A 222709-nucleotide genomic window follows, 5' to 3' on the forward strand; every position below is an offset into this window, starting at 1 on the left:
AGTGAACGATCGAACCGTGATCGGAGCCGGGACCTGGACCGCCCGCGCCCGGGCGTCGTTCAAGCGACAGGTGGTGTGGCCCGCCGCGGGGCGTCTCCTCCGGACGCCCGTCTGGGATGCCGCACTCGTTGGGTACGCCGTCGTCGCATCCGCCGGTTCCCGTCCCGGCAGCCGGACGGATGCGGCGCCGCTTTCGCTCCGGTGGATCGATCCCGACCGATCGATCTACGACGCGCTGCCGCCGACTCCGGAACGGCCACGGATTGGCTGCGTCGAGGGGGGAGACTGGGATCTCATCGACGACCGGTTCGCCGATCGGGCGGTCCCGCAGGCGATCGATCTGCGCTTCCGAGAGGGATACGAGTGGGCGGAGACGCCGCTTCCAGCGCACGTTCGCGACCAGGTCGAGCGGTTCGGCGACGCCTGGGGGCACGTCGAGGACGCGGTCGAACGTCGGTGTCGAGCGATCGAGGAGCTGTACGAGTCGATGCGAACCGATGGCTATCTGACTCAGGCCACGCTCGCGGCCAGGGGTACGTCGGGACCGGGGCCGCCGCCGGTTCCGACGCTCGGGGAGATCACCGTCGACGTCGGCCGCGACGGCCGACTCTGCTGGCGGCGAAACGGACAACATCGGCTGGCGATCGCTCGCGTACTCGGGATCGAGCGAGTGCCGGTGCTGATTGCCCGCCGACACGCGGCGTGGCAGGCGATCCGCGACCGGATCCGGGAAGACGGAACGATGGTGATCGAGCCGACGTTGCGAGGGCATCCGGATCTCGCAGACCTGTGTGGCTCGGGACGGATCGACGTAGCGTGATCAGACGGTGGCCGGCCGTGCCGGACTCCCGTTGCCCTCTCGTACCGGCGATAGCCTCGTCAGTCCCCAGTTGCCGCGCAGTTGTTCGGACCGAGTTCCAGTTCGGTCGACGTCTGCTCGTCTTCCGGGATCTCCCGGCCCGCGTTGACGTCGATAATCGTCCCGTAGTTCGGTGGCTTCTCCGGAAGCGATCCCGCCACCCGGCTCACGAACGTCTCCCGATCGACGCCCAGCAGGTCGATACCGGTTCTGACTTCCCCGATCGCCGCCGTCACGGGTTCCCCGGGAGTCACCGCGGTCGTTCCGTCGGCGTCGACGGCGAAATGGCCCGGAAGCACGCCGATCGCGTCCGGCTCCGCCAGCAGCGTCCGGTGAAGCGAATCGTACAGCAGCTCCGCACCCCCGGCGGCGTCGCCGTCCCCGAACTGTAGCTCGGTGCGTCCCACCGAATCGACGAACAGTGTATCGCCGGTCAACACCGCCTCCCTGTCGACGAGGTAGCTCACGATCTCGGAGGTGTGTCCCGGCGTCGGAACCGCCTTGACGTCGACCTCGCCGACACGTATCACCTCGTTCCGCTCCAGGGGTCGGTAGTCGTAGGCGACGCCACGCTCGACGGCGCCGGCGCCGAGACAGTAGGTCGCCCCGACGTGGTCGGCAAGCTCCCGTCCGCCGGAGATGTGATCGGCGTGGACGTGCGTATCGAGCACGAACTCGATCGAGTATCCTCGGTCGGAGGCGACCGCGGCGAACTCCTCGACGTGTCGGGTCGGGTCGATGACCGCCGCGATCTCGGCTGACGGATCGGCGACCAGATAGCTCAGACAGCCCTTTGCGCGGCGCTGAAACTGGACGATCTCGACGTCGCCGTCGGTCGGAATATCGACGACGTCGTACACTTCGCTCCACCCCTGCATGCCACCCTCGACCACGGTTACGTTCCCGTAGCCGGCGTCCTCGAGCCGCTTTGCGATGTCGAACGAGGAGATCCCCTTCGCACAGATGGTGACGATCTCGTCGTCGGGCGCGAGTCCCGTATGTGCCCGGAAGTCGTCGGCATCGAACTCGAAGTCCGGCTTGTACGCGTACTGGATCGCATCTCGGATATGCCAGGCGTCGTAACTCTCTTCGGGGCGGGTGTCCAGCAGCGTGAACGACCGGTCCTCGTCGATCCAGTCCCGGAGGCGCGCAGGCGTGATCGTGTCGACCATGGGTGTGCTACGGCCTCGCGCATGATATACTGTGTGACGATCGACGCGGCGCTGCTCACGTTCGTTCGGACAGAATAGTCCCACCAGGATATCGAACCGGAACCAGACGTGCTCGCTCCCGCTGGTCGCTGCGCGCGACTGGTAGGGCTCGAATCCTTCCGATAACTATTCGTCCTCACTTCGTTCGGACAGAATAGTCCCACCAGGATTCGAACCTGGGTCGCGAGCCCCAGAAGCTCGCAGGATTGGCCACTACCCCATGGGACTGCACTCGCCGGTAGGTCTCAGTTCCGTTTAGATGTTGCGATCCAGACTGATAGCCAGCCCTCGAACGTCAAAGGAAACCGTAAGTGAACTGGGAGTCTACGCACTCTCATGCGGGACCCGGTCGCGTGGTACCTGTCGCTGTTTCGACGACACCGGCGGGCGATCATCGTCGTGCTGTTGCTCGCGACTGTCGTCGTCGGAAGCGGCGCGGTCGGCCTCTCGGGGGATCTCGCGATCGTCGAGTTCGACGCCGACTCGGAGGCGACTGAGGCGGCCGAGTACGTCGACCGAAACTTCGTGACCGATAGCAAAACAGTGACATTGGTGGCGGTTCGCGGCGAGAACACGCTTACCCGGGAATCACTGGCTGAAACCCTCGAACTACAGCGAGCAGTCCGCGAAAACGAGACTGTCGCCCCGACGCTCGTCGCGGATCGACCGACTGTCGGGACGGGATCGGCGTTCGTGGAGACGTATCTCCGATCGCTCGGCGCCTTCGGGACGTTGACGATCGAAGACAAACAACGAACGTTTGCGACGTTCGACGAGGAAGACCTCGCCGCTGAGCTCCCCACCGCCATCGAGAGCGATCGTCCCATACTCGGCCCGGGCACCACCGCAAAGACGCTGTTGCCGACGGATTACCGTGCCGGGTCGACCCAGGCTGACGCCAGGCTCGTGTTCGTCGTTCACGACGCCGACGTCGATCAGGCGGCGCTTTTGGACGCACAGTTGGCGATCGAGGACCTCGCCGAAGAACACGTCGAATCCACGGACCAGTTCGTTTTCGGGCAGGCGCTCGTCGAGCGACGGGCCTCCGAGGCGACCGGATCGGCGTTTGCAGTGCTGGGTCCCCTCGCGCTCGTCGTTATCGTCGGGCTGTTGCTGGCGGCGTACCGTGACCCCGTCGACGTCGCAGTCACCCTGTTCGGGCTGGGCGCGGCCCTCGCCTGGACGGCCGGGTTCGTCGGCTGGACCGGGTTCCAGCTCACGCAGTTGCTCGTGGCGGTGCCGTGGCTGCTCGTCGGCCTCGCCATCGACTACGGATTGCACGTCGTGATGCGATATCGGGAAGCACGGGAGGCGGGATCGGTGGTCCTCGAGACGGGATCACCGGACTCGGAGACGGGACCACCGGACCCCGAGACGGCGATGGCCATCGGACTCGCCGGGGTTCTCGTGGCGATCGGCGTGACGACCCTCACGACCGCAGCCGGTTTCCTCTCGGGTGTGTTCGGCCCGTTCCCGGCAGTCCGGGAATTCGGCGTCGTCGCCGCCGTCGGGATCGTCTCGGCGTTTCTCGTCTTCGGCGGGCTGGTGCCGGCGCTCAAACTCGAACTCGACGAACTGCTCGACCGGGAGGACCGGACGCGACCGATCGGACGCCTGCCGGCCGTCGAACGCCTGCTTTCGGTCGGCATCGTCGGAGCGAAGCGCGCCCCGGTCGCGGTCGTGGCGGTCGCGCTGCTCGTGACGCTTGCGGGCGCATACGGCGCCGCCCACGTCGACACGTCGGTCGATCGGACCGACTTTTATCCCGGGGATCCCCCTGACTGGGTGTCACTCTTCCCCCTTTTCAGTGACGGTGACGAATCCGGCGGCCCGGACAGCCTTCGCGACCAGGCCACGTTCTTGAACGACCGGTTCGACACCGCCGGCGGCGATCAACGAGCAGAAATACTGATACGCGGGGCAGTGACGAGCGAGGCCGGCGTTCGGGCGATTCACACCGCCGAACAGGGGGCGCTCGAGACCGGCGTCCTGCGCGGCGGTGATCCGGATGCGGCGGTACACACCCCCTTCGACGCGGTCGAGCGGATCGCGGCGTTCGACGACGCGACCGACGCCGAGCTTTCGGCGGCCGACCGGACCGGCGACGGCCGACCGGACGGAGAGGTGACAGCCGTCTTCGATGCCGCCTTCGATTTCGATCCGGACACGATGGCTGGCGTGGTCTATCGCGACGACGCAGGGGAGTACCAGGCCGTCAGGGTGACCGTCGTCGTCGACAGCGGCGCCGACGTCCGCACCGTCGCCACCGAACTCCGCGCGGTCGCCGCGGCGGCCGACGCCGAACCCGGAGTCACCGCGACTGCGACCGGGACCCCCGTGAGAAACGCCGACGCACAGGGAGCGCTGCTCCGACAGCTCGTCGAGTCGTTCGCGATCGCGCTGGCCGTGACGTTCCTGCTGCTCGTGGCGCTGTTCCGGCGTCGGTTCGACAGCGCCAGTCTCGGCGCGACGACGGCGATACCGGTCGTCTTTGCGCTCTCGTGGGTTCTCGGAACGATGTATCTGCTCGAGATCCCGTACAACGCCGAAACCGCGATCATCACCGGGATCGCCATCGGGCTCGGCGTCGACTACGCGATCCACGTCAGCGCGCGTTACCAGCAGGAACGGGAGGCGGAGAAACTGACTCACCCGGACGCGACGGAGGCAACCGACGCGCTCTCGCGGGCGGTCCAGGACACCGGTGGCACGCTGTTTGCAAGCGCCGTCACCACGGCCGCCGGGCTCGGCGTGTTGCTTTTCACGTTCGTCCCGTCGCTCCAGCGGTTCGGACTCGTGATGATCCTGGTGGTCGGGTACGCGTTCCTCGCGTCGGTGTTCCTGCTCCCGAGCCTGCTCGTGTTGCACTCGCGGTATCGGTGAAAACTGTCGTTTTGACGATCTCGGATTATCTCGTCTCGGCGTCGGCTTCCGACGTCGACTCGTCGCGGGCAGACTCCGTGTTCTCACGAACGTCGTCGACGGCGATTTCATCGACTGTCCGATCGAACAGCGTCAGCCAGGCCTCGACCGTCTCCCGGTCGTCGGTGGCGGCCGCCTGCCGCAACGCCGTCGTCTTCGGGTGGAGGAGTTTGTTGACGAGCGCCTCCGAGAAGTCACGTATCGCCGCCTCCTGTTCTGGAGTGAGTTCCTCGCTTTCGGCATCGAGGCGGTCGAGCGCCCGTTCGAACTCCGCCTCCCGGCGTTCGTGGGCCCGCGAGTAGATCTGTGACAGCGTATCGTCGACCTCCTCGGCTCGCAGCTGCTCTGCCAGCCGCCCGCGCTCTTCGGCTATGATCCCCTCGACCGCGGGGATCGCCGCTTCGCGGCGCTCCAGCCCATCGTTGCGAACCGACAGCACCTCTTCGATGGTGACGAGTTCCACGTCCTCCAGGTCGTCGACTGCCGGGTCGACGTCCCGGGGGTTCGCCAGGTCGAACACGACCAGTTCGTGGCCGACCAGGTCCGCGATCGAAAGCACCCGGTCCTCGGCGCCCGTGGCGGTGACGACGAGATCGGCCGTAGAGAGGTGATCGTCGCTCAACTCCTCGAGCGCGATGGCGTCGCCGCCGGCCACCTCGGCGAGTTCTTCGGCGTTCGAAAGCGTGCGGTTGGCGACGGTGAGGCTGGCGTCGCCGTCGGAGTCGTCCACCGGGATCCGGTGGGCGAGCGACTTGACGACGAGTTGCGCGACCTCTCCGGCGCCCACGACGAGGACCGCCGCGTCTTCGAGTTCGTCGACCCCTTCGAGTTCCGGGAGCTTCTCGCGTGCGCGATCCAGGGTGACGCTGCCCAGCGACACCCGGCCCTCGTTGATCCGGGTCTCGGTCCGGGCGCGTTCGCCCACTCGCAGCGCTTTTAAGGCGATCGTATCCAACGTGCCACCGAGCGCGTCGGCATCGCTCGCACGCTTGTACGCCCCGCGCAGCTGGCCGAGGATCTCGTCCTCCCCGAGGACGCCGCTTTCGAGTCCACAGGCTACCCGTAGGAGGTGCTCGACGACGGCGTCACCCACGAACAAACGGTCGGAGTCGGGGGAAACGTCCACCCCGATCTTCTGACCGAGCCCTTTCAGTACGTCCTTCGCCTCTGACCCGTGGAGATAAATCTCGTATCGCTGGCAGGTGCGCAAGACGAGCGCTTCCTCGATTCCCGCCTTTCCGAGCAGGAACGACCGGACCGACGACTCCTCGTGGCTGCAGGCGATCTCGAATCGCTCGAAACCGTCTTCCTCGAGCGTGAATCGGAGTCCGGCGACGTCGTCGTACATTGATATAGTGGATCGGTGTGGTGGATCGGTGGAGTCGAGTGGTGAGGCGGGGAGCAGCCGTCCGGAATCGCTTCTCGTTTCCCCCTACATTCTTCTCCGTTTTGGTTTCTTCGGTCGGTATCACCGACCGAGAAAGCCAACGAGTCGACTGGACAACCGAAATGTGGACGCCAGCCCTATCGGACCGTTATTTCCGTGGCGCGTGGGCGTCCTCGAGTTCGACCATCCGCTGGGCGAACGCCTCGGGGTCCTCGTCGTGGTACTCCCAGATGGTGATGTCGGCGTTGCGCACCTCGTCGACGCGGGGGTGCTCGCCGCTGGTGAGCCACGTCCAGTCGGTCATGCCGGGGTACATGAGCGGGATCGTGTACGTCTCGATGTCGTCCCAGTCGGGTTCGTCTTCGACCTTCTCGGCGACGAGTTCGCTGTTGCCGAGGTTGTCGCTCTCGCCGTAGTAGTCCGGCTCGACGCCGAGCCCGAGCTTGTACGGGTACGCAACCCAGTGCCAGCGCTGGGAGTTCCCGTGGTGGATCGCGGGTGCGATCGTGTAGACCCCACCCTCCTCGACGGGCATGTCGTCGACGTAGCCCGTATCGAGGTCGCGGCGTACTTCCATCATCCACTTGCCGTCCTCCCAGACGGCGTCACACTCCCACGACGCGCCGGATTCGGAGGGAAGCCCCTGCGGACGCCGGGGAACCATCGCGCCCTCCCACTCGGCAACATCGGGGTCGAAGTCGACAGCGTTCTCGTTTTCGCCCTCGGTCATCAGGGCGTACTTCTCGAAGTCCTGCTGGTCCGGGATGCCCGGCCCGGGTTCGTTGTCGACGACACACTCGTAGTAGTCGAGCGCACCGTCCTCGACGACGTCCGGGTCGAACATCAGTTCGGGGCCGTCCTCGGGGTCCCAGTCCTGGGAGCCGAAGGTGCGGTCGCCGGTCACGTTCCCGTTCCGGTAGTCGAGCAAGTGGTGGTTCGTCCCGTACCCCATCGGAACGGAACGGTGGCCACGGAAGAACGGGAAGTCGATGAACTCGCCGTTTTCCATCATCTCGTCGAGTTCGTCCTGGGATTTGGGGTCTCTCCAGTCGTGTTCCCACCATTCACCGTTCCGGGACTGCGGAATGAACTTCCGCATGTCTCCGTCGTCGCGCCCCTCCGTTCCGTGGTGGGGATGGGCGTCGACCTCGTCACCGTGCGCTTCGCCGGGCAGGCGGCGGACGCCTTCCATGACAGTCATCCAACCACCGAAGTTCTCGAAGCCCTGGAGGGTGCCGTCGTGCCACATGAAGGTGAGACGGTCCTCGTAGAGGCCCTGGTGATGGTCCATCCCACCGGGCGGCGCTTCGTCCTCGTCGAGGTCCCACGGGTTCCAGTTGGCGTAGCGCACCCACTCCTCACCGTTGTAAACGATCATGTCGTGGAGCCAGCCGCCCTCGTTGGGCTGGTCCCACTCGAAGCGCATGATGATCTCGTCGTCGTTGAAGGCGAACTGGATGTCGACCGGCTTGACGAGCGGGTCAGGCCGGACGTCCTTTTTCATGTGGTCCAGTTCGGAATAGGCGTCCATCGGATTGGCCGCCCAGTACTCCTCTTCTTCCTCTTCGTCGTCCGGCTCCTCGGTCGGTGTCGGCGTTTCGTCGTCCGGCTCCTCGGTCGGCGTGGGCGTTGGTTCCTCCTCTTCCTCTTCAGTGCCCAGACAGCCGGCCAGTGCGACGGTCCCGGCTCCGCCCATCGCCTTCAGCAGGCGACGGCGATGCGTATTCGACGTCCCTCGCGGGAACGTCGGCGTGCCGCCGAACTGCTCGAGCAGTTCTTCGTCCTCAGCGTCGGCTTCCTCTCGTTTCTCGTCGGTTGGTCTGTCGACCATATTCTTGATTCAATAACTGCATATATGAAGGACTGCCCCTGAAATATGGTGTTCTTTAAATACCCCTCTTTTAAAATGATCTTTATTATAGATGTATGAGGTAGAATATGCATGTCAATACCAGACTTGAGAGAGCTAGGAGCATCTGGCCTCGATTTACCGAGATTCGAGTCAAAAAACGGAGACTTCACCGGAGGAAGGAAATCAAGGAAGTATGGGCGCGGTCAACCCAGTATAAGCGAGAGACTGCAAAGGAGAGATCAGTCGCAAAAAACCCGAAACGACCTGAATTCACGTCGGTTCGACTGCCGACAGTGATCTCGAGAACCGTTCAACCGAACACCGTCTACAGGCAGATTAGGCCGAGTGCCTCGGGGCTTGTCCCCGAGGTACTTCACCGGGTATCAACCGCCTCCTGGACATCCGTGGGTTGTCGCCTTCTGAGAGTGAGACGCCTTCTCGGCGGTTATTTCCGGGGCGCTTCAGCTTCCTCCAGGTCGATCATCCGTGCGGCAAAGTCCTCGGGATCCTCAGCGGCAAAGCTGTGGTACTCCCAGATGGCGATGTCGGCGTTGCGCACCTCGTCGACGCGGGGGTGCTCCCCGCTAGTGAGCCACGTCCAGTCGGTCTGACCGGGGTACATCAGGGGGACGGTGTACGTGTCGACGGCACCCCAGTCGGGTTCGTCACCGTCGAATTCTTCGGCGACGATTTCTGCTTCTTCCGTGTGTGGGTGGTCGGGATCGACGCCGAGCCCGAGCTTGTACGGGTAGCCGACCCAGTGCCAGCGCTGTGCGCCCCCACCGTGGACGGCTGGCGACCAGTCGTACACTTCACCCGGTTCGAAGTCCTGCTCGCCTGCGTAGCCGGATTCCAGCGGGCGCCACATTTCGACGGTCCAGGTGTCGTTCTCCCAGGTCGCGTCGACGCGCCACAGCGCGCCCGGACCCTCGACTTCGTCAGGGCGGTTGTACCGCCGTGGAATGACCGCACCCTCGGAGACGTCCGCCTCGTCCGGATCGAACTCGACCATGTTCTCGCCCTGGATCAATGCGTGAGTGTCGGTCTGCAGCACCTCGCCGTCATAAATCTCCTGCAGGTCGAGCGTTCCACCCTCCACGATGTCGGGATCGAACATGTACTCCGGATGACCGTCGTCGGTGATGCCCTGACTGTTCCGTATCCGGGTGGATGGTTCGTCCATTGCGCCGTGACGGTGATCGAGGATGCAATGAACCGTTGCGTATCCGCCGGGAGCACCACGGTGGGCTCGCATCATCGGCATGTCGAGGAACTCTCCGTTCTCCAGCATCTCGTCGAGTTCCTCCTGGTCCTTGACGGCGTCCCAGTCGTTCTCCCACCACTCGCCCTCACGGGACTGTGGGATGTACTTGCGGACGTCGTCGTTGCCCAGCACGTCGCCGTGGTGGGGATGGTCTTCGACTTCGTCACCCTCCACGGCGCCGGGAAGCGTTCGGGTCCCCTCGTGGACCGTGAGCCAGCCGCCGAACTGTTCGAACCCTTTCACGCTGCCGTCGTCGACGAGGAACGAGAGTCGGTCCTCGGTGAACCCCGAGAAGTTGTCACCGAATCCGTAGTCGGGATCGGGTGCGCCCGGATTGGGTTCGCCGTAGCGGACCCACTCGCCGTCCTCATAGACGAACACGTCGTGGAACCAGCCGTTCTTGACGTCCCAGTCCCACTCGAAGCGGAACCGGATCTCGTCGTCGTTGTACGCGACCTGTACGTCAAGGTCCTTTACCCAGTCCTTCGGAGCCCAGTCGACCGCCATGTGGTCGATTTGGGTGTAGTCCGGCCGCTCGAATTCAGGCTCTTCTTCTTCCTCCTCCTCTTCGTCTTCTTCAGGAGTCGGCGTGGGCGTCTCCTCGTCCGGCGTCGGCGTCTCTTCGGGCTCCGGCTCCTCTTCGCCTGCACAGCCCGCAAACCCGGCGATCGCCGCACCGCCGAGTGCCGCGAGGACGCGGCGTCGATGGGTTTTGGATACCCCGTTCGGAAGCGTGAGCTTTCCGTCGAGTTCCTGTTCGATCTCCTCGGCATCTGAGTCGTCGAGGATTTCGTCTGGATCTGTCGTAGGTTCTTCAACCATACAATAAATTTGGGAGTACTACACATTTGAAGTACTACCCCTGAATAATGGTGTCCTTTAAAACCAGTCAATAAATTAACTCTAATACAAGCTATGTAGTCCGTCCGTCGCCTCATTTGCGAGTGAGTCTGCCAACCCCGGCCTTTGACCAGAAACTCCCCGTTTGAGTTCACAGACGTGGTCAGCCGGCCGACTCCCGTCGGGTCCACCACAGTTTCACTAGGGTATGAATCTTCGAGAACAGCGACCACTTCGCCGCTACTTCGTCTTCCCCACGGAGCAGGAACTAATCCAGTCCGCGATTCACGTGATGACCAACCACTGGCTCCACGCTCTGGCTTTGTTTGCGATATCTGTCTCTGCCTCTATTCGTTCGTAACTTGCGTTCCATCAGTTCCTTTGGCCTGACTGACTCGGATTCCGTCCACGCGCCGGTCCGCTCTCTTGTAAATCCTTGCGCCGCTTCCAATCCTTCGTCGTGAAAATGAACAACTCGGTTTGTTCATCTGCAAGTTTGGCGTTCTCATTGGTCCCGTACCCAGCAAACGCCAGCACATTCGACGGAGGTTGTCCGGTTACTTCCTCGCATTCCTTCAGCATCGGATCGAGTTGCTCGATATCATTGGCGTCAGTTGTGACGTCCTGTGGGACGATTACCCCTGAGTAATAATCCGGCATCGCTAGGCCGATATAGCCCTGATTCCAGCCGTCGTAACTCTTCATAGATTGACTCTCCGGTTCGGTCGTGTTCGTCTTCGGGCCCTCGTCAAGTTCGACATCTTCAGGCAGCGTTGATTTCTCCCCACTTTTCGTGTCGCCCGTCTTGGCTTCTTCACGTTCTCTCTCATGAAACTTCTCGGCCTGTTCGTCCTTCATCTTCTGTTCTTTCTAGTCGAATTTGACTTCGCCTCCCGGAGTCGTTCAGGGCTGCGCTCTTTGTCCTGCAGTTCCTCGGGAAGTTCTTCGCCGCGGTTATCCGGGCCGTACTCTTTGTCTTCTTCGGCTCCGAATTCGGCTGCTTTTTCCCAGATCGACTGAACTCTGCCTTGAACTGCTCACGCGTTCGGTTACTGATCGAGGGCGGCGTCTCCCTGAACGGGCCGGCCGTCGATTGCACCTTCACCCATTTGAGCCATCCCCGCTTGCCGGCAGAGTCGACGGATTTCGACGAAGAGGAGCTGGAACTCCTCGCGGTGATCCGGGCGAACGTCGCAGATGGTGCGGAAATCCGGCTGATGATTCGAGGCAAGATAGCCAAACACGACATCACGTTCAAGTACCCGGTCGATTTTCCGGGAACTACGGATTCCCTTTGGGTGGGCAAAGACCAGCACCTTGAGCAACATCACATCACAACATCCACATTTTGCACTCGTATAAGAATATCATTTGAAATTATCAGGGAATTTAGTAATAAGATTTAATCAGCATTTCTGCCAGTTCCAGCGGATTTTCCATGAAAACAACGATAGCGAGTTGATATGTAGATTGTCTAAGTGCATCATTCGAAAATGATCGAAATCCAAATAGGAAGCTGCTTGTAGTTTCACAATCTGTATCACAACCTGTTCAATTACTTCGCGCCGACAGTATAGTTTGTTGTACCATGGGGGACCGTTTGGGCGCGCGGATTGTGAACCTCGCCATCGAGCTTCCCTCGCATCGCTCGGGACTCCTCGCTGTCTGGTTCAAATCCGGCTCGCAGAAATACTCGGCCCTCGCTGTCGCTCGCCGGTTCGTATGGGCTCGCGCGGATTTGAACCGCGGTCAACGGCACCCAAGGCCGCAAGTATACCAGGCTAACCCACGAGCCCTCATTTATCAAGAGGCTGTCCAGCGGTGTAAAACGTTTCGTTCAGCCCGCTTGCCGAACCGTCTTCACGGAACCGTACAGCCGCCGGGCGGACACACACCCCAGATCGCTGCGATCCCGAGCGTTGTCACCACCGCGAGCAACAACTGCAACGGTCCACCGACCCGAACGAAGTCCGAGAACCGGTACCCTCCGGGGCCATACACCATCAAATTCGTCTGGTAGCCGACCGGTGTCATGAACGCCGTCGAGGCCGCGAACGTCACCGCCAGCACGAACGAAAACACGTTCGCCCCGATCGCCGCCGCGGCGTCGAACGCCACCGGGATCATCAACACGACGCTCGCGTTGTTGCTGATGAGGTTCGTCAATGCTGCGGTGACGAGATAGAACACGCCGAGCAGGACGATCGGCTCGTACCCCCCTGCCGTCGACAGCGTTACCGCCGCGAGCCACTCCGCACCGCCTGTTCGCTCCATCGCAATGCCCAGCGGAATCACCCCCGCGAGCAGGAAGATCACGTTCCAGTCGACCGCGTCGTACACCTCGTTGGGCTTCAGACAGCCGGTGATTACCATTGCGACCATTCCGGCGAGGGCGGTCACCAGAATCGAATAGCCCGTAAATGCCGCCCCGAACACCACCGCCGCGATGATTCCGACGGCGATCGGCGTCTTCTCCTCCCTGTACTGGGGACGTTCGACGTCACCGGCGACAATAAACGCCCGGTTGCCCGCGAGGCGTCGCACCGTGTCGTCGCTCGCCTGGAGCAACAGCGTGTCGCCGCCGCGAAGCGGGCGTTCGTCCATCCGGGCGTGGATGATCTCGCCGCCGCGTCGGATCGCAAGTACCGACGCGTCGTATCTGTGCCGGAAACTCAGCGTCTCCAGTGTCTCGCCGATGATCCCGCTGTCGGGGGAGATGACGACTTCCACGAGGCGCTGTTCGGTTTCGGCGGTCGTGTCGTCTGTCTCGACCTGTAGCTGCGTCTCGTCGACCTCGGCGTCGGGTGCCAGTTTCAGCCCTTCCGTCTCGATGAGTTCGATGAGGTTGTCACGGTCCGTCCGGAGCACGAGCACGTCGTCGACCTGGACCTGCTTTCGCGCCAGCGGTTCGGTGAACGCTTGGTTCCCACGAACTAACTGCACCAGGTCGGCGTCGATGTCGATCTCGTCGAAGCACTGCCCAACGGTTTTTCCGACGAACGGCGACTTTTCGGTGACGACCACTTCAGTGAGGTACTCGGTCATCTGGAACTCTTCGGTGAGGTCATCCCGGGGTTTGATCCGTTCGGGAACGAGCCACGCACTCACGAAAAACAGGTAGACGCTGCCCACTGCAAGCACCAACAGCCCGAGCGCGGTAAACTCGAACATCCCGAACGGCGTCGTTTCGGCTCCCCCGAGCCGGTCGTACACGTCCGAGGCGAGGATGTTGGTCGAGGTTCCGATCAACGTCAGCGTCCCGCCCATCATCGACGCGAACGAAAGCGGCATGAGAAGCGACGATGGGGAGGTATTCGTCCGATTGGCGATGTTCGACACCATCGGGATCATCACCGCCACCACCGGCGTGTTGTTGATGAACCCGGCCGAGCCTCCTGAGAGCCCGATCACCGCCCCCAGTTGGCGTTTGGGATTGTCCCCGGTCCAGTTGACGATCCGGTCGCCGATCGTTCGAACCACCCCGGTGCGTCGGATCCCCTCGCTCAACACGAACATCGCCAGCACGGTGATCGTCGCCGGCGAGGCGAACCCGGAGATGCCGTCTGCGGGGCTGATCGTCGTGAACGGCTCCAGCACGACAAGCACGACGATGAGCGCAACCGCGGTGATGTCGATCGGCACCGGCTCCGTGAGAAACAGCACGAGTGCGAGCCCGATCACGCCGAAGACGACGAACATCTCCGTCGTCACCGGCGGAATGTCGGCGACGAGTGGACTCCACGCTACGGCGACGGACGTCGCCAACTCGGCGGCAGCTATCGGCGCCAACAACGACGCGATCGGGAGTCCGAGAACCACGGCCAGTACCTCGCCGCAGACGAATAAAAAGATTTGAGATAGGCGGCGGACGGATCGGATCGAACGTCTGCCGACGGTTCCGGACTGCAGTGATCCGGGCGACTACAGTTCATTTTCAGCCAGTTCCAGATCCGCGACCAGATCGAACGGGTCCGTCCCCGCCCTGATTCCGTCCAGAATTCGGAACGCCTGATCTGGCGCCAGGAAGTGTCGCGTCACTGCCCGCCCCAGCGGCGTCGGAGCAAAGCCGTCGATGAATTCCCATTCGAGTAGCTTACCGATGGCGTGTTTCGTCGGCACCTCGCCCACCATCCGATCGTTGAGTCGCTTCGCCCGTTTGCCGGCGACGGTAACGTTTGCGAGTGTCTCCTCGACAGCCGCCCGCTCGTCGTACTGCGTGATCACGTCCTCCATCTCCCCTTTCAGGAGCTTGAACGCCACCTCGTCTTCGGTTCCCTCCATCGAATTGTGATACGCACAGTCGGGTTCGACCAGCAGGTACACCTTCCCGCGGTCGTGGTAGTCCGGCCGTCCGGCCCGTCCGAGCATCTGCTCGAACTCCTGGACCGAGAGCCACTCGATCCCCATCGCCAGCGAGTCGAACACGACCTGGGAGGCGGGAAAGTCGACTCCGGCTGCGAGTGCTGCGGTCGTGACCACCGCCGCGAGCTCCTGGTCCCCGAACTGTCCTTCGACCCGCTTGCGCTGTCGATAGTCGAGCCCGGCGTGGTACGGCGCCGACGAGTACTGCAGTTTCCGGGAGATCTCGTGACACCGCCGCCGGGAGTTGGTAAAGACGATCGTCTGACCGCGATACCCCTTCGAGGACTTGGTGTCGAACTCGCGTTTCACCAGCCGGTCGATGATCCGGACCTTCTCCCGGCCGTCGGCGAAGGTAACGTGCCGTTCGATCGGCACCGGCCGCTCCTCGAACTCGATCAGTGTCGCCCGAAGCCGGCGGGCCAGTTCCTCCGGGTTCCCGACGGTCGCCGAGAGGAACACCCACTGGGCCGGCGACTCGTTTTCCGTCTCGGCGTAGTACCGGAGCCGCGAGATGAGCCCGTCGAGCCGGTGGCCCCGCTCGGGCTCTTTTAACGTGTGGATCTCGTCGATTACGACGGTACCGACCTCGCCGAGGTCCTTGCCGGTCCGGAGGGCGTGGTCGACCCCCTCGTAGGTTCCCACGATCACGTCGGCGTCGGGATCGAACCGGGTGCCGTCGTCGTTGATCCGCGAGGCGCCCACGCGGATGGTGACGTCGACGAGGTCGCCGTACCGTTCCTCGAAGTCCTCGTGTTTCTGGTTCGCGAGCGCGACAAGCGGCACCAGAAACAGCAGTTTTCCCTCCCCCTTCAGCGCCCGGTCGATCCCCGCCATCTCGCCCACCAGCGTCTTCCCGGTCGCGGTCGCGCTGACGACCAACTGGTCGCGCCCCTCGAGGAGGCCGTTTCGAACCGACAGCGATTGGACGGGAAGCAGCGTCTCGAACCGCTCTTCGGTGCGCGCTTTCAACTCCGGATGGACGTCGATGTCGGCGGTTCGGACGGGATTGACGTCGTCGACCGTCGCCGACACTTCGTCGAACTTGGTGAGGTCCGGATCCAGCCCGCCTTGGACGAGATTCGTGATGCGCTGGAGGTCACGCGTCTCGAGCAACAGCTCCTCGAGCCGGTCTTTTGCGGCCGCCGTGAATTCCCCCTTATAAGCGAGCTCACGCTCCAGCTGTTCGCGTGCGCAGTCCGGACAGACCTCCTCGTGTTCGGTCGCGATCGCGGTGTCGGAGGTAATCGGCCGGTAGTGGCCGTCGTTTGCACACCGGCGGCAGGTCCGGACGACCTGCGCTTCGAGCTGATACCCCGAGAGCAGGTCCTGCAGTTCGGCCCGTCCCGATCTCGAGGTCTGTTCGGAGATGCGGATCCGCTCGGCCCGACGGGCGAGTTCGACGAACTCCTCGGGCGACCGGGGTTCGCGCTGCTCGCCGCGAACGATCAGAAACTTCCCGGGTCTGGGCCCTGCCGACGTCTCCTTCGTCTCCAGTACGCCACGGAAGCGTCGCTTCCCGTCGCGTCGGACGACGACGGTGTACTCGTCGCCCGACTCGTGCAAGAACAGCGTTTCGACGTCGAGGGCCTGCTTCGACACGATTTGGTAACTCTATGCGAGTCGGACACTTCAGCGATTCGTTGCAGGTCGATCGGATCGGGGGACAACGAGGCCGGGAATTGGTGGTGGCCGGGGATCGTTGTCGTCTGGAGGGAGAATCGGTCCGCTGCGGGGATCGGGCGATCGACCGGGGGCCTCACTCGGCGCGGTCGACGTCGATCTGCTCTCGGAGGGCGGAGAGCTCGTCGGACTCGGCGAGCTCCTCCAGGCGCTCCTGGAAGTGTTCCTCACAGAGGCCGACGCGGATGCTGTCCTTCTCCGCGGCGTATGCGGCCTCCCGGTCGCAGTAGTGGCAACGCATACTCGCAGCTTACGCGCGTTCGGATTTAAGCGTTGGCAAGATGATCCGTCAGGCGTCTCCGAGCAATCGATCCCGAACCGGAGCGAACGCGTCCGCGTCGAGCCCGGTCGCCCCGAGACTCGTTCCGTGGGCGTCGCTGCCCCCTGTCGCGAGCAGACCGTGTCGCCGTCGAACGTCCTCGACTGCGGCGGCCCCTTCCCCCTCGGGATCGGTGCCGTCGGCGTACGGGTAGTACACCTCGACGGCGTCCAGTTCCGCTGTGAGTTCCAGTGCAACCTTCGGATCGTCGTATCGAAGCGGGTGTGCCAGCCCGACGATCCGGCTGGCCTCTCCCAGGAGCTGGACGCCGCGTTCGAAGGAGGGGACGTTCCTGGCGACGAAACACGGGCCGTTGTCGCCGATCAGTTCGTCGAACGCCCCCTCGTAATCCAGCGTGGCGTCGCTTTCGGCGATCGCTCGCGCGACGTGTGGCCGGCCGACGCCCCGTTCGATCGGTACGTCGAGTTCGACGCCGAGTTCGTTTTCGACGCGCCTGACGATCTTCCGACCTCGCTCGATCCGATCCTCCTGGATCCGGTCTAGTTCCCTCCGAAGCTCCTCCGTCGGTTCAATCCCGTACCCCAACAGGTCCACTCGGAACGGCTCTCCCGGCCGATCGGTGTCTGGTGCTCCCTCGGTCAAACGATCTGGATCCACCTCGACTCTGAGTTCGATTCCCCGGACCAGTCGGATCCCGTCCCGCCGTTCGATCGGTGCGGACAGTCCGGGATGGAGCCGGTCGTGATCGGTTATTCCCACCCACGAGAGTCCGGCCCTCCGTGCGGCTGACGGTACCGATTCAAGCTCCAACTTGCCGTCCGACACTGTCGTGTGCACGTGGAGATCGGCGACTGGTCCCGACCCGTCCACTCCCGATTCCTGAGTGCCCATCTGGCGTGAGGATTGCGTGCTCTGTGGTAAGAAGGGCCCTGTTGTGGGACCAGATTGATCTGTGATATCGTGGAACACATTATCCTCCTTAAGGACAGCACAACAATTCCGACGGTCTGAGATTGTACATGGATAATCATTATATCCTTTCGGCGGCCAGCACCGCCCATGCGATTGAGCGACACCGGCGACAAGCTGGACACACACGAGTACCCCGCAACACGCGACGAGATCATCCAGGCGTACGGCGACAGCACGATCGAACTGCCGAACGGCACGGAGACCCTGAAAGCGGTGCTCGAACGGATCGCCGACGACGTCTACGAGGGGCCGGAAGACGCCCGGACGGCGGTGTTCACCGGCGTGGGTCACGAAGCTGTCGGCCGGCGGTTTTACAGCGATCGCGACCCGACGATGCCCGGCGAATCCGGGCCCGAACCCGTCTCCTTTTAAGTGACTGTTCCGGTCACTGACTCGGTTTCGCTGTCGGGCCTCGATTGTCCACCAGCTATATCTTCACACCGCCTGACACTCCGACTGTGGACCCCGAAGACCTCCGCGGGGAAATCGTCGACTGGGTCGAGGAGGGTCTGATCTCGCCCGACCAGGCCCGCCGGATCCTCGATCGCTACGGCGTGGACCCGCCCGAACCCCTCCAGGAACCGTCGGGAGCCGACCGCTCCCGAACCGTCACCGCGATCGCGCTCATGGGCGGGCTGCTCGTCGCCGCCGGGATCGGCCTGTACGTCGCCACCGCCTGGGACGACATCCCCCGGTTGCTCCGTGCGGCGATCCTGCTCGTAGTTCCCGTCGCCGGCTTCGTCGGGGCGCTCCGGCTCGTCGCCCGAACGCGTCCGCGGGTGGGACACGGGATCTGGTTCGCCAGCGCCGCGTTCGTCGGCGTGACGGTGTTTCTGCTGTCGGACCTGTACACGCTCGAGGTCGAGTCGGCGTGGCTGTTCCTCGTCTGGGCGGGCGTCGCCGTCGCTGCCGGCCACGCGTATCCCTCGCGACCGACGACGGCGCTCGGGTTGTTGGTTTCCGGTGCGCTCGTCGTCGACGTCGCGGACAGTCTCGGCGTGGATCCAGTGTTCCCAGTCGGCGCGCTCGGGGTGTTCCTCTTCGTGGTCGGCGCGAGTCGACTGGAGCCGTCGGTCATCGTAGGCAACGCGGAGTCTTCGGACGTGGCTGCGATCTATCGGCTCGTCGGCTTCGGCTTCGCGGTCCTCGGAGTCCTCGCCATCGCTGCCTCCTCGAGCGTGGGATCGTTCCCGGACCCCGGGGGAACGCTCGCGGCGCTGTTGCTCGCGGTCGCCGCCGTCGCGACGGTCGGCTTCGGGGGCCTGCTGTTCGAGGCTGACACCTCCCCGTCGTCGCCCCGCGGGACGGCCGCCTTTTGGGCCGCCGGTGTACTCGTCGTCCTGGGTATCGGAACCGTGTTCGTCCAGTACGCGGACGCAGTCCCGGAGCTTGCAGGCGTGTTCGCGACGCACGCGCTCTCGCTTGCGGTGCTGGTCGGGGGCGTCGTCGTCGGCTACCGGACCGACGCTCGGGGGATCGTCAACGTCGTCGCGCTGGCGTTTCTCCTCCAGTTGCTCTTCTTCCTGGAGGCGACGATCACCGGCGTGCTCCCGCAGTCGCTGGCGCTGGTAATCGCCGGGATCGTGCTGCTCGCGGCGGCGTTCGGGCTCGAACGCGGCCGCCGCCGGCTGTTCGCCCGGATGGAGGAGTGACCGGGCTGTTCGCCCGGATGGACGAAAGACCGTCTGGAGGAGTGTGAGATCTGTCGACGGGCCGCAACCGGTTTTACTTTAGTCTTTGCGCGGCAGCTACCGATAATGAGCGACGAGGTCGAAGACGTCCACTACGCCGAACCGGACAACCCCTATCTCCGGGACGCGCCGGCGGAATTCGAGCCGATCGAGGAGATCGACGCCGAGACGGCACGCGAGCAGGCCGAACTGTTGCGCGAGGCGATCCGGGAGCACGACTACCGCTACTACGTGCTCGCGGACCCGATCGTCGCAGACGAGACGTACGATCGGCTGTTCGCCCGGCTCGAGGAGCTCGAATCGGCGTTCGACCTTGCGACCGACGACTCGCCGACCCAGCGAGTCGGCGGGGAACCGCTCGACGAACTGGAGACGGTCGAGCACACTGCGCCGATGCTGTCGATCGACCAGTCGACGGAAGCCGACGACCTCCGGGAGTTCGACGATCGCGTTCGCCGTGAGCTGCAGGAAGCGGGCTTCGACGACCCGACGTATCTGTGCGAACCGAAGTTCGACGGCCTCTCGGTGGAGATCGTCTACCGCGACGGCAGATACGTCCGTGCAGCGACCCGAGGGGACGGACAGCGCGGCGACGACGTCACCGAACAGGTCCGGACGATCCGGGCGGTGCCCATGCGATTGCGGGGGGATCCCCCCTCGGTCCTGGCCGTCCGCGGGGAGGTGTACATGCCGAAGGACGACTTCCGGGCGTACAACCGCGAACGCGTCGAGGCGGGCGAGGAGCCGTTCGCAAACCCCCGCAACGCGGCCGCCGGAACGCTCCGACAGCTCGACCCGGACATCGTCGCCGAGCGACCACTCTCGATCTACTTCTTCGACGTGCTCGCCTGGGAGACGGATCCGGATCCGGACGCGCTTCCCGACGCGTTACCGGAAGCGAGTGCTGACGGCTCGCGGGACGAGGAATCCGAGGCTGCTGCCGGGGCGGACGACCAGCTGACGCTCGATGCCCTCGGTGAGGTGGTCGACTCCGAAGACGAGACCGAGAGCCGAGACGACGGAAGCCAGCTATCGGACGCCGGGGTCCGCCCCGGCGGTCGGGAACAGCCCGCGACCCACGCCGCGGAGTTTTCGGCGTTCCGGGAGTTCGGGCTCCGGGTGGCCCACGAGCACGTCGAACAGGTCGACGACATCGAGGCGGCGGTCGACTACCGGGATCGAATGATGGAACTCCGCGAGGAGCTCCCGTTCGAAATCGACGGCACGGTGGTCAAGGTAAACGACCGGGAGGCCTGCGAACATCTCGGGGCGACCGCGCGGTCGGTCCGGTGGGCGTTCGCCTACAAGTTCCCCGCCAGAAGCGGCGAAACGACGATCCGGGACGTGGTGGTTCAGGTCGGCCGGACGGGGCGTCTCACCCCGGTCGCGCTGCTCGATCCGGTCGAGGTCGGCGGGGTGACCGTCTCGCGGGCGACGCTGCACAACCCCAGCGAGATCGAGACGCTGGGCGTCGACGTGGGCGATCGGGTGGCCGTAAAGCGGGCAGGGGACGTCATCCCGCAGGTGACGGAGGTGCTCGAACACGGATCGGAGGGGCACTTCGAGTTCCCCGATGAGTGTCCAGTCTGCGGGAGTTCGGTCGAGCGCGACGGTCCACTGGCGTACTGCAGCGGCGGGTTTGGCTGTCCGGCCCAACTCGAACGCACGATCGAACACTACACGAGCCGACAGGCGCTCGACATCGACGGGCTCGGTCCCGAACGTGTCGAACAGCTCCGGGAGGCCGGGCTGGTGGAGTCGTTGGCCGACCTTTACCGGCTGGATTCGGACGACCTCGCCGATCTCGAGGGGTGGGGGGAGAAGAGTGCCGAGAACCTGCGTTCAGAACTCGAGGAGACTCGGGAACCTTCCCTCGCGGACTTCCTCACCGGGCTGGGTATCCCCGACGTGGGCGCGTCGACGGCAACGGAGCTCGCCCGAGCGTTCGGGAGCCTCGCGGCCGTGATGGACGCCGACCGCGAGGAACTCGAGTCGGTGCCCGACGTCGGGCCCGAAGTCGCCCGGAAGATCAGGGACTTCTTCGACACCGAGGAGAACCGGGCGGCGATCGAGGAGCTCACGGAGTACGTCGAACCCCAGTCCCTCGAGGTCGACGACGCCGGCGACGAACTCTCGGGGCTGACGTTCGTGTTCACGGGGTCGCTGTCGATACCGCGACGCGACGCGAGCGATCTACTCGAACGGTACGGCGCGAACGTCACCTCGAGCGTCTCCGGCAACACTGACTATCTCGTCGTCGGCGACGACCCGGGAACATCGAAGCGTGAAGATGCCGATGCCAACGACGTAGACGAGATCGGGGAGGACGAGTTGATGGAACTGCTGGCGGATCGAGGGATCGAGTGGCCGGGCTCTCGGTGACCTCGGAGGGTTTTCCATTGTGAACTCCACCGTCGTCAGTCGTGCCGGGCGATCAGGATCTCCACTGGCCACACGTAGCCCCGGCGATGTCGCTCCTGTCGTTCGATCGTGAACCCCCCATCCTCGATCGCCCGCCGGGCGTATATCGGGCGACAGCCGACACGCTCGTACCCCGGAACCCGATCGAACAGCCACTCGTATAGCCGGACGAACGGATCGCCTTCCATGCCGGATCGCTCCATCGTCACTACGCCCAGTTTCCCCTCCCTGCCGAGAACGCGAGCACATTCGGCGACGACAGTCGAGATCCCGTCCGACGAAAACAGTTCCAGTGTGTCCTCGATGAAGACGACGTCGACGCTGCCGTCCGGGAGCGGGAGCGATCGAGCGTCGCCCAGCAGGAGGTCGATACGATTCAGAGGGTCGATCCGGTCAGTTGCCATCGACCTTTCGACCCGGCTGCGAGCACGGGCGAGCATATTCGGGGAGGCGTCGAGCCCGATCACGTGACCGTCCGGACTGGTGTGTCGGGAAAGTACTCGCAGTGCGTGACCGGGCCCACAGCCGATTTCCAGGACGGTCTCGCCGGGTTCGAGCTGAAGTCCCTCGATCGCCCGGCGCCGGGTTTTCGCCTCCAGTGGGGCGATCAACAGATCGTACGGTGCAGCAAGCCGGTCGTACGCCGCCACGACAGTTTCGTTCGTCGCCGGTGTGCTCGATTCGGCTCTCATCGTCGGGTTTTCGCGGCCAGATACACGACCGCCTGTTCGTGGAGCGCGGGATGTGGGATTGCGATCGGCCGAGCAGTTCGAACCGCGGACAGCGCTCCGGCGAACGCCATCCCTTCCTCGGCAGCCAGCGTCGTTGCGACGAGGGTGCTGCTCCGTGAAACTCCGGCCTTGCAGTGGATCAGCAGCGATCCCTCTCGTCGGTACAGCGATCGGGCGGTGTCCACTGCCTGTTCAAATACCGGCCACTCGTTCCCGCGGCCGTCGACCAGGGGACGGTGGTGTGTCGTCAGTGGACGTTCCTCGTCGGTGGCCGAGAGCACGAATTCGAACTCGCGATCGTGGCGACGCGGATCGGCGGCCAGGTGGTTGCCGAGATAGATGTCCCGATCGGCGATCCGACGGATGATCGGGCGATCCTCGACGTACCCGAACGGTCGCACTAGTGGATATGGATCCTTTTCCCCGTTCGAACTGTCTCGCCGATCTCTGTCCACACGAGATATTGTTTTGAAGTGACCATAAGTCCCATGCAACATTCTGATATACTTCGCTCGGTCAGCAATAGACTCAAAAAAGGTGTCGTTGCGAGTAGGTCCCTGCCGATGCACATCGTCCGGTGAGAGTGATGCGAGACCGACGCGAGCCCGACCGGTTCGAGGCCGACCGAAGGGGCATCTCGCCCACGTGGTTCCCGTTAAAAAACTCGTGCACAAGCCTTTATTCGATGACGGCGGAAGAAACCCTATGGCTGCCATCGAGTTGTCCGGCGTGAGAAAGGAGTTCGCCGACGTCACGGCGGTCCGCGACCTCGATCTGACAGTCGAGGAGGGAGAGGTATATGGGTTCCTCGGCCCGAACGGGGCCGGGAAGTCGACGACGATCAACATCCTTCTGGACTTCGTTCGACCGACCGCCGGCGAGGCGCGAGTGCTCGGGCGGGACGCCCACCGCGAAAGCCTGGCTGTGCGCCAGCGGACAGGCGTCCTCCCGGAGGGATTCGGGGTGTACGACCGGCTCTCCGGCCGGCAACACGTCGAGTTCGCGATCGACTCAAAGGACGCAGACGACGACCCCGACGAGTTGCTGGCCCGGGTCGGACTGGCGGCCGATAGCGCCCGGAAGGCCGGCGGCTACTCGAAAGGGATGCGTCAGCGGCTCGCGCTCGCGATGGCGCTCGTGGGCGAGCCCGAATTATTGATCCTGGATGAACCGTCCTCGGGCCTGGATCCGACCGGCGCGAAGGACATGCGCGAGATCGTCCGCGAGGAGGTCGACCGCGGCGCGACCGTCTTCTTCTCCTCGCACGTGCTGGGGCAGGTCGAGGCCGTCTGCGATCGCGTGGGGATCCTCCGGGACGGACGACTCGTCGCCGAGGACAGCGTCGAAGGGCTCCGCGAGGCAGTCGGCGACGACGAGACGCTGGTGATCACGGTCGGCGAGGGATCCGACGGGCTCGCCGCTGTGACAGACACGATCCGCGATCTGGATGGCGTCTCGGCGGTCGAACTGGACGGCGACACGCTCACGGTTTCCTGCCGGGGCGACGCCAAGACGGCGGTGCTGTCGACGCTCGAAGCGCAGGGCGTCCCGGTCGACGACTTCACCACCCGGGAGGCGTCCCTGGAGGACCTCTTCTTAGCGTACACGGAGGGGGATGCCGTGGATTCGGGTGGTTCATCCACGGCTGCCGAGGCCCAGCCCGAACAGGGGGGATCGACGTGAGCCTGCTTTCGGTCGCGCGGAAGGACTTCGAGGACGCGATCCGGTCCCGGTGGCTCATCGGCCTGACGGTGCTTTTCGTCGTGCTGTTCGCCGGGACGGCGTATCTCTTCAGGCCGATGGAGGGCGAAACGCTGGAGGCGAATGTCATCTTGAGCCTGTTCGGACAGCTGTTCGTGGGGACGCTGGTCCCCCTGATCGGGCTGGTTATCGGCTACAACGCGATCAGCGGCGAACGCGAGAGCGGCTCCCTGAAGCTGCTGCTCGCGTTGCCCCACAGCCGGATCGACGTGGTCTTCGGGAAGGTCCTCGGCCGGGCGGCCGCGCTCGGTGGGGCGATCCTGGTTGGGTTCGTGCTGCCGGCGATCGTCCTCGCGATCGGACCACTGGAGTTCGATCCCCTCGCGTACGTGGGATACACGCTGCTCGTGGTCGTCTTCGCGGCGGTGTTCGTCAGCATCGGCGTCGGGTTCTCCGCGGCGGCGTCCACCCAGCGTCGGGCGCTCGCCGGGGCGATCGGGCTGTACTTCCTGTTCGTCCCGCTGTGGAACGCCGCGACTGGAGGCTTCCTGCTCCTGTTTGCGCAGTTCCCCGACTGGTTCCCCCTCGAGCGGGCACAGGAGGTCGCCGAACTGGCGAACCCGAGCACGGCATTCCAGCTGGTGACCGACGGCTTCCTCGCCGGCCAGCTGTTCGCCGGCGAGACCGCGGGGCTCCAGGTGTCGGCCGCGGCGATGCTTATCGTGTGGCTGCTCGCGCCGCCCCTCCTGGGTGCGTTGAAGTTCCAGCGCGAGGACCTGTGAGCCGATACGCGTTTAGGAAACGCGCCTGAAGAGTGCGGTATGAGCCTGGAGGCGGTGTTGTCGGCGGTCGAAGCGCGCGTGACGCCCGACGAGGCAGAGCGCGCCCGGTTCGAGGAGGTCGCCGGCGAGCTTCGCGAACGGACGCTGTCGGCGCTGTCCGAACTCGACGTCGAGGGCGACGTCGTCCTCGTCGGGTCGACCGCCCGGGGGACGTGGCTGTCGGGCGACCGCGACATCGACATGTTCGTCCGGTTGCCTCCCGAGACCGATCGATCGGAGCTCGTCCAGTATGGGTTGACGATCGGGCACGAGGTGTTGCCCGACGGGCGCGAGGAGTACGCCGAACACCCGTACGTGAAGGGAACCTACGAGGGGTTCGACGTGGATCTCGTCCCGTGTTACGACGTCGAGGATGCCGAACACATCCAGTCGGCTGTCGACCGGACGCCGTTTCACTCCACGTACCTGGAGGAGAACCTCGACGACGAACTGGCGCGGGACGTCCGACTCGCAAAGCGGTTCCTCAAGGGGATCGGCGCGTACGGCAGCGACCTCCGGACGCGGGGGTTTTCGGGCTATCTCACGGAGCTTTTGATCTGCGAGTACGACGGCTTCGTCCCCCTCGTCGAGGCCGCCGCCGAGTGGCATCCGCCGGTGGAACTCGATCCGGAGGATCACGGCCGGGAGACGTTTACGGATCCGCTGGTCGTGATCGATCCCACGGATCCCGAACGGAACGTTGCGGCGGTACTGTCGGCCGAGAACCTCGCCAGGTTCCAGCATTACAGCCGGGAACTGCTCGAGGATCCCCGCGAGGAGCTGTTCTTCCCGCCGGAACGCGAACCGATCTCGGCCGCGGAGCTGCGGGCCCACGTCCGCCAGCGTCGAACCACCCCAGTCGCCGTCGTCTTCGAGGCGCCCGACATCGTCGACGATCAGCTGTGGCCCCAGCTCCGACGGACGCTGGGTGGGGTGATCGACGGGCTCGACGACCACGGCTTCGACGTCTTCCGGGCAGACACTTTCGTCGAGGAGACGGCGGGGCCGGCAGACGAACAGGGGCGGGCGGTGTTGTTCATCGAACTCGCGAGCCCGACCGTCCCGGCGGTGTCCCGTCACGTCGGCCCGCCGGTGAGCGTCCGGAGCCACGCGGAGGGGTTTTACGAGAAGTACGCGGAGCGATCCGGACGCGACGACGGGGACCAAGACCGGCTGTACGGGCCGTTTCTGGTGGAGGATCGCTACATGGTCGAACGCCCCCGGGAGTTCACCGACGCGAGCGAGTATCTCCGCAGCGAGGCGTTGCTGGAGGTCAGAACGGGGGCCCAGATCGAGGACGCACTCGAGGAGCGGACGGTGCTCGTCGGCGACGAGGTCGACGGGTTGGTCGAGTCGTTCGGTCGCGATCTCGCCGCGTACTTCGATCCCCGCCCGTGAGGTGGCGCCGGCTGCGGTCCGATCCCGGCCCGGGCGGACGGAAACGAAAGCCCTATCAAAACAACTGGTCTACCAACTGGTGCAAGCCGGAGTAGCTCAGATGGTAGAGCGCCTCGCTGTTAACGAGGCGGTCCCAGGTTCGAGTCCTGGCTCCGGCGCTTCTCTCCCATGGCACCGTTTCGAGCCGTGGTGCTGTCGTTCGGTTTCGAGAGTCGGATCGGTCCGGCACACTCAAGGGGAGCGACGCGGAATTACGGATCGAGGGCCCTTAGCTTAGTCTGGATAGAGCACCCGGCTCATAACCGGGCGGTCGCTGGTTCAAATCCGGCAGGGCCCATCCGGTCACCAGCCGATTCTTGGCTGAAGTAGAAACGCTGCGTAGAGACATCCAAACACCTCTTTTCGACGGATTCGGGGATCCGGGTAACCCCCCTCTCAGGAGGTATGTCAACCAGTTACTGGTTGGACCCCTCTACCGTCGGGCGGTTTTTATTCCAGAAGGTGGTGCGCCATGACGCCGCTCGTCACCGGAGAAACCGACAGACGGCGGTGTCTCGAGTGTGGCGCCCACGTGCCCACGGACTTCCGGCGGGTGTACGGCGACGAACACGATCGCGCCCACCGGTGCCCAGAGTGTGACACCTGGGTTCGGTTGTTCGAGGGAAGCGCCGCCGGCAAGTCGGTGTCGACGCCGGACGCTCGAGAGTCACCCGGTCGTCACGGCGCCGAAACAGCGAGGTGGTCCGAATGAGGTTCGTTCGGGCTTCGGAGCTGTACAACCCTCGGACGGGCGAACGGATCGCCCACCCCGACGCCGGCGCGAGTGACGAAGAGGTTCGCGCCCAGCTCGAGGAAGAGGGAGATCTCGTCACCGACGGGGGCCGACCGGTGATCCGGGCGGAACGGAGCTGCCGGTTCTGCGGTCGGTCCCTTCGGCGGGAATCGTATCGGTGCTGGTACTTCGGGATCTGCCGGACCTGTTCCCGGCGGTTCTCGGGGGGATCGCGGTGACCGTCGACGAGTTCGTTCACTGTGCGCCCCACGAGGGAGATCTCCACCTGATTTTCCGTGGGCATGGGCTCGATCCCTACTTCGCGATGGATCGGATCCGGAAGGATCACGACGGGTGGACGACCGAGGGGAAGCCGACCGCCACCTGCGAGTTTGACGGTGACACGTGGGCGCTGTGTTACGACTACGACACTGACAACCCACTCGACCCCTGGGAGAACCCCGATTACACGCTCGAGACCGTTCCCGAGTTCCGGTTCTACTTCGTCGCGAAGGACGAGCTCTACGAGGGGGAACGGGCCGACATGAGCAAACGGGTGCGAGGCGGGACGATCACTGTCCGTCCCCGGTGGCCGGGGATGACCGCCGACGGCGATCCGGTTCGGGGCGTTCCGAACCTCGGCGGGCCGTACATCGACGTACAGGTGCAGGCGAGTAACATCGATCACGACCGGTACCTCTCGCTGGCACAACACGTGATCGGCGCCTTCGGCGTGAACACGAAGTATCTCCAGGAACCTCACCAGGTGAGCAACTGGAACGACGCCGCCGTCTACGTCCGGCTGCACCGATCACAGAGCGGTCCCCTGTACGCGGCCGATGGACCCCTCGCACGGATTCACCAACTCCTCGAGGGCGATCGCGAAGGGTACCGCAAGCACGTCGAAGATCACCGGAAGCTCCCCGGCTACTACGTCACCGCTTCGGTCACCGACGATCGGGCGCGCGAACTCGTTCCCGGGCACACGCTCGGGAAGGAAGCCAAGCACTACTACCCGAACGAACCGGAGCAATTCGAGCCGGATCACCCCCTGTACCACCCGAAGCTGGAGGTGTCCTATCAGACGAGTCTCACCGAAGAAACCGTCTACTGGAGCGACACCGAGGATCTGATTCGCGAACTCGAGGAGACGGTTCTAAACCTGTTGGACTGGGCGGAGCTATCGGTTCGGGGCGGTGATCCGTTCGTTCCCGACGAGTACTTCACCGGAGCCGACGGCGATCGACGAACGCGGAAGCTCGTCGATTGCCCGCTGCCGGAGATCGCCGACGCCCAGGAGGCGGCCGTGATGCAGCTGTGGGGCGGGGCGATGGAGAGCGATCGGGCGGTGATCGATTATCTTCTGTCGGACGGTGGCACTGTCTCACCGGAAGAGGCGGCCGAAGAGACGGGGTACTCCTACCGGACGATCCGGAAGGTCGTCGATCGATGTGAGTCGGTGATCAACCACACCTACGGCGAGTTAGAGCTGGCGAGCAAGCACCAGCAGCAACTCCTCTTAAAGCGGGTTCGGGCGGCTGAAGAGAACTTCAAGAGTACGATCGAAGACGCGGCGATGACGGTGGCGGAGGCGGCCGCCGATCGGGCGCGAAGCGCCTGGAGTAAAGTCCGGCAGCGGTACAACATCTCGGTCAAGAAGAACCCGGCCGATTGCCGGAAGCTGTTGGACGTGGGCTACCGGCCGGAGTCACCGACGGAAGCGCGGAAGGTGATCCGGGAGATCAAGCTGGCGTATCTGCGGACCCACGACGACCGCTCGGATACGTACGGGGTTCACGCGCTCCTCGAGCTGGCCGGCGGGCCGGTGAAGCGGTACAAGAACCTGGATGTGACGACGAACCCGCCAGGGAAACACAGCCCGGAGACGCGCGAGATCCGGGAGAAGATCGAACAGGTAGACTGGGAGAAGCACGGATTCACGCCCGTCGATTCCCCCGGCTAGCGGTGGGTTCGGCAGTGGCAACACTATCCTTCCGGGTGAGTTAGACAACTGAAGTACTGCTAACTTCCTTCTGCGATCAAATTGAGTTGAGTATCCGGTGACCGCCGTCGAGGCGATCGTGATCGACGCCGCGAGGAAATCGGAAGGGGGGCTTCCGATTGGTTGTTAGAAGGTGTGGCTAAGGCCACAAGAACAAAACACCCCCCACAGCCTCGCAGTTGTCCGCGCGCCGGAGGCGCGCTCGCGAAAAATTAGGGGGTGTCGAAGATTGGGTTCAACGCTTCCGAACTCGCCAATTTTTGCTTGTTGAGATGTTTGAATTCACGTCTGATAATTAGAGGCGTACTTTTATTCGATAGCTGTTGGGATGCTGTAATATCCACCGCCGAGATACAACAGCTGTGTGCGGTCACAAGTCTGAGAATCTCGGTGGTTGGGGAATAAACAACGGTACAAGACGACGCAAACAGAGAATACAACCATGAAATTGAAAGCGTTTTTCGAAGACAGAGAGGCAGTATCGCCCGTCATCGGAGTGATCCTGATGGTGGCGATCACCGTGATCTTGGCGGCCGTGATCGGCACGTTCGTGCTCGGACTCGGTGATCAGGTCGGTGAGACAGCTCCGAACGCGAACTGGGCTGCGGAAGTTGACGACGAGGACCCTGAAGTGACGTTCACCCACAACGGTGGAGACAGTGTAGAGGCTAACGAACTCTTCGTTAATATCGATAATGACGGTGCTGAGAGCGTGGTGGAGAATAATGATCTTACAGACCCGCCAGAAGAAGATGATGTACTCTCAGCAGGTAGCACGATTGAGGTGACGTCGGCTAGTGAAGAAGTACAACTAATTTGGCAGTCTGGAGATACTTCGTCTGTTCTTAAAACAGTCGAGATTGACGACTCATAACGACTTCTCTTCACTTTTCATTTCTTGGTCAAAACGATCGAGTAAGACCGGAATCTATTACTCAATCAAATACATCACGCTCAACAAAAATCCCCTTTTTGTGTCTTCTCACAGACTCCTTTCCATAGATCTGCGTGAATAACGTGGCAAGATCACCGTGAAATACGTCTGTGCGCCCTTGTTCATAGATTTGAACAATATTTTTAGAGGGACGATCAACTCCGCGTAACCTGAGATAAGTTTCACAGAACGCCTCGTTGCCGTCAACATACTCGCTTTTAAAAAGATACTCTGGAATTACGAGTTCGTTTAAATTACTCCCAACAGGTGCTCCACGAGCAGCAAGTAACCGACCGAATACAGACTGATTTGATCGTGGTTCCACAGTCGGCCCACGCCCATCGCCTCGATCGCGTCGCCGCGAGCCCACGCCCACCGTTTCTAGTTGCGTAACGAGATGGTCGTATTCCCGATCGTTCTGAAAGCTCCAGGTCGGGATGTACGTCGGATCGCTGATCGCCCCGCCAGCAAACACAGCTGCAACGAGCCGCGTCAGTGCGAGGTGAGTTTTCCCCTCGAGTTGGTGCCACCCTCGGGTCACTACTGTGTTCCATCCACGGTAGGCGTCAGGCATCGCGTCGTCTTCGATCCAGGGACGAACACGAGATCGAGGCGCACCGAGCGCAGATGCAACCGCGTAACTCCCTGCGTCTGGGTTTTGGGCGATATATGCTTGAGCGGACTCGTACTGATCGACGAGATCGTGGACACTCGCCTCGCTCGACGTCGAATACGTATCGATGAACCGTTCACGCAATTGGCTTGTGTCCATTGTTCCTTACCAAGACCACTCTAACCTAAGATATGTATTTTTCTCGGAGGATTTCACGCGTGATAACTGGTAGGGAGGATTTATCAGTGAGATCAATGGATACAGAAGTAACCACCACGATGACGGGGGGTTCCTGTTGGGCGAGCCACGAGGTGACGGCGCGTCACACGACGGACGGCTCCTCCCGGCTAGTGGGGGTGGACAAACCATGCAATTGAAAGAGTTTATTGGGGATAGAGAGGCTGTATCGCCCGTCATCGGAGTGATCCTGATGGTGGCGATCACCGTGATCCTTGCGGCCGTGATCGGCACGTTCGTCCTCGGGCTCGGTGATCAAGTCGGTGATACCGCTCCGAACGCGAATTGGGATGCGGAGATAGATGAACCTGCGAACGGCGAATATAATGTAACCTTCTCGCATACAGGAGGTGACTCTGTTGACGCTGAAACCTTGAGTATTGAAGCAGACGATGATGTATTTAGTGGCGATGATGCATACGCGTCTGTTGAAGTATTGAGTGCAGGTGATTCAATTACTAGAGAAATTGATGATGGTGAGGACGGTGAAATTACGTTCAATCTAATATGGGAATCTGGTGATCAATCCACGATTTTGGACACAGAAACTCTTGATGTACCTGAGTGATCCAGATGAATATTAAAGAATTCGTCCAAGACAGAGAGGCTGTATCGCCCGTCATCGGAGTGATCCTGATGGTGGCGATCACCGTGATCCTTGCGGCCGTGATCGGCACGTTCGTCCTCGGGCTCGGTGATCAGGTCGGTGACACCGCTCCGAATTCACAGTTCGACAGTAGTGAAAGTATTGAAGGCGATGTAATCACCGTGACGTTTACACACCAAGGCGGTGATGCGGTTGAGGGTGCAGAGCTCCGAGTGAATCTGGATGCTGATAATGTGAATGAAGAAGACGCGGAGACCGATCTCTCGGTAGATGATGAACGATATTCAGCAGGAAGTTCGTTTGATGTTACGGTCAAAGCAGATGAGGCTAGTGATCCGGTGGAGGGTGAACTCACACTTGTTTGGGACTCTGGAGATCGTTCGTCGATTCTCCATACCCATATCCTTGATGTGAGTGAAGGCGAACTTGAAGAATAGAAATAGATAAACAAGCTTTTCTCTGGTTTCTGTATTCTTCATCAAGATTTGAAGATAGCCCCGAGTTGGATTTTCGCCTGCCGGGTCCCACGGTGATCACCGCCCCCATGCCAGGAGAGTCGAGGAACCTGCGAGCTGTGTGTGAGCTTCATCTCGAGAATGTTCACACCCTTCTCAGTAGCCTTGTAGACGACGAACACGTAGTGCCCGTCTTCCCGCCGTAGCCGCCGGTGATACTTCTCGTACAGTTTGAACGTCCCCGGTTGCCCATCTGAGTGCCGGTACATCGTCGACTTGATTTCGACGGGCCGACCGTGTTCGAACTCGGCGTCCTTCCAGCTCGCCCGCGCCGGCTCGAGATCGTATCGGTCCATCGCCCGCTTCTCGCAGATCGTCCCGTAATGGTTCGCCCGGTGGCTCCGGCTCATGCGCGCCCCTCGCGCGATTTATATATATCCTGTCGGCCGCCGGCCGCCTCCGGGATCGCCAGGCCCATGGCGTCCGGTGGACGCGCCCCGCGCGGCCGCCGGCTATGGGCCAGGGCTGCGTAACCGTTTACCAGCCTGAAACCCGCTCGAGTCACGCGATTACCTCCTCTACTTTGGCAAGCGTTTCGTCGTGCTTTCGCCCTTCGCGATGCTCTTGCCACCGAGAATTCACCCATCCGTGGCTGTACGGAACGAATTTGGCGGTTTCACGGTCCGTCATCCCGGCCTCTTTGCACCGGATCACCGTCCAGATCGCCGTGTCCTTCGCCGCCTGTTCGGGCTCGTACACTTCTTCCGAGCCGGTTTCACTCCAGGACCACTCCGACGCCTCTTCGGTCCGGAAGGTCCAGTCGGTCGGCGGGATCCCTTCAATCTCGAACTGCACGTCCGCCACCTTCCCGCTCCGGATCCGGTCGGCGACGACCGCCTTCTTCTTCGAGGTTTTCTTGACGATCGTCCCGACGCGCCACAGCATCGGGTGAATCGACTTTGGGCCGTGGGCGATGTAGATCAACGCGCCCCCGTACTTCCGGATCTTGTACACCAGCGGGGTCATCTTGGTGGCCGTTTCGTAGCCCTGCTTTCCCCGGCCGGACGCAGCACTCGAGAACTCGTCGCCGATGAACAGCTTCGAGCGTTGGCTGTACTCGAGCGGGTCACCATCTTGCTGTACCCACTCCATCAGCTCGCCGTACGAGCGAATCCACCCGGATCGCACCTCGCCGTCTTCGTCGACCCACTCGGTTTTCTCCTCGAGGCTCCGAATGTTCGTCCCGACGAGTCGGTCCGACGGCTGGTGATCACTCCAGCGTTGCCCGAGCAGTCCCGCGAAGTCGGTCTTTCCGTCTCCCATCTCACCCAGGATCACGATCACCGGCGCCGGACCGGTGATCAGGTCGTCGACCTTCCCGATCGCTTTCAGTCCGGAGATGTCCGGGGGATCTTCCTGGCTGCCCACGTAGTGACGAACGCCGGCGGCGTCCCCCTCGGCAATCGCCTCCGAGAACCCCTCGGTGGCGTGGTGGCTCATCAGGTCGCGGTAGAGCTGTGTCTCCTGGAACGACGGCGGGAACCCCTCGCCGAGCCACCCACGTTGATACGCGCGTTCGTACGCCTGGTGCATCTTCGAGAGGGTCCGTCGGGAACGCTGCCGGGGCACCTCGCCGGCGTGTGCGAGCACGTGCTCGTTCTCTCGGCGGTGGCGGCCGTCCTTCCAGTCCTTCGACTCGGAGGCCGCCCACTCGCCGGAGTCGCCGTCACTGCTCATTGGTCACCTCCGTCGGCGATCGCCGGATCCGGACCGGGAACGTCGCCGGGATCCAGTTCGGCGAACTGGTTGTCGAGTCGGTCGACGTGACTCGTCTCTTCGGTGGACGCAGGAGCGTCGGGGATCTCGTCGGCCGCCTCCTCGAGATCCTCGACGAGTTCGTCCACGCCGACACCCGGGGCGAGTTCCGCCCCTTCGCGTTCGGCGATCATCGCCATGATCGTGAGATCGTGGACCTCGGTGGCTTTCCCGAGAACCGTCGCTTTCAGGCCGGCGAACTGCCGACGAAGATCGTGGTGGTGTTCGTAGTACTCGTCGACGCGCTTCCGGGTGGCGAACGCCTCGGCCGGCGTGAGATCGGCGCGATCGCACCCGCGCACCTCGAGCTGCCCCAGGTCGTCCATCCAGTTGAACCGGGTGACCACGTAGTCGACGCCTTCTTTCGGGGAGAGGGGTTGCGCCCCGATCACGTCGGCATCGTCCCACACGTCCGGCGGGACGTTGTACTTCTCGTACACCTCGCCGTCGCCGGGATCGGCCACGCCGACGGTGACGAACTCGGGGGCGTAGAGCCACTTGACGACCTTCTTCGCCAGGAAGAACGCCGGGAACGCGAGCATGGCAGCCGACGCCGACCCGGCGAGTACAGCCTCGGGTGGTTCGGGGAGCTGCGGGGTCGCCCATATAGCCCACACGCCGGCCGCCAGCGTCATGATCGACAGCGGGATCTTGTACTCGGCGAGCAGGTACACCACCCGATCGCGGTTGCTCGCGAAAGTGGGAAGTGGTTCGCTCACTCTGCCACCTCCGGGGCGTCGTACTCTTTGCGACGGGCGCGCCAGGCGACGGCGACGAACACGAACGCTACCGTGGCGGCGCCGCCGAACCACCCGGCTGCGGGGCTGGTTCGCTCGAACGGGCTCGCCTGCTCGGTGATTCCCGTCGATAGCTTCACGCCGCGCCCCTCCTGGACGCTTTCGCTCGTCGTGAGAGCGACGGCCGCCTCACCGGCGACAGGTTCGACCGGGATCGTGAGTTCGTTCTTGCCCGGCAGGACGCGCTCGCGAATGATCGCGAACGACGTGGCACCTTCGACGGCTTGCGTGGATTCGGTGATCGTGACGTGAGTCGGGTGGTCGGCCTCGAGCGTGATCGTGAACCGGTCGTCGGTGTACTCCCACTCGAGGATTCGAACGTCGCTGTCGAGATGGATCGCGGGAGCCTCTTCGTCGCTGTCGTTCGTGGGCGTGGGCATCGGTGCCTCTCCCTGGGCTGCCACGCCGCCGATCGCGAGCGTCGATACTACCAGCACCGTCACGAGAAAAACAGTAGGTCGCATGGCTATCAGTTTCCGAGCAGGGCGATCGCGAGGGCGATCACGCCGGCGACGACCGCCACACCGGGGATCTCTCCACCCCAGTCGCCGAAGTCTATTCCTCCGCCACCAGCATCGAGTTCGTCACGGATCTCCTCGAGGAGTTCCTGCTGAGATTCGCTCATCTCCTTAAACTCCTCTTCCGTCAGATAGTTTTCGTCATCCTGAGCCTCCTGCTGTGTGAACGTTACTTCGTCCTGCTCCTCGCCGTCCGAGTCCTCGATCTTGTCGATCTCGAAGGTTTCCTGAAGGAGAACCGTCTGGTAATTCGTCTCCTCCTCGTCGGCGTAGTAGTCCACCTTCTCGATCTCTGTGATCGATTCCTCCAGCTCGTCGCCCACGTCGATTGTCCATACGTCGTCTGTCTCGTCGTGTGTCAGTTCGTCGCCGGTGAACTGAACCGTCTCCTCCTCGATGGTTTCGACCACGTACAGGAACGCTTCGTGTGGTTCGTGAGGTTCTTCCGTGAACGTGATCTCGCCGCCGTCCATCCCTGTCTCGTAGTCCAACCAGTCGCCTTCAGCAACGCTCACGTCGTAGGTGAAATACACGTCACCATCGAGAGTATCGGGATCGTAGGATTCGCCTGCCTGAAGGATGTCCTCGCCGGTAAACTGGATCATGCCCGTCATTGTCCAGTTTTTCGACGGGACGGTCACGGTCACGTTTCGATTCACGTCCGTGGGAACGTTTAGCGCAACGAGATCGGCAACAGCCTGCGGGAAGTCCTCTTCGTCGGCGGTGATCTCGGCGATCTCCGAAGGACCCAGCAGTTCCTCAACGTCGATCTCACCGGCTTGGACCTCGCCGTAGATCTCGTCAATCCAAAGAGCAAACCCATCTCTCACATCAGCGAACGTTTCGTCGATCTCCTCGTAAACGTCGTGGAAAATTGGGTCAAAATATTCATCGTAATAGCTACCAGTGTATTCGTCCGAATCGTCTTCAGGAGGAACACACCAGTAAACTATTTCATCACCTTTTCGAGCACACAGGGCCGCTTGATCGGACCGATCATTACCCCAAAAAGTGAATTCAAGGGACGTGCCGTCACCTTCGAATTCTACAAGATCAATGGTTTCACCATTGGGGAGTTCGTGGGGTTCGGTTGTTTTGTTTTCCGCCGCCCAAAGACTCGGATCTTCGACACCGTCATCGGTCCCCTCAACAATCACACCGATGCCATCACCAGTATCACCAGAACTCGCACTTGTTTCGGAGTACCACCTGTCTTGGAGTTGGTAAAACTCGTTTATAGATTCGTTCCACGTTTCGAGAAGGTTTTTCTTTATAGTGGATTCGTATTCATCAAGTTCTATGTCTCCGAGTTCTTTACAGTCCTCTTGTGATTTCCCGTCGTTTATACCCTCTATTGCTGCGAGTTTGGCCTTTGTGTAGGCCGAGTGTTCAACACCATGTATGATGTTTTTATTGTCGATGATGGTGCTTTTGTTAGTGCTTTCGCGGGTGTTTATTATCTGCCAAATCTGTTCCATCAACAGATCATCAGATAGATCGTCGGCAGGCTCGTCACTTCCGAGAATTGAACCTGTCCAATCACGGAGGTACGCAGCCGCGTGGACAGAACCACCGAGCAGCAGTGCAGAGCTTCGGGGTTCGTACCACTCTTTGTCGTCGTTATCGTCGCCTTCCTCGGCGGCAACTCCGCTCGGGGCCGCCCCAACGCCGACCGCAGCGCCCACGCCCACGGCGCCGGCGCGCATGAACTGCCGTCGACTCGCTTCTGTTTCGCTCACGGTAGATCACTCCGTGTAGGCGAGCCAGGTGGCGACGCCGGCGACGAGGAACCACGCGAAGAACGCCAGGATGTCGTTGCTCGCGAGGAGATCGCCGAACGCCGGGATGAACTCGTAGGCGGGCGTCACCAGCAGCGCGAAGACGATCATCCCGTACTCGTACTGTTCGTAGTTGCTGCCGTCCAGCTCGTTGGTGCCGACGATCCAGGCGATCGCACCCACGCTCGCCAGCAGGGCGATCGAAATCTCGCTTCCCCCGACCGTCCACAGCGGTTCGGCGAAGTTGTACCCGCCGAACACGTCGATCGAAAAGCTCCATACACCCAGGACCATGCCAGCGAACACCGGGAGCAGCATCAGCGCCACGATGTCCATGTGGTCGTATTCGTTGTATGCCATAGCGGCGGGTACGCGGGTTCTCCCGACCTCCTTAGTGCTCCGGAAAGGTGCCCTCGAACTACCGTCGAGTGTCCCCGAGAGGTAACTTTAAGTGACATAGGATAGCCGGGGTGGGCGATGGGCTTCAAGAAGCTCGTAGATCGCGACGGCAGCGGAACAGTCACGATCGACAAGCAGCACCTCGAACTCGACGGATTAGTCCGTGAAGACGGAAGTATCTGCGAAGCCGACGCGCACACCCAACGGATCGGCGAGCGCGCGTATCTCGTTCGGTTCCCCGAAGACGGTGAAGTGCCCTCGCTCCTCGAGCTGGTGGGTCGGGCATGATCGGGAAACCCGCTGGAAGGGGGATCTCGAGGCGACCCCACGGGGTTCGACGCGAATGTATTCACAGATCGGGATCTATGCACCTCGCCGTGGGCGTGGGCCGCGAAAGGTGCATCAATTCGATCCGGTTCGGGGTGGGTCCCCGGCGTGATCGTGGCGGTGACCCCCACCTCAGTTATAAGCGATCGGTGGTCCGGTCACCCCGAGATCGACGGGTTCGCGCCCCCGGTACATACGGAGGGGTATAAATGGCGAAGCGAACCAGCCTCAAACTCACCGACGATCGCCAGCGCCAACTCGAGCGGGCGAGCGAGATCGTCGCCAGCGGTCCCGACGACGACCCACCCATGTCGGTGGTGATCGACGCCGCCTTGGCTCACTTGATCGAGTCGAAAGAGAACATTGACGACGCCCGTGACGACCTGGAGCCGACGACGATCCAACGGTTCAATACATCGGTGATAGGGCTTCGGTACCGCACGAGTATCGAAAGCCGGTGGCGATAGGCCACGCTTCTTTCAACACTCCAGGGTGCTGTTCGGCATAGTTGAGAGACAAGTCTACAGATTAGATGTCCAACCCTCTCTGTCTTAAGCATTTTCGACGCTGGATTAAAGTGGTAGGCTACGAGTCATCCAATTAGCCAGCAATCACAGAACGAGCCCCGACGGTATCTTGCCATCGTCCGGATCAAATCTGTGACCTGGTACGACATCCATGAGCGATAAAACCGAACTCCAGCGGAAAATCCTCATCACTGCCTACAATAATCCAACTGCGACTCAGGCAGAAATCGCAAAGAAGTGCAACTGTTCGTCTTCGTACGTGAGTACTGTCCTGAATCGCTATGATCGGTGGGACGCGATGGATGCCCAAATTGAGCAGTTGAATCAAGATCTCGGGTACGCCCCGGACCACTCACTGGGCCCTCAACCGTCAACTCAGCCGGCCTGGAGCAACGACGAATTCCAAGACGTGGAAGGCGTCGACGCAGAAGAGATAGCCGCATTTATTGATGAAACGATAGAGGCATTTCAAACCCTTTCCGGACAAAAAACGGCTATGTCGACAGGGGAAATGGTCGTAGCCCTCGGTCGATTCGCGCTTGTTTTGTTGGTAGTGCTTTTTGCTGTATATCTTTTAGTACCGCTCCTTTTCTGACGTCTCTCCACTCAGTACGTCAGCTTTGTCGGGTGCTGAAGAGTTCAATAGAGCCAGATCGTAAAAGCGGTTTCAGGTTCGTGTTGCTATCTAGACAGTTATCGCGCCGCCAGCAATCAAGAGAACGTTTCCTATTGGTTCAAGTAGAAGCCAGTGATTGGAGATAGGCTCTGGAAGAATCAGTCGATCACATCGGATTAGAGGAAGTGTCTGCTTGGATGCGGTGTGAAGCCTACCCAAGCAGACAGCGAGATAGAGGAAGAGCACCTGCTTAATTTTGTCGTCAACAGCCTCAACGAGGAGCTTGCGATAGACCTTGGTGAGAACGTTGAGGTCACGACAGAGACGTTGTACGAGGTCCTCGCCGGCGCCAGCGCCGGCGGGACCTCGATCAACCACGTCTGCGAAACTACTGACGACTCACCGCACGCCAACACCGTCCGGGGATATCTCACCGATCAGTTCGACCTTGATACTGTCGAGGCGGTCGGAGACATGCTCTTACAACGAGATGTCCTTGAGACCCTGCCGGATCGACCGGTGGAGGTCGTCGCCGACCTCCACCTCGATCCCTACTACGGCGACGAAGACGAGACAGAGGCACTGTACTTCTCGCAGGCGAAACGAGGAACCACAGCGTTTCACGCTTATGCCACGCTCTACGCGCGGGTGCGCAACAAACGCTACACACTGGCGGTTCGTCAGGTGGTTGATGGTGAGACGACCAGCGATGTCCTCGGTGAGTTTCTTGACCTCCTCGACGGCCTTGACCTCGCCGTCAAGGCCGTCTACCTCGATCGCGGATTCTACAACAGCACCTGCCTCAGCCTGCTGTACGCGCACAACTACGCCTACGTCATGCCGATCGTCAAGTGGGGGAAGACGATCCAAGACGAACTCAGCAGAGGATGGAGCCGCGAGATCGAACACGATCTCGCCGGCAAAGTGACGTTCCCCGTGTTCATCGACTGCGTCTACCAGCAAGGACGATACGACGAACAGGGGGTGGCGCGTCACGGCTATGCCGCTGACGCGCCGTTCATCGACACGCCACGAGATGCACGGGAGCACTACAGCAAGCGCTTCGGCATCGAATCGAGCTACCGATTAGCCAAGCAGAGCCTCGCGTTTACCAGTTCTCAGGACGCTGGGCTACGGCTGGTGATGTTTGTGGTGAGTCTGCTGCTCCAGAACAGCTGGCGGTATCTCCACTGGAGGTACGTGGCGGCGCCCCGCCGAGGGGGGCGCCGCCTCTGGAGATGGCCGTTCAGGGAGTTCTGTGAGATGGTACTCCGGGCAGCCTGGACAGCACTTGGCGTCCGTAGAGCTGTCCCAGCGAATCAACCGCTTGATGACCGGTTCTTCCGGTAGCTGTCCCGAATGAGGACAGCGGTCGTGAGTGGCAACGCTGTCGCGTCGGCGGGGATCTGCCGCCGACAGCGACTGGCCAGCACCCAAACTCGGTTGTCGAAAACAGAACTCACCGTCTCAATCCGTTCGAATGCTATCCAGGTGTCGAAGACAGCGATTCAGCGGCTACTGGACAGGGTCGTGACCTCTTCGATGTGATCGACTGAGAATATTTTGAATCTCAATCAATTCGGAAAGACGAAACCATCCCCGTTCAAGCAGAGCATAGGCACCGAGAATAGTGACTAGAAAACCTGCAAACTGAACAACTCTCCGAGTTGATCATATCTCATACTATTCGACAACAATCCCGGTGACTAAATAAATTCATCCGTCTACTTCTAGAACAGATGACTCGACTTCTCCCGAGAGATACCTGCGGCCGAGATCGGTGATTTTGTAGTATCCATCATCGATACGCTCAACTAGTTCTGCCTGGCGGAGTTTTCGAATTCGCTTATTAACGTAGTTTCGGCTGTAATCCGTGTTGAACGCAATGACAGCAGGAGTAAGAACGAGATCGCTTGATTCGAGAGTCTCCAAGATACGGTCATCTCCCTGAGTCATCCATGTAACCCTCGGCCGAGGCATTTCTCGTTTGTACAAATAGCCGTATCATAGAAGTGCCGAATCATCGCGATATTACTAATATTTGGGTGTCTATAGGGATACAGATGATGGACTAAATATAAGTATCCAGGATGTTTCGGAGCCAGTAGCGGAAGCACTCTCGCGGACCCGTCGCTCGCCGATGGGTCCGATCGCAAGCAATAGCGGACCCCGCTGGTGGTGACAGCGGGTCCGCGTGGGCTTCCGTGGGTGAGCACGAAAGCCATGAAGTCAGTCACTCCCGGGGGGCAAAAGTCCCCCGACCGACGGCCGGAATCGAATTCGAATCACTACCCACAGAGACGTTTCCGGAAACTTCTACGAAACGCACGAAATCGCCAAACGGCACCACGATCTCCTCGAACCCGGAAACCCGGAAGCGACCCTCCAAGTCGTATAAGCCAGCCGGTTCTCGCCACGAGTGTGGTCCGAATACAGACTACGATGGGTATTGACGAATCGGTCACCTCCACCCGGCAGGGGGGTTCGACGTGATCCCTGCACGCGCCGCCTGGAGCCTCCTCGCGATCGGGGCGGCCGGCGACGTGATCACCACGCGGGCCGGGCTCGCTGCTGGCGCCCAAGAAGCGAACCCGTTCGTCGAGACGACGGTCGCCACCGCCGGGATCGGCGAACTGGCGACGGTGAAGCTGCTCGCGATCGCCGGCGTCGTACTCGCGTGGGCGTGGGCCGGCGAGATCGACGACGCGCCCCGGAACGTGATCCCCGCCGCGATCGGCGTGGCGTGGCTTGCGATCGCCGCCTGGAACGCGGCCGTTCTCGCGGGAGGGGTGACGTGACGGACGAACTGGAACCACTCTCCCCGGGGCGGGCACTGGAGATGTACCTCGAAGCGAAGCAGGACGAACTGCGGGAGAAGACCCTCTCCGGTCAGAAGTACCGCCTCGAGGCGTTCGTGCAGTGGTGTGACGAGGAGGGTGTCGAGAACCTCAACGAACTCTCCGGACGGGATATGTACGAGTACCGGATCTGGCGGCGGGAGGGTCACGGGGAAGATCGGGAAGAAATCGCCCCGGTGACGCTCCGGGGGCAGCTCGCCACGCTCCGGTCGTTCCTCCGGTTCTGCGAGGAGATCGATGCGGTCACCGAGGGGCTTCGCGAGAAGGTCCCGCTTCCGGTGGTGAGTGACGCCGAGGGAGTGAGTGATACCACGCTCGAACCCGACCGGGCCGAGGCGATACTCGACTACCTGAATCGATTCAACTACGCCTCTCGTCGCCACGTGATGCTGTTGCTGATGTGGCACACCGGCGCGCGAGTCGGTGGAATCCGGGCGCTGGATCTCGACGACTGTGATCTCGCGAGTGATCACCCGGGAGTCGAGTTCGTCCACCGTCCAGAGGTGGACACGCCCTTGAAGAACGGTGAAGGGGGCGAACGCTGGAACGCGATCACGCCGCGAGTCGCCCGGGTGGTGCAAGACTACATCGAAAACAACCGCGAAGAAGTCACCGACGACTACGGCCGTCGCCCCCTGATCACGACGAGTCAGGGCCGGGTGGCGGTGTCGACACTTCGCGATAACCTGTACGCGATCACCCGCCCGTGTTGGCGCACCGGCGCCTGCCCTCACGATCGCGATCTCGAGGAGTGCGAGGCGACGGCGTACGTCCACGCCTCGAAGTGTCCCTCTTCCCGGTCGCCCCACGACGTTCGGAGCGGCCGGGTGACGGCGTATCACCGCCAGGAAGTTCCCCGCCGGGTGGTGAGCGATCGCCTCAACGCGAGCGAGGACGTCCTCGACAAACACTACGATCGGCGGGGTGCTCGAGAGAAGGCCGAACAACGACGCGATTACTTACCGGACCTATGATTCAACACGACGAACTCAGAAAGTTAGCAGCGGGCGCAGAGTTTCCTACCGGCAGGGCCCATCCGGTGTCCCGTTCGATCGTCGCATCTCCTGTCGGTTTCCCCCTGAGAAATCGACCGAACTGCGCCCTCGCGTGGAATCAATTTCCAACCGGCTGGAATGTACCTCACTATTAATATTAATCGTGATAAACTCCACATATGGACATCCTTGTCCCAGTCGACGACTCTGACCCGGCGAAAGCAGCCATGGAATTCGCCTGCACCAACCACCCGAACGCGAACGTCGTGGCGCTGCACGTCGTGAGCCCCCCCGAGATGATCGGGTTGCATGCCCAGGGGGCCGGAGACGCTGTCGGCACGATGGTAGATCGGGGTGAAGAAGCCGCCGAGGAACTCCTGGCAGAGTTTCGGGAACTCGCGGCCGACCACGACGTCGACATCGAGACCGAGGTCATCGTCGGCGAGGTCGACAAATCGATACTCGAGTTCGCCAGGGATTCCGGCGTCGATCAAATCGTCATCGGGAGCCACGGCCGGACGGGATGGAGTCGTATCACGCTCGGTAGCGTGGCCGAATCTGTCGTCCGCAGATCGCCCGTCCCGGTTACGGTCGTTCACCCGCCGGAATCCGCATAGTGACGACGAGCACCGACTTGGGTACTTTTTAAAAACCACCGCGCTGTGCCCCCGTGGGCTGGTGGCTGATGGCTGATGGCTGAGGATCGGTGCTCGGCGCGAAAGCCAAATCGGCGTTTGAGCCTCGGGAAGATTATTGCCGCCGGACGTCTGTCCTGTGAACATGTCCCTCCCTCGCCGCTCGCTACTGGTCGGTGGTGGCGCCGTCCTTTCTGCACTGGCGGGCTGTACCGATCTCGGGTCGGGCGGATCTCACGAGATGGATCTGGTGTTCGTCAACTACACCTCCGAGGTCCGCCGACTCAGGATCGAACTCCTCCGCCATGACGGCGAGGAGTACCGGGACGCGCTCGCGTACGACGAGGAGGTCGAGATCCCATCTGAGGACGAGGATTCGGCCGGCCTCGTCCGCAAATACGACGTGGTTCCGCGACGGCGCTATCTCGTCCGCGTTCTCCTGTGGGGCGGGCGAGGACAGTGGCACCACTACCACTTTTTCCCGGGAGAGTCGACGACGGAACCCGAACAGGAGCGGCTCTTCATCCGAGTGTACCGGGACGACGAGGCCGACGAACTGTACGTTCGATTCACCTGAGGGCCGGGATCTCTTCCGGCTGTCTCTCTGTTCTGCAGTTTAAATACCGAGCCAGTTGTCGTTCTGGATTTCGTATCCGTTGGACCGGCAGAACTTCGCCGCTTGCCGGCGGACCGCCCGGGACCCCGGGAGGATTTCTTCATCGCGAATCCAGTCGACGATCCAGTCGCTGATGGCCTGGATCCCCTCGTCGTCGTCATCGGCGTCGATCGCTTTCAACGCCCGAAACGTCTTCTCGTAGGCTTCGCGCTGGGATTCACTGAGATCCGTGCTCGAAAGCTGCTCGCTGGCCTCCACGACTCGCTTCATGGCCGCGGCAACTGTCGGCCGCTGGACACGCACTCGGAGGGTAGATGGAGAATCGAACGTCAGCGCATCCGTTTCCGGAACGAGTTCTTCGACAGTGTACATGCTGTCGGCTGCTTCGACTTCGCGGTCGCCGATCCTCCCGACGATTTCGGCCCCCGTGGCCGGGAAGTCCAGCGAATCGAGGTCCGAATCGAACTCGGCGAGGGCTGCCGTGTCGATCTCCGGCTCCGTTTCGTCCCACCGTTCAAGTTCAGCAGCAATGTCGCGGACTCGCTGGCGCTTGTCGGCGTTACGGGCCTGTTTTTCTCGGCCGCTCTTGTCGTCTGCCATTTTTAATGGTAGTGTCCCCAGTCGGATAGCTCTGTGGTAGACCTCAACACACCTCCGGTCGTGGAGAATAATCTTATGCCGATATAAAACGAAGGACGCCTATGACACGGTACGAGGCGTCCTTCGAGATCGATTCGAAATCCGATTCTTACGCTGCCAGACGCATCCTGGAGCGAACATATGACACGATTCGAGAGGAGTCTCGGAGCTTTCGCGGCGACTCTGACGCCGCGAGTGCGTTACTCGAAGAGTTCGAAACGCTTCGAGATGCAGTCAAAAAACCGTCGCCGGGACGGCTGGTGATCACCTACGAACAGTACGACGAGGATTTCGACGAGTGACGACTGGACCCTCGCCGACGGCCGTCTCAAAGCTTCGCTGTCACACCGTCGACGACGTCGAATTCTGCGAAGACGATCACGTGATCGCCCGGTTGGATGACGGTCTCCCCGCGTGGGATCACCATCTCCCCATTCCGGGTGATTGCGCCGATCACCACGCCCGCCGGTAGATCAGACATCGACTCCTGGATCGGTCGCCCCGCGAGCACGCTTTCTTCGTCGATCTCGATCTCTAGCACTTCTGCCTTGTCAGTCTCGATGAAGGCGATGTTCTCGGTGTTTCCGCTCTGGGTAAATCGGGTGATCTCCTCGGCGACGACGTTCCTGGGGTTGATCGCCACGTCGACGCCGATCCGCTCGAAGAGGCCGACGTACGAGGACTGATCGATTACGCTTATGGTCCGCTCGATCCCGAGCTCGTCGGCGAGAAGCGATTCAAGTAGGTTCTTTTCGTCGCTGTCCAGCGCCGACACCAGGATGTCGGCGTCGCCGACGTGCTCGCGTTCGAGGAACCCGGCGTCTGTGGCGTCCGAGTGCATCACCAGCGTGTCGGGGAGATTCTCCGCCAGCTTTCTGGCTCGCGTTTCGTCCTCTTCCACCAGCCGGGTCGATAGCCCCTGTTCGTTCAACAGGCGGGCGACGTGATAGCCGATCTCGGATCCACCGGCGATGACGACCTCGGTTGCCTCGTGGCGCATCGCTTCGGGAACGCTGTCGCGGGCGAACTCGTGGACGCTCTGTGAGCTTCCGATCACGACAATCCGATCGCCGACGTCGATCCGCGTCCCGCCGCGGGCGATCTCGACGTCCCCGTTCCGGAGGACCGCCGCGAACGTCAGCGAGTCGTACTGGTCGGCTTCCTCGACCGTTTCGCCGGCGATCGGCGATCCCTCGCAGACGTCGAATTCGGCCATCTGTACGGTTCCATCTGCAAAGAAGTCGGCGGCACGCGCGGTCGGGAGGGCGGCGACACGTGCGATCGACTCCGCCGCTAGTAGGTTCGTCGCGACCATGAAGTCGATTCCGAACGCCTGTTCGGTTCGCCGCCACGTCCGGAGGTACTTGCTGTCCTTGATCCGGGCGACCGTGAACGCATCGGAGATCGCCCTGGCGGTGGCACACGCGACGATGTTGGTCTCGTCGTCGTCGGTCGCCGCGAGAAACATGTCCGCCGATTCGACCTCGGCGTCTTCGAGGGTGTCGACGTCAGTGCAGTCGCCGTGGATCGCAAGGAGGTCCATCGAGTAGTTCAACTCGTCGACCCGATCCTCGCGGATATCCACGACTGTCACGTCGTGGTTGTCACACAACCCCGACGCGATCGCTCCACCGACCTCGCCGGCCCCGACGATGACGATCTTCATCGGTCTGTTCCCATGAATACGCCAGTTCGATCCGCAACGTTCGTTTGATGGGTTCCTGGCATTGTGAGGTTCGGCCGTTCGTGCTATTCCGGATCGTCACCGTGTGGCTTTAGTCCCACGATACTCCCTTATTGGTCGATCGACTTTCCGCCGGGAGTGATCGTTGTGGCGTCAGCCCCATCGTCATAGCCTCCTCTTCCGTTCCGCACGGTGCGTCTTTGAGGCAATAACGGACAATTCGGGGATTCCCGTCCCTTATTTAAGTACCTTCGGGCCGAGGATCGAGTATGCCCACGAACCGCTCGTTCGGACTTCCCTCCGGTCGTGAGGCGCTGCTCGCGCTCGGATTCGTCGTCGGCGTCAACGCCCTCGGTGCGCTTCCGGCGATTCTGTTCGGCTCCGAAACCGGTTGGGTCGACCGGCCGTGGTTCTATCCCCCCGAGATCCTCTTTCCGATCGTCTGGACGCTGCTTTTCACCCTGCTCGGTCTTGCGCTGTATCGGGTATGGCGCCGGGGAACTGGCCGCCGCGACGTGCGGGTCGCGTTCGGTGTTTTCGCCGGCCAGTTCGCGCTCAACCTCGTCTGGACGCCGGTCTTTTTCGGCCTTCAGCGGCCGGATCTGGGGCTGGCGGTGATCGTCGCTCTCTGGATCGGGATCGTCGCCACGATCGCCGCCTTCGACCGTGTCGACCGGGTGGCCGCCGCCCTGGTCGTTCCATATCTGCTGTGGGTGTCGTTTGCGGCGGTTCTCAACTACGCGATCTACGTCGCCTGATCTGGCGATTCCAGTGTACTGGCGGACGGAAAAGCGACACTTATCGGTCGTGGGTACAACTGGGATCTATGGACAAGATTAGGCCGTCGGAGCTCGACCGGCAACTCTCCGCCGGCGAGGACCCGTTTCTCCTGGACATCCGTCGCCGAGACTCGTTTCGGAACGGGAGCATCGACGAGGCACACAACGTCCCGGTGTACAGCGACCTCCAGCGCGGGGACGACTCGACGTTCCGGGATCAGTTGGACGAGATCCCCCGAGACGAGGACGTTGTCGTGATCTGCAAGGCCGGCATCGTTGCGAAAAAGGCGACTGCGATCCTGAACGAGGAAGGGTACGACGCCGCCACGCTCCTGGGTGGGATGAGCGGCTGGAACGGCTACCAGAACGGAACGATCGGCTACAAATTGCGGTCGCTGCTGTGGCGGGCGGTGGGTTGAGGCGGTGGGTTGAGGCGGTGGGTTGAGGCGGTTTATGGACTGCGGGCGAGGCAGTTCGAGGATGTTCTGGTGGGTGTAACGTCTCCGTCTACGGTTTTGTTGTCTCACCACACAACAATATGTGCCGGTATTGCTCAAAATGGCCCCCAGTAGTACGGCTCCCCGACCATTGTCACCGCGTCTCAGACGAACGATTGAAATACCGCGTGCGTCTACCCGCCCCTATGAGCGGACAAGACCCTTTCGGTGCGATCCGCGAGTTCGAGCACGACGGAACCACCTACCGGATGGCGGATTTAACCGCACTCGAGGACGCCGGCCTGTGTGACCTGGAGAAACTGCCGGTCAGTATCCGGGTGTTACTGGAGTCGGTGCTCCGCAACGTCGACGGCGAGGGGATCACCGAGGAGGACGTCCGCAACGCCGCCGCCTGGGAGCCGGACGTCCCCAACGTGGAGGTCCCCTTCCAGCCCTCCCGGGTCGTGCTGCAGGATCTCACGGGCGTCCCCGCGGTCGTCGACCTCGCGGCGCTGCGATCGGCCGCGGATCGAAACGGGATGGATCCCTCCCTCGTCGAGCCCGAGGTGCCCTGCGACCTGGTGATCGACCACAGCGTCCAGGTCGACTACTTCGGCTCCGAGGATGCCTACGAGAAGAACGTCGAACTGGAATACGAGCGCAACGCGGAACGCTACCGGGCGATCAAGTGGGCCCAGAACGCGTTCGACCAGTTCCAGGTCGTCCCGCCGGGGACGGGGATCGTCCACCAGGTGAACCTCGAACACCTCGGCCAGGTCGTCCACGACCGCGAGCGCGACGGCGACCGGTGGCTCGTTCCCGACACCCTCGTCGGCACCGACAGCCACACGCCGATGATCGGGGGTATCGGCGTCGTCGGCTGGGGCGTCGGCGGCATCGAGGCCGAGGCCGCCCTGCTCGGCCAGCCGATCACCATGAAGCTGCCGGAGGTCGTCGGCGTTCGACTCACCGGCGAACTCCCGGAGGGAGCCACCGCGACGGACCTGGTGTTGCACATCACCGAACAGCTCCGCGAGGTCGGCGTTGTCGACCGGTTCGTCGAGTTCTTCGGCCCGGGCGTTTCGAGCCTCACTGTCGCCGACCGGGCTACCATCTCGAACATGGCGCCCGAGCAGGGTTCGACGATCAGCATGTTCCCGGTCGACGAGTCGACGCTCGACTATCTCGAACTCACCGGCCGGGATCCGGACCACATCGAACTGGTCGAAGAGTACCTGAAAGCCCAGGGACTGTTCGGCGAACAGGAACCGGAGTACACCGAGGTCGTCGAGTTCGATCTGGGTGACGTCGAGCCAAGCCTCGCCGGTCACAAGAAGCCCCACGCCCGCATCTCGATGCCCGACATGCGGGATCACTTCACGGACCTCCTCCAGGACGAGGGTGTCGGCGCGGACGCCGGCGGTGATGTGGACGTTGGCGGGGACGTCGGGGCCGGCGGAGATTCGCTGATGGTCGAAAAAGGACTCGACCTCGACGAGCGCGTTTCGGTCGATCTCGAGGACGGCACCACCGCCGAGATCGGTCACGGCAGCGTCGTCGTCAGCGCGATCACCAGCTGTACGAACACCTCGAACCCGTCGGTGATGATCGCCGCCGGGTTGCTGGCGAAAAACGCCGTCGAGGCCGGCCTCGAGGTGCCCGACTACGTCAAGACCAGTCTCGCGCCGGGGAGCCGCGTGGTCACCGAGTACCTCGAAGAGTCGGAACTGCTTCCATATCTCGAGGAGCTGGGCTATCACGTCGTCGGCTACGGCTGTACGACCTGCATCGGCAACGCCGGCCCGCTGCCGGAGGCGATCGAGGCCGCGATCGACGAACACGACCTCTGGACCACGAGCGTCCTCAGCGGCAACCGGAACTTCGAGGCCCGGATCCACCCGAAGATCAAGGCCAACTACCTGGCGAGCCCGCCGCTCGTGGTCGCGTACGGTCTGGCGGGACGGATGGACGTCGACCTCGACGAGGAGCCGATCGGAACCGACGACGACGGCGAACCAGTCTACCTCTCGGACGTCTGGCCGAGCCCGGAGGAAGTAAAGGAGGCGATCCACGACAACGTCGACTCCTCGATGTTCGAGGAGAAGTACGCGGAGGCGTTCGAGGGCGACGAGCGGTGGGAGGCACTCGACGCCCCCACTGGCGACGTCTACGAGTGGGACGAGGAGTCGACGTACATCCGCGAGCCCCCATTCTTCAAGGACTTCCCGCTGGAGAAGCCCGGCGTCTCGAACGTCGAAGATGCTCGGTGTCTGATGCTCCTCGGCGACACTGTCACTACCGACCACATCAGCCCGGCCGGCCCGTTCGGTCCGGACCTCCCGGCTGGCCAGTGGCTGATGGATCACGGTGTCGAGCCCCACGAGTTCAACACCTACGGCTCCCGCCGGGGCAACCACGAGGTGATGATGCGCGGGACGTTCGCGAACGTCCGGATCGAAAACGAAATGCTCGACGGCAAGGAGGGCGGCTACACGATTCACCAGCCCTCCGGTGAAGAGACGACCGTCTTCGAGGCCAGCGAGCGCTACCGCGAGGAGGACACCCCGCTCGTGGTGCTGTCGGGGGAGGAGTTCGGCACCGGCTCCAGCCGCGACTGGGCGGCCAAAGGCACCGACCTGCTGGGTATCCGCGCCACCATCGCCGAGAGCTACGAACGCATCTACCGGGACAACCTGGTCGGGATGGGCGTACTACCGCTGCAGTTCGCCCCCGGTGATTCCTGGGAGTCGCTCGGACTCGACGGTTCGGAGTACTTCCACATCCGCGGGCTCGACGACGGCCTGGAACCCAACGACGAACTCACGGTGGTCGCGGAAAAGGAGGACGGCGACACCGTCGAGTTCCCGGTGACCGCACAGGTCGGGACGCCGGCGGCCGTAAAATACGTCGAACACGGCGGGATCCTCCACTACGTGCTGCGCCGGCTGCTGACCGAGGAGAACTAGGCGGTTCGGTCTCAGTTTTCGACCGTGGTTTCTTTCGGTGCTGCCTCTGCTTCGAAGAGGAACAGGAAAACGATCCCGGCGACGATCATCACCCCTGCGGCAAGCCAGAACCCGCCGAAAAAGGAGACGTGGTCGAAGGTCGCACCGACGACCACGGGCCCGAATATCGCGCCGACTTGCCATGATACAGACCGGAGCGAGAGACTGCCGGCAGCCGAGTCGAAATACTCCCCTTCCTCGACGAACAGCGCCATGCTCGTCGGAAGCCGGAGGCTATCCGCGAATCCGAGGATGGCGTACGCGACAAACAGGAAGAAGAACCCCGGAACGACGACGATCTCCCTGCCGATCCCGGATACGGTCACGGCGGTCAAGAACAGCGATGCGAAGGCCGCAGCCGGGATCATCGCCGTGCCGATCGCGTAGCCAACGGTACCCGCGAAGATGAACCACTCCTCCCTGCCGACGCGGTCCGCCCACGCACCGACGTATCCCTGCGCGAGTCCCTTCGTCAACTTACCTCCAGCGAGAATCCCGCCGATGAGAAACGCGTTCATCCCGAACTCCGTCCGCGCGTAGATCGGGAGGAAGATGATCACCGCCATCTTACCGAAACTGAACGAGAACCGGAAGACGACGAGTGCCAGGATCGCCCGCCGCCTGAGCAACCGGATCAACGACTCGACACCGGTCGCCTCCTCCGGATCCGCGCGCGTCCCCGGATCGTCCCGAAGGAACGCGAACACCATCGCCGTCGATATCACCGTCAAGATGATCAGTACCGTGTAGGTGGTGGTGAATCCGTAGACGAACAGCAGGACGCCACCGACCAGGTCCCCGCCGAGACTCGCGATCGAGCGAACCTGGTTGTACGTCCCGATCCAGAGGCCGCGCTCGGTATCGGGAGCGATCTCGCCGACGACCGCCACCCCGGTGATCCAGAGGATCATCGACCCGACAGCCTGGAAGCCACGGAGGAAGATGACGTGCTCGAGAGCACTGACGAAGATGTATCCAACCAGCAACAGGACGTTGAGTCCGAGTCCGACGAGCAGGTATCGCTTCGAGTTCCCGAGGTCTATCTTCCGGCCCAGTGGAAGCACGAGAACGAGTCTGACGATCGCGTAGGCACTCCCAAACAGCCCTGCCGCGATACCCGACGCCTCGAAGAGATCCGCATAGAGCGCGAGCGCGATGATGATCGTCGCGAAGGCCATCCCACTGACGAACCGGATCGACGCTAACGCGACGAACTCGAGGTCGCGAAACAGGTCGATCGGACTCCGTTCGGAAGCGTTGCTTGCCACTGTCGTAGCACGTTCCGGGGCGAGGGAACGTCGCGGAAGTTCTCCGAGTGGCGGTTTCAATAAGTGGAAAGCGGTCACATTGGCCGAGGAACGGGGCACGGAACTGGGGTCGAACGGAGCCCATCGCTGGAACCCTGTGATGCCGTGCCGGCGTCCAAAAACACTTATCCCGCTCGTCCGGCTTCTCAGTGACATGAGCGAGAGCGACGCCCAGGCAGACGTGACGGTCGTCCTTCCGGACGGATCACAGCTTTCCGTACCGGAGGGATCGACAGTCGAGGACGTCGCCTACGAGATCGGGCCGGGGCTGGGCAGGGACACCGTCGCGGGTGTCGTCGACGGCGAACTGGTCGACAAAGCAGCCGTCGTTCCCGACGGCGCGCGCCTCGAGATCGTCACCGAGGACGCCGATGAGTACCTGCAGGTACTTCGACACACCGCAGCCCACGTGTTCGCACAGGCGCTCCAGCGACTGTATCCGGAGGCGAAACTCGCGATCGGCCCCCCGACCGACGAGGGCTTCTACTACGACGTGACGGGCGTCGACCTCGACGAGGACGACCTCGCGGAGATCGAAGACGAAATGGAGCGGATCGTCGAGGCCGACTACGAACTCCACCGCGTCGAGCGCCCACGCGAGGAGGCGATCGAGGGCTACTCGGACAACCGATTCAAACGCGAGATCCTCGAAGACGAGGCCGCAGACGAGGAGGTCGTCTCCTTTTACGTCCAGGACGACTGGGAGGACCTCTGTCGAGGGCCACACGTCGAGTCGACCGGCGAGGTCGGCGCCGTGACCCTCCTGAACATTTCGTCTGCGTACTGGCGCGGCGACGAGGACAACGAGACGCTCACCCGGGTGTACGGCACAGCGTTCGAGACCGAAAGCGATCTCGAGGGGTATCTCGAGCGGCGCGAGGAGGCCAAAAAGCGCGATCACCGGAAAATCGGCCGGGAGATGAACCTGTTTTCGATCCCGACGGTGACGGGTCCCGGGCTCCCGCTGTATCACCCCAACGGCAAGACCGTGCTCCGTGAACTCGAGGAGTACGCCAACGAACTCAACCGGGATGCCGGCTACGAGGAGGTCGAAACGCCGCACCTGTTCCGCACGGAGCTGTGGAAGAAGTCCGGCCACTACGACAACTACCGGGACGACATGTTCCTGCTGGACGTCAACGACGAGGAGTACGCGCTCAAGCCGATGAACTGTCCGGGCCACGCGACGATCTTCGATCAGAAGTCCTGGTCCTACCGGGAGCTCCCCAAGCAGTACTTCGAGAACGGGAAGGTGTACCGGAAAGAGCAGCGCGGCGAGCTGTCCGGACTCTCGCGGGTGTGGTCGTTCACCATCGACGACGGCCACCTGTTCGTCCGCGAGGACCAGATCGAAGGGGAGGTCCGACAGGTGATGGATCTCATCTTCGAGGTGATCGAGACGTTCGACCTCGAGGTGGAGGTGGCGCTTGCGACCCGGCCGGAGAAGTCGGTCGGCAGCGACGAAATCTGGGACTCTGCGGAGTCACAGCTGCGGGAGGTGCTCGAAACCGACGGCTATGACTACGACCTCGAACCCGGCGACGGCGCCTTCTACGGTCCGAAGATCGACTTCGCGTTCGAGGACGCACTCGGCCGCAGCTGGGACGGGCCGACCGTCCAGCTGGACTTCAACATGCCCGAACGGTTCGATCTCACCTACACGGGCGAGGACAACGCCGAGCACCGCCCGGTGATGATTCACCGGGCGCTGTACGGCAGCTACGAGCGCTTCTTCATGGTGCTCATCGAACACTTCGACGGGAACTTCCCGCTGTGGCTCGCCCCCGAACAGGTCAGAATCCTTCCGGTGAGCGACGAGACGCTCGGCTACGCCCACCGCGTGAAAAACGAACTCGCGGAGGCGGGGTTCCGGGTCGAGGTCGAGGACCGCGACTGGACGGTCGGGCGGAAGATCCGGGCCGGTCACGACGACCGGCTGCCGTACATGCTGGTCGTCGGCCCCGACGAGGAGGAGTCCGGGACCGTTTCCGTGCGGGATCGGTTCGAGCGGGAAAAAGGGGACGTCGAACTGGAAGCGTTCCGCTCACACCTCGAAACCGAACGCGAGGAGAAACGGACCGAACCGGATTTCCTCGCGTGAGCTAGGGGTCGATTGATTTCCCGGGGAGCGCGGTCGGCGGGGACCGAACGACGTCCCGGGTGGAGGGGCGCTTCGTGTTCGTTTCGGGGTCGTTTACGCGGGCTCGACGCGCCAGGTCGTCGCGCCGGTGTAGGACCACTTCTCGATCTGGAGGTCCGTGGCCGAGTCGCTGAGTTTCACCATCAGGGCGCCGATCTCCTTCGGGGAGAGGTCGACGTCGTCGGCGATGAACTTGCTCTTGAAGTAGAGTTCGCCGTCTTCGGCGCGCTTTCGGAGATACGATCGGAGACGTTCCTCTTTCGAGCCTTCGGTGGAGTCCGTCTCCGACGTCGCGTCGGTGGAGGGAGTTGCAGTCGCGCTCATTGTGACACCTCACCCGTCCATTGTGCCGAGGGGATGTTATAAAGGCAGGAACGTTAGGGGTGATTCAGCCGCTTTCAGGACAGTGTTGCCGGTGAAACGTGTCTGACGAACGTTTTACGAACGTTTTAGATATCCTTAGAAGTTTTAAAACGCACTCTGAATCTTCAAATTGCGGAGAGAAACCGCACCATTCGGTCGGCGAGTGAACAGCGTTTTCGGCGTCGAAACCCGCTTTCGATCGACGAGAACTTCGCTTTCGATCGACGAGAACCCCGTCGTCGGAGATACTCACTCGCGCTCGTGGAGCCAGAACTCCTCGCTTTCGGTTGATTCCTTCTTGAATATCGGCACTTCCTCTTTCAGCAGGTCGATCCCGTCTTCGACCGCCCGGAACGCCTGCTTGCGGTGGCCCGCGAGGACGACGACGAAGACGATGTCCTCGCCGGCCTCGATGACGCCCGAGCGGTGGTGCATCAACACCTCGAACACCTCCTCTCGGGATTCCAGCCGCGCTCTGATTTCGTTCATCCGCTCTTCTGCGACGCCGTCGTACCGCTCGAAGACCAGCCGTTCGGTCCGATCGTCGTCGGGAGCGTCCTTCACCCGCACGCGGCCGGTGAACGTCGCGATCGCACCCGACCGCTCCGCCATCGGCGACGCTTTCGCCTCCCGGACCAGTTCCTCCAGGGTGACGTACGGCTCGAAACTGTCGATTTCGGCGGCGAGTGCGTCGAGGTCCAACTCCTCCGGCGTTGCGGCCGTCTCGACGACCTCGCCTGCGATTTCGTCCACGGCGGGGGCCTGGCTCCCGTCCACGTCGAGTCGTTCGTCACCGCCGGTCAACCGAACCGTTGGCACCCGCAATCGGGTGAAGCCGGCCGCGAGCACGTAGTCGTGGGTCGGCGCGAGCGTCTCGAGGAGATCGGTGAACGTACCGTCGGTTCCGCTGACTCTCCAGGCGCCATCTTCGCCCAGTTCGACCGTCGTCGCTACGTCCGGCTCCGACTCGGCGGCTCCGGTGGCGATTCCGCCGTCCGCGACGCCCGCGTCTCCTCCGGTTGTCGTCTCGCGTTCGGCTGGCAGTACCGTGGCGACCCGGCCGTCGAGCCGCGCTGCGAGCGATCGCACGACGGCGCCGGCGCCGGGGCCGACGACGCTGAGTGGTTGCATACCTAGTTCCCGGGGTCGCGTGGATAAATGGCTTTCCGCCGGACTTCCGCTCGGCCGACGTCGGTCTCGGCGGTCACACTGCTGCGGTTTCGACAATCACACTGCCGCGGTCTCGACACCCCGAAGTTTGGCTTCGGCCCGGACCCACACCACAATCGTGGCCGGAAGCAGCAGGATCGCCGCGAGATAGGCGTACAGCACCCCCAGCGCGATCAGGATTCCGAACTCCGCGATCAGTGGGATCAACGCGACGTACAGCACCCCGATTCCGGTGACGGTCGTGAGCATACTGCCGGTCAGGGCACCGCCGGTGCCCCGAACGGTCACCAGCAGGGCTTCGTACACGTCGACGGTGGGATCGCCGTCGAACTCGTCGACGAACCGGTGCATGAAGTGGACGGTGTAGTCGACCCCGAGCCCGATCGAAACCGCGAGGATCGGCGCGTTGATCGGCGTCAAGGAGATATCGAACAGCCGCATCGATCCCGCAAGCAGCGCGACGGTCACGACGACCGGAACCAGATTGATGATCCCGTAGATCGCCCGCCCCTCCAGCAGCCGATAGCTGATCGCGAGAAACACCGCTGTCAGCCCGAACGCGACGAACAGGCTCACGATCGCCGACTCGGTGATCCGGTCGATCACCGCCTGATTCACCACGATTTGACCGGTCGGCGTCGCCTCCAGCGTCTGGAACCGATCCGCGACCAGCCGCGCGTCGCGGGTGGCGTCAGTTGCGTCGGCGTCCGCGGTGAGCTGGAACTGAATTCGGGTTGCGCTGCGGTCGTCGGTGAGGTAGCTCCGCGCCTGGTCGCCGCGCGGGGAATCGAGCAGCGACTCGAACACACGATCGGCGTCGCGGTCGGGAACTCCGTTGCCGGTGGTGTCGGTCTGACGGACGAGCGCGCCGAACTCGGGGTTCTCCGCGGCGTGTTGGTGCGTCACCGAGAGCACGCTGCTCGCGTCCGCCTCCCGCCGGTCGCCGGCGAACGCCGGCGGGGGGTCCCGCGTCGCGCGGTCGATCTCCCGGAAGGTCGCGTCAGAACGCACTTCCGGCCCTTCGATGTACAGCGTCACACTCCCGATGAATCCCTGATCGAAGTCGTTTTCGAGGGTCGAGATCACCTCCAGGAACGAGTACGTCCCCGGTTTGAACGGTTCTGGGAGCCGCTCGTACTGTTCGATCCGCTCCTCGTTCGGGAAGAACACCTCCTGGGAGAACTCCGTGTCGACGCCCGTTCCGTATGCCCCGGCCGCGCCCCCGCCCACGAGTGCGACGATGAGAACGCCGGCGGCGCCCACCCTGGCGAGTGAAACCCCCGCCGGCAGGATCACACCCAGGAGCGATCCCTCCCTCCCGAGCGGTTTCGTTCCGAACTGGGGGAACCCCCGTCCCTCTCGGAGTCGGTCGAAGCCGACCTTCGCCGCCGGAAGGAACACCCCGAAAATGAGGAACGTGAAGGTGATGCCGGCGGCCGCGACCAGCCCGAAGTCCTGCAGGCTACCCAGTGGGCTCGTCAGGTTGGCCGCGAAGCTGAACACGGTGGTGATTGTGACGATGAGAAACGCCGCTGTCAGCTGTCGAGTCGTAAGCGTCATCGCGGCGTCGATCCCTGCACCGTCCTGTCGTTCCTCGCGGTACCGGTTGATAATATGGATGCCGAAGTCGATCCCAACCGCGAGCAACAGCGGGAAGATCGTCACCATCGTGTCGCCGAACGGGATCCCGGCGTATCCCATGAATCCGAACGTCCACACGAGTGTCATCACGAGCGCGGCGACGCCGACGCCGAGATCGACGGGGTCCCGGTACGCGAGCACGAGGAAGAAGACGATCAACAGTATCGCCGCCGGGAAGACCACGATCGCGGTGTCGTTGAGCAGTTGCAGGATCTCGTCTTCGAGCAGCGCGTCCGCGAAGACGACGACGTTGTCGTTTACCGTGTAGCCGTCGACGGTCTCGAGCACGTCGATCGTTCGATACTGCAGCGCCGCCCGGTCCGACTGTCCGGCGCCGGCGGGCAGGTCGTAGCTCACCTGGAGCTGCGCCGTCGACGCCGATCCTGCCGACGGGTTCAGATCGGTGCTGACCCCACCGAGTGCTCCCTGCTCCTCCGCCTGTTGGATCGCTTCGCGCAACTGTCTGGGGGATGCCCGTTCGATCGCCCGTTGCTGGGCCTCGACGGTCGTGGCCCCCGGATCCAGCTCGCGTGCGATGGTCGACGCTGGACTCGAGGTTCCCGTGATCCGGAGCCTGTCCCGATCTTCGAGGCGCTGTTGCGCCTCGAGCATCCGCAACAGCGACTGTTCGGACAACACGTTCCGGTCGTCCCTGACGAAGACCGTGGCGCCGGCCCCGCCGCCCTCGCGGCCCCGAGTGGCGAACGCCTCCTCCATCTCCTCGAACGCCTCGAACTCCTCGATGTCCTCGGTGAACTGGTCGGCGCCCGCCTGCTGTTCGGCGTCGGTGCCGATCCCCACGGCGAATCCGGCTGTAAGCAGCAGGAAGACGGCGACGACCGTCCAGGGCCGCTCCGTGACCAGCCGGTTCACCGTCCGCGTTACGGGGTCTTTCTCGTCGGGCTCAGCCATCGCTTCCCGTCCCCCTCACGGTCTGCCGCCGGCCGATCGTCGCCGCCAGAGGATCACTGCCGCCCCGACGACGATCAGGGCGCCGACGCCGACGAGGGCGAGTTCGATCGGCAGTCCGTCGTCGTCATCGGCGGCAGGCTGGACCTCCACAGCCTGTTTGTACGTGTTCGAGAGTACGGTGTCGCCCCGCTCGGTGTCGTACTGGAAGTCGAGTTCGACGGGATAGGTTTTGGGCATCGTCCCGTCGTCAGCCGACAGCTGGAACTGGAGTGTCGCGGTCTCGCCGGGCCCGAGTTCGGTCACGAACGCTTCGTCGCTCGTCGAGTCGAACGGGCTCTCGGCGTACAGTCTGGCGTCGATGTTCGAGAGCGTTTCCGGACGGTCGTTGGTGATCTCGATCTCGAGGGTAGTCGAGCCGCCCGCTTCGACGGATGCGTCGGGGGCCGAAAGCGAGAACTCCGGTCGACGTTCGTCGACGACTACGCGACGGGTGATCGGCTCGGACTGGACGGTCCGGCCGGTCGCGCCGCGGAACTCGACGGTGAAGCTCACCTGTCGGGGACCCGCGTCGGCTTGCCCGCTGACGTCGGTCGGGAACTCGAAGGCGGTCGACTCGCCCGGTTCGAGCCGGGGGAGCGCGTAGCGGCGCTCCTCGACGAACAGCGAGTCGGAGGCCGGCTCGATGGTGAGGACGCCGTCCTCGATCGGGTTGTCGCCGTGGTTTTCGAGCGTCCCCGTGATCGTCCCGTCGTATCCCACCGAGAGGGTGTCCTCGAGGTCGACGACGTCGAACCGGGTTTCCGCGACGTCGACGCGCCGGGTGACGGGGTCGGCCTGGAGCGAACTCCGGTGGTCGTCCTCGTAGCCGACGGTGACGGAGAGTTGTCTGGGGCCGGGATCCGCGTCGGCGGCCACGCCGGCCCGGACCCGGAATGTTCGGGCCTCGCCTGCTTCGAGGTCACCGATCGACACGCGCGGTTCGTCGATCTGGACCGCGGGCGAATCCGAGTCGACGGTGACGACGACGCCGGAGGCGTTTCGTGGGCCGTCGTTGACGACGGTGCCGGTGATCGTTCCACCGTACCCGGTCGACAGCGTCCCATCGAGATCGCGGATGTCGAAGGACTGTTCGGCGATGGGGACGAGACTGCCGTTCCGTGCGCGAGCTTCCCGATCGCGGCCGTCGCCGTCGCGGTACTGGACGCTCGCCGAGACGGGCTTGGGGGCGGCGGTGGCGTCGGCCGGCAGCGACGCGTCGACGGCGACGGTGGCGGATTCGTCGGGTTCGAGGTCGCCGAGGAAGGCTTCGGCAGCGCCGCCGTCGAAGACGAGCCCGCCGGCTCCGGTCAGGGTGGCGCGCGCTTCGCGAGCGGTCTCCGAGCCGACGTTTCGGATCTCGACGGCGGCTTCGCCGCCGCTTCCGGGCTGGACGTCGCCGCTCACCGAGACGATCTCGAACTGCGAGTCTGGAAGGACTCGAACGGTCACGGTGTGGGTTTCCCTCGCGGTGCGATCGAACGGGATGTCCGATCCCGTCTGTGTCTGCTGGGTGTAGGAGTACCGGACCCGGAGGTCGATTTCGTACTCGCCGGGCTCGAGGTCCTCGGGAACTGTAATCCTGACGGGGGCGGAAACGGCCATGCCGTCCTGTATCGTCCCGACGGGGGTGGTTCCGGTCCGCACCTCGAAGGGACCGCCGTCCCGCACCTCGACGGTGGTACTTCGGGCGGTCAGGACGGCGTCACGCTGTGTTCCGGTCGCCAGGTCGCCGTCGTTTTGCAGTTGCAGTTCGAGTGTCGCGTCCTCGCCGGGCGTGACTTCGTTTTCGGGGAGATACACGTCGATGTCGGGTTCTCCCCTGGTGAATCCGGTACCCGCAACCGGGATCGCGAGCAGGGCGAGAACCATCGCGACGGCGAACCCGACGGCGAGCCACGTTCGGGAGCTCACGGTCGGGTGTCCCCCGAGTGAGACGCTCGAGAACGATACTGGAGGGCGGTGGGGAACGGCGGTTCGGAACTCATATATCGCAGTGTTAGTATGATGCTACTAACAATGTCGTTGCGTAAATATGTGCCGCCTTTCCCCGGTGGCGTTCGATGACATCCCCGGATCGAGGGAGCGACGACGCGGCGAGTTCGGCGCTCGTCCGGCTCGGGCTCACGCGGACGGAGGCGAGGGTTCTCCTCGGAATCGGCCGGCTCGGGTCCGCGACCGCTCGAGAGATCGCCGACGCGACTGACGTCCCGCGGTCGCAGGTGTACGGCACCACCGAAGATCTCGAGGAGCTCGGCCTACTGTACGTCCAGCACGCCCAGCCCAAGGAGTATCACGCCGTCGCTCCCGGAGAGGTGGAGTCGATCCTGCGCTCGCGGTTCGAACGGGACCTCGAGACGGTCGTCGATCGACTCGAGGAACTCGAGCGATTACAGTCCCCCGATGCCGAGACGCGCGAGGAGATCTGGACGGTTCGCGGCCGCGAGGCGATCGACGGCCGCGTCGCCCAGCTCGTCGGCGGGGCCGAAACTCGGATCGTCCTCGGCGCCCGCGCCGAGCGGTTCGTCCCCGACCGTCACGTACAGCTGCTGGCCGAACGTGCCGCTGACGGGGTCGAAGTCGTCGTGATAAGCAGCGATCGAGCGACACTCGAGTTGTTTGCAGATGTCGAGGAAGTCACCGCGATCGAGCCGCCGGAGAGTATGTCCGAGGACGAACACGTCGCCCGTCTGCTCGTCGTCGACGACGCGAGCGTGCTCCACAGCGTTCTGGTGCCCGAGCCCGTCGATGGCGAAGAGGAGACGGCGTTCTGGAGCGGCGATTCGGGGTTCGCACGGATGCTCGTCTCGCTGGTGGAACACTCGCTTTCAGAGGCACTCGAAGAGTGAAACGACGGCACGGCTTCTGCGGCACGGCTTCTGCGGCACGATCTCGAAAATGACACTGACCGATGGTTGACAATCCTTAAGAGCGGAACAGGGCTATCCAGTGGCAATGAGAGTCGTTCTTTCTATCGGCGGCAGCGTGCTCGCGCCGGATCTGGATCCGGACCGCGTGGCCGCGTACGCCTCCGTGATCGAGACGCTCGTCGACGAGGGATGTGACGTCGGCGTCGTCGCCGGCGGCGGCAAGGTCGCCCGGGAGTACATCGGCGCAGGGCGGGAACTGGGCGCGAACGAAGTACAGCTCGACCAGCTCGGGATCGGGGCGACGCGACTCAACGCCAGACTGTTGATCGCGGCGCTGGGACAGGCTGCGAACCTGTCGCCGGCCGAAGAGTACGACGCCGCCGGCGAGGCGCTCCGTCGCGGGGACGTCGCCGTGATGGGCGGGGTCGCCCCCGGCCAGAGCACGGACGCGGTCGCCGCCGCGTTCGCCGAGTCAGTCGACGCCGACCTGCTCGTGTACGCCACCAGCGCCAACGGGGTGTACGACGCGGATCCGAACCGTGACGACTCCGCGACCCAGTATGCGGAGCTCTCGCCGGAAGAACTCGTGGAGATCATCGTGCCGATGAGCCGGGGTGCTGGCGCGTCGGCGCCCGTGGACCTGCTCGCCGCGAAGCTCATCCAGCGCGGCGGGATCCGCACCGTGGTGCTCGACGGCACCGAACCCGATCGGGTCGGCGACGCGGTGTTGCGCGGCGAGCACACCGGAACAGACGTCGTTCCCGAGGAGAGCGATCGACCGACCTACTGGACACAGGTCGAGTGATTCCATGACCGCTGACGACTCCGATTCCCCCACCGACGGTGACCCCGGAACAGAGCGCCGAGCGTTCTGGGCGGAGGCAGTCGCCGACGAGATCGAGGCCACCGATCCCGACGAGCCGATCGTGATCAAAGGGGGCGTCTCGCCGTCGGGGGTGGCCCACCTCGGGAACTTCAACGAGATCATCCGCGGCTACTTCGTGGCGGCCGTGCTCCGGGACCGCGGCCACGAGGTCCGACAGGTGTTCACCTCAGACGACCGGGATCCCCTGCGGAAGCTCCCCCGGACGCTGGCGGATCGGGACGGCAACCTCGTCGGGTTGGGCGACGTCGACGCCGGCGCGCTCGGCCGCAACCTCGGCAAGCCGTACACCGCGATCCCGGACCCCTTCGGCGAGGCGGAGTCGTACGCCGCCCACTTTGCCGCACTTTTACAGGCCGACGCCGAACGGCTGGACATCCCTGTCGAGATGCTCTCGAACACCGACCTGTACGAGGAGGGCGCCTTCGACGACGTTATCGGGCGGATCCTCTCGGACCTCGACCTCGCCCGGGAGGTTCTGGGGAAGTATCAGGCCAGGATCGACGATTCGTACGTTCCGTTCAACCCGATCTGTGCGGAGTGCGGGAAGATCACCGAGACGGTGACCGCAGTCGACGTCGACGCCGGCTCCGTCGAGTACCGCTGTACCGACCTGGAGGTCGGCGACTCCACGATCGAGGGGTGCGGCCACGAGGGGACCGCCACGTTCCGTGAGGGGAAGCTGCCCTGGCGCTTCGAGTGGCCCGCCCAGTGGGAGGTGCTCGACGTGGACTTCGAGCCGTTCGGCAAGGACCACGCCGAGGGCTCCTGGCCCAGCGGCGAGGACATCGCGCGCAACGTCCTCGGGATCGAGCCGCCGGTTCCGATGACCTACGAGTGGTTCACGCTCGACGGGGAGGCACTCTCTTCGTCGGCGGGAAACGTCGTCACGGTGTCGGAGCTTTTGGAACTGCTGGAGCCGGCGGTGATCCGGTACTTCTTCGCGCTGGATCCGTCGAAGGCCCGCAACCTCGATCTCTCGCGGCTCGACCAGCTGGTCGACGACTTCGATCGGTTCGAGCGGGCGTACTTCGGCGAGGTCGACGACGAGGAGCTCACCCGGACGGCAAAGCGGGCGTACCCGTACGTTCTCGGTCCGGATACCGAACCGGATCCCGACCGCATCCGTCTCCCGTACACGTTCGCGGCGGTACTCGGGATGGTCGAGGACCGACAGTTCCGCGAGCGACTCGCCCGCGAGGAGGGACACCTCGAGCCCGACACGCCCGACTGGGCGGTCGCGGAGGCGCTCGATCGGGTCGAGAAGGCCCGGGCGTGGGCCGAGCGCATGGACAACGAGTACAACTACCGGCTCCAGGCTGACCTCCCCGACATCGAGTTCGACGAAGCAACCGAGACGGCACTCGAAGAACTCGCATCGTTCGTCGAGGCCGGCCACGACGGGGAGGAGATCCAGGGGGAGATGTACGAGATCGCCAGGCAAAACGACCTCGAGGTCGGCGAGTTCTTCGAGGCGGGCTATCGGCTGTTCTTCGACGAGACGCAGGGGCCCCGCCTGGGCGAGTTCCTGGGTGAACTCGAGCGCGACTTCGTCGTCGCGCGCCTCCGTCGGGAGGAGTGATCGCCGTGTCCGAAGAGTACTCGCTCGACGACTTCGTTCCGACCGACGACGAGGACGGACAAACTGAACCGTCCGCCGGCGACAATCCGGACGAGTCGGTCGACGACACAGATCCCGCCGTCGCTACGTCGCGCTGGTCGAGTGATGGCGAGACGTGTCCCGACTGTGACTCGACTGTGTTCCGGCTATGGCGTCACGAGAATACGTTCGTCTGTGCCGACTGCAAGGAGTGGTGACCGATCAGACGTCGGGAGCGTCGTCTTCGACGGCGCGTTTCATCGACTCTCGGCGGGACTTCGCGTCCCGGCCGGTGACCTCCTCGAGGAAGTCGTTCTTCAGCGAGACGGCCTCGGCGGCGGCATCCGCCTTCCCCTCGGCGATGACGTCCTCGGCCGGACGTTCCTCGAAGTGAACGGCGAGCTTGTCCTTCTTGCCGCTGTATTTCGCCGCTCCGGCGAGGATCCGTTCGAAGACTGGGTTGTCCGGATCCTCGACGACGTACAGTTCGTGGCCGCCCATCTCGTCGGTGCCGGCCACCTCGCCGAAGTACTCTTCGATTTTTCCTTTCATGTCCGGCACCCGCTCGTCCAGATGCTCCCCGCGGCGCATCTTGTACTCCTTCATGGGCGTCCGTTTGAAAGGGTGACGTTTACCTGTTTCGTCACCGCTCTCGTGCGCGTTCCCGCTCTGCGATGTATCCCCGCCGACACTCCGGACAGATGTCGCCGGTCCGCAGTGACGACCCCTCGGCCGGGGCTGTGTGGCCACACTCCGGACAGAAGAACTCCGTCTCGAACGGCGTCCCCTTGCTCGCGTCGACGGCGTCGGCGGCCCGAGTGAACTCCGTGTCTTCGGCTGCGTCCGTCTCCGCCGCGCCGGAAGCGTCCTCGCTGTCGGCGTCGTCGTCCACGTCGGAGGTATCGGTGCCGTCCTCGTCGGGAGCGTCAGTCGGATCCGGCCACCGCCCTCCGGAACCCGACACGTCCCTGGAGCTTTCGATGAACTCGACCCCTTCGTCGTCTTCCGGCGACTGTCCGTCTTTCGCCTCGGGCGTGAGCCCGCTCCCGAAGGAGACGCCTTCCGGCGTTCCGCCGCCGGGCTCGGCGTCGTACCCCTCGTCTTCACCGCGCTGGTCCGGCCACGGTTCGGCGCGTTCGCCTTCGGTGAGCTCGTCGCCGGCTGTGCTTTCATCGCCGGCCGCGCTTTCGTCGCCCTCGGACATCGGATCCTCGTCCCCCTGGTGTGTGTCGCTCGCGTCCGGCCAGCTGCCCGGAGTCCGGTCCGGATCTGCCGGTCCGTCCTCGAGGATGATCCCGTCGTCCTCTTCGGTGTCCTGCGGGACGTCGTCGTCTTCGAAATCGGTTCCCTCGTCGGCGCTGCTCACTCCGGACGCATCCACTACGTCCTCCTCGTCCGGGCCGGCTCCGGGCCCCTCGTCGATGTCTTCGTCCCCGACTTCCGGTTCGGCGGCGTCAACCGCCTCAGAAGGCGGCTCGGGGGTCGACTCCGACGGCTCGGAGGGCGACTCCGACGGCTCGGGGGTCGACTCCGACGGTTCGCCCTCGTGTTCGATCTCCCGGGCCGTTTCCGCGAGCTGTTCGACTGACGTGACCTCCTTGTTTTCGCTGACGATCTGGGTTTCCCCACATCGGCGGCACGTCTTTACCTCCCGTACTGTGATGACGACTTCCCCGCCCGAGGTCTCCCGGTCGCGCTCGAGTTCGGGCTCGGTGAAGTCGTGTCCGAGCAGACACCTGAGTCCCATTGGCTGGAAGAGCGGCTTCCTCTACCAAAAGCGCCACGCTCGCTGTCTGACGGACGGCTGACGCTGTGGACACGTGCGACCGTTCGAACCTATCTGCCGGTAGACGTAAACGGTCCCCCGCCGTTCGTACGCGTATGCAGGCGAAGCCGGAGTACCGCGATCGCCCCGACACGGAGGTCGCGGTGCTCGACGCGCTCGTCGATCGAGCCGAGGAGGGGATGACGGTGCTCGAACTCCGGACGGCCGTCGACGCGGGAATCGACGAACTCGAGGAGGCGCTCGCGGCGCTGAAGGACGAGGGCCTCATCCACGTAGACCACACCGACGAGGCGGTCAGGATCACGCCCGCCGATCGCGTGGTGCCGGAGACGGGGAACGACTCCGGCGGGCGCCACGGGTTCCTCGAAGAGATCCGCGAGCGTCTCGGGCTCTAACTGTCGAGGGGCATACCGCCAAGGATCAGGCACCGCGATCGGAGTTCCACACGATCCGGTACACTTCCGTGCCGACTTCGCGCCGGTCTTCGGTGTGGTGGTCGAACTGGTGTTCCAGTTCGAACTCCGCTTTGAATGCATGTGTGATCGTACCGCCGTTGTCCGACGCGAACGCCTCCAGGAACTCCTGACTCCCCTCGTTGTGAATGGAGTAGGAGACGTCCGCGAGCCCGGCGGCGGTCGCGAGGAAGCGACGATCCGCGTGGCGCTGTCCGTCCTGGGCGCCGAACGGCGGGTTCATGACGACCGTCGTGGGGCCCTCTGACCGGATCGGCGGGCGGCCGGCGTCCCCCCGGACCCAGTGGACGGGAGCGGTCGACCCAACCCGGCGCTCGTTTCGCTGCGCGATCGACAGCGCCGGGGCGTCGATCTCGATTCCGACCACGCGCGCCGGTGAGCGGAGGGCAGCTCCCAGTGCGAGCATTCCGGTCCCGGTCCCGAGATCCAGGACTGTCTGCCCTTCGATGTCGCCCTGTAGGTCCGCGACGTGGATCACGTGCGCCGCGAGCTCCGGTGGGGTTGGATACTGCTCCAGGCTCGCGTCCGGATCCTCGAACCCCGCGACGACCGCGAGCTGGGTCGCCAGGTTTCGCTTGGACGACACGTCAGGCGGAGACGGCGACGCTTTCGGGGGCACTCACCGACAGCGCGATCCCTTCGCGGCGTGCCCGCTCTTCGATCGCGGACAGCGCGGGGGCGACCCGATCCGGGTTCGAGACGTCGTCGATCTCGACGGTCACGCGCCCGGCACCCAGGAACGAGGCGGCCCGCAGGTGACGACGGAGTCGATCGGCCTCGCGGTGGATCGCTATCGATCCCGGCTGGTCGAACGTCGTCTCGATTACGAGGTGGGCCGGCTGGCGGCCGTTCGCGAGTAGGTGCGTCTTCAGTTCCTGCAGATACGGTTTCGCGGTCGACTCCAACTGTTCTGCGTCGATCTCGACGGGGGTCGCGTCCGTCGGTCGACACCCTACCGAATCGGCGTCGGCTGCCGTCTCGGCTGTACGGTCGCTCGGTTCTCCGGAGAGTGTCCCGTCCGTCCCGGCGGATTCGATCGTGCTCATACCGGTCAATAGCTTCTGGTTATACTAAAGGTTTTGTTTATGTTAGATAGTAATATCACGGTGCTCTCCAGAGCGGGGCTGAACGAAGGCCTGTTTTCCATCGAACGTGCGTTCGGATGCCGTCATGGATTTCTTCCCCTTGATTTCCAGTTCCGTTATCAAATTATAAAACATCTCCCACAACTATGTCCCCGGGGGTTGTACGTAATCACGGGGGAAAGTCACACGCTCCATCCCCCTCCCCTTTCTGACGGTGAGTCTCGATCGGTTCCGACGAAGGTATCGAGCAGTCCGGCCGACGAACCGTTACTGACCCCCCGGGCGTCGACGGTTGCCGCCACTCGCTGGCTTCGGCCCGCCACCCGTATTTAATATAGCATTATGTGCTTTATACCCTTCGTACGTGCGATCGAAGCTCGATAATCGAGATTCCCGACAATCACCAGTCTGCGCCCCGGTCGTCGCGGTTCTTGCAGCGGCCGACGTTCACTTAAGAGGGATGAGGAGCACCGACAGAACCGCAGGAACGAGTCGAGAGGCCTGATTAGCAGTTGTTGGCACTGTGATTTGCTTTGGGTCGGAACGCGCAAACTGGCGTTCCGAACTCGATTACTGTGGATTCGCCTATAAACCTGAGTCGTGTTGCCAACTACTGTTAGGGAGTGGGGTTGGACCGATGGGGGGGTCGGAGCAACCGTTTCGGGACCGTTGGCGAGAAGAGGGACGCTATCGCTACCCAGTTTGTGCCAAACGGTGGGCGATCGACCGTTCAGGCGAGCGTCGAGATCCCGTTGATCTCGATGAACCCGAAGTTACATTCGCTACAGCGCCACTTCGTCTTCTCCCCCAGATGGACTTCCATCGACGCAGTCAGCCAGAACTTCTGTTCGTTACCACACTCCGGACACTCTTCGTTGCGTTCCATACCACGTGATCCACGGTCGACCAAATTGAATATTGGGATTTACTGTTCCGGTCTTTCAAGTGAACGCGACGAAACGGGTAGATAAATCAAATAGCGCTATATAGAATGAGCAACCAACTACCGTCCGGCCCCCGTCGCGTCCACCTCGGTCGTCGAGTCGGGGGCGAAATCGGAACCGGAAGTCCCAGCAGTAGCGGCTCCCGACCCCGGCTCCTCGACCGGTGTCGGACCTCCAATGAACTGCCTCGTTCGTTCTTCAGTGGGTTCCTCGAAGAACGTCCGCACGTCGTTCGCCTCGACGATTTCCCCGAGGTACAGGAACACGACGGAATCGGCGATTCGCCTCGCCTGCGCCATACTGTGAGTAACCATGATGATCGTGTAGTCGTCGGTGAGTTCCGCGAGTGTCTCCTCGACAGTCTCCGCAGAGAGTGGATCGAGCGCCGAGGTGACCTCGTCACACAGGAGCACCTCGGGTTCGACGGCGAGCGAACGGGCGAGACAGAGCCGCTGGATCTGACCGGTCGAGAGTTCGGCCCCGGGGGCGTTGAGCCTATCGTTCACCTCGCTCCAGAGGTTCACTTTCCGCAGGTACGACTCGACCAGTTCGTCGAGTTCCGCCTTCGAGTCGTACCGCCCGTGGATCCGGATGCCGTACGCGACGTTTTCGTAGATCGAAAGGGGCAACGCCGTCGGTTCCTGTGGAACGTAGCCGATCCGCCGCCGGATCTCCGGCACGGGCTCGTCCGTCCGGTAGATCGACTCGCCGCCGAGTCGAACGTCTCCATCGATTTCGACGTTCGGCTGGATCTCGTGTAGCCGGTTGAGCGACTTCAAAAGCGTCGACTTGCCACAACCGGACGGGCCGATGATCGCCGTCAGTTGGTTCGGCTCGAACTCCAGAGTGACACCCTCGACCGCCCGGACCTCGCGGTCGCCGGTGTACGTCACCGAAAGCTCGTCCGTCGACAGCGTTCCTGTCGCCGTTCGATCCGTTTCCCCTTCGATTCGGTCGGTCGGTTCCGTTCGGTTCGTCGGTGCGTCCCCTGTTTCGTGTGTCGTGTCGGTCATAGTTGGGTTCCGTTCGTGATCGATCGCTCGATTCGACCCGTCACCCGTGGCGGCCACCGTCCGGTCGCCGTCCACGTCGCTCACGAGTGTCGACCCCCCGGCGCGAACCGTGCGTACCGCCCTGCCAGCAGCTTCGATGTCAGAATCAGTCCCAGCACTGCGACGATCAGCACGAACGAGGCGGCGTAGGCGTGGGCCCGAACCTCGGCGTTGAACGACATCGCCTGATCGAAGATCAACACCGGAAGTGTCGTCGCGGGCTCGAACGGTCCGGCGGGCATGTTCGTGCTCCGACCGGCGGTGAAAAGCACCGTTGCGGCGTCGCCGATCCCACGTGCGAAGCCCATTACGATCCCGGCGACGATGCCGGGCAGGGCCGCCCGTATTGTCATGAACGCGCTCTCGAACCGTGTCGCTCCGAGGCCGTACGTCGCCTCCCCGACCGCATCCGGCGCCGATCGTAACGCCTCGTCGGTGTACCGCGTCATGATCGGGTACTGGAAGATCGCGATCGCAACGATCCCGAACACGAGGCTCGTCCGGGCCCCGATCGCAATGATGATCGTGAGGACGAACACGCCGTAAACGATCGGCGGCGTTGCCCACAGGACGTTCAGGAACATGTTTGTAACGTCGGAGAACCGCTTGCTCGAGTAGTCGCTCTGGAGGTACAGCGCAGTCGAGACCGCAAGCGTCATCGAAACCACCGTTGCCGGCCCGACGATGAGGACGCTTCCCAGCACCGCATGCAGGAACCCCCCAGTCCCCTCGAGCATGTACCGGGAGCCTGGCGGCGTAATCGCGATCGCCGGATCCGCAAGGAGAACACGACCGCCCCGGAGGATCGTCACGCCGACCACGAGCCCCATCACGCCGACGACCAGGGCTGTGGCCCCGCGTGTGAACACCCCGAAAAGCCGCTGTCTGGCGTATCTGTCCATCAGTACTGCCACCTCCGCTGGAGCCGGGATCGGACGAGCATCGCCCCGAAGTTGAACGCCCAGACGACGACAACGAGCACGAGGCCGACGAAGATGAGCGCCGACTGGGTCAGCGGGAGGCTCATCAGTTCGCCGAAGTCGTTGACGATCAGCGTTGGCAGCGTCTGGCCGGTCGAAAACACGGAGTCGGGGAGTTGTGTCTGACCGCCGATCAGCATCGCCGGTACGATCGTCGCCCCGAAGACGCGGCCGAAGCCGAGCAACATGGCCGAGAAGATCCCGGGACCGGCGGCCCGAAGCAGCACCGACCGGATCGTCTCCCACTTCGTCGCGCCGACGCCCAGCGAGGATTCACGCAGTTCGTCCGGCAGCGCCTCGAGCGACTCGACGGACAGCGAGATGATAAACGGCGTGACGACGATCGCCATCACGAGGCTGACCGTCAGGATGCCGACACCGGTCGCGTCGACGCCGACGGCGGGTGCGAGGTAATCGCCGACGAAAGGGACGACGACGATCAGGGCGACCAGCCCGAAGATGACGCTCGGGATCGCAGCGAGCACATCGATGAACGACGAAACGAGCGTCTTCAGTCGCCCGTCGGCGTATTCGGCGATGTAAACCGCCGCGAGGATCGCGATCGGCGCCCCCATCGCCATCGAGAGCACAGTGACGTACACGGTGCCGACGATCGCCGGTAGGAACCCGAACTCGTTCTGTGCGGGGTCCCAGTTCGCCGATGTGAGCGCCTGCACCAGCGAGTACTCCGCCAACAGCGGCAGCGACTCGTACACTAACGTCAACACGATTGCGGCGAACAGCCCTACGGCGAGGTAGCCGGCCGCCTGGAGCCACCGGTGGCTCGCGCGCTCGACGAGGAGCCGTCGGTCGATCCGTCCTGCCGACTGGTCCTGGCCGACGTCCGTCGAACGATCCACGTGTGCTCAGGCCCCCGACGCCAGACGCTCCTGGGCCGCCGCGAGACGGCTTTCCTCGAGGGGAACGTAGCCGTTATCGCGGACGTGCTGTTGGCCCTCGGTGAGCACCCACTCGACGAATTCGCCGGCTTCCCCGTCGAACTCCCCGTTCGAGGCAAGGAACATCTCGCGGGCCGGCGGGGCGGGATACCGACCCTCCTCGACCGCGCGGAGGAATTCCGACCGCGTCCGGTAAAACGACTCCTCGGACGAGAGCCCGTCGCCGTCAGTGTCGAGCGGTACCGGCCGGATGTCACTCTCGAGTTTGCCGCTCTCGAGGTCGTACACGTAGTTGATATTGTTCAGGGAGATCGCGTTCTCCCTGCTCCCGACCGCCTCGGCGACGGGCTGGTCGCCGTTGTGATTCGCATCAGCGACCGATTCGAGTTCGTTCTGTGTGTACGCGTTGTCGTCGCCGCCGAGGAAGTCTCCCCACTGTTTGTAGGCCGCCGACGCATCCGACCGCCCGTAGACCACGATCTCCTCGTCGATGTCCTCGTCGACGAGTTCGCCCCAGTTCGTGATCTCTTTGGTGAAGACGCTCTCGAACTCCTCCCGGGTCAATCCCTCTGACTCGAGCGATTCGAGAACGGGATTGTCGGCGTTGACGGTGCCGACGACCGTGTCGATGAGCATCGGGACGGCGAACAGTCCCTGTTCTGTCTCTTCGGGCTCGGGTGCCCTCCCCATCATCGCGATGTCGACTTGACCGTTGAGGACGTCGGAGACGCCGACGCCGGTTCCGCCCCCGGAGATGTCGAACGTCGTCTCGGTGTGATTCTCGTAGAGATCCGCCCACACTTCCACCATCGGGAGCGGTCCGACGCCCCCGGAGATCCGGACAGCGCTGTCGCCGCCACCGCCGAGACAGCCGGCAAGAGAGAGGCCGGAAGCTGTAGTTACGAGTCCCATCGCCGAGCGACGCGAGTACCGTCGTGTCATCAGATGCGTGCAGGCCCGGGGAACGGTTATATACGAGTTTACTCTCAACATCGGCACCCTCTACGCTGTATCAGCAACATCGTCCGGTGTCGGCGACACAGAGCGGTCGAACCCGGTCCGACACGACAGTATCGACCGAACTGCGCCCGGGCGTGGCGACTACCACGAACGACGTGCGGAAAACGAAGAGGAGTGTATCGAAAACGGAGCAAGAATTGCAGCAGTCCTCGACAGCGTCACCTCGTGAGTATAAGTCGTCCCCGCTCGCAACCGCTGATATGGCCGAGTTTACGACCGACGTGCAGGTCCGATTTCGGGATCTCGACGCGTACGGACACGTGAACAACGCGGTGTACGTGACGTACATCGAACAGGCGCGCGTCGAGTACCTCAAGTCGATCATCGGAGTCGGGATTCACGACCTGGACATCGTGCTCGCGTCGCTTTCGGTGGACTACCGGCAGCCGGTGACCGACACCGAATCGGTCGAAGTCGCGATCGACGTGCCGGACCTGGGTGACTCGAGCGTCCCCATGGAGTACGAGATCCGCGCCGACGACCGTGTGGTCGCGACCGCCGAGTCCGTACAGGTCGCATACGACTTCGAGACACGGTCGTCGAAGCAGTTGCCCGATGAGTGGCGGGAGACGATCTCGACGTACCACGACCTGTAGTCTCTCCAAACCGCCGCGCTCTCGGGTCGCTGCTGCCGTGGGAACTTACTTGCGCGTGGCCCCCGTCCACCCGGTGATGACTGTTACACTGTACGCGCTGGACGGCTGTCCGTTCTGTGAGGACGTCCACGAGGCGCTCGAGGAGGCGGACGTGACATACGATACCCACTGGGTCGAAGCTCTCCACTCCGAGCGAAACGAGGTAAAACGCGCAAGCGGTCAGCGTGGCGTCCCGGTCCTCGTCGACGAGGAGCGTGGCGTCACGATGTGTGAAAGCGAAAACGTCCTCGAGTACGTCGAAGAGACGCTCGCGGAGGGTGTCCGATGAAAATTTATACCGGGCGCGGCGACGACGGAATGACCGACCTCGGAAACGCCACCCGCGTTTCGAAAACCTCCGATCGGATCGAGGCGTACGGCACCGTCGACGAGGCCAACGCCCTCGTCGGAACGATCCGTCCGACGGGCTATGACGACGTCGACGAGACGCTTTCGGCGATCCAGAACCACCTCCACATCATCCAGGCCGACTTCGCCAGCCCCGGTACCGACGGGACGGATGGCGGCGAGGGAAGCCACGCGGAGGGTAGCGCCACCCGGATCCGCGAGGACCACGTCGATCAACTGGAGGAGTGGATCGACGCGTTCGACGAGGAACTCGACCCCCTCGAGTCGTTCGTTCTCCCGGGTGGAAGCGAGTCGGGGGCGCGGCTCCATCACGCCCGGACAGTCGTCCGTCGAGCCGAGCGCCGGGCGGTCGCGCTCGCGGCCGACGACCCGATAAACGAGGAGGCGATCGTCTATCTCAACCGCCTTTCGGACGCCCTGTTCGTGTTCGCCCGGCTGGTCAACCGGCGCGACGGCGAACGCGAGGAGTCGCCGACGTACTAGCGGACGATTGGGTCGAGGAGAAGTGTGACCGCCGGAACTCCACCGCAGACCGGCGATGAACCCGACGAGCCTGATCCAGCTCGACGCGTACTCGCTTTCGCAAGCTGTTTGCGTTATCCAAATACGGATCGCTCGAAACCCTTGTTTTGAAAGTTTGACTCGCCTGTACCTCCGATTTCCCAATAAAAAACCGCATAAAAGGCCACCGTCTAGATACAGTCACGAACCACGGACCCGGATTGCCTTCAGCGACCGACAATGATCCCCCGGCTACAAAGTCACCAATGACACCCGAACAGCGCACTCGGAACACCGACGGCGGTACTGTCACGCGAGAAGTACTCCTCACGCGTTCTACCGACAGTGACCACGCGGAGCGTGATACTGAACTGCCAGTACCCGAACTGGACACTCCGATTCCGGAACTTGCCGAACGGCTCCTGGCGACGAACGAACGACAGGTCCCCGTCAGCAATGGCGTCGAGTGCGTCGGTCACGTCTCCATCACGAACGTCGTCCGGGCGATCGCCAGACGGGTTGTCACACTCGATGTCCCGGTTGCTGACGCGTACACCGACTCCGTCAACATCGTCTTTGCCGGGACCCCTCTTCCGGTCGCAGTACGACAAATAACGAACGCTTCGGAATCATCCGCAATCGTCCTCGACGAGAACGGCGCTGCCGTCGGCATACTCACCGAGAAAGACGTCGTCGGCGCTGCTCGATTCACCCAGGGAGAACTGCGTTCGCCCGACCTCGAATATCGAGACGACGACCGTCAGTGGGAAGGCATCGAACTCGAGGTAAACGGTCCGATCCCGACCCTGACTATCGAACTTCCCGCGGTACCGGTCTCGGAGATTGTCTCCGAGGACGTTCCCACCGTCTCTGCCGACCGAAGCTGTACGGATGCTGCACAGCTCATGGTCTCGAAAGACGTCGATCAGGTGGCAGTACGGAAGCAGGAACAGCTCGTCGGGGTGCTCCGGGACCGTGACTTGCTGTACGCGCTGGTCGGCCGGAAGACCGGTCGAAAGGACGCACGAAAGGACGCACAAAAGAACGGACGAACGGCCGAACGAAAACGCGACGATTAACTCGGCACGCCAGGGAATCCAACGTATTCATGACTCACACCACGAGACGGGCGCTGTTGGCGACCACGGCCGCAGTCGGGGCGTCGATAGCCGGCTGTCTGGGCGACGCCACCGACGACTGGGCGGTCGAGGACACCGTTCCGGCGACAGCAGCGACGCTGTATCAGGGCCCGAACTGCAATTGCTGTGAGGTGTACGCCGACTACCTGGACGATCACCTCGACGGTGGGCTGGAGGTGGTCGTCACCGAGGATCTCGGTGCGATCAAGACGGAGCGCGGGATCGACGTCGATCTCCACTCGTGTCACACCGTCGATTTCGACGGCTACGTCGTCGAAGGCCACGTTCCAGTCGAGGTAATCGTCCAGCTGTTCGAGGAGGGGCCCGACCTCGACGGCATCGCGCTGCCGGGCATGCCGTCGGGCTCCCCGGGGATGGGCGGCAGCAAGGACGAGACGTGGACGATCTACGGCTTCTCGGCCGACGAGAGTCCGACTGTCTACACGGAACTGTGACCCGATCCAGTACCGCCACGGGCCCCCGGCTCCCGGAGGGGCTCGCAGAGATGGCCCAAAGCGAGGAGACGGTCGATCGCGAGGACGTCGCGGCGGTGTACGACGAACTGCTCGCGGAACTTGCGGACGCCGAGATCGATCGACGAACTCTTTTGAGTGTGTTCGCGGGCGGCGGCGGGCTCGCTGTGCTGACGTCGCTTTTCGCCCAGCGGACGTTCGTCGGCGACGACGCCCAGTCGGGCCTGGAGGCGGTGCTCGAGGCGAGCGACGGGCCGCCCGGCGTTCGGTACGTCGACGATCCCACCTACGAGGTCGACGACGACGTCTACGAACGGCCACCGAACGAGACCGACTTCCGATTCCGCGGCGCCATCGCCAGATGGATCGACGAGTCGGACGGTGGTGTCGCCGACGAGGGGGAGTTGCTCGATCGGGGACTCGAGACGGCGGAGACGTCGTATGCGATCCCGAATCCCGCCAACGAGGCGGTCGAAGCCGCCGATCCCGGACTCGGACGGGCCAATCGGGCGCTGGAGGCCGCCCTCGGGAGCGTCAGCGGCGCGATCCAGGGGTTCCGCTTCGGACGCACTGACGACCGGCTCGACATTCAGAAACACGTCGCCGAGGGGAGCGGTTTCGCCACGAGGGAGTTGGTCGACCGTGAGCCGACCGTCGAGGATCCCGATCGCCTGCGGTCGCTTTTGGGCACCGTCGCCCGGCTCGCCGGCTGTGCGGACGTCGGCGTCGGCGAACTCGACGAGCGGTGGATCTACTCCCACCGGGGGGACGGCGCGCCGATCGTCTTCGAAGACGTCGACGAGCCGGTTCTGGACGACGACCGGACGGTGATCCCCGAGCGGTTCGACCGCGTCGTCGTCGGCGTCTCCGAGATGCCGCTTTCGCTCACCCGCACTTCGCCGACCCCGGTTTCGGCGGCGTCGGGGGCGCTCGGATACAGTCGGATGGCCACCGGGGCGGTCGCCCTGGCAACGTGGATCCGGGCGATGGGCTACGGGGCGATTCCCGCATTGAACGACACCGGGCTGAGCGTCCCCATGGCGATCGACGCCGGCCTCGGGGAGGCGGGTCGACACGGGCGGCTCATCCACCCGCAGTTCGGGTCGAACGTCCGGCTGTTCAAGGTACTCACCGACATGCCGGCCACCGTCGACCCGTACGTCGAGTTCGGCGTCGGCGCGTTCTGCGAGACGTGCCGGATCTGTGTCGAGAACTGTCCGTCGAATACGATCCCCTACGGGAGTCGGACGTGGGAATACGAGGGCGAGGCGCCGTCTTCGTGGCGCGGTGCGACCGACGAGCCGTGGGACTCGACGAAGGCAAACGGCGTCCGGAAGTGGTACGAGAAGCCGAAAACCTGTCTCCGCTTCTGGATGGAGAACGGGTCGAGCTGTTCGAACTGTATCGTCACCTGTCCGTTCACCCAGGGACGGGGGCGACTGGCGGAGCTTTTCACCGTCCTCGCCGGGCGTTCCGAACGGATCGATCGGCAACTGGTCGATCTCGCCGGCGGCCATGCGAGCGGCCGGTCGGCGTTCGGCGACGTGGGCCTTCACCCGCCGGAAACGGCGTGGGATCGGACGTACCTGCCCTACGGGCTCTCACAGGATCCGGATCTCCCCCGGGAATAGTGAGTGACGGCGTTCTCGAGAACCGTGCCGGCTCCGATCAGCAGTGCCCGCCTTCCTCGTGGTATTCGTCGTGATACTCGTCGTGGTGGTCGGCGTGGTCGCCGTCGTGGTGGTCGGCGTGGTCGCCGTCGTGGTGGTCGGCGTGGTCGCCGTCGTGGTGGTCAGCGTAATCGCCGTCGTGGTGGCCAGCGTGGTGGTCGGCGTGGTCACCGTCGTGGTGGTCAGCGTGGTGGTCGGCGTGGTCACCGTCGTGGTGCTCGGCGTGATTGTGGTCGCTCATGTGTTCGGACATCCATTCGACTGCGTCACCGCCCATGTGCTGGTTCATCCAGGTGATCGCATCGTTGCCCATGTGATCTGTCGCGTTTTCACCGTACAGTGCGTCATCGGCCGTGTTCGCGTCCGCGCTCGCGAGGCCGATCGCGCCAACGAGCGCGATGACGACTGTCAGAGTCAGTATCAGCCGGATCGTTGTAGACTTCATTGGTCTTCGACTATCCGTATGCCCTTTGAGTGGTTAGCTCCCAGGACGTGAACTGTCTCCTCAGAACGTTCGAGAGCGTTTATAATTGGTTCTAAACGTTTCCCTGCGGAGAAACCGTTCATCTCGCCGGAATTCCGGCGTTTCGGCCCGGTTCTGGTGTGGACGCCCGTTTTCGACCGGTCGCGCTCGATCGATACCGGTACTGCGCCGTGGAAACGCCTCGTGCCTCCCCAGCCTCGGCGGCCCACGGGCGGGCCGCCTCCCTCGCGCGCCGGCGACGGCACGGAGGCCGCCGCCGATCGCGCGCCAACGGCTATGAGATTCCCTTTATAAGATAACGGGATTCACGTCGGGTGCCGTTTATAAATTTTGATCGGTGCGCCGGGAGTCGGCCAGTTCGTCGGCGGGATACACCCGATAGGTCCGCCCCTGTCGTTCCCGATACAACAGCCCCCGCTTTTCCAGGTCGGTCACGGTCTGGCTCACCTTGCTCTTCGAGAAGTCCGACCGGTCGCGGATCTCGATCTGGGTGAGTCCCGGCGATTCGACGACGGGTTCGAGGATCCGCCGTTCGTCTTCGGGGAGGTAATCGAGCGGTCGACGCTGGACGGGGGTCGGATTCGAGGTGGTGTCGCCGGTCGTATTGGATGTGGTCCCGCCGGGCGCGTCCGGTTCGGGACCCGGAGCCGCGCCGTCGTTCGTCTCTGGTGACCCTGCATCGAGCGTGGACTCCCCGGAATCGAACGCGGGTTCGGAATCGAACACCTCTCCTCGAACGAACACGTACACACCCCCGATCACGCTGGCGACGAGGACGCTCCCGAGGAGATACCACACCGGGTGGACGCCGTGCAAGAGTCCGACCGACGCGTCCATGTGATGGCCCATCGCATCGTCTATTGTTCGACTCGCCCGATAGGCCTGCCAGGCGGTCCAGACGCCGACGAGCAGGACGGCTCCGATCAGGGCGGCGGCCGCGGCGTCGGCGGTTGTGCGATTCACTGTCGAACTGTTTCGACGTGAAGCGACCTACGTGTTACGATCGACCGGGCGATAGCCTGTATCGCCCGTCTCCCACAAGGGTTATATCTGTCCTCTTCGTAAGGGCAGATATGAGCAAGCACTTCGAAGATGCACGGTACTACCTCGGACGAGCGGTCGAACACGCGAAAGCCGGCATGAAGGAGGAACTCGAGGACCTCGAGGTGAAGGTCCGGGAGCTGACGGGCCGCGAGGCCGACGAGGAGCCCGAGCCGTCGCGACTCGAGTCGCTGCAGGACGACCTGAAGGAACTGGAAGAGCGTGCCGAGGGCGAGGCGAAGGAGGCCATCGAGAGCGCCCGCGCGAAGATTCAGGCGTTCAGGGACGAGGAACCCGAAGAGTCAGGAACGCCCGGAGAGTCCGAACAGGCAGAATAGCCGCGATCAATTAGCCAGTTCACTCCCGACGCTGACGTCGCTTTGTCCTCCGTATTTTTACTCGTGGAACGGTAACCACCTGGTATGGCAGAACTGCCGAGCATCCAGGTCATCGAGGAGGAGGGGGAGGCACCGTCGTTCGAGCTTCCCGGCGTCGACGGCGAGACGCACGCGCTGTCGGACTTTACGGACAACGAGGCGCTGTTGCTCGTCTTTACGTGCAACCACTGTCCGTACGCCGAGGCGAAGGAGGACACGCTCAACGAAATCGCCGCGGAGTACGACGATGTGGCCGTCGTGGGGATCAATCCCAACGACGCCGAGGAGTACCCTGACGACTCCTTCGAGAAGATGCAAGCGTACGTCGAGTCGGGACGGATCGCCTACGACGCCTACCTGCGGGACGAGTCACAGGCGGTCGCTGCGGCGTATGGCGCCACCTGCACGCCGGATCCGTTCCTGTTTAAAAATGAGGGCGGGACGTTCCGACTGGCGTACCACGGTCGGCTCGACGACGCCTTAAATCCCGACGACGACCCGTCCGGCGAGCCTGGGTTCGAGATCCGGCAGGCGATCGAGGAGGTACTCGCCGGCGAGGAGGTGTCCGTCGACTGGAACGCCTCCCGCGGCTGTTCGATCAAGTGGCGCGAAGGCAACGAGCCGGACTACTGGGACGAGGTCTAGCCAGCCGTCGAGATCCTCCACCATCACCGGCAGGCTTGCGCCGGGCACAACCCATTTGCGGGTCCGCGTCGAGAGGGGAGTATGGACCGCGAACTGCTCGAGGTACTCGCCTCCGACGCCCGCACGTCGGTCGACGACATCGCCCGCCAACTCGACCGCGAACCCGAGGCGGTCGCGGCCGCAATCGAGGAACTCGAGGAGGCCGGCGTCATCAAAGGGTACAGCGCTGTCATCGACTGGGACGCCGTCGACGCCTCCACGGTGCGGGCGATCGTCGAACTGAACGTCGAACTCGACCGCGAAACCGACTACGAGGAGATCGCCGACCGGATCGCCCGGTTTCCGGAGGTGAAATCGCTGCTTTTGGTCTCCGGTAACTACGACTTCGCGATCGAGGTCGAAGGGAAATCGATGCAGGCAGTCTCCCGATTCGTCTCCGAACAGGTGGCTCCCGTGCCGGAGATCACCCAGACGGTGACTCACTTCGTGATGGAGACGTACAAGGACGGCGGCTTCGTCTTCGAGGACCGCGACGAGGACGACCGCCTTTCGGTGTCACCATGACAGAGCGCGGATCGAACGCCGGCGTCGAAGAGGACTCCGGGGGCATGGGGAACGAACCGACCGACAGCTCCGCGTTCGGCAACCGACTCTCCGAGCGTGCGGCGACCCTCTCCGAGTCGGGTATCCGTCGGTACTTCGAACTCGCCGAAGAGCGGGATGACGTCATCTCGCTGGGTGTCGGCGAGCCCGACGTCTCCGCGCCGTGGGGCGCCCGGGTCGCCGCCATCGAGTCGCTGGAGCGCGGGCGCACCTCCTACACCGCCAACCGGGGACTCCTGGAACTGCGCGAACGGGTCGCCGAGTACCTGACCAGATGGGGGCTGTCGTACGACCCCGGCGAGGAGCTACTCGTCACGACGGGCGCCAGCGAGGCGGTCGATCTCGCGTTGCGCGCGCTCGTGGATCCGGGTGACGTCGTCGCCGTCCACCAGCCGACGTACATCTCCTACGGACCTGGCGTCGAGCTCGCCGGCGGCGAGATGCTCCCGGTACCGACGCGGGCGGCCGACGAGTTCGCGCTCACCCCCGAAGTGCTCTCGGCGGCGGGCGCCGAGGAGGCCGACGTGCTGGTGCTGTGTTATCCGAACAACCCGACCGGGGCGACGATGAGCCGCGAACAGCTCGCGCGGGTGGCGGCGTTCTGTCGGGAGCACGACCTGCTCGTGGTGAGCGACGAGATCTACGCTGCGCTCACCTACGACGGGGGACACGCCTCGATCGCGTCGTTTTCGGGGATGCGCGAGCGGACGCTGGTGGTCAACGGCTTCTCGAAGGCGTACGCCATGACCGGCCTGCGGCTGGGGTTCGCGGCGGGTCCGCCGGAGATCGTCGACGCGATGACGCGGATCCACCAGTACACGATGCTGTCGGCGCCGACGACCGCACAGTACGCCGCACTCGAGGCGCTGTCGAGTTGTGGAGACGAGGTCGACCGGATGCGTCGGGAGTACGACCGTCGCCGGCGCTACGTCCACAGCCGGTTCGAGGAGATGGGGATGGACTGTTTCGAGCCGACCGGCGCCTTCTACGCGTTCCCCGACTGCGGGGAGGACGACGAGGCGTTCGCGGAGGCGCTGCTCGAAGAACAGGGGGTCGCCGTCGTGCCCGGCCGGGTGTTCGGCGCCGGCGGCGAGGGACATCTGCGGGTCTCGTATGCGACGGGGATGAACGAACTGAAAACCGCGATGAATCGGATCGAAACGTTCCTCGTCAGTCGCTGATAGTTCTTTGCCGGCCGTTTCCGCTGTGTGTTCGACCTGCGCTCACTCCTCGAACGGATCGACGTCGGCGTCGCGTTCGAGATCTCGGAAGACGCCGACGAACTCCTCGTGGTCGCCGAAGGAGTCGAGGGTCTCCCCGAGTTCCGAACGCAGCTGTTCGAGCTCCCGTTCGAGCTGCTGATACTCCTTGCTGTCCTCGAGTTCGGCGGAGCCCTTCTCCGACTCCAGTAGCGCCTTCTTCGAGGCAAGCGCGTACAGTTTTTGGACGCCCTCGTCGTAGCTGCTCCGCGTCAGCAGTGATTCGACTGTTTCGTACAGCTCCTCTTTCGCGACCGGCTTGACCAGGTAGTCGTCGAACCCCATCTCCACGATGTCGAAATCAGGTTCGACGGCGGTCACCATCGCGATCCGGCAGTCGAGGCCTCGCCCCCGGATCTCCTCGAGCACCTCGTCGCCCGAGACGCCGGGCATCCGGCGGTCGAGCAGGACGATGTCGATTTCCTCGTCGAGTTCGTCGAGCGCTTCCTGTCCGCCGTAGGCGGTGCGCACGCGGTAGTCACTCGAAAGCCACGCGGCGTACAGATCCGCAAGATCGGGCTCGTCCTCGACGATGAGCACGAGCGGGGCTTCCTCACTCATAATCTGTCCTCGAGGTGTACACGTTCTTCATGCAACCGGAGGGCATATGAAAATACCTCTTCGAATCCGCGTGGTCGGCGGCACAGATCATCGCCGGCAGCGATCATTTCGTCGCCCCCGTGGCGTCGAGAGGCCGACTGTTACGTCCTGACGGTTCCCGCTGGCTCTCGCGCTCGTCGCCTTCGATCGCGGTGACGGTCAACCGCCGTGCCTCGATGTCCTCGATTACGGCACCCCAGCCGCCCACCGAGACCGACTCGAGGCTCCCGACGCCGGGCTCGGTGGCGTGTTCGGATCCGTCTGTACCATCCGTCCGTTCGAGATACACCGTCACCTGCCCTGCGAGATGACTCAACGGGATGTCTCGACCGGTCGAGTCACCGACGTACGCGAGGTCACGCAAAATTCCCTCGACGGTCATCGACCGTCCGGTTTCGGTGGCGTAGCCCTCGACGCGGACGGTTATCTCTGCTCCCTCCGCCAGCAACGGCTCGCACTCCCGGACGAACCGACGGATGTCGGTGTAGGAAATCGGGGGTTCGATGTTCCGGTCGTCGTAGACGACGGGCCACACCTCCCACAGGCAGGTCCTGAAGTACCAGTGGAACACATACGAGAGGGTATGGTCGTCGACCAGGACGCCGTACTCGTTCAGGGACTCGCGGTGCGGAGAAAAGCAGGTGACCGTCCGGTCGACGAGCGCGAGAAACGGCGTCGGGAGCTGTCGGTGGCGGATTTCGGTGACTGCGCCGTCGAACCGCTCCTCGTCCGGCAGCGCGGTGGCGCCCTCCCCGCGTCCGGTGTGGATCGACACTTTCACCAGCGCGCCCGACTCGTGGGCGGACCGGAGTGCCGGTTCGAGCTCCTCGTACCCGTCGGGGGTCACGGCGACCTGCACCTCGTTTTCCGCCTCCGAGACGAGGCGCGTGGCGCGATCGAACACCGTGTCGAACCGCTTTACGATGCTGACACGGTGCTCCTCGAGATCGGGCTGTTCCCACCGGTTTTCGATCTCTTCGGCGGCGGTCGCGAGGCGGTCCGCCCGATTGCGGAGGTCCTCGAGCACGTCGTCGGGATTACACGCCTGGGCTCTGAGACGCTCCTGATCGTACGTCTCGACGTAGCCACGTTCCTCGAGGTCGCCGAGGACGTCGTAGATACGGGCGCTGGGGACGTCACAGGCGTCGGCTACCTCAGTCGCGCTCGCGGAGCCGAGCCGCAGGAGGGCCGTGTAGGCGTCTGCCTGATACTGCGACAGGCCCGCCTCCTCGAGCGCGCGGCGCAAGTCAGCGGTGTCCATACTCGCCGTTGTGGGCCGGAGAGGGTTAATCCTTTACCGGTCCGGGCTGTAATTCGGCGCTTCGTCGGTGATCATCACGTCGTGCGGGTGGCCTTCGGTCTGTCCTGCAGTCGAGACACGGACGAACCGTGCCTCCGTTTTGACCTGCGGGATCGTCTCCGCGCCGACGTAGCCCATCCCCGACCGCATCCCGCCGACCAGCTGGTAGAGTTCGGAAGCAAGCGTCCCCTTGTACGGTGTCGCTGCCTCGACCCCCTCGGGGACGAACTCCTCGTCGTCCTCCGCGTCCTTGAGGTAGCGGTCGCCGCCGCCGGATTTCATCGCGCCGACCGATCCCATCCCGCGGTACTGCTTGTACTTCTTGCCGTTCATCGTGATGATCCGACCGGGCGCCTCCTCGGTGCCCGCGAAGTAGGAGCCGAGCATCACGGCGTCGGCGCCGGCGGCGATCGCCTTGATCGCGTCCCCGGAGTACCGGATCCCGCCGTCGGCGATCACCGGGGTGTCGTGGCGGGCTGCGACGTCGGCAACCTCGGCGACTGCGGTGATCTGGGGCATCCCCGCCCCCGACACCACGCGGGTGGTGCAGATCGAGCCCGGCCCGATGCCGACCTTCACGCCGTCCGCGAAGTCGACGCAGGCTTCGGCGGCCTCGCGGGTTCCGATGTTGCCGACGACGACGTCGGCGTCGACCTCGGCTTTGATCTCCCGGGCAGTGTCGAGCACGTTGAGGTTGTGTGCGTGGGCACAGTCGATGAAGATCACGTCCACCTCTGCCTCGTCGGCCGCGCGGGCCCGCTCGGCGTCGAACGGGCCGACTGCGGCGCCCACCCGGAGCCGGCCGTCCTCGTCGCGGGCGGCGTGTTCGTGTTCGCGCCGCTGGAGGATCCCCTGCATCGTCACCAGCCCGACGAGCCGGTTCTGCTCGTCGACGATCGGGACGCGCTCGATCTTGTAGTCGTACATGAGTTCCAGCGCCTCTCTGGCGGTGACGTCCTCGCCGGCGGTGATCACCTCGTCGGTCATCGCCTCCCGGACGGCGTCTGACTCGCCGACCTCCAGGTACGGCCGGATGTCGGTGCCGGAGATGATCCCGAGCACGGTGTCGTCCTCGTCGACGATCGGGGCGCCCGAGACGCCCTCCCGCTCCATCATCTCGTCGACCTCGCGGACCGTCTGATCGGGACGCGCAGTGACGACGTTCTCTCGCCGGATCACCAGCTCGTGGGCCCGTTTGACGCGCTGGATCTCCTCGACCATCTCGTCGTCGGTCATGTTCCGGTGGAGCACGCCGAGCCCGCCCTCGCGGGCCATCGCGATCGCGAGTTCGCTTTCAGTCACCGTGTCCATCGCCGCCGACAGGACGGGCACGTTCACCTCGACGTTCTTCGAGACCCGGGTGCTCACGTCTGCCTCGTCCGGTTCGACCCGGCTCTCTGCGGGTCGAAGCAGCACGTCGTCGAACGTCAGTGCCTCCGGAACGCGGAGTTTCTCCGAGAAGGGTTCGCCGCCGGAAACGTCTCTCTCCATGTAAGTCGTCGAGGTGGGAGGTGGAAAAGCGTGTCGCAACGCCCACGATTGTCCCCCGTTCGGTCGCGTTCTCGGCGAATCTGCAGGGTGATTTATGTATCCTCCTTGCGAACCGGCGCCCGTGTCAGGAATCGTTTTCTTTGCCACGGAGCGCCACGATGCCGTCGTCGACTTTTATACCCAGACCGTCGGCGCGGTCGTCTGGCTGGAACAACCCGACTGCACGATCCTCGAGTATACGGCCGGGGCAGGGGACGACGCGTTCCGGTTCGCCTTCTGTTCCCGGGACCGAACCGACGACTGCGGGATCTTGACGTTCGTGTACGACTCTCGGGAGGCCGTCGACCGGATGCACGACCGGGTCGGCGACGCCGCCCTGGAACAGCCCCACGAGAACGAGCGCTACCGGATCTACCAGTTCTTCGCAGAGGATCCGGACGGGCGGACCGCGGAGTTCCAGACGTTCCTTCACGACGTCAGGTGGTAGCAATTGGCCCAACGACCAAGGGATGTCAACGCCAACGTCGACACACGATGGAGCCGCGGACAAACAGATCCGAATCAGCGATCGGGTAAAGCGACGTCTCGATCGACATCGTCGAAAAGGGGAGTCGTACAACGACGTTCTGGAGCGGCTCCTTTCGCAGGATACCGACGCCGACTTCTCCGATGGGTTCGGAATGCTCTCGGATGAGGAAGCCGACTGGATTCGCGAAAAGCGGGATGAAGCCAAAGAGAACCGAACGCGTCGGATGCGACGGCGCAGCGAGGAGACATGAGAGTTCTCGACACGAATTTTTTGATCGACTACCTCGACGGTGTCGACACACTCGTCGCCGCAGTCGGCCAGACGGTGGATGCACCGATCGTCTCGACGGACGGCGATCTCACACACGATGCGACGAAACGTGTCGTCCACGTCGAAGAATACCGCCGGTGACCGTTCACGTCGGCTCGCGGGAGCTGGGTTCGTCGCGATCGAACGTCTCTCCGGCCGAATCCAGGTCGATCCACTCGAACCTCGACTGGGGCTCCCGTCGCTCCTGTAGCGCATCCTGGAGCCGATCGGTCAACTCTTCGCGAAGCCAGTCGGCGTCCCCGTCGTCGTAGTCGACGGCGGCCGCGCCGCTCCCGGTCAGCGAGAGTGTGCCGGCCGTGTCGGCGTGGACCGTCGCGATGTTCCATCGTCGCTGAAAGATCGTCCGGGTGTCGATCACGTTCTGGATCCGGTAGTACGGCACCGCCTTGATCTCCCGCCGCCAGAAGCCGTTGCGCGTGAGGAGGTGATCCTCGCCGAGCCAGTACCCCCTGTGTTTCCACTTGAGGTGTGCCGCCGCCGGAACGAACACGAGCAAAGCGAGCACGTACAGCCAGGGCACGTCGAACCCGAGATACCGGTCGACGCCGTACGCGATCGCCGTCAGTACGCCGATCCCGATGCTGTACCGGAATGCGTACCGGCGTCGGGTGCGTCCCGGCGGTTGATGGAACTCGGGGGTACCGAACTCCTCGACCTCGTTGGCCAGCCGGTAGATCCGGTCCGTCCGGGCGATCGGCACCGCGACCTGCTGGCCCCGACCTTCCCCGCCACCGCCGGGGGCGTAGCCGGCGGTCTCGATCACCAGCGTTGCGTAGCCGAACGTCCGCTTTAGCGGGTTGTCCTGGACCGTGATGGACTGTACCTTTTCGGAGGGGATCGAGCCGCTGAACCGGCGCAGCAATCCCCGCTCGTACCGGAACTCGTCACCCGAGCGGGTCAGACGGAAGCCGTAGTAGTTGGTCACCGCGATCGCGACCCCGAGCAGCCAGGAGGCGACGAACAGCCCGGCCACGACGAGCAGCCCAGTGACCGACAGCAACAGCGCCTCCGGCTGCGGGAGGAACTGCTGGAGCAATGGAAACGACCCCGACGCGACGAACAACGCGAGCCCGAGCAGGCGCGGATCGAACGACAGCGCCCCGACGAGCCCCAGTTCGGTCGGCGTAATCGAGTACAGCTCGGTCTCCTCGACCGGCTCGGGATCGGCGTCGTCGACTCCGGGTTCGTCCGACTCTACCCGGCGCTTTCGCCGCTGGAGTTCCGACTGCAGTCGCTTTGCTTCCGCGGGGGAGACGTACCGGATCGACCCCTCCGTCGAACTGCCGCCGGCGGTTTCTAGGCTCACGGCGGCGATTCCGAGCAGCCGCTGGAGCACGTTCCGGCTGATATCGACGTTTTGAATCCGGCGATACGGGATCTCCCGCTCGCGGCGCGAGATCACGCCCGACCTGATGTCGAAGGTGTCGTCGGTGAACTCGTACTCGAAGCGCCGATAGTAGGCGATCTCGTACCCCACCGCGAGCAGGATCGCCCCGACTGCGAGGGGAACGACGACCGGGATCCCGGCGACGTCGCCTCCGGTGCCGGCGGCTACGACGAAGAACGCCGCGATCAGAAGGCTCGAGGCCTTCTGGAACGCTCGATACGGGATCGAAACCGGAGACAGCTTCACACCGCGTCCTCCCCCTCGGCCCGGATCGCGAGCCGCTTCAATCGTTCGCGGAGCTGATCGGCTTTCTCGGGCGTCAGTCCGGGGATCCGGACGTCCGCTCCCCGTGAGCCGGCGGTGTAGACGACACAACTCGCCAGACCCGTGGCGCGCTCTATCGGCCCCCGGCGGGAGTCGACGTGCTGGATCCGAACCAGGGGAACGACGGTGCGGACCTGGGTGATCACTCCCCGCTCGAGGTAAATGTCGTCCTCGCGGATCTCGTACCCCCACCGTCGGTAGCGGGCGACTGCGAAGACGATTCCCACGAGCAGCACTGCTCCCGGAACGGCGGCCGCAACGTACTGTGACAGCCCGAAGTATACGTATCCGACACCGGTCGGGACCGCAGCGAGCGCAGCCAAAAGGAGCGAACGGAGCGCCCAGACGAACTGTATCCGCGGATGTAGTCGATTCATCGCTTCTCCTCCGACTGGAGCGCTACGGACGTTCGACACATCGGTTGTTGGAAAGCGTTGCACGCGGACGCCTATAAGCATCCGCAGTACGCTCCGGGAAGGGATGGGGGGGTGATGGGGCTTTCCGTTCGTCGATCAAACGCGCTCGTTTTCGGAGTCGAACACCGCCACGTCGGCCGGCCGGATCCGGACCTCGACTCGGGTTCCCCGCTCCGGCGGTCTCGCTGCACGTTCCGCGACGAGTTCCGCTCCGGTTTCGAGTTCGACAGTCACGTCGTACCGGCGTCCCACGTCGGCGACGCGGCGGACGACACCCTGGAGGGAGAGGACGTCGTCCTCGTCGCCACTGCCGTCGGTCACGCCGACAGTCATCGTCACGTCCTCGGGGCGGACGTGGCAGTCGACGGTTCCCGTGACTGTCCCCGGCTCGCACCCCTCGGGAAGTCGGGCGCTCTCCCCGCCGATCTCGATCGTGGGTGGGGTGCCGTCGGCCAGGGTCGCCGAAAGCGCGTTCGACCGACCGAGAAACGACGCGACGAACGGCGTCGGCGGCGACTCGTACAGCTCCCGTGGCGGTCCGATCCCGGCGACCCGACCGTCGTCCATAACGACGAGACGGTCCGCAAGCGACATCGCCTCTTCCTGGTCGTGGGTGACAAGCAGCGTGGTCACCCCGGTTTCCGCCTGTATTCGGGCGATCTCCTCGCGGAGCCCGACCCGGAGGGATCGGTCCAGCGCCGAGAGGGGTTCATCGAGCAGCAGCACGTCCGGTTCGGGGGCGAGCGCCCGGGCGAGTTCGACGCGACGCTTCTGCCCGCCGCTCAACTCGCTGGGGTACGCCTCCCGCTGTTCCGGCAGGTCGACGAGTTCCAGGAACCGGGTAACGACTTCCTCGCGATGTCCCGGCGGAACGTCGCGGGCCTTCAGCCCGTATTCGACGTTCTCTTCGACCGTGAGGTGGGGAAAAAGCGTCGAGTGCTGGAAGACGATCCCGACCTGTCGAGCCTCGGGCGGATCGTCCGTGACGTCTGCTCCCCGCAGGCGGATCCGCCCGCCCGACGGCTGGACGTGACCCGCGACCGCCTGGACGATCGTCGTCTTGCCACAGCCGCTCGGACCGAGCACGGCGACCAGTTCGCCGGCCCCGACACCGATGGAGACGCCGTCGACGGCGAGCTCGTCGCCGTAGCGGTGCGTGAGGTCGTCGAGTTCGAGAATCACCGGTCGATCACCGTCGGCACGCGACCGAAGCGCTGGACGAGCGCGAGCACGCCGAGCGTGATCGCAAACAGCGCGAGTGCAAGCGGGACGATCGCGTCGATCCCGCCGGCGATGAACTCCACCCAGATCCGGGTGGGCATTGTTCGCGGGTTGTACGCGACCATCATGGTGGCGCCGAATTCCCCGATCGCCCGCGCGAACGTGAGGATGATCCCCGCGAGGATCGCCCCACGGGCCAGCGGCAGCGAGACGTTCCAGAACGTCGACACCGGTCCGTACCCCAGCGACCGCGAGGCCTGCTCGACCCGGACGTCGATCGCGCCGAACCCGGCCCGGGCGGTGATGATGACGAACGGGGCGGCGACGAACAGCTGTGCGAGGATCACGCCTGCGAGACTATCGGTAAGCGGGATCCCCGCGGCGGCGGCCGCCGAACCCAGGGGCGTAAACCGCCCGACTGCTGTCAGGATCATCGCGCCGCCGACGACCGGCGGGACGATCAGCGGCATGATCACCAGCGCCTCCACCAGCCGCTTGCCGGGGAACGACTTCCGGGCGAGGACGTACGCGAGTGGGACGCCGAGAACGGTCGCGATCGCGGTGGTGACCGGAGCAGTGAGAAGCGAGTTCCGGATCGCGAGCTGTGCCTCCGGCGTGGCCAGCCCCGAGAGCACGTCGGCGGTCCCGGTCCGGTAGAGGAACGTCACGAACGGCAACAGGAAGTACACGAGGATCAGCCCACCCAGCAGCGCGGGAACCAGCAGCTCGGGGACGCGGATCCCGCGCCACACCCGCGTTCGCCGTTCGAAGCTCACGGCTCTCCCTCCGTTCGCCGTTCGAAGCTCACGGCTCTCCCTCCGTTCGCCGTTCGAAGCTCACGGCTCCACCTCCCCGGGCGGCGCCCCGAACGCTCGCGGCAGCGAGTCGGGGACGCGGAGCCCGGCGTCGATCAGGAGGTCCGGCCTGTCCATCAGGAACGCCACGAGTTGCCGACCCGCGTCGGGGGTGTCGGCGTCGTCCGGGACTGCTGCGTTGTACAGGATCGGCCGCCCGACCGCCTCGTACCCCTCTTCGTCCGTGACGAACACCGCCGTCGCATAGTGGTCGGCCAACTCCGGTTCCGCGAAGTTGTACGCCGGCGGGAACTCGTGGAAGGGCATCCCGTGATCGACGGCCATGTTGCCGTAGACGACGGCGCCTGCTCGTGCACCCGTCGAGACGCCCGCCATCATCTGTGGCTCCTCTGGCTCCCGGTACGTCTGTTCGAGCATCTCCTCGCGGAACCCATCCAGTCCGTATTCCGTCTCGGCGAGTTCGAACGCCTGCACTGCCCGGTACCCCAGCGGATCCAGGTCCGGCTCGCCGATCGTGAGGTCACCCTCGGGCAGCCCCCGGACGAGATCGTACCACGGCTCGCCGCGTTCGAGCCCCGTTCCCAGGTCGGTGTTGGGGTTGTAGCCGATCCCGAGAACGTTCGTCGCGAACTCGACGTCCCAGTCGACGAACCCGTCGTACAGGCGGTCGCGGAGGAGCGTCGCGTCCGCGCTCACGACGACGTCCGGGTGTTTGGTCCTGTCCTCGACCATCCGCATCACCGCGTTCGACCCGTAATACTCGCCGTGGAGGGCGATGCCGGTCCGTTCCTCGAACGCCGGCCCGACGTGGTCCTCGAAGGTGTGCGCGAGGCTGCCCGCAGCCAGGACGCTCACCGATTCGGCGGCCGCCCCGAGACAGCCTGCAAGCGCCGGAAGGCCCGCCCCCACCGCCGCGATGCCTCCGCCGAGACCGCGGAGAAACCGGCGTCGACCTGGCCCATTGCCGGTTCCGCCCGGACCCGCGGCGGCGGAAAGACGGGATCGGTTTCCGGAGGGATCGGCGCCTTCGTGTCGCTCCATGTTTCAACTACTGACCTGGGGCACCATATAACCATCTGGGGTTATATAATTTTGAAAATTAACTTATTTTAGTTTCAATAAACTCGATACACCCCTCGAAACGCGGGAGTTCGTAACCGGTTCCGTTCCTGGATCGGCGTCAACGACCCGGAGGCCGACACGACGGGCGTCGCCTCGGAAAGACTCAAAGGGGTGTTTGTGCCTTGCCAGCTTATAGGGTACTCTCGCGCAGTCGTCAAGATATGCAGAGACGAACGCTTGCGGTCGTGGCGCTTGCGGTGCTGCTGCTCGGGGCCGGCTGTGTCGGTAGTGCACCGCTTTCCGACGACGCGGACTCGGCGGCGGTCGAAGAAGCGGCCGACGCGGAAGAAGCAGCCGAGGTCGCTGCTGACGACACTGCGGAGGACGCGGCGGTCGAAGTCGAAGGGGAGACGTTCGCGACGACGGCATCGACGGATTCGGCGACGGCCCCACAGCCGGCGCCGGACAGGGACCTGATATTCACCGGTAGTGTCGAGCTCGAAGTCGACTCTTATGAGACGGCTGACGGGGAGATCCGGGCGATCGTCGCGGATCACGACGGGTTCGTGAGCGACTCGGCCAGGCAGGTCCACGAACGCGACAACGAGACGTGGACCACCGGAGAGCTGGTCGTCCGGGTGCCCAGCGACTCCTTCGACGAGGCGGTCGAGGAGATCAGTGACGTCGGCGAGGTGCAGTCGGTGGCGACCGACTCCGAGGACGTGACCGACCAGCTGGTCGACATCGAGGCGCGCCTCGAGAACCTCCGGGCCGAGCGGGACCAGTACCGGAAGCTGTACGAGGAGGCCAACGAGACCGAGGACGTGCTCGCGGTCCAGGAGCGTCTCTCTGCCACACAGGAGGAGATCGAACGGCTCGAGGCCCGCCAGCGCGCGCTCGAACAGCAGGTCGCGTACGCGACGATCACCGTCTCGCTCGCCGAACCGACGCCCGAGCCGGAGCGGCCCGATCCCGACGCCTGGTACGACACGGCGGTGACGGAGGCGTTCCTCGAGTCGGTCTCGGGCGTGACGACTGTTCTGCGAGCGAGCGTCGTTGCGACGGCGTACGCGGCGCCGTACGCCCTGACGTTCGGAGCACCGTTCGTGGTCGCGCTCGGCGGGGTGCTCGTCTGGCGATCGCGACGGTGAGGCCGTCTTGACTCGCTGAATTTGCCTCAAAAGTGCGGGGTTGCTTCAAAAGCGCCGGTTCGCGTCGTCGTCGTGGCCAAGCGCCTGCCGCAGAAACGACATCCATCGCTTCCGGTCGGCCGCCTCCCTGCGTTGCTCTTCGGCTTCGAGGTCGACCGGCTCGAGCCCTTCGAGCGCCTCGAGTGCGCGATCGATTCCGACGATCGTCTCCGCAAGCTGTTCTCCCTCGGCGTAGCTCATCTCCTCGCTTTCGAGTCTGTCGAACCGCCTGCGGCGTTCCCGACGGAGGTTTCGCTTTGCGGTTTCGACCCGCTCGCGCTCGCCCGGGGGGATCGTCTCCCGGCGCTTGATCTCGAAGACGAACGACCGCAACTGGATCTGTTCGCCGTCGAGTTCGATCGTCTCCGGGATCGACGCGCCGACCGTGGCTGCCTCCCGGTTCACGCGCTCGAGCAGCCCCTTGCGCTTGTACTCTTTCACCGCGGATGTGAATTGACACCACGGACGCTTAAGCGTCTGGACATGGGAGTGTCAGCCGATGCTGGAACTGGAGCATGGCTTCCGGATCGTCGACGTGGGTGTGCGCCTCGATCCGGATCAGGAGGCAGTCACCCGGCGGGGACGGGACATCACCCCCGAACGGCTCGAACGGGAACTCCACCAGGCCGGAGTCGTTCGAGCGATCGTCGCGCCGGGCCCCAGAGAGTCGGGAGGATATCTCCGGTTGAACAACGCGGTCGCGCGCCTGAGCGTCGACCGGCCCTTCATGGCGTTCGCCCGGCTCGGGGGCCCCCGCGTCCCGGACTCGTCGACGCTCGGCCGGGTCCGGAACCTCGCAGTCAAGCGGGAGCCGTACCACGCCGATCCCGAAGACGTCGAGCAGTACGCCTACGACGACCGCTTTCACGGGTTCCTCCTCGATCCAGCCCAGGACGGGCTCCCCGAGAGCGACGTCCTCGAAATGCTTGCCGAGGTCGGTTCACCCGTGCTCGTCAGAGGTGGGGTCAGATTCCCCCCGCACGCGGTCGAGGAGTTCGTCCTCGACTACGAGTTTCCGGTCGTCCTCTCCGGGTTCGGCGGATTCCCCCTGAACCGCGAACTCATGGGGGCGGCGATCGAACTCCTGTCGGCACACGACGAACTGTACCTCGACACGCGGTTCGTCCGGTTCCGCGACCCGATGGAGCGGGCGCTCCGGGAACATCCCGATCGAGTGCTGTTCGCCAGCGGGGCGCCCGACTCCCATCCAGACGTGGCGGTGATGGAGATTCTCACCCTCGATGTCCCCGAGGACGCGATGCGTCGGGCGTTCTCGAAGAACCCCGGACGGGTGATATCGGGGCTCGCCGGGAGCGAGTGACGGGTCTCACGTCCGGACCCCACGGGTTCGGGTCGTTATCACGCTTAATTCTCATCGCCCCGACTTCCGGCGTGCGGCTCGGACTGGCCGGAACCGTTGCCGGACCGAGCGCCGCCGGAGGCGGAACTTTCGCTGCCCGTCGCCGGACCACCGAAGGCGGCTCCACTCCCGAACTCGTCCCACCGATCGAGCAGCACCGAGTGTGCCGTCGCTCCGTTCAGCTGCATGATGTACCGGAGGCTCTGTGTGTGGTGTTCGCGGGTGAGCACGTCGGTTCCGGGCTGATCGACCAGGTTGAGGTCGACCCGACCGAACCCCGAGAGGAACTCCCGGAGGTCCTCGGCGACCTCCGGGGTGATCCACTTGACTCGCTCGTAGTAGTTGACCGCCCGCACTGCGTCGGTGACGTCGGCGTTGGAGACCAGAAATTCCAGCCACTCCATCACGACGAGATCGCCCACGTAATCGCCCGGTAGCGACGTAAGGTATGGCTTCTCCTGGTTCGCCATTCCGCCGGTGTTGACGTACTCGTACCCCTCTTCGCCCTGTCTCCGGTTTCGCCTGCCGGCCGCCGCCGGATCCCGACCGGTCTCCGGGTCGAACCCTTGTCCCGCCGACACCGAATTCGGATCCTGTTCGGGATCCGGTTCCGGTTCCGTTTCAGACGTCGGATCCGACTTTTCTTCCATCTCGTTCGGGATCGGCTCGACCGACACTTCGTCTCTCTCGCGGGCATCGTCTGCCCAGTCGGCCTCTCCGGCGTCGTACTCCTCTTTTAGCTCGCTGAAACTCTTGTCTTCGTCGTTCATGTCGGTCTCCGTGGTGACGGTGTCGGTTGCGTCAGCCTCGTCGCCGAGTCCCTCGCCATCGTACCTTTCGCCGTCGACGAACGGGTTGGTTCTCTCGGCCACCATCTCGTGGGTGTCCAGCAGATTCTGGACGTCCTCCTCGATGTCCTCGACCGTCTCGGAGATTTCGGCGTTCTCCGATCGGACCGTCGTGACGGTCGAAGAGAGGGTCGCGACCTCGTTTTCCAGTTCGTCAAGCCGCTTTTCCAGCTCGTCGGTGTCGGTTCCTTCCTCGTCGTCGCCGGCGTCGTCGAAGTCGCCGTCGAGTGGGTCGTCATCCCCGTCGCCGGCGTCGTCGAAGTCGCCGTCGAGTGGGTCGTCATCCTCGTCGCCGGCGTCGTCGAAGTCGCCGTCGAGTGGGTCGCCATCCCCGCCGCCGTTGTTGAGGAGACGGTCGAGGATGCTAACCCCGACGAGTCCGAGCGTGGCCGCCAGCCACGCGACGGTCGTCGCGGGCACGACCGGCGTTTCGATACCCATTACCTGACCGGATCACGCACGTTCACTTATATCCACTCCCGCAGCTATCAACAGTGATACTTGTCGCCGCCGACAGCGCCGACGCGCCGGTCCGGAACTCATGATTGTAGCGATTTACCGGTCGATCGGCCGCCCGGTAGGCCGATCGTCCGGTTACGCCCGAGAATAATCATTAACGGATGCGCTCGAAGCCGTCGGCTGCACGGACCCGGTTCGATCCCTCGGGTTCGAACCGGGTCGTCCGCCCGACGTCACCGCCGACGCGGTCCTGGAGGCTCGTCGGGTCGCCGCCGGCGTCGCCGATCCGGTCGAGCGTGCTCTCGATCCCCGAATCGACGTGCTTAGCGGCGGAGGCGGTCGGCGGGGCACGCGCGTAGCTGTACCAGTGGAGTTCGTCGCGCACTTAACCGCTCGCCAGCGGTTCTCATTGCTGAGAATGGGTCTACTCGACACGACGCCCTCACTATGTGGGATGTTGTCGACGAACAACACGAGGTCGTTCCGTACTTTCGGCGGCACGTTTTCGGTGTGTTCCTCACGTCGTCGCTGGTGCTGTTCGAATTCTATCGCCCTGCCGAACGGTGAGACAACAGTCACCACGTGGGTTATTGCTGAACACTGCTGAAATAGGAACGGTGTAGGATGGGGGATGGGCGGCACAGAGCCGACTCGAGACGACGACTCTCGTCACTCGTGGATGGTCAGGCTGTACAGAATGAACGCGAACCCGGAGGCGGTCAGCCCGTTGTTCACCAGCAGTAACGACCGAACGCTCTCGAAATCGGTGACAAAGGCGCTTATCGTGGTCGCGATCGCGGCGCCGACGACCAGCGTGAAGCCGATCGAGAGGTGGACCATCGACTGTCGGTGTGTCTCGGCGTACGCCCGAAGGGCGAGCCAGACCATGGCCAGACCCGCCGCGACGAGTGCCGCCGTGGTGGCCAGATACAGGCCTTCCACGAGTTGCATATCTACCCGTCCCGACAGCACCCCAATAAAGCTCAGGTTCTATCTATCACCTCCGATAACGAGCGAACGGTTCGATTTCGATCTGTAATGAGTCGTTAATCGTGCGTTTAATCAGCAATAAACCAGGGTATTTATGACGTGATTATACGCTTTTGGCTCTGCTTAAAAAGGCTAACGTTCGAATTTCGGGGCCTAGAACCGGACTTTCTCTCCTGAAAACAGTATTGTAGAGTCAACACACATTTAAGCACGGACAGCGAAACGGAGATACATGTCACTGCTGACCGACGAGAACAAGCGGCAGATCGGCGAACTCCTGGAACGGATGGACGAGCCGGTGACGATCCACACGTTCACCGACGACTGCGAAACCTGCGAGGAGTGTCTCGAGTTCAACCGAGAGATGGCCGAAACGTCCGAGCTGCTCTCGGTCGAGGAACACGAGTTCGACGGCGAGGCCGCCGAGGAGTACGGCGCCACCAAGTACGACCACGGTCCGGTGCAGGTGCTCGAGGGCGGCGACGTCTCCGGGGTGAACTACTTCGGGCTCCCGACGGGCCAGGAGATCAACTCTTACATCACTGACATCGTGGAGCTGTCCACCGGCGATCCCGATCTCTCTGTGGACCTGATCGAGGCGGTCCAGGAGATCGACGAGCCGGTCGAGATTACCGTCTTCGTCACGCCCACGTGCCCGCACTGCCCGGGCGCGGTCCAGACGGCCCACCGGTTTGCGATGGTCAACGAGCACGTCACCGGCGAGATGATCCAGTCCCAGGAGTTCATGGAGGTCGCTCAGGAGTACGGTGTCCGGGGCGTCCCCCAGATCAACGTCAACGGGTCCGACGGCGAGTTCACGGGGAACCTCCCGCCCCAGCAGTTCCTCTCGGAAGTCAAAAACGCGCTGTAGGTCCACACACGGGGCTTTCGGTCTTTTTCAGTGCTCTCGGCCCCTTCCCGCGCTGGAGTGCGAGGGTTTCGCCTTCCATCTCCGTAACTCTCTCCATCTTGTTTATAACGGTCGAGACGGGCTTTTGCCTCCTCGGTCACGCGGATCGAGGTGTCACCCATGCGTGAATACGCATACGCAGACAATAAGCCGGGTCACTGGGTCACCGCCCTTCGCGCAGCCGCGTTCCGATCCGCTTCGGGAGCCCCGCTTCCTCGACGGCGTCGACGACGGTCTCGACATCGTACTCGACGCGGTGCTCCGCCACGGTCGGCACCTCCCCCGGCGTCCCCGTGTCCGTCGGATCCTCGGGATCACCGAGTTCCAGCACGGCGTACGCCGCCCGGGGGTCGCCGTCGCGGGGCTGGCCGACGCTGCCGGGGTTCATCACCACACCCTCCTCGAAGACACGGTGGCCTTGCACGTGGGTGTGGCCGAGCACGAGCACGTCGGGATCACGTCCCGTCCCGTCTTCTGCGCCGTTCCCCTCGAGCATTTGCGCCGAGAACTCGTCTGGGTAGGTGTAGCGATCCGGATCGTCCGGGTGGCCGTGGACAATCTGCACCCGGCCGTCGAACTCGGTCCGGTGGGTCGGCAACGCCCCGAGCCACTCCCGGTCGTCGTCATCGAGCACCTCGCGGGCGTACTTTACGCCCGCCGTCGCCATCGAGTTGAAGCCGAATCCCCCGCCGCGGGCGACCTCGCGGTCGTGGTTGCCGAGCACCGTCGGCACCTCTAGTTCGCGGACCCGATTCAGGCACTCCGCAGGCCAGGGGTTGTAGCCAACGATGTCGCCCGCGCAGGCGACCGCGTGCACGTCGGGCATATCCGAGAGCACAGATTCGAGGGCCGGCAGGTTGCCGTGGATGTCGGAGAGCACGCCGAGTCGCATGTCCTAGGGTACGGGTGGCTGGCGGAAAAAACCGGACGGAGGTGCCCGTGTCTCACAGGACGACCGTTTCTATCTCGTCGAGGCCCTCGAAATCCGGATCGCCGGAATAGAGCACGCTGCAGTCGTCGTGAACGACCGCGGTTGCAAGATGTATCACGTCCGCGTACGACAACTCCCGTTCTCCCGGTTCATAGTATTTGAAGCGAAGTTCTGCTGCGTACGTTGCGATCTCGTCGATGAGCGGCATACTCTCGATATATTCGAAATCTCGAATCGCGTGGATCGCTTCTTCGGCAATCTCTGCGTCCTCGACGATGCGGACCCGGTACGAGACCTCCGTGAGAACAGTCGGTGCAATGAGTCCCCCCTCCGCTGGACTGTTTGCGCGTTCGATGACCCCCTCGGCTCTGTTTGCTCTGTCTCCACTGAAGATGTATTCGAGCCACACCCACGAATCGAGGAAGATCACGTGTCGTCGGCCTCGAGATGCGAACTCCACTCGTCTTTCGATTCCCGCCGCATTTTCTCGATATCGACTTCGTGGGCAGCCAGGCGCTCCTTGACGTCGCGAAGCCGCTGGAGTGGGGGTTCTTTCGGTCGAACCCGAATCGTCCCGTCCTCATCGAGAACGAATTCCACTTTCGTCCCGGCACTGAGTCCGAGCTCGTCGCGAATGCGTTTCGGGATCGTCACCTGCCCTTTGCTCGTCACCGTTCCTTCCGCTGAAAGAGACATTCCTTACTATAGATGTCTGCTCCTTACTATTAGTATTTCGTATTACGACGACTGCCGAACGCGATCGATCCGGCGACTGTTAGGTGCCGTTCTCGATTGCGGTTTTGATAGTCACGCCCCCAGGCGTCGCCCCCTCGCCGTCCCCATCTGTCGCATCGACCGTCACCCCGGCGGCACACACGGCGTGCTCGAAATCGGACTCGTACAGTTCGCGTGCGACGCCGTCGGCCGTCGTCGACGCCAGCTTCCACGGTTCGGGGTCGTCGCGCTCGTAGGTGGCCACAAGCGTCGGCTCGGCCACCTCGCGGACGACCAGCGCGTCGCGCCGCACGGTCCCGACATGGGCGGTCTCGGCGCCGACGACGCCGGCGATCCGAGGGGTATCGTAGTCGTCTTTCTCGAAGTCCAGCGCGAGCAATGAACTCGCGAGCGCGTCGCGGGCAGGGTACCCCAGCGAGAGCTTCTCGGTAATCGGGTCGACATGTGAGCCGTTGCCGACGACTGCCAGTTCGGTTCCAGCCGTTCGGTCGGTCGCATCACCCGGGGTCACCGACCGGACGCAGTTGTAGGCGATATAGGGGTTGTCCGTTTCGGGAGCGTCGGGGGTCGGCGAGATCGTAAGCGTGCCGTCGCGCTCAATGACCTGGCGGTTCGGGAACGACCGCGAGGATACCCGATACCCGCCGATTCCGGGGCCAACAACGAGGAACCGTCCGACATACATACCCGTGTCTGGCGGGGGTTTGGGGTTATAGCTACCGGTCGCTTCCCTGCAGTCTCTCGATAGTACCGGCTTGAGTGCGCCCATATTCTCGTGATTTCCTTCCTTCGGTGAGGTAAGCGCTTTTTGACTCATCTCTCGGTAGATCAAGGCCAGATACTCCTTCTTCTCTTACGTTTGTCATTTCCCGCATATTCCATTCCATACAGATCTAATAAAGGGAACTTTTGAAAGGGCACATTTAAAGAACACCATATTTCAGGAATACAAGTTCAAATGTGTAGTCTTCAAAAATGTATTGTATGGCAAACGACCCTGCGACAGATCCAGACGAAATCCTCGACGACTCAGATGCCGAGGAGATCGAACAGGAACTCGACGGAAAGCTCACGCTTCCGAACGAAGTATCCAAAACCCATCGACGCCGCGTCCTCGCGGCACTCGGCGGTGCGGCGATCGCCGGGTTTGCGGGCTGTGTAGGCGAAGAGGATCCGGAACCCGAAGAGACGCCGACGCCGGAGCCGACGCCGACGCCGGACGAGGAGACGCCGACACCGACTCCTGAAGAGGAACCCGTATTTGAGCGGCCGGACTACACCCAAATCGACCACATGGCGGTCGACTGGGCTCCGAAGGACTGGGTAAAGGACCTTGACGTACAGGTCGCGTACAACGACGACGAGATCCGGTTCCGCTTCGAGTGGGACTGGGACGTCAAGAACGGCTGGTTCCACGACGTGTTCGTCTATGAGGACGGCGAGTGGGTCCGCTACGGCGAACCCAATCCGGGCGCACCCGATCCCGACTACGGATTCGGTGACAACTTCTCGGGGTTCACCGAGGACCGACTCTCGTTCCTCGTCGACGACGGCAGCGTGAAAGGGTTCGAACAGTTCGGCGGCTGGCTCACGGTCCACGAGGGGACCCGAACGCTTCCCGGCGCCGTGGAGGGTGACGAAGTCGAAGACCATCCCCACCACGGCGACGTGCTGGGCAACGACGACGTCCGCAAGTACATCCCACAGTCCCGTGAGGGCGAGTGGTGGGAGAACGACTGGGACGCCGTCAAGGACCAGGAGGAACTCGACGAGATGCTGGAGAACGGAGAGTTCCTCGACATGCCGATGATGCGAGCCCACCGTGGTGCCCCCGGCGGATACGGAACGGTTCATTGCATCCTCGATCACCGTCACGGCGCAATGGACGAACCATCCACCCGGATACGGAACAGCCAGGGCATCACCGACGACGGTCATCCGGAGTACATGTTCGATCCAGACGTCGTGGAGGGTGGAACGCTCGACCTGCAGGAGATCTATGACGGCGAGGTGCTGCAGACCGACACTCACGCATTGATCCAGGGCGAGAACATGGTCGAGTTCGATCCGGACGAGGCGGACGTCTCCGAGGGTGCGGTCATTCCACGGCGGTACAACCGCCCTGACGAAGTCGAGGGTCCGGGCGCGCTGTGGCGCGTCGACGCGACCTGGGAGAACGACACCTGGACCGTCGAAATGTGGCGCCCGCTGGAATCCGGCTACGCAGGCGAGCAGGACTTCGAACCGGGTGAAGTGTACGACTGGTCGCCAGCCGTCCACGGTGGGGGCGCACAGCGCTGGCACTGGGTCGGCTACCCGTACAAGCTCGGGCTCGGCGTCGATCCCGACCACCCACACACGGAAGAAGCAGAAATCGTCGCCGAAGAATTCGACGGTGACGAACCCGACTGGGGTGCCGTCGACACGTACACCGTCCCCCTGATGTACCCCGGTCAGACCGACTGGACGTGGCTCACTAGCGGGGAGCACCCCCGCGTCGACGAGGTGCGCAACGCCGACATCGCCATCTGGGAGTACCACAGCTTTGCCGCTGAGGATCCCGAGGACTTTGCCGCACGGATGATCGACCTGGAGGAAGCTGAAGCGCCCCGGAAATAACGGTCCGATAGGGCTGGCGTCCACTCTCCGGTTGTCCGGTCGAACGGATGGCGTTATCAGTCTGCGATACTGACTGAAATAGCCAAAACGGAAAGAATATAGGGGGAAGTGAGAAGCGATTCCGGACGGCTGCTCCACGCCTCATCACTCGACTCCACCGACCCACCAAACCGAAACACTATATCAATGTACGACGACGTCGCCGGACTCCGATTCACGCTCGAGGAAGACGGTTTCGACCGGTTCGAGATCGCCTGCAGTCACGAGGAGTCGTCGGTTCGGTCGTTCCTGCTCGGAAAGGCGGGAATCGAGGAAGCGCTCGTGTTGCGCACCTGCCAGCGATACGAGATTTATCTCCACGGTCCGGACGCAAAGGACGTTTTGAAAGGGCTCGGTCAGAAAATCGGCGTGGACGTTTCTCACGACTCCGATCGGTTGCTCGCGGGTGACGCCGTCGTCGAGCACCTCCTTCGGGTGGCCTGTGGACTCGAAAGCGGCGTCCTCGGGGAGGACGAGATCCTCGGCCAGTTGCGCGGGGCGTACAAGCGCGCGAGCGATGCCGACGCGCTCGGTGGCACACTGGATACGATCGCCTTGAAAGCGCTGCGAGTGGGCGAACGCGCCCGCACCGAAACCCGGATCAACGAGGGCCGGGTGTCGCTGGGCAGCGTCACCCTGGACCGCGCACGCGAAGAGCTTCCGAAACTGGATGCCGTCGACGAACTCAAAGCGGTGACTGTCCTCGTCGTGGGCGCCGGAGAGGTCGCAGAACTCGTCGTCAAGTCGCTCGCCCACCGGATCTCGGGGGACGACACCGAGACCGACTTGGAGAGCAACGTCAGTCTCACTGTCGCCAACCGCACGCTTTCGAACGCCGAAGAACTCGCCGAGGTGGCCGGCGGCGACGCCATCGAACTCGATGAACTTGCCGACGGTCACCTCTCTGAGGCGGATCTCGTCGTCACCGCCACGGGTTCCGATGACCGGGTGCTTTCGATCGCGGACCTGGTCGGCCACGAACTGATCGTGTTCGACCTGGCGAACCCACGCGACGTCGATCCGGGAGTGGACGACCTGGAGGACGTGGAACTGGTCACGATCGATGAAGTGCTGTCGGTTCGAAACGAGGAGCTTAAGCGCCGCGAAGCGTCGATCCCCGCAGTCGAGGGGATCATCGCCGAAGAGCGGGCCCGACTGGCAGAGCAGTTGCGAGCCGAGGAGGTCGACGACACGCTGTCACAGATCTACTCGCGGGCCCACGAACGCCGGGAGGCAGAGTTCGAACGGGCGCTCGATCGGCTCGACGCTGAAAGCGAACAGCTCACCGCCGAGCAAGAGGCGGCGATGCGTGACTTCTCGGAAGCACTCGTCAACAAGCTCCTTCACCCGAAGACGACGGCGTTGCGACAGGCAGCCGCCACCGACGACCGGAAGACCGTCGACGCCTGGCTGACGCTGTTCGATCGGACGGTCGACGAAATCGCCGTAGACGACGTTCGTGAGAACATGCAGTCTGACTCCGAGGAGTCGACGTCGGAAGCCGACGCCGAAACGCGATAGTTCGGCTTACGCTGGCTTCCCGTTCTCACCGATCACCAGTTCTCACCGATACCGAGAGTGCAAAACGAGCAGGCTCGGGAGCAGGAACACCGACGCGAGGAACGCGTACCCGACCACCAGGATCATCACGAGGCCGAACCGCTGGAGCGACGGGAGGAACGTGAAAAGCAACACGCCGAGCCCGGCGGCCGTAGTGACGGCGCTTACAAACAGCGTACCACCGGCGTCATGAACCGCCCGCGAGAATGCGTCGATCGGATCGACGGTATCACCGTGCGGTGATGACCGTTTCGCAGCCACTCCCTGTACCAGTTCCAGTTCCTGGACGAGTACGAATTCCTTCCGTTGGATATCGACGAAATCAACGTCACGCTCACCGATGGTGAATCCGCTGTCGTCGAGGTGCCGGGAGAGATCCCGCTGACCTTCAACGAGCCTATAGAAGGCATGGAAAATACCCGAACCACCTTCGTGGCTGACTTCACCCCAGTCCGGCGGGGACAGACCGACGAGTATCTGCTCCGGCCTGCCGCCCAGGGGATCACCGTAAGCTACGAAGACGACGAGTAGGATGTCTCCAACGGATTCCTCGGAGAATCAATCAACTGGTGAGAGTGAATCTATCGACAATCACGAGGGACCCACCACCTCCGCAGACGAATCAGAAAATCAAGAATCGTGTGTATGAGTCCATCGACGATATGTCCCGGAAAATTCAGAATACGATCAAGGAAATCAATCCTCCGTTAATGTTTAATTATTTAAATTCGGGAGTATAATCCGGAAAAAGAAATGACATTCCATAAACCATAATGCCCAGAAGAAATGATATTTAATCGCCGAGGTAGTGTGTTCCCTTGTGCTCGCCGCTGGTCTGTCGACCTGGCATCACTACCTCGGTATTTCCGATATATTGGAGGTCCCAAATCGACTCAAACGGTCAACTAATTCTTCAGAATCTACCAATGATACATTGAGGGACAAAGTGACCCATAATTGGGTTTTAATATCTCAGTTCTCCAATGATCTCTAAAAATAACGTAATAGATGCGGGACCTGCATCTTTCAGCGAGATTCTGACGAAGTGTTGATAAGATGGGCTTGATTCCCGGGGTGTGACTTAACTATAGTAGCCCAAGACCAATTTGCGCGATCCAAAATCCCCAATGATGTGTTCGCCCGCTCTACACATCATATCAACTAAAATATAACATCAGTAGTTACTATCTGAATTTACACCTCAGAACTGATTGCCGATAGTAATGTATTCAATCACGTATCTCTTCTACTATACCCACCTTCGCCGCGCCACAGCAGTGGCGACCAACGAAACCACGAGCCAGCGAGCCGTAATACGTCCAATCGTCGTTTGAGCCAACAAAACAATGATTTTTGAGGGATCCGTTCACCTGCCCATGAATCTCGGAAATACGCTCGTCGTGACGGGGCTGGCGATACTGTTCGTGGCCATCGTCTTCGAATATCTGTCGCTCGATCTCAGCGGGATGGCTATCGGCGCGACACTTGCCCTCCTCGGATTCGTCGTCCTCGGTGTTCGAGCCCTCCGTACGTCGTCGTCTCCGGACCGACAAACCTGCGACGACTGCGGGTCCGCCAACGACCCCGACGCGGTCGAGTGAGCTTACTGCGAGGCTGCGATATAAACGTCTTATAAGAGTCCGCGACGCGCTATCTCTTCAGCGCCCAAAACCGAGACTACTCGACCAATACCCTTACACGTATTCCACAATCCGCACCATTCCCGTCTCCATGTGGTAGAGGTGATGGCAGTGGAACAGCCACTTGCCCGAGTTGTCGGCGACGAAGTCGAACTCGACCTGGCCCATGTGTCCGGGAACCGTGATGGTGTCCTTGACGACGTCGCCGGCCTGGAAGTGGTGGCCGTGGAGGTGCATCGGGTGACGCATCGGGCTCCGGTTTCGCACCCGGACCCGGACGTGTTCGCCCTCCTGGATTCGGATCGGATCCGCGTCCGGGAACGCCTGACCGTTTATCGTCCACTCGCCGTCGTCGCCGGAACCGCCCATCATCCCCATCGCCCCGCCCGCCGAGAGTTCGAGGTCGATGGTGCGGTCGGGTGACCCTCCAACGCCCGGAGCCGGCGCCAGCGACCGGAGGTCGGCGTACTGGAGCCGGTGGCCGCCGATTGCACCCTCGTCGATGCCGTCAGTCGCGTCCTCGTATGCGAGGACCGCACGACCGGCGGGCGCGACCGAATCGACCGGCGCGATCCGGATCGGCCACCGACCGGGCGAGTCGCCCTCGACGACGATGTCGTAGCGTTCGCCCATCCCGATCTCGAGGGTGTCGACGGTCACGGGGTCGACTGCCGGTCCGTCGGCGTGAGTCACCGTCAGTCTGTGGTCGTCGATGCCGACGGCATACATCGTCGCCGCCGCCGCATTGATGAGCCGAAGCCTGACGCGTTCGCCCTCGGTGATTTCGAACTCCGCGGGATCGCTCGGGAGCGCGCCGTTGACGAGCGTTCCACTCGCCGGCGGAGCACCCGGGAACGAGCCCTCCATTCCACCCATACCCCCCATTCCGTCCATCCCGTCCGCGGTTTCGACCCGCGGCTCCTCGGGAAGGTATTCGTCGAGGATCAGCGTGTGCTCGGCGTCGTACTCCACGTGCGGGTTCCGTTCCTCGACCACGAGCGGGCCGAGCAGCTCTCGATCCAGTTGGAGTCCGACGTGACTGTGATACCAGTGGGTCCCGGCCGGTTCGGCGTCGAACTCGTAGACGAACTCATCACCAGGGGCGATCGCTTCCTGGGTGACGCCCGGGACGCCGTCCATCGCGTTGTCGCCGCGGACGGTCATGCCGTGCCAGTGGACAGTCGTCTCCTCGGGGAGGTCGTTTTCGACGACCACACGGACGCGTTCGCCCTCAACTGCCCGTATTTCGGGACCGGGATACGCACCGTTGTACGTCCAGCCGTCGTAGCTGTCGCCGCCGGCGATGTCGATTTCGTGTTCGCTTGCAGTCAGGCGGTACGTGCGGTCGGGATCGCCGTACTCCGGCTCCGGATACGCCGAAACGGTCCCGGCGTCACCGTCGCTGCGAAGCGCAACGCCGACGGCACCCAGTCCCGCCACGCCCGCCGCCCCCGCGCCGATCTGGAGCGCCCGGCGTCGACCGATCGGCGAGCCAGCCTCACGGCTCACAGCCGATCGTGGATCGCGAGATCCGTGTTCGATTGTTCGTGTTCGTTCATATTTTCAATAAGGGACGAATACGGAAAAGGGTTGTTACTAAAGTGTGAATATAGTACAATACTATATCTGCCTTTCGAGGGGAAAATCCCGGTTCTTTTTATAATCTTTATAATTAAAGGGACCATCTCGGCGAAGATAGTACATACAGTGATGCCCTATTAAGACACGTTCGTCAGGCACCGGCGCTTCACGACTGCCCACCCCGGAGCCTGGCGATGCGATCCCCCAGCGGCGGTTGGATCTCGAACAGCGTCCGCCAGGAGCCGGTTTTCGGTTCGACGCCGCGGACGTCCGCGACGGCTTGGAACGCGTCGGCGACCAGCTCGGCGCCGACCTGCCGGGCGGCGATTGCGTCGGCCCGGTACTGGATCCGGCGTCCCGCCGCGAAGGCGACGAGCGCACCGACGCCGATGAGGAGAAACCCGACGTCGAAGGAAAGAAAGCCCGCGAACGTCAAAACGAGCAGCGTGATCACGACCGTCACGGCGACAGCGCGGAACTCGGCGTAATACGTCACAGTCCGGCCGCCCTCGGCAGCGAGCAATCCGATCAACACCTCGTCGTCGAGCGACTCCAGCGCGTAATCGGTGACGAGCAACACCCGATAGCCCGGGATTCCGACGGCCTTGACGTCGACTGACGCCTCGCCGACCGTCTCGACGACGTACGTCCGATCGGGGGACAGCGACGTCGTCTCACAGTAGTGCTCCAGTCGTGACTGCTCTGTGTCGGTCGGTTCCCGTGTGCGACGCAGTCGGACGTTGACGTACAGCGGTCCGAGCGTCGTCGCCAGCAGGAACGCGAGCGCGACGAAGACGACGTAGCCGAGCGAGCCGAACATCCCGGCTCAGTCGTCCCGAATCGACGCCGCGATGTCGTCCAGTTCCTCGTCGGCGAGGTCGGGAGGGCTGCCGGCAACGCCGTGGATCGGGCCGCCGCCGTCGCCCTCGAACCGGGGGACGATGTGGACGTGAACGTGGGGGATCTCCTGGCCTGCTGCGGGACCGTCGTTGATCCCGATTGTGATGGCGTCGGCGTCGACGGCCGCTTCGATCCGGGGAGTGAGCTCGTGGACGGCGGCAAACAGGTCCGCCGAAAGCGACGCCGGGAGATCGCGAACGCGCTCGTACCCCTCCTTCGGGATGACGAGCGTGTGCCCAGGCGCGAGAGGATTCGCATCGAGGAACGCGAGGGTCGTGTCGGTCTCGTGGACGGTACGGGCCGGGATCTCGCCGGCGACGATCTTGTCGAAGATGGTTTCCTCGCTCATGGTCGTTCAGTCTCCCGGAACGGGCTTGAAACTTCTGTCGCCGGACGGGGGCCGAAAAGCGAAAGACGTACAGTCGACTCTCGTCTACCGGCGTCATGGACGAAACGATCACAACACACCTCGCGGAAATAGTCGAACTCGTTCTAGTGACGATCGGTGCCGGCGTCATCTCCGCGGTGGGGATTTACCTCGAATCGCTCGCCGTTGGAGCGATTTCGGCCGGTCAGTTCGAGGTCGCCGTCTGGCTGTTCGCGGCCGGGGTGGTTGCGCTGTACTTCGGCGTGTACGCGCTCGGCCTCTCGCAGGTCATTCCCCGAGTTCGACGGCTTCGGCGATCGCTGGCGCGACCGTAACCGACGAAATCGACCGCTCGAGCGTGTCCGTTCCGTAGACGCCATCGATCCCGGATCCGGAGAGTTTTATAAAGGCATTGCCGACGAGCAGTGGGTGGACGCACGCGACGAACACCCGGGCGGCCCCCCGCTCTAAGAGCACATCGACGGCGTCGCTCATCGTCGATCCGGTGGCGATGATGTCGTCGGCGACGACGACGTCCCGGTCGGCGATCTGCGCGTCGCTCGGGGTGATCTCCACGTCGCCGGTGTCGCGGTCCCTGGTTTTCTCGAAGTAGTCAGTCTCCCCGCGGCCGTAGCCGTCTCGGACGCTGTCGATCAGCTCGACGGCGCCCTCGTCCGGGGCAAGAAACAGCGGTTCATCGAACTCGTCCGGCAGCGGTTCGGCCAGCCTGTCGGCCGCGTCAATCGACTCGCAGGGGACGTCGAAGAACTCCGTAATCCCGGATTCGTGGGGGTTGACGACCCCGACCCGGTCTGTTCCCGTCGAGACCGCCCTGGCCATCGCCCGGGCGGACACGGGTTGGCCGTGTTTGAACGCCCTGTCCTGTCTGGTGTATCCCATGTACGGCAGGACCGTCGTCACCGACTCCGCGCCGGCCTCCCGAACGGCGTCCTGGAGCTGGAGGAGTTCGACGTAGGCGTCGTTGCTGGGGGTCGCGGCGACGACGACTGCGTGGTCGGCCTCGAACGCTGGAACGCTTGCGAGCGTCTCGCCGTCCGGAAATCTGTCGTACGTGGGCGTCGCGAGCGGGAGTCCAGTCTCCGCCGCGAGCGCCGCCGAAAGCGCCTGTGACCTGGAGCCGGGAACGATCATATCGGGCCTATCTCCCCGGGGCGATAAACCGGTTTCCAAAGTCCCGCGGAGCGTCGCTCGGCGGACAGCGCCTCATACTGAGTCAACCGGCGGCAGACACCAGAGGATATATGCGGTCGCAAGCTGTAATGTGCGTTGATGACAACAGAGGACAATTCCGACGTGGAACTGTCGACGAAGACGGTTACTGGAACCCGGATCAGTCCCAAGCGAATGACGATCGACACCGGCGAATCGACGTTCACGATCGGGACCGACGGGAGCCCGCTGCATCACCTGCTGGGCGCCTATGCGGCCTGTGTCAACTCGACGGGAAGCCAGGTGGCACGCGACTGGGACATCGAGATCGAGAGCCTCGAGGTGTCCGTTGAAGCGAGCTACGATTCCCGAGTCTACCTGGGCGAGGACGTCGACGCCCGGGCCGGCTTTCAGGGCTTCGACGTGACGATCGACGTCGAGGCCGACGCCGACCGGGAGACCCTCGAGGAGTGGCTTGCCGAGATCGAACGGCGCTGTCCCGTGAGCGAGAACATCGAAAACGAAACCGAGATCGCGGTGACGCTGTCGGTCGATTCGGCCTAGCTGGGGCCGACGCAGTCGAGCCGAGTTCCGTCGAGTTCACTTCATACCGAAGAGCCGCATCACGCTGTCTGCAATCCCTTTGGCGACCAGCGCGAACCCCGCGACGAGTATCATCACGGCGGCGCCGACGATCGGGTCGTGCCAGGTCAACAGCACGATCGAGAGGACGATCAAAACGACCCCGAGGAGTCCTTCAATTCCGAGCGTATCGAGCATACGCCGGGATGCAACCGGCGGACTGGTAACGGTTCCGATGTCGACGCAACCGCGAACGTAGTCCGGTTTCGACGCAACCGCGGACGCTGCGTCGGCCAGGTCGACAGGCCAGTCGAACCGAAGCCCATGCCATTTAATTGTTCGGGCACCAACCATCAGCCAACATGGGCGAAAACGAGGGGCGACGCGACCTCCGGATGCCGGACGACGACGAGGTGTTCGCGGAGGTCACCAACATGCTCGGAGCGAATCGCGTGAGAGTACGCTGTGCCGACGGGGTCGAGCGGACGGCACGCATCCCGGGCCGGATGCAAAAGCGGATCTGGATCCGGGAGGGCGACATTGTCCTCGTCGAGCCGTGGGACTGGCAGGACGAAAAGGCGGACGTGACCTGGCGATACGAGAAGTCCGAGGCCGACCAGCTCCGCGAGGAAGGCCACATTCGGTGATGAACCCGCTGGACGCACGGTATCCGTTCTTCGAGTCGGCCCGGACAGCCGTCGAAACGGCCGAGATCTCCCTTCCGGAACTGGTTTCCCGTGGCGCGCCCGCCGTCGAGCGAGGACGCGAGCGCGTCCAGCGAGCCCTGCTCGAAGGAACCGTCCGCCCGGAGACCGACGACGTCGATCCGGAAACGGAACTGCTTTCGTATCCGATCGCACGGATCCTGGTGTCGCTTCTGGACTCCACTGCCGCGATCGACAAGTACGCCGCAGCCGAGGCGTCGACCGCGATCGAACGGATCCGCGAGGACGTCGCGCGGGAAGACGACCTCCGGTCGACCCAGACGACGAATCTGGATCTCGACGACGTGCTGGCGGAGTTCGACCTTGCAGACGACGTACAGCCCGACGATCGGTCCCACCAGGGACACGGCGAACAGTGGTATCGGATCGACGTCGGCGCGTACCTGTCGCTGTCGTCGTCCAGCTGGGGTCGCGAGTGGCGACTCGTCGCGCGCGAACTCGACGAGGGCGAGGTAAGAATTACCGGGGCGGATCTGTTCGAACTGCTGGAGACGGCGATCCGCGACCGGATCGCCGCGGGGCTTCCGTTCGACCTCCCACGGGAAGAAGGACTCGGGGCAGAACTCGAACCCCAGGTGACGGATCTTCGGGGCCTGTTGTCCGACCGGACGCGGGTCCACGACATCGACGTCGTCGCACCGGAACTGTTCCCGCCGTGTCTGCGAAACCTGATCGACAAGGCCGAGCGGGGAACGGAACTGTCTTCCGTCGAGGGGTTCTCGCTGATGGCGTTCCTGGCCGGGATCGGGATGTCCGCAGACGAGATCGTCGCCTTCTGTGCCGACACCTCCCTGGAGGTCGAGACGCTCCGCTACCAGTTGGAGTATCTCCGCGACGAATCGGGATCGCAGTATCCGCCGCCGTCCTGCGAGACGCTGTCGGCGTACGGGATCTGTCACAACGAGGACGACCACTGGAAGGTGGCCTCCCATCCGCTCGCGTACTACGAAACGCGGGTCGAAGAGGTCGACTCGGACGCGATCACGGACTGGCGGGCGACGACGAACGCGTGACACGTGGAATCCGGGAGCCCTCTGACGGACGCCTCCCGAGTCGCTCACTTGGTGCGATCGAGGTAAAAGCCGACCGCGGCCATCAGGAAGACGAACGCCACGAGCAGGCCGACGATAGCCATCGCGCCGGCTTCCGGCAGCGAGTCGCCGCCGTCGTAAAAGATCCCGACCCCGACCAGCGCAGCGAGAAACACGGCGACAGCGGAGATCGAAACGATCGTCTTCCGACGCACCTCCTCGTCGATTTCCATACCCAGCGGTATCCCCGCACTTCACAAAAGGCCGTCGAATGTCCGCAGACGGGAATCGGCCGCAGAACACGACCAACGCGGCGCTTTCGGCCCGAACGTTCACGTTTGGCGGGTGCGTAGTTCCAGCCGAAGTCGGGGTGAGTCCCCGGGAGAAACGATGACGACACCCGAAACGGCGGAGTCGACCGAGACACCCGAAACGCCCGAAACAGGGGAAACTGTTTCCGAAACAGCCACGCGTACGTCCGGCGTTTCGGGACGCACTCACCGGGCGTTGACCGAGGAGATGACGGTTCGGCCGCTCCGGGACGGCCGGTACGTGGTCGAAACGGACGGGGGGACGTACGTCGTGGACATCGACGACGCGTCCTGTACCTGCCCGGATCACGCCATCCGCAGGGAGTACTGCAAACACCTCCGGCGCGTCGCCTTCGAGATCGCCGCCGAATCCGTCCCCGCCCCCGAAGAACGGCTGGGCGCCTGTGCGGTCTGCGGTCGGGAGCTGTTCGTCCCTCGCTGCGAGTCGGGATCGTATCTGTGTGAGGAACACCGACCCGCAGTCGGCGAGGTCGTCCGCGACCGGGAAACCGGCTCGTTGCTGGTCGTCGTCGCGGTCACGACCGACCGGGCGGACGCCGTCGAGACCGACGAGGGGCGGATCGTGGCCGAGTATCCGACGAACACCGGCTACGGGGACCACGAGCCGGTCGTCCGCGCGGTGTACGCCTCGGGGCTCGCCCCGGATCGCGACGTCGGAGATCTGAAGCCGTACAGCTTCCCTGCCTCCCGGATCGTTCGGCTGGAGAGATCACACCGAGGGCCGGTGGTTTCGGTGCCGGAAAATCCCAAATCTCACTGTTGAACACGGGGTTTCGGACAGTTAATTCGGGTTAACTCGGCGGTAAACCGCACTGACGGTCGTCCCGATTAATGTAGGGAGGGGTATATTACTGAAGCGAGCATGAATTCGAAAACGCTGCTTTCCCTCGCACTCGCCTTCGTCGTGATCGCCGGCGGCGCGTCGGCGGCCGTCGCAGGCACAGATGGCGGCCTCCAGGTGGACGTCGCCCAGAACGACGCCACCGCAGAGGTCACCGTCGAGGTAACGCACAACAACACGTCGGTCGAGAACGCACAGGTGAACGTCACCGTCGATGACGAGGACGCAACCTACGCCGACGCTGGCGACTACCAAACTAACGAAGACGGAATCGTCGAACTGTCGGCACCTGACGAAGAGGTGAACGTCACCGTGACGGTTGACTACGAGAACGAAACCACGTCGGTTTCGACGACCCTCGAGGCCGCGCCTGGATTCCAGGTGAACGTCGACCAGGACCCCGGTGAGGACGCCATCGTGACCGTCACCGACAACGGGACCGCCGTCGAGAACGCCACGGTGAACGTCACCCTCGTCGACGAGGACGAGAACGTCACCTACGACGGTGTGGGCGAATACGAAACCGACGAGGACGGTACCGTCGTGCTGCCGGCACCCTACGAGACGGTGGAAGTCGAGGTCACGGCCACGCACGAGGATCGCACTGCCTCGACGATTGTGACGCTCGAGGCCTACGAGGGCGATCCGTCTCTGCCGTTCGGTCAGCAGCTCCAGGGATACATGGATACAATCGAGGATGACGAGCACCCGTTCGGCCACCACGTGGCGAACTGGGTGACGAAGAACAACCCGGGTAACGCTCCCGCTCACGCTGGCCCGCCGGCTCAGGCCGGTCCCCCGGACCACGCTGGACCCGGTGCTGACGGCGACGCCAAAAACGAATCCGACGGCCAGGGTCCCCCGGAACACGCTGGACCCGGTGCTGACGGCGACGCCAAGAACGAATCCAACGGTCAGGGTCCCCCGGACCACGCTGGCCCTGGTGATAAGAGCGAAGCCAAAAACGGAACTGACGACGTGCGCGGTCCGCCGGCTCACGCCGGTCCCCCCTGACCACGCGGGCGGACCACACGCCGAGGATGATGCTGACGAAGACGACGAGGAGAACGATGACGACGAAGACGACACAGAAGACGAGTAGATAACTAAAAAGCGAGCGGAAGCTCCGACCCTGTTTTTCTCGTTCGATGACAATTATCGGCGGTGATTAAGCCTCGCTGTGCGAACCGTCTCCCTGTGAGGAAACTATGACAGGGGACGACTCAACGGCGCACTACGATCGGACGAAGGAACTGGCCACCGACTCGCCGACACTCATCGAGGGGCTGCCCGGACTGGGACTGGTCGCGTCGATCGCGGTCGATCAGATCACGAAACAGCTCGAACTCGAACAGCACGGAACCATCAGGTCGGACGAGTTCCCGCCGGTCGCGTCGTTCAACGACGGCCGTGTCCGTGACACAGTGCGGGTGTACGCCGGGAAAGATCCGGACGTGATGACGCTGCAAAGCGACGTGCCGATCCCGCCGAACGCCGTCGAATGCTTGAGCAAGTGTGTGTTGACCGATCTGGCCGAAGACTTCGAGAAGGCGGTGTTTCTCGCGGGCGCTCCCGCCGAGACGGAAACGGAAATCGGAGAGATCGTGGGCGTCGCGACGACCGACGAGTTGGAGACGGATCTCGTGGACGCGGGGATCCCGCTGGCCGAGGGGGCCGGCGTGATCGGCGGCATAACGGGTGGACTGTTGGCTTCCTGCTATCACAACGACATCCCGGCGTCCGTGCTCGTCGTCCGGTCGCACCCGTACATCCCGGACCCGGGGGCCGCCCGTGAGGTGGTCGAGAACGCCCTCGAACCGCTCGTCGACTTCGACATCGACACCCAGGAACTGCTCGAGCAGGCCGAGGAAATCCAGCGGCAGAAACAGCAGATCGCACAGCAACTCCAGCAGTATCAACAACAGCAGCAGGAACAGCAGCCACAGACGTCGGGAATGTTTCAGTAGCGGAAAACCACTATGACCGATAATATTCTCGTCCCGATGGACGGCTCGCCGCTGTCGGTCGAGGCGCTGCGGCACGCGCTGACGACGTTTCCGGACGCGTCGATCACCGTGTTGCACGTCGTCGACCTGTTCGAACCGGGCTACGGCACCGCGCCCGAATTCGAGAGTTCCTACGAGCCGTTGATGGGGACCGACGAGTGGTACGAACGGGCCGACGAGGTCACCGAACAGCTGTTTAGGGAGGTTGATTCGGTTGCTGCGGATTACGATCGCGAGGTCGAGACGACCTCGGAGATCGGCGACCCGAAACGGATCATCGTCGACTACACGGAGGAAGAAGACGTCGATCACGTCGTCCTCGGGGCGCATGGACGAACCGAAAAAGAACGGTCGCTGTTCGGGAGCGTCACCGAGGTGGTGGCGAGGCGGGTCAGCGTTCCCGTGACGCTCATCCGGTGAGGCGGGCCAGAGGGGCGAATACTCGTCTCACCGGGTCGATCCTTTCGAGTGGATTTATCTGGTCGGGACGGATGATGTCCGAAACTACAGGTGGAAGTTCACCACCCAACTCGAACTGCTCGAACTGCTCGAAGAGGCCGTTGACGATGTCGTCTCTCTTTTTCGGGGGCGACCACGGTCCAACGTCTCATCGCCGTTACTCCGTGCTGTCGGCGAAGGGGCAGTCCAACTGACCGATGGACGAGCAGTCCGCTGCGATCCTCGTCGAGTTCTGGATCCCATAATATCCCTATATTTGAGCCACAACCGACAACCTGCGGGAGGCTGTACACTCGATTTCCCCTCTGGACCGAGGGGTGGTCGTCGGGTACCGGCATGCTCGATACGACCTCCGCTGTCGTTCCCTGGCAGTGGCACTCCCATTTTTGTGAGCCGGGATCTCGAGGCAGTCGGCACGATCACGACCGGGATGAATTAGGGGTGGATTTTAAGTAGTCCCGGGCGGATTCGACCCTCACTCGCTCCCGTTCGCTCGCTTCGCTCGCTCACCTCCCGCTCCCTGGTTCGAATCCGCGTGAAAACGAATAGCGCTCGCTTCGCTCGCGCAATATAGTCCCGGGCGGATTCGAACCGCCGTCAACGGCTCCAAAGGCCGCTATGATTGGCCACTACACCACGGGACTGCACTCGGGTATTACCGCTTGGGATACCAAACAGTTGCGGTTCGGATCAACGACGGTCCGGCCACTTTTCAATCCGCGATCTCGCCGGCGTCGAGACACGAACACGCGTCGGTCTCGGGATCGAAACAGTCCGGACACTCGGGATTGCGATCGATGATGGTGTCGATCCGTTCGGCGACTGTCTCGTCGATCACCGACTCCATCTCTCGGGCCTCGAACTGGAACTCCTCGACGCCGAGGACGTTCGCCAGGAACCGCTCGATGATGCAGTACGTCTGCAGGGCGTCCCGGGCGCGGCCGATGCCCTCGTCGGTGAGGTGCACGCCCTTGTACTTCTCGTGTTCCGCGAACCCGCGCTCTTCGAGTTTGCCGATCATCTCGTTCGCGCTGGCGGGGCTCACCGACAGCCGTTCGGCGATCTCCCCCGTCGAGGCGGGTCCGTCCGCCCCTGATTGAATGAGATAGATCGCCTTGAGATACTGGTCTGCCGTGTTCATGCCTCCAGACTCCCCCCGCTTCCGGATCGCTCCATCAGTTCTGTCACTTCCTCGACGCCCTCGGCCTCCTCCGCCTGGATCTCCCGCAGCGTCTCGAGCAGCGTCTCCCGATCCACTGAAAAGTGCGCGTCGCTGTCCTCGATGGCTGCGATGAGATCGTCGTAGAACTTGTAGGCGGTCTCCTCGTTGCACAGTTGGTCGTACAGGACGCCGTCGAAGTCCTCCGGTTTCGTCTTTCCGTACTGCGCTTCCACCAGCGATTCGACCTCCTCGAACGGAACGCTCTCGACGCCGAGCTGCTCGACGAGTTCCTCGAGGCGATCCCGGTGTTCGGCCGACTCTTCGGCGGCGTCCTCCAGGAGAGCTTCCACCTCCTCGTCAAGTTCGGCGTCGAGGCTTCGGTAGTGGTGGTACGCCCGGGCCTCGACGACCTCCTCCAGCACGATCCCCAACTGGAGCAGGCGTGCGAGCTGACGGTCGGAGCTGACCGCTCCGACGCTCATGGTCTCCCCCCACTGGACGACGTTTTCATGCCCGCAACTCCGAGCGTCGAGAACTTACGGCTTTCCCTGTTTCTCGGGAGGCTACAGCGTTCGGGTGTATATCACAGTCGGATATTCGGTGTCGCCGATCTCGTGGGTGGTGGCGCCGGTCCGTTCGAATCTCCGTGATTTATAAAAGCCTCGGGCCTGCTCGTTGTCCGCCAGCACTTCGAGTCGCACTGCCTGCACCCAATTCGGCAGCCGCGACAGTCCCTCCACGAGAAGCATCGTCCCGATGCCGTCTCCCCAGTCGTCCGGGTGAACGTAGATCGCTCGCAGGCCGGCCTCCTCCGGTCCGACGAACGCCTTTATCGACTCGTCATCCCACCGAAAGTCCGCGAATCCGCGAACCGATCCCCCCTCGACGGCGACCAGCACGACACCCTCTTCGGGGAGCCCCTGGAACAGCCGGTCGACGTCATCTTCGGAGGGGTTCGGATGCTGATAGCTCTCCAGGACCTCCTCGGGTAGCAGATCCGCGTACGCTTCCCGCCAGGACAGGGCGTTGACCCGGAGCAGGCCTCTCGCATCGTCCCGGCCCGAGAGGGATCGGACGATCATGGACTCTCTGACCTCGGCTCGACAGCGAATTCCTCCGCGATCGTAATTAAGCGTTCGGGGGTGATCGCCGCCATCCCCTCTTCAACTCTTCCTCACCCCTGATATACCGTTGAACGGTCTCAGCGAGGCAGAAAAGATTTTACAGTGCAACCCAACCAGGGACGTATGCCCTCCAGCATACTGTTACAGTCAGGCGCAGCCGGAGCAATGGTGTTTTTCCTCCTGATACTCGCCGTGACGATCGCGATTATCTGGTGGACCTACACCGACGCCCAGAAGAACAGTACCCACCCGGCGTTCCTCTGGGCGATCGTGGTGTTCCTCGCCCCGATTTTGGGGCTGGTACTGTACCTCATTCTGGGTCGCGACCGGCTGTGACGCCTCGTCGCCGACCAGGGGACGAACCGAATCCCGACCAGGGGACGAACCGACTCCCGACGATTGGGTCGGTCCTGCAGAAACGTAATAGGGCTGCAGTTCGACGATATCCTATGGGACGGGTTCTCACCCTCGCGGTGGCCCTGCTGATGGTGACGGCGATGTTCGCACCCGTAGCTGCCGCCGCCCCTCCAGGGACTGTCGACGATGTCGCGACAGCATCGTCGACGAACGATCACGTGGAGGCGTCGGGTGCGCCCGTGTCGACCTTCGATACCGATGACGCCGACAACGAAACCGACGAAGACGAGTTCGGCGACGAACCGATCGGGAAGGTCAACGGCTACTGGTACAACGACTCCATCGACATCGATCAGGCCGACGGCCTCACCGACGAGGAGCTCGAGGCGTACGTCTACCGCAAGATGGCCCGGGTCGAGCAGATCCGCGACCAGAAGTTCCGCGCTGACGTTCCCGTCGACGTGATGACCCGCGAAGAGTTCCGCGAGATGCGGGAGGACCGCGAGAGCGACGAGGAGTTCAACCGCTGGAACGACCAGGTGTGGAAGGGCCTGTTCATCGTGGGCGAAGACGAGTCTTCCGAAGAGGAGATTGACACCGTCTTCTCCGGTGCAGTCGCCGGTTTCTATTCCCCTGCGGAGGATCGGGTCGTCATCGTGACTGACGACGGTGACAACCCGGTGATCGACAACTCCACGCTGCTTCACGAACTCGGCCACGCGATGCAGGATCAGTACCACAACCTCTCCGATCCGACGTACCGCGGCGCCACCCAGGACGCCGATCTCGCGATCGACGGCATCGTCGAGGGTGAAGTCGTCTACATGGAACACGTCTACGAAGAGCGCTGTGAGTCCGGCGAATGGGAGTGTGTCGAGACGCCCCCCACTGACAGAACTGACGACGACGGACCGGATCCGAACCTGGGGATCTTCCTGACGGTGTTCCAGCCGTATTCGGACGGGCCTGGATACGCTGCCGACATCGTCGAGGAGGACGGCTGGGAGGGAATCACCGAACGCATGGAGGAGCCGCCGAAGTCGACGACCCAGGTGATCCACCGCACCGACCGCGAACCGACCCCGATCGACTACGAACACACCGCAGAAAGTGGGTGGGAACACTACCCCGACCAGGGTGTCGAGGGGGCCGACACGGTCGGTGAGGCGTCGATCTACGCGATGTTCTGGTATCAGGCGCGGTTTTACGAGGCCGACACGATCGACTGGCGGGAGTTCACGCAGGCCGACCACCCCCACGAGACGTACAACTACGTCTCGGAGCCCTCCTCCGGATGGGCGAACGACGAACTGTACCCGTACAGGCGCGGCGACGACCAGGACGGCTACGTCTGGGTGACCGAGTGGGAGACCGCAACCGACGCCCAGCAGTTCAGTGACGCCTACGGCGCGATGCTCGAGGCCCACGACGTCCGGACCGACGACGGTTACCACGTGGTCGACGACGGGCCGTTCCGCGGGGCGTACCTCGTCTCGACCGAGGACACCCGAGTGACGATCGTCCACGGACCCACGACCGGTGCCGTCTCGGACATCAGACCCGATCTCGCAGCGGAGATCCGCGATGACGCGACGACCGAGCCGGACGACCCGGGCGAGATCGAGACACCGACCGAGCCCGACGCCCCCGACGCCCCCGACGATGACGGGTCGATCGACCTCGAGACGCCCGGGTTCGGCGCCGGAATCGCCGTCGCCGCCCTGCTCGCGACGATCGCGCTGCTGCGTGTCGGCCGGCGCCGGTAGCCCGGGAGGAACAGCCGCCGCGGCCCGGCCGTGACCCGCGGCCGGATGGTTTTTTGTTCCCGCCGGAAAAGTCCAGGCATGGATTTCGACATCGTCTCCCCGTCCGCGATCCACGAGGGACGGGCGACGGACGCGTACTTCGAACGAACGGCGGCCGCACTCGACCACGCCGGGCGGAACCCGACCGTCACCGCCGAAGTCACCGCCGACCAGTTTCCCTCGGGCGAGTTCGAGCTGTTCGCCGGCCTGAAGGACGCGACGGCGCTTCTGGAGGGACGCGACGTCGACGTCGATGCGATCCCCGAGGGACGGCTGTTCGACGGCGGGCCCGTCCTGCGGATCGAGGGTCCGTACCTGGAGTTCGCGGAGCTGGAGACGTCGCTTCTGGGCTTTCTCTCCCACGCCTCCGGCGTCGCGACCGCCGCGCTGGACTGCCGCGTCGCCGCCCCCGACACGACGGTGCTCTCCTTTGGCGCCCGCCACGTTCACCCCTCGATCGCGGCGATGATCGAGCGGTCGGCGCTGGTTGGCGGACTCGACGGCATCTCCCACGTCGCCGCCGGGGAGGTGATCGGCCGGGAGGCAAGCGGAACGATGCCACACGCGCTGGTGATTTGTTTCGGGGAGGGCAACCAGGAGGACGCCTGGCGGGCGTTCGACGAGGCGGTGCCGGAGTCGGTTCCCCGGATCGCCCTGTGTGACACCTACACCGACGAGGTCGACGAGAGTCTCCGCGCCGTGGAGGCGCTGGGCGACCGACTGGCCGGCGTTCGCCTCGACACCACCGGCTCGCGACGGGGAGACTTCAAACACATCGTCCGGGAGGTGCAGTGGGAGCTTTCCGCCCGCGGTCACGAGGACATCGAGATGTTCCTCAGCGGCGGGCTCGGCCCGGACGCCCTCCGGGGGCTTCGGGATGTCGCCGACGGGTTCGGCGTCGGCGGGTACGTGTCGAACGCGGATCCGGTCGACTTCGCACTCGACATCGTCGAAGTGGAGGGCGAGCCCGCGGCCAAACGGGGGAAACTCTCCGGAGCGAAACAGGCCTACAGGACCGACGACGGCGGCCACCACGTCGGACTCGCGTCGCGGGACGCCCCCGTTGACGCGGAACCGCTCCTCGAACCGGTGATCAGGGACGGAGACGTCGTCGCCGACGAGGAACTGTTCGATCTCGATGCCGCCGCACAGCGGGCCCGGTCGGACGCACGGAGCGTCGGCTACGGTGACCAGGAGTAGCAGTATCGAGGAGAGGAGTACTCACTCCACCGTCCGTCCGAGTCGCTCGGCTGCGCCGAAATGTTCGGGGTCGACCGGCGGATCCGTCCACGGGTCGTCCAGCGGCGTCGCCTCGTCGACGACGTCGAGGAGATCCAGTCGCTCCAGGCAGGCGCGAGTGGGACGGCCGTTCTTACCCCACTCCCGCATCGCGTAGTACGCCTCGAGCATCCGGTCGAACTCCCCGGGGTCGATCGACTCTCCGGCGGCGGGACCGTCGTCGATGGGCGAGGTGAGCACAGTCGGGAGTTCGTCGTCCTCCCGGTCGAACCCCTCCCGGACGTTGAACAGCCGAACGAGCGTCCAGACCCGTTCGCCGATCCCGGCGAGTTCCGCGGGCGTGTACTCCAGGCCGATCGCCTCGAGCCACTCGGCGCCGAGGTCGCCCCACATCGTCTCGCCGGCGAAGTCGTCGGCCACCAGGCTCCACAGCACGGACCGGACGTCCTGTGCCACTGCGACCGCACGGGCGCGGTCGGCCGTCCCCCACCGGTCGGCGGCGAACACTTCCGTTTCGATCGGACGGGCCCGGCGGTGACAGCCGCCCCGGTCGCTCGTGGCGTACGCGAGCGCCATCCCGGCTGCGCCCCGCGGATCGTAGGAGGGCAGCTCCATCGACTTCACGGTCGGGATGAGGTCGTCGCCGCCATACGCCTCCGCAGCTGTATCGACGCCATCACCCAGGAGCGCGGGGAGTTCGGGCGGCCAGGGCGGCGACGCTTCCTCGGAGCGCCCCGGCGCGTCTTCGGTCCCGTAAGCGATCGCTTCGATCAGCCGGCGGATCCCCTCCTCGTCGCCGAACACGAGGTCGACGTCAACGAGCCCCTTCTCGCCGGCACGGACCGCCCACGCGACGGCGTTTCCCGCGGAGATCACGTCGACGCCGAGCCGGTCACAGACACCCCCCAGGGCCGCGACGGCGTCGAACTCGTCGATCCCGAGGCCGGCCCCCAGCGTCATCGGCGTCGCCCCTCGGGGGACCGTCTCGCCCTCCTCGGTATCGATCCGGAACCCGCCGGGGACGGCGTCGTCGGGTCGTTCCCTGCCGGTCGATCGCTCGCGTGCCCGTTCGATCCCGATCTCGTCGGCACCGTCGAACCGGCTTCGTTTCCACCCCTCGGTGGGCAGCACGCCGACCTCATTCGCGAAGTCGATGCTCTCGAGGGTTTCGCCTGCGGCCTGCCAGCGGCCGACGTCGTGGTCCTCGTAGGCATCGGCGTACTTCTCGTGGAGCGTCTCGACGCTCGGCGGGAGCTCCGGCGGCCCATCGCGGGCGACGATCGCCTTCAGTCGCTTTGCGCCCATCACCGCCCCCGCGCCGCCGCGGCCGGCGTGGTGCTCGCCGCCGTCGGAGGCGATCGTCGCGTACTCGACGCCCGATTCGCCGGCCGGGCCGACGCACGCAACCGCCGCGTCGGGGAACGCCGCGGCGGTCGTTGCCGCGTCCGCGCCCCAGGTCTCCGCCGGCGAAACCGTCGCCTCCCCGCCGGAGAGTTCGATCCGGACCGGCTCGTCGGCGGTGCCGACGACGATCAACCCGAGGGCGTCATCGAGCGATCCCGAAAGCCGTGCTGCGAACTCGCCGCCGCTGTAGGAGTCGAGAAACGCGCCGGTGAGCGGAGATTTCGTCACGGCCGCATACCGCGATTCGCCCGGGAGATATCCCGACAGCGGACCGACGAAGAAGCCGAGGAGGTTCTCACAACCCCACGGATCCACACCCGCGGAAAGCTCCTCGTAGAGGTAGCGCGCGCCGAGCCCTTTGCCGCCGAGAAAGTCGCGTCGCCAGCGTTCCGGGACTGTCTCCCGTCGTACCGTTCCGGTCGTGAGATCGACCCGCAAAACTGCGTCCCGGGTGGAGGTCATTCACCTGAAAGTGGTCGATTACGCGGGTTAAACCTGTCGGGAAGCGAAAGAACTCGGTTCTCTGGATCCAACGCGTACCGGCAGCCAAATCAGACCAGTCCGAGGAGACGCATCGCCGCGAAGAGCAGGTCGCCGTAGACGACGGCGACGACGAGGCCGACGAACATCGGGACGACGAACGGGAGTCCGGGCGAGACCCACACCCGGTCGCGTTCGATCAGCGTCTCGATCCCTTCCCGAAGCGATTCGGGCGTGGTTCCGTACGCCGGGCCGACCTCCTCGCGGAACCGCTGTGCCGCCCAGTCGTCGCCCGCCTCCGCGCCGGCGGAACGTCCGCCGTCAGTGACGGCCGGTCCGTCCGTCGACCGGGCGGAGACCGCGCCGTCGGTCGGGTCGTACGTCTCCCCGACGCTTTCCGGCTCCCGAAGCTCTTCGGGTCGGTCGACGAGTTCCTCGAAGGAGAGGCCGCGCCAGCGGAGATACATTCGAAGCGCATCGAGGTCCAGACCCCCCCTCGTGTAGCCGCTCCGGGTCTCGAACAGTCGGCCGTGGCGCGTGATCACCGACTCAACGGGAACCGGCCGGGCGAGAAACATCACCGGGGAGATCCGTCCCGACAGAAGGTTTCCGAGCGCAAGCGCGATCGGATACGCCAGTCCGACCAGCACGGTGTTGGTGAGGATGGTGAGCGAGAAGACCCCGACGTTCGACATCACGACCGGGAGCGTCGGGAGCCACGCCACCGGGAGCCAGTAGGCCGGATACGTCGGATACACCACCGCAAGCGAGATCAGCGCCTTCGCGTCGGCACCGCCGAAACCGCCGATCCGCCAGAACAGATAGCCCAGCGGCGCGACGAAAAACAGGCTGATCGCGACCTGCACGAGGAACAGTCGATCGTTGACGCCCGCAAGCGGAAGCCGGGTCCACGACTCCCACGCGAGCGCGAGCAACCCCAGCGCGATCAGCGGCGGCCACAGCCGGTTCGGAAGGCGGCGGGTCCGGACGTCCCGGTAGGCCGCCCACGCGAACACGGGGACGACGACCAGTCGAAGCAGATCCGGCCCGGAGGCGATCATGTCGGTGAGCGTGTCTGCACGCCCCGTCTGTTAAAAACAGTCGGTTTGACCGTCCCCGAACGCGAGTCACCGACCAAACGTAACCCGTGTGGCCCACTCGTCGAGTCGGCGGCGGAGTCGAGAGAAGAACACTTCGTGACGGACGACCGAACGGAGTTCGTCCTCGTCGAGCTCGATCCTGGAGCCGTCGAACGGGTTCCTGCCACCCGTGTCCCCGTCCTCGGCGTCGGACGCGTCGACGACCGTCGAAACGCTGCATCGGCCGCACGCCTCGGTTCGTTTGCCTCCCATGTGTCTCACTCACACACTATTGGGAGGAAGGACGGTTAAACCTTGCCGGTGGCGACGAGAACTATTTAGCGCGGCGGCCGCACGTGTGTGTACATGGAATACCACGTCGTCGATCCCGACGTCGTCGATCCGGAACCCGATCGTCCGTCAGAAAAGCGATCGATAAGTGACGCGGCCGAACTCGACCAGGTCGGAGTCCACGTCTACGGGGTCGCCCCGGGGGAACAGGTGCCCTACGTGTACCACTATCACGACGAACAGGAGGAAATCCTGTACGTCCTCGAGGGAACCCTCTCGGTGGAGACGCCCGAGGAGACGTTCGAGGTCGAAGCGGGGCAAGCGTTCGTAGTCGAACCCGAGAGCCCTCACCGGGCGTACAACCCGGCCGGCGCCGATGCCCCTGTCCGCCTGCTTGCAGTTGGGGCCCCGGCAGTCGACGACGCCCACGAGTACGAACCATGAGCGAAACGGACGACTGGGAAATCGACAGCGACGACGAACCTGCCGTCGACGCGGACGACGAACCTGCCGTCGACGCGGACGACGAACCTGACGACGCTGTCGACAGGCCGACCGGGACAGGAACAACACGTACAGAGCGGGAGGAGGCAGACGGAAAACCGTCGGAGGTCCCCGTCTGGGACGACGACTATCTCGAGACGGTCAGCGGCCGGCTCCTGTTCAACTACGACCTGAAAAAAGCGCACCAGGTCGACGGCGAGCGGTTCGACCTGTACGGCCACATGGAGCTCCACAGCGAGAAACACTTCTTCCATCCGGCACTGTCGTTCGCCCACCACGTGTCACACGAGCACCTGTACGTCCGCCGAACTGATCGGGCGACCGAACGGGAGATCGACCGGCTCGTGGAACTCGGTCACGGCCTGGCAGACGAACTGATCGACGCAGACGAGGAACACTACTCGACGGACTTCACGTTCGTACTGGTCGTCCCTGAAATCCTCGATTCCGTCCGGTCTCGGGTGGAGAACCTCGACGAGCGGACGCTGTTAAAATACGGCTACTACGGCCATTACGAGATCAACGTCGTGGTCGTTGCCCCCGACCGGAAGGAACTCGTCGCGAACGACGGCGCCGACGTCGAGGAGGCGTTCCGGACCTGGGACCCGATCGAGAAAGAGGAACCTGGGTTGCTCGGACTGATCTCTCGACGGCTCGAGTTCTGAGGCACCATCGGAAACCGATTAAAAAACGCGTCCCTTAGTCGTCGTCGGGCGCGTCTGCGTCGGGCTCACCGCCGTCGGCAACGGCTGGTTCCTCGCCTATTCCACGCACCGCCTTGATGTTGCCGTATCCGATCCACACCAGGCTCACCGCCAGTCCGATGAGCGTCAGTGCGATGAGGACCTGGACAACCGCCGAGATCTGCGCGAGGAGTTCAGTCTCTGCGGGCGTGGTGATTCCCAGGAGCCGTCCCCCGAGAACCTGATACATCGACACCCACGTCAGACCGGCGATGGTAATAATCACCATCAACGCCATCGGGACGCCCGTGGAGATCAGTTGCTTGGTGTCGTCCCAGTTCGCGAGCCACACCGTCACTGTGAGCAGTGCCATCGCGGCCAGCAACTGGTTTGCGCCTCCGAACAAAGTCCAGAGGTCCTCCCACCGGCCGCTGCCGAGCAGGAAGAACGCCACGACGACGATGACCGACGTGTTGACGTAGCGGTTCGCTCCCGCCTCCTGGACCGAGGTCTCGGGGGTTCCGATGACCTCTTCGATCATGTATCGACCCAGACGGACAGCAGTGTCCATACTCGTCAACAGGAACGCGGACAAGACGAGAGCCATGAACACCTCGCCGACCGCGAAGGGGACGCCCAGCGCAGTGAGGATCGCGCCACCGCCGAGCGCGAAGTTCGGCAAGGCGAGCCCGATCCCGCCGGTGCCGGCCGGAATCGCGACAACCGCGACGGCGGAAAGCGCAACCGCGGCCAACAGCCCCTCGCCGAGCATGCCGCCGTAGCCGATTAGCCGAGCGTCCGTTTCCTTGTCGAGCTGTTTCGCGGTCGTCCCCGAGGACACGAGCGAGTGGAAGCCGCTGATCGTCCCACAGGCGATCGTAACGAACAGCAGCGGGAACAGCGGCATCAACGGAAGGTCACCCGCGAACGGGCTCCCGCCGCCGAAGAACCCGTACCAGGCGTCCTGCACGATCGTGAACGTGAGCTCGCCCCCGGTTTCGGGGTGTGTCGCGGTCATCCCGGTGATGAACGTTCCGACGATCACGGCGAGGATCGTTCCCCCGACCCCGGTGTACAGCAGGAACGACGACAGGTAGTCACGCGGCTGGAGCAGAATCCATACCGGGAGGACGCTTGCAGCACCGCCGTACACGAGCATTGTTATCACCCACGCACCGATGTTCGCGCTGCCGAGCAGTTCCGGAATGAAGCCGGGTGCTGTCTCGCCGAACACCACGATCGTTCCGGCGGCGTGGTCGCCGACGAAGGCGACCGGGTATTCGATCCCGATGAACACCGCCGCGAAGACGCCGGCGACGAAGATCACGGTCCCGATGGCGAACGACAGGTTCAACTGATACAGCCAGACGCCGAACACAAGCGCCAGGGCGATGTAAATGATCCCGGCTGTCGCCGCCGCCGGGTACGCGTCGAATACGACCGCGATGACCAGCGAGAACACTGCGACCACGAGGATGACCAGCAGGAACGCGAACCACAGCAGCATGTTCTTGCCCCTGTCGCCGACGTACTCGCCGATGATGTAGCCGATCGACTTCCCCTCGTGTCGCAGGCTGCTGGACAGCGAGGTGAAGTCGTGAACCGCGCCCAAAAGCGGGTTACCGATCGCGACCCACAGCACGGCCGGCACCCATCCCCAGATGAACGCGGCCGTGATCGGACCGACGATCGGGGCGCCACCCGCGATCGACGAATAGTGATGTCCGAGCAATACTGGTTTCTTTGCCGGTACGTACTCCTGCCCGTCCTGGTATTTGTGGGCTGGCGTCTCGCGACTGTCGTCGAGTTCGACGAACTGCGACAGGTAGCGTCCGTATCCCAGGTACGCCACCGTGAACGTTCCGAGCACCAGCGCCACGATCCATATTACCCCTGCCATAGGAAGTATGTAAATAGCTAACAAACATCCATTATAAAATTATGGATTGGGGAAATACGACGACAGCGTATCAATCAGACGCCACGTTCCGGGGGTAACGACAATGGCCGACAGGGACTAGGAGGGTTCGGACGCGTGTGTTGCCGCCGCCGGGTCGATCGCGAGTTCGTCGGCGACGTCCTCGAGGAGGTCGCCTTTGACTTCGCGGACGCGGTTCTCGATCTGGGCGACGACCGGAACCGAAAAGGAGTCGTGGATCGCCGCGAGTCGCTCCTGCTCGGTTTCGACTCGTTCGCGAAGATACCGGGCGCCTCGGCCGTCCTCGTCGGGATCCGGCGCCGGTGTGAGCTTGTTGACGACCAGCCCTGCAACGTCGAGTTCGCTCTCCTCGAGGGCGTCGACCGCCCGTCGCGTCTCCCGGATCGACAGCTCGTCGGGGTTGAGAACCAGATGGAAGACGGCGTCCTCTCGGAGCGTTTTCCCGGCGAATGCGAACGTTTCCTTGCGCTCCTCGAGGCGGGCGAGGATCGGGTCACCCTCCATCATCCGTCTGGCCTGGCGGTCGCCGATCGCGGCGCGTTCGAAGTTCTTGATGCTCTTTTTCCGCTTGTGATGCAGGCGGTCGATCCACTTTTCGAGGTACTCCGGCAGCGCGAGCAGCCGGAGCGTCCCGCCGGTGGGCGAGGTGTCGAACACCACCCGATCGTACGGGTCAGAGTCGCGCATCACGTCGATAAACCGGTCGAACAGCGCTGCCTCGTAGGCGCCCGGCGTCCGGTGTGCCATCTCGAGCTGCATGGAGATCTCGTTTACCATCGCCGGGCTGAGCTGCTGGCCGAGCTGCCGGCGGATCTCCTGGCGATGCCGGTCGACCTCCTCTTCGGGGTCGATCTCCATCGCGTGGAGCCGGTCGACCCCCTCGACAGGCTCGGGATCGTCGGAAAACGGCTGGTCGAACACGTCGGCGGTGCTGTGGGCAGGATCCGTGGAAACCAGAAGTGTCTCCAGGCCGGCGCGAGCGCATTTGAGCCCGAACGCCGAGGAGACGGTGGTCTTTCCGACGCCGCCCTTGCCGCCGAAGAAGGTGAACGTCGCCATCAGAAGTGGTACTGCTGTCCTTTCCGCTCGAGCAGCGTGTCCCGGTCCCACATCCGACGCTGCCAGGCCTCGTACTCGTCTTCGAGGTACGGCAGCAGCTCCGCAGTGTAGTACGACACCGGGCTCGGGATCCCGAAGGCGTCGGGGAAACACGCCAGCATGAACGCGTCTTCCAGATCCTCGGCCTCCTTTTCTATCTTCTCGTAAGCCGGATGCGTGAGCAGGCCGTGGTACAGCCCCCTGAGCCACTCGTCGAGCGTCTCCAGGAACGCGTTGATACGGGAACTTAGCTCCATGTAACCGCGTATGGACGCCACGGGGCAAAAACTCCTCCGGCGATGCAGGGCGCAGGGCGCAGTCGGGCCGTTTCGACCGCTGCCGTCCCCCTTATTCGAGGTGTTCGACGAACTCGACGACGTAGCCGTTCGGATCGCAGACGAACGCCGCCCTGACGTCGATGTGATCCATCGTGACTGGTTCGACTTCGACCTCACAGCCGGTTTCCTCGACCACGTGTTCGTATGTCGCGTCTGTGTCCTCGACTTCGATCGCGACGTGATCGATGCCGGCTGGGTCCGGAACGGATTCGCCGTCGGGATCGTACTTGAACTGGATTTCGGCCCCCGACTCGGTTCCGACGTACACGTTTTCGACGCCATCGTCGGCCGTGAATCCCCAGACCCGATCGAGGTCGAGCACGTCGGTGTAGAACGCGAGTGTCGCTTCGAGGTCGTCGGTCCAGAGTGCCGTGTGGATGAGTTCCATGCGCGATCATCAAGGGCTGGCTGCATAACAGTTGAGGTGGGATCGCCCGAGGAGAGACGTCATCGAGGCGCACCCGTGGGATCAAGTAGCTCGGCGACCGATGAGCCTCCAATGACCACGTCGAAGATTCCCGTCACGCTGCTCAGCGGGAGCCTCGGAGCCGGCAAGACGAGTACGCTGAACCACCTGCTCGTGAACGCCGGAAATCGCCGGATCGCGGTGCTGGTCAACGACATGGGAGAGATCAACATCGACGCCGAACTGCTCTCGGCGGGCACGGACGTCGCCGCCGACGGCGGGATCGCCGAGCTGTCGAACGGTTGTATCTGCTGTGAGCGCCAGGACGACCTGGAGACGGAGGTCGCCCGGCTCGCGGACGAACGAGACTTTGACTACCTGGTCGTCGAGGCGTCGGGAATAAGCGAGCCGGAACCGGTCGCCCGGCTGTTCACGACCGCCTCCCGGGCGGCGGCCGCCTACGAGCTCGACACCCTCGCGACTGTCGTCGACGCGACGCAGTTCCTCGAGACGTTCGACGATAGCGAGACGGTCGAGCGCAAAACGGCCCCCGGGGCGGAAGACAGGCCACTCTCGGATCTCCTCGTCGAGCAGATCGAAACCGCCAACGTCCTGCTTTTGAACAAGTGCGATCTCGTCGACGACGAGGAACTCGAACTGGCCGAGGAACTGCTTTCGACGCTCAATCCCGGCGCGAAGGTGGTCCGGACCGTCCACGGGCAGATCGATCCCGAGGAGATTCTCGCTACTGGATGCTTCGACCCGGACAACCTCGGCGAGGTCGGCGGGGCGCCGACGTTCGAGATCGACCATCCCGAAGACGGACATCACGACCACGAACACGATCACGACCACGATCACGCGACGCCCGAGCGAACGTACGGGATCACCTCGATCAGTTATCGGCGGCGCCGACCGTTCCACCCCGAGCGGCTGTGGGAGGTCGTGAACGACCTCCCGGGAGCGGTCGTCCGGTCGAAGGGACTGTGCTGGCTCGCGGGCCAGGACGACGTGGCAGTGTCGTACAGCCAGGCCGGCCCGACCGTGCGGTTCGAGGCCGTCGGGCCGTGGATCGCGGGGCTTCCGGAAATCGAACGGGACCTGTACCGCGACGGCAATCGCGACCTGCCGTGGGACGACGAACACGGCGACCGCCGCACGGAACTCGTGTTCATCGGCCACGACGTCGACGACGCGGGGATCACAGAGCGTCTCGACGCCTGTCTCGTGACCGACGACGAATGGGAGAACATGGGACGGAAACCCACCGATCAGGGGGCCGGGTATCCGACGGAAATCGGCGCGTCAGTCGAGATCGACCTCCGGTAGTCCACCTCGCGGCCTAGCGGACCTGGATCGCAAACAGCGCCAGGACGACGATCACGCCGACGAGAATCGCGTACAGGAACTTCCGGAACCGGACTTCCGCTGGAACTTCCTCCCGCACAGTCGGGTTCGCGGTCCAGACCAGCCGGTGGTACGCCACCGCGACCGACGCGACGGCGATCCCGACCGAGATCCCGACTGCGACCGGGAGGTCCACGCTCAATCCGAGCAGATACACCGGCCCCCAGGCTATCGCGATCGTGACGGCCAGAAGCGCCACGACCAGGAACGGCACGGGATCGATCGGCGTCCCATCGCGGTTCCGGAGCCGCATCGACCGTACGTAGGGAGTTGTGCTAAAAAGCGTGTCGTATGCTATCACACGAAATCGTGACGACGATTGGTCGAAACCGCCGCGGGCGGACGACATTCGATTGTGCAAGCTGGACACACATCCGAGGCAAAGCTATTTATTCGATAGCTGTAGCGGATTTATGGGCATACTCGACGCTGTACGGGATCTGTTTTCGGAACCGCCACAGCAACGATCCTCGAAATCGGAGTCAGTCGGCGCATACTGGTGTCACGACTGTGCCGAACGAGTACCCGGGAGCGACCAGACGGAGGACACCGCTCCCGAGTGTCCTTCCTGCGGGGAGGAGATGTCCTTCGAACGATCGCCCGGGACGGCGAGTTGTGCCTGCTGAGTTCGCGGTGACGTGCCCGGTCGACCGGCGGACCGCGGTCAGCTGACGAGCACGTGCGTGAGGACGATCAGTGCCGCCGTCGCGATTAGATACGTCTGCAGCGTGAACTCCACTGCGCCAATGAAGTCCAGCCCCAATAGCGCGACGTAGACGAACGCCGCCGACAGGATCACGTTCATCACGAAGTGGACCCGAGGATCTCCCTTTGACGCCATCGACAACACCGTCGGTTCGGGCGCCCTTAAACCTCCGTCCGTGCCCGTCCGCCGCGAAAAGTCGGTGCAGTCAAGGGGAGAATGGTCGTAGCTCCGGACGTGACCGCACGATGAACGTCATCGAGGAGGGCAACGGCGAACTGGTCGGCTGGGAGCATCCCGACGACGCCAGGCAGTGGATGGCAGAAGAGAAGTCCCGGGCGTTCGAGGACAAACGGATGACTGCCGCCGAGGCGGTCGATGCGTACGTCGAGGACGGCGACCTGATCGCCGGCGGTGGGTTCGGACACGTCAGGATCTCGACGCCGATCCTCCACGAGATCATCCGTCAGGACGTGACCGATCTCGTCGTCTCGGGCAAGACCGCCGTCTTCGATCTCGACTTACTGATCGGAGCGGGACAGGTCGCGGGCGTCGAGGTCGCCTACTCGTTCGGCCACGAGACGCGGGGGCTGGCACCCGCCTCCCGGCGGAAGGTCGAAAGCGGGGAGGTCGAGGTCGTCGCCGAGGCGAGCAACGGCGCGCTCCAGTGGCGCTTCCTCGCCGCCAGCATGGGGATCCCGTTCGTCCCCGCCCGGATCATGGCGGGGACTGAGACGTTCGAGAAGAGCTCCGCGAAAGTCGTCGAGGATCCCTGGAGCGGTGAGCGGATAACGCTGGTTCCGGCTTGCTATCCAGACGTCGCCGCGATCCACGTTTCGAAGGCAGACAGGTACGGCAACGCGGTGATCGACGGTATCGCCGTCGAGGATCCCCAGCTCGCGGGCGCGGCAAAGCGGCTGCTCGTCACCGCAGAGGAGATCGTCGACACCGAGGAGATCCGCGCGGATCCCGACGCGACCGACATCCCCTTCTTCCAGGTCGACGCGGTCGTCGAGGCGCCCTACGGGAGCCATCCGGGGGAGATGCCTCGCCGGTACTACTTCGACGAGGAGCATCTCGCCGAGTGGATCGAGCTGTCGGAAACCGAGGAGGGAGCCCGAGAGTACGTCGAGGGGTACGTTACCGGTACCGACGACTTCCGGGAGTATCTGGAGGCGGTCGGCGGCGAGGAGAAACTCGCCGAACTGGAAGCGATCGAACGGTACGAACGGGAAGCCGATTACCCATGGGCGTGAACGCATGACTGCAGAGTACACCGACACCGAACTGCTGACGACGGTCGCATCGAAGATCCTCGAGGACGAACGCACTGTAATGGTCGGGACGGGGATGCCGATGCTGGCGGCGATGCTGGCACAGCGCACCCACGCCCCGGACGTCACCCTCGTTTACGAGGCGGGCGGGATCGGCGCCGACGCCCCTGCCCTCCCCGTCTCGGTCGGCGACGAGCGCACGTTCCACCGGGCGCTGACGGCGGCGGGCATGCACGAAGTGATGTCCTACGGGCAGGCCGGGCTGATCGACTACGGCTTCCTCGGCGGCGCACAGATCGACCGCTACGGCAACCTCAACTCGACTGTCATCGGCGACTGGGAGTCGCCGGCGGTCCGCTTCCCCGGCAGCGGCGGTGCCAACGATATCGGCTCGTGGGCCAACGAGACCATCATCGCGATGCGGCAGCGCGAGCAGTCGTTCGTCGAGGAACTCGACTTCCGGACGACCCCGGGGTACCTCGACGGTCCGGGCGCCCGCGAGGAGGCCGGTCTCCCCCGCGAGACCGGTCCCAGCCGGGTGATCACCCAGCTCGGTGTCTACCGATTCGACGAGGACACCCGCGAGATGACGCTGGACGCGCTGCATCCGGGCGTCGAACTCGAGGAAATTCACGAGCACAGCGGCTTCGAGATCCACGTCCCAGACGACTACGGCCGGAGTCCCGAACCCACCGACGAGGAACTCCGGTTGCTTCGCGAGGAAATCGATCCTCGGGGGATCATTCGGTGAGCGTTCTGGTCCGTTCGATGGCGGCCTGCGAAACGGCCACCGCGCGGTTGGCATCGGGATCGAAACCGACTGTTTTTGCCGGCGTTGGAGACACCGGCAGGTCCTGACCCGGCCTCGATGGTTTAGGAGGGAGCCCGTCGTAGGAGAGATCATGCCAGAAGATTCGGACGGCTACCGGTTCGACACGAGAAGCGTTCACGACGGCGAAGCGCCCGACCCCGCAACGAACGCGCGGGCGCCGCCGATCCACCAGACGACGTCGTACGTCTTCGACGACGCCGACCACGCGGCTCGACTGTTCGCACTCGAGGAGGAAGGATTCATCTACAGTCGCCTGTTGAACCCGACGGTCGCCCGGCTTGGCGAGAAGCTCGCCTCGCTGGAGGGTGGCGTCGGCGCGGTTCCGACCGCGTCCGGGATGGCCGCACTGGACCTGGCGACGTTCCTGCTCGCGGAATCCGGCGACAACATTGTCACCGCCTCGTCGCTATACGGTGGGACATACACCTACCTCACCCACTCGGTCGAGCGTCGGGGGATCGAGACGCGGTTCGTCGACACCCTCGATTACGAGGCCTACGAGGAGGCGATCGACGACGACACCGCCTATCTCCACTGTGAAACCATCGGCAACCCGGCGCTGGACATCCCAGACCTCCAGCGGCTTGCCGACATCGCACACGACAACGGGATCCCCTTCTTCGTCGACAACACGTTCGCGACGCCGGTGCAGTGTCGCCCCCTCGAACACGGCGCAGATCTCGTCTGGGAGTCGACGACGAAGTGGATCCACGGGGCGGGCTCGACGATCGGCGGCGTACTCGTCGACGGGGGCTCGTTCCCGTGGGCGGAGTACGCCGACGACTACCCCGAAATCGCCCAGGAGAACCCGGCGTATCACGGCGTCAACTTCGCCGAACGGTTCGGCGACGCCGCGTTCACCTACGCCGCGATCGCCCGCGGCCTTCGCGACATCGGCAGCGCCCAGTCCCCGTTCGACGCGTGGGTGACCCTCCAGAAGCTCGAGACGCTACCGCTCCGGATCCAGCGCCACGTCGAGAACGCCCAGGCCGTCGCGGAATACCTCGCCGAGCACCCGGAGGTGTCGTGGGTGAACTACCCCGGCCTCGAGAGCCATCCGACCCACGACGAGGCCACCGAGTATCTCGACGGCTACGGGAGCATGATCACGTTCGGCCTGGAAGAAGGCTACGAGGCCGCCAGAACCACCGTCGAATCGACGGAGCTGGCGTCGCTGCTCGCGAACGTCGGCGACGCGAAGACGCTCGTGATCCATCCGGCCAGCACCACCCACCAGCAGCTCTCCGATGCGGAACTCGAGGCGGCGGGCGTCACCGACGACATGGTGCGGCTGTCGGTCGGCATCGAGGATCCACAGGATATCATCGAAGACCTCGAGGCGGCCATCGAGACGGCGACGTCGTAGCGTGCGACAGGTAGCGAGGCGCAGTTCCACTAGCAATCGATGCCGTTCTCGCCGCCGCGGGCGTCGACCTCGGCAGCCACCCGAACCGCCCCGGCCGCGAGCTGTGCCACCCGGATCGGCTCGGGAACGACCCCCTCGGACTCGTCGCGGTTGTCGCGTTCGTCGGGGGTTGCCGCCCGGACGATCTCGTCGGCCCGGTCCTCGCTACAGCCGACCGCGCGGACGTACAGTCGACCCTCCCCGACGTCGACGGCACGTCTCGGTGGCAGCGTTCGGTAGATCTGCAGTCGCTCTTCGAGGGCTGCTCCTGAAAAGTGTTCCCGGAGGGCCGGTTCGAGGCCGGGGCTCGACTCGAAGGAGATCGAAAGCACCGGTCGGTCGACGCCGTCGTGGATCCGGTGGAGGTCATAGAGGTTGAACCACGCCGGAGCGATTCCCGAAAGCAGAACTGCTCGGCAGTCTTCACGATCGAGACGGTCGAAAAGCGACAGAACAGACTCCGTGGCCTCCAGCCCGCCGACGGTACAGCTTGCGAGCGAAAACCCGTCGACGACCCGATCGACACGGACGAGTGCCCCGGCGAGGTAGCTCCGCTCGGCGGCGTCGGAGGTGGCGATGCCCAGCAGCCTGGCGCCCGGTTTCATTCCCAGGGAGTCACTCCCCTGCGATCACTCGCCTTTGATCTCCTTGAGCCGGTCGAGGAGTTCGTCGTTGGACGCTTCGAACTCGAACTCGACGCTCCCCTCGTGGTCGTTTTCGGCCGTCTGGATCCCACCAGAGTCCTCGAAATCGGCGTCGAGTTCCTGTTTCTCCTGTTCGGATTCGTCGTAGCTCCCGAAGCCCATACGAAGACTCATAGCCGTTCCGTAGGGAAAAATCCCCCGCCCGTTGTTGTGCGTGTCATCGGCGGGCGCGAGACGGCCTCGGCCGCTGGCTTTTCCTCGCCAGCGGTCGATCGATCGGTATGGAGCCGATTACCGTCACCGACGGCGCAGAACGGTTCACCTGCAACGCCTACCTCCTGACGGAGGGGACGACGACACTCGTGGACGTGGGAACCGTCCCCGGAGTCGAAGACGAGGTTGCCGAGCACGTCGAGGGGCTCGATCGGGTGGTGCTCACCCACCAGCACGGCGATCACGTCGCGGAACTCGACGCAATCCTCGATCGGTTCGATCCGGACTGTTACGCCTACGCCGATCATCCCGGGCGGACACACGCGATCGACGACGGCGACGAGATACGGATCGGAACCGAGACCGCCGAGGTCGTCTACACGCCGGGACACGCCGACGATCACGTCAGTCTGGTCGGCGAAACCGCGCTGTTCAGCGGCGACGTCGTCGTCTACAACGACGGCGCGTTCGACGACGGTTCCTTCGGCCGGACCGACATGGCCGGCCAGTCCCGGGAGCGACTGATCGAGAGCCTGGAGACGCTGCTCGATCGACTCCCCGACTCCGTGACTGCAATGTACGCCGGCCACGGAGACCCCTTCGAGGCGAGTTCGGACGGCGATTCCGTCAGTGACGTGATCGAACGGGCGCTGCGGCGGGCAAAGCGGCGGGAACCCAAATATCCCGACGAGTGAGCAGGGAGGAGACTCCCGGGAACGTCAGCCGCTTCCCCGGCCGAGCAGTTCCCCGGTCGTCTCGGCGACCCCTTGCAGCGACGGCACCGCGTCGTCGACAGTGAGAAGCAGTCCCGTCGTCGCCGCCGAGAGGGCAAGCGGGAACCAGAACGTGACGACCCGACCCAAAAGCGCGATCGAGAGCCCGTCGACGAACGGGACGCCGGCGGCGACGTACACCAGCGCGAGCGTCCCCTCGAACGTCCCCGTACCGCCGGGAGAGATCGGCGCGAGGCTCACCAGATACGCGAGATACGTGCCGACGAACGCGACCGTCACGCCGGCGTCGACACCCAGCGTGACGGCGACGACGTAGATCTTGAGGGGATACACCACCCACAGGAGAAACGCGAGCGCGTACAGCCAGTACCGGCTACGACGGTCCAGCAACGTCCCCGCCTCCCGGAGAACCGACCGAAACGTCGAGATTCCGCGGGAGAGCGGGCCTGCCTCCTGGCCGGCGCCGTCCGCGGCGATCGGCTCGGCGGTCGAATACTCGTCTACAGTCGACTCCTCGGACGCCACGGGGCCCGATCCGTCCCGTTTTCGCCGCCGCAACAGCGAAAACAGCACCGAGAGAACAGCGACGACGCCGACGAATCCCCCGACGGCGGCGTACGCGCCCGAGGAAACCGTCACGTCCGTCCGGGTGACCGCGACGGCGACAGTGCCGACGACGAGCACCGCAAGCGGGGGCAGCGAGACGTACTTCTGGGCGAGCAGCACCGACGAAAGGGTGTCGTACGCGGCGTCGGTCGTCCGCTCGAACAGGTACACCGTTGCAGCCATCCCGCCCAGTTTCGAGGAGGGAGTTGCGCTCTCGACGAACGTGCCCGCAAGCGTCACCACGGCGGCCAGTCGGAACGAAACCCCGGTCCCGGCCCGGTCGAGGAGATACTGCCACTGGTAGGCGACGACTCCGAGGGTGATCACCTGCACGCCACAGAGGGCCAAAAGGACCAGCGGGTTCCCCCGACGCAGCGCCGTCGACAGCTCCCGCCAGCCGGCAGCGACCGTCAACCCGGCCAGCAGGGCGATCCCGACGAGCCACAGCAGGTGCTTTCGCCTCATGTGTCAGTGGGGAGAGTCTCCGTCTTCCGCCCGTCGAACAGCGCCGACCGACCGAACGCGAACGCGGGTTGGGCGACCGAGTCGATCGGCTCGTAGCCGTCGGGCAGCGATCCGTACGCTGCGGCAAACGCCGGCCGGGGACGGCGGACGACGATGCGGTCGGGGCCGCAGTCCACCGATCGGAGGTGGTCGACGATCTCGGTTTTGGGCCCCGCCTGGACCGCCACGAACGCGACGTCGAGCGAGTCGACGTCCAGCGACGTCGGGGACAGCTGCGCCCCGTCGCCGGCGACGAGTTCGATCCGGGCGCCACTGCCGGAACGAGTCAACGTTCGCCGAGCGTCTGCAATGGCGTCCCGGTCGCAGTCGAGCGCATACACGGTCGCCCGAGAGCACTCCGCGATCAGCGCTGCCGTGTACGGCAACGCCCCACAGCCCACGGCGAGGACGCGATCGGACGCGTCTACATCCGCGATCGCCATCTCCCGGCGGACGAGGGGGCGATACAACTCGACGAGCAACTCGAACAGCCACGGAAGCGAGGCGAAGGACTGCTCGAGGCCGGCGAAGACGTGTTTCAACACGCCCCGGTTTGCGCCGGTGTCGGTCGACGATGGCGGCGACACGGTAATCTCGAGTTTCGCTAAATCAAATTAGCTTGTAAACCTTCCGACGACTCCCACGTCCCGGGAGAGAACAAATGAATTGAAGGTAGTACAAATGAGCTGTATCGACCGATGGAACACGCCACGTTCGAACCGGTCCCGGACCGGGCGCGCGCGAAGCCGGGGACGGTGTATCTGATCGGGGCCGGGCCGGGGGACCCCGACCTGCTGACGGTGCGTGCGCGGTATCTGATCGAGACTGCGGACGTGATCCTCCACGACGCGCTCGTCCGAGAGACGCTCGTCGAGTGTCTACCGAAGTCTGCGACCGTACTCGACGTCGGCAAGCGGGTCGACCACAAGACGCCCCAGGAACAGATCAACCGACTGATGGCGGCACACGCCGACGACGGCGACGCCGTGGTCCGGCTGAAGGGCGGCGACCCGTTCGTCTTCGGACGCGGTGGCGAGGAGGCGCAGTACCTCGCCACGCAGGATATCCACTTCGAGATCGTCCCCGGGATCTCCAGTGCGACCGCCGCGCCCGGGATCGCGGGGATCCCTCTCACTCACCGGGAGGTGTCCTCGCGGTTCACCGTCATCACCGGGCACGAAACCCCCGAAAAGGAAGAGAGCACACTCGAGTGGGACGCGCTCGCCCGCCACGTCGACGGCGGCGGCACGCTCGTGATTCTGATGGGCGTGCGGACGCTCGATCGGAACGTGCGGGCGCTGCGGGAGAACAGCCTCGACGGCGATACCCCGGTCGCGGTGATACAGAAGGCCAGCTGGGAGGCGCAGCACGTCGTCCGAGCGACCCTGGATTCGGTCGTCGACCGCGTCGAGGAGTCGGAGATCGGCTCGCCCGCGACGGTCGTAATTGGGGACGTTATCGGGGTGTACGACGACATCGACGGAAGCCTGCGCGAGTTCGAACCCGCGTGAGGTCCGAACAGAGGGAACACCACATGCTACCGCTGTTTCACGACTTCGAGGGCAAGACGGTGGTGATCGTCGGCGGCGGCCGCGTGGCGCTCCGGAAGGCACGGACCTACACGATCGAGGCCGACGTGACCGTCGTCGCCGACGCGTTCGCGGACGGGTTCGACGAGGTCGACTGCGAACGTCGCCGGCGGCGGCTGGAACCCGACGAGGCCGACGAACTCCTCGCGAGCGTGGAGGGGGATCTCTTCCTCGTGATCCCCGCGACGGACGACCGAACACTCAACGACGCGATCGCGAGGGCGGGACGGGAGGCAGGCGCGCTGGTGAATCGCGTCGACGAGCGCGGCGACACGGTTACGCCGGCGAGAGCCGAGTCGGGGACGCTCACCGTCGCCATCTCGACGGGGGGCGAAAGCCCCGCAGTGGCGCGACACCTCCGGCGCGAGATCGAGCCGCTCCTCGAACGGACCGAGCCGATGGGCAGGCTCCAGGCCGACCTCCGCGAGCAACTCGCCGAAGAGTCCGACCTGTCGGCGGATCAGCGCCGACAAGCACTCCGTCGTGTCATCGACGACGACGGCGTCTGGAGGGCGCTCGAGGACGGACGGTACGAGGACGCCAGGGATCGCGCGCTCGAGGTAGCCGGGATCGACCCGTCGGAATGAACAATGAAAATAGATCTTCTATACAACAAACGGAATTGTTTTTAAGCATGGTTCGAACAGTACGTGCGATGGCCGAGCTCTCGCTGCCATACGACGCGGACGCCGGTCCGACGAAGCCGGAAGTCCGCGCAGTGGCGCTTTCGAAGCTCGCGGTGGTGCCCGCGGATCACGTCGCCGAGGTCGGGGCGTGTACGGGCGCCGTGACGGTGGAACTGGCCCGCCGGGCGGCGAAAGTGACGGCGCTGGAACGGGACGCCGATCGGATCGAGGCCGCCCGGGGGAACCTGGCGGCAAACGAGTACGACGCCGACGTGACCCTGCGAGAGGCGGAAGCGCCCGCGGGACTCCCCGAGGACGCCGACGCGCTGTTCCTGGGCGGGAGTCGGAACGTCGAGACGGTGCTGGACCACGCCGTCGAGACGGGTGTCGAACGGATCGTGATGAACGTCTGCCGGATCGAAACCGCCGCGAGGGCGATCGAGGCGTTCCGATCGCGGGACCTGCTCGCAGAGACGATCCAGCTCCAGGTGAATCGGGGGTACGACCTCGCCGACGAAACCGGACTGTCGGCCGAAAACCCGGTGTTCGTGATCGTCGGCCGCGCCGGTGGACCGAACGACGACGTCACCGACAGCAAATCGGAGGGGAGTACCGAAACGTGACAGTGTACGGCATCGGACTGGGTCCCGGTGACGCCGGGCTGCTCACGCTGGAGGGGAAACGACTGCTCGAAGCAGCCGACACCGTGTACGCTTCGGGTGATCGCTCGCGGTCGGTCGCTGGCGAGCACGTGCCGGAGTCGACGATCGAGGCGCTTTCGTTCCCGATGACCGACGACGACGATCGGCTGCGCCGCGCCTGGCGAACGGCCGCCCGACGGGTCGCCGAGGCGAACCGGGACGGTGACGTCGCGGTGGTCACCCTCGGAGACCCGAACGTCTACTCCACGTTCGGCCACCTCCGCCGGACGCTGGAGGCGCTGCATCCGGACGTCGAGATCGAGGTGATCCCCGGCGTGAGTGCCGCGACCGCGTTCGCGAGCGCCCTGGGCGTCGAGATCGAAGCCGGGTCGGGGATCGCCCTCCGGGAGGCGATCGACGGGGCGGCGCCTGTCGGCCCGGACCGGCTGGTGCTGTTCAAGGTCACCGACGCGGCGGCGACCGCAGAGAAACTGGACGAGGCGGGCTACGACGTTCGGTTCGGCCGACAGCTGTTCATGGAGGATGAGACAGTGATGACGGACGATCCTGACGAGTTGACCGACGGGGAGTACTTCACGCTCGCGTACGCCGAAAAGCGCGACCTCGACAGGGAGTTCCGGACCGAAGTGTTCCGGACGGAGGAATCCCGGACCGAGGAGACCCGAACGGAGGGAGACCGATGATCGACGAGGATCGAGAGGGGATCCCGTTCGTCGGCGCCGGTCCCGGGGATCCGGAGCTTCTGACCGTCGCCGGCAGGCGGCTGCTCGAGGGGGCCGACCTGGTCGTTCACGCGGGATCGCTGGTCAACGGACAGTTGCTCGAGGAGTACTGCGAGGGCGCACGGGCCGTAAACTCCGCGGGCAAAGATCTCGAGGAGCTGATCCCGCTGATGGCCGACGCCTACGAGGCCGGCGAGACGGTCGTCAGACTCCACAGCGGCGACCCGTCGATCTACGGCGCCGCCGTCGAGCAGATGGACGCGCTCGCCGAGCGCGGGATCCCGAGCTACCTCGTGCCCGGCGTCACCGCAGCCTTCGCCGCGAGTGCGACGCTCGGCACCCAGCTCACGCTGCCGGAGGTTTCGAACCACGTCGTGATCACCCGTCCCCAGGGACGGACCCTCGATACCGAGAACGACCACATCACGGAGTTCGTCGACATGGGCGACGTGACGACCTGCGTCTATCTCGGCACCCACGCCGTCGGGGAGACGATGGATCGACTGCTCGAGGACGGCCAGGATCCCGACACCCCGGTCGCAGTCGTGTATCACGCCTCCTGGCCCGACGAGGACGTCATCACGGGCACGATCGACTCCATCGCCGACAAGGTAGCGGAGGCCGGCTACCGTGCCTCGGCGCTGGTGTTGATCGGCGAGGCCGTCACCGGATCGGGGTACGGGCGATCCCACCTCTACGGCGGGTGGGCCAACAGCGATCACGACTGGGGGGAATGACCGCGTGAGCGAACGCATCGACGACGTCGAATCAGTCGCAGTCGTCGCATTCGACCGGAGCCTCGATACCGCAGCGGAGATCGCCGACGAGCTGGGGGGAGCCGAACGCGAGGTCGACGTCCTCGAGTATCACGCCGATGTCTTCGCCGACGGCTGGGGGACGTACGACTGCTTCGTGGGCGTGATGGCGAGCGGGATCGCGATCCGAAAGGTCGCCGACTTGCTCGAGGACAAGTGGACCGATCCGGCGGTCGTCGTCGTCGACACCGGGGTGACGTGGGCGATCCCGCTGGTCGGGGGTCACCACGGCGGCAACCGGATCGCCCGCGAGCTCGCGGCACTGGGCGCGACGCCGGTGGTGACGACCGCCACGGAGACGGCCGAGGAACCGAACGCCGAGCCGGCCGTCGAGACCCGGGCCGCGGCGCTGAACGCGCGGATCGTCACCCCCGACTCGACGGTCGCGACGAACAGCGCCGCGCTCTCTGGAAAGCTGGGCCCGGTCGTCCGGATCGACGGCCCCCGGGCGGTGCTCGTCGACGACAGCGTGACCGTGCTCGAGCGGGGCGCACAGACGGCCGGTGAACGCGACGGCGTCGTGATCGGAACCGGCTGCGTCTCGGGTGCCGGCGCGGAGGCGTTTCTCGACGCCTGGCGGGACGCTCTCGACCGGACTCAATACGGTCTCGAGGATGTCGAGTTCGTCGCCACCGGAACGTTGAAGCAAGACGAGGAGGGGCTCCGCGAGGCGGCAGCCGAGTTCGGCGTCGGCGTCGTGACGTTCGACAGGGAGACCCTGCTCGAGCACGAGGGACCGACCCCCTCGAAGTCGCGGGAACTCGTCGGCTGGCCGGGGATCGCGGAGTCGTCGGCCATCGCGGGCGGTCGCGAGGGCGAACTCCTCGTCGAGAAGACTAGCTACGGCGGGGAGGTCACGGTGGCGATCGCACGATGACGGGGGACAGCCAGCAGTCGGACGGCCGGACTGACGACTACGGAACGCTGTACGTCGTCGGTATCGGCCCGGGCCTGCCCGCTCACGCGACCCGGCGAGCACGGGAGGTTATCCGGGACGCAGACTGCGTGATCGTTGCGGACCTGTACCGCCAGTTCCTCTGTGAGGACGGAATCATTCCCCCGGCGGCGCGTGAGCGCGGCTCGGCCGGCGGGAACGGAACGACGTTCGACGAGGACGTGATCGTCCGGAATGACGGGCGCGAACAGACCCTGGTACGGTCCAGCATGGGCCGCCAGCGCGAACTCGCGGAGCTGTCCTTCCGGCGCGTCCGCGACGGCGATGACGTCGTCCACGTCTCCGGCGGCGATCCGAACGTCTACGGCAAAGCAGACCTGCTGTTTTCGGCAGCAGAGCGGGCCGGCGCGGCGGACGTCCCGATCGAGGTCGTGCCGGGCGTGACGGCAGCGACCGGCGCGGCAGCGGCGCTGGGTGCACCCCTCTCGAACGATTTCTGCACCATCTCGCTGTCGGAGAAGTGGCGCCCGTGGAGCGAAATCGAACGGAAACTGCGTGCGGCCGCCGAAAGCGGGTTCGTGATCGTGCTGTACAACCCCCGGGGGAACCATCGGCGTGCGCTCGCTGTGATCCGCGAGGAACGCGACGGGGGCGTTCCCGTCGCCGTCGTCACCGACGTCGGCCGGAAGGAAGCTGGCCGTGTCGGCGAACAGCGGCGAATCGCGACGCTCGAGGAACTACTGGACGTCGACGGCGGCGACAACAACAACGACGCCGGCGACGATCCCATCGACGCGATGGCGACGACGATTGTCGTCGGAAACGCAAGGACGGAGATCCGGGAAACCGCCGACCGCCGCTACCTGTTTACCCCCCGCGGCGACCGCGAGATAGCCGACTTTTGAACGGTGAGCAACGCATGACCACAGATTCAGACGGAACCGACGGTCGGACGGCGGCACAGCGCGAGGAAACCACCCACGGCACCCTCACGGCGGTCGGGCTCGGCCCCGGCCACCCCGAGGGGATGACGGTTCGGGCGCGGGAGGCGCTGTGCGACGCCGAGCAGATCGTCGGCTACACCACCTACGTCGACCTGCTGCCCGAGGAGATCATCGAGGCGACAGAGGAGGTCTACGCCACGTCGATGGGCGGGGAGGTGTCCCGGACCGAGGAGGCAGTCGATCGGGCGATCGCTGGCCACGACGTGGCCATCGTCGGCAGCGGCGACCCGAACGTGTACGCGCTGGCGGGGCTGACCCTCGAGATCGTCGAATCGAAAGAGGTCACCCCGACCGAACTCGACTTCGAGGTCGTCCCCGGCGTCCCGGCCGCCCAGTCGTGTGCCGCCCGGCTGGGCGCGCCGCTGGTGAACGACGCCGTCACGGTCTCGCTTTCCGATCACCTCGTGCCGATGGAAGAGATCGAGTCGCGGCTGCAGGCGGTCGCGCCCGAGAAGCTGGCGATCGTCGTCTACAACCCCTGGAGCCGGCGACGGGAGGGGAACTTCGAGCGGTGCTGTGAGATCCTGCTCGAACACCGCGACCCGGAGACGCCGGTCGGGATCGTTCACGCCGCCGGCCGCGAGGACGAACGCGTCGAGATCGTCGAGCTCGGGGAGCTGGAATCGATGGGCGACAGCGACGTCCTCGACATGCGGTCGACGCTCGTGGTCGGAACCGAGGACACCTACGTCTACGACGGCCGGATGATCACCCCGCGGGGCTACGAGACGAAGTACGACTATTAGTGGAGATACCAACTTGCATTTTCGAGGTCATCACGGTTATCAATAGGCAGAGAGTCTGTCACAGACGCAGACTCCGTCCTCAAGGATCTGCTTAGTCGCGTGTATATGAATCGCACGTGCCAAGTCACGCATAGCGTCGGCCTGCTCATGTGTGGGACGATTACCGCCGTAGTAGCTGTCCGTTCGGTTGTTGTCGTAGAGTTGACGGAGTCGTTTTGAGGTATGTCGGGATACTAATCCAAGGTCAGCAGCTCGTGTATAGCACTTGGTGTGGTCGTGAAAGTCCCGCAGAGTGTCCCCTCCTTCGGCAAGTGCGTATGCTTCAAGCGACCGTTCGATCGCACCGAAGCATAGTTCGATGATCGCGGTATCATACCCGTCGATAACGGGTTTTTCGGCAAGGTCAAGGAGCTTGCAGCCCTTCGTTAGTTGAGCTGTCCAGTCTTCGTCGGAATTGATCGATTCTTCGGGCGTTGGCATGCCATGCCCCTCGCCATTGAACGCGTCAATCGCTGCATCCAATGCTTCCGTGATGTCGTTCGGATCAGAACAGTTACTCATCGGATGTCCCCTTAAGAATCATTTCACGGAGTTCAGAGAATTCGTCCGTCTCGTAAACCACGATCCCTTCGCTAAGGATCCGTCGAATGTCGGAGATGTGGCTTGGAACCGCCTGAAAACTCTCGACATCGATCTCGAACTCGAACCGCTCGTCGTCGAATACCGTTTCTTCTAGCTCCTGTCTGACCCGATTCGCGTTCCGTTGGTTCTCCATACGATCCTTTCTGACGGCTACCCAGAGGTCGATATCACTTCGGCGGTCCGCTTCACCACGAGCAACGCTGCCGTACACGACGACTCCGAGCACCTCATCAAGCTGCTCCCTGATGGAACTAACTGCCGCTCGAACGGGTGGACGGAACTTTGGCTGCGGAATCTGAAAAAACGGGTCGTGTGGAACGGAGAGGCGTCCCGTATTGATCTGTACGAGCTTCTTCTGTGCCTCCCGCTCAACTGTGACGAGCTGATTGGCAGAGAGCACATCCACGACTTTCGAAATAGTCGGTCGTGAGTAATCCAAGACTCTACCAAGTTCGACGTAGGAAAACTGGCCCTCCGGATTTCTACTTAAAAACGAGAGGAGGTCACCCATTGCCTGGCTGCGAAACAATCGATCGTCTTGGACCGGCAAATCGAGTGATATCGTCGTCGGATGTTCCTTCTGACTGTTCGAGTTCGATTCCATAGTAAATTTTCCCTTTCGCATCATACTTATAGTTTATATTTAAATTTGGCTCAACTTATGCCAACCAAACAGGCAATCTGACATTCTCGAAGCCTTCTTCCCCAAGAAGTCGTTCGAAAATGGAAGGTTCTCGTAATGACGAGGGGACTTGCTCTCTCGGACAACGTGATCCCAGACGAGTCACGAGAGAGTAATGTGACTAGCGATCCCGGTGAGCTGAGTCTGCAGCGTCGGTGACGCGCTCGGCCGAAAGCTCCGAGAGGGGAATCCGCCGGCCGTCGGTTTCGGTCTCGATCAGGTCGATCAGGCCCGTCCCCCGACCGGATCCCGAACCCCCTTCTTCGCTGGCGTCGACGACCAGCGTGTCGGCCTCGGCGGCGGCGAGTCCCCGTGCGGCCTCCCGGGTCCGGGCGGTCGGGCTGCCGTCCGCGACGTTCGCCCGGCCGTCGGTGACGACGACGACCAGGCCCGCCTCGGCGTCCGACCGATCCAACAGCCGCCGGGCAGCATCCAGGCCCGATGGCAGTGGTGTCCGGTCGCCCGTCGGCAGCTCTTTTAGGTGCCTGGCCGCGAGGGTGACGCTGTCGGTCGGCGGCAGGAGGACCTCGCTCTCCTCGCCCGCGACGGCCACGAACGCCACCTCGTCGCGGTGCTCGTAGGCGTCCTGCAGCATCGACAGCACCACCCCCTTGGCGTCGCGCATCGCAGCCCGCATCGAGGCGCTGGCGTCGACGACGAACACCACGAGTGTCCCGGCGGTTCCGCTCCGCACGGACGTTTTCAGGTCCCGCTCGGTCGGGGTGGTTCGACCCTCCGCGGCGGCGGCCCGAATCGACGCGGCGGCGTCGACTGTGTCCTCATCGCCGGCGGGTTCTGTCCGCACTCGTGCCCCCCTGGCGTCGGTCGACTCCGACACCCGGACACGGGTGCCGTCCCGGACGCGGGTGGTCTCGGCGTTCGGCTCGACCGCGTCCGGGCTGTCGGCCTCGCCGACCGCCGCCCGGGCCTCGCCGGGAACGATCGGCGTCGACTCCTCGGTTTCGTCCGGTTCGCTGCCGTCCTTCTCGCCGTCCCCGTCGTCGCTTCCGTCCCCGCCGTCCCCGTCGTCGCTTCCGTCCCCGTCGTCGCTTCCGTCCCCGTCGTCGGTCCCTTCTCCGTCGTCGCCGCTCTCTGTGTCCCGATCACCGGTCGAAGCGCCCTCCGCGGAGGCCTCGCCGATGTCGTGAGGCGAAGCCTCACCGTCGGACGGATCGTCGCCCCTCTCGTCGCTTTCGTCCGGCCCTTCGCCGTCCCCCGGTTCGTTTTCCTCGCTGCCATCCCCGTCCCTTTTTTCGTTGCCTTCCTCTCGGTCGTCCCCGCCGAAGTGGTCCTCGAGTACGTCGTCGACGTCGGGGTCGTCCTCGAACGGGCGGCTCTGGAGTCGGTGGGGAAGCGCGAGGCGTGCGGCCTCCCGGACGTCGGACTCGATCACTTTCCCCCGACCGTCGAGGGCGGCGAACGTCCGGGCGGTGTGGGCGATCGCGATGTCCCCCCGGTGGCCGTCGACACCGGCGTCGCGGCACAGCTGTGCGATCTCGCGTTTGAACTCGGCCGGTAGCGACACGTCCCCGAGACGGTCGCGCGCCGCCACCAGCCGGGCGCGCTCGTCCTCGATTGCGCCGACGTACCGGTCGCCGAACGCCTCCCCTTCGGCCTCCCGAGTCAGCGCCCGGTCGATGATATCCATCCGGTCGTCGACGTCGCGACAGCCCGTCACCGTCGCCTGGAGCGCGAACCGATCCCGGAGCTGCGGTCGGAGGCTTCCCTCCTCGGGGTTCATCGTCCCCACCAGCGTGAAGTCGGCGGGGTGAGAGAGGCTGACCCCGTCGCGCTCGACCCTGTTGACGCCGCTCTCGGCGGCGTCCAAAAGCACGTCGACCAGGTGATCGTCGAGCAGGTTCACCTCGTCGACGTACAGCACACCCCGGTTGGCCCGCGCGAGCAGCCCGGGATCGAACTCCGCCTCCCCTTCCAGGGCGTCTGCCACCGACAGCGTCCCGACCACACGCTCGCGCGTCGCCCCCAGTGGAAGCGTCACCAGGGGAACGGACCTGGTCTCGACGGGCGGGTCCTCGCGTGCCCGACACGACTCACACTGGCCGTCGGGATCGTCGGGCGGGCAGCCGTACGGACAGTCCGCGACGGCGCGCTGCTCCGGCAACAGGTCCACCAGGCCGCGGACCGCCGTGGATTTGGCTGTCCCTTTCTCGCCGCGCACGAGCAACCCGTCCAGCGCATCGTTTGCCGCGACGGCCAGCAACGCTCGCTTCAACTCCTCTTGCCCGACGATCGCTGGGAACGGCGTTCGGTGGTTCGCCATGTGGATATGAAATCTTATTTGTAGTACCTAAATAATGCTTTACTAAATCGTGGCGACGATCGGGCTGTACACGGCGACCGAAAACGAGTTGGGCGCGATCGGCGAGGCGGCAGACCGACTCGCGAGGGATCCCGGGGAGTCGATCCGGCTGGAAGTTCGATCGAAGGATGATCTCGGCGACGAGACCGACGTCGCGGCCTTCCTCGATCGGCTCGAGGCGGTCGATGTCGCCGTGTTGTGGCTCCACGGCGGGCCAGAGAGCATGCCCGGGTACGACCGCACGGTCGAACGGCTGATCCACGCGGGCGTACCGCTGATCACGATGTCGACGGGCGACGGCCCCGACGTCCGGGACTCCACGGTCGTCGAGGGCGACCGCGAGCGGGTCGCCGCGTATCTCGAACGCGGGGGCGTCGTCAACGTCGAAAACTGCTGTCGGTACCTCGCGAGCGAGTACGGCGACTACGACGGCGGCTACGACGACCCCGTCGAGCTCCCGACGGAGGGGGTCTACCACCCCGACCACCCCGGAATCGGCTACGAGGGACTCTGCAAGCTGCACGATCCGGGAAAGCCCACGATCGGGATCTGGTTCTACGAATCCCACTGGACGCACGCGAACACGCGGTTCGTGGACGCACTCGTCCGGCGGCTGGAGTCACTCGGCGCGAACGCCTTGCCAGTCTTCTGTGTCCCGGTCGCAGGCGGGGGCGGCAAGAGCGCGGACCGCAAGGATGCCGAGTGGGTCGCGCGAAACTGGTTCGCCGACGGCGACGATCTCGATCCCGTCGTCGACGCCGTTATAAGTTCGTTCGTGTTTTCGCTTTCGATGAACGAGCGCGGGCGGGAGGCAAGCGACCCGGACGCCGACGGCGGTTCTCGGGTCGAGGAGCTGTTCCTGCGCGAGCTCGGCGTTCCCGTCCTGCAGGCGATGACGACCAAACGCTCCCGCGAGGAGTACGCGAACGCCGACGCGGGCGTGCTGGGGTTCGAGCTCGCGCTGTCGGTGGCGCTCCCGGAGTTCGACGGCCCCGTGATCACCCACCCGATAAGCGGCAACGAGCCGGTCGACGTCGAGGCGAAGATCGGCACCGCGCCGAAGCGCCACCTCCCGATCGAGGATCGGATCGATCACCTGTCCCGCCTGGCGATCAACTGGGCGCGGCTCCGGCACCTCCCGAACCGGGAGAAACGGGTCGCGATCGTCCTGCACAACTACCCGCCAAGCGACGACGGCATCGGCACCGCCTTCGGGCTCGACACACCCGAAAGCGTCGTCAACCTGCTCGAAGCGCTGGACCGTCGCGGGTACGCACTCGGGGAGATCCCCGACGACGGCGCGGCGGTGATCGACCGCCTCACCGCCCAACTCACCCTCGACGGCCGATGGGTCGACCCCGAGAACGTGCGCGAGGCCAGCGTCGACGTCGTCGCCCCCGAACAGTACGCCGACTGGTTCGACGCGCTCGACGACCGCCTGCGGGCGAACGTCCGGGAGGAATGGGGCGACCGGCCGGACCGACCGATCGCGATTCCCGGCTGCGAGTACGGCAACGCCCTGGTTACGGTCCAGCCCCCACGGGGGTTCGGGATGGACCCCTCGAAGGTGTACCACGATTCGGACCTGCATCCCCCCCACGAGTACGTCGCCTTCTATCGGTGGCTCCGCGAGGAGTATCGGGCGGACGCCGTCGTCCACCTGGGAACCCACGGCAGCCTGGAGTGGCTCCCCGGCAAGACGGTGGGGCTCGACGGCGCGAGCGCCCCCGACGGGCTGGTCGACGATCTGCCGAACGTCTACCCGTACGTGATCAACAATCCGGGGGAGGGGACACAGGCGAAACGCCGTTCGTACGCCGCGATCGTCGACCACCTCACGCCGCCGATGCGGGACGCCGGCACCTACGACGAACTCGCCGAACTGGAGGAACTGGCCCGCGGATACCGGGAGGCCGGCGCCGATCGCGAGAGCCGTCTCGAAGGTCCCATCCGCGAACGCGTTACGGAGCTGGATCTGGCGGTCGAACTCGGGTTCGGACACGGACGCGCCGAACACGAAGCCGACGGGGATCCGGTCGAGGAGATCCCGATCGACGACCTCGTCGAGTCGATCCACGAGTACCTCACCGACGTGAAGACGACGGGGATCAGGATGGGGCTGCACACGCTCGGGGAGCCGCCGGCGGGCGAGCGGCTCGTGGAGTACCTGGTCGCGCTTACCCGGTTGGAGAACCCCGGTGCGCCCAGTCTGCACCGGAGCGTCGCGGACGCGCTCGGGCTGGACTACGACCGGTTGCGCGAGTCGCCGGGCGCGTACGACGAGGACCTGAAAGCATACCACTCGGAGGCGATCGACCTCGTCGGCGAGGTCGCGGTCGAACTGGTCGCGTCGCTGGCCCAAAACGGGTTCGACACCGACCTCGAAACCGAATTCGACGCCGACCTCGAAACCGAATTCGACGCCGACCTCGACCTGAACCCGCTGGAACACGACAACCTTCGGACGGCCCTGGAGTACGTCTGCGAGGAGGCCGCCCCCCGGGTTCGGGGTGCGACCGCGGAGGTTCCCCGGGTGGCCGACGCCCTGGAGGGTGGGTACGTCCCGCCGGGCGGCAGCGGCGCGCCCACCCGCGGGGGGGTCGACCTGCTCCCGACCGGGCGGAACTTCTACACGCTTGACCCCCGGAAGGTGCCCGCCAGGTCGGCCTGGGAGGTCGGCCGGGAGGTCACAGAGGGTGTACTCGAGCGCCACCACGAGGAACACGGCGAGTACCCCGAGGAGATCGGCGTCGTGGCGTGGGGGACGCCGACCGTCCGGACCCGGGGGGAGACGATCGCGCAGGTCCTTGCCGCCATGGGCGTCAGGCCGGTCTGGACCGACGCCGGCCGGATCGAGGGCGTCGAGCCGATCCCGATTTCGGAACTCCGCCGCCCTCGTGTGGACGTGACGACGCGCGTCTCCGGGCTGTTCCGTGACGCGTTCCCGGCGGCGGCGAGCGTGATCCACGAGGCGATCGAAACCGTCGTCGGTCTCGAGGAGCCCCACGAACACAACTACGTGAAAAAACACGTCGAGGAGGACGCCGCATCGTTCGAGCGCGAGGGGCTCGACCGGGCCGAGGCCCGAGAAGCGGCCACCCGGCGGGTGTTCACGACCACACCCGGCGGCTACGGGGCCGGCACCAACAAGGTCCTCGACGAGGGCGAGTGGGACGATCGGTCGGATCTCGCGGGAGCGTTCCTCCAGTGGGGCGGCTACGCGCTCGACGAGCACGGCGAGGTCGAGCCGGCCCACGACGCGTTCGAGCGTCGCCTCGGCCGGGTCGACGCGACCGTGAAGCTCGAAGACACCGACGAGCAAGACGAGTTCGACTCCTCGGACTGGTACGCCTTCCACGGGGGGCTGGTCGCCGCAGTCGGGGAGGTGTCGGGGAGCGATCCCGCCTCTTACGTCGGCGACTCCAGCGATCCCGGAGACGTGCAGGTGTACACCAACGAGGAGAAGGTGCGCAAGTCGATGCGGACCCGGGTGCTCAACCCCGACTGGCTCGACAGCATGGAGGAACACGGGTACAAGGGCGCCGGCGACCTCTCGACGACGGTCGAGGTCACCCTCGGATGGGACGCGACAGCCGGCGTCGTGGGCGACACGCTCTGGGAGGAGGTCGCCGACGCGTACGCCTTCGACGAGGATCGACGGGAGTGGATGCGGGAGGTCAACCCCTGGGCGCTGGAGTCGATCACGGCGACTCTCCTCGAGGCGATCGACCGCGACCTGTGGGACGCCGACAGGGAGACACGAGACCGGCTCCGGGACATCAACCTCTCGGTGGAGGGTGACCTGGAGGCGAGAGCGACCGACGCGGAATCACCGAGACACTGAAGGATCCATGACTTCACAACACAGCGACGAAGAGTACGCGGATTTGGGCGCAACGACACAGGAGGCGATGGAGATCGCCCAGACCAGCCTCGACATCGTCGGGCAGTTCGTTCCCGACGAGACGCTCGCAGACCGGTTCCGCCGGAAGTCGGTCCACTCCTCGGGCGACATCGAGTTCCAGCACCTGCTGCGGTTCGGGAACGACCCCGCCGTCGCCGGGGCGCGGGCGGTCCTCGACGGGAGGCCGATCGTGACCGACATCTCGATGGCCGCCGCCGGGATCACCGAGCGCGGCCACGACTGCACGATCCGGACGACGATCGGCAACGGCGACGAGCTGGCCGAGGAAACCGGGATGACCCGGTCGGCGGCGGCGACGCTGGAGCTGGACCGCGAGGGGGTCTACGACGGGGCGATCGTGACGATCGGCAACGCCCCGACTGCGGCGCTGACGCTGGCGGACTGCATCGAGGACGGCACCCGCCCGGCGGTCGTGGTCGCGACGCCGGTGGGCTTCGTGAAGGCGCCCGAGAGCCGCGAGCGGATCCGGGAGGTCGGAACGGAGTACGGCGTGCCGACGATCACGAACGTCGGCCGGCGCGGCGGCAGCGGACTCGCTGCGGCGCTGACCAACGAGCTGATCCACGTCGCACGCGACGCCCGGGAGGGGGAAGTCGATCTGGATGCGGCGGGAACTTTTGAAGGTAGCGACGATAGCTCCGGCGACGACGCCGACGGGAGGAAAGACCAGTGAGCGACGAGTACGACCTCGACTCCGGCCCCGACCCGGCGACGCTGGCGGCGGCCGCGCCGGAGTCGGAGCCCGGAGCTCACTCCGAAACACCAGTGTACGCGGTCGGGATCGGCCCCGGAAATCCGGAGTATCTCACCCGGCGGGGAGCCCGGGCGATCCGGGAGGCCGACGTAGTCGTCGGGTTTCAGGCGGTCGTCGACTTCGTCGCCGACGAGACCGACGCCGACCTGCTCACCTGCGGGTACGCCGACGAGGCGGAGGCGCTCGCGGCGTTCGCCGACCGGGTCGCCGGCGGCGAGCAGGGAACAGCGGTGTTGATGGGCGACCCGAACCACTCGGGGTATCAGTTCCTCGGGAAGGTCGAGCGGGCGGTCGCCGAAGGGGGCGTGGACGCCCCGGTTCGGGTGATTCCGGGAATCTCCGCGATCCAACTGGCCGCCAGTCGGGGCCGAACTCCCATGGAGGACTCCCGGTTCGTCACGCTCCACAAGAGCGGCCCCATCGACGCGGAACTCGAGACGCTCGCCGAAAACGCCGGCGACCGACACCTGCTCGTGTTGCCCCGACCGTTCGACTGGATGCCCGGCGACGTGGCCGCGTTCCTGCTCGACCGGGGCGCGTCGGCGGAGCTTTCGGCGCTGGTGTTCGAACACCTGACCCACGAAGAGGAGCAACACACCCGAACGACGCTCGGGGGACTGGCCGAGCACGCGGGCGGCGACGACAAGGAATCGACGCCGTTTTCGGATCTCTCGGTGCTGGTCGTCCGGGCGGCTGTCGAGTCGAACGGAGGTGACGGGACGTGACCGACGAAGCCACCCTGCTGGTCGGCCACGGCTCGACGCGGGAGCGATCCAACGAGCAGGTCGAGGCGGTCGCAGAGCTGTTGGACGACCGGATCGACTCCCCCGTCGAAACTGGCTTCATCGAACTCACCGAGCCGCTGTTGCCCGACGCGCTCGACGACCTCGCGTCCCGGGTCCAGGAACTCACCGTCGTCCCCCTCGCACTGTTCGCCGCGGGACACGTGAAAAACGACATCCCGCTCGCGATCCAGCAGGCCCGGCGAGCGCACGAGGACGTCGAGATCAACGGCGGCGCGCCGATCGGCGTGTCGCCGACGATGGTCGACCTGCTCGACGACCGCATCGCCGCAGCCGAGGACGACCTGGGAATCGACCGCGAGACCGACGACGTCGCCGTCGCCTTCTGTGCCCGAGGATCCAGCGATCCAGACGCGAACGCCGACGCCTGCAAGCTCGCGCGCCTGCTGTACGAAGGACGTTCGTTCACCCGTGTGGAGACCACCTTCATCGGCATCACCGAACCGCTGCTCGACGATACCCTCGAGGCGATCGCACTCCACGACCCCGACGCCGTCGTCGTCGTGCCGTACATGCTCGGCGACGGGGTGTTGACACGGCGGATCGCCGACTGGACCGCCGAGTTCGCCGAAGATCGGGATCTCGTGGCCGAGACGACCGACGTGATCGGTACCGACCCCCGGCTGATCGACGTCCTCGAGCAGCGATTCGAGGAGGCCCGCCGGGAGGAAGTCACCATGTCGTGTGACACCTGCAAGTACAAGGTGTCCCTGTCGGGTTACGAGGAGGAGGTCGGCGGCGAGAAGGCCCTCGAGGAGGCGATCGCCCACCAGCACGCACACGCCCACGGTGGGGACGGGCACGATCACGGACACGACCACGATCACGACCACGACCACGACCACGATCACGACCACGACCACGATCACGATCACTGAACAGGGAGAGCCGCAGCCTTTTATTCGCCTCCCGGCAACCACCGCACGTGACGGACAGTTACCGGACGGTCACCGGCGAGGCGAGCGCAACCTTCGAGATCAAAGGATCGGAGTTCGTCGGATACGTGTCGCCAGCGAACTCCGTTTCGGAGGCGGAGGCGTTCGTCGAACGGATCGAGCGCAGGCACGACGACGCGACCCACAACGTTCCGGCCTACCGGGTACCGGCGGGTGAGGCGTCGGCGGATCGCCCCGGAAAGGTGATGTTGCGGGAGTACTCCAGCGACGACGGCGAGCCGACGGGATCGGCCGGTAAACCCGCGTTGAACGTGCTCCAGCAGCAGGAGATCCGGAACGTCGTCGCGGTGGTGACCCGCTACTACGGCGGCACGAACCTCGGGGTGGGCGGGCTCGCCCGGGCGTACTCCCGCGGGGTGAAGGAGGCGGTCGCGGAAGCCGGCGTTGTCGAGGAGCGTCCGCACCGGATGCTGTCGATCGCGACCGACTACGACGACTCGGGGACCGTCCGCGGCATCCTCGAATCCGCCGACGTGGAATTCGAGGCCGACTACGACGAACGCGTCTCCTTTTCGGTCCGGGTTCCAGTCGAAACCGTCGCGGAACTCGAGGAGCGCCTCAACGACGCCACCAGCGGACGCGTAGACATCGAGTAGTCCGGCCAGTTCGAGGGCGAGGGGCGCGGCCGATCACGCCCGAACGCGGGACGCTACCAGTTCACGCACCGTCAATCCCTGCTCGACGACGTCCCGACGGTACTGCATATACACCGCGCCGAGCGGCGGCTGGATGACGTATGCCAGCGCGATCGGCAGCACCGCCGACGCCGGCGGGAATCCGGGCGCGGCGGCGATCGCGATCGCGATCGAGAGGTTGCGCATGCTGGTGGCATACACCAGTGCGACCTCGCCGGGGCCGTCCATCAGGAACCGACCGACTGCGGAGCCGGCTCCCAGAACGATCGCGTAAAACAGCACCAGCGGGACGACCACCAGCGCCGAGGCGACCGGGTCCGCGAGGATTTCCGTCGATCGCATCGCCATTGCGATGAAGACGATCAACATGACCCCGAACGAACTGATCCCCCGAAGGTGGGCTTGAGCCGCTTGAACCCCTCCTGCCCGTATCGTCGGAGGAGATACCGCCGCGTCAGGTTTCCTGCCACCATCGGGATGACGACAATCAATGCGAGTTGACGGTACAGCGCAGCGGGATCGAATCCGACTCCCTGTTCCAGGAGAACCGACAGGTACAGCGGTAGGATGACGACCGCTGCGAGGAGGTTGACCGCCATCGCAACAAGCGCCCCCTCCAGGTCGCCGCCCGCCAGTCCGGTCCAGGCGGCAGTCATCCCGGAGGTAGGAATCAGTGCGATGAAGTACAGCCCCACGGCGTACTCGGGTGTCCCCTGGAAGAAAAGCTGAGCGAGCCCGACGGCAACGAGCGGGGCGAGGCCGAAGTTCAAAAGTAGGCTCGCGAGGACGACGCGGGCGTGGAGCCGGACGTTGAGCACCTCCTGCAGATCGATGTTGATCATCATCGGGTAGATCATCAGGAACAACACCGGAAGCACCGCCGACTGCAGTGCCGTCTTCGTTCCGGGGCCGATCACCTGTCCGACGACGAGACCCAGAAACAGCGACACGACGACGACCGACACCAGGTTGGCCTTGATCGTTCGGAACAGTTCCCCGATCATCGCCGCTCCCCTCGCGGTGATGTCCGTTTCGCCATACACCAGTATTGTGCAGTATACTCAAAAGCATTCCGAGAAAGAATGGAGAGAAGATGAACGTTGCAGCTACACCGAATCATCTCCGTTATGGTGGATTAAAGGGACAATATTAGTGTGTAAAATTCCCAATATAGTCCAAATCTACAGTGCGTTCTTGACAAGCACGGCGAGGAAAAACAGTTCCGAAACCTCCGCGAAACGCATTTCAATTTCGATCGCCTCAACTGTTCTCGATGGGGCTAGACGTGATAACGTATGTCTTGATCGGGCTCTGTGGCATCCCGTTCGTGTTCGTCGGGGGATTCTTCCTCGGGAAACTACACGTCAAGCGACTGGCGCACCACGGCGGAGAGTCCCGGTATCCGAAGCGGGTCGAGCGGGTGGTGAAAAAGTACCGGCGGGAACACGGCATCGAGGTCGAAAAGCCGTGATCGAGATCGCCACCGCCGTCGCGATCGTGCTGCCGGTGTACCTGGTGACTCTCCTGTTCGGCTACTGGGTCGCGCTCGGACACGTCGACAGACTTCTCGACATCGAGGAAGGGGAAGCGACGCCGGAGCTACTCCCTGGACTCCACGAGTCCGGCGGGAGGGCGCTCTCCGCCGAGGACATCGATCAGATGGACGACTGGGACCGGTGGAAGTGACCGCAGGTCCGAGTATCGTGATCCACATGAAGTCATTATGCTGACTGCAAGCTCTGTGTCGGACATTCTGTTACCTCAACTGCTGGTTCGACCGATTCCTATCGCCCAACGGATTTACTAGTGCTGCAATATAGTTGGTACCTATGTCGTCAGTCCAATACCTCGCACTGTTGGGCCATACGCTTGCGGTAGTGATACTCGTGGGATCGACGGTGATGATGACATTCATCGTCGTGCCAGCAGCTCGCCGCGGACGAATGTCGAGTCCTGCCACTCGATCGATCGGACAGCGGTTTAGTATTCTGACGGCGATCGCTGGGGTCGCGGTGTTGCTCACCGGTGCATATCTCACATCGCTCCAGTATACACTGACGGCTATCGTTACGACGTGGTCCGGGATGCTTGTAATCGCGTCATTTCTGTCCTGGATCCTCCTAGTGGCGCTTTTGCTGGTCGGCATTGATCGGTTTGCTCGCTCGCTGGCGCTTGGAAAGCCGGTGCAAGCAGCGAACCGGAGCCGGCGCTGGTTCGCGAGTGCCGTCGTCGTTTCGATCGTCGGCGTAGCCATCGGAACTGCGTTCTGACAACCGTGTCCACAGTTCCGAGGTCCCTTTTTCAGTCATTATAACCAGACGGCAGCGCTGTATCTTGCACGACAAAGAGCAAATCTGTTGTATCCGGTAGCATGGCTGGCGGTTAGTTCGTACATCATAGGAGAGGTGGTTCAGTGACAATCCGCAGTCGATAACTGCGTCGCCACCTCCAGAGCTATTCCGGTTCCACTATCGGTGCACCGGTCGTATTAGTCTGGACGCTTGCCAGCCCCTGTTTGGCCTTCTGTTTGGACGAGTACCCCTCACTGCTGTCGGCGATGATGTTTCCGTTGTCGTGACGGAGCCGCCAGCGCCACTTCCCTTCGCTGTCCTCGTACAGTTCGAACGTCGCGTTGCTCCCCCCCCTCCTCCGGCGCTTCCTCGTCTTTCGACTGGTCGACGATATAAGCGCCGGACGCGTTCTTCCTCACGCTCTCGAGTCCCTGTTTTGCTTTCTGCTTCGAGGCGTATCCCTGGCTGCCGTCGGCGATGATGTTTCCGTTCTGGTGGACGAGCCGCCAGCGATAATCGCCAGCGGTGTCCTCGTAGACTTCGAAGCGGGCCTTGCTTGCGACGACGTCCGTCTCGACATCGCCGCTCGCTTCCGCCCATTCGAGTTCGAGATCCAGGGAGACGTTTCCCCCTTCGCGTTCGAGTGTGACCCCCAGTTCCGATTCCTCCGGCACATTGACGGCCACGTTCTGCTCCTCGTCGATCGGAACCTTCTCGCCGCGTCTCAATCGGTGGGCGAGTCGCTGAAAGAACGATGCAATCCGGCGTCGTTTGCGCGGGCCCTTCTCCTCGTGGATTAGTTCGTCATCCATATAACGACAATCGGAGTAGGAACGGCGTAATTGTACGCATTAGTCACAATTATAACAACTCGAAGAGAAAGTCCAGCCCGTTAGGATCGAAATAGATCCGATACGACCCGGACATGCTGAACGTGTGATCCGTGTCTCGCAGACGTCGACGAACCGAACGAGAACTCCCTCGACTGTCGGCGGTCACTACGTATGGACTACAACGAATATTCGCCCCTGCCAACGAAAAATGCCGGCCGCAAGCTTGCTGAACTCACGCTCCGAGTGTTTCATACCGAATTCACCATATCTATCATCCCATACACCGGATGCTGTGAGAATCTGCGCTGATCGCTCTCAGTCCCAGTCGTCCGGGAGCCGACCGCCGACCTCGAGTTCCTGAATGTAGCCGTCGTCCATCTTCTCCCGAATCCGCTGTGAGGTCGTGTGTGTCGGTTCGACGTCGTCGTCTGCAAGCCGGTAAACGGCCTCCGTCACTAGCGTCACCACTTCCGTGAGATCCCGGGGATCCAGTTTGTCCAGCGTGTCGGCATGGGTGTGGCCCCAGCCGCGACCGGACTGCTCGGAGGTGGTCGAAACCATCACCGCGGGGATTCCCTCCTGAACGAACGCCCACTGGTCGCCGTGTGGGGAGATCGTATCGCCAGTCGAAAGCGGCGCGTCGTAGTCGTCGGTGACCGACTCGAAGACGTCGCCGATCGTCGCGAAGCCGTTCGTCCCCACCCGAAGGTTCCGAGAGTTGCAGGCGCCGTCGAGATTGACGACGCATTTGATCCCCTCCTTCGGGAGCGTCTCCGCACAGTGGTACGCCCCCCACAGCCCGATCTCCTCGGCCCCGAACGTCGCGAGTCTGACCCGGCAGTCGAGGTCGTCGGCGGCGCGGGCGAGCAGCCGACCGATCCCGGCGACCGCCGCACAGCCGGCGGCGTTGTCGTTGGCGCCGTCGCTGATGTCGTGGCCGTCGACGTGGGCCGTTACCAGCACCTCCCGATCGGCCTCGGCCGGACCGATCGTCGCCCGGACGTTCCTGGAGGTCGACGGCTCGTTCCGGCAGTCGACGTCGAGTTCGACGACTGGCGCGTCGTTTCCGCCGTCGTCGTTCCCGCCCTCGTCGTTTCCGCCGTCGCCGTTCCTGCCGTCGTGATCGGCCGCGAGGCGAGCGAGCCGATCGCCGACCTCAGCCGAGACGCCAACGGCAGGGATCGGCCCCGGCCGTTCGTGGTAGCCGATCTCGCCGGTCGGCGGGAGCGCACCCTCGATGTGGTTCCGGAACACGAACCCTGCTGCACCCCGATCGGCGGCGTTGACGTACTTCTCCATCCGGTGGATCCACCGATCCGACGACGACGGGCTCTCGCTGGAGGCCATCACGATCGCGCCCTGCAGCTCCCCTTCCGCGTCGGCAAAGTCGTCGTACGATCCCGTGCCGACATCGACGAGAGGACCCGAGACTGTGTCGGCGGGTGTTCCGGGCAGTGCGATCACCTCGTGGCTCTCCTCGTGGGTGCGCTCGAGAGGGCCGGAGATCCGCAGGGTGGACTCGCCCCGCCACCACCCCGGAATCTCGAACTCCACGATCTCGGGGTCGTCGAGACCTGCCGAGTCGAACGTCTCACGAACGAGTTCCGCGCCCCGACGCTCGCCGTCCTGGCCGGCCATCCGGTTTCCCACGTCTGTGAGGTCCTCGAGCAACTCCCACGCGAACGAACTGGTCCGTGCGTCGCCGACGACGGCCTCCGAAAGCTCCGTCATACCACCCCCTGGGGTCCCCCGGCCCTTCATGCTGCGGGTCTCGGAACCGGGGACGCGAACGCGGCACTTTTTATCGGGTGGCGTCGAACGTCCCCCCGTGAGCGATCCCCTCCCGGTCGGCTGTTCGGCGATCGACGACCTGCTGGGCGGCGGCCTCGAACGCGGCACCGTCACGCAAGTGTACGGACCGCCCGCCGCCGGGAAGACGAACCTCGTGCTTTCCGCGTCCGTCGAGGTCGCTGCCGAGGGGGGACGGGTGTGTTATGTGGACACTGAAGGGCTCTCGGTCGACCGGTTTCACCAGCTACTCGAGGCCCGAATCGACCGGCCACACGTCGAGGAGTCACTGGAGGAGGTCGCGGGACGGCTCGTTATTTCGGACGCGTACGACTTCGAACAGCAGAAACAGGCCGTCCGGGACGCCGAGGACCTCGCGCCCGACCTGGAGCTGATCGTCCTCGACAGCGCGACCGGCTTCTACCGGCTCGAACGTACCCTCGAGGCCGACGAGGACGCCGGGGAGTCGCTCCGGGCTGTCGCCCGGCAGGTAACCCACCTGCTGTCGCTTGCGCGCAAACACGACCTCGCCGTCGTGATCACCAACCAGGTGTTCACGGATCCCGACAGCGACCGGGCGAAACCGCTGGGCGGTCACACGCTGGATCACTGGACTGGCGTGATCCTCCGGCTGGATCGGTTCCGCGGCGGCAACCGCCGGGCCACCCTGGAGAAACACCGATCGATGGCTGCCGGCGAGTCGACGACGTTCAAGATCACCGGCACGGGGCTTTCCGACGGCGATGGGATCTGAGAGCCCGTCCAGAATCGATCGATCTGCTGGGCTCCGATCGTCCGGGTGTCCGACCGTCGTGACGACCGTCCCGTCACCCGTTCGAAGCCAGTTCCTCCCGGTAGAGGACACGCGAGTTTCGGAACAGGACGATGATCTCCCGCAGTGGTTCGGCGTCCGATGTCGAATCGGAATCCGGCGCCGGTGATGAATCCGACCGCGGGTCCTCCTCCGACGCCTCCACCTCAAAGGTCGCCTCGTCACCCTCGGCAACCTGGTCGGCGTCGCTCGCCCGGTCCCACGGGATCGGTTGAGGAATCCCCGGCGGTGCGACGACCGACAGGTAGCCCGCGTCGATCGGATCGCCGCCGGTGTGGATGACGGTTATCTCTTCGCTCTCGGAGTCGTACTCCGCCTCGAACGACACCTCCGGGGCAATCACGTGTTCGCCGACCTCGCGCGACTTGTCGGGTGCGGTCCACTCCGCGCTGAGGGTCGTTCCGCCGGGGAACGTCCCGAGTTCGATCGTCGCCTCGCGCTCCAGTTCGTCGTGGACGTCGTCGGGCTGGACGTCCGCAGGATTACCGTCGACCAGCAACCGGAACTCGTCTGCGTCGCGAACGACGCGATCCGTGTACACTGCGGTGACCTCGCCGTCCGCCTCCCGGAACGTGAACCCGCGCCTGGGTTCGGTCGCGAAGTGTGCTACCGTCCGCATCGTGGTGGCCTTCTCGGACTCGACACGGACGGAAACAGTGATGCGGTCCCCGATCTCCGCGTCGATATCGACTGCGTCGTCGGACGTCAATTCCTCGTATTCCTCCGCGAAAACGGTCTCCGAGTCGGTACCGCGTGCGGACGGACCGCGATGGCGAACGTGGATCCGTTCCGGGTCGACGGGCTGTGCGCCGCGGTAGGTGAGCGTCATCCTCTCGCTTTCGGGGTCGTAGGTGGCTTCGATGGCGTCGCGGGCAGTCGTCGTCCCGCCGAGTCGGTGTTCCCGTTCGGGATGGATCCACACCAGTTCGACCCTCGCCATCGCCGGCACCTCGACGGTGAACGCGTCACCCGAGGAGAACTCCTCGAACTCGTCTGCGGGCTGGATGTCCGCCGGTTCCATGTCGATCCGGAGTTCGAGATCGTCGGCGGGAATCGCCTCGCCGTCGCTGTGTTCGATCCTGACGGTTCCCTCGTTTTCGTCGTACTCCATCGAGGCACGGACGCGAGGCGTGACGACGGTGTCGGCGACGACGACAGTGTCGTCGGGTTCGTGCCACTCGACAGTCAGGTGGCTACCGACGGGGAACTCCCCGAGTGGGACCATCTCCCCGCGGGCGAGGGTGTCGACTTCGTCTGCAAACTGGACGTCTGCCGGCTCCCCGTCGACCAGCAGCCGGAACTCCTCGGCGTCCCGCTCGAGTTCGTCGCGGTAGCGAGCGATCATTCCCTCTTCGGGGTGGTTGTGGAGGTGGATCCGCGGTGGTGACACACGCAATCGTCCCAGGGGCCGACGGTGAACGCCCGGCACCGACGGGACGTCGACCTCGAGTGTTACCCTCTCCTCCACGCCGACGTCCTCGACGGCGAAGGTGTCGCCGGCGGCGATCTGTTCTCCTGCATCGGCGAACGGCTCGTCGATCCGCCGGATCCCGTCGTCACTCCGGTGTGTCACTGCAAGCTTCGCCGGATCGGCGTCCTGCACCCCGACGTAACTGATCTCGACGAGCCGATCCTCGAAGTCGTGCTCGAGTTCGAACGCCTCCCGGTCGACGGTTTCCGAGGCGTACACGTACTGGACGTTGCGCTCCTCGTCGAACCACCGGAGCACGGCAGTTCCGACCGGACCCGTTGTGACGGAGAGAGTATCGCCGGCTTCGAACGCGTCGAGTTCGTCTTCGGGTTGCTCGTCGACGCGCTCTCCGTCGACCCACAACTCCAGTTCCGTCGCCGGGACGGCATCACCGTCGGCGTGTTCGAACGTGAGAGTCGTCGACTCCCGGTCGAAAGATGTCCGAACCCGGGCGTCGGGAGCGGCGTCGCGATCGCGCTCTGGCGGCGCCTCCACAACTGCATTCACCCGGACGGCGCCGCCCGGTCGAGTGATGTCGGATTCGACGACGTGACCGGGATCAACGTCGCCGATGATCCGTCGTATCGCCTCCTCCTCGAGGTCGACACCGTCGACCGGGAACAGGAGGTACTCGTGTTCTGCGGTGCCCTCGAGGTCGAACGGGTGCGCCTCGAATCCACCACCGAGGGCCCGCAACCGGCCGGATGCAGTGAGCGGATAGCCAGTTCCACCCGGGTCGGGAACGAAAAGGATCGTCCCGTAGTCGCCGAACGCGTCGATCGTCGTCTCGGCCTCGTCGTTATCTTCGAGGAACCGGTCCGCCTCGCCGGTTGCCGCCCGGGCCATCGCGACCGCGGCCTCCAGCCGATCGTCTGTAGTCTCGCCGCCGGCGAACGCCGCGTGTCCCTCGACCGCCGCAATCGCGACGTCGTCCGCGTCAGCGACCGCCCAGTCGTTCACCTCCTCGTCCGGGTCGTCGACCAGCGTGTCGAACTCGCCCGCGGCGACGCCCAAACGGCGTCGATAGCTCCCGGGAAAAACGGAAACGAGATGCGTCAACTTCCCCGGAGAGACGTCCAGCGCATCGATCGCCACACGCGTCTCGTGTGGGAGATCCGACGCGTCGACGTCGGCGGCGTCGTCGGCATCGACGTCGACCGTCTGCACGACGACCGTCCGGTACTCGGCGTCGACGACATCCGCCGACGGCAACGGTTCCAGCAGGTCAGTCGGATCGGACTCGGGTGACGACTCGTCGACGTCGAACGGAACTGTTCTGTGGGGTTCGAGCAGTCCAGCCAGCGCGGTCAACGTGAGGGCGCTTCCGCCGAGGAAGCCACGTCGCGTGTTGGAGGGCATGGACGCTACGAACGGTGGGACTAATAAAGCGGTTGGGAAGACTCAAACGCTCGTCTCAGTGTGGCTGATTCCCCACGACACCGCACACCGGATCAGGGAACAAAGGAGCGTTACTTCACCGGAGACGTTTGACATCCCCTCGCTCACGCGCCACCGTCGCGCCAGTACAGTCGGCCGAGCCCGTACAGAACGAAGAGCACGCCGAGTGCACCGAGCGGTACAGTGAGGATCGTCGGGAACAGCGCCTGCTCGGCGAACTCGACCAGTTCGATCCGATACGCCTCGCCCTGATAAATCACGACGTCGAAATGGAACGGTTCGTCGTCGCCATACGAGTAGTACATTCCCTCGTGGACCATCGTACGGACCCGATCCTGGTCAGACGACGACAGGTCGGTGAACTCCTCGACGCTCCAGTCGTGTTCCTCGATCTCGGGGTCGTCGATCGCCACGGCATCGAAGCCGTACCGCGGCTGACTGATGTCGAGCGCCGGCACCACGAACACACCGACGAGGACGAGGAGCACGCCGACGATCACGAACGCATGTTCGCGATGAAGGTCCGATACTGGGCGGGAGGACATCGATACGATCAGCTCCACCGTCGACCGAAATAAGTGTATTTCATGGTGAAACTGACGTTTTTCTATCCGCCGAACTGAGGGGGAGACGGTCGAGACCGTATTGAAGGAGTTCCGGAAACGAATACACTATCGGATCCTCGTCCACCTCCCGGCGCTCAGCCTCTTGGTCTACAGAGAACAATTATCACTCTGTGTCCCCATCACCGGACATGGCGGAGGACAGTAACTCACCGGACGCAGGCGTCGGTGACCCCCTCGACCCCGCAGCGGTGTTCTCCTCGCTGGGTAACGAGACCCGGCTTTCGATCGTGAGTGCCCTCCACGAGGAGGCCCCGGACACGCCTGTCCAGTTTTCGGCCCTCTACGACCGGATCGACCTGGACGACAGCGCCCAGTTCAACTACCACCTCAAAAAGCTCGTCCCGCATTTCGTCACGAAAACGGGAGACGGCTACGACCTCACCGCCGCGGGCAGGCGGCTCGCCCGGGCGGTCGCAGCGGGGACCTACACCGAGAGCCCGACGGTCGAACCGTTCGACGTCGACGGCGCGTGCTACGCTTGCGGCGAGTCCCGCCTCCGGGGCGAATACGCCGAAGAGCGCTTTTTGATCGACTGCGACGCCTGTGGCGAGTCCATTCTCCGCGTGCACGTCCCACCGACGGTCGTCCGCAACCGCAGCCCGACGGAGCTCCTGGACGCCTTCGAACAGTGGTCGATCGCCCAGATCGAGCAGGCAATAGACGGGATCTGTCCGGAGTGCGGCGGAACGGTCGATCCCCGCGTGCAGACCGAGATCGATGACCGGATCCCCTTCGACGCAGTCGCAGAGTACGGCTGTACCGTCTGCGGTCGACGGGCTGTAATGTCGTTCGGCTCGATCGCCTACCGACACCCGGACGTCCAGGGGTTCCACCGACGCCGGGAGGCGTCGTTCTCGGATCGGCGGCTCTGGGAGATCGGCCAGTACGTCGGCGGCGAGGGTGTTACGGTACGATCCCGGGATCCCTGGCTAGTCCAGGTGACCTTTCTCGCCGACGGTGACGCCTGTCACGTCGAAATCGACGGCGACCTCGAGGTGAAACGCGTCGAGATCGTATCCGACGGGGCGCCGGCCCCGGAAGAGGAGAGCGACTGAGGCCGGGTCGGCGATTGCGAACACCGCGTGGGCGCCGACCGTCTCGTCAACCTGTATTCCCCTACTTGTCGTCGCCCCGCCTGTGGCGAGACTCGTGGAGTGCGGCGCAGACGCTCCCCTGTCCAGTCACGTTCACGCCGGCGGCACGGGCCCGCGAGTGAACGACGTCGAACTCCTCCGGATCGATCGGTTCGCCGTCGGGATCGGCGAACAGGCAGTCGTCCGTCGACGTGACGATCCCCGTCTCGCGCGCTTTCTCCAGGTAATCGGCCAGCGGTTCGTCGTCGATCACGGCGAACACGGCGCCGCCACGCAGCGACACGGCGGTGCCGACCGTATCGGAACCCCGATCGAGATGGTCGAGAGTGAGGTCGACGATCTGTCCCGGCGCGATTCCGGCGTCCAGCAGCGCCTCGACGGCGGCGTGCTGCCGGGCGAGCCGGGCCTTCTCGTCGAGCTTTCTGCGGACCTCCGCGACGTCGTCCTCGGCGGCCGGAAACGTCTCCACGAACGACCTCCGGTCGTTGACGCCCTCGGTGATCTCCGCGGCGTGCATGTGGTCCCGAAGTTCGACAGTCACGTCCGTCACGTTGGGTAACGAGCCCACCTCATCGCGGATCCCGGTCGCCATCATCCACGCGAACGCGGGCGAACACCAGGCCGTCGGCAAGACAAAGCAGACCGCCACCTCCCCGTCGTCGATCCGGATCTCCTCGACGTACTCCAGTTCGACGATCGACCGGTCGAGTTCGGGATCGTCGACACGCCGGAGGCGCTCCCGTATGGCGTCGCGGTCCGGCACCGTCGGTTCCGTGCCCGTTTCGGCCGAGTGCGTACCGGACATCGTCAGTCGGCCGCCGACCCTTCGTACTGTCCACCGAGATCGAATTCCCGGCTGATCTGGTCGTCCTCGAACTGGGCTTTCTTCTCTTCGATGTCGATGTCGTACAGCTCGGCCGCGTTCTCTCCCATGAACTTCTTTTTGACCTCGGTCGTGAGTTCGATCCCGTACTCGTCGCGCTGTTCGGGGGTGAGTTCCGCCTCCATCACCGTCGGAATCAGCCAGTCGGGCTCCCAAAGCGCGTAGTCGGAGCCGAACAGGATCCGATCCTCGCCCAGCCAGTAGAGGAGTTCGCCCATGATTTCGCCGAACTTCCGCGGGCGGTTCTGCGCCATCGGCGCGGCAACCGCGAGCCCGCCGTAGACGTTCGGCTCCTGGGCGGCGATCCAGCAGAAGTCGTCGAGTCGTGGGAGGCCGACGTGGTTCACGATGAAGTTGAGCTCCGGGAACGATGTCGCGGCGTCGTCGATGTCGCCGACATCGAAAGCGTCCTTGTTGAGCGGACGGATCGTCGGTCCCTTGTGGGCGTTGATGTTCTCGATCCCGAGGTCGGCACACAGCTGGAGGAACTCGAACGCCTCCTCGCTGTCGAGCCGCCATCCCTTCGAGTCACCCCGCCACTCCGCCGTGTACAGCTTGACACCCGGGATGTCGTACTCCTCTTTGAGTCGTCTGAGGTGCGCTTTCCCTTCCTCCCCGTCCCGCGGATCGAAACTACCGTTCAGGATGAACCGCTCGGGATACTCCTCGGCGAGTTCGGCGTTCTGGTCGGTCGTGTTGAATCCGTCGTCGTAAAACTCTGTGAGATAGGTCGACTGGAAGATCGCCATGTCGACGTAGCCGTCGCGAAACAGGTCCTCGACCATCCGTTCTTTCCCGTACTTTCGATACGTCTCCATGTCCCACTGCTCCTCCTCGGGCGTGAACGCCGTGTGGTAGTCGTAAAAGCACTGGATGAACTGTTCGCCCCCCTCGTGTGTGATGTTCTCCTCGGTCGCGTCCCAGAGGTGGACGTGGTTGTCGATCACGAACACGTCCTCGCCATCGTGTGTGTACATGGCAACCGTACCGTGGTAACATACCACAATATTACTTCTACCGATGATCATAGGCACGTCACTTACGCTTTAGTCCCGTGGTATGTTATCGTGAACCATGCAGGCTGCCAGACTCCACGAGTACACCGACGACATGAGCGAGGCGCTCAGCATCGACGAGGTGGACAGACCCGAGCCGACAGATCCCGACGATGTCGTCGTCGAGGTCGAGGGCGCGGGATGGTGCCAGACCGACAACCACATTATCGAAGGCATGTGGACCGAGTACGTCCCCCAGGAGCTCCCGCTGACACTGGGACACGAGAATGCGGGCGTCGTCGCCGCGGTCGGTGACGAGGTAGAACTGGTTTCGGAGGGTGATCCCGTAATCTGTCACCCGGTACAGACCTGCGGGACGTGTCGGCCCTGTCGGCTCGGGGAGGACATGTACTGCGAGAACAGCGCGTTCAACGGACTCACCACCGACGGCGGCTTCGCCGAGTACCTGCTCACGAATGAGCGTGCCGTCATTCCCCTTCCGGAGGGCGTCGACCCCACCGACATCGCCCCCCACGCCGACGCCGGGATCACGGCCTACCACGCAGTCAAGAAGGCCGTCGGAGAGTTGAATCCGGGCGATCACGCGGTCGTCATCGGCGTCGGGGGGCTGGGGCACATCGGCCTCCAGTGTCTGAACGCGATGAGCGCCGCCACGATCACTGCGGTGGATCTCAAAACGGAGGCACTGGAACTCGCAGGCGACCTCGGGGCCCACCACACCATCAACCCGGAGAACGAAGACGTGCCGGACGTGATCGAGTCACTGACCGACGGGACGGGAGCAGCGCAGGTGCTCGACTTCGTCGGCGCGGACGAAACGACCGGCTACGCTCCCGACGTCGTCGCCGCGGGCGGCGACCACCACGTGATCGGGTACGGCGGTCACGTCCACGAGCCCGCCCAGGCGCTCGTGAACGGGGAGTTCTCCTTCCGGGGAACGCTCGTGGGGAAGTACGCGGAGCTGCAAGAGCTCGTCGCGCTGGTCGATCACGGCGAGGTCGAACTCCACACCTCGCGGTACGACCTCGAGGAGATCAACACCGTCGCAGAGCAGCTCGAACATCGCGAAATCGAGGGGCGGGCCGTGGTCGTGCCGCCGTGAACTAGCCGGTGACAGACTGACGGGCCCCGTTCAGCTCAGGAACGTGCGGAGGTGGTCGACGAACGCATCCGGTCGGTCCTCGGGGACCCAGTGGTTGGCCTCGTCGAGCCCGACGAGTTCACACTGCGGGATGTCGCGCTCGAGCCGTTCGGCCCACTCGACCGGCTGGAACTCGTCCTCGAGACCCCACAGCAGCAGCGTGTCGGCGGTGACGTTTCGGGGGTCGACCTCGGTAGTGTGATTCGTGTTCGTCGCAATCGCGTTCCGGACGAGCGAAGTCACTCCGTCCTCGGAGTTCCAGGGGGCTTTCATCCCCTCGACGAACGCCTCGTCGGGGTCGTCTCCCCACAGTGTCTGTCGGAACAACCCGTCGAGCATGCCCTGGATCTCCTCGGGGCTGTTCTGGCGGGCGGATTCGGGAAGTCCGAGGTCGGTGATCGTCTGAATCGGCCACGAGTCGTAGGCGACGGAGTTCGAGAGGACGAGCCGCTCGACTGTGTCCGGTTCGTGGCAGGCGTACCGGAGGAACACGCCGCCGCCGAGGTCGTGACCGACGAGAGAGACGGTGTCGAACCCGAGATCGGCCAGCAGTCCGTCGATCGCGATCTCCTGGGCCCGTAGCGACCGATCGAACCCGTCGAACTTCGAGGAGTTACCGTATCCGATCATGTCCGGGGCGACCACGTGATGTTCTTCCGCGACGGTCGAGACTGCGTGCCGCCACAGGTACGAATTGGTCGGAATCCCGTGCAGGAAGACCACTGGGTCGCCGTTCCCCGTGCCGGCCTCGTAGTAGGCGACCTCCAGGTCCTGCCCGTCTACGGTCAGCGTCGTCGATTCCTGTGCGTCGGACCACTCCGAATACGATTGCATTATTGGGTCCCTCCCGCAGTGATCGGGGCTCCAAGGGCAAACGCCTGCTTCCTATGAAGATAGGTCCCTACCCGGAGTCGGTCCCGTCGAACAGCTCATCGAAGACCTTCTCCTGGGCCACGCGAACGTGCTGGCTGAACGTCGGCTGGGCGATCCCGAGCGCCTCGGCGCACTCCTCGGCGGTGCTCTTGCGTGGCCACGCGAAGTAGCCGCCGAGGTAGGCCGTCCGGAGTACCTCCTGCTGCTTTTCGGTGAGGCTCTCGGTCAACGCCACCCGCCCGCCGCTTTTCGTCCGGACGGGGACCTCCCGATCCGCGTCGCGCCTGGCGACGAGATCCACGCAGGCGTGCCGATCGCGGAACGTCTCGACCACGGATCGGACGTCGACGTGCGGGGGGACGCTCGCAACGACGTGCCCGACGCCGTCCTCGGCGGCGACCGAGCGTGCGATCGCCCCCGAGTCCGCCAGCGTTGTCGTGACGCACGGCCCCGAGACGACGAACTCGAACAGCCCGCCGTCGACGCCCCGGTTGACGAGCCTGGCGTCGACGATCCCGGGCGCGTCGGCCGCAAGCGAGAGCACCCGATCCGTCGGAGCGCCGTCGACGGTGAAGTACTCCAGGAGCTTGCCGTCGGAGCGTCGTACGAGGTGTTCGAGCCGGACCCGGCAGCCCGCGACGCCGGACGCCTCGATGAAAAAGCAGTCGCGGTCCCGGACCTCGAATTCCACCTGTACGGCGGAGTCTGTCGCCCGTACCGTCGTTGCCATAAGAGTAGGTAACGTGAAACATTCCCCTAACCGTTTCGGCGCTTCGCGGCGGACGTGCAAGACCAGCCGGACGGATGTGGGAGAACGATCTCGCAGACGGTCAGATACCGAGTTTCACCCCGAGTTCGGGCAACGACTCGATCGTGAGGTCCGGTTCGCCGTCGAACGACTCCCACGGCGTTTTTCCGGTCGACCCACATCCCCTGCATGCCGGCGTATTTCGCGACGAGCGTGTACTCCAGCGACCGCGAACGCCAGAGCTTCGAGATCGGCTCCGGGTCGGGGACGCGGTCTGCGAGCGCTTACTCGGCGGCGTCGATGTCGACGAGCGTGCTGTACGAGTCGAATGTCACCTTCCGGACCCGCTCCGTGTCCAGTGTCACAGGGGAACACACGCGGGTGGCCTCTTTATATCATCCAGCCGTTCACCCAGTATGGTCTCGAACACTCGCCTGTACGGTGCCGCGATCGCGTTTGCGTCCGGACTGTACTCGATCTGGAGCGCGTCGCTCGCCTCCAGGATGGTCGCGAGCGCCTGGCTGATGTTGATTCTGGGGGCCGTCGTACTCGTCCACGGGGCGGTACTGCTCACGACGTACGCGGACCGACTCGGCGACGCGAGCGGGCCACTGATGATCGCGTACGCGCTCGTGATGTTCGTGAATCAGGCGCTGCTCGGCGCGGGAGTGATGGACACCGGCGGGGGGATGGGCGCAGACGGGATGTCGACAGCCGACGGGATGGCCACGACCGGCATGGGCGGCAGCGGGATCACCGCCGGAATGGGGTGGGACGCAGGCATGGTCGCGCTGGCGCTGTTGATGCTCGCGAGCGGGGTCATCATGACTCGCGGGAGCGGAGAGGCCGGCAACGGCGGAATGTGAACGAGGGACAGACCACTCGAAGAGAGCGGCATTGCAATCGCGTTCCCCACCGGGATGAACGACGTCCGGCCGGATCCGCCCCTCCCCCGGACGGGGCGAGGACTCCACTACTGTCTGCACTGTGACGCGTACATGTTTGTCGACCAGTCGGTGTACGTGATGGGCCACTCCGAAAGCGCGGCCCACGTCGCCGCGATCGTGCTGAATTTCACCGATAACGTCGACCTGCTCACCCGCGAGGAGGAGCCCGAGTGGTCCGAAGAGACCGCCGACATGCTCGAGACCCACCCGATCGATGTGATCGATGCGGACGTCACCGGCGTCCGGAACGGCGAGGACGGGTGGCTGGAGGCGCTGGAGTTCGCGGACGGGGAGACCCGGGAGTACCGGGGTGGGTTCGCTCCGAGGAGGTGCCGGGAATCCCCGCCGAACTGCTGGAGCAGGCGGTCGCGTTCCACACGTACGATTGAGTTCCGCACGGGCGAGATCGGGTGTGACCCGGGCTCGGACGTGGAGAACGCGATCCAGTCGCCACCGGAGGTTCGCCCCAGATATTTATATGTACACACACAACTGTGTATTGAGATGGCGACCAAAACGATCTCCCTCGACGAGGAGGCCTACGAACGGCTCAAGGCCCACAAGCGGGAAGGTGAGTCGTTCTCCGAGGTCGTAAAGCGGATCGCGGGCGAGCGCTCGTGGAAGGAGGTGGCCGGTATCCTCTCCGAAGAGGAGGCCGAAAAACTCGAAGCGGCGATCGAAGAAGGTCGGGAACGCTCCCGTGAACGCCGCGAACGTCTCGAATCTGACCTGCGGAGTGACGAATGATCGAGGACACGTCGTTCATCATCGACATCCTATACAACGACCCCGACGCACTCGCGTATCTCGACCTCGTCGAGAAGGAGAACCGTCCCGAAAAGATCGCCTCGATCACCGCCCTCGAACTGTACGAGGCAGTCCCACAGGTATCGGTTCCCGAGGAGCGTCGAGGGAAGATTCTCGACGTGCTCGATACACGCCACGCCGTGGCCGCCGACGAGACGGTGATGCGGAAAGCGGGAAAGATTTCGGGAGAACTCAAATCCCGGGGTGAGGAAATCGATCGCGAGGACTGTATCATCGGCGCGACCGCATTGCTCAACGACGAGCCAGTCCTCACCCGGAATAACGATCACTTCGAGCGGATAGACGGTCTCGACGTCGAAACCTACTGAAGGGCGTTACGGCTCTGGGTTCACTCCTCCTCACCCGGACCGAACAGCGCCTCGGCGTCGACGGGCACGTCGAAGTCGTGGAAGTGCTCGCCCTCCTCCTTTGAGAGGATATTCAAGGCGGCGGCGGCGCCGTCGCCGGCAGAGATAACCGCCTGCCACTCCTCGGCGCGGACCATCGCGCCGGTCGCGTAGGCGTTCTCGACGCTGGTCTCCATCGTCACGTCGACGTCGACCACGCCGTCCTCGAAGTCGCAGCCGAGCGACTCAGCCAGGTCACGGTTCGCGCCCGTCGCGAGCACCAGGTAGTCAGCTGTGAGTTCCCCCTCGTCGGTTTCGACGGCGAACCCGTCGTCGGACGCGGCGACGTCGGTTACTTCCTCGCCTTGACGCCTGTCGACGCCGAAACTGTCGACCTGCGTGCGGGCAGTCTCCATAAACGCCGACCCGTCGACGGAACCGACGCCGAGGTAGTTGAACAGGTGTGCCTTGTGCATCCAGGTCCCGTCGGTGTCGAAGACGGTGGTTTCGAGGCCGTTCTTCTGGGCGAACAGGGCGGCGCTCAGGCCGGCCGGACCGCCGCCGACGACGGCAACATTCGTGTTACTCTTACTCATACAGTTTTCGTATCGGCTGGACGACCAAAACGTTGACCCGCTCGGGCGAGACGACCATGAGAGCCCGCTTGGAAGGAGCAGTGACGCCCGACCGAACACCCTAAGCGGCTGCCGGCACCAGTAGAGATATGCTCGAAACAGACGACGACGCACCCGATTTTACCCTCGAAAACCAGCATGGCGACCCGGTCACGCTGTCGGAAATCGACGCTGCGTACACGGTCGCGTATTTCTATCCCCGGGCGGATACACCCGGCTGTACGACAGAAGCATGTGGCTTTCGCGACGAGTGGGACGCGTTCGACAACGCAGACGTCGCAGTCGTGGGGATCAGCGACGATCCAGTGGCGGACCTCGCCGACTTCGCCGAGAAGTACGAGCTCCCGTTCGACCTCCTGTCCGATCCGGACGGTGAAGTCGCTTTAGCCTACGACTCCTACGGCGAGAAGAACATGTTCGGGAACACTTTCGACGGCGTCTTCCGGAACACGTATGTCGTCGATGAAAGCGGTGAAATCGTACTGACGTACAAGGGCGTCTCACCCGAGGAGCACGCCGAGGAAATTCTCGAAGACATCGACTCGCTGTAGGCAGCCCGACTTCGAGCCTTCGCCGTGCCGACCTCATCCCCTTATCGGGGGATGCCCCGTCCGGCTCAGGTTCCGTCGACGAGTCGTTCGAGTTGTTCGGGCGGGACTGCCCCCCGGGCGGCGTGCTCACCGGAAGCGAACGTCGGCACCGCGGTGACGCCGTGTCGCTGGGCCTCCTCGAACGCCTCCCGGAGACGATCCCGATACGTCTCGTCCGTGACCGCCGCCCGGATTTCGTCGGGATCGAGGCCGACCTCTTTGGCGAGATCCGCCAGCACGTCGATGGTACCGACGTCGCGACCGGTGACCCACAGAGCGACGAAAATCGCCTCGTCGAATGCGAGCCAGTGGTCAGGATACTCCGAGGCGACGTACAGGGAGGCCACCTGGGCGTCGAAAGAGTCGATACCCTCGGGGATCTCCTCGAGGTCGAGCATTTCGTCTGCGCCGTACCGGTCCCGGAGTTTGTCGACGTTGCGTTGGACCTCCTCGTAGTACGCGTCGTCCTTCCCGTCGTCGAGAGAGCCGTCTATTTCGCCGTCGGGACCCCGCTTTTGTGCCCGAAGATCGAACGGGTGCCAGTCGATCTCGAGTTCCGCGGCCCGTTCCTCTCGGTACTTCTCGAGTGATTTCCGACCCAGATAACAGAACGGACAGACGTAGTCCGAATACACTGTGATTGTCTCCCCGTTCCCCACGGCTGTTTTCTCCTCCGTCGACTCCTCGTTTCGACTCACGATAGCGAGGATACGGATCGATCACGGATAAAGCAACCTCGAGCGCGCAGTCGCTGCACACAGTCGCCGTGGGGATATATCAAGGGACAGCGTATCCGAAAATGCAATGTCGAAAACAGCAGTTGTTATCCTGGCAGGTACAGATTCACACGCCGACGTCGGCCGTCTCGTGAACGGTCTCGAGACCGCAAAGGAGTTCGCCGAAAACGGTGACGACGTGGAACTCATCTTCGACGGCGCGGGAACCCAGTGGATCCCCGAACTCGAAGACGAGGACAGCGACTATCACGAACTCTACCAGTCAGTCCGCGACAATGCGGCTGCCTGCGACTTCTGTACCGGGGCCTTTGGCGTCGATGACGCCGTAAACGACGCGGGCGTCGTCCGTCTCGACGATCACGACGGCCACCCGAGCATCAGGTCACTCGTCTCGGAGGGCGCTGAAGTCATCACCTTCTAAACGCCCACCTTTTGCTGCGGTCGCTCGCTCCCTGCTGTCGCTCGCGGTCAACGATCAATCGACTCCATGAGGAGTTAATTGGCTCCCCGAATCCACGAGAAGACAAGCGGCAGTACCCGATAGTTTCCTTTGAAAAACAAGCAGAAATACTTATGGAAGAGTTAAAAGTGCGAGCAATAGTACCGGCGGCGAGCGGAGCGAGATTCGAGCGAAGCGAGGCGCGAGTGAAACGAGCGCCTCGAAACGTGAACGGGGAGCGCAGCGACCCGTGAGCGGAGCGAGAATCTCGAAAACGCGAACGGCGAAGCCGTGAGCGAAGCGAGCGAGGCCCCCGTCAAAAAAGGTGGAGGTACAAGACATTTATCTCGTCGTGTGGTATGAGTCAGTGAATGCTGCTGATCCTCTGTGTCGACCTGGACGACGACCTCGGCCGGAAGACCGGGCTGCAGACGCCGGTGATCGGCCGCGACGAGGTCGAGCGTTCAGCCGTCGCACTCGCGACGGTCGATCCGGAGGATTCCGACGTCAACGTCCTGTTTCAGGGCGTCCACCTCTATGACGAGCTGGTCCATCGGGAGGAGCAGGAGGTCGAAGTCGCTGCCGTCACCGGCGTCGAGGGAAAAGACGTCGCCGCCAACCGCGCAGTCGGCCGGGAAGTCGACCGGGTCCTCGCGGAGCTGGAAACCGGCGAGGAGGTCCACGCGATCGTGATCACCGACGGCGCACAGGACGAATCGGTGCTGCCGGTGATCCGCTCGCGGATGCCGATCGACGGCGTCCGCCGGGTCGTCGTCCGGCAGGCGCAGGACCTCGAATCGATGTACTACACGATAAAGCAGGTACTCGCGGACCCCGAGACTAGAGGGACAGTGCTCGTGCCGCTGGGGATTTTGCTGTTGATCTACCCGTTCGTGGTGATCGCCGGGCAGTTCGACGTCGGGGGCGCGGTCGTGTTGGGGCTTATCTCGGCGTTGCTGGGCCTGTACTCGCTGTTCCGCGGGCTGGGGCTGGAGACGACGATCGACGCGGTCGCCGAACGCGTGCGGTCGGGGCTGTACGCCGGTCGGGTGACGCTCATCACCTATGTGGTCGCGCTCGCGCTGCTGGTCGTGGCGGGTGTGCAGGGCTACGAAACGGTGGGGAACGTCTCGACAGCTATCGAGGACACACCACTGGCGGTCGCATTCGCGGCGTTCGTCCACGGCGCGATCCTGTGGGTCGCCGCGGCAGGACTCACCTCCAGCCTCGGCCAGATCACCGACGAGTATCTCTCGGGGCGGTTCCGGTGGCGCTACCTCAACGCGCCGTTTTACGTGATCGCGATAGCGATGGTCGTGTACGCGCTCTCGGGCTTTTTCCTCCCCGACGCGCCCGGTGTCACCACTGTGACGCTTTCGGAGCTCGCGATCGCGCTCACCGCCGGGACGCTTCTGGGTGTGCTCTCGACGCTCACGTTCGCGGTCGCCGAGTCGAGGACTCCCTCGACTGCGGAACCCGCTTGAACCCGTGGAGATCGATCAGTCGCGATCCGCGAGCAGCTCGGTCGCGGTGAGCAACGACTCGAGTTCGATCCCGTGATCCGCCAGCAGTTCGCTCGCCCCCTCCTCTCGGTCGACGACGACGAACACCCGGTCGACGGTCGCGCCGGCCTCCCGGAGCGCTTCGACCGCAGAAAGCGCCGACCGGCCGGTGGTCGCGATGTCCTCGATGACGATCACCTCCGCTCCGGGGCCGAGTCGCCCTTCGATCCGGTTGCCGGTGCCGTATTCCTTGGTCTCCTTGCGGACGATGACGTACGGGCGACCGAGTTCCGTCGCCGTCACCGCGACCAGCGGTACCGCTCCGAGCGCCACACCCGCAAGCGTCGCGTCGGTGTCGGCGAGCCGGTCCGCAAACGCCGACGCGACTGCCTCCAGACAGTCGGGATCCGTCTCGAAGAGGTACTTGTCGACGTAGTAGTCGCTCGTGCCTCCGTGTGAGAGTTCGAACTCGCCGAACCGGACGGCGTCGGCCGCCCGGAGCGCAGCCACGAGTTCGCGATCGGTGCCGCCGTCGGTTCGGAAGGTGTCGGAATCGGTCATTGTCCAATCCAGACGCAGGTGGAGCCTAAAAGCGCCGCGGACGGGCCGTGGTCGGCCGGGAGTGGACCGTAGACGCGAACGTCACTCCGTTCGGACCTGAACGGACCCGTCTCCCGTGACGCCGACCAGCAGCTCCCGCCGGACTTTCCGCCCCTGGACGGCGTCGCCTGCGGCGTCGCTGATCGCCTTCATCAGGTCCGGCGCGGTGCGGTTCACCTTCACGCCGGCCTCGTCGCAGGCGTCGTACACCCGGTTCGGGATGTCGTACAGGTCGGTTCCCGTTTCGATCCGAACCTGCACCGGGGCGGTCAGCGCCTCCGCGAAGCTGACGGTCTCGTGTGCCTTCCTGACGTTCTCCCGGGCGCTGGCCTCGACGCTGGAGACGTTCGCCCGCGAGGTTCCGAGGCGGGTCGCGATGTCGGCCTGTCGGAGCCCTCGCTCCCGGAGCGCAAGCACTTCGGCCTGCCGCCTGGTAAGGATGTTCTCGTCGGGATCGAATCCGAGCCGCTCGAGCAGCTCGTCGACGTCGACGTCCGCGGCGTCACCGGCGTCGTCACTCATACCTGCAGGTTTGTGGGGTGTATTAAAAAAGGCAACCGAAACAGCAGGTGTCGTCCGTCCGAGAGTGCCGACTGTCCGCACCGCCTCGGGAACTGCGCGGTCGCGTTAGCCGCCCCAGAAGTTCTCCCGGCTCCCGAGCCGCTCCCGGCTGGACGACGTCTCGTCATCGTCCGCCGACTCTCCGTCGTCAGCTCCGTCGTCAGCTCCGTCCTCGTCGTCCACCTCGGCCTCGTCGCCCTCGTCGTCCTCCTCCGACTCCAGCGGGAGCCGTTCGACGACCTCCTTTGCAGTGGCGTGGTTCGACTTCACCCGATCGATCCGCACTTTCGCCCTGGCCTCCGGCAACAGTCCGTCGATCAGGACGATGAACCCGTCGTCAGTCCGACCGACGCCGGCGCCGCTCTCGTGGATGTCGTCGACTTCGACGAGGACCTCCTCGCCCGGCTGGACCGGCTGTTGTTTCAGCTCGGAGATGGGCATGTTGTAGTGATTGCACCACTCGGCGCCCCCGCGATCTCCGTAGTGCTGGCATCCCATTCCCTGGATTCGTTCCTGAAAACTCGGGCAGTCGTCTGCGAGCGGACAGTTCGGCATGTCTACCGGTAGGCAACGGAGCGGTCTAAACGTTTCCGGCCTCGTTCCAGGGCGCCTGTTCGAAGTCGACGATCCGCTCTTCGGTTTCGATGGCGTCGATTCGGGCGAGCGCGTCGTGGTCGAGATCGAGTTCCCGGGCCGCCCAGTTCTCTTCGATGTGATCGAAACTCGCGGCCTTCGGGATCGGGGCGACGTTCTCCTTCGAGAGCAGCCACGCCAGACTCACCTGGGCGGGCGAGGCGTCGTACTCGTCGGCGATCTCCCGGAGCGTGTCGTTTTCGGCCACCCGATTCCGAGCGATCGGGGAGTACGCCACCAGCCAGTGGTCGTCTTCGACGGCGATCTCCCTGAGTTCCCGCTGCTGGAGCAGCGGATGACACTCGACCTGGTGGGCGAACACAGAGCTCTCGAGCCGGTCGATCGCCGCCTCGAGCTGGTCGGGACGGAAGTTCGAGAGGCCGACGTGCTCGATCACGCCCTCCTCGACGAGTCGATCCAGCGCCGGCAGCGTCTCGTCGGGGTCGTACGTCCGGATCGGCCAGTGGACGTACAGCAGATCGATCGTCTCGACACGCAGCCGCTCGCGGCTCTCCGTTGCCGTTTCGATGACGTCGTCGTATCCGAGGTTGTCCGTCGAGAGCTTCGTCGCCACGAACAGCTCGTCGCGGTCGACTCCCGACCGCTCGATCCCGTCGGCGACGGACGCCTCGTTGTCGTATCCTTGCGCCGTGTCGATGTGCCGATAGCCGACGTCGATCGCGTGGGCGACAGCCGCCGCACACTCTTCGGGGTCCTCGAGCTTGTACGTCCCGTAACCGAGCCGGTCGAAGGTTCCGCTCATGTGGCCCAATCGGCACGGATGCCGTGTATATCTATCGTCAGCGGGGTTGTACTTAAGTGAACGCTCGTCGGAGGGAAGGGCATGCGCGAGGTCACCGTCGAGGGGTTCGTCCGGGAGTCGCCGCCGTCGATAAAGCGGCATCTCACCCCCGAACGGGTCGTCGAATACGAGGGGAGTTTCGAGGTCGACCGCGTGGAGACGGCCGGCGAGGCGACCCTGGTGACGGCGACGGGGCCGGGGCTCTCGATGACGCTGCGGTTCGAAACCCGCGACGGGCGGATGTACTACACGCAGGAGGGAGAAACCGGCCCGTTCGCGGCGATGGAGACGTGGATCGATGTCGAACCGGAAAACGAGGGCTCCCGGGTGCGGTTCACCTCCGCGGTGGAGCTGTCCGCGCCGCTACCGTTCGGGGATCGGATCGCCGCCTGGAAGCGGAAGGGGGAGCTGAAACGGGCGATACGGTCGCTGCGCGAGGACGTCGAGTGAGACCGAGATTCCGCCGCGTGGCTACAGCCGGGAGCGGTCACCCGTCCCGCCGGTGAGCGCGCTGGCGAGCGCCCCCTCGACGACGACGTCGTCGCCCAGGTCGGTGAGGCGGATTTCGGGAACGTTTATGAACACCATCTCCTCGAGTCGCTCGCGGATCGGCTCGAACACGCGGTCGGGATTGTTGAGCGCGACCGCGCCGCCGACCGAAATCACCAGCGGCGCGTACGCGTGGATGACGTTCGCGACGCCCATCGTGTTCCAGTGGGAGAACTGGTTGAGCACGTGGTCGGCGAACTCGTCGTCCCCGGCGTGAGCGAACACGTCCGCCGCCGAAAACTCGGGGTTTTCGACCTCCAGCGCCGTCTCGATCGGGTCCTCGGCGTGGAGTCGGCGGGCGTACCGGGGAATGTTGTTACCCGAGCAGTAGGCTTCCCAGTGGCCGTCCTTCCCGCAGCCGCAGGTCATGAATCCGGTGGGATCGATGGTCATGTGGCCGACCTCGCCGGCGTTGCCGTCCCAGCCGTCGAGCACCTCGCCGTCGACGCACACGCCCGCCCCGATCCCGGAGGAGATGGTCAGATACACCATGTCGTCGGGGTTCCGGTCGGAGTGGAACCGCTCGCCGATGACGCCGGCGTTCGTGTCGTTGTGGAGGTACACCTGGTCGGTGTCGAGCAGGGTCGACAGGGGACCGGTAAGCGGAATCCGGCCGATCGCGTCCGGCAGGTTCGCCGGGTTCTCGACGGCGCCGGCCGCCAGATCCAGCGGCCCGATCGAGCCGATCCCGGCCGCGACCGCCGACGAAGGTTCCACACCCGCCTCGGCACACGCCTCCCTGACCAGGTCGAGCACTGCCTCCGTGACTGCGATCCCGGACGGACCTTGCGGCGTGGGACCCTCGGCGGAGCCGAGGACTGTCGCGTCGTCGTCACCGACGACGGCCCTGACGTTCGTCGCTCCCAGGTCGACGCCCACGTAGTAGGCCATCACCAAAAGGAGGCAGCCGATGTGACTTAAGAAGGACGTTTCACGTCGATGCGTTCGAAGGGAGCCGGCGACGCCAGAAGAAAAGAGATCTCACAGGGTGTCGTTGCGGACGAACGTCACCGGGCACGGCGAGGAGAGCATCACTTCCTGTGCGACGCTCCCGAACACCGCCTTGCCGGTCGGCGAACGGCGCCGGCCGCCGACGACGACGCTGTCGGCGCCGACCTCGCTGGCGAGCCGCACGATCTGGTCGCCCCGGTCGCCCACCGCACCCCGGATCTCGACGTCTATCCCAGCCGCCTCCAGTTCGTCAGTGAGCTCCCGGATCAGCGAGTGGCGGCGAACCACGTCGGTGGGGAACACCTCGCCGTTGTCCGGATCGAATCCGAGTTTCACGGCGAGCTCGTCGTAGGCGTCCTGATCCAGGACGTGGGCGATCACGACGGTGGCGTCGTTCGGTTCCGCGAGTTCGATCGTCTCTTCGGTCAGTCGGTCGATACGGTCGGCTTCGTCCGGCCCGATGGCCAGGAGGACTGTGTCTATTGCCATGTCGATTAATCGTACGTCTCGGAGAGGGATAAGTTTGGTGGAGAATTTACTCGGTTTAGAATAAAAATCTTTCAGGGTCTGTAATGCCCATATTCGGGAGACACAGATATATGGGTGGTAACACTCCACACGAAAGTAAGGGAGGATAATCCAGGATATAACACATTTATTAGTTGTTCTGCCGAGTGTGTTCCCGTCGAAAAGGAGTAGGACGGCAATGGGAACGCGGCGGCGAGGTGATCGCGCTGGGGTCGCCGTCAAAACGGCAGCAAAGGAAACACCGATACCGGAGGATTCCCTGGATGGTGGTATGAACAGCCAGAACAGAACGCGCGTCAGAGAGGTAATGTCGACACCGCTGGAAACCATCGCACCGGACGCCTCCGTCCCCGAAGCCGCAGAGAAGATGCACGACCGCGAGATCAACGCGCTGGTCGTGCGGACCTCGCCGCGGTCGATCGTGAGCAGTTCGGACATCATCGCCGCGGTCGCGCAGGGTGAAGACATCACGCAGCTCGCGGTCTCGGACGTGATGACCACTGACGTGGAGACGGTGACGCCGGACCTCTACATGGAAGAGGTGGCGGCGATGATGACGACCTACGGGATCAAACACCTCCCGGTCGTCGACGACGACTACGTGGGGATGGTCTCCTCGACGGACGTGACGGCACACCTCTCGTGAGAACGTGACTGCCCACTGTTCTCGAGACGGTCGGGGAAACGAACGATCGGGTACCGATCTATCGGACAGCAGCCATCGCTTCCTCGAGCGTGAACGCCCCCTCGTAGAGTGCGGTGCCGACGACGACGGCAGCCGCCCCCGCCTCCTTTAAGGTACGGACGTCGTCGACGCTCGCGACCCCGCCGCTTGCGACCACCGGGATCTCGACTGCGCCTGCAACCCGGGAGACCAGCTCCGCGTTTACCCCCTCGAGCTGTCCCTCGACGTCGACGTCGGTAAACAGGACCGCGCCGGCCCCGAGCGCCTCGTAGCGCTTTGCGGCCTCGGCGGGGTCCAGCCCCGTCGACTCCGTCCAGCCGGCGACAACGACTTCCTCCCCTTTCGCGTCGAGGCTCACCATCACGCGACCGGGATGTGTCTCCGAGATCTCTTCGACGATGTCGGGGTTCTCGACCGCGGCAGTTCCGAGGATCACCCGATCGACCCCCAGATCGAGCAACTCCCTGGCGTCGGCGGCGGTCCGGATCCCCCCACCGAGCTGGAGGTCGACGTCGACCGCCTCGATGATCTCCGCGAACGCGTCGGCGTTGACGCGCTCGCCCTCGAACGCGCCGTCGAGATCGACGAGATGGAGCGTTCGCGCGCCGGCATCGATCCACCGGCGGGCGGCCTCGGTGGGATCGCCGTACCGCTTTTCGGTGCCGCGCTCGCCCTGGACGAGCTGGACGACCTCGCCGCCGGAGACGTCGACGGCCGGAACGACTTCGAATTCTGAAAACGGACTCATTCGGACGGAACGAGGAACCGCGGAACCTATATTCGTTGCCTTCGCAGGGGCCAAGCGTGCCGCGCTTCCAGTATCCGTGCCCGGGCTGCCGGACCACGAACAGCCTCCACCAGCAGGGCTGCTCGTTCGAGGGCGCCGACTGGAGCGCGATCGAGAAGGCGTACACCGACCTGATCGCCGTTCTGTCGGATCCGGACGCGGCGCCGCTTTCGGAGGCCGACCTGCGCGAGGTGGTCCACGGCGAGTGGAGCGGGCTGTACAAGGCCGCCCTGGGCGTGCTCCGTCGCGAGGGGCGCGTCGTCGAGGACGACGGCGAGTTGCGGCTGCTCACGGCCGCCGAGTACAAAGAGCAGGTTTCCGAACCGGACCGGGAGCCGCTGCGAACGATCTACGAACACGGCTCCGTGCCCGGGTGTCACGACAACGCCGTCTTCGCGATGATCGCCTGGTACGAGATGGTCGGGCTCTCGTGGGCCGAGACGAAGGAGAACGTGATCGAGTGGCTCCGGACCTCCGGGGCGTGGGACCGCGGCGGGTTCGAGGAGTCGTCGCCGGAGGAACTCGTCGAGAGCAAGCGCCACGTCTACGAGGCCGGCTACGGCTGGAAAGAGAAGGCGCAGGCGGCAAAACGCGTCATCGAGCGTCATCGGTAGCTCTCCTCCCTCCCCCGCCGTTTCACTCTTCGCCGGGTGTCAAAGCATACTTACCGTCAGCCCGGCGAATACCTGGTAATGAGCACCGACGTAGAGGAGCCCGGCGAAGACCGGCGGAAGTACGAGTTCCGCAAGGTCATCGAAGAGCTCCAGGAGTACGAGGGATCGGGCACCCAGCTCGTCACCATCTACATCCCCGAAGATCGGCAGATCGCCGACGTCGTCGCCCACGTCACCCAGGAGCACAGTGAGGCGGCAAACATCAAATCCAAGCAGACCCGGACGAACGTCCAGGACGCGCTCACCAGCATCAAGGACCGCCTGCGCTACTACGACACCTATCCGCCGGACAACGGGATGGTGATTTTCTCGGGCGCGGTCGACAGCGGCGGCGGACGCACGGAGATGGTGACCCGGACGCTGGAGTCGCCCCCAGAGCCGGTCCAGTCGTTCCGCTACCACTGCGACTCCGACTTCCTGACGGGACCGCTCGAGGAGATGCTGATGGACAAGGGGCTGTTCGGGCTGATCGTGCTCGACCGCCGGGAGGCCAACGTCGGCTGGCTGAAAGGCAAGCGCGTCGAGCCGGTCAAGTCCGCCTCCTCGCTGGTCCCCGGAAAGCAGCGCAAGGGTGGCCAGTCCGCCCAGCGGTTCGCCCGCCTGCGCCTGGAGGCGATCGACAACTTCTATCAGGAGGTCGCCGAGATGGCCAACGAGCTGTTCGTTCCGGAGCGTCACGACCTCGACGGGATCCTCGTCGGCGGTCCCTCCCCCACGAAAGACGAGTTCCTCGACGGCGACTACCTCCACCACGAGATCCAGGACAAGGTGCTCGGGAAGTTCGACGTCGCCTACACCGACGAGTCCGGCCTCCACGACCTCGTCGACGCCGCCGACGAGGCGCTTGCCGATCAGGAGGTCGTCAAGGACAAACACCAGATGGAGGAGTTCTTCGAGAACCTCAACACCGGCGAGGAGGCGACCTACGGGTTCGAGCAGACCCGCCGGAACCTGATAATGGGATCGGTCGACCGGCTGTTGATCTCCGAGGACCTCCGATCGGACGTCGTCGTCTACGAGTGTCCGAACGGCCACGAGGAGTACGAGGTGGTCGACAGCCGCCACTCGACGCCCGACCACGAGTGCAGCGAGTGTGGTGAACCCGCCGAGGTCCAGGAGCGCGAGGACGTCATCGAGCACCTGATGGCGATCGCCGAACAGCGCGGCACCGAAACCAAGTTCATCTCCACCGATTTCGAAAAGGGCGAACAGTTGCTGGACGCCTTCGGCGGCGTCGCCGGAATCTTGCGGTACTCGACGGGGATCTGATCGCGGCAGTGGGCCGGAACCTGATCGCGACAGTCGACCGGTGATCACTTATAAACCGTCGGAGCGCGATCACCACACCATGTCCCTCGACAGATACGCATCCGCGCTCGCCGATCTCGACCCCGACGAGGGCGAGGTCGAAACCGCCGAACTCGTCGTCACCGACGACGTGCTCGTGAAGGCGTTCGCGCTGGGGGCCGGCGCGGAGCTCGAACCCCACGAACACGCCGACAGCACCAACGTCTTCCACGTGCTCGAGGGGGCCGTCACCGTCCTCCAGGGCGAAGAGAAGGAGTCGGTCGCGGCCCCCGGCGTCGTCCTCCACGAACGCGGCGTCGATCACGGCGCTCGAAACGACACCGACGAGACCGTGGTGTTCACCGCGAGCCTCTGTCCGCTGCCCGGGTGAGCGGTTTCCGCCCCGACAAAGCATTTACCGGAGTCGACCCGACATCCGATATGAACCGTCGAGCCCTCCTCGTCTCGCTCGGTGCGGCCGGATCCGGCATCGGGAGTGCCGGCTGCGTCGGACGGATCCCTGGCGTCGGCGACCCCTCGCTCGACGTCTCGTTCGACGCGGAGGTCCGTCGTTCGTTCGGTGACGACGGCCCCGCCCAACTGACGTTGACGTTTGCGAATCGCACCGACGCGCCGCTGCTGTTGCGCCCCGGCGTGATGCAGGGGATCCCGGGGCCGTTCACCGCGATCCGGGGGCGCCGTCGAGCGGACGACAGGGAACTGCTCCTTTTTTATACGGGAATCGATCTGGACCGGTACGTACTGTGTGCGGACGTCGATCGAACGCCCGTTCCCGACGAACCGGTCGACGGATGCTGGCGTCCGGTCTGTCGGGAGGGACTGGAGATCATCACTGCCCACGGCCCCATCGAACTGGAACCCGGCGAGGAGCTGATCGGCGAGTACACTGTGCTGGACGGTTTCGACGACGGCTGTCTCCGACCCGGTACATACGAGTTCGATGACAGCACCGCGATCGGCCGCGCCGTCCCCGGCGAGGGGGAGTTCGAGTCGGAAGCGGTATCGCTCGAACGACGGCTCGCAGTCGCCGTCGAAGAGAAAGGCAACGTCTCCGTGACGGCGTCAGCCATCGTTGGAGAGTCCGAGGAGGGCCAGTCTCGATGAAAAGGTGGTATTTTACCGCCAGGGAGCGTCGGGGCCTCCATGAGCGAGCGACGCGCCGCCGTCTCTCGGGAGACGGCCGAGACTGACGTGGAGGTGACCCTCGTCGTCGACGGCGACGGCGAAAGCGAGATCGACACCGGCGTGGGGTTTTTCGATCACATGCTGGCGTCGTTTTCGAAACACGGGCTGTTCGATCTGACCGTCCGGTGTGACGGCGACCTCGCGGTCGACGACCATCACACCGTCGAGGACGTCGCCATCGCACTCGGGGAGGCGTTCGCGGAGGCGCTTGGCGACAAGCGGGGCATCGTCCGGTACGCCGACCGCCGGGTCCCACTGGACGAGGCGGTCGCGAGCGTCGTCGTCGACGTCTCCGGTCGCCCGCGGTGGTACTTCGAGGGCGCGTTCTCCCAGGAGCAGGTCGGCGGGTTCACCAGCGACATGGCCCGTCACTTCGGCGAGTCGCTCGCCGTGAACGCCGGACTCACCGTCCACGCGGGCGTCGATGGGGAGAACGCCCACCACGAGATCGAGGCGCTATTTAAATGCCTGGCGCGGGCGCTCGACGACGCCACCCGGATCGACGAGCGACGGAGCGACACGCCGAGCACGAAAGGGGAACTATGACGAGAACGGACGGCGCCGGTCTCTGGATGGGCAGCGACGCCGCCGAGAAAGCGAGAGAGGTCAAAAAAGAGATGAAACGGGACGTCGGCATCCGGCGAGGATAGCCTCGGCCGCGCTCTCACTCGAGATCGAACTGGACGCCGGTGAGTTCCTCGGAAAGCTCCCACAACCGACGGGCGGTTTCCCGGTCGTACGACCGCTCGGAGGATTGCTGTCGTTCGGGCGGCCCCCGCATGTTTAAAAGGCCGCCCGGGCCGTAGTACTCTCCCCCCTCGACGTCGGGTGCTGTCGCAGCGTACAGCGTCGGCAACGCACCGTCCGCGGCCGGCTGGGCGAAGATCGCGTTCGCGACGCGCATCATCGCTTTCCGAACCGGAGAGCCGGCCAGCTCCGGGCCCCGCGACTGCAGGCTGGTGTCGGCGTACCCCGGGTGAACGCCGACGCTTGTTATGCTGGTATCAGCGTCCTCCGCCCGCCGGTCCAGTTCGTAGGCGAACAGCAGATTCGCGAGCTTCGACTGCGCGTACGCGTCCCACTTGCCGTACGACTTCTCCCCGTGGAGGTCCTCAAAGTCAATCTCGCCCCGTTCGTGCATGCCGCTGGAGACGGTAACCACCCGAGCCTTGTCGGCGAGGTCCGAACAGAGCACCCCCGTGAGCGCGAAGTGGCCGAGGTGGTTGACGCCGAACTGTTGCTCGAATCCCTCATCGGTCTCGTGTCTCGGGATTCCCATGATTCCGGCGTTGTTCACCAGGACGTCGATCGGGCGGTCGTCGGGCGCCAGCCGGTTCGGGAACGACCTCACCGACTCGAGATCGGCGAGATCGAGCCGTCGGACCGCGAGGTCGACGTCGCCCGCCGCCTCCCGGATCTCCTCGGCTGCAGCTTCGCCCCGGTCGAGGCTCCGGCACGCCATCACGACCCGGGCGCCCTCGCGTGCGAGCACCGACGCCGCCTCGAACCCGATCCCGCTGTTTGCGCCCGTGATCACGATCCGTCGGCCTGTCTGGTCCGGGACATCTTCGACGCTCCAGCCCATTATTCGACCAGTTCGATCGCGTCGTCGCCGTTCGGAACCGCACACAGGAACGCCCCCTCCTCGTCGCCGTCGTTTCGGTACCAGTGGACGGTTCCCGCGGGGATCAACAGGGCGTCGCCCGCCGAGACGACGTACTTCTCCGTGTCGGCTCCCTCGCCGATGCCGACGGTGTACTCGCCTTCGAGGACGTACTGTTCGTGCTCGACCTCGTTTGTGTGTTTCGGCACTTCTGCGCCGGGGGCGAGCGTGAACCGCCGGATCGCGAAGTTCGGTGCCCCGTCGGACTCGTCGATCAGGACGCCCTTGGCGAGACCGTCGGCGGCGTCGACAGGTTCGTCGGTCACGTCGGCTGCGCGCTTGACGACCGGATCGACGTTTCGGGCGGATGTGTCGTTCATACCGACTACTGGTCCCCGACGACCAAAAATCCGGGTACCGGCACGCTTTTAAGGTTCGTCGGATCGAAGTCCCACTATGCGCGGTATTCACATCGGGAGCGCGTTCGGCATTCCCGTCAGGCTCAACTGGACGTTTCTCATCATTCTCCCTATTTTCGCGTACATTATCGGCGCGGACATCGGTCTGATTGCGGAGGCGCTCAACGAGTTGTTCGCGGCGGACATCGACGTCGCCCAACTCGAAAACGGGATGACCCAGTGGGTGCTCGGGCTGGTCGCCGCGATCGGGCTGTTCGTCGGCGTGTTGCTCCACGAGTTCGGCCACTCGCTGGTGGCGATGCGGTACGGCTACGAGATCGACTCGATCACGCTGTGGCTCCTGGGCGGGCTCGCGAGCTTCACGGAGTTCCCCGAGGACTGGAAACACGAGTTCTGGATCGCCATCGCCGGCCCGGTGGTCAGCGTCGCCGTCGGCGTCGTCTCGTACGTCGGGTTCCTGTTGACGCCGTCGGGACTGGACGGCGTGGCGTTCGTGCTGGGCTATCTGGCGCTGCTCAACGTCGTGCTCGCGGTTTTCAACATGCTTCCGGGCTTCCCGATGGACGGCGGTCGGGTGCTCCGTGCGCTGCTGGCGCGCAAGCGCCCACACGCGCAGGCGACCCAGATGGCCGCCGAGGTGGGGAAGATCTTCGCGTTCGTGCTCGGACTGCTCGGACTGTTCGCGTTCAACGTGATCTTGATCCTGCTCGCGTTCTTCATCTACATCGCCGCCTCCGGGGAGGCCCAGCAGACCCTCCTCAAGGCCACCTTCGAGGGCGTCTGTGTCCGCGACGTGATGACGCCCAGGAGCGAACTCAAGACGGTGACGGAAACCGAAACCGTCGCAGAACTCTTCGAACGCATGTTCCGGGAGCGTCACACCGGCTATCCGGTCGTCCGCGGCGGGGAACTCGTCGGTGTCGTGACTCTCGACGACGCAAGCGACGTCAAGGAGGTCGAACGCGACGCCTACCGGATCGAGGACGTCATGTCGACCGACGTGACGACGATTCAACCCAACGAAGATGCGTTGACCGCCCTACGAACGATGCAGGAGAACGGCGTCGGCCGGCTGCCAGTCGTCGACGAGGAGGGAACCCTGGTCGGTCTCATCTCCCGGACCGACCTGATGACCGCGTTCGACGTCATCCGGTCGGGCGGGTCCGTCAGCCCATTCGACGGGGAGAACATTCCGGCACCGTTCGACGCCAGTAACCCGTCGAAGTGACGCAGGGGCCAGGGACCGAGCGTGACGCTATTTCCGGCGTTACGCTTCGACTTCCTCGTCGCCGGCGCCGGGCGCGTGTCGCTTCACCCGTTCGACCGCCTCGATGCAGCCGGATCGTGAGGCGTACCCCTCGCCCGAATCGGCGATGATATTGCCGTTCCGGTGCCGCAGCCGCCAGCGCCACTCGCCAGCGGCGTCCTCGTACACCTCGAACGCGGCGCGTTCGACGTCGAGGATGTCCGCTTCGGGGGCGTACTCGCGGATGCGATCGACAGCCTCGATGCAGCCGGACCGGGAGGCGTACCCTTCCCCCGAGTCGGCGATGATGTTGCCGTTCTGGTGTCGCAGCCGCCAGCGCCACTCGCCGCCTTTGTCCTCGTACACCTCGAAGACAGCGTCGGTGTTCGTTTCCTCCTCCGGTTCGGTACCCGGGTCGAGGATCGGTGCCTCGTTGACGTTTGTCCGGACGCTTTCGAGCCCGTTTCGGGCGTCACTGCGTCGGGTGTATCCCTGACCGGAGTCGGCGAGGATGTTCCCGTTCTCGTGGAGGAGCCGCCAGCGGTACTGGCCGGCCCGGTCGCGGTACACCTCGAACGCCGCCGGGTCGATGTCGAGGTAATCCGCTGCCGAGACGTGATCGCGAACGTTTCGCATCGCCCGCCGGGCGTTCGACTTGGAGGCGTATCCCTCCCCCGAGTCGGCGATGATGTTGCCGTTCTCGTGTCTGAGCCGCCAGCGCCATCGACCGCCCTCGTCTTCGAACACCTCGTAGGTGGCCGCGCTCTCGAGGTCCTCCTCGACGCTGGGAACCGCGATGTCGGGTTCGTCGGCGTCTTCGGGCACCGGCTCGCCGTCCTCGGTCGTCGTTTCGACGGCCTCGGACTCGAGCCGCAGGACGCCCGCGCCGAGCGCGTTCCGCATCACGCTGTGCATTCCCTGCTGGCACTTCTGGCGGGAGCTGTATCCCTGGCCCGCAGCGGCGATCACGTTTCCGTTGCGGTGCCGCAGCCGCCAGCGGTGCTTTCCGCCCCGATCCTCGAACAGTTCGAACCTGGCGCTCGAACTGTGCAGGGCCTCGATCTCTGCCTCCCGTTGTGAGAGTTTCTCCTCGATCTCCGCCAGTTCCTCCTGTCCAGCCGCGAGATCGCCCTCGAGTTCCTCGGCGCGGGACGTCGACTCCTCGGCCCGTGCCGAGGACATCTCGAGTTCCTGCCGCTGTCGTTCCGTCGTCTCGGTGAGTTGCGCGTGCTCGTCGTACACCGGGTCGGTCCACAGCGGAACGACGGTGCCGGCGAGCCCGATGACGATCAACCCGACCGCGTACACGCCGATGATGTCGGCTCGCCCGGTCGCACGCGGCCACCCGTCGGGAAACACCGACAGGAACCAGACGACCGCGACCACCGAAAGCAGCCCGCCGACGACGGCGAGCCACATCGCCGTGCGTCGCAGCGGGAACCGTATCACCGCGCCGAGCATGATCAACGGCGGTGCGAGCGCCGCCAGCGCGTACCCGATCCCACGTGACATCGTCTGGGCGTCCGTGAAGGCGAAGACGACTACGCCGAGCAGGCCGGCGATGACGCCCAGTAAGAACAGCCAGTATCCGAAGATTTCGTCGTCCGTTCTGGCCGTCCCGATCCGGTTGGTGTACAGCGACTGAAGTGTTCCGGACGGTTGTTGATCCGACATGTATGGGAGATGAACTGCCAGCTATATACCAGTATGCACCCGGTTGAAACTGGTTCGTCTCCTCCCTCCGGTCGTCGTCAGAAGGTCCGGGTGCGAGAATCGAACCACAGTCGATCGCTTCCTTCCTCGGTTCGCTCGGAAGACTGCGCTCTCCCTGATTCGATCTCGCCTTCCGGCTTTCTTCGTCACTTCGTTCCTCAGAAAGTCCGGGTGCGAGAATCGAACCGGAGCCAGACGGTCGGCCTCGCTTCGCTCGGCCGCTGCGACTGGCAGGGTGCTATCTCGCCTTCCGGCTTTCTTCGTCACTTCGTTCCTCAGAAAGTCCGGGTGCGAGAATCGAACCGGAGCCAGACGGTCGGCCTCGCTTCGCTGCGCTCAACTGCGCGGGCTGCCTCTTCCAAGGCCCGATTCTCTTCAAGTGGGACCTTCGACTCCTCACATTCGTTCGTCGTCAGAAGGTCCGGGTGCGAGAATCGAACCCGCGTCTCAGCCTCCACAAGGCTGAAGGATAACCACTACCCCAACCCGGACACGCACTTCAACGTACGCCGGCTGGACGGCATATACGTTACGGAACGGAAAAGCGATCTACAGAGAAAGCAGGCAGAGTGCCTCGGGGTCGTCCGAAAATCAGAGATTTTCGGGATCACGAGAATCTCCGATTCTCGAACGACTTGACCCCGAGGGTGAATGCCGTAAGCTCCATTAGACGTGTTCAGTACGTTCGATATACTGTTCAATCGTCTGGCTAGATACCTCACCAGCCGTTCCAATGTAGTACGATTCTTCCCAGAATCCGCCACCCCAGAAGTAGTTTTCCAAAAGAGATTCGTGTTGCTGCCACATCTCTCTAGCTGTGATGCTCTTGACTTTTCGTGCAATTTCACTCGGGGAATGTTTTGGATGTGCTGAAAGAAACAGATGTACGTGGTCGGCTGAGATATGTAATGATAATATCTCGTAGCCGTACTCGTCACACACGTCTCTGAACGCTACTTCTAGCGACTGTTCTATCTTATCAAGCACCGGGTGGCGATACTTTGGACATTGCAAATCTCCGATTTGCAAGCAGTCAATCTTCGATTGACGACACCACACAAAATGGTAGTTGATATTGTATACTGTGTGATTTGACCGTGTTTCGCCCATACCGGCTAGAGTCATGGTAAAAACTTAAGTATATCCGCATCTAAGTATATGATGTAGAGATGACCAAACGCCTCACCGTAGACTTCGAGGACGATTTGTACAAGGAGTTCTCGAAGAAGTGCATCGACGCTGAACGTCCAAAGTCAGAAGTCGTGCGTGAACTCGTTCAAGACTGGGTAAACGACCAAGAATGACACAGATACAGGCTCTCACGAAGACACTCGTGTTCCCGCTGGATATGCAGAGTGGCAACGAGAGCCTGCTTCACGATGCCCGCTTGGAATGTCGTCGCGTGTTCAACGAGGTGCTACGCCTCAACTACGATGGATGGGACTGGAACGAGATAGAAGACGTTGTTGAGCAGAACGCAGACCTTGTTCAAAACACCGCACAACGCATCATCGACAAAGCCTTTGACGCACTCAACAACTACTACGACAACGACGACTGGGGTCGTCCGTGGTACAAACACGAGACGTTCCCCTTGCGGATGAACTACGGCGAAGGCTACAACCTCTTTCTCGAAGACGAAACGATTCGGTTCCGTATCAGTGCAAAACCGTACAAACACGTCAAAGGCGAGCTTCGCGGCACGACAGATCAGTTCGACCTGCTCACACAGGCGATGAAAGACGATCACTGGCACGTTGGCACTGCCGAGGCACTTGTCCGAAACGGACGCGAAGAATTGCACGTCACCGTCACCAACGAAACTGCTGAAGTAGGTACAAAAGCAGCGGCAGAAACGGTCGTTGGCGTCGATATTAACGAAGACTGTGTTGCACTGGCGGCACTGACTGAACACGGAATCGAAGACTCAATTGTTCTCGACTACCCGGAAATCAAGGAACAACGCCACCGCTACTTCACGATGCGGAAGCGGATGCAGGAAGCCGGACAGACTGCGTTCAACGACGTGTTCTGCGACAAGGAGCAACGGTTCGTTCACGACCAGCTACACACGGTTTCACGGCGCGTAGTCGAGTGGATTCAGCAGTTCAACAGTCCCGTGATTGTCTTTGAAGACCTCAAAGACATGAGAGACGACATTGAGTACGGGACTCGACTGAACCGGCGACTCCATTCACTGCCGTTCGCCAAACTGCGCGACTATATCACGTACAAGGCGGCATGGCAGGGTATTCCGTCAGACGATGTTGACCCTGAGTACACCAGTCAACGGTGTCCTGTCTGTGGACACACAGAACGGGGGAACCGCCACAAGAAACGGTTCAAATGCCGTGAGTGCGAGCATCAAGACCACGCCGACCGTGGCGCTGGTGTGAGTGTCGCGCAGAAGTGGCTGAGAAAGCAAGAAGACAGAAATGTGCCTGCTCTCAACACACTCCCACAGGTTCGAAAGTGGGAGTTGCGACAGCAGGCATCGGGGCCTGTGAACGGCCCGACCGTGACCCACCACACCGTTGAAGGCTATCAAACCGAGGGTGTGTCGGGTGTGTCCGACCAATCCACGGGAAGAAGCTCCGGGGTCGTACGGAAGACACAGTCTTCCGTGATGACGAGAGACGAAGTCTCTCGAACCACTTGACCCCGGAGCAGTTCACGCTTCCACGAGCAACTGATCCGCAGTCAACACCCGCGTCCCGATCGGCTTTTTGACGTAGTCGCCGGCCGATCGGGCCACGAGCTGGTCGACGCCGCGCTGGGCCGCCACGTCGAGGAGTCGCTGGGTCGCCTCCCCGTCGACGACCATCGCGTGTGGCGCCGTCTCCCGGCGTTCGACAGCGTCGAACGCGTCGTCGCCGTCGATTTCCTCGAGGAGTTCGAACTCCGCATCGAGCAATCTAGCGAGCCCCGTCGATTCCGCGATGACCTCCTCGACGTGGCTCCGGAGCGTTCGGGGTCCGTCTTCGGACACCTCCTCGTCGGACTCGGTGGGCGCTGCTTCGGTCGTCTCGGGTTCCCCGTCAGCTACCGGTTCTTCGCCGTCAGCTACCGGTTCTTCGCCTTCCTCGGGGGTCTCGACGTCCAATTCCGTGACGTCGGGTTCTGCCGGGTCAGGCTCCACCGCCGGGGCGACTTCGTCAACGGTTTCGACATCGAATTCGGCGGTTTCGACCGCCTCGTCCGTTTCCTCATCGGTTTCTCCCTCGTCGGTCGGTTCAGGGGCCGCCGGGTCAGTCGGAACCCGCGACCCCGACAGAGGGTCCGTGCCGTCCCCCTGCAGTGAGAGCCGGGCGTTGGGTTCGTCGGCGATCTGGGCGTACGGCACCTTCGCCCGGAGGGCGTCCATGACCTCCGTCCGGTCGAGTTCCTCGACGGAGCGGCCCGCCGGCGCGAACGTCACGTAGTCGACGCTGCCGATCTGGGCGAGCTCCTGGAGGATGAGCTCGCCGCCGCGGTCGCCGTCCAGAAACGCCGTCACTGTCCGCTCTTCGGTGAGGTCGGCGATCACGTCCGGGACGTTGGTCCCCTCGACCGCGATTGCGTTTTTGATGCCACACTGGAGCAGCCGCCCGACGTCGGCCCGCCCCTCGACGACGATGACGGCGTCGGAGTCGTGGACGCGGGGACCGGCAGGCAGCCCCTCGTATTCGTCGATGTCGTCGATCCGGGCAGACTCGCGGACCTCCGCGAGGATCTCCTCGCTTGTGATGATCGACTCGTCGAACCCCTCCGCGAGCAGTTCCTTGGCCCGGTCGACGACCGCCCGGCGCTTGGCCGCACGGACGTCCTCGATGTCCGTCACTTCGATGTGGGCGTGGCACGGGCCCACACGGGTGATCGTCTCGAGCGAGGCCGCCAGGATCGCCGTCTCCGCCTTGTTCAGGCTGGAGGCGATCGTCACCTCGCCGAACGACTGGCCGTTCTCCGATTCGATCTGTACGTCGATGCGACCGACCTTCGAGGCCTGCTGGAGCTCCCGGAGGTCCAGCTCCTCGCCGAGTAGCCCCTCGGTCTGGCCGAATACCGCGCCGACAACGTCGGAACGTTCGACGACGCCGTCGGCGGCGATGGTCGCGTGAATGAGATATTTTGCTGTGTCGTTCATGGATGTGTCCCCCTCGGCGCGCGAGGCGGTGTGAATGTGGGTGATGTGATGATAGTGTGGCTGTCGCGGTGTGAATCGCCGCGGCAGTCCCGGCCATCACGGCCGGGCCACACGATTGCAGTGTCACCGGCAGAATACTACGAACGGTCGCCGCATATACCTGTCGTCGCGGTCTCAGCGCTGATATTTCGACGGCGGAACCCCGAACCGCCGAAGACGAAACGGACAACTGTCTCGGCGTCCACTGGTTCCAACAACAACCGATGCCCCGAACCGAAACCGTCCTGTGGGCGCTCGCGTTCCTGCTGCTAGTCGTCTTTGCGGTACCGTGGTTCCTGTGGGGCAACGCGACCGTCGTCGCGGGGCTGCCGATCTGGCTGTGGTGGCACATCGGATGGATGGCCCTCGCGGCGGTCGTCTTCTATGCGTTCACCAGGCGCGCGTGGGATCGCGAGATGGGGATCGATCCGGACCGGAGCGGTGAGACGCCGTGATCGGCGGGGACCTGCAGTTCGCGATCGTCGTCGGCTACCTGTTTGTGGCGCTCGGGATCGGCCTCATCGCCTACTACGTCTCCGAGACGACCGCAGAGGACTACTTTCTCGCCTCGCGGTCGCTCGGGACGCTGGTGTTGCTTTTCACCACGTTCGCGACGCTGCTTTCGGCGTTTACCTTCTTTGGCGGCCCGAACCTCGCGTACGCCGCCGGACCCGAGTGGATCCTCGTGATGGGCGTGATGGACGGGATTATCTTCGCGATCCTGTGGTACCTCGTGGGCTACAAACAGTGGCTCGTCGGGCAGCGTCACGGCTACGTCACCCTGGGGGAGATGCTCGGGGACCGGTTCGGCTCCCGGCGCCTGCGCGCGACCGTCGCCGGCGTCAGCCTCTTTTGGCTGTTCCCGTACGTGATGCTCCAGCAGATGGGTGCCGGCGAGGCGCTGGTGGGACTCACCGACGGCGCGGTCCCATACTGGGGCGGGGCGGCGCTCATCACCGCGTTCATGATCCTGTACGTCGTCCTCGCCGGCCTCCGCGGCGTCGCCTGGACCGACACCCTCCAGGGGCTGTTCATGCTGTCGATGGTGTGGATCGCCGTGCTGTGGGTGCTGTCTGCGGCCGGCGGCCTGGGTGCGGCAACCGACGCCGTCGCCGCCTCCCATCCTGAGTTCCTCGCAATGGGCGGGGGGGTGTACACCCCGCAGTTCATCATCTCCGCTGCGGTCACGATCGCGTTCGGCGTCACTATGTTCCCCCAGATCAATCAGCGATTCTTCGTCGCCGAAAGCGACCGCGTGCTGAAGCGGTCGTTCACACTGTGGCCGGTGCTCGTGCTCCTCCTGTTCGTTCCGGCGTTCATGCTGGGCACGTGGGCCGCCGGACTGGGGGTCGCAGTCCCCGAGGGCGCGAACGTTGTGCCGGTCGTGCTCAACGAGTTCACCCCGGAGTGGTTCGCGGCGCTGGTGATCGCCGGCGCGATCGCGGCGATGATGTCCTCCTCGGACTCGATGCTTCTGTCCGGGTCGTCGTATTTTACGCGGGACCTGTACCGGCCGCTCGTGGACAGAGACGTGAGTGAACGGGGGGAGGCGTGGCTCGGGCGAGCCGGGGTCGCCGTCTTTGCGACCGCGGCGTTCTTCGCCAGCCTGACCCGGCCGGGGACCCTCATCGAGGTCGGCGACACCGCATTCTCGGGGTTCGCGCTCCTGACACTTCCGGTGCTTGCGGCGTTGTACTGGGACCGGACGACCGGAACCGGAATGCTTGCGGGGATCCTCGTTCCGCAGGCCGTCTACGTCACGCACGTGCTGGTTCCGGCCCGGACGGTTTCGCTTTTCGGCGCCGATCTCACATTGTTCGCCCGGACGTATGGCGGCTGGGACGTCGCGCTCGGATTGATGGGGCTGGGGCTCGCGATCACGGTTGCGGTGTCGCTGTCGACGGCGACGAACCCGGCGGCCGAGCCGTCACGGTTCGACGTCAGTGGGTGAAATGAATAGTGGCTGAGGGGAGTAAGCCCCCTTCTGTTCGTCCCGACATTCGGCTGAGCGCCCGCGCCGTGGCCGGACTACCTGTCCGGCGGCGATGCCGCCGGGTGGCGCGGGCTTGCACCGGCGAGGATTCGCCGTTCCATCCGTTCCCGATCGTCGGCACGCGGGAGATTCCGCGTACAGCGGGGCGGCGTACCGCCCCTCGGCCCTCGGTGGGTCAACTCCCTTCCCTTGCGGGTCAGTTCGCGCGTCCGCGGGAAACCGCAGACGCCGCCGACCGCGAATGCGGCCGACGCACCTCATCGGTCGGATCGGGGGGTCCCGTTTCTGTTCCAGAGCCAGCCGTCTCCGACTCCGGGCTTGCGCCCGGTCGCCCGTCCGGCCGGTGGGGGGACTTTCCTCATGGCCGGCGTCACCGGCCACGGGGATCGGGCTCCCTCTGCCATTTTTCCCTACGGGCCCGACCCGATTAAGGGTTCGGTCCGAACGTGGAGGACAAATCTCTCCGGGACAGAATCAATAGTCAGTAATGAAAGGAAAGTTCAAGTTCCACCCGGCCTTGTGGATGTGTATGTCAGAGGCGCAGGCCGTTCGGCTATCCTACGAGGACGGGGATCGAGCGGTCGAACTCGCGCGCGAAGCCGTCGAATCGTTCGTTCTTCACGGACAGCGGGAACAGCCCGGGAGCATGCGCGAAGCGTTCTACCAGCGCACCGGCGCGTTCGTCAGGCTGGAGTCGACCCGAGGGCGGGGCCGGCTCCGCGGGTGTGCCGGCGCGTTCCGAACCGGCGACCAGCTCGGGCACGCGATCGTCGAGGCGGCGATCAAGGCCGCCTCGGATGACTCCGCGGGCTCGGAGGTCGGATCGAAGGAACTGGACAACCTGCGCGTATCGGTATGTGTCGTCTGCACGACGGTGCTGACGGACGACCCACTCGCCGACATCGAACTGGGGACCCACGGGGCGGCCATCGACCGGGGCGAAAATCACGGCTCGCTGTTCCCGACGCTGCCGGTGAAACACGGCTGGAGCGCCGAAGAGTACCTCGACCGCGTCGCCCGGAAGGCGGGACTCCCGCCGAAGGCGTGGCAACACGACGACGCGATGGTGACGCTCTTCGAGGGGCAGGTGTTCCGCGAGCGGGACGACGCCAAAAGCGTCGAAGAGCTCAAAATATAAGCAGGGGTACGCCCACCGGCGACGGGTGTTACTCCTATCGAGACCGACGCTTCCTGATCGGCTGGATCGGCGAGACACTCACTTCTCCGACGTGCAAAACGGCGGAACGCTCCCGAAATTCGGCGAGGTCCCGGGCACAACGGAGGACGATACCGTTCCCGGCAGTCAAGAGGATGGTCCCGTCCTCGCCAACCATCGCCGTCATCGCAGACCGGATCTCGTCCCGAGGGCTACCCGGGTCGAAGGCGACGACGTAGGTCCGTGTGCTCCCGTCGTCCGGATACTCAACGTCCATCGTCCCTTCGTCTATCGTTCCCACGTCCATCGTTCCCACGTCCATCGTTCCCACGTCCATCGTCCTCGTTCACGGCGTCGAGTTCCTCGAGCCAGCGCCGGACGCGACCTTCCCCCGCTTCGGTGATCGACGCGACGCGTGCCGGATCGAGCCTGACGAGTTCGGGGACGGTTTCGATTCCCTCCCGCTGGAGGCGCTCGGCGTAGGTCGGGCCGATACCCGGAACGGTTCGAACCGGTTCACCGCGTTCCTCCCGCTCTTTTGCCTCTCGTTCCTCTCGCTCCTCCCGCTCTTCCTCGTCCTCTTTTTCGGTTTCAGCGAGGACGAGATCGACGGCAGCGCCACGATCTGTGTCGTCCGTTGGCGGCGGATGCTGCTCGACCACGGTTCCGTCCGGGGCGTCAGCTGGAACGCGTTCGATCTCCCCGACCGACAGCCCTGCCTCAGCGAGCGCGGTTCTCGCCTCCGCCAATCGCAGTCCGAGACAGGAGGGAACGTCGACGCTCGTCGCTTCGGTGACGACGACATCGACGCCGGCCCCAGGGTCCGCAAGATCGCCCGACTTCGGGAACTGGTCGACGACCATATCGCCGGGATCGCCCGGCACCGACTCGATCCGACCGACGGACAGGTCCGCCTCCGCGAGGAGCTGCCGGGCAGTCTCGCGGGATCGTCCGACCACGTGGGGGACTCGAACCAGTTCGAGGTCCTGTTGCGGGGGTGTCGGACGAACCCCGAACCGGATCGTGCTCAGCGAGTCGGCGCTGTACTCCTCTGTGAGCCGCGGCAGGTGAAGCGCCATCCCGTCGTCCCGCTGGACGAGGCTGGCTTTGAGATCCACTTCCAGATTCGAGACCGAGTATCCCGACCGTTCCAGCTCCTCGAAGTCACCGATCGAGTTGGCGAACGCCGTGACGACCCTGTCGGGTTCGACTGCGGGGATGTCTGCCGTAAGCTCCTCGATTCGGTCGCGGAGCCGGTCCCGTTCGGTCTCGGCCTCCCGACGCAGCTCCACGAGTCGGTCGACTTTCGTCGACAGCATGTCCCGTTCGATTTCGACGTCCACCAGCCGGTCCTGGATCGACTCCACGAGGCGCTGCTGGTTCCGGACTGCGCCGGCCAGTTCGTACTGTTCGCGCCTATCGAGCTTGTCAACGTCGACCGAGGGATACCGAGACCGGATGAGTGTTTCGAGGTCGGTCATTCGTCGCTCCCGTCGCTCCCGTCGCTCCCGTTCATGGTCGCCACGTCGTCACCGTTCGTCCGTCGGCGGCACCGGGGCGATCCGGAACCGAACCCGACTCGTGGCGTTCACGTCGTAGTCGTATCTCGAGGAAAGGTGTGGCCCGTACGGCGCCGCAGCGAGGAACTCCCGGTAGCCGCGCTTTCGATCGGCCGCCGGCTCCTCGTCGGCCTCGTCGTTCCCGACGCGTCGACGGCGGTGTCGATCGCGAAGCTCCCGGCCGTGTATCGAGAGCGCGACCGTGACGTCCGCTTCGACCTCCGTAAACCGGAACCACGGCGGGTCGACCGCCCCCTCCAACCCCTCGGCCTCCTCGATGGCTCTCGTGGCCTCGATGGAGTGGTCGTCGAGCGCGAGCTGTCCGTCCGCGACCGCCCTGGAGACGCCTTCCACGACCTCCCCGAGCGGCCTGGAGAGCCACTGTTCCATGAGCGAGGATCACTCCGATGCCGACTGCCGAACGATCGTCGGAACAGCCCGGTCCGGCGCTTCTTTTGGCACGAGGCGCGTCTTGAGCCGGCAGGAGGCGTTCGCATCGAGGCCGTACACCTTGCTCTGATACTCGCTGTGGCGTTTGACCGCGATCTCGGTCTCGCGCTCCCCCGAGGCGCTCTGGGTGCTTCCACCCGCCCGCCCGCCGATCTTGAAGACGCCAAGATCCAGCGCGGCGCCGCCACCCCCGCCGAACTTCTTTTGAGACTCCTCGTAGCTCGACCGCATCGACTGTTCGTACGTCGACGTCCGATCGACCTCCCGGGTGTGGTCGTACCACCGAACCCAGAATCGCATGTCGATCTCCGTCTCCGAAAACTCGTAAAACGTCGGCGTGATTCCGTACGCGAGCAAGGAGAGTTCGGTGTCGTTGGTCACCGTCTCGAAGTCGACGACGTTGCCGTCCTCGTCCAGTTCCTCGATGATGCTCAACACCACCGAGCCCGCGTCGAGTTTCATGTCCGCGAGCGTCTGGGCCGTCCGGACCGAGTTCAGGTCCAGCGCCGTCTGCCCCTGAGCGATCGCCAGCGCCGATTTCCGCACGAGTTCGGGGAACGGGATCTCTTCGAACGTCTCCGCGCCTGGGTTCGACATGACAACAATCCACACGCACCCAGAGATATTATATATTTTTGATTAAAATTTTATATTTCCCCAGTCCTCACGAATCAGCCCTCAAAAATCGGGATTTATGGGGATAAAATATGGAATCAAGGATACGTGTGGTGTCATAAAAGCTAACGGAGAACGGAGTGCGCGCGAAGGATTTCCCCTGAAATCTCCGGTAGGCCCCCCAACGTTCGTCCACTTCTTTCGCAACATTTGCCGAATAGAACGGGAGAATACACCCTTATATATATTGTACATGTCCTTATATAGGACGTTCGTAGTATTACCAACCCAAAAATTTCTGTTCGTGTACCGGACGTTTATATATCTCCGATTCCGGACGGAAAACCGTGATTCGAACGATGTTCGAACAAGGAATCCAGGATAGTATGAACAAACATGCAGAATTTGTGGTTGCGAGTGGAGGGTCGTCGTGACTGTCGATCCAGCGGTGCTGGCTGAAGGGGTCAACCTGCTGTGGGTCGCGCTCGTCTGCTTTTTGATCTTCTTCATGCACGCCGGGTTCGCGATGCTGGAGTCCGGGCAGGTGCGGGCGAAAAACGTCGCCAACCAGCTCACGAAGAACCTGCTCACCTGGAGTGTCGGCATCGTCGCCTACTTTTTCGTGGGGTTCGGGATCGAGGCGATCGCCGGCGGACTCACCGGCGGCGGATCCTACGGTGCCGGTGATCTCACGGCAGTGATGTCCGCGGCTGACGGCGCCTGGATCAACGAGTGGCTGTTCGGCGCAGTATTCGCGATGACCGCCGCCACGATCGTCTCGGGGGCTGTGGCCGGGCGGGCCAGGCTCCGGGCGTACGTCGCGTACACGCTGCTTCTGGCGGCGATCATCTACCCGGTCGTGGTGGGCTTTACGTGGGCGGGCGGATTTCTCGACGCGCTCGGCTTCCACGACTTCGCCGGCGGCATGATCGTCCACGGCATGGGCGGCATCGCCGGGCTCACCGCCGCGTACGTGATCGGCCCCCGTCTGGACCGCTACGCCGAGGACGGCTCGACGAACGTGGTGCCCGGTCACTCGATGACGTTCGCGGTGCTCGGGACGCTCGTGCTCGCGTTCGGCTGGTACGGCTTCAACGTCGGCACCACCGCCACCGTGTTCGCGGTCGAGGGGGGCGAACTCGTCCTCGACGGCTACGCGGTGGTGGGGCGGGTCGCGCTCGCGACGACAGTCGGGATGGCGATGGGCGCCATCGGCGCGTCGATCGCGGCGCTGTACCTCACCGGGAAGGTCGATACGCTGTACGTCGCAAACGGGCTGCTCGCGGGTTTGGTGGGTGTCACCGGCATCGCGGACGTCGTCACCTGGTGGGGCGCAATGCTCGTGGCGCTTCTGGCGGGGCTCCAGCTCCCGTTCGTCTTCGAGTTCGTCACCGATCGCATGAAGATCGACGACGTCTGTGCGGTGTTTCCGGTCCACGGTTCCGCGGGGGCGCTCGGCGTGCTCGCGCTCCCGTTCGTTCACGTCGGCGGCTTTTCGACGAGCCTGCTGATCTCGCAGGTCGTCGGCGTCACCGTGATCGCGGCCTGGACGGTCACCGCGACCGCGGTCGTCTTCGGCGCGTTCAGGGCGGTCGGACAGGCACGGGTGTCGCCGGCTCACGAACGTGAAGGGCTCGACGTCTCCGAACACGGCGTCGACACCTACCCCGAGTTCGGCAAGCCCGACCTCGCTGCCGACGGGGGCCGGGCTGTGCGGGCTCGCTCCGGCGACCGCACGGATCTCAGGACCGACGGCGGAACCGATGCGGACGGAACCCCCGACGACGGAATCAAGCTCGTCATGGCGATCGTTCGCCCGGACAAACTCTCGGACGTGAAGCGCGCGCTCGCGGAGGCTGGCGCTCCCTCGCTTACGGTGACCCGAGTCTCCGGCCGGGGATCACAGCCGGCGAAGACGGGGCAGTGGCGCGGCGAGGAGTACACCGTCGATCTCCACGAGAAGGTCAAAATCGAGTGTGTCGTCGCTGACGTCCCCGTCGACGACGTCGTGACCGCGATCCACGAGGCCGCCGCGACCGGAGAACCCGGCGACGGAAAGGTGTTCGTGCTCCCGGTCGAGGGCGCCGTCCAGATCCGGACCGGCGAGGGGGGACCAACCGCGGTCTGAGAACACAGCACGTTTTAACTCGGTTTGGAACAGAGTTGTTACCATGTCACAAGATGAAGAGGCACTAATCGCAAACCTCGAGATCGGCCAGGAGATATACGACGAGGACGGCAACGAACTCGGAACCGTGCGCGGGCTCGACGACAACGGCTTCTACGTGCTCGCGAGGGAGGAGACGGGGACGGTTCCGCTGTCGAAGGCACGGGACATCTTCGGGAAGGCGTACGTGATGTGGCGCTGCTGGGAGTGCGGCGAGATGGGCAAGATCGAGGACGACCTTCCCGACACCTGCCCGTCGTGTGGGGCGCAAAAAGAGGAACTGTATTACTGGGCAGAAGACTAACCCGCCGGAAACCGGGAGAACGCGATCATTTTTTGCCGTCGGGCGGAGCAACTCGACCATGGAGATCCTCGTGTTCGGCGCGGGCAGCCTCGGAAGCCTCGTGGGAGGCCTGCTCGCGCAGGTACACGACGTCACGCTGGTCGGGCGGGACCCCCACGTCACCGCGGTCCGCGAGGAGGGGTTGTCGATCACCGGCGCCGTCGACGTCCACACCGATCCGGACGCGACGACCACGGGGACCGAACTGCGTGCCGACCTCGCCGTCGTCACCGTGAAGGCGTACGACACCGGGGTCGCGGCCGAGGCGCTCGCCACCGGGACGTACGGCGCGGTTTGCTCGCTCCAGAACGGGCTGACCGAGGAGATTCTTGTGGCGCGACTCTCGGCGGGGGAACGCGGCGGCGACGACGAGGACGACTCGGGCGACGTGGAGAGTCACACCCCGAAGATCCTCTCGGGGACCGCGACCTACGGCGCGCGCCTTCGAGAGCCCGGACACGTAGAGTGCACCGGTGTGGGCACGATCGCGATCGGCGCCTACGGTGGCGGTTCGGACCCGTGGGCCGATCGGGCCGGCGAGGCGTTCGACGCCGCAGGCATCGAGACCCAGGTCGCGACCGACATGCCGCGTCGCCGGTGGGAGAAACTCGCGATCAACGCCGGGATCAACGCCCCCACCGCCCTGGCGCGCGTGAAAAACGGGGAACTCGTGGACGGTCCCGCGAGCGATCTCTCCCGCGAGGCAGCCAGGGAGACCGCCCGTGTCGCCCACGCCGAGGGTGTGTCGCTCTCCGAAAGTGCCGCCGCCGCCGCAGTCGAAGGGGTCGCCGACGCCACCGCCGCGAACCACTCGTCGATGCGGCAGGACATAAAGCGGGGCAACCGCACCGAAATCGACGCGATAAACGGCGTCGTCTGCGACCGGGCGTCGACACACGGGATCGACGTCCCGGTCAACCGAACCCTGACCGGCCTCGTTCGGGCGTGGGAGACCGAACGCGACCTGCGGTGATCGTCCCACATCCAGTCGGCCCGGTCACTCCAGATATCCCAGGTCCCGTAGCCGCTGTTGGGCCGTCTCGTCCATCTCCTCGACACCTGATTCCCCGAGACTTGTCAAATCGTCGGCGTCCTCGACAGTCCATCGACCACCCGCCGCTTCCTCGAACGACGCCAGTGCCGCCTCGACGCCGGCGATCAACTCGGCAGTCGAGGCGTCCGACGAGCCGTCCGCCGAGTCACAGCCTGAATCGAAGTCGGGGCCCGCCAGGTTCCGCGTTTCCCCCGGATCGCGGTCGATTCGATACGCCTCGTCGGGGATCCGGTCGGCCCGGACGTACTTGGCGTCGGTCGACCGCGCCGCACGCATTCGGGCGTAAAACCGGGAGTTCCGCTCCAGGGCGATTCCCGCCGCGTTCGCCTTGTTCTCGAGTTGCGTGAGTTCGACGACCGGCTGGGCGTACTCGATAAACGCGTAATCGGCGTCGTCACCGTCTTTCCGTCGATCGAGCACTGCCGACTGGCCGGGATCGGGCGCGTCGATCCCCTCGAACGCCCGGTACTTCTCCGACAGCAGCGACCGCGTCGGATCCAGCGGGACACCACCGTCATCGCCGGGAATGCCGACCGCCTCCGGGTCGACATCGAGGACATCGAGCACCGTGTGATACAGATCCAGCAGCTCGACGAGGTCATCGCGTCGACCCGTCCCCAGCTTGGGGTGTTTCACGAGGAGCGGCACGTTGACGAGCGGGTCGTACAGCGAGAACTCGTGGCCGTAGAGGTCGTGTTCGCCGTGGAGTTCGCCGTGATCCGCACAGACGACCACCGCGGTGTCCTCCCATCGACCGGTTTCGCGGAGCCAACCGAACAGTCGGCCGAGTTCGGCGTCCATGTGGGCGATCTCGGCGTCGTACAGCCCCCGGATCGCCTCCCACTCCTCGTCGTCGATCTCCCGGGCGCCGGCGTTGTACTCCTTGGAATTCTGGCAGACAGATGTCGAGTCGACACCGGGTGCGAACCGACCGGCGTACTTCTCGGGCGGGTGGTACGGCAGGTGTGCGTCCATCAGGTTGCAGAAGACGAACCAGCCGGGGTCTGCGGGGGAGGAATCTGCCTCCGACCGCTCGATGAACTCCCGGGCGCAGTCGATCGCCCGCGGCGTCTTGGAGTCGGATCCCCCGCCCGACGCCAGGTACTCGTGAATGGAGTTCCCGAACGCGACGAGTCGGTTGGCGACCGAGCGCAGCCGGTCGTCGTCGTTGAGTCGCTTCCAGGCACGGGCAAGCGGCCCCGACAGGAAGTCCCCCGGCATCGCCTGGAAGAAGTTGTCACGGTCGTCGAACCCGTCAGTGAGTCGGGTGTACGGAGTGATCCACGCGTTCGAGGAGTAACAGGCCGTATCGTATCCCGCCGCCGAAAGCGTCTCCGCGAGCGTGACTTCCCCCTCGAGGTACGGCGTCTCCTGGTCGGCGCCGTGCTGGTGGGGATACAGCCCGGTAAACAGCGACGCGTGGACCGGAAGCGTCCACGGCGCGGGCGCGACCGCCTCCTCGAACACGGTCGACTCCGCGGCGAACCGCTCCAGGGTCGGCGTCGTTTCCCGGTCGTACCCGTACGGCGTCAGGTGATCCGCCCGTACCGTATCGAGCACGACGAAGAGCACGTTGTCGACGGCGTCCGCGTCGCTCATACGGGTACGCCAGCGCCGCCGACCAAAAAGCGTCCGTTATCCGCTCAACACCACTCCTCGAGAACCGCCGCGTCCGACTGTCGGACCGAAAGCCACGCCTCCTCCGTGGAGATGTCCGCAATGACGAGCGACGGGCGCGATGCGCTCTCGTCGACGGAGGCCATCACCTGTGAATCGTCCCGTGGCGTGGGGTCCCGTGTCATGGTTGGAACCAGCACACTCGCGTATTTAAATTCGTCGAAACGACAGGAAGAAACTACGGAAATCGACACACGTTCGTGCTTTGAATTTAAAGTGTGTTTAGGATTTGTCCCGGGTTCGACCCCACAACGAGGGATTTCACGGGCAGATCCCCCCGAGATGTCCTTCGCAGTATACAAGAGGTACGACGCAATAGGGGAGCCCATGAACGTCGAAGACGCAATGACGCCGCGCTCGGAGCTCGTCGTCGTCGAACTTCCGGGGACCCGCGACGACGCACTCACGTACATCCAGGAGCACGGCTTCTCGTCGGTGCCCGTGGTAAAGCGGGATGACGGCAACGAGGTGTATCGAGGGATCGTCTCGCGGGACGACCTCATCTCCAAACCCGAGGAGGATCAGCTCGCGCTGTTGATGCGGGAAGTGCCGACAGTGACCCCGGCGGACACGCTGGTCGAGGCCGCGAATCTGATGCTGGAGAAAGGGGGTCGGCGGCTCCCCGTCGTCGAGGTCGACGGCCGCGGGCTGGAGGGGATCGTCACCGTCACGGACGTGATCCGGGCGATCGCCCGCGGCCACGAGAACGGCGACACCCCATGTGGCAACCTCGCGACCCGGGAGGTCAACGCCGCCTACGTCGGGACGCCGCTGCCGACCATCGAGCGCGAGCTCGGCCTCGCGCGTGTCCCGTATGCGGTCTGTCTCGACGAACACGGGAAGATGGCCGGGATCGTCACCGAGGTCGACATCCTCGAAGTCGCCCGCGTGGTCGAGGGTGAGGAGAGCACCGGGAACAGCTTCGCCGACCAGGACGCAGACTACGCCTGGGAGGGGATCAAGGGAACCGGAAACAGATACCTCCCGACTCGAAACGTCGAGATCCCGACCGCGCCGGTTTCGGAGTTCATGAGTGACGACCTCGTGACGGTGAGCAAGCGCCGGTCCGCACAGGAGGCGGCCCAGGAGATGATCACGAACGAGATCGAACAGATCCCGCTCGTCAGCGGCGGCGAACTCGTCGGCATCGTCCGGGACGTCGACCTGCTGGAGGCCCTATGACCGACCGGGAACTTTCCGAACTCGCAAAACGTCGCGGCTTTTTTTTCGGCTCCAACGGCGTCTACGGTGGCACCGCCGGTTTCTACACGTTCGGACCCCAGGGCGCAGCGCTCAAACGGAACCTCGAGGACGCCTGGCGCGATCGCTTCACCGTCCGGCAGGGCAACAGCGAGATCGAGGCGCCGACGGTGATGCCCGAGGCGGTCTTCGAGGCCTCGGGCCACCTGGACGGCTTCGACGACATGCTCGTGGAGTGTGCGACCTGCGGCGACTCCCACCGGGCCGACCACCTGATCGAGGACGCGACCGACATCGAGGAGGCAGAATCGCTCCCGGTCGAGGAAATCGAGGAACTGATCCGCGAACACGAGCTTACCTGTCCGACCTGTGGGGCCGAACTCGCCGGCGAGCCCGTCGAGGAGTTCAACCTGATGTTCGAGACGACGATCGGCCCCGGTTCGGGCCAGGCGGGGTATCTCCGTCCGGAAACCGCCCAGGGGATCTTCGTCGAGTTCCCGCGTCTCAAGGAGTACGCCCGCAACCAACTCCCGTTCGGTGTCACCCAGATCGGGCCGGCATACCGCAACGAGATCTCGCCGCGCCGCGGGATCATCCGTGTCCGGGAGTTCACGCAGGCCGAACTCGAGAAGTTCGTCGACCCCGAGCGAGACGACCCGCCGATCGGGGAGGTCGAAGACGTGAAACTGACGCTGTATCCGATCGACGAGCAGGAAGCGGAGGACGGCGACTACGTCGACGTGACCGTCGGTGAAGCGATCGAGGACGGAACGATCGAATCCGCCTGGGTCGGCTACTACCTCGGCGTCGCGAAGCGGTGGTTCCGGCGGATCGGCGTCGACCTCGACCGGCTCCGGTTCAGGCAACATCTCCCCGGCGAACGCGCCCACTACGCGGCCGACTGCTGGGACGCCGAGGCCGAACTCGGCGGCAACTGGATCGAGATCGCCGGCTTCTCCACCCGGTCCGACTACGACCTCCGGAAACACGAGGATCACTCCGGGGAAGCGTTCACCGTCTTCAGACAGTACGACGAACCGAAGACCGTCGAACGACCGACAGTCGATCCGGACATGAGCGTGCTCGGTCCCGAATTCGGCGGCGACGCCGGCGCTGTCGCGGCGGCCCTCGAGACGCTGGCCGAGCGGGATCCGGCGGCGTTCGAGGCCGAGGAAGTCACCGTGGAGATCGACGGCGAGGAGTACACCGTCGACACCGACGTCGCGAACTTCGAGGTCGAAACGGTGACCGAAGCGGGCGAACACGTGCGGCCCCACGTCATCGAGCCCTCCTTCGGCGTCGGGCGAATCGTCTACACCGTCCTGGAGCACGCCTACCGCGAGGACGAGGTCGACGGCGAGTCGCGGACGTATCTGGCGCTCGAACCCGGGCTTGCCCCCACGGACGTCGCGGTCTTTCCCCTGGTGTCGAACGACGATCGGCTGACGTCGCTGGCGACGGAGCTCTCGGCGGACCTCAGGGCCGAGGGGCTGTCGGTGACGACCGACGACTCCGGCTCGATCGGCCGACGATACCGCCGACAGGACGAGATCGGGACGCCGTTTTGCGTGACCGTCGACCGCGACGGGATCGAAGGCGACGGGAGGGACACGGTTACCCTCCGGGAGCGCGACACCGCTGCACAGATCCGGCTGCCGATCGACGCCCTCGACGAGGAGCTGTCGGCGTTGTCGGGCGGTGAGCGAAGGTTCGCCGACCTCGAGAACGCCTACGAGAGCGTCGAAACGGACGTCTCACGCGCCTGATCGGCCGTGAGTCTCGAACTCGGACGGCGTGCGGTTCACGCGACCGGCGCCGGGCTGCCGGCGCTGTGGCTGCTGGGCGCGCCCTGGTGGACGGTGCAGACGGTACTCGCAGTCGCGCTCGTCGTGGCGTTCGTTCTCGAGTACCTGCGGCTGGTCGTCGAGCTCGATCACTGGGTGTACCGGAAGCTTACCCGTCCCTACGAGGACGACAGCGTCGCCGGCTACGCGCTGTACATGGTGAGCATGGCCGCAGTCGGGTTCATCTTTGCCCCGACGATCGCCGCCCCCGGAATGCTCATGCTCGCGCTGGGAGACCCGGTCTCCGGGATGCTGGGCTCCGGCGAGGTCGGCGGCTGGAAGGATCCCGACGTGCTGGCGGCGACGTTCGGCTTCTGTTTCCTGCTCGCCGCGCCGTTTACGGTGTCGACTGCGGGCGTCGCCGTCGGCGCGCTCGCTGCGGCAGTCGGGGCGCTGGGCGCGACCGTGGCCGACGGCACGACGCCCGTCGTGGCGGGCTACGTGGTCGACGACAACCTGACGATTCCGCCGGCGGCATGTCTCGGAATCGTAGTGGTGTATTTCGCGACGGGGGTTCCCGTGGAATTTGCAGTGCCGTTTTGAGACGAACGGCCCGATCCTCCCCGTTTGACCACAATACGAATCAGGCGTCATAATCATTATCAGTCAATGATCCCGGTGACACAACGATCGGCGTTTAGTAGCTGGGGCCCGTTGATCGACCGTGAGCGACGCAGACACCCCCCTGTCACCCGACCGCCCCGAAGTCGACCGATCGTTCCGGGTCGACGCCCCCTTCGATCCCGCCGGCGATCAGCCCGACGCGATCGAGAAGCTGGTCGAGGGGTACCGAGCGGGTGCCGAAAAGCAGACCCTCCTCGGCGTCACCGGATCCGGGAAAACGAACACCGTCTCGTGGGTACTCGAAGAGCTCGAACGGCCGACGCTGGTGCTTGCACACAACAAGACGCTCGCTGCCCAGCTGTACGAGGAATTCAAGAACCTGTTTCCGGACAACGCAGTCGAGTACTTCGTCTCCTACTACACCTACTACCAGCCGGAGGCGTACGTCGAGCAGACCGACACCTACATCGACAAGGAGATGTCGATCAACGAGGAGATCGACCGCCTGCGCCACTCGGCGACACGGTCGCTTTTGACTCGTGATGACGTGATCGTCGTCGCGTCAGTGTCGGCCATCTACGGGCTGGGAGATCCGGCAAACTACCGCGAGATGGCCCTCGAGATCGAGGTCGGCGAAACCATCGGCCGAGAGGAGTTGCTCGCGGCGCTCGTGGACCGAAACTACGAGCGCAACGACGTCGACTTGAAGCAAGGTACTTTCCGGGTACGGGGCGACACCGTCGAGGTGTTCCCGATGTACGGCCGGTATCCGCTCCGGATCGAGCTGTGGGGCGAGGAGATCGACCGGATATCGAAGGTCGATCCGCTGGAGGGGACCGTCGAATCACGGGAGCCCGCGACGCTGATCCACCCTGCCGAGCACTACTCGATCCCCGAGGATCGCCTCGAGCGCGCCATCGAGGAGATCGAACAGTTGCGAGAACGCCGTGTCGACTATTTCGAACGGCAGGGAGACCTCGTGGCGGCCCAGCGCATCGACGAACGGACGACGTTCGATCTGGAGATGCTCAGGGAGACCGGGTACTGCTCGGGTATCGAGAACTACTCGGTCCACCTGTCGGATCGAGACTCCGGGGAACCGCCGTACACGCTGTTGGACTACTTCCCGGACGACTTCCTCACCGTGGTCGACGAGTCACACCAGACGCTGCCGCAGATTCGAGGTCAGTTCGAGGGCGACAAATCCCGCAAGGAGTCGCTCGTGGAGAACGGCTTCCGCCTGCCGACGGCCTTCGACAACCGGCCGCTCACGTTCGAAGAGTTCGAGGAAAAGACCGACAAGACGCTGTACGTTTCCGCGACGCCGGGCGAGTACGAACGCGAACACTCCGCTCAGGTGGTCGAGCAGATCGTCCGGCCGACGTACCTGGTGGATCCAGCGATCGAGATTCAAGACGCCACCGGACAGGTCGAGGACCTCATGGGGCGGATCGACGACCGGATCGACCGGGGAGAACGGACACTGGTGACGACGCTGACCAAGCGCATGGCCGAAGACCTCACGGAGTACCTGGAGGAGGCCGGCGTCGACGTGGCGTACATGCACGACGAAACCGATACGCTGGAGCGACACGAGATCGTCCGGGACCTCCGGCTGGGGAACATCGACGTGCTCGTCGGGATCAACCTGCTTCGGGAGGGACTGGACATCCCGGAGGTGTCGCTGGTGGCGATCCTCGACGCCGATCAGGAGGGGTTCCTCCGGTCGGAAACCACCCTCGTCCAGACGATGGGGCGGGCCGCACGAAACGTCAACGGCGAGGTGGTGCTGTACGCCGACGAGGTCACCGATTCGATGGAGTCAGCGATCGAAGAGACCCGGAGGCGCCGGGAGATCCAGCGGGAGTACAACGAGAAACACGGCCACGAGCCGACGACGATCGAGAAGCCGGTGGGCGAAACCAACCTGCCGGGCGCCGAGACCGACACCGGCGGGCTGGCGGGCGACGACGTCGGCGACGCCGAGGAGGCCACCCGACGGATCGAACTGCTCGAGGACCGGATGCAGGAGGCCGCGAGCAATCTCGAATTCGAACTCGCGGCGGACATCCGCGACCGGATCGCCGAACTCCGTCGGGAGTTCGACATCGGCGGCGAGGAGGACGGCGACCGTGGTGTTCCACCGGAAGTCGTTCCGTCCGGAGACGTTCCGACCGAGGACGCCGAGCCGGAGTGAGCCAGCGGTCGACGGAAAAGGATCGGCGTTCTCAGGACCGTTCGACGTCGGGAATGATATCCTCCTCGTCCGGACGCGCCTCGCCTTCGGCGGTTGGAACGTCCCCGCTTGTCCCACCGATCTCCAGGGACTCCAGCTCTTCGAGCGCGGCTTCGATGTCGTCGAGCCCGAGCATTTTCTCGGTTTCGGCGTCGAACTCGAGGGCGTCCAGCGCTTCCATCTCCTGGACGTCGGCGCCCGACAGCTGCTTGCCGTACCGGCCGACGAGGCTGGTCAGCTCCTGGGGCAACACGAACGTGGTGGACTCGCCTTGACCGATCGCTTCGAGGGTTTCCATACCGCGTTCGATGATGGCGCGTTCGCCCATCGCCTCCGCGGACCGGGCTCGAAGCACCGTCGAGATCGCGTCACCCTGGGCTTCCAGGATCTGGCTCTGCTTTTCACCCTGCGCCCGGATGATGTTGGACTGTTTGTCACCCTCGGCCTTCTCGACGGCGGAGCGGCGTTCACCCTGTGCCTCGAGGATCATCGCCCGGCGACGGCGCTCGGCGGAGGTCTGTTCTTCCATCGCCCGCTGGACCTCGCGGGTGGGGTTGACCTCGCGGACCTCGACGGATTCCACGCGGATCCCCCACTCGTCGGTCGGCTCGTCCAGCTCCGTCCGGATCTTCGCGTTGATCGTCTCCCGACGGGAGAGCGTGTCGTCCAGTTCCATGTCCCCGATGACCGCACGCAGCGTCGTCTGTGCGAGATTCGAGACGGCCTTCTTGTAGTCGTCGACCTCCAGGAACGCCTTCTTGGCGTCCATCACCTTGATGTACACCACCGCGTCCGCCGTCACCGGCGAGTTGTCCCGCGTGATCGCCTCCTGAGTGGGGACGTCCAGCGTCTGTGTCCGCATGTCGAACGGGTACGTCCGCGAAACGAACGGCGGAATCACATGAAGTCCGGGAGCGAGCACCTGGCGATACTCTCCGAAGATCGTGAGTGGCCGGCGTTCGTACGCCTCGACCACCTCGAAGGCGCTCATCAACGTGATCGCCGCGAACAGGACGAACAGGATTCCCACCCCGACGAGGAGGTCACCCAGGAGGACGGCGTAACCGAGCGCGAGGACGCCGAGGAACGCCACGGCACGCTTGAGGCTGTCAGGAGCGCCCGTTGCGCTCATCCGCCCCAGCTTGCGAAGGAAACTCATACCTGGATATCGGGTCGCGGGCTCTTGGGCGTTTCCCCGTCGAAACCGACGAGTCCCGGATTATCGTTCGTCCCGATCCGGCTGGTCGTCCTCGTCGGGGAGTTTGAGGACGTTCTCCCGACCGAGCCGGAAACTCTCGAGTTTGCCGTCCTCGCGAAGCGAACCGACCACCTGGCTCGTCCGGGCGTCGGTCCAGTCCATCTCCTGAACCACCTCCTGCTGTTTCATCCGCCCGCCGTGCTCCCGGAGGAGTTTCAACACTCGCTCTTCGGGGCTCAAAAGCTCCTCGCCCGGTGCCGTGGGTACCGCCCGGTCCGCGTCGTCTTCGTCCGCCTCTGATCCCGCGGCAACAGCGGCGTCGGACGCTCCGGCGCCGGCAGCCGCGTCGGACGCTCCGGCGCCGGCAGCCGCGTCGGACGCTCCGGCGCCGGCAGCCGCGTCGTCCCCCGGCTCGTCGATTCCGGTCGTGTCGACGGCTCCACCGCGGCGACGGAGATAGACGAACGTCACGGCGACGATCGCGATCGCGATCACCCCGGCGATGACAGCACTCGAGATCGGCGTCTCGCTGGGGTCGGTGGGATCGATCGGCTCCGACGGTGTCGCGGCGATCGTCACTCGCGGTTCGTCACTCGAGAAGTCGAACGGTCCGTCCCAGGTCGCGCTCGTCGGCGTCGACCTGGTCGGTTCGGGACTCACTTCCGTCGCCTCGTATCCGTCCGGCCAGGCGAGGACGAACCGGCTGTCGCCGTCGAGGAACAGCCCGGAGATCGCATCACCCGCCAGGATCGTGTCGTCCTCGACGGCAGCGAACCCGCCCCAGGTGAACGAATACACCACCACTCCGTACTCGCGAGCAAGCGTCTGTCTGTAGGTGTCGACCGCGACGTCCGAGACAGACATCTCCCGGCCGGTCGACTCCTCGGCGGTTGCGACGGTCGACTCCATTCGCTCGCCGAACCGGTCGACGTACGGCGTCTCGTTTTCCGCGATCTCCGTTTCTAGTTCCTCGAACGCCGTCTCGCTCTCCTCATCCGCCAGAAGGAATCGGTATTCGACGGTCCAGACCGCGTCCCCGTTCTCGTCGATGTCGGCCTCGAGGAGGATGTCGTCCGCGTCGGCGTCGTCGGTCTGGAAGAACGGATCGTCGAAGGCGGTCGTCCCTGGACCTGCGATTCCCGGACCGGCGAACGCGACCGTCAGCCCCACGACGGCGACGCTCACCACCAAAACGAACACCAGCGACCGGTTTCGCCAGTCCATGTATACCGGTGATTGTGCCCCCCGAGGAGAAAGTCGTTATCATCTGCGACAACTTCCTGCACGGTTCTCGCTGTTTATCGTCGTTTTCGGGAGAATTCACATTCGACACAGTCTTTTTGTCCCCGACGAAACGAGGGTTCATATGGATCTCCGCAGCGCAATCGAGGTCGAGACCCTCCTGAAGATCGTGCTGGGACTGGTCGTCGTCTGGCTCGTGCTCGAGGTGCTGGGCGCGGTCCTCCGGATCACCACGGCGTTCTTCCGGCTTTTGACGCCCGTGATCGGACTGGTTATCGTCATACTCATCGTGCTGTGGTTGCTCGACCGGATCTGAGTCATGGATCGTACCGCCGGATAGTTCGATGTTCAGCCTCAACGTCCCGTTGCCGTCCGCCGTCGATCGCCTGGCAGAGCGGCTACGGCCGGAGCTGGACCGGTTCGATCGGATCCGTGAACGACGTACCCTCGTCTGCAAGCGGCTCGGCGTCGACGTTCTCTCGGATCCACACCGTCCGCCCGAAAAGGACGCCGCGCTCTCGGAGCTCCGATCGGAACTCCGACCCCTGGTTCGCGGTACCGGACCGTTTCGGGTGGAGATAACGGGGATCGACGCGTTCCCAAAGCCGACCGCGGGCCCGGGGCCGGTCGTGTACCTCGCCGTCGAAAGCGAACCACTGATCCGGCTCCACTGGCGGCTCGTCCGGGCCTTCGGCGGGGTCGAGGGGATCGAGGGCGACGCATACGTCCCTCACGTGACGCTGGCGCGTGGGATAGAAAACGGATCGAACGGGTTCAGTCCCGGATCGAACGAATTCGCCCGACATGGCGGGCCGGACGTCGAACGCGAACTGGAGCGGTTGCGGTCGGCCGCCGGCGAGATCCACGTCGAGTGGCAGGTCGACGAACTGGAGTTGTGGGATCCGGAGTTCCGGGAGGCGGCGGGCCGAATTCGGCTGTGATCAGTCGCTCTGGATCCGGGGAGCGAGCATGTAGGTAACCTGACCGAGCCCCTCGGAGAACTCGTAGTGGAGTTTGACCGGGAACTCCTCGCCGAGTTCGACGACGACTTCCGCATCGCCCGGGATCGCCTTGTTCATGTCCTTGAGATAATCGAGCGAGAACAGCGAGTCCGCGGGGCCGACGGTGAGATCGATGAGGTCCTCGGTGGTGAGTTCGAAGTCGACGTCGTCGGTATCGCCCTCCGCTTCGATGTAGAACGCCTCGGTGTTTTCCTCGACACGCAGCCGAATGTGGTCGCTGACCATGTCGGAGGCCTTGATACCCCGGTCGAGCTGTGCTCCCTCGAGAACGATCTCCGCGGGAAGATCCAGGTCGGGAATGTCCGGCTCCTGTCGGATCGCGTCCGGATCGATGAGCGCGAGGGTGTAGGAGAGCCCGTCCATCTGGATGTGGAGCTTCCGGGTCTCCTCGTCGAGTTCGAGCTGAATTAGATCGTCGCTGTCGGCCATGCCTGCGATGTCCTCGAGACGGTTGAGGTTGACGCCGATGACGCCCCCGTCCGCTTCGTAAGACTCGAATGCGGCGGCTTCGAGGGAGAGATCGACCATACCGACGTTGGCAGGATCGACCGCCCGAATGGAGAGTTCGTCCTCGTTCAACCGGATCTTGCACTCGTCGACCAGCACGCTCACCGAGTCGAGCGCGTCCCGGAGCGTGGACGCGCTCACGATGGCCTTGAACATATGGGAAGTGATACGGCACCTCGCATTAAAAACCACCCGTTTCCTGCCCGTTTCGAACGGATCCACACCGAATCCGACTCGAATCCGAACCAGGTTGAACGGGGAGTTCAGCCGCGTTTTGGCCGTATTCACCAGGGCTCGTCTTTCAGTCCAATACGGTACGCGAGAACGTTCGTTCCGACGTGAAGCACGGGGGTGATGATCAGCACTGCGAGAACGATCGCGACGGAGAAGGTGTCGAAAAACCAGTCGGTCGCGAACACCGCCGAAAGGACGAGTCCTCCGACGACGAAGTCGAGTTGGTCGAGACCCGGGAAGGCGGCGCCGCGTTCGCGTCCGGTACGACGCTTGAGGAACGAAGCGGCGATGTCGCCGACCATTGCTCCCAGCGCCAGCCCGAACGCGGCTGCGATCGGGAAACTCGGAAGTTCCACACCGACGACGGCGCCAATCGGCTCGACGACGATATTCAAAACCATCGCGAGGAGAACACCCGCGATCGTCCCGGCTGCGGTTCCACGCCAGGTTTTGCCGTCGCCGAGGACTCGTTTGCCGCCCCAGGTTGCACCGCCGTCGATCGGTCGACCACCGCCGGCGACCACAGCCACGTTGTTCGGTATGTATGCTGGTAACATTACCCAAAATGCGGTGACGACGACGGAGAACGTCGCGGCAACCGAGACGACGGTTCCGACCATATCGGAACGACGCAAGCGGGAGTAAAAGGGGCGACGGTTCAGGTCGAGACGGACTGTTATCAGTTGTTGGCAATGTGATCTACTTTATTCGGGTTGGAACGTGCAAACTACCGTTCCAGGTTCAACTGATCCGGATTTGCATATAAATCCTGGGAATATTGCCAACTACTGTTATGTTTCCAAGCGAGTGGATCCGAGCTCGATCCCCGAGCCTTTCCAACAATCACGTTTCCAACAATCACGTTTCCAACAATCACGTTTTCAACATTCTCGTTTTCAACATTCTCGTTTTTATCAACCTACCCCCCCACCCCTTCGTTTCGGGTGGAACACGAACAGAGGTGGGGCGGGGTGAAACGGTAATTGTATAGCGGTAGTTTTATACTATGGCATTCCAAACAATATCCGCAAACCTCTCCTCTCCACTATTTTCATAACGGTATTGTTTGTATGTAATAACGATATCCGTGTACGTTCCATTTTTCTCGCAGTCTATTCGTTCGTCTACACGGGGTCGTGTAGTTCCAGTCGAAACGAAGGGGTGGGGGGCATAGAAAGACACGGCAAGGTACCACTCGTCAACTATCGAGGATCGCGTAGTTCGAGCTACTTCGTCCTTCGTCGAAAATCTGTTTGACATTAAAACCTATTTGATATCATATACAAGACGTGTACAACGGTTCCGACTATACTACCACAAGGGCGTACGTAACCCATCCAATCAACAATCCGATAACGTGTGATTCCAGACACATGTCTGACGCAGATTTAAGTACGCACGGGGACGTCAATGCGGTATACGGTCACGTATCGACCGAAAGCGGAGGACCTCAGGAGGCCACGGATGGGACTGATAACGAACCTGAAAGACAGCATAACACGGGCCGCGGACCGACTGTTCTCGGAATCCGAGCCCAAACGAATCGGCATTTACGGTCCGCCTAACGCGGGGAAGTGCCTCGCAGCGAACGAGGAGATACTCCTTGCAGACGGCACGTATCGAAAAATCAGCGACGTGTTCGATTCGGTCGCTAGCGAAATCCCGGATGCGAACGACGTGAGTGATGAGCCACACGAGACGTGGCTCGAATGTGGTGATCGGGACGAAATCGATCTTCGTATCCCTGCGCTCAGTGAGGACCTCGAGTCGACGGTCGGGAACGTAACTCACGTGTTCCGGCAGCGATACCGTGGACCGATGTATAAAGTCGAAACTCGTATGGGTCGAGAAGTGACGGTGAGTCCGGAGCATCCTTTCGTATCGATTACCAAAAACGGCATCGAAAAACTCTCCGCAGAGGAGGTATCTGAAGGAACTTCAGTTGCGCTTTTATCATCGTACAGCATCTCTGGAGGAGTTCGATCTCAACTACCGCAGAATCCGAATCTTCGTGTCGATGGTGGCTGTGTCACGTATAGATCGAAATATCACAACCCCGCCTCGATCACATCCCGTGGTATAGATCCTGACATTGCTCGGTTTATCGCATTGACGTTATCAGAGGCTCAACATGACGAGAGATTCGTTGCGTTCTCGAATGAGAACGACGATCTCCGTACCGAGTATCAGCAGTATCTCACTCAGTTTGGCCTCGATGCGAAAGAGTACGAATATGAAAATAAAACGCCGGTCGTTCGGGCAAACAGCCGAAGCCTGATCGAGCACTTGAAACGGCTCGACTGTCCGCCTGCTGGATCGTCGGACAAATACGTACCAAAAAGTATCCTTACCGCAAGCGACCATACTGTTCGGGCGTTCCTGCGTGGAATATTCGATTGTGAAGGGAGCGTTCAAGGAGCAGATGGATCCAGTCGTGGCCGGTACGTCACCATGTCAAGTGCAAGCAGGGAGCTTTTGGTAGGCATTCAAATATTGCTTCTCCGCTTCGGTATTGTCGGAAAAATCCGTAAAAAGCCACATGATGATTCAACGTACTATGAACTAGTTATCGGTCGTAGCGAACAACATCGTCTGTTCCGTCGGTTCATCGGCTTCGATATCGACTACAAAAAAGAGCAACTAGACCGTCTCTGCGAGGCAGAATCTAACGCTAATATTCACACTCTCCCCATCATGCCGCTTCTTGAGGGGTCTCGGGAGGAGCTCGGCATGACTCAACAGGAGTTCTACGGGGATAACAAACATGTCGCTAGAATGCGACGGCGAAACCGGATTACGGTTGACCGTATCAAAGACATGGCTACCTGGCTCCCAGAGGGAGATAAAACGAGGCTTATCCACAGGTTGGCCGACAACGACGTTTACTGGGACGAAATAGTCTCGATCGAACAGATAGACTACGACGGCTACATTTACGATCTGACGGTTGCAGATCACCACACATTCACCACCCGGGACGGATTGGTCGTTCACAACACGACCCTCGCTAACAGGATCGCCCGCGACTGGACGGGAGACGCCGTCGGGCCGGAGAGCCACATTCCACACGAAACGAGGCGTGCACGCCGCAAGGAAGGTGTCGAGATCGAACGGAACGGGCGGACGGTGACGATCGACATCGTCGACACGCCCGGGGTGACGACGAAGGTCGACTACAAGGAGTTCCTCGACCACGACATGGAGAAAGACGACGCCGTCCGTCGGTCCCGGGAGGCAACCGAGGGGGTAGCCGAGGCGATGCACTGGCTCCGGGAGGACGTCGACGGAGTCATCTACGTGCTCGATTCGACGGAGGACCCGTTCACCCAGGTGAACACCATGCTGGTCGGGATCATCGAGTCCCAGGATCTGCCAGTGCTCATCCTGGCGAACAAGACGGACCTCGAGGAGTCACAGATACAGCGCGTCGCGAACGCCTTCCCACAACACGAGACGATACCGTTGTCGGCGCTGGAGGGAAGCAACATGGACGAAGTGTACGACAAGATCGCGGAGAAGTTCGGGTGATACAGATGCCCGAAGCAACACCTACCGACCTGGAACCCGTTCCCGGGGAACCGGACGGGACGAACGGAACCGACGGCGGCAACGGCAACGGCGTCAGGATCGACCTGATAAGCGGCGCCCGAATGGAGGGGTTGACCGGGATGGAGAAGATCCGGCTCATCCTCGACGGCGTCCGGGACGGAAACATCGTCATCCTCGAGGAGGGGCTTTCGCCCGACGAGGAGTCGAAGCTCATCGAGGTGACGATGACCGAGATCAGCCCGGACGACTTCAGCGGGATCGAGATCGAGACGTATCCCCGGGCGGAAACCACGAATCAGTCGATCCTCGATCGCATCATGGGGCGGGAATCGACGAAGAAACTCACCGTTATCGGTCCGGCGAACCAGATCGAGACGCTCCACAAGGACGAGAACCTCATCAGCGCGCTCGTCTCGCGGAAGTGAACGCCGGACATGCCTCACCAGTGCACCTCCTGCGGTCGGGTTTTCGCGGACGGTTCGAAAGAGATGCTTTCGGGTTGCCCGGACTGTGGGGGGAACAAGTTCCAGTTTCGTCCCTCGAGTGCAGTCGAAGACCAACGGAAATCCGCCACCCGAGACCAACGGAAATCCACCGCGGACCAGTCCCAATCCGTCGAGAGTGACAGTACCAAAAAACGGAAAGAACGGACCGAACGGAAAGAACCGATCGAACGGAAAGAACCGATCGAACGGAAAGAACCGATCGAACGGAAAGAACCGACCAGCGGACAGCAAGAGGAACCTTTCAACGACGGGGAGGTAGTCTCCTCCACGGAGCCCGATGATCCTCCGGAAGACCGCGCGCAGGCGGACGCTCGCTCCGGCGTGGTTTCCGAGGAGGAACTCTCAACGCTGGCAGAATCAACGAACACGGAGACCGACTCGCCCTCGGACGTGGAGACCGACTCGCCCTCGGATGCGGAAACCGGAACGGCCCCCGACAGGGAAGCCGATACGGAACCAGAGGCCGACGACTTCGACCGGCCGGACCTCTCACAGCTACGGGAGGAACTCAACAGCCAGTTCGAGAGCATCAAGATCATCAGCCAGGGACAGTACGAACTCAACTTGATGGAACTCTACGACCGGCAGGAGTACATTATTTCCCTGCAAGAGGACGGACGATACGTCATCGAGATGCCGGACGCGTGGGGACCGGAAGACGAGTGAATACCGCGGAAAATGGGCGATGAATCCCGTCGAGGTCTGATATCTGTTCTGCTGGCAACCGTTGATGAAGTGGACACAGTTATCCGCTTCCCCCTGCTACCGGGGCGCATGAGCACGTTTCACCTCCGTCATCGAGGGCTTCCGGTAGCGCCAGCCAGGGGCGTGGCCGAACGAAAAGCAGCGTCCACCGACCGAGTATCTGCAGGGGCGACCTCCCGAACCCGGGGTGAGTGTTGATGCGAGTCGTCGCGAAGTTCGGCGGAACCAGTCTCGGTAGCGGGGATCGGATCAACCGAGCCGCCGATTCGATTGCCAACGCCGTGCGTGAAGGCCACGAAATCGCTGTCGTCGCGAGCGCGATGGGATCGACCACCGACGAACTCCTCGAGGAGATTTCCTTCGAGACCGACGAGTCGGATCGCGCAGAGATCGTCTCGATGGGGGAACGCACCAGCGTCCGGATGCTCAAGGCGGCGCTTGCAGCCCGGGGGATCGACGCGGTGTTCGTCGAACCCGGGAGGGACCTGTGGCCGATCGTCACGAACGAACAGGGGGAGGTCGACGTCGAGGTGACCAAACGCGGGGTCGAAGCCCTCGCAGATAAACTCGAGGACGTGGTTCCGGTCGTCACTGGGTTCCTCGCGGAAACGCCGGACGGCCGCGTCACGACACTCGGGCGGGGCGGCAGCGACACCACCGCTGTCATGCTCGGCCGGTATATGAATGCCGACGAGGTCGTCATCGTCACGGACGTCGAAGGGGTTATGACAGGGGACCCCCACGTCGTCGAGGGCGCACGAAACGTCGGACAGATCACCGTCGACGAGCTCCGGAACCTCTCGTTTCGGGGCGCAGAGGTCATCGCACCGAGCGCGCTCGCGTACAAGACGGACGATCTCGACGTTCGGGTCGTGCACTACCAGCACGGGGATCTTCTCACGGGCGGGACACGCATCGAGGGCGCCTTCGAGAACCTGATCGACATGCGGGAGGAGCCGCTCGCGTGTATCACCGTCGCCGGGCGATCGATCCGAAACCGTCCGGGGATCCTGGCGGACCTCTCGCAGGCGCTCAGGACCGAGGACATCAACATCGATGCGGTCGCAAGCGGGATGGATTCGGTGACGTTCTACGTCGACGTCGAACGGGCTGAGGAGGCGGAGGCGCTCCTCCACGAGGAGGTCGTTCACGACAACCTGCTCTCGTCGGTGACCGTCGAGGACGACATCGTGGTCATCCGGGTGACTGGTGGAGAACTCCCGAACCAACCCGGAGTGATAAACGAGATCGTCGCCCCGATCGCGGAGGCGGGGATCAACCTCCACGACGTCATCACGAGCGCCACGTCGGTGGCGCTGTTCGTCGCCTGGGAGGATCGCGAGCGCACTCTGGAGATCGTCCAGGAGGAGTTTTGAGGCTCCCTTTCGAAGATCGCGCATGAGCTACGACACGGTTGTTTTCGACAACGACGGTGTGCTCACGGAGCTCACTCCACACGACGTGATCCGGGATGCAGTGCGGGAGACGTTCCGGGAGTTCGACGTCGATCCATCACCGGACGCCGTCGAAGCTCTCGTCGGGGATGACGCCGACGGGATTTACCGGGTTAGCGACGAACACGACATCGATCCCGAACTGCTCTGGTCTCGGCGGGAAGAAAACGCGGCCAGGGCTCAGCAGGAGGCGATCGATGCGGGAATCAAGGGAGTGTACGAAGACGTCGACGCGCTTCGGGAGTTCGATGCGACGAGGGGAGTGGTCTCGAACAACCAGCACGCGACGATCGAGTACATTGTCGAGACGTTCGACCTTCGAGACCTCTTTTCGGTCGCGATCGGACGGAAACCGACCCTCGACGGGTTCCGAAACCGGAAGCCGAATCCACACTATCTCGAGCGTGCACTCTCGACGATCGAGGCGAATTCGGCACTGTACGTCGGTGACAGCAACGTCGACGTGGTCGCCGCTCGGCGGGCAGGGATAGATGTCGCGTTTCTCCGCCGGGAACACCGGAACGGATACGAACTCCAGACCGAACCCACCTACGAGATCGAATCGCTCGCGGAACTCCCGGCACTCGTCTGATCGAACGAACTGATTCGTATCGCGGTCACGAGATCAGCGGGACTCTAGCGTTCATCCGAACGCGTACATCGCGAGGATGACCACGACGAGAAACGCGGATACTCCGACTGTACCTAAAACGACCTTGGTTGCCGTGCTCATACGTATCGCTCCGACGGCCGCCTTCTTAAAATCACCTCGTTCGATCGGCTCCACCAGACACTCTTAAAAGGTGTCCGACCGAAGACGTGTAGTATGCGAGTGCGTGACGCGGTCGAAGCAGACGCCGACGCGATGGCGACGTTGGCCGATCAGCCGGCGGACGTGATGCGGAACCTCGTTCACGACAGGACCGTCCGCGTCGCAGTCGATAAACCGGAAGAAAACGACGAATCGGAAGAAAACGACGAATCGGAAGAAAACGACGAATCCGAAGCGACGAGCGACGAATCCGAAGCGACGAGCAACGAAACCGATCACCCGTTACGTGCGATGGTTTCGTTCGACGCGGCTCAGGAGACAGTTCACGTCACCCAGTTTGCCGGAGATCTCGAGGCAGTCGAACGACTCCTGGAGGAACCGATCAGGTTCGCACGTAGCGAGGGGATGACCGTCGAGGCAATCGTCGCTGTCGGCGACGAAACGGGCAAAGCTGCAGTGGAAACCAAGGGGTTCAGCCGGGCGGGAGATGGACCTCGGTTCGACGGGGAACCGACGGTTCGGTACCGCCTGGAGGAATGATTCGGAGCCCCGTTCTCTTCACTGGCCGAGAATTGCCCGCACTGCGAACAGTGCGTTCTCCTTGCGTTCCCGCAGCCGGCGATAGAAGTAGGAGATCCACCTGTTTCCGTACGGGGCGTACTGCCAGACTTCGTATCCCTGGGCGGCGAGATCCCGCTGGGCGTCCTCGCGAACTCCCATCAGCATCTGGACTTCGAACTCCGTGCCGTGTTCGTCGTGGAGCCGTTTTGCATACGAGATCATCTCCGGATCGTGGCTCCCGATGCCGACACCGCGCTCGCGGTTCTCGAAGCAGTAACGAATCAACTCCTTGTACGCCTCGTTAACCCGCTGTTTTCCCTTATAAGATATCTCGGGATCCTCGTTGTACGCTCCTTTCACCAGGCGAAGTCGACCGGGTCGATCGACGATGCGTTCCATGTCGTCCATCGTCCGTTTGAGGTTCGCCTGGACGCACAGCCCAACGCCCCACGGATGGATGTCCATCGCCTCGTCGAACGCGTCCAGGGTCGCATCCGTGGTTGTCGCGTCCTCCATGTCACACCACACGAAGACGTCGTGTTCGGCGCCGGCCTCGACGATCCGGTGGTAGTTCTCCGTGAACACGTCGTCGCCGAGGTCGAGCCCCAGCTGGGATGGCTTCACGGAGACGCAGGCGTCCATCTCGGTTCCCGCGATGTCCTCGACCAGGTCGAGATACGTCTGCGTGTCCTCTTCGACGGGTTCGGGATCGTCGTAGTGTTCTCCCAGGAGGTTCAGAATAACTCCGACGCCGTCATCGTTCATCTGCCGGGTGTGTTCGAACGCTGCGGCCGGAGTTTCTCCGGCGACGAATCTGCCGGCGATGGGTGGCAGCATGACTCACCCTTTCCCGGCGGGGATAAAGAGCATACCGTTGTCTTCTCACAGTTCGAAAAACCGTTTCCATCTTTACCATGGTGTGCGATAACACCTATATACAACGCCCTGCGTTTAACCACGATAATTTGAACCGCGGGTATATCCCAGGGATTCAGAAACTCCCGGATATGGAACAGAGGCGTCGCCGCTCGGAAGTGGACCTGGATCCGGACACGGATGGGAACTCCGCCCCGGATTGAGGAGCAACTACAGAAGCGGAGGTTCGGAGTGGGGGGACACTCAAAGAAACGAATCGACGTTTCCTCC

General features: G+C 64.0%; 236 protein-coding genes, 6 tRNA genes, 1 other RNA gene and 7 pseudogenes (1 of these 250 cut by a window edge). 129 read left to right on the forward strand and 121 right to left on the reverse strand.

Annotated features, from left to right (window positions below):
* Both AArcSl_RS15370 and AArcSl_RS15375 read left to right on the forward strand, forming a co-directional pair.
* Positions 1 to 5 carry the 3' portion of a DUF7475 family protein gene (locus AArcSl_RS15370; protein WP_119821169.1) on the forward strand. Its footprint begins 376 nt before the window's first position, so the window shows 5 of its 381 coding nt (coding positions 377–381); its start codon lies off the left edge, out of view; it ends in the stop codon at positions 3 to 5.
* On the forward strand, positions 2 to 820 hold the full coding sequence (locus AArcSl_RS15375) for a ParB N-terminal domain-containing protein (RefSeq protein WP_119821171.1): 819 nt from the start codon (positions 2 to 4) through the stop codon (positions 818 to 820). The genes AArcSl_RS15370 and AArcSl_RS15375 overlap by 4 nt, the downstream gene beginning before the upstream one ends.
* Before the next feature lie 59 nt (positions 821 to 879).
* On the opposite strand, the gene AArcSl_RS15380 is transcribed toward AArcSl_RS15375, so the two are convergent.
* Complete coding sequence (locus AArcSl_RS15380) at positions 880 to 2031, reverse strand: MBL fold metallo-hydrolase (RefSeq protein WP_119821173.1); 1152 nt, start codon at positions 2029 to 2031, stop codon at positions 880 to 882.
* Between the two features lie 194 nt (positions 2032 to 2225).
* Positions 2226 to 2298, reverse strand: a tRNA-Gln gene (locus AArcSl_RS15385).
* A gap of 108 nt (positions 2299 to 2406) precedes the next feature.
* Here AArcSl_RS15385 and AArcSl_RS15390 point away from each other — a divergent pair.
* The gene (locus tag AArcSl_RS15390; RefSeq protein WP_119821175.1) at positions 2407 to 4953 is read left to right on the forward strand and encodes an efflux RND transporter permease subunit; all 2547 of its coding nucleotides are present in this window, start codon (positions 2407 to 2409) and stop codon (positions 4951 to 4953) included.
* Between the two features lie 25 nt (positions 4954 to 4978).
* Here AArcSl_RS15390 and hemA (AArcSl_RS15395) read toward each other — a convergent pair whose 3' ends face one another.
* From hemA (AArcSl_RS15395) to AArcSl_RS15435, 10 genes are all read right to left on the reverse strand, one after another.
* The gene (gene hemA / locus AArcSl_RS15395; RefSeq protein ID WP_119821177.1) at positions 4979 to 6340 is read right to left on the reverse strand and encodes a glutamyl-tRNA reductase; all 1362 of its coding nucleotides are present in this window, start codon (positions 6338 to 6340) and stop codon (positions 4979 to 4981) included.
* A 187-nt stretch (positions 6341 to 6527) separates the two neighbouring features.
* Entirely contained in the window at positions 6528 to 8210 is a 1683-nt protein-coding gene (locus tag AArcSl_RS15400; protein ID WP_245883287.1) for an ethylbenzene dehydrogenase-related protein, read from the reverse strand.
* A gap of 466 nt (positions 8211 to 8676) precedes the next feature.
* Positions 8677 to 10317: an ethylbenzene dehydrogenase-related protein gene (locus tag AArcSl_RS15405; RefSeq protein ID WP_245883289.1), complete on the reverse strand. Its 1641-nt coding sequence runs from the start codon at positions 10315 to 10317 to the stop codon at positions 8677 to 8679.
* Between the two features lie 390 nt (positions 10318 to 10707).
* Positions 10708 to 11193, reverse strand: coding sequence for a hypothetical protein (locus AArcSl_RS15410; RefSeq protein ID WP_119821179.1), 486 nt, complete (start codon positions 11191 to 11193; stop codon positions 10708 to 10710).
* A 191-nt stretch (positions 11194 to 11384) separates the two neighbouring features.
* A complete protein-coding gene (locus AArcSl_RS15415; RefSeq protein WP_119821181.1) occupies positions 11385 to 11663 on the reverse strand; it encodes a transposase in 279 nt (92 codons plus the stop codon).
* A 395-nt stretch (positions 11664 to 12058) separates the two neighbouring features.
* Positions 12059 to 12131: transfer RNA gene (locus tag AArcSl_RS15420), tRNA-Pro, on the reverse strand.
* A gap of 64 nt (positions 12132 to 12195) precedes the next feature.
* Positions 12196 to 14100, reverse strand: a complete 1905-nt coding sequence (locus AArcSl_RS15425) for an SLC13 family permease (protein WP_119822040.1) — start codon at positions 14098 to 14100, stop codon at positions 12196 to 12198.
* 156 nt (positions 14101 to 14256) lie between these two features.
* Positions 14257 to 16296 (reverse strand): DEAD/DEAH box helicase, encoded by a 2040-nt coding sequence (locus AArcSl_RS15430; RefSeq protein WP_119821183.1) that lies wholly within the window; start codon positions 16294 to 16296, stop codon positions 14257 to 14259.
* A gap of 157 nt (positions 16297 to 16453) precedes the next feature.
* The gene (locus tag AArcSl_RS17155; RefSeq protein ID WP_193588477.1) at positions 16454 to 16618 is read right to left on the reverse strand and encodes a DUF6757 family protein; all 165 of its coding nucleotides are present in this window, start codon (positions 16616 to 16618) and stop codon (positions 16454 to 16456) included.
* Positions 16619 to 16666: 48 nt separating this feature from the next.
* On the reverse strand, positions 16667 to 17548 hold the full coding sequence (locus AArcSl_RS15435) for a PHP domain-containing protein (protein ID WP_119821186.1): 882 nt from the start codon (positions 17546 to 17548) through the stop codon (positions 16667 to 16669).
* Positions 17549 to 17716: 168 nt separating this feature from the next.
* Between AArcSl_RS15435 and AArcSl_RS15440 the strand changes: the two genes are divergently transcribed.
* From AArcSl_RS15440 to ligA, 3 genes are all read left to right on the forward strand, one after another.
* On the forward strand, positions 17717 to 18001 hold the full coding sequence (locus AArcSl_RS15440; protein WP_119821188.1) for a DUF5789 family protein: 285 nt from the start codon (positions 17717 to 17719) through the stop codon (positions 17999 to 18001).
* 86 nt (positions 18002 to 18087) lie between these two features.
* Positions 18088 to 19281 (forward strand): DUF2157 domain-containing protein, encoded by a 1194-nt coding sequence (locus AArcSl_RS15445; protein ID WP_161945991.1) that lies wholly within the window; start codon positions 18088 to 18090, stop codon positions 19279 to 19281.
* Between the two features lie 105 nt (positions 19282 to 19386).
* Positions 19387 to 21702: an NAD-dependent DNA ligase LigA gene (gene ligA / locus AArcSl_RS15450; RefSeq protein WP_119821192.1), complete on the forward strand. Its 2316-nt coding sequence runs from the start codon at positions 19387 to 19389 to the stop codon at positions 21700 to 21702.
* Between the two features lie 35 nt (positions 21703 to 21737).
* Here the strand turns inward: ligA and AArcSl_RS15455 are convergent, their stop codons facing one another.
* Positions 21738 to 22433, reverse strand: a complete 696-nt coding sequence (locus AArcSl_RS15455) for a class I SAM-dependent methyltransferase (protein WP_119821194.1) — start codon at positions 22431 to 22433, stop codon at positions 21738 to 21740.
* A complete protein-coding gene (locus AArcSl_RS15460) occupies positions 22430 to 22873 on the reverse strand; it encodes a protein-tyrosine phosphatase family protein (protein ID WP_245883291.1) in 444 nt (147 codons plus the stop codon). Before AArcSl_RS15460 ends, AArcSl_RS15455 begins: the two co-directional genes overlap by 4 nt.
* Positions 22874 to 23177: 304 nt before the next feature.
* Here AArcSl_RS15460 and AArcSl_RS15465 point away from each other — a divergent pair, with 304 nt between their 5' ends.
* The 9 genes from AArcSl_RS15465 to AArcSl_RS15505 all read left to right on the forward strand — a co-directional run bounded on the left by AArcSl_RS15465 (position 23178) and on the right by AArcSl_RS15505 (position 30040).
* Positions 23178 to 24155, forward strand: a complete 978-nt coding sequence (locus AArcSl_RS15465; RefSeq protein WP_119821198.1) for an ABC transporter ATP-binding protein — start codon at positions 23178 to 23180, stop codon at positions 24153 to 24155.
* Positions 24152 to 24955 (forward strand): ABC transporter permease subunit, encoded by an 804-nt coding sequence (locus AArcSl_RS15470; RefSeq protein ID WP_119821200.1) that lies wholly within the window; start codon positions 24152 to 24154, stop codon positions 24953 to 24955. Before AArcSl_RS15465 ends, AArcSl_RS15470 begins: the two co-directional genes overlap by 4 nt.
* A 39-nt stretch (positions 24956 to 24994) precedes the next feature.
* Positions 24995 to 26392, forward strand: a complete 1398-nt coding sequence (cca, locus tag AArcSl_RS15475; RefSeq protein ID WP_119821202.1) for a CCA tRNA nucleotidyltransferase — start codon at positions 24995 to 24997, stop codon at positions 26390 to 26392.
* 85 nt (positions 26393 to 26477) lie between these two features.
* Positions 26478 to 26550 (forward strand) — tRNA-Asn (locus tag AArcSl_RS15480).
* Positions 26551 to 26654: 104 nt separating this feature from the next.
* Positions 26655 to 26729: transfer RNA gene (locus AArcSl_RS15485), tRNA-Ile, on the forward strand.
* A 174-nt stretch (positions 26730 to 26903) separates the two neighbouring features.
* Positions 26904 to 27143, forward strand: a complete 240-nt coding sequence (locus AArcSl_RS15490) for a DUF7563 family protein (RefSeq protein ID WP_119821204.1) — start codon at positions 26904 to 26906, stop codon at positions 27141 to 27143.
* Positions 27140 to 27403, forward strand: a complete 264-nt coding sequence (locus tag AArcSl_RS15495) for a hypothetical protein (protein WP_119821206.1) — start codon at positions 27140 to 27142, stop codon at positions 27401 to 27403. Before AArcSl_RS15490 ends, AArcSl_RS15495 begins: the two co-directional genes overlap by 4 nt.
* Positions 27343 to 29127, forward strand: coding sequence for a DUF7845 domain-containing protein (locus tag AArcSl_RS15500; protein WP_245883292.1), 1785 nt, complete (start codon positions 27343 to 27345; stop codon positions 29125 to 29127). The genes AArcSl_RS15495 and AArcSl_RS15500 overlap by 61 nt, the downstream gene beginning before the upstream one ends.
* Positions 29128 to 29608: 481 nt before the next feature.
* The gene (locus AArcSl_RS15505) at positions 29609 to 30040 is read left to right on the forward strand and encodes a type IV pilin (RefSeq protein WP_119821210.1); all 432 of its coding nucleotides are present in this window, start codon (positions 29609 to 29611) and stop codon (positions 30038 to 30040) included.
* Between the two features lie 61 nt (positions 30041 to 30101).
* On the opposite strand, the gene AArcSl_RS16715 is transcribed toward AArcSl_RS15505, so the two are convergent.
* Complete coding sequence (locus AArcSl_RS16715) at positions 30102 to 30872, reverse strand: hypothetical protein (protein ID WP_133412184.1); 771 nt, start codon at positions 30870 to 30872, stop codon at positions 30102 to 30104.
* 208 nt (positions 30873 to 31080) lie between these two features.
* On the opposite strand from AArcSl_RS16715, the gene AArcSl_RS15510 reads away from it, so the two are divergent.
* Positions 31081 to 31518, forward strand: coding sequence for a type IV pilin (locus tag AArcSl_RS15510; RefSeq protein ID WP_119821212.1), 438 nt, complete (start codon positions 31081 to 31083; stop codon positions 31516 to 31518).
* A 5-nt stretch (positions 31519 to 31523) separates the two neighbouring features.
* Positions 31524 to 31994: a type IV pilin gene (locus tag AArcSl_RS15515; RefSeq protein ID WP_119822041.1), complete on the forward strand. Its 471-nt coding sequence runs from the start codon at positions 31524 to 31526 to the stop codon at positions 31992 to 31994.
* A 41-nt stretch (positions 31995 to 32035) separates the two neighbouring features.
* Here AArcSl_RS15515 and AArcSl_RS15520 read toward each other — a convergent pair whose 3' ends face one another.
* The 6 genes from AArcSl_RS15520 to AArcSl_RS15550 form a co-directional block, all read right to left on the reverse strand.
* Entirely contained in the window at positions 32036 to 32422 is a 387-nt protein-coding gene (locus tag AArcSl_RS15520; RefSeq protein ID WP_119821214.1) for a hypothetical protein, read from the reverse strand.
* A 151-nt stretch (positions 32423 to 32573) separates the two neighbouring features.
* On the reverse strand, positions 32574 to 33749 hold the full coding sequence (locus AArcSl_RS15525) for a hypothetical protein (RefSeq protein ID WP_119821216.1): 1176 nt from the start codon (positions 33747 to 33749) through the stop codon (positions 32574 to 32576).
* Entirely contained in the window at positions 33746 to 34546 is an 801-nt protein-coding gene (locus AArcSl_RS15530; protein WP_119821218.1) for a hypothetical protein, read from the reverse strand. Before AArcSl_RS15530 ends, AArcSl_RS15525 begins: the two co-directional genes overlap by 4 nt.
* The gene (locus AArcSl_RS15535) at positions 34543 to 35088 is read right to left on the reverse strand and encodes a hypothetical protein (protein ID WP_133412185.1); all 546 of its coding nucleotides are present in this window, start codon (positions 35086 to 35088) and stop codon (positions 34543 to 34545) included. The genes AArcSl_RS15530 and AArcSl_RS15535 overlap by 4 nt, the downstream gene beginning before the upstream one ends.
* Positions 35089 to 35093: 5 nt before the next feature.
* Entirely contained in the window at positions 35094 to 36881 is a 1788-nt protein-coding gene (locus tag AArcSl_RS16720) for a hypothetical protein (RefSeq protein ID WP_133412186.1), read from the reverse strand.
* A 6-nt stretch (positions 36882 to 36887) separates the two neighbouring features.
* Complete coding sequence (locus AArcSl_RS15550) at positions 36888 to 37280, reverse strand: hypothetical protein (protein WP_119821226.1); 393 nt, start codon at positions 37278 to 37280, stop codon at positions 36888 to 36890.
* Between the two features lie 117 nt (positions 37281 to 37397).
* On the opposite strand from AArcSl_RS15550, the gene AArcSl_RS15555 reads away from it, so the two are divergent.
* The 4 genes from AArcSl_RS15555 to AArcSl_RS15570 all read left to right on the forward strand — a co-directional run bounded on the left by AArcSl_RS15555 (position 37398) and on the right by AArcSl_RS15570 (position 40139).
* Positions 37398 to 37607, forward strand: a complete 210-nt coding sequence (locus AArcSl_RS15555) for a hypothetical protein (protein WP_119821228.1) — start codon at positions 37398 to 37400, stop codon at positions 37605 to 37607.
* A 248-nt stretch (positions 37608 to 37855) separates the two neighbouring features.
* Positions 37856 to 38113: a DUF7386 family protein gene (locus AArcSl_RS15560; RefSeq protein ID WP_119821230.1), complete on the forward strand. Its 258-nt coding sequence runs from the start codon at positions 37856 to 37858 to the stop codon at positions 38111 to 38113.
* A 211-nt stretch (positions 38114 to 38324) separates the two neighbouring features.
* Positions 38325 to 38768 carry a MarR family transcriptional regulator gene (locus tag AArcSl_RS15565; protein ID WP_119821232.1) on the forward strand — a complete coding sequence of 148 codons (444 nt, stop codon included), beginning with the start codon at positions 38325 to 38327 and terminating at the stop codon, positions 38766 to 38768.
* Positions 38769 to 38993: 225 nt separating this feature from the next.
* Entirely contained in the window at positions 38994 to 40139 is a 1146-nt protein-coding gene (locus AArcSl_RS15570; protein ID WP_119821234.1) for an ISH3 family transposase, read from the forward strand.
* 366 nt (positions 40140 to 40505) lie between these two features.
* Here the strand turns inward: AArcSl_RS15570 and AArcSl_RS15575 are convergent, their stop codons facing one another.
* Positions 40506 to 40745: a helix-turn-helix domain-containing protein gene (locus tag AArcSl_RS15575; protein ID WP_193588478.1), complete on the reverse strand. Its 240-nt coding sequence runs from the start codon at positions 40743 to 40745 to the stop codon at positions 40506 to 40508.
* 533 nt (positions 40746 to 41278) lie between these two features.
* Between AArcSl_RS15575 and AArcSl_RS15580 the strand changes: the two genes are divergently transcribed.
* From AArcSl_RS15580 to AArcSl_RS15595, 4 genes are all read left to right on the forward strand, one after another.
* Positions 41279 to 41587, forward strand: coding sequence for a DUF5658 family protein (locus AArcSl_RS15580; RefSeq protein WP_119821238.1), 309 nt, complete (start codon positions 41279 to 41281; stop codon positions 41585 to 41587).
* 41 nt (positions 41588 to 41628) lie between these two features.
* Positions 41629 to 42621 (forward strand): tyrosine-type recombinase/integrase, encoded by a 993-nt coding sequence (locus tag AArcSl_RS15585; RefSeq protein ID WP_119822042.1) that lies wholly within the window; start codon positions 41629 to 41631, stop codon positions 42619 to 42621.
* 200 nt (positions 42622 to 42821) lie between these two features.
* Positions 42822 to 43259 carry a universal stress protein gene (locus AArcSl_RS15590; RefSeq protein WP_119821240.1) on the forward strand — a complete coding sequence of 146 codons (438 nt, stop codon included), beginning with the start codon at positions 42822 to 42824 and terminating at the stop codon, positions 43257 to 43259.
* A gap of 163 nt (positions 43260 to 43422) precedes the next feature.
* Positions 43423 to 43854, forward strand: a complete 432-nt coding sequence (locus AArcSl_RS15595; RefSeq protein ID WP_119821242.1) for a hypothetical protein — start codon at positions 43423 to 43425, stop codon at positions 43852 to 43854.
* 39 nt (positions 43855 to 43893) lie between these two features.
* Here the strand turns inward: AArcSl_RS15595 and AArcSl_RS15600 are convergent, their stop codons facing one another.
* Positions 43894 to 44493 (reverse strand): DUF5789 family protein, encoded by a 600-nt coding sequence (locus AArcSl_RS15600; RefSeq protein ID WP_119821244.1) that lies wholly within the window; start codon positions 44491 to 44493, stop codon positions 43894 to 43896.
* Positions 44494 to 44594: 101 nt separating this feature from the next.
* On the opposite strand from AArcSl_RS15600, the gene AArcSl_RS15605 reads away from it, so the two are divergent.
* Positions 44595 to 44834, forward strand: coding sequence for a hypothetical protein (locus tag AArcSl_RS15605; RefSeq protein ID WP_119821246.1), 240 nt, complete (start codon positions 44595 to 44597; stop codon positions 44832 to 44834).
* 26 nt (positions 44835 to 44860) lie between these two features.
* Here AArcSl_RS15605 and trkA read toward each other — a convergent pair whose 3' ends face one another.
* Positions 44861 to 46198: a Trk system potassium transporter TrkA gene (gene trkA / locus AArcSl_RS15610; RefSeq protein ID WP_119821248.1), complete on the reverse strand. Its 1338-nt coding sequence runs from the start codon at positions 46196 to 46198 to the stop codon at positions 44861 to 44863.
* Between the two features lie 287 nt (positions 46199 to 46485).
* On the opposite strand from trkA, the gene AArcSl_RS15615 reads away from it, so the two are divergent.
* The 3 genes from AArcSl_RS15615 to acnA all read left to right on the forward strand — a co-directional run bounded on the left by AArcSl_RS15615 (position 46486) and on the right by acnA (position 50398).
* Positions 46486 to 46974 carry a TspO/MBR family protein gene (locus AArcSl_RS15615; protein ID WP_119821251.1) on the forward strand — a complete coding sequence of 163 codons (489 nt, stop codon included), beginning with the start codon at positions 46486 to 46488 and terminating at the stop codon, positions 46972 to 46974.
* 68 nt (positions 46975 to 47042) lie between these two features.
* Positions 47043 to 47414 (forward strand): rhodanese-like domain-containing protein, encoded by a 372-nt coding sequence (locus tag AArcSl_RS15620; RefSeq protein ID WP_119821253.1) that lies wholly within the window; start codon positions 47043 to 47045, stop codon positions 47412 to 47414.
* Between the two features lie 224 nt (positions 47415 to 47638).
* On the forward strand, positions 47639 to 50398 hold the full coding sequence (gene acnA, locus AArcSl_RS15625; RefSeq protein ID WP_119821255.1) for an aconitate hydratase AcnA: 2760 nt from the start codon (positions 47639 to 47641) through the stop codon (positions 50396 to 50398).
* Between the two features lie 11 nt (positions 50399 to 50409).
* Here acnA and AArcSl_RS15630 read toward each other — a convergent pair whose 3' ends face one another.
* Positions 50410 to 51705: an MFS transporter gene (locus AArcSl_RS15630; protein WP_217563471.1), complete on the reverse strand. Its 1296-nt coding sequence runs from the start codon at positions 51703 to 51705 to the stop codon at positions 50410 to 50412.
* 193 nt (positions 51706 to 51898) lie between these two features.
* Between AArcSl_RS15630 and thrS the strand changes: the two genes are divergently transcribed.
* Positions 51899 to 53845: a threonine--tRNA ligase gene (gene thrS / locus AArcSl_RS15635; protein ID WP_119821259.1), complete on the forward strand. Its 1947-nt coding sequence runs from the start codon at positions 51899 to 51901 to the stop codon at positions 53843 to 53845.
* A 93-nt stretch (positions 53846 to 53938) separates the two neighbouring features.
* On the opposite strand, the gene AArcSl_RS15640 is transcribed toward thrS, so the two are convergent.
* From AArcSl_RS15640 to AArcSl_RS15655, 4 genes are all read right to left on the reverse strand, one after another.
* On the reverse strand, positions 53939 to 54208 hold the full coding sequence (locus AArcSl_RS15640) for a DUF7123 family protein (protein ID WP_119821261.1): 270 nt from the start codon (positions 54206 to 54208) through the stop codon (positions 53939 to 53941).
* 288 nt (positions 54209 to 54496) lie between these two features.
* A complete protein-coding gene (locus tag AArcSl_RS15645) occupies positions 54497 to 55378 on the reverse strand; it encodes a molybdopterin synthase (protein WP_119821263.1) in 882 nt (293 codons plus the stop codon).
* 96 nt (positions 55379 to 55474) lie between these two features.
* Positions 55475 to 57970 (reverse strand): efflux RND transporter permease subunit, encoded by a 2496-nt coding sequence (locus tag AArcSl_RS15650; protein ID WP_119821265.1) that lies wholly within the window; start codon positions 57968 to 57970, stop codon positions 55475 to 55477.
* A gap of 15 nt (positions 57971 to 57985) precedes the next feature.
* Entirely contained in the window at positions 57986 to 59920 is a 1935-nt protein-coding gene (locus AArcSl_RS15655; RefSeq protein ID WP_119821267.1) for a COG1361 S-layer family protein, read from the reverse strand.
* Between the two features lie 149 nt (positions 59921 to 60069).
* Here AArcSl_RS15655 and AArcSl_RS15660 point away from each other — a divergent pair, with 149 nt between their 5' ends.
* The 4 genes from AArcSl_RS15660 (at position 60070) to AArcSl_RS15675 (ending at position 63577) form a co-directional block, all read left to right on the forward strand.
* Entirely contained in the window at positions 60070 to 60855 is a 786-nt protein-coding gene (locus AArcSl_RS15660; protein ID WP_119821269.1) for a TrmB family transcriptional regulator, read from the forward strand.
* A gap of 106 nt (positions 60856 to 60961) precedes the next feature.
* Positions 60962 to 61681: a UMP kinase gene (pyrH, locus tag AArcSl_RS15665; RefSeq protein WP_119821271.1), complete on the forward strand. Its 720-nt coding sequence runs from the start codon at positions 60962 to 60964 to the stop codon at positions 61679 to 61681.
* Positions 61682 to 61685: 4 nt separating this feature from the next.
* Entirely contained in the window at positions 61686 to 63341 is a 1656-nt protein-coding gene (gene lysS / locus AArcSl_RS15670) for a lysine--tRNA ligase (RefSeq protein ID WP_119821273.1), read from the forward strand.
* Positions 63342 to 63346: 5 nt separating this feature from the next.
* Complete coding sequence (locus AArcSl_RS15675; protein ID WP_119822043.1) at positions 63347 to 63577, forward strand: DUF7573 domain-containing protein; 231 nt, start codon at positions 63347 to 63349, stop codon at positions 63575 to 63577.
* A 4-nt stretch (positions 63578 to 63581) separates the two neighbouring features.
* On the opposite strand, the gene AArcSl_RS15680 is transcribed toward AArcSl_RS15675, so the two are convergent.
* Positions 63582 to 63965, reverse strand: coding sequence for a DUF5611 family protein (locus tag AArcSl_RS15680; protein ID WP_119821275.1), 384 nt, complete (start codon positions 63963 to 63965; stop codon positions 63582 to 63584).
* A 37-nt stretch (positions 63966 to 64002) separates the two neighbouring features.
* Positions 64003 to 65106 (reverse strand): DUF7093 family protein, encoded by a 1104-nt coding sequence (locus tag AArcSl_RS15685; protein ID WP_119821278.1) that lies wholly within the window; start codon positions 65104 to 65106, stop codon positions 64003 to 64005.
* A 134-nt stretch (positions 65107 to 65240) separates the two neighbouring features.
* Here AArcSl_RS15685 and AArcSl_RS15690 point away from each other — a divergent pair, with 134 nt between their 5' ends.
* A complete protein-coding gene (locus AArcSl_RS15690) occupies positions 65241 to 65540 on the forward strand; it encodes a DUF6432 family protein (RefSeq protein WP_119821280.1) in 300 nt (99 codons plus the stop codon).
* A gap of 25 nt (positions 65541 to 65565) precedes the next feature.
* Here the strand turns inward: AArcSl_RS15690 and AArcSl_RS15695 are convergent, their stop codons facing one another.
* From AArcSl_RS15695 to AArcSl_RS15720, 7 genes are all read right to left on the reverse strand, one after another.
* Positions 65566 to 66204 carry an METTL5 family protein gene (locus tag AArcSl_RS15695; RefSeq protein ID WP_119821282.1) on the reverse strand — a complete coding sequence of 213 codons (639 nt, stop codon included), beginning with the start codon at positions 66202 to 66204 and terminating at the stop codon, positions 65566 to 65568.
* A 1-nt stretch (position 66205) separates the two neighbouring features.
* Positions 66206 to 66664 carry a hypothetical protein gene (locus AArcSl_RS15700; RefSeq protein ID WP_119821284.1) on the reverse strand — a complete coding sequence of 153 codons (459 nt, stop codon included), beginning with the start codon at positions 66662 to 66664 and terminating at the stop codon, positions 66206 to 66208.
* Between the two features lie 769 nt (positions 66665 to 67433).
* The gene (locus AArcSl_RS17160) at positions 67434 to 67589 is read right to left on the reverse strand and encodes a DUF7838 family putative zinc beta-ribbon protein (protein ID WP_193588479.1); all 156 of its coding nucleotides are present in this window, start codon (positions 67587 to 67589) and stop codon (positions 67434 to 67436) included.
* A gap of 117 nt (positions 67590 to 67706) precedes the next feature.
* Positions 67707 to 68744, reverse strand: a complete 1038-nt coding sequence (locus AArcSl_RS15705; protein ID WP_245883297.1) for a phosphate ABC transporter ATP-binding protein — start codon at positions 68742 to 68744, stop codon at positions 67707 to 67709.
* The gene (locus AArcSl_RS15710) at positions 68741 to 69601 is read right to left on the reverse strand and encodes a PstA family ABC transporter permease (protein WP_119821286.1); all 861 of its coding nucleotides are present in this window, start codon (positions 69599 to 69601) and stop codon (positions 68741 to 68743) included. Before AArcSl_RS15710 ends, AArcSl_RS15705 begins: the two co-directional genes overlap by 4 nt.
* Positions 69601 to 70539 (reverse strand): phosphate ABC transporter permease subunit PstC, encoded by a 939-nt coding sequence (gene pstC, locus AArcSl_RS15715; protein WP_119821288.1) that lies wholly within the window; start codon positions 70537 to 70539, stop codon positions 69601 to 69603. Before pstC ends, AArcSl_RS15710 begins: the two co-directional genes overlap by 1 nt.
* 6 nt (positions 70540 to 70545) lie before the next feature.
* Positions 70546 to 71520, reverse strand: coding sequence for a PstS family phosphate ABC transporter substrate-binding protein (locus tag AArcSl_RS15720; RefSeq protein ID WP_119821290.1), 975 nt, complete (start codon positions 71518 to 71520; stop codon positions 70546 to 70548).
* A 7-nt stretch (positions 71521 to 71527) separates the two neighbouring features.
* Here AArcSl_RS15720 and AArcSl_RS17165 point away from each other — a divergent pair, with 7 nt between their 5' ends.
* The 7 genes from AArcSl_RS17165 to AArcSl_RS15750 all read left to right on the forward strand — a co-directional run bounded on the left by AArcSl_RS17165 (position 71528) and on the right by AArcSl_RS15750 (position 76346).
* Positions 71528 to 71767 carry a hypothetical protein gene (locus tag AArcSl_RS17165; RefSeq protein ID WP_193588529.1) on the forward strand — a complete coding sequence of 80 codons (240 nt, stop codon included), beginning with the start codon at positions 71528 to 71530 and terminating at the stop codon, positions 71765 to 71767.
* 31 nt (positions 71768 to 71798) lie between these two features.
* Entirely contained in the window at positions 71799 to 72194 is a 396-nt protein-coding gene (locus AArcSl_RS15725) for an acyl-CoA thioesterase (RefSeq protein WP_343125500.1), read from the forward strand.
* Between the two features lie 76 nt (positions 72195 to 72270).
* Positions 72271 to 72522 carry a glutaredoxin family protein gene (locus tag AArcSl_RS15730; RefSeq protein ID WP_119821292.1) on the forward strand — a complete coding sequence of 84 codons (252 nt, stop codon included), beginning with the start codon at positions 72271 to 72273 and terminating at the stop codon, positions 72520 to 72522.
* Positions 72519 to 73085: a cob(I)yrinic acid a,c-diamide adenosyltransferase gene (locus AArcSl_RS15735; RefSeq protein WP_119821294.1), complete on the forward strand. Its 567-nt coding sequence runs from the start codon at positions 72519 to 72521 to the stop codon at positions 73083 to 73085. The genes AArcSl_RS15730 and AArcSl_RS15735 overlap by 4 nt, the downstream gene beginning before the upstream one ends.
* A gap of 284 nt (positions 73086 to 73369) precedes the next feature.
* Entirely contained in the window at positions 73370 to 74182 is an 813-nt protein-coding gene (locus AArcSl_RS15740; protein WP_119821296.1) for a CBS domain-containing protein, read from the forward strand.
* 29 nt (positions 74183 to 74211) lie between these two features.
* The gene (locus AArcSl_RS15745; protein ID WP_119821298.1) at positions 74212 to 74697 is read left to right on the forward strand and encodes a DUF411 domain-containing protein; all 486 of its coding nucleotides are present in this window, start codon (positions 74212 to 74214) and stop codon (positions 74695 to 74697) included.
* Positions 74640 to 76346 (forward strand): reductive dehalogenase, encoded by a 1707-nt coding sequence (locus AArcSl_RS15750; RefSeq protein WP_133412187.1) that lies wholly within the window; start codon positions 74640 to 74642, stop codon positions 76344 to 76346. The genes AArcSl_RS15745 and AArcSl_RS15750 overlap by 58 nt, the downstream gene beginning before the upstream one ends.
* Before the next feature lie 37 nt (positions 76347 to 76383).
* Here the strand turns inward: AArcSl_RS15750 and AArcSl_RS16885 are convergent, their stop codons facing one another.
* A complete protein-coding gene (locus AArcSl_RS16885; RefSeq protein ID WP_154670825.1) occupies positions 76384 to 76830 on the reverse strand; it encodes a hypothetical protein in 447 nt (148 codons plus the stop codon).
* 360 nt (positions 76831 to 77190) lie between these two features.
* Positions 77191 to 77832, reverse strand: a complete 642-nt coding sequence (locus tag AArcSl_RS15755; protein ID WP_193588480.1) for a helix-turn-helix transcriptional regulator — start codon at positions 77830 to 77832, stop codon at positions 77191 to 77193.
* A 110-nt stretch (positions 77833 to 77942) separates the two neighbouring features.
* Here AArcSl_RS15755 and AArcSl_RS15760 point away from each other — a divergent pair, with 110 nt between their 5' ends.
* From AArcSl_RS15760 to AArcSl_RS15775, 4 genes are all read left to right on the forward strand, one after another.
* Positions 77943 to 78248 carry a DUF7553 family protein gene (locus tag AArcSl_RS15760; RefSeq protein ID WP_119821302.1) on the forward strand — a complete coding sequence of 102 codons (306 nt, stop codon included), beginning with the start codon at positions 77943 to 77945 and terminating at the stop codon, positions 78246 to 78248.
* A gap of 84 nt (positions 78249 to 78332) precedes the next feature.
* Positions 78333 to 78932: a thioredoxin family protein gene (locus AArcSl_RS15765; RefSeq protein WP_119821304.1), complete on the forward strand. Its 600-nt coding sequence runs from the start codon at positions 78333 to 78335 to the stop codon at positions 78930 to 78932.
* A gap of 81 nt (positions 78933 to 79013) precedes the next feature.
* Complete coding sequence (locus tag AArcSl_RS15770) at positions 79014 to 79496, forward strand: Lrp/AsnC family transcriptional regulator (RefSeq protein ID WP_119821306.1); 483 nt, start codon at positions 79014 to 79016, stop codon at positions 79494 to 79496.
* 44 nt (positions 79497 to 79540) lie between these two features.
* Positions 79541 to 80716 carry a pyridoxal phosphate-dependent aminotransferase gene (locus AArcSl_RS15775; protein ID WP_217563558.1) on the forward strand — a complete coding sequence of 392 codons (1176 nt, stop codon included), beginning with the start codon at positions 79541 to 79543 and terminating at the stop codon, positions 80714 to 80716.
* Between the two features lie 42 nt (positions 80717 to 80758).
* Here AArcSl_RS15775 and AArcSl_RS15780 read toward each other — a convergent pair whose 3' ends face one another.
* The 3 genes from AArcSl_RS15780 to guaB form a co-directional block, all read right to left on the reverse strand.
* On the reverse strand, positions 80759 to 81355 hold the full coding sequence (locus AArcSl_RS15780; RefSeq protein ID WP_119821310.1) for a HalX domain-containing protein: 597 nt from the start codon (positions 81353 to 81355) through the stop codon (positions 80759 to 80761).
* Between the two features lie 103 nt (positions 81356 to 81458).
* Positions 81459 to 82655, reverse strand: coding sequence for a TrmB family transcriptional regulator (locus AArcSl_RS15785; protein ID WP_119821312.1), 1197 nt, complete (start codon positions 82653 to 82655; stop codon positions 81459 to 81461).
* 33 nt (positions 82656 to 82688) lie between these two features.
* Positions 82689 to 84185, reverse strand: a complete 1497-nt coding sequence (gene guaB / locus AArcSl_RS15790) for an IMP dehydrogenase (protein ID WP_119821314.1) — start codon at positions 84183 to 84185, stop codon at positions 82689 to 82691.
* 121 nt (positions 84186 to 84306) lie between these two features.
* Here guaB and AArcSl_RS15795 point away from each other — a divergent pair, with 121 nt between their 5' ends.
* From AArcSl_RS15795 to AArcSl_RS15805, 3 genes and pseudogenes are all read left to right on the forward strand, one after another.
* A complete protein-coding gene (locus tag AArcSl_RS15795; RefSeq protein ID WP_119821316.1) occupies positions 84307 to 84672 on the forward strand; it encodes a VOC family protein in 366 nt (121 codons plus the stop codon).
* A gap of 22 nt (positions 84673 to 84694) precedes the next feature.
* Positions 84695 to 84964 carry an antitoxin VapB family protein gene (locus AArcSl_RS15800; RefSeq protein ID WP_119821318.1) on the forward strand — a complete coding sequence of 90 codons (270 nt, stop codon included), beginning with the start codon at positions 84695 to 84697 and terminating at the stop codon, positions 84962 to 84964.
* Between the two features lie 29 nt (positions 84965 to 84993).
* A pseudogene (locus tag AArcSl_RS15805) lies at positions 84994 to 85125 on the forward strand (VapC toxin family PIN domain ribonuclease); the annotation flags it as partial.
* Between the two features lie 4 nt (positions 85126 to 85129).
* Here AArcSl_RS15805 and AArcSl_RS15810 read toward each other — a convergent pair.
* From AArcSl_RS15810 to AArcSl_RS15830, 5 genes are all read right to left on the reverse strand, one after another.
* Positions 85130 to 86677: a PH domain-containing protein gene (locus AArcSl_RS15810; protein ID WP_119821320.1), complete on the reverse strand. Its 1548-nt coding sequence runs from the start codon at positions 86675 to 86677 to the stop codon at positions 85130 to 85132.
* Positions 86674 to 87132: a PH domain-containing protein gene (locus AArcSl_RS15815; RefSeq protein WP_119821322.1), complete on the reverse strand. Its 459-nt coding sequence runs from the start codon at positions 87130 to 87132 to the stop codon at positions 86674 to 86676. Before AArcSl_RS15815 ends, AArcSl_RS15810 begins: the two co-directional genes overlap by 4 nt.
* Before the next feature lie 135 nt (positions 87133 to 87267).
* Positions 87268 to 88353: an ABC transporter ATP-binding protein gene (locus AArcSl_RS15820; RefSeq protein WP_119821324.1), complete on the reverse strand. Its 1086-nt coding sequence runs from the start codon at positions 88351 to 88353 to the stop codon at positions 87268 to 87270.
* The gene (locus AArcSl_RS15825) at positions 88350 to 89168 is read right to left on the reverse strand and encodes an ABC transporter permease (protein WP_119821326.1); all 819 of its coding nucleotides are present in this window, start codon (positions 89166 to 89168) and stop codon (positions 88350 to 88352) included. Before AArcSl_RS15825 ends, AArcSl_RS15820 begins: the two co-directional genes overlap by 4 nt.
* A 60-nt stretch (positions 89169 to 89228) precedes the next feature.
* A complete protein-coding gene (locus tag AArcSl_RS15830) occupies positions 89229 to 90248 on the reverse strand; it encodes an extracellular solute-binding protein (protein WP_119821328.1) in 1020 nt (339 codons plus the stop codon).
* Positions 90249 to 90490: 242 nt separating this feature from the next.
* Between AArcSl_RS15830 and AArcSl_RS15835 the strand changes: the two genes are divergently transcribed.
* Entirely contained in the window at positions 90491 to 91420 is a 930-nt protein-coding gene (locus AArcSl_RS15835; protein ID WP_119821330.1) for a DUF4349 domain-containing protein, read from the forward strand.
* Between the two features lie 45 nt (positions 91421 to 91465).
* Here the strand turns inward: AArcSl_RS15835 and AArcSl_RS15840 are convergent, their stop codons facing one another.
* Positions 91466 to 91900: a DUF5788 family protein gene (locus AArcSl_RS15840; protein ID WP_119821332.1), complete on the reverse strand. Its 435-nt coding sequence runs from the start codon at positions 91898 to 91900 to the stop codon at positions 91466 to 91468.
* Between the two features lie 58 nt (positions 91901 to 91958).
* Between AArcSl_RS15840 and AArcSl_RS15845 the strand changes: the two genes are divergently transcribed.
* Positions 91959 to 92780: an amidohydrolase family protein gene (locus tag AArcSl_RS15845; protein WP_119821334.1), complete on the forward strand. Its 822-nt coding sequence runs from the start codon at positions 91959 to 91961 to the stop codon at positions 92778 to 92780.
* A 44-nt stretch (positions 92781 to 92824) separates the two neighbouring features.
* On the opposite strand, the gene AArcSl_RS15850 is transcribed toward AArcSl_RS15845, so the two are convergent.
* From AArcSl_RS15850 to AArcSl_RS15860, 3 genes are all read right to left on the reverse strand, one after another.
* The gene (locus AArcSl_RS15850; protein WP_119821336.1) at positions 92825 to 94108 is read right to left on the reverse strand and encodes a FlaD/FlaE family flagellar protein; all 1284 of its coding nucleotides are present in this window, start codon (positions 94106 to 94108) and stop codon (positions 92825 to 92827) included.
* Positions 94109 to 94280: 172 nt separating this feature from the next.
* On the reverse strand, positions 94281 to 94511 hold the full coding sequence (locus tag AArcSl_RS15855) for a hypothetical protein (RefSeq protein ID WP_119821338.1): 231 nt from the start codon (positions 94509 to 94511) through the stop codon (positions 94281 to 94283).
* A gap of 284 nt (positions 94512 to 94795) precedes the next feature.
* The gene (locus tag AArcSl_RS15860; protein ID WP_119821340.1) at positions 94796 to 95077 is read right to left on the reverse strand and encodes a DUF7521 family protein; all 282 of its coding nucleotides are present in this window, start codon (positions 95075 to 95077) and stop codon (positions 94796 to 94798) included.
* A gap of 271 nt (positions 95078 to 95348) precedes the next feature.
* Here AArcSl_RS15860 and pdo point away from each other — a divergent pair, with 271 nt between their 5' ends.
* The gene (gene pdo / locus AArcSl_RS15865; RefSeq protein ID WP_119821342.1) at positions 95349 to 95987 is read left to right on the forward strand and encodes a protein disulfide oxidoreductase; all 639 of its coding nucleotides are present in this window, start codon (positions 95349 to 95351) and stop codon (positions 95985 to 95987) included.
* A gap of 202 nt (positions 95988 to 96189) precedes the next feature.
* On the opposite strand, the gene AArcSl_RS15870 is transcribed toward pdo, so the two are convergent.
* The 4 genes from AArcSl_RS15870 to AArcSl_RS15885 form a co-directional block, all read right to left on the reverse strand.
* On the reverse strand, positions 96190 to 96918 hold the full coding sequence (locus tag AArcSl_RS15870) for a metallophosphoesterase family protein (RefSeq protein ID WP_119821344.1): 729 nt from the start codon (positions 96916 to 96918) through the stop codon (positions 96190 to 96192).
* Between the two features lie 52 nt (positions 96919 to 96970).
* Positions 96971 to 97387, reverse strand: coding sequence for a type II toxin-antitoxin system VapC family toxin (locus AArcSl_RS15875; protein WP_119821346.1), 417 nt, complete (start codon positions 97385 to 97387; stop codon positions 96971 to 96973).
* A complete protein-coding gene (locus tag AArcSl_RS15880) occupies positions 97384 to 97653 on the reverse strand; it encodes an AbrB/MazE/SpoVT family DNA-binding domain-containing protein (protein ID WP_119821348.1) in 270 nt (89 codons plus the stop codon). Before AArcSl_RS15880 ends, AArcSl_RS15875 begins: the two co-directional genes overlap by 4 nt.
* Positions 97654 to 97732: 79 nt before the next feature.
* Positions 97733 to 98377, reverse strand: a complete 645-nt coding sequence (locus AArcSl_RS15885; protein ID WP_119821350.1) for an IMP cyclohydrolase — start codon at positions 98375 to 98377, stop codon at positions 97733 to 97735.
* A gap of 299 nt (positions 98378 to 98676) precedes the next feature.
* Here AArcSl_RS15885 and AArcSl_RS15890 point away from each other — a divergent pair, with 299 nt between their 5' ends.
* Positions 98677 to 100311, forward strand: coding sequence for an ethylbenzene dehydrogenase-related protein (locus tag AArcSl_RS15890; protein ID WP_245883299.1), 1635 nt, complete (start codon positions 98677 to 98679; stop codon positions 100309 to 100311).
* Between the two features lie 186 nt (positions 100312 to 100497).
* The gene (gene hemA / locus AArcSl_RS15895; protein ID WP_119821352.1) at positions 100498 to 101871 is read left to right on the forward strand and encodes a glutamyl-tRNA reductase; all 1374 of its coding nucleotides are present in this window, start codon (positions 100498 to 100500) and stop codon (positions 101869 to 101871) included.
* Between the two features lie 42 nt (positions 101872 to 101913).
* On the opposite strand, the gene AArcSl_RS16930 is transcribed toward hemA (AArcSl_RS15895), so the two are convergent.
* Positions 101914 to 102171, reverse strand: coding sequence for an MMPL family transporter (locus tag AArcSl_RS16930; protein WP_161945993.1), 258 nt, complete (start codon positions 102169 to 102171; stop codon positions 101914 to 101916).
* Between the two features lie 45 nt (positions 102172 to 102216).
* On the opposite strand from AArcSl_RS16930, the gene AArcSl_RS16935 reads away from it, so the two are divergent.
* Together AArcSl_RS16935 and AArcSl_RS15905 are read left to right on the forward strand one after the other, a co-directional pair.
* Positions 102217 to 102441, forward strand: a complete 225-nt coding sequence (locus tag AArcSl_RS16935; RefSeq protein WP_161945995.1) for a DUF4382 domain-containing protein — start codon at positions 102217 to 102219, stop codon at positions 102439 to 102441.
* Between the two features lie 845 nt (positions 102442 to 103286).
* Positions 103287 to 103511, forward strand: a complete 225-nt coding sequence (locus AArcSl_RS15905; RefSeq protein ID WP_119821356.1) for a hypothetical protein — start codon at positions 103287 to 103289, stop codon at positions 103509 to 103511.
* Positions 103512 to 103604: 93 nt separating this feature from the next.
* On the opposite strand, the gene AArcSl_RS15910 is transcribed toward AArcSl_RS15905, so the two are convergent.
* The 3 genes from AArcSl_RS15910 to AArcSl_RS15920 form a co-directional block, all read right to left on the reverse strand.
* The gene (locus tag AArcSl_RS15910; protein ID WP_119821358.1) at positions 103605 to 105059 is read right to left on the reverse strand and encodes a multicopper oxidase family protein; all 1455 of its coding nucleotides are present in this window, start codon (positions 105057 to 105059) and stop codon (positions 103605 to 103607) included.
* A gap of 238 nt (positions 105060 to 105297) precedes the next feature.
* On the reverse strand, positions 105298 to 105951 hold the full coding sequence (locus tag AArcSl_RS15915; RefSeq protein ID WP_119821360.1) for a M48 family metalloprotease: 654 nt from the start codon (positions 105949 to 105951) through the stop codon (positions 105298 to 105300).
* A 6-nt stretch (positions 105952 to 105957) separates the two neighbouring features.
* Positions 105958 to 106380 carry an HIT family protein gene (locus AArcSl_RS15920; RefSeq protein WP_119821362.1) on the reverse strand — a complete coding sequence of 141 codons (423 nt, stop codon included), beginning with the start codon at positions 106378 to 106380 and terminating at the stop codon, positions 105958 to 105960.
* 95 nt (positions 106381 to 106475) lie between these two features.
* Here AArcSl_RS15920 and AArcSl_RS15925 point away from each other — a divergent pair, with 95 nt between their 5' ends.
* Positions 106476 to 106733: a hypothetical protein gene (locus AArcSl_RS15925; RefSeq protein ID WP_119821364.1), complete on the forward strand. Its 258-nt coding sequence runs from the start codon at positions 106476 to 106478 to the stop codon at positions 106731 to 106733.
* On the opposite strand, the gene prs is transcribed toward AArcSl_RS15925, so the two are convergent.
* Positions 106687 to 107550 carry a ribose-phosphate diphosphokinase gene (gene prs, locus AArcSl_RS15930; RefSeq protein ID WP_119821366.1) on the reverse strand — a complete coding sequence of 288 codons (864 nt, stop codon included), beginning with the start codon at positions 107548 to 107550 and terminating at the stop codon, positions 106687 to 106689. The genes AArcSl_RS15925 and prs overlap by 47 nt on opposite strands.
* Positions 107551 to 107688: 138 nt before the next feature.
* On the opposite strand from prs, the gene AArcSl_RS15935 reads away from it, so the two are divergent.
* Positions 107689 to 108132, forward strand: coding sequence for an OsmC family protein (locus AArcSl_RS15935; RefSeq protein WP_119821368.1), 444 nt, complete (start codon positions 107689 to 107691; stop codon positions 108130 to 108132).
* 36 nt (positions 108133 to 108168) lie between these two features.
* Here AArcSl_RS15935 and AArcSl_RS15940 read toward each other — a convergent pair whose 3' ends face one another.
* The gene (locus AArcSl_RS15940) at positions 108169 to 108348 is read right to left on the reverse strand and encodes a DUF7470 family protein (protein ID WP_119821370.1); all 180 of its coding nucleotides are present in this window, start codon (positions 108346 to 108348) and stop codon (positions 108169 to 108171) included.
* A 164-nt stretch (positions 108349 to 108512) separates the two neighbouring features.
* Between AArcSl_RS15940 and eif1A the strand changes: the two genes are divergently transcribed.
* The gene (eif1A, locus tag AArcSl_RS15945) at positions 108513 to 108797 is read left to right on the forward strand and encodes a translation initiation factor eIF-1A (protein WP_119821372.1); all 285 of its coding nucleotides are present in this window, start codon (positions 108513 to 108515) and stop codon (positions 108795 to 108797) included.
* Positions 108797 to 109888, forward strand: coding sequence for a DNA primase large subunit PriL (locus AArcSl_RS15950; RefSeq protein WP_119821374.1), 1092 nt, complete (start codon positions 108797 to 108799; stop codon positions 109886 to 109888). The genes eif1A and AArcSl_RS15950 overlap by 1 nt, the downstream gene beginning before the upstream one ends.
* A gap of 44 nt (positions 109889 to 109932) precedes the next feature.
* Here AArcSl_RS15950 and AArcSl_RS15955 read toward each other — a convergent pair whose 3' ends face one another.
* On the reverse strand, positions 109933 to 110139 hold the full coding sequence (locus tag AArcSl_RS15955) for a DUF7472 family protein (protein ID WP_119821376.1): 207 nt from the start codon (positions 110137 to 110139) through the stop codon (positions 109933 to 109935).
* A 157-nt stretch (positions 110140 to 110296) separates the two neighbouring features.
* On the opposite strand from AArcSl_RS15955, the gene AArcSl_RS15960 reads away from it, so the two are divergent.
* The 4 genes from AArcSl_RS15960 (at position 110297) to AArcSl_RS15975 (ending at position 113505) form a co-directional block, all read left to right on the forward strand.
* The gene (locus AArcSl_RS15960; RefSeq protein ID WP_245883300.1) at positions 110297 to 111001 is read left to right on the forward strand and encodes an SWIM zinc finger family protein; all 705 of its coding nucleotides are present in this window, start codon (positions 110297 to 110299) and stop codon (positions 110999 to 111001) included.
* Positions 111002 to 111100: 99 nt separating this feature from the next.
* A complete protein-coding gene (locus AArcSl_RS15965; protein WP_119821378.1) occupies positions 111101 to 112093 on the forward strand; it encodes a hypothetical protein in 993 nt (330 codons plus the stop codon).
* A gap of 194 nt (positions 112094 to 112287) precedes the next feature.
* The gene (locus tag AArcSl_RS15970) at positions 112288 to 113046 is read left to right on the forward strand and encodes a proteasome assembly chaperone family protein (RefSeq protein WP_119821380.1); all 759 of its coding nucleotides are present in this window, start codon (positions 112288 to 112290) and stop codon (positions 113044 to 113046) included.
* Between the two features lie 12 nt (positions 113047 to 113058).
* On the forward strand, positions 113059 to 113505 hold the full coding sequence (locus AArcSl_RS15975) for a universal stress protein (protein WP_119821382.1): 447 nt from the start codon (positions 113059 to 113061) through the stop codon (positions 113503 to 113505).
* A 610-nt stretch (positions 113506 to 114115) separates the two neighbouring features.
* Here the strand turns inward: AArcSl_RS15975 and AArcSl_RS15980 are convergent.
* From AArcSl_RS15980 to AArcSl_RS15995, 4 genes are all read right to left on the reverse strand, one after another.
* Positions 114116 to 114188: transfer RNA gene (locus tag AArcSl_RS15980), tRNA-Gln, on the reverse strand.
* Positions 114189 to 114256: 68 nt separating this feature from the next.
* Complete coding sequence (locus tag AArcSl_RS15985) at positions 114257 to 114685, reverse strand: metal-dependent transcriptional regulator (protein ID WP_119821384.1); 429 nt, start codon at positions 114683 to 114685, stop codon at positions 114257 to 114259.
* Complete coding sequence (locus tag AArcSl_RS15990; protein WP_119821386.1) at positions 114682 to 115188, reverse strand: ferritin family protein; 507 nt, start codon at positions 115186 to 115188, stop codon at positions 114682 to 114684. The genes AArcSl_RS15985 and AArcSl_RS15990 overlap by 4 nt, the downstream gene beginning before the upstream one ends.
* Positions 115189 to 115269: 81 nt before the next feature.
* A complete protein-coding gene (locus tag AArcSl_RS15995; RefSeq protein ID WP_119821388.1) occupies positions 115270 to 115788 on the reverse strand; it encodes a GNAT family N-acetyltransferase in 519 nt (172 codons plus the stop codon).
* A gap of 165 nt (positions 115789 to 115953) precedes the next feature.
* Here AArcSl_RS15995 and AArcSl_RS16000 point away from each other — a divergent pair, with 165 nt between their 5' ends.
* From AArcSl_RS16000 to AArcSl_RS16010, 3 genes are all read left to right on the forward strand, one after another.
* Complete coding sequence (locus AArcSl_RS16000) at positions 115954 to 116166, forward strand: PLDc N-terminal domain-containing protein (protein WP_119821390.1); 213 nt, start codon at positions 115954 to 115956, stop codon at positions 116164 to 116166.
* 113 nt (positions 116167 to 116279) lie between these two features.
* A complete protein-coding gene (locus AArcSl_RS16005) occupies positions 116280 to 117953 on the forward strand; it encodes an Hvo_1808 family surface protein (protein ID WP_119821392.1) in 1674 nt (557 codons plus the stop codon).
* A 78-nt stretch (positions 117954 to 118031) separates the two neighbouring features.
* Positions 118032 to 119192, forward strand: coding sequence for a nicotinate phosphoribosyltransferase (locus AArcSl_RS16010; protein ID WP_119821394.1), 1161 nt, complete (start codon positions 118032 to 118034; stop codon positions 119190 to 119192).
* 21 nt (positions 119193 to 119213) lie between these two features.
* Here AArcSl_RS16010 and AArcSl_RS16015 read toward each other — a convergent pair whose 3' ends face one another.
* The 3 genes from AArcSl_RS16015 to AArcSl_RS16025 all read right to left on the reverse strand — a co-directional run bounded on the left by AArcSl_RS16015 (position 119214) and on the right by AArcSl_RS16025 (position 122467).
* On the reverse strand, positions 119214 to 121097 hold the full coding sequence (locus AArcSl_RS16015; RefSeq protein ID WP_119821396.1) for an aldehyde ferredoxin oxidoreductase family protein: 1884 nt from the start codon (positions 121095 to 121097) through the stop codon (positions 119214 to 119216).
* 89 nt (positions 121098 to 121186) lie between these two features.
* Positions 121187 to 122176, reverse strand: coding sequence for an A24 family peptidase (locus AArcSl_RS16020; protein ID WP_119821399.1), 990 nt, complete (start codon positions 122174 to 122176; stop codon positions 121187 to 121189).
* 66 nt (positions 122177 to 122242) lie between these two features.
* The gene (locus AArcSl_RS16025; protein ID WP_119822049.1) at positions 122243 to 122467 is read right to left on the reverse strand and encodes a hypothetical protein; all 225 of its coding nucleotides are present in this window, start codon (positions 122465 to 122467) and stop codon (positions 122243 to 122245) included.
* Between the two features lie 93 nt (positions 122468 to 122560).
* Here AArcSl_RS16025 and AArcSl_RS16030 point away from each other — a divergent pair, with 93 nt between their 5' ends.
* Together AArcSl_RS16030 and AArcSl_RS16035 are read left to right on the forward strand one after the other, a co-directional pair.
* On the forward strand, positions 122561 to 122929 hold the full coding sequence (locus AArcSl_RS16030; protein ID WP_119821401.1) for a cupin domain-containing protein: 369 nt from the start codon (positions 122561 to 122563) through the stop codon (positions 122927 to 122929).
* Complete coding sequence (locus tag AArcSl_RS16035; protein ID WP_217563473.1) at positions 122926 to 123654, forward strand: hypothetical protein; 729 nt, start codon at positions 122926 to 122928, stop codon at positions 123652 to 123654. Before AArcSl_RS16030 ends, AArcSl_RS16035 begins: the two co-directional genes overlap by 4 nt.
* Before the next feature lie 34 nt (positions 123655 to 123688).
* Here AArcSl_RS16035 and AArcSl_RS16040 read toward each other — a convergent pair whose 3' ends face one another.
* From AArcSl_RS16040 to AArcSl_RS16055, 4 genes are all read right to left on the reverse strand, one after another.
* Complete coding sequence (locus AArcSl_RS16040; protein WP_119821403.1) at positions 123689 to 125572, reverse strand: carbon starvation CstA family protein; 1884 nt, start codon at positions 125570 to 125572, stop codon at positions 123689 to 123691.
* A 117-nt stretch (positions 125573 to 125689) separates the two neighbouring features.
* The gene (locus AArcSl_RS16045) at positions 125690 to 126670 is read right to left on the reverse strand and encodes an ArsA family ATPase (protein WP_119821405.1); all 981 of its coding nucleotides are present in this window, start codon (positions 126668 to 126670) and stop codon (positions 125690 to 125692) included.
* The gene (locus tag AArcSl_RS16050) at positions 126670 to 126966 is read right to left on the reverse strand and encodes a hypothetical protein (RefSeq protein WP_119821407.1); all 297 of its coding nucleotides are present in this window, start codon (positions 126964 to 126966) and stop codon (positions 126670 to 126672) included. The genes AArcSl_RS16045 and AArcSl_RS16050 overlap by 1 nt, the downstream gene beginning before the upstream one ends.
* Positions 126967 to 127057: 91 nt before the next feature.
* Complete coding sequence (locus tag AArcSl_RS16055; RefSeq protein WP_119821409.1) at positions 127058 to 127435, reverse strand: VOC family protein; 378 nt, start codon at positions 127433 to 127435, stop codon at positions 127058 to 127060.
* A 111-nt stretch (positions 127436 to 127546) separates the two neighbouring features.
* Here AArcSl_RS16055 and AArcSl_RS16060 point away from each other — a divergent pair, with 111 nt between their 5' ends.
* Positions 127547 to 128782 carry a CobW family GTP-binding protein gene (locus tag AArcSl_RS16060; protein WP_119821411.1) on the forward strand — a complete coding sequence of 412 codons (1236 nt, stop codon included), beginning with the start codon at positions 127547 to 127549 and terminating at the stop codon, positions 128780 to 128782.
* Positions 128783 to 128795: 13 nt separating this feature from the next.
* Here AArcSl_RS16060 and AArcSl_RS16065 read toward each other — a convergent pair whose 3' ends face one another.
* Positions 128796 to 129113, reverse strand: coding sequence for a hypothetical protein (locus AArcSl_RS16065; protein ID WP_119821413.1), 318 nt, complete (start codon positions 129111 to 129113; stop codon positions 128796 to 128798).
* A 411-nt stretch (positions 129114 to 129524) separates the two neighbouring features.
* Complete coding sequence (locus tag AArcSl_RS17170) at positions 129525 to 129701, reverse strand: hypothetical protein (protein ID WP_193588481.1); 177 nt, start codon at positions 129699 to 129701, stop codon at positions 129525 to 129527.
* A 110-nt stretch (positions 129702 to 129811) separates the two neighbouring features.
* Here AArcSl_RS17170 and AArcSl_RS16075 point away from each other — a divergent pair, with 110 nt between their 5' ends.
* The 3 genes from AArcSl_RS16075 (at position 129812) to AArcSl_RS16085 (ending at position 133035) form a co-directional block, all read left to right on the forward strand.
* The gene (locus tag AArcSl_RS16075) at positions 129812 to 130819 is read left to right on the forward strand and encodes a CoA transferase subunit A (RefSeq protein WP_119821417.1); all 1008 of its coding nucleotides are present in this window, start codon (positions 129812 to 129814) and stop codon (positions 130817 to 130819) included.
* Positions 130820 to 130823: 4 nt separating this feature from the next.
* Positions 130824 to 131588: a CoA-transferase subunit beta gene (locus tag AArcSl_RS16080; RefSeq protein WP_119821419.1), complete on the forward strand. Its 765-nt coding sequence runs from the start codon at positions 130824 to 130826 to the stop codon at positions 131586 to 131588.
* A gap of 151 nt (positions 131589 to 131739) precedes the next feature.
* Positions 131740 to 133035, forward strand: coding sequence for an O-acetylhomoserine aminocarboxypropyltransferase/cysteine synthase family protein (locus AArcSl_RS16085; protein ID WP_119821421.1), 1296 nt, complete (start codon positions 131740 to 131742; stop codon positions 133033 to 133035).
* 29 nt (positions 133036 to 133064) lie between these two features.
* Here the strand turns inward: AArcSl_RS16085 and AArcSl_RS16090 are convergent, their stop codons facing one another.
* Positions 133065 to 133679 carry an endonuclease dU gene (locus AArcSl_RS16090; RefSeq protein WP_119821423.1) on the reverse strand — a complete coding sequence of 205 codons (615 nt, stop codon included), beginning with the start codon at positions 133677 to 133679 and terminating at the stop codon, positions 133065 to 133067.
* Positions 133680 to 133703: 24 nt separating this feature from the next.
* Positions 133704 to 133880 carry a DUF5786 family protein gene (locus tag AArcSl_RS16095; RefSeq protein WP_119821425.1) on the reverse strand — a complete coding sequence of 59 codons (177 nt, stop codon included), beginning with the start codon at positions 133878 to 133880 and terminating at the stop codon, positions 133704 to 133706.
* 119 nt (positions 133881 to 133999) lie between these two features.
* Here AArcSl_RS16095 and AArcSl_RS16100 point away from each other — a divergent pair, with 119 nt between their 5' ends.
* Complete coding sequence (locus tag AArcSl_RS16100; protein ID WP_119821427.1) at positions 134000 to 134626, forward strand: MBL fold metallo-hydrolase; 627 nt, start codon at positions 134000 to 134002, stop codon at positions 134624 to 134626.
* 24 nt (positions 134627 to 134650) lie between these two features.
* On the opposite strand, the gene AArcSl_RS16105 is transcribed toward AArcSl_RS16100, so the two are convergent.
* Positions 134651 to 135736 (reverse strand): lysylphosphatidylglycerol synthase transmembrane domain-containing protein, encoded by a 1086-nt coding sequence (locus tag AArcSl_RS16105; protein WP_119821429.1) that lies wholly within the window; start codon positions 135734 to 135736, stop codon positions 134651 to 134653.
* Positions 135733 to 136362: a methyltransferase domain-containing protein gene (locus AArcSl_RS16110; protein WP_119821432.1), complete on the reverse strand. Its 630-nt coding sequence runs from the start codon at positions 136360 to 136362 to the stop codon at positions 135733 to 135735. Before AArcSl_RS16110 ends, AArcSl_RS16105 begins: the two co-directional genes overlap by 4 nt.
* Before the next feature lie 111 nt (positions 136363 to 136473).
* Between AArcSl_RS16110 and cobA the strand changes: the two genes are divergently transcribed.
* The 8 genes from cobA to cobJ all read left to right on the forward strand — a co-directional run bounded on the left by cobA (position 136474) and on the right by cobJ (position 142834).
* On the forward strand, positions 136474 to 137286 hold the full coding sequence (gene cobA / locus AArcSl_RS16115) for a uroporphyrinogen-III C-methyltransferase (protein WP_119821434.1): 813 nt from the start codon (positions 136474 to 136476) through the stop codon (positions 137284 to 137286).
* On the forward strand, positions 137283 to 137951 hold the full coding sequence (locus AArcSl_RS16120) for a precorrin-2 dehydrogenase/sirohydrochlorin ferrochelatase family protein (RefSeq protein WP_217563474.1): 669 nt from the start codon (positions 137283 to 137285) through the stop codon (positions 137949 to 137951). The genes cobA and AArcSl_RS16120 overlap by 4 nt, the downstream gene beginning before the upstream one ends.
* Before the next feature lie 68 nt (positions 137952 to 138019).
* Complete coding sequence (gene cbiT, locus AArcSl_RS16125) at positions 138020 to 138613, forward strand: precorrin-6Y C5,15-methyltransferase (decarboxylating) subunit CbiT (RefSeq protein WP_119821440.1); 594 nt, start codon at positions 138020 to 138022, stop codon at positions 138611 to 138613.
* Positions 138610 to 139335 carry a cobalt-factor II C(20)-methyltransferase gene (locus AArcSl_RS16130; RefSeq protein WP_119821442.1) on the forward strand — a complete coding sequence of 242 codons (726 nt, stop codon included), beginning with the start codon at positions 138610 to 138612 and terminating at the stop codon, positions 139333 to 139335. Before cbiT ends, AArcSl_RS16130 begins: the two co-directional genes overlap by 4 nt.
* Positions 139332 to 140111 carry a precorrin-4 C(11)-methyltransferase gene (gene cobM / locus AArcSl_RS16135; RefSeq protein WP_119821444.1) on the forward strand — a complete coding sequence of 260 codons (780 nt, stop codon included), beginning with the start codon at positions 139332 to 139334 and terminating at the stop codon, positions 140109 to 140111. Before AArcSl_RS16130 ends, cobM begins: the two co-directional genes overlap by 4 nt.
* Positions 140092 to 141066: a cobalt-precorrin 5A hydrolase gene (gene cbiG / locus AArcSl_RS16140; protein ID WP_119821446.1), complete on the forward strand. Its 975-nt coding sequence runs from the start codon at positions 140092 to 140094 to the stop codon at positions 141064 to 141066. The genes cobM and cbiG overlap by 20 nt, the downstream gene beginning before the upstream one ends.
* Positions 141063 to 141989 carry a precorrin-3B C(17)-methyltransferase gene (locus tag AArcSl_RS16145; protein WP_119821448.1) on the forward strand — a complete coding sequence of 309 codons (927 nt, stop codon included), beginning with the start codon at positions 141063 to 141065 and terminating at the stop codon, positions 141987 to 141989. The genes cbiG and AArcSl_RS16145 overlap by 4 nt, the downstream gene beginning before the upstream one ends.
* A 14-nt stretch (positions 141990 to 142003) precedes the next feature.
* Positions 142004 to 142834, forward strand: a complete 831-nt coding sequence (gene cobJ / locus AArcSl_RS16150) for a precorrin-3B C(17)-methyltransferase (RefSeq protein ID WP_119821450.1) — start codon at positions 142004 to 142006, stop codon at positions 142832 to 142834.
* A 39-nt stretch (positions 142835 to 142873) separates the two neighbouring features.
* Here the strand turns inward: cobJ and AArcSl_RS16155 are convergent, their stop codons facing one another.
* The 3 genes from AArcSl_RS16155 to AArcSl_RS16165 all read right to left on the reverse strand — a co-directional run bounded on the left by AArcSl_RS16155 (position 142874) and on the right by AArcSl_RS16165 (position 146439).
* Positions 142874 to 143395: a M24 family metallopeptidase gene (locus AArcSl_RS16155; RefSeq protein ID WP_119821453.1), complete on the reverse strand. Its 522-nt coding sequence runs from the start codon at positions 143393 to 143395 to the stop codon at positions 142874 to 142876.
* Positions 143388 to 144080, reverse strand: a complete 693-nt coding sequence (locus tag AArcSl_RS16160; protein WP_119821455.1) for a nucleotidyltransferase domain-containing protein — start codon at positions 144078 to 144080, stop codon at positions 143388 to 143390. The genes AArcSl_RS16155 and AArcSl_RS16160 overlap by 8 nt, the downstream gene beginning before the upstream one ends.
* Before the next feature lie 199 nt (positions 144081 to 144279).
* Complete coding sequence (locus tag AArcSl_RS16165) at positions 144280 to 146439, reverse strand: ATP-binding protein (protein ID WP_119821457.1); 2160 nt, start codon at positions 146437 to 146439, stop codon at positions 144280 to 144282.
* A 46-nt stretch (positions 146440 to 146485) separates the two neighbouring features.
* On the opposite strand from AArcSl_RS16165, the gene cobN reads away from it, so the two are divergent.
* Genes cobN through AArcSl_RS16190 form a run of 5 tightly spaced genes read left to right on the forward strand, consistent with a single transcriptional unit; the run spans position 146486 to position 153512 of the window.
* Entirely contained in the window at positions 146486 to 150322 is a 3837-nt protein-coding gene (gene cobN, locus AArcSl_RS16170; protein ID WP_193588528.1) for a cobaltochelatase subunit CobN, read from the forward strand.
* Positions 150323 to 150329: 7 nt separating this feature from the next.
* The gene (locus AArcSl_RS16175; RefSeq protein WP_119821461.1) at positions 150330 to 151076 is read left to right on the forward strand and encodes a precorrin-8X methylmutase; all 747 of its coding nucleotides are present in this window, start codon (positions 150330 to 150332) and stop codon (positions 151074 to 151076) included.
* Positions 151073 to 151882 (forward strand): cobalt-precorrin-7 (C(5))-methyltransferase, encoded by an 810-nt coding sequence (locus AArcSl_RS16180; protein WP_119821463.1) that lies wholly within the window; start codon positions 151073 to 151075, stop codon positions 151880 to 151882. Before AArcSl_RS16175 ends, AArcSl_RS16180 begins: the two co-directional genes overlap by 4 nt.
* The gene (locus tag AArcSl_RS16185) at positions 151879 to 152838 is read left to right on the forward strand and encodes a sirohydrochlorin chelatase (protein ID WP_119821465.1); all 960 of its coding nucleotides are present in this window, start codon (positions 151879 to 151881) and stop codon (positions 152836 to 152838) included. The genes AArcSl_RS16180 and AArcSl_RS16185 overlap by 4 nt, the downstream gene beginning before the upstream one ends.
* A 47-nt stretch (positions 152839 to 152885) precedes the next feature.
* The gene (locus tag AArcSl_RS16190) at positions 152886 to 153512 is read left to right on the forward strand and encodes an IMPACT family protein (RefSeq protein WP_119821467.1); all 627 of its coding nucleotides are present in this window, start codon (positions 152886 to 152888) and stop codon (positions 153510 to 153512) included.
* Between the two features lie 33 nt (positions 153513 to 153545).
* Here AArcSl_RS16190 and AArcSl_RS16195 read toward each other — a convergent pair.
* Positions 153546 to 154555: pseudogene (locus AArcSl_RS16195) on the reverse strand (arsenic resistance protein).
* Positions 154556 to 154824: 269 nt separating this feature from the next.
* On the opposite strand from AArcSl_RS16195, the gene AArcSl_RS16200 reads away from it, so the two are divergent.
* From AArcSl_RS16200 to AArcSl_RS16210, 3 genes are all read left to right on the forward strand, one after another.
* Positions 154825 to 155022, forward strand: a complete 198-nt coding sequence (locus AArcSl_RS16200; protein ID WP_119821469.1) for a hypothetical protein — start codon at positions 154825 to 154827, stop codon at positions 155020 to 155022.
* Positions 155019 to 155237, forward strand: a complete 219-nt coding sequence (locus AArcSl_RS16205) for a hypothetical protein (RefSeq protein WP_119821471.1) — start codon at positions 155019 to 155021, stop codon at positions 155235 to 155237. The genes AArcSl_RS16200 and AArcSl_RS16205 overlap by 4 nt, the downstream gene beginning before the upstream one ends.
* Before the next feature lie 143 nt (positions 155238 to 155380).
* Entirely contained in the window at positions 155381 to 155821 is a 441-nt protein-coding gene (locus AArcSl_RS16210) for a hypothetical protein (RefSeq protein WP_119821473.1), read from the forward strand.
* Between the two features lie 184 nt (positions 155822 to 156005).
* On the opposite strand, the pseudogene AArcSl_RS16215 reads toward AArcSl_RS16210, so the two are convergent.
* Both AArcSl_RS16215 and AArcSl_RS16220 read right to left on the reverse strand, forming a co-directional pair.
* Positions 156006 to 156654, reverse strand: a pseudogene (locus AArcSl_RS16215) (HVO_2922 family protein).
* Positions 156655 to 156990: 336 nt separating this feature from the next.
* Positions 156991 to 158406: a M28 family peptidase gene (locus tag AArcSl_RS16220; RefSeq protein ID WP_119821475.1), complete on the reverse strand. Its 1416-nt coding sequence runs from the start codon at positions 158404 to 158406 to the stop codon at positions 156991 to 156993.
* Between the two features lie 97 nt (positions 158407 to 158503).
* Between AArcSl_RS16220 and radB the strand changes: the two genes are divergently transcribed.
* Complete coding sequence (gene radB, locus AArcSl_RS16225; RefSeq protein ID WP_119821477.1) at positions 158504 to 159217, forward strand: DNA repair and recombination protein RadB; 714 nt, start codon at positions 158504 to 158506, stop codon at positions 159215 to 159217.
* A 73-nt stretch (positions 159218 to 159290) separates the two neighbouring features.
* Here the strand turns inward: radB and AArcSl_RS16230 are convergent, their stop codons facing one another.
* Together AArcSl_RS16230 and AArcSl_RS16235 are read right to left on the reverse strand one after the other, a co-directional pair.
* On the reverse strand, positions 159291 to 162125 hold the full coding sequence (locus AArcSl_RS16230; RefSeq protein ID WP_119821479.1) for a hypothetical protein: 2835 nt from the start codon (positions 162123 to 162125) through the stop codon (positions 159291 to 159293).
* Between the two features lie 143 nt (positions 162126 to 162268).
* Positions 162269 to 162709: a hypothetical protein gene (locus tag AArcSl_RS16235; protein ID WP_133412188.1), complete on the reverse strand. Its 441-nt coding sequence runs from the start codon at positions 162707 to 162709 to the stop codon at positions 162269 to 162271.
* A gap of 209 nt (positions 162710 to 162918) precedes the next feature.
* On the opposite strand from AArcSl_RS16235, the gene AArcSl_RS16240 reads away from it, so the two are divergent.
* On the forward strand, positions 162919 to 163845 hold the full coding sequence (locus AArcSl_RS16240; RefSeq protein ID WP_119821483.1) for a winged helix-turn-helix domain-containing protein: 927 nt from the start codon (positions 162919 to 162921) through the stop codon (positions 163843 to 163845).
* 61 nt (positions 163846 to 163906) lie between these two features.
* Here the strand turns inward: AArcSl_RS16240 and AArcSl_RS16245 are convergent, their stop codons facing one another.
* Both AArcSl_RS16245 and AArcSl_RS16250 read right to left on the reverse strand, forming a co-directional pair.
* Entirely contained in the window at positions 163907 to 164689 is a 783-nt protein-coding gene (locus AArcSl_RS16245) for a metal-sulfur cluster assembly factor (RefSeq protein ID WP_119821485.1), read from the reverse strand.
* 2 nt (positions 164690 to 164691) lie between these two features.
* The gene (locus AArcSl_RS16250) at positions 164692 to 165744 is read right to left on the reverse strand and encodes an amidohydrolase family protein (RefSeq protein WP_119821487.1); all 1053 of its coding nucleotides are present in this window, start codon (positions 165742 to 165744) and stop codon (positions 164692 to 164694) included.
* Between the two features lie 97 nt (positions 165745 to 165841).
* Between AArcSl_RS16250 and AArcSl_RS16255 the strand changes: the two genes are divergently transcribed.
* The gene (locus AArcSl_RS16255; protein ID WP_119821489.1) at positions 165842 to 166885 is read left to right on the forward strand and encodes an NAD(P)-dependent alcohol dehydrogenase; all 1044 of its coding nucleotides are present in this window, start codon (positions 165842 to 165844) and stop codon (positions 166883 to 166885) included.
* Between the two features lie 30 nt (positions 166886 to 166915).
* On the opposite strand, the gene AArcSl_RS16260 is transcribed toward AArcSl_RS16255, so the two are convergent.
* The 3 genes and pseudogenes from AArcSl_RS16260 to AArcSl_RS17515 form a co-directional block, all read right to left on the reverse strand.
* The gene (locus AArcSl_RS16260) at positions 166916 to 167758 is read right to left on the reverse strand and encodes an alpha/beta fold hydrolase (protein WP_119821491.1); all 843 of its coding nucleotides are present in this window, start codon (positions 167756 to 167758) and stop codon (positions 166916 to 166918) included.
* Between the two features lie 67 nt (positions 167759 to 167825).
* Entirely contained in the window at positions 167826 to 168527 is a 702-nt protein-coding gene (locus tag AArcSl_RS16265; RefSeq protein ID WP_119821493.1) for a bacterio-opsin activator domain-containing protein, read from the reverse strand.
* 215 nt (positions 168528 to 168742) lie between these two features.
* A pseudogene (locus AArcSl_RS17515) lies at positions 168743 to 168910 on the reverse strand (haloacid dehalogenase type II); the annotation flags it as partial.
* Between the two features lie 51 nt (positions 168911 to 168961).
* Between AArcSl_RS17515 and AArcSl_RS16275 the strand changes: the two are divergent.
* The 4 genes and pseudogenes from AArcSl_RS16275 to AArcSl_RS16290 all read left to right on the forward strand — a co-directional run bounded on the left by AArcSl_RS16275 (position 168962) and on the right by AArcSl_RS16290 (position 170628).
* Positions 168962 to 169411 (forward strand): hypothetical protein, encoded by a 450-nt coding sequence (locus AArcSl_RS16275; protein WP_119821495.1) that lies wholly within the window; start codon positions 168962 to 168964, stop codon positions 169409 to 169411.
* Positions 169412 to 169459: 48 nt separating this feature from the next.
* Positions 169460 to 169813: pseudogene (locus tag AArcSl_RS16280) on the forward strand (NAD(P)/FAD-dependent oxidoreductase); the annotation flags it as partial.
* 183 nt (positions 169814 to 169996) lie between these two features.
* Entirely contained in the window at positions 169997 to 170239 is a 243-nt protein-coding gene (locus tag AArcSl_RS16285) for an antitoxin VapB family protein (protein ID WP_119822051.1), read from the forward strand.
* Positions 170236 to 170628, forward strand: coding sequence for a PIN domain-containing protein (locus AArcSl_RS16290; protein WP_119821497.1), 393 nt, complete (start codon positions 170236 to 170238; stop codon positions 170626 to 170628). The genes AArcSl_RS16285 and AArcSl_RS16290 overlap by 4 nt, the downstream gene beginning before the upstream one ends.
* Positions 170629 to 170648: 20 nt before the next feature.
* Here the strand turns inward: AArcSl_RS16290 and AArcSl_RS16295 are convergent, their stop codons facing one another.
* Positions 170649 to 171242: an NAD(P)/FAD-dependent oxidoreductase gene (locus AArcSl_RS16295; protein ID WP_119821499.1), complete on the reverse strand. Its 594-nt coding sequence runs from the start codon at positions 171240 to 171242 to the stop codon at positions 170649 to 170651.
* 128 nt (positions 171243 to 171370) lie between these two features.
* Here AArcSl_RS16295 and bcp point away from each other — a divergent pair, with 128 nt between their 5' ends.
* Entirely contained in the window at positions 171371 to 171832 is a 462-nt protein-coding gene (bcp, locus tag AArcSl_RS16300) for a thioredoxin-dependent thiol peroxidase (RefSeq protein ID WP_119821501.1), read from the forward strand.
* 65 nt (positions 171833 to 171897) lie between these two features.
* Here the strand turns inward: bcp and AArcSl_RS16305 are convergent, their stop codons facing one another.
* On the reverse strand, positions 171898 to 172572 hold the full coding sequence (locus AArcSl_RS16305; protein WP_394337325.1) for a DsbA family oxidoreductase: 675 nt from the start codon (positions 172570 to 172572) through the stop codon (positions 171898 to 171900).
* Between the two features lie 103 nt (positions 172573 to 172675).
* On the opposite strand from AArcSl_RS16305, the gene AArcSl_RS16310 reads away from it, so the two are divergent.
* Together AArcSl_RS16310 and AArcSl_RS16315 are read left to right on the forward strand one after the other, a co-directional pair.
* Positions 172676 to 173029 (forward strand): DsrE family protein, encoded by a 354-nt coding sequence (locus AArcSl_RS16310; RefSeq protein WP_119821503.1) that lies wholly within the window; start codon positions 172676 to 172678, stop codon positions 173027 to 173029.
* Between the two features lie 389 nt (positions 173030 to 173418).
* On the forward strand, positions 173419 to 174531 hold the full coding sequence (locus AArcSl_RS16315; protein ID WP_119821505.1) for a DUF373 family protein: 1113 nt from the start codon (positions 173419 to 173421) through the stop codon (positions 174529 to 174531).
* A gap of 15 nt (positions 174532 to 174546) precedes the next feature.
* On the opposite strand, the gene pyrE is transcribed toward AArcSl_RS16315, so the two are convergent.
* From pyrE to AArcSl_RS16335, 4 genes are all read right to left on the reverse strand, one after another.
* Entirely contained in the window at positions 174547 to 175110 is a 564-nt protein-coding gene (gene pyrE / locus AArcSl_RS16320) for an orotate phosphoribosyltransferase (protein ID WP_119821507.1), read from the reverse strand.
* Between the two features lie 81 nt (positions 175111 to 175191).
* Positions 175192 to 175671, reverse strand: a complete 480-nt coding sequence (locus AArcSl_RS16325) for a Tfx family DNA-binding protein (protein ID WP_119821509.1) — start codon at positions 175669 to 175671, stop codon at positions 175192 to 175194.
* 105 nt (positions 175672 to 175776) lie between these two features.
* Positions 175777 to 176265 (reverse strand): TRAM domain-containing protein, encoded by a 489-nt coding sequence (locus AArcSl_RS16330; protein ID WP_119821511.1) that lies wholly within the window; start codon positions 176263 to 176265, stop codon positions 175777 to 175779.
* Between the two features lie 25 nt (positions 176266 to 176290).
* Positions 176291 to 177106, reverse strand: coding sequence for an aldo/keto reductase (locus AArcSl_RS16335; RefSeq protein ID WP_119821513.1), 816 nt, complete (start codon positions 177104 to 177106; stop codon positions 176291 to 176293).
* A gap of 81 nt (positions 177107 to 177187) precedes the next feature.
* On the opposite strand from AArcSl_RS16335, the gene AArcSl_RS16340 reads away from it, so the two are divergent.
* Positions 177188 to 177595 (forward strand): SRPBCC family protein, encoded by a 408-nt coding sequence (locus tag AArcSl_RS16340; protein ID WP_119821515.1) that lies wholly within the window; start codon positions 177188 to 177190, stop codon positions 177593 to 177595.
* Positions 177596 to 177616: 21 nt separating this feature from the next.
* Here AArcSl_RS16340 and AArcSl_RS16345 read toward each other — a convergent pair whose 3' ends face one another.
* Both AArcSl_RS16345 and AArcSl_RS16350 read right to left on the reverse strand, forming a co-directional pair.
* On the reverse strand, positions 177617 to 178585 hold the full coding sequence (locus AArcSl_RS16345) for an ROK family protein (RefSeq protein WP_119821517.1): 969 nt from the start codon (positions 178583 to 178585) through the stop codon (positions 177617 to 177619).
* A 90-nt stretch (positions 178586 to 178675) separates the two neighbouring features.
* Complete coding sequence (locus AArcSl_RS16350; RefSeq protein WP_119821519.1) at positions 178676 to 179134, reverse strand: universal stress protein; 459 nt, start codon at positions 179132 to 179134, stop codon at positions 178676 to 178678.
* A gap of 310 nt (positions 179135 to 179444) precedes the next feature.
* Between AArcSl_RS16350 and AArcSl_RS16355 the strand changes: the two genes are divergently transcribed.
* Positions 179445 to 179819 carry a CBS domain-containing protein gene (locus tag AArcSl_RS16355; protein ID WP_119821521.1) on the forward strand — a complete coding sequence of 125 codons (375 nt, stop codon included), beginning with the start codon at positions 179445 to 179447 and terminating at the stop codon, positions 179817 to 179819.
* A gap of 58 nt (positions 179820 to 179877) precedes the next feature.
* Here AArcSl_RS16355 and hisA read toward each other — a convergent pair whose 3' ends face one another.
* Entirely contained in the window at positions 179878 to 180606 is a 729-nt protein-coding gene (hisA, locus tag AArcSl_RS16360; protein WP_119821523.1) for a 1-(5-phosphoribosyl)-5-[(5-phosphoribosylamino)methylideneamino]imidazole-4-carboxamide isomerase, read from the reverse strand.
* A gap of 56 nt (positions 180607 to 180662) precedes the next feature.
* Here hisA and AArcSl_RS16365 point away from each other — a divergent pair, with 56 nt between their 5' ends.
* The 5 genes from AArcSl_RS16365 (at position 180663) to hisB (ending at position 184358) form a co-directional block, all read left to right on the forward strand.
* The gene (locus tag AArcSl_RS16365; protein ID WP_119821525.1) at positions 180663 to 181259 is read left to right on the forward strand and encodes a DUF7474 family protein; all 597 of its coding nucleotides are present in this window, start codon (positions 180663 to 180665) and stop codon (positions 181257 to 181259) included.
* Between the two features lie 78 nt (positions 181260 to 181337).
* Complete coding sequence (prf1, locus tag AArcSl_RS16370) at positions 181338 to 182588, forward strand: peptide chain release factor aRF-1 (protein ID WP_119821527.1); 1251 nt, start codon at positions 181338 to 181340, stop codon at positions 182586 to 182588.
* 79 nt (positions 182589 to 182667) lie between these two features.
* Complete coding sequence (locus tag AArcSl_RS16375) at positions 182668 to 182997, forward strand: cupin domain-containing protein (RefSeq protein WP_119821529.1); 330 nt, start codon at positions 182668 to 182670, stop codon at positions 182995 to 182997.
* Between the two features lie 50 nt (positions 182998 to 183047).
* Entirely contained in the window at positions 183048 to 183731 is a 684-nt protein-coding gene (locus tag AArcSl_RS16380) for a hypothetical protein (protein ID WP_119821531.1), read from the forward strand.
* A gap of 39 nt (positions 183732 to 183770) precedes the next feature.
* Positions 183771 to 184358: an imidazoleglycerol-phosphate dehydratase HisB gene (hisB, locus tag AArcSl_RS16385; RefSeq protein ID WP_119821533.1), complete on the forward strand. Its 588-nt coding sequence runs from the start codon at positions 183771 to 183773 to the stop codon at positions 184356 to 184358.
* Positions 184359 to 184476: 118 nt separating this feature from the next.
* Here hisB and AArcSl_RS16390 read toward each other — a convergent pair whose 3' ends face one another.
* Both AArcSl_RS16390 and AArcSl_RS16395 read right to left on the reverse strand, forming a co-directional pair.
* Positions 184477 to 185397 (reverse strand): oxidoreductase, encoded by a 921-nt coding sequence (locus AArcSl_RS16390; protein ID WP_119821535.1) that lies wholly within the window; start codon positions 185395 to 185397, stop codon positions 184477 to 184479.
* Entirely contained in the window at positions 185397 to 185795 is a 399-nt protein-coding gene (locus tag AArcSl_RS16395) for a cupin domain-containing protein (RefSeq protein ID WP_119821537.1), read from the reverse strand. The genes AArcSl_RS16390 and AArcSl_RS16395 overlap by 1 nt, the downstream gene beginning before the upstream one ends.
* A 76-nt stretch (positions 185796 to 185871) precedes the next feature.
* On the opposite strand from AArcSl_RS16395, the gene AArcSl_RS16400 reads away from it, so the two are divergent.
* Positions 185872 to 187062 carry a CBS domain-containing protein gene (locus tag AArcSl_RS16400; protein ID WP_119821539.1) on the forward strand — a complete coding sequence of 397 codons (1191 nt, stop codon included), beginning with the start codon at positions 185872 to 185874 and terminating at the stop codon, positions 187060 to 187062.
* A 39-nt stretch (positions 187063 to 187101) separates the two neighbouring features.
* Here the strand turns inward: AArcSl_RS16400 and AArcSl_RS16405 are convergent, their stop codons facing one another.
* The 3 genes from AArcSl_RS16405 to tnpA all read right to left on the reverse strand — a co-directional run bounded on the left by AArcSl_RS16405 (position 187102) and on the right by tnpA (position 189903).
* A complete protein-coding gene (locus AArcSl_RS16405; RefSeq protein WP_119821541.1) occupies positions 187102 to 188754 on the reverse strand; it encodes a YegP family protein in 1653 nt (550 codons plus the stop codon).
* Positions 188755 to 189212: 458 nt separating this feature from the next.
* Positions 189213 to 189284: transfer RNA gene (locus AArcSl_RS16410), tRNA-His, on the reverse strand.
* 175 nt (positions 189285 to 189459) lie between these two features.
* A complete protein-coding gene (gene tnpA / locus AArcSl_RS16415) occupies positions 189460 to 189903 on the reverse strand; it encodes an IS200/IS605 family transposase (RefSeq protein ID WP_119821543.1) in 444 nt (147 codons plus the stop codon).
* Positions 189904 to 189962: 59 nt separating this feature from the next.
* Here tnpA and AArcSl_RS16420 point away from each other — a divergent pair, with 59 nt between their 5' ends.
* Both AArcSl_RS16420 and AArcSl_RS16425 read left to right on the forward strand, forming a co-directional pair.
* On the forward strand, positions 189963 to 190097 hold the full coding sequence (locus tag AArcSl_RS16420; RefSeq protein WP_119821545.1) for a ribbon-helix-helix domain-containing protein: 135 nt from the start codon (positions 189963 to 189965) through the stop codon (positions 190095 to 190097).
* A complete protein-coding gene (locus tag AArcSl_RS16425; RefSeq protein WP_119821547.1) occupies positions 190094 to 191452 on the forward strand; it encodes an RNA-guided endonuclease TnpB family protein in 1359 nt (452 codons plus the stop codon). The genes AArcSl_RS16420 and AArcSl_RS16425 overlap by 4 nt, the downstream gene beginning before the upstream one ends.
* A gap of 12 nt (positions 191453 to 191464) precedes the next feature.
* Here the strand turns inward: AArcSl_RS16425 and dnaG are convergent, their stop codons facing one another.
* Complete coding sequence (gene dnaG / locus AArcSl_RS16430; protein WP_119821549.1) at positions 191465 to 192916, reverse strand: DNA primase DnaG; 1452 nt, start codon at positions 192914 to 192916, stop codon at positions 191465 to 191467.
* A 263-nt stretch (positions 192917 to 193179) separates the two neighbouring features.
* Between dnaG and AArcSl_RS16435 the strand changes: the two genes are divergently transcribed.
* Together AArcSl_RS16435 and AArcSl_RS16440 are read left to right on the forward strand one after the other, a co-directional pair.
* Entirely contained in the window at positions 193180 to 193410 is a 231-nt protein-coding gene (locus tag AArcSl_RS16435; RefSeq protein ID WP_119821551.1) for a DUF3311 domain-containing protein, read from the forward strand.
* A complete protein-coding gene (locus AArcSl_RS16440) occupies positions 193407 to 194906 on the forward strand; it encodes a sodium:solute symporter family protein (RefSeq protein WP_394337309.1) in 1500 nt (499 codons plus the stop codon). The genes AArcSl_RS16435 and AArcSl_RS16440 overlap by 4 nt, the downstream gene beginning before the upstream one ends.
* Positions 194907 to 194916: 10 nt before the next feature.
* Here the strand turns inward: AArcSl_RS16440 and rnpB are convergent.
* An RNA gene (gene rnpB / locus AArcSl_RS16445) (RNase P RNA component) lies at positions 194917 to 195350 on the reverse strand.
* A gap of 127 nt (positions 195351 to 195477) precedes the next feature.
* Here rnpB and AArcSl_RS16450 point away from each other — a divergent pair.
* Positions 195478 to 196086, forward strand: a complete 609-nt coding sequence (locus AArcSl_RS16450; protein WP_119821553.1) for a TIGR00296 family protein — start codon at positions 195478 to 195480, stop codon at positions 196084 to 196086.
* Between the two features lie 34 nt (positions 196087 to 196120).
* Here the strand turns inward: AArcSl_RS16450 and AArcSl_RS16455 are convergent, their stop codons facing one another.
* From AArcSl_RS16455 to AArcSl_RS16470, 4 genes are read right to left on the reverse strand one after another with little or no spacing between them, the layout of a single operon-like run.
* Positions 196121 to 196426 carry a hypothetical protein gene (locus tag AArcSl_RS16455; protein ID WP_133412189.1) on the reverse strand — a complete coding sequence of 102 codons (306 nt, stop codon included), beginning with the start codon at positions 196424 to 196426 and terminating at the stop codon, positions 196121 to 196123.
* Positions 196371 to 197585 carry a PASTA domain-containing protein gene (locus AArcSl_RS16460; protein WP_119821557.1) on the reverse strand — a complete coding sequence of 405 codons (1215 nt, stop codon included), beginning with the start codon at positions 197583 to 197585 and terminating at the stop codon, positions 196371 to 196373. Before AArcSl_RS16460 ends, AArcSl_RS16455 begins: the two co-directional genes overlap by 56 nt.
* A 48-nt stretch (positions 197586 to 197633) precedes the next feature.
* Entirely contained in the window at positions 197634 to 198053 is a 420-nt protein-coding gene (locus AArcSl_RS16465) for a hypothetical protein (RefSeq protein WP_119821559.1), read from the reverse strand.
* Between the two features lie 9 nt (positions 198054 to 198062).
* Entirely contained in the window at positions 198063 to 198710 is a 648-nt protein-coding gene (locus tag AArcSl_RS16470; RefSeq protein ID WP_119821561.1) for a hypothetical protein, read from the reverse strand.
* A 448-nt stretch (positions 198711 to 199158) separates the two neighbouring features.
* Between AArcSl_RS16470 and AArcSl_RS17660 the strand changes: the two genes are divergently transcribed.
* From AArcSl_RS17660 to AArcSl_RS16485, 3 genes are read left to right on the forward strand one after another with little or no spacing between them, the layout of a single operon-like run.
* Positions 199159 to 200856 (forward strand): ammonium transporter, encoded by a 1698-nt coding sequence (locus AArcSl_RS17660; RefSeq protein WP_119821563.1) that lies wholly within the window; start codon positions 199159 to 199161, stop codon positions 200854 to 200856.
* Positions 200857 to 200899: 43 nt separating this feature from the next.
* On the forward strand, positions 200900 to 201199 hold the full coding sequence (locus tag AArcSl_RS16480) for a DUF7130 family rubredoxin-like protein (protein WP_119821565.1): 300 nt from the start codon (positions 200900 to 200902) through the stop codon (positions 201197 to 201199).
* 58 nt (positions 201200 to 201257) lie between these two features.
* Complete coding sequence (locus AArcSl_RS16485; RefSeq protein WP_119821567.1) at positions 201258 to 202211, forward strand: ketopantoate reductase family protein; 954 nt, start codon at positions 201258 to 201260, stop codon at positions 202209 to 202211.
* A 24-nt stretch (positions 202212 to 202235) separates the two neighbouring features.
* Here AArcSl_RS16485 and AArcSl_RS16490 read toward each other — a convergent pair whose 3' ends face one another.
* Together AArcSl_RS16490 and AArcSl_RS17175 are read right to left on the reverse strand one after the other, a co-directional pair.
* Positions 202236 to 203891 (reverse strand): sulfatase, encoded by a 1656-nt coding sequence (locus AArcSl_RS16490; protein WP_119821569.1) that lies wholly within the window; start codon positions 203889 to 203891, stop codon positions 202236 to 202238.
* A 44-nt stretch (positions 203892 to 203935) separates the two neighbouring features.
* Entirely contained in the window at positions 203936 to 204094 is a 159-nt protein-coding gene (locus tag AArcSl_RS17175) for a DUF7556 family protein (RefSeq protein ID WP_193588482.1), read from the reverse strand.
* A gap of 202 nt (positions 204095 to 204296) precedes the next feature.
* Here AArcSl_RS17175 and AArcSl_RS16495 point away from each other — a divergent pair, with 202 nt between their 5' ends.
* The 4 genes from AArcSl_RS16495 to uvrB all read left to right on the forward strand — a co-directional run bounded on the left by AArcSl_RS16495 (position 204297) and on the right by uvrB (position 209774).
* Positions 204297 to 205151 carry a CBS domain-containing protein gene (locus AArcSl_RS16495; RefSeq protein WP_119821571.1) on the forward strand — a complete coding sequence of 285 codons (855 nt, stop codon included), beginning with the start codon at positions 204297 to 204299 and terminating at the stop codon, positions 205149 to 205151.
* A complete protein-coding gene (gene glyS / locus AArcSl_RS16500) occupies positions 205148 to 206935 on the forward strand; it encodes a glycine--tRNA ligase (protein WP_119821573.1) in 1788 nt (595 codons plus the stop codon). The genes AArcSl_RS16495 and glyS overlap by 4 nt, the downstream gene beginning before the upstream one ends.
* A gap of 6 nt (positions 206936 to 206941) precedes the next feature.
* Positions 206942 to 207556 (forward strand): dolichol kinase, encoded by a 615-nt coding sequence (locus AArcSl_RS16505; RefSeq protein WP_119821575.1) that lies wholly within the window; start codon positions 206942 to 206944, stop codon positions 207554 to 207556.
* Between the two features lie 121 nt (positions 207557 to 207677).
* Entirely contained in the window at positions 207678 to 209774 is a 2097-nt protein-coding gene (gene uvrB, locus AArcSl_RS16510) for an excinuclease ABC subunit UvrB (protein WP_119821577.1), read from the forward strand.
* A gap of 31 nt (positions 209775 to 209805) precedes the next feature.
* On the opposite strand, the gene AArcSl_RS16515 is transcribed toward uvrB, so the two are convergent.
* Positions 209806 to 210945: an SPFH domain-containing protein gene (locus tag AArcSl_RS16515; protein WP_119821579.1), complete on the reverse strand. Its 1140-nt coding sequence runs from the start codon at positions 210943 to 210945 to the stop codon at positions 209806 to 209808.
* Between the two features lie 87 nt (positions 210946 to 211032).
* Positions 211033 to 212235, reverse strand: a complete 1203-nt coding sequence (locus tag AArcSl_RS16520) for a helix-turn-helix transcriptional regulator (RefSeq protein ID WP_119821581.1) — start codon at positions 212233 to 212235, stop codon at positions 211033 to 211035.
* Positions 212236 to 212377: 142 nt separating this feature from the next.
* Between AArcSl_RS16520 and AArcSl_RS16525 the strand changes: the two genes are divergently transcribed.
* Together AArcSl_RS16525 and AArcSl_RS16530 are read left to right on the forward strand one after the other, a co-directional pair.
* Positions 212378 to 212569, forward strand: a complete 192-nt coding sequence (locus tag AArcSl_RS16525; RefSeq protein WP_119821583.1) for a DUF7554 family protein — start codon at positions 212378 to 212380, stop codon at positions 212567 to 212569.
* 28 nt (positions 212570 to 212597) lie between these two features.
* Positions 212598 to 213194, forward strand: coding sequence for a 2'-5' RNA ligase family protein (locus AArcSl_RS16530; RefSeq protein WP_119821585.1), 597 nt, complete (start codon positions 212598 to 212600; stop codon positions 213192 to 213194).
* Here the strand turns inward: AArcSl_RS16530 and AArcSl_RS16535 are convergent, their stop codons facing one another.
* Positions 213195 to 213938: a DNA polymerase sliding clamp gene (locus tag AArcSl_RS16535; RefSeq protein ID WP_119821587.1), complete on the reverse strand. Its 744-nt coding sequence runs from the start codon at positions 213936 to 213938 to the stop codon at positions 213195 to 213197.
* A gap of 128 nt (positions 213939 to 214066) precedes the next feature.
* Positions 214067 to 214636, reverse strand: a complete 570-nt coding sequence (locus AArcSl_RS16540; RefSeq protein ID WP_119821589.1) for a CDP-2,3-bis-(O-geranylgeranyl)-sn-glycerol synthase — start codon at positions 214634 to 214636, stop codon at positions 214067 to 214069.
* 844 nt (positions 214637 to 215480) lie between these two features.
* Here AArcSl_RS16540 and AArcSl_RS17530 point away from each other — a divergent pair.
* From AArcSl_RS17530 to AArcSl_RS16565, 6 genes and pseudogenes are all read left to right on the forward strand, one after another.
* A pseudogene (locus tag AArcSl_RS17530) lies at positions 215481 to 217007 on the forward strand (LAGLIDADG family homing endonuclease); the annotation flags it as partial.
* A 6-nt stretch (positions 217008 to 217013) separates the two neighbouring features.
* Positions 217014 to 217544: pseudogene (locus AArcSl_RS17535) on the forward strand (GTPase); the annotation flags it as partial.
* 5 nt (positions 217545 to 217549) lie between these two features.
* Positions 217550 to 217990, forward strand: coding sequence for a DUF2073 domain-containing protein (locus tag AArcSl_RS16550; RefSeq protein WP_119821591.1), 441 nt, complete (start codon positions 217550 to 217552; stop codon positions 217988 to 217990).
* A gap of 9 nt (positions 217991 to 217999) precedes the next feature.
* Complete coding sequence (locus tag AArcSl_RS16555) at positions 218000 to 218737, forward strand: OapC/ArvC family zinc-ribbon domain-containing protein (RefSeq protein WP_119821593.1); 738 nt, start codon at positions 218000 to 218002, stop codon at positions 218735 to 218737.
* Between the two features lie 236 nt (positions 218738 to 218973).
* Positions 218974 to 220152, forward strand: coding sequence for an aspartate kinase (locus AArcSl_RS16560; RefSeq protein WP_119822055.1), 1179 nt, complete (start codon positions 218974 to 218976; stop codon positions 220150 to 220152).
* Positions 220153 to 220174: 22 nt separating this feature from the next.
* Positions 220175 to 220822 carry an HAD family hydrolase gene (locus AArcSl_RS16565; protein ID WP_119821596.1) on the forward strand — a complete coding sequence of 216 codons (648 nt, stop codon included), beginning with the start codon at positions 220175 to 220177 and terminating at the stop codon, positions 220820 to 220822.
* A 51-nt stretch (positions 220823 to 220873) separates the two neighbouring features.
* Here AArcSl_RS16565 and AArcSl_RS17845 read toward each other — a convergent pair whose 3' ends face one another.
* A complete protein-coding gene (locus tag AArcSl_RS17845; RefSeq protein ID WP_119821598.1) occupies positions 220874 to 220963 on the reverse strand; it encodes an adenosine deaminase in 90 nt (29 codons plus the stop codon).
* Between the two features lie 93 nt (positions 220964 to 221056).
* Here AArcSl_RS17845 and AArcSl_RS16575 point away from each other — a divergent pair, with 93 nt between their 5' ends.
* Positions 221057 to 221542, forward strand: coding sequence for a hypothetical protein (locus AArcSl_RS16575; protein ID WP_119821600.1), 486 nt, complete (start codon positions 221057 to 221059; stop codon positions 221540 to 221542).
* 18 nt (positions 221543 to 221560) lie between these two features.
* Here AArcSl_RS16575 and AArcSl_RS16580 read toward each other — a convergent pair whose 3' ends face one another.
* Entirely contained in the window at positions 221561 to 222400 is an 840-nt protein-coding gene (locus tag AArcSl_RS16580) for a proline dehydrogenase family protein (RefSeq protein ID WP_119821602.1), read from the reverse strand.
* Positions 222401 to 222709: the final 309 nt, after the last annotated feature.

The organism is Halalkaliarchaeum desulfuricum (genome assembly GCF_002952775.1).
In the GTDB taxonomy this organism is placed as follows: Archaea; Halobacteriota; Halobacteria; order Halobacteriales; family Haloferacaceae; genus Halalkaliarchaeum; species Halalkaliarchaeum desulfuricum.

Bases quoted from the DNA above. Each gene is read 5' to 3' on its own strand.
- AArcSl_RS15380 (WP_119821173.1), bottom strand. From the start codon at position 2,031: ATGGTCGACACGATCACGCCTGCGCGCCTCCGGGACTGGATCGACGAG.
- AArcSl_RS15390 (WP_119821175.1), top strand. From the start codon at position 2,407: ATGCGGGACCCGGTCGCGTGGTACCTGTCGCTGTTTCGACGACACCGG.
- hemA (WP_119821177.1), bottom strand. From the start codon at position 6,340: ATGTACGACGACGTCGCCGGACTCCGATTCACGCTCGAGGAAGACGGT.
- AArcSl_RS15400 (WP_245883287.1), bottom strand. From the start codon at position 8,210: ATGGTCGACAGACCAACCGACGAGAAACGAGAGGAAGCCGACGCTGAG.
- AArcSl_RS15405 (WP_245883289.1), bottom strand. From the start codon at position 10,317: ATGGTTGAAGAACCTACGACAGATCCAGACGAAATCCTCGACGACTCA.
- AArcSl_RS15410 (WP_119821179.1), bottom strand. From the start codon at position 11,193: ATGAAGGACGAACAGGCCGAGAAGTTTCATGAGAGAGAACGTGAAGAA.
- AArcSl_RS15415 (WP_119821181.1), bottom strand. From the start codon at position 11,663: ATGTTGCTCAAGGTGCTGGTCTTTGCCCACCCAAAGGGAATCCGTAGT.
- AArcSl_RS17155 (WP_193588477.1), bottom strand. From the start codon at position 16,618: ATGCGTTGCCACTACTGCGACCGGGAGGCCGCATACGCCGCGGAGAAG.
- AArcSl_RS15435 (WP_119821186.1), bottom strand. From the start codon at position 17,548: ATGGGCACTCAGGAATCGGGAGTGGACGGGTCGGGACCAGTCGCCGAT.
- AArcSl_RS15440 (WP_119821188.1), top strand. From the start codon at position 17,717: ATGCGATTGAGCGACACCGGCGACAAGCTGGACACACACGAGTACCCC.
- ligA (WP_119821192.1), top strand. From the start codon at position 19,387: ATGAGCGACGAGGTCGAAGACGTCCACTACGCCGAACCGGACAACCCC.
- AArcSl_RS15455 (WP_119821194.1), bottom strand. From the start codon at position 22,433: ATGAGAGCCGAATCGAGCACACCGGCGACGAACGAAACTGTCGTGGCG.
- AArcSl_RS15465 (WP_119821198.1), top strand. From the start codon at position 23,178: ATGGCTGCCATCGAGTTGTCCGGCGTGAGAAAGGAGTTCGCCGACGTC.
- cca (WP_119821202.1), top strand. From the start codon at position 24,995: ATGAGCCTGGAGGCGGTGTTGTCGGCGGTCGAAGCGCGCGTGACGCCC.
- AArcSl_RS15490 (WP_119821204.1), top strand. From the start codon at position 26,904: ATGACGCCGCTCGTCACCGGAGAAACCGACAGACGGCGGTGTCTCGAG.
- AArcSl_RS15495 (WP_119821206.1), top strand. From the start codon at position 27,140: ATGAGGTTCGTTCGGGCTTCGGAGCTGTACAACCCTCGGACGGGCGAA.
- AArcSl_RS15505 (WP_119821210.1), top strand. From the start codon at position 29,609: ATGAAATTGAAAGCGTTTTTCGAAGACAGAGAGGCAGTATCGCCCGTC.
- AArcSl_RS16715 (WP_133412184.1), bottom strand. From the start codon at position 30,872: ATGGACACAAGCCAATTGCGTGAACGGTTCATCGATACGTATTCGACG.
- AArcSl_RS15510 (WP_119821212.1), top strand. From the start codon at position 31,081: ATGCAATTGAAAGAGTTTATTGGGGATAGAGAGGCTGTATCGCCCGTC.
- AArcSl_RS15515 (WP_119822041.1), top strand. From the start codon at position 31,524: ATGAATATTAAAGAATTCGTCCAAGACAGAGAGGCTGTATCGCCCGTC.
- AArcSl_RS15520 (WP_119821214.1), bottom strand. From the start codon at position 32,422: ATGAGCCGGAGCCACCGGGCGAACCATTACGGGACGATCTGCGAGAAG.
- AArcSl_RS15525 (WP_119821216.1), bottom strand. From the start codon at position 33,749: ATGAGCAGTGACGGCGACTCCGGCGAGTGGGCGGCCTCCGAGTCGAAG.
- AArcSl_RS15535 (WP_133412185.1), bottom strand. From the start codon at position 35,088: ATGCGACCTACTGTTTTTCTCGTGACGGTGCTGGTAGTATCGACGCTC.
- AArcSl_RS15550 (WP_119821226.1), bottom strand. From the start codon at position 37,280: ATGGCATACAACGAATACGACCACATGGACATCGTGGCGCTGATGCTG.
- AArcSl_RS15555 (WP_119821228.1), top strand. From the start codon at position 37,398: ATGGGCTTCAAGAAGCTCGTAGATCGCGACGGCAGCGGAACAGTCACG.
- AArcSl_RS15560 (WP_119821230.1), top strand. From the start codon at position 37,856: ATGGCGAAGCGAACCAGCCTCAAACTCACCGACGATCGCCAGCGCCAA.
- AArcSl_RS15565 (WP_119821232.1), top strand. From the start codon at position 38,325: ATGAGCGATAAAACCGAACTCCAGCGGAAAATCCTCATCACTGCCTAC.
- AArcSl_RS15575 (WP_193588478.1), bottom strand. From the start codon at position 40,745: ATGACTCAGGGAGATGACCGTATCTTGGAGACTCTCGAATCAAGCGAT.
- AArcSl_RS15585 (WP_119822042.1), top strand. From the start codon at position 41,629: ATGTACCTCGAAGCGAAGCAGGACGAACTGCGGGAGAAGACCCTCTCC.
- AArcSl_RS15590 (WP_119821240.1), top strand. From the start codon at position 42,822: ATGGACATCCTTGTCCCAGTCGACGACTCTGACCCGGCGAAAGCAGCC.
- AArcSl_RS15595 (WP_119821242.1), top strand. From the start codon at position 43,423: ATGTCCCTCCCTCGCCGCTCGCTACTGGTCGGTGGTGGCGCCGTCCTT.
- AArcSl_RS15600 (WP_119821244.1), bottom strand. From the start codon at position 44,493: ATGGCAGACGACAAGAGCGGCCGAGAAAAACAGGCCCGTAACGCCGAC.
- AArcSl_RS15605 (WP_119821246.1), top strand. From the start codon at position 44,595: ATGACACGGTACGAGGCGTCCTTCGAGATCGATTCGAAATCCGATTCT.
- trkA (WP_119821248.1), bottom strand. From the start codon at position 46,198: ATGAAGATCGTCATCGTCGGGGCCGGCGAGGTCGGTGGAGCGATCGCG.
- AArcSl_RS15615 (WP_119821251.1), top strand. From the start codon at position 46,486: ATGCCCACGAACCGCTCGTTCGGACTTCCCTCCGGTCGTGAGGCGCTG.
- AArcSl_RS15620 (WP_119821253.1), top strand. From the start codon at position 47,043: ATGGACAAGATTAGGCCGTCGGAGCTCGACCGGCAACTCTCCGCCGGC.
- acnA (WP_119821255.1), top strand. From the start codon at position 47,639: ATGAGCGGACAAGACCCTTTCGGTGCGATCCGCGAGTTCGAGCACGAC.
- thrS (WP_119821259.1), top strand. From the start codon at position 51,899: ATGAGCGAGAGCGACGCCCAGGCAGACGTGACGGTCGTCCTTCCGGAC.
- AArcSl_RS15640 (WP_119821261.1), bottom strand. From the start codon at position 54,208: ATGAGCGCGACTGCAACTCCCTCCACCGACGCGACGTCGGAGACGGAC.
- AArcSl_RS15645 (WP_119821263.1), bottom strand. From the start codon at position 55,378: ATGCAACCACTCAGCGTCGTCGGCCCCGGCGCCGGCGCCGTCGTGCGA.
- AArcSl_RS15650 (WP_119821265.1), bottom strand. From the start codon at position 57,970: ATGGCTGAGCCCGACGAGAAAGACCCCGTAACGCGGACGGTGAACCGG.
- AArcSl_RS15660 (WP_119821269.1), top strand. From the start codon at position 60,070: ATGACATCCCCGGATCGAGGGAGCGACGACGCGGCGAGTTCGGCGCTC.
- pyrH (WP_119821271.1), top strand. From the start codon at position 60,962: ATGAGAGTCGTTCTTTCTATCGGCGGCAGCGTGCTCGCGCCGGATCTG.
- lysS (WP_119821273.1), top strand. From the start codon at position 61,686: ATGACCGCTGACGACTCCGATTCCCCCACCGACGGTGACCCCGGAACA.
- AArcSl_RS15680 (WP_119821275.1), bottom strand. From the start codon at position 63,965: ATGAAGGAGTACAAGATGCGCCGCGGGGAGCATCTGGACGAGCGGGTG.
- AArcSl_RS15685 (WP_119821278.1), bottom strand. From the start codon at position 65,106: ATGGGACTCAGGTGTCTGCTCGGACACGACTTCACCGAGCCCGAACTC.
- AArcSl_RS15690 (WP_119821280.1), top strand. From the start codon at position 65,241: ATGCAGGCGAAGCCGGAGTACCGCGATCGCCCCGACACGGAGGTCGCG.
- AArcSl_RS15700 (WP_119821284.1), bottom strand. From the start codon at position 66,664: ATGAGCACGATCGAATCCGCCGGGACGGACGGGACACTCTCCGGAGAA.
- AArcSl_RS17160 (WP_193588479.1), bottom strand. From the start codon at position 67,589: ATGGAACGCAACGAAGAGTGTCCGGAGTGTGGTAACGAACAGAAGTTC.
- AArcSl_RS15710 (WP_119821286.1), bottom strand. From the start codon at position 69,601: ATGGACAGATACGCCAGACAGCGGCTTTTCGGGGTGTTCACACGCGGG.
- AArcSl_RS15720 (WP_119821290.1), bottom strand. From the start codon at position 71,520: ATGACACGACGGTACTCGCGTCGCTCGGCGATGGGACTCGTAACTACA.
- AArcSl_RS15725 (WP_343125500.1), top strand. From the start codon at position 71,799: ATGGCCGAGTTTACGACCGACGTGCAGGTCCGATTTCGGGATCTCGAC.
- AArcSl_RS15730 (WP_119821292.1), top strand. From the start codon at position 72,271: ATGACTGTTACACTGTACGCGCTGGACGGCTGTCCGTTCTGTGAGGAC.
- AArcSl_RS15735 (WP_119821294.1), top strand. From the start codon at position 72,519: ATGAAAATTTATACCGGGCGCGGCGACGACGGAATGACCGACCTCGGA.
- AArcSl_RS15740 (WP_119821296.1), top strand. From the start codon at position 73,370: ATGACACCCGAACAGCGCACTCGGAACACCGACGGCGGTACTGTCACG.
- AArcSl_RS15745 (WP_119821298.1), top strand. From the start codon at position 74,212: ATGACTCACACCACGAGACGGGCGCTGTTGGCGACCACGGCCGCAGTC.
- AArcSl_RS16885 (WP_154670825.1), bottom strand. From the start codon at position 76,830: ATGAAGTCTACAACGATCCGGCTGATACTGACTCTGACAGTCGTCATC.
- AArcSl_RS15760 (WP_119821302.1), top strand. From the start codon at position 77,943: ATGAGCAAGCACTTCGAAGATGCACGGTACTACCTCGGACGAGCGGTC.
- AArcSl_RS15765 (WP_119821304.1), top strand. From the start codon at position 78,333: ATGGCAGAACTGCCGAGCATCCAGGTCATCGAGGAGGAGGGGGAGGCA.
- AArcSl_RS15770 (WP_119821306.1), top strand. From the start codon at position 79,014: ATGGACCGCGAACTGCTCGAGGTACTCGCCTCCGACGCCCGCACGTCG.
- AArcSl_RS15775 (WP_217563558.1), top strand. From the start codon at position 79,541: ATGGGGAACGAACCGACCGACAGCTCCGCGTTCGGCAACCGACTCTCC.
- AArcSl_RS15780 (WP_119821310.1), bottom strand. From the start codon at position 81,355: ATGAGTGAGGAAGCCCCGCTCGTGCTCATCGTCGAGGACGAGCCCGAT.
- AArcSl_RS15785 (WP_119821312.1), bottom strand. From the start codon at position 82,655: ATGGACACCGCTGACTTGCGCCGCGCGCTCGAGGAGGCGGGCCTGTCG.
- guaB (WP_119821314.1), bottom strand. From the start codon at position 84,185: ATGGAGAGAGACGTTTCCGGCGGCGAACCCTTCTCGGAGAAACTCCGC.
- AArcSl_RS15800 (WP_119821318.1), top strand. From the start codon at position 84,695: ATGTCAACGCCAACGTCGACACACGATGGAGCCGCGGACAAACAGATC.
- AArcSl_RS15815 (WP_119821322.1), bottom strand. From the start codon at position 87,132: ATGAATCGACTACATCCGCGGATACAGTTCGTCTGGGCGCTCCGTTCG.
- AArcSl_RS15830 (WP_119821328.1), bottom strand. From the start codon at position 90,248: ATGGAGCGACACGAAGGCGCCGATCCCTCCGGAAACCGATCCCGTCTT.
- AArcSl_RS15835 (WP_119821330.1), top strand. From the start codon at position 90,491: ATGCAGAGACGAACGCTTGCGGTCGTGGCGCTTGCGGTGCTGCTGCTC.
- AArcSl_RS15845 (WP_119821334.1), top strand. From the start codon at position 91,959: ATGCTGGAACTGGAGCATGGCTTCCGGATCGTCGACGTGGGTGTGCGC.
- AArcSl_RS15850 (WP_119821336.1), bottom strand. From the start codon at position 94,108: ATGGGTATCGAAACGCCGGTCGTGCCCGCGACGACCGTCGCGTGGCTG.
- AArcSl_RS15860 (WP_119821340.1), bottom strand. From the start codon at position 95,077: ATGCAACTCGTGGAAGGCCTGTATCTGGCCACCACGGCGGCACTCGTC.
- pdo (WP_119821342.1), top strand. From the start codon at position 95,349: ATGTCACTGCTGACCGACGAGAACAAGCGGCAGATCGGCGAACTCCTG.
- AArcSl_RS15870 (WP_119821344.1), bottom strand. From the start codon at position 96,918: ATGCGACTCGGCGTGCTCTCCGACATCCACGGCAACCTGCCGGCCCTC.
- AArcSl_RS15880 (WP_119821348.1), bottom strand. From the start codon at position 97,653: ATGTCTCTTTCAGCGGAAGGAACGGTGACGAGCAAAGGGCAGGTGACG.
- AArcSl_RS15885 (WP_119821350.1), bottom strand. From the start codon at position 98,377: ATGTATGTCGGACGGTTCCTCGTTGTTGGCCCCGGAATCGGCGGGTAT.
- AArcSl_RS15890 (WP_245883299.1), top strand. From the start codon at position 98,677: ATGGCAAACGACCCTGCGACAGATCCAGACGAAATCCTCGACGACTCA.
- hemA (WP_119821352.1), top strand. From the start codon at position 100,498: ATGTACGACGACGTCGCCGGACTCCGATTCACGCTCGAGGAAGACGGT.
- AArcSl_RS15905 (WP_119821356.1), top strand. From the start codon at position 103,287: ATGAATCTCGGAAATACGCTCGTCGTGACGGGGCTGGCGATACTGTTC.
- AArcSl_RS15915 (WP_119821360.1), bottom strand. From the start codon at position 105,951: ATGTTCGGCTCGCTCGGCTACGTCGTCTTCGTCGCGCTCGCGTTCCTG.
- AArcSl_RS15920 (WP_119821362.1), bottom strand. From the start codon at position 106,380: ATGAGCGAGGAAACCATCTTCGACAAGATCGTCGCCGGCGAGATCCCG.
- AArcSl_RS15925 (WP_119821364.1), top strand. From the start codon at position 106,476: ATGGACGAAACGATCACAACACACCTCGCGGAAATAGTCGAACTCGTT.
- prs (WP_119821366.1), bottom strand. From the start codon at position 107,550: ATGATCGTTCCCGGCTCCAGGTCACAGGCGCTTTCGGCGGCGCTCGCG.
- AArcSl_RS15935 (WP_119821368.1), top strand. From the start codon at position 107,689: ATGACAACAGAGGACAATTCCGACGTGGAACTGTCGACGAAGACGGTT.
- AArcSl_RS15940 (WP_119821370.1), bottom strand. From the start codon at position 108,348: ATGCTCGATACGCTCGGAATTGAAGGACTCCTCGGGGTCGTTTTGATC.
- eif1A (WP_119821372.1), top strand. From the start codon at position 108,513: ATGGGCGAAAACGAGGGGCGACGCGACCTCCGGATGCCGGACGACGAC.
- AArcSl_RS15950 (WP_119821374.1), top strand. From the start codon at position 108,797: ATGAACCCGCTGGACGCACGGTATCCGTTCTTCGAGTCGGCCCGGACA.
- AArcSl_RS15955 (WP_119821376.1), bottom strand. From the start codon at position 110,139: ATGGAAATCGACGAGGAGGTGCGTCGGAAGACGATCGTTTCGATCTCC.
- AArcSl_RS15960 (WP_245883300.1), top strand. From the start codon at position 110,297: ATGACGACACCCGAAACGGCGGAGTCGACCGAGACACCCGAAACGCCC.
- AArcSl_RS15965 (WP_119821378.1), top strand. From the start codon at position 111,101: ATGAATTCGAAAACGCTGCTTTCCCTCGCACTCGCCTTCGTCGTGATC.
- AArcSl_RS15970 (WP_119821380.1), top strand. From the start codon at position 112,288: ATGACAGGGGACGACTCAACGGCGCACTACGATCGGACGAAGGAACTG.
- AArcSl_RS15975 (WP_119821382.1), top strand. From the start codon at position 113,059: ATGACCGATAATATTCTCGTCCCGATGGACGGCTCGCCGCTGTCGGTC.
- AArcSl_RS15985 (WP_119821384.1), bottom strand. From the start codon at position 114,685: ATGAACACGGCAGACCAGTATCTCAAGGCGATCTATCTCATTCAATCA.
- AArcSl_RS15990 (WP_119821386.1), bottom strand. From the start codon at position 115,188: ATGAGCGTCGGAGCGGTCAGCTCCGACCGTCAGCTCGCACGCCTGCTC.
- AArcSl_RS15995 (WP_119821388.1), bottom strand. From the start codon at position 115,788: ATGATCGTCCGATCCCTCTCGGGCCGGGACGATGCGAGAGGCCTGCTC.
- AArcSl_RS16000 (WP_119821390.1), top strand. From the start codon at position 115,954: ATGCCCTCCAGCATACTGTTACAGTCAGGCGCAGCCGGAGCAATGGTG.
- AArcSl_RS16005 (WP_119821392.1), top strand. From the start codon at position 116,280: ATGGGACGGGTTCTCACCCTCGCGGTGGCCCTGCTGATGGTGACGGCG.
- AArcSl_RS16010 (WP_119821394.1), top strand. From the start codon at position 118,032: ATGGATTTCGACATCGTCTCCCCGTCCGCGATCCACGAGGGACGGGCG.
- AArcSl_RS16015 (WP_119821396.1), bottom strand. From the start codon at position 121,097: ATGACCTCCACCCGGGACGCAGTTTTGCGGGTCGATCTCACGACCGGA.
- AArcSl_RS16020 (WP_119821399.1), bottom strand. From the start codon at position 122,176: ATGATCGCCTCCGGGCCGGATCTGCTTCGACTGGTCGTCGTCCCCGTG.
- AArcSl_RS16025 (WP_119822049.1), bottom strand. From the start codon at position 122,467: ATGGGAGGCAAACGAACCGAGGCGTGCGGCCGATGCAGCGTTTCGACG.
- AArcSl_RS16030 (WP_119821401.1), top strand. From the start codon at position 122,561: ATGGAATACCACGTCGTCGATCCCGACGTCGTCGATCCGGAACCCGAT.
- AArcSl_RS16035 (WP_217563473.1), top strand. From the start codon at position 122,926: ATGAGCGAAACGGACGACTGGGAAATCGACAGCGACGACGAACCTGCC.
- AArcSl_RS16040 (WP_119821403.1), bottom strand. From the start codon at position 125,572: ATGGCAGGGGTAATATGGATCGTGGCGCTGGTGCTCGGAACGTTCACG.
- AArcSl_RS16045 (WP_119821405.1), bottom strand. From the start codon at position 126,670: ATGGCGACGTTCACCTTCTTCGGCGGCAAGGGCGGCGTCGGAAAGACC.
- AArcSl_RS16050 (WP_119821407.1), bottom strand. From the start codon at position 126,966: ATGGAGCTAAGTTCCCGTATCAACGCGTTCCTGGAGACGCTCGACGAG.
- AArcSl_RS16055 (WP_119821409.1), bottom strand. From the start codon at position 127,435: ATGGAACTCATCCACACGGCACTCTGGACCGACGACCTCGAAGCGACA.
- AArcSl_RS16060 (WP_119821411.1), top strand. From the start codon at position 127,547: ATGACCACGTCGAAGATTCCCGTCACGCTGCTCAGCGGGAGCCTCGGA.
- AArcSl_RS16065 (WP_119821413.1), bottom strand. From the start codon at position 129,113: ATGCGGCTCCGGAACCGCGATGGGACGCCGATCGATCCCGTGCCGTTC.
- AArcSl_RS17170 (WP_193588481.1), bottom strand. From the start codon at position 129,701: ATGGCGTCAAAGGGAGATCCTCGGGTCCACTTCGTGATGAACGTGATC.
- AArcSl_RS16075 (WP_119821417.1), top strand. From the start codon at position 129,812: ATGAACGTCATCGAGGAGGGCAACGGCGAACTGGTCGGCTGGGAGCAT.
- AArcSl_RS16080 (WP_119821419.1), top strand. From the start codon at position 130,824: ATGACTGCAGAGTACACCGACACCGAACTGCTGACGACGGTCGCATCG.
- AArcSl_RS16085 (WP_119821421.1), top strand. From the start codon at position 131,740: ATGCCAGAAGATTCGGACGGCTACCGGTTCGACACGAGAAGCGTTCAC.
- AArcSl_RS16090 (WP_119821423.1), bottom strand. From the start codon at position 133,679: ATGAAACCGGGCGCCAGGCTGCTGGGCATCGCCACCTCCGACGCCGCC.
- AArcSl_RS16095 (WP_119821425.1), bottom strand. From the start codon at position 133,880: ATGGGCTTCGGGAGCTACGACGAATCCGAACAGGAGAAACAGGAACTC.
- AArcSl_RS16100 (WP_119821427.1), top strand. From the start codon at position 134,000: ATGGAGCCGATTACCGTCACCGACGGCGCAGAACGGTTCACCTGCAAC.
- AArcSl_RS16105 (WP_119821429.1), bottom strand. From the start codon at position 135,736: ATGAGGCGAAAGCACCTGCTGTGGCTCGTCGGGATCGCCCTGCTGGCC.
- cobA (WP_119821434.1), top strand. From the start codon at position 136,474: ATGGAACACGCCACGTTCGAACCGGTCCCGGACCGGGCGCGCGCGAAG.
- cbiT (WP_119821440.1), top strand. From the start codon at position 138,020: ATGGCCGAGCTCTCGCTGCCATACGACGCGGACGCCGGTCCGACGAAG.
- cobM (WP_119821444.1), top strand. From the start codon at position 139,332: ATGATCGACGAGGATCGAGAGGGGATCCCGTTCGTCGGCGCCGGTCCC.
- AArcSl_RS16145 (WP_119821448.1), top strand. From the start codon at position 141,063: ATGACGGGGGACAGCCAGCAGTCGGACGGCCGGACTGACGACTACGGA.
- cobJ (WP_119821450.1), top strand. From the start codon at position 142,004: ATGACCACAGATTCAGACGGAACCGACGGTCGGACGGCGGCACAGCGC.
- AArcSl_RS16155 (WP_119821453.1), bottom strand. From the start codon at position 143,395: ATGAGTAACTGTTCTGATCCGAACGACATCACGGAAGCATTGGATGCA.
- AArcSl_RS16160 (WP_119821455.1), bottom strand. From the start codon at position 144,080: ATGGAATCGAACTCGAACAGTCAGAAGGAACATCCGACGACGATATCA.
- AArcSl_RS16165 (WP_119821457.1), bottom strand. From the start codon at position 146,439: ATGGCGAACCACCGAACGCCGTTCCCAGCGATCGTCGGGCAAGAGGAG.
- AArcSl_RS16175 (WP_119821461.1), top strand. From the start codon at position 150,330: ATGACTTCACAACACAGCGACGAAGAGTACGCGGATTTGGGCGCAACG.
- AArcSl_RS16200 (WP_119821469.1), top strand. From the start codon at position 154,825: ATGGGGCTAGACGTGATAACGTATGTCTTGATCGGGCTCTGTGGCATC.
- AArcSl_RS16210 (WP_119821473.1), top strand. From the start codon at position 155,381: ATGTCGTCAGTCCAATACCTCGCACTGTTGGGCCATACGCTTGCGGTA.
- AArcSl_RS16220 (WP_119821475.1), bottom strand. From the start codon at position 158,406: ATGACGGAGCTTTCGGAGGCCGTCGTCGGCGACGCACGGACCAGTTCG.
- AArcSl_RS16230 (WP_119821479.1), bottom strand. From the start codon at position 162,125: ATGCCCTCCAACACGCGACGTGGCTTCCTCGGCGGAAGCGCCCTCACG.
- AArcSl_RS16235 (WP_133412188.1), bottom strand. From the start codon at position 162,709: ATGTCCTCCCGCCCAGTATCGGACCTTCATCGCGAACATGCGTTCGTG.
- AArcSl_RS16240 (WP_119821483.1), top strand. From the start codon at position 162,919: ATGGCGGAGGACAGTAACTCACCGGACGCAGGCGTCGGTGACCCCCTC.
- AArcSl_RS16245 (WP_119821485.1), bottom strand. From the start codon at position 164,689: ATGTCCGGTACGCACTCGGCCGAAACGGGCACGGAACCGACGGTGCCG.
- AArcSl_RS16250 (WP_119821487.1), bottom strand. From the start codon at position 165,744: ATGTACACACACGATGGCGAGGACGTGTTCGTGATCGACAACCACGTC.
- AArcSl_RS16255 (WP_119821489.1), top strand. From the start codon at position 165,842: ATGCAGGCTGCCAGACTCCACGAGTACACCGACGACATGAGCGAGGCG.
- AArcSl_RS16260 (WP_119821491.1), bottom strand. From the start codon at position 167,758: ATGCAATCGTATTCGGAGTGGTCCGACGCACAGGAATCGACGACGCTG.
- AArcSl_RS16265 (WP_119821493.1), bottom strand. From the start codon at position 168,527: ATGGCAACGACGGTACGGGCGACAGACTCCGCCGTACAGGTGGAATTC.
- AArcSl_RS16275 (WP_119821495.1), top strand. From the start codon at position 168,962: ATGGTCTCGAACACTCGCCTGTACGGTGCCGCGATCGCGTTTGCGTCC.
- AArcSl_RS16285 (WP_119822051.1), top strand. From the start codon at position 169,997: ATGGCGACCAAAACGATCTCCCTCGACGAGGAGGCCTACGAACGGCTC.
- AArcSl_RS16290 (WP_119821497.1), top strand. From the start codon at position 170,236: ATGATCGAGGACACGTCGTTCATCATCGACATCCTATACAACGACCCC.
- AArcSl_RS16295 (WP_119821499.1), bottom strand. From the start codon at position 171,242: ATGAGTAAGAGTAACACGAATGTTGCCGTCGTCGGCGGCGGTCCGGCC.
- bcp (WP_119821501.1), top strand. From the start codon at position 171,371: ATGCTCGAAACAGACGACGACGCACCCGATTTTACCCTCGAAAACCAG.
- AArcSl_RS16310 (WP_119821503.1), top strand. From the start codon at position 172,676: ATGTCGAAAACAGCAGTTGTTATCCTGGCAGGTACAGATTCACACGCC.
- AArcSl_RS16315 (WP_119821505.1), top strand. From the start codon at position 173,419: ATGCTGCTGATCCTCTGTGTCGACCTGGACGACGACCTCGGCCGGAAG.
- pyrE (WP_119821507.1), bottom strand. From the start codon at position 175,110: ATGACCGATTCCGACACCTTCCGAACCGACGGCGGCACCGATCGCGAA.
- AArcSl_RS16325 (WP_119821509.1), bottom strand. From the start codon at position 175,671: ATGAGTGACGACGCCGGTGACGCCGCGGACGTCGACGTCGACGAGCTG.
- AArcSl_RS16330 (WP_119821511.1), bottom strand. From the start codon at position 176,265: ATGCCGAACTGTCCGCTCGCAGACGACTGCCCGAGTTTTCAGGAACGA.
- AArcSl_RS16335 (WP_119821513.1), bottom strand. From the start codon at position 177,106: ATGAGCGGAACCTTCGACCGGCTCGGTTACGGGACGTACAAGCTCGAG.
- AArcSl_RS16340 (WP_119821515.1), top strand. From the start codon at position 177,188: ATGCGCGAGGTCACCGTCGAGGGGTTCGTCCGGGAGTCGCCGCCGTCG.
- AArcSl_RS16345 (WP_119821517.1), bottom strand. From the start codon at position 178,585: ATGGCCTACTACGTGGGCGTCGACCTGGGAGCGACGAACGTCAGGGCC.
- AArcSl_RS16350 (WP_119821519.1), bottom strand. From the start codon at position 179,134: ATGGCAATAGACACAGTCCTCCTGGCCATCGGGCCGGACGAAGCCGAC.
- AArcSl_RS16355 (WP_119821521.1), top strand. From the start codon at position 179,445: ATGAACAGCCAGAACAGAACGCGCGTCAGAGAGGTAATGTCGACACCG.
- hisA (WP_119821523.1), bottom strand. From the start codon at position 180,606: ATGAGTCCGTTTTCAGAATTCGAAGTCGTTCCGGCCGTCGACGTCTCC.
- prf1 (WP_119821527.1), top strand. From the start codon at position 181,338: ATGAGCACCGACGTAGAGGAGCCCGGCGAAGACCGGCGGAAGTACGAG.
- AArcSl_RS16375 (WP_119821529.1), top strand. From the start codon at position 182,668: ATGTCCCTCGACAGATACGCATCCGCGCTCGCCGATCTCGACCCCGAC.
- AArcSl_RS16380 (WP_119821531.1), top strand. From the start codon at position 183,048: ATGAACCGTCGAGCCCTCCTCGTCTCGCTCGGTGCGGCCGGATCCGGC.
- hisB (WP_119821533.1), top strand. From the start codon at position 183,771: ATGAGCGAGCGACGCGCCGCCGTCTCTCGGGAGACGGCCGAGACTGAC.
- AArcSl_RS16390 (WP_119821535.1), bottom strand. From the start codon at position 185,397: ATGGGCTGGAGCGTCGAAGATGTCCCGGACCAGACAGGCCGACGGATC.
- AArcSl_RS16395 (WP_119821537.1), bottom strand. From the start codon at position 185,795: ATGAACGACACATCCGCCCGAAACGTCGATCCGGTCGTCAAGCGCGCA.
- AArcSl_RS16400 (WP_119821539.1), top strand. From the start codon at position 185,872: ATGCGCGGTATTCACATCGGGAGCGCGTTCGGCATTCCCGTCAGGCTC.
- AArcSl_RS16405 (WP_119821541.1), bottom strand. From the start codon at position 188,754: ATGTCGGATCAACAACCGTCCGGAACACTTCAGTCGCTGTACACCAAC.
- tnpA (WP_119821543.1), bottom strand. From the start codon at position 189,903: ATGGGCGAAACACGGTCAAATCACACAGTATACAATATCAACTACCAT.
- AArcSl_RS16420 (WP_119821545.1), top strand. From the start codon at position 189,963: ATGACCAAACGCCTCACCGTAGACTTCGAGGACGATTTGTACAAGGAG.
- AArcSl_RS16425 (WP_119821547.1), top strand. From the start codon at position 190,094: ATGACACAGATACAGGCTCTCACGAAGACACTCGTGTTCCCGCTGGAT.
- dnaG (WP_119821549.1), bottom strand. From the start codon at position 192,916: ATGAACGACACAGCAAAATATCTCATTCACGCGACCATCGCCGCCGAC.
- AArcSl_RS16435 (WP_119821551.1), top strand. From the start codon at position 193,180: ATGCCCCGAACCGAAACCGTCCTGTGGGCGCTCGCGTTCCTGCTGCTA.
- AArcSl_RS16450 (WP_119821553.1), top strand. From the start codon at position 195,478: ATGTCAGAGGCGCAGGCCGTTCGGCTATCCTACGAGGACGGGGATCGA.
- AArcSl_RS16455 (WP_133412189.1), bottom strand. From the start codon at position 196,426: ATGGACGTGGGAACGATGGACGTGGGAACGATAGACGAAGGGACGATG.
- AArcSl_RS16460 (WP_119821557.1), bottom strand. From the start codon at position 197,585: ATGACCGACCTCGAAACACTCATCCGGTCTCGGTATCCCTCGGTCGAC.
- AArcSl_RS16465 (WP_119821559.1), bottom strand. From the start codon at position 198,053: ATGGAACAGTGGCTCTCCAGGCCGCTCGGGGAGGTCGTGGAAGGCGTC.
- AArcSl_RS16470 (WP_119821561.1), bottom strand. From the start codon at position 198,710: ATGTCGAACCCAGGCGCGGAGACGTTCGAAGAGATCCCGTTCCCCGAA.
- AArcSl_RS16480 (WP_119821565.1), top strand. From the start codon at position 200,900: ATGTCACAAGATGAAGAGGCACTAATCGCAAACCTCGAGATCGGCCAG.
- AArcSl_RS16485 (WP_119821567.1), top strand. From the start codon at position 201,258: ATGGAGATCCTCGTGTTCGGCGCGGGCAGCCTCGGAAGCCTCGTGGGA.
- AArcSl_RS16490 (WP_119821569.1), bottom strand. From the start codon at position 203,891: ATGAGCGACGCGGACGCCGTCGACAACGTGCTCTTCGTCGTGCTCGAT.
- AArcSl_RS17175 (WP_193588482.1), bottom strand. From the start codon at position 204,094: ATGACACGGGACCCCACGCCACGGGACGATTCACAGGTGATGGCCTCC.
- AArcSl_RS16495 (WP_119821571.1), top strand. From the start codon at position 204,297: ATGAACGTCGAAGACGCAATGACGCCGCGCTCGGAGCTCGTCGTCGTC.
- glyS (WP_119821573.1), top strand. From the start codon at position 205,148: ATGACCGACCGGGAACTTTCCGAACTCGCAAAACGTCGCGGCTTTTTT.
- AArcSl_RS16515 (WP_119821579.1), bottom strand. From the start codon at position 210,945: ATGAGCGCAACGGGCGCTCCTGACAGCCTCAAGCGTGCCGTGGCGTTC.
- AArcSl_RS16520 (WP_119821581.1), bottom strand. From the start codon at position 212,235: ATGGACTGGCGAAACCGGTCGCTGGTGTTCGTTTTGGTGGTGAGCGTC.
- AArcSl_RS16525 (WP_119821583.1), top strand. From the start codon at position 212,378: ATGGATCTCCGCAGCGCAATCGAGGTCGAGACCCTCCTGAAGATCGTG.
- AArcSl_RS16530 (WP_119821585.1), top strand. From the start codon at position 212,598: ATGTTCAGCCTCAACGTCCCGTTGCCGTCCGCCGTCGATCGCCTGGCA.
- AArcSl_RS16535 (WP_119821587.1), bottom strand. From the start codon at position 213,938: ATGTTCAAGGCCATCGTGAGCGCGTCCACGCTCCGGGACGCGCTCGAC.
- AArcSl_RS16540 (WP_119821589.1), bottom strand. From the start codon at position 214,636: ATGGTCGGAACCGTCGTCTCGGTTGCCGCGACGTTCTCCGTCGTCGTC.
- AArcSl_RS16550 (WP_119821591.1), top strand. From the start codon at position 217,550: ATGCCCGAAGCAACACCTACCGACCTGGAACCCGTTCCCGGGGAACCG.
- AArcSl_RS16555 (WP_119821593.1), top strand. From the start codon at position 218,000: ATGCCTCACCAGTGCACCTCCTGCGGTCGGGTTTTCGCGGACGGTTCG.
- AArcSl_RS16560 (WP_119822055.1), top strand. From the start codon at position 218,974: ATGCGAGTCGTCGCGAAGTTCGGCGGAACCAGTCTCGGTAGCGGGGAT.
- AArcSl_RS16565 (WP_119821596.1), top strand. From the start codon at position 220,175: ATGAGCTACGACACGGTTGTTTTCGACAACGACGGTGTGCTCACGGAG.
- AArcSl_RS17845 (WP_119821598.1), bottom strand. From the start codon at position 220,963: ATGAGCACGGCAACCAAGGTCGTTTTAGGTACAGTCGGAGTATCCGCG.
- AArcSl_RS16575 (WP_119821600.1), top strand. From the start codon at position 221,057: ATGCGAGTGCGTGACGCGGTCGAAGCAGACGCCGACGCGATGGCGACG.
- AArcSl_RS16580 (WP_119821602.1), bottom strand. From the start codon at position 222,400: ATGCTGCCACCCATCGCCGGCAGATTCGTCGCCGGAGAAACTCCGGCC.